The sequence below is a fragment of the Streptomyces sp. NPDC048191 genome (assembly GCF_040652655.1).
Taxonomy (GTDB): Bacteria; Actinomycetota; Actinomycetes; order Streptomycetales; family Streptomycetaceae; genus Streptomyces.
The window spans coordinates 222,875-407,499 of sequence record NZ_JBEZMO010000004.1 but is presented as its reverse complement, the minus strand read 5'-3'; the positions used below and the strand labels follow the sequence as shown (position 1 = coordinate 407,499).

Genomic DNA, 184,625 nt, shown 5'->3' with positions numbered 1-184,625 from the left:
CCAGCAGCGAGGCGCCCGAGTCCAAGGCCTGGGCGAAGTAGGTGTACTTGGCCTTGTCGTACGCGTTGTGCGTGCCGATCGCCGGCACGTGCGGAGCCGACGACAACCCTCACGACCGCACAGATCCACACCATCACAGGTCACGACCACCACGCACCTGGAGGAAGACACCGTGCAGCGCATCGGCATCATCGGAGTGGGCGAGATCGGCCGGGCCATCGTTGAGGGCCTGCGCCACGGGGGCGGTGCGTCGCCAGACGTCTTCCTCTCTCCCCGAGGGGCCCGCACGGCCGCGGAACTGTCCGAGCGCTTCGAGGGCATCCATGTGTGCACCGACAACCAGGAGGTACTGGACCGCTCCGAGGTGGTGATCATCGCCGTGCGCCGCCAGGACCACCACGAGGCACTCGCCGGGCTGAAGATCGATGACGACAAGACCGTTGTCAACCTGATGGCCGGCGTCGCCACCGACGACCTGCGCCGAACTCTCGTCACCGGCGCGCCGATCGTCCGCGCTATCCCGCTGCCTGCGGCGCGCGAGCGCCGCTCCGCCACCGTGACCTGCCCCTCGCATCCGGTGGTGGACTCTCTCTTCGAACAGTTGGGCGGAGCGCTCCCCGTCGCGGACGAGGACGCCTTCAATGTCTTCTCCGCGCTGACCGGGACGCTCACCGCCCACTACGCCTACCTCGCCACGCTCACCTCGTGGGCGACCGACCATGGCATGGCCCCCGACGCCGCCGACCGGTACGTACGCGGCCTCTTCCAGAACGTCGGCCGCTCCCTGAACGACGAGACCCGCCCTCTGCACCAACTCGCCGCCGACCACGAGACACCCCATGGGAACAACGAGCGCATCCGCACCACGTGGTTCGATCCGGCAAACGCCGCAGCCCTCAAGAAGGCCCTGGACGGCCTACTCGCCGATCTGAAGTAAGGGCGTTCCGGATTTTCACGACCGCGTAGCGGTGGAGGACTTTAGGCCGAAGTTCCTCGCGAGGACCACCATGGGCCGCAAGGGGGCTGATGCCTCCATCGCCGCGACGAAGCGCGCCCCGTGCGAGATGGGCCGCAAGCACGCACGGGACGTCCGTCTCGTGCACCGCGCGCACACCACGATGGACTGTGCTCAGTGCGGAGCGAGGACCAAGCACGCACCACCGCTGTCGATGAGAACGTATGCCTGCACCGCGTGCGCAGCCGAGTCCCCCCGGAACGAGAACTCCGCGCGCGTGATGCTGGTCCGGGCAGGTTGGAACCCTGGAGGGGAGCCTTCAACAGCTGATTCCGGCTGCCACCGGCAGGTGGTCGCTGCCGTTGGCGGGGAGCACCCACGAGCTGTCCGGCTCCACGCCACGGACCAGGATCTGGTCGATCCGCGCCACCGGGAACCTTGCCGACCAGGTGAATCCGAAGCCGTCCCCGGCCGCCTCCTGGGCCGATCGCATCTGTGTGGTGATGCCGGCGAACGCGCGGTCGTCCACGGTTCCGTTCAGGTCGCCGAGCAGGACCACCCGCTTGCTCGGATCGGCGGCGATGGCGTTGCCGAGCGTCTGCGCGCCTATGTTCCGCGAGGCCGTCCAGAAGCCCGCCCTGGGATTGACCCGTACGGACCCGAGGTGGGCCACATACACCGTCAGCGGTCCGTGGTCCGTGGCCACCGTGGTGCGCAGCGCCCGGTTCGAAGCCGTCTTTCTGTCGGCCGGTTTGGTGTCCGCCAGCGGCCCGTAGTCCATGATGTCGATCGGCTGCGTGTCCGACAGGGGCAGCTTGCTCCACAGCCCGACCGTGCCCTGCACCGTGTGGTACGGGTACGCCTTCGCCAGCTCCTTCTCGTACGTGCCCGTGGCCTGGGGGGTGAGCTCCACCAGGGCCAGCATGTCCGCGCCGGATGCGGCCAGGTCGCGTGCGGTGCGGGCCGGGTCGGTGTTGTCGGCGTCGACGTTCTGCTCGGCCACGGTGAGGTCGCTGCCCGGGTGGGACTTGTCGCCGAGCAGTCCGCCGAAGAGGTTCAGCCAGACCACTCCTGGCAGTAGGAGCGCGACCGTCGTGGAGGCGGAGCGGCGCCACAGTGCCGCGGCCAGCAGCAGCGGGATGAACAGGCCGAACCACGGGAGCATGGTCTCCACCAAGCTGCCGAGGTTGCCGGTCCCTCGGTTCGGAATCTTCGCGTGCAGGAGCATGAGCAGCCCGAGCAGTAGCGCCAGTGCCGCGAGCACCGGGCCGCGTTTCCAGGGCTCCGGCCGGGAGGCGGCGCGCATCGCCCGGTGGATGCGCGGGCGCCAGGCCCCGGTGCCGGTGCCGGTGCGGGTGCCGGTGCCGGTGTTTCGGCGGCGGGCGCTGCCCTGACCGGTCTCCGCCGTGTCCACCTGCGTCATCGTCCGTCCTCGCTCACTGCCGGTCACTGCTGCGTCCTCGGGTCCTGGGCGGGGTTGGCATGCGCACACCGGCAGCCGTCGTCAGGGGTGTGGTTCATGCCGTCAGTCAACGCAGCGTGGTGTTGTCGGCACGTATGGGATTTTCGATACGCGGACGATATGCGCCCACTCGTAGCATCAGGAGCATGCGCGTGTTGATCGTCGAGGACGAACCCTTTCTGGCGGAAGCGATCCGCGACGGCCTGCGACTGGGGGCGATCGCGGCCGACATCGCAGGTGACGGCGACACGGCTCTGGAACTGCTGAGCGTCAACGCCTACGACATCACCGTCCTCGACCGCGACGTCCCCGGACCGTCCGGTGACGAGATCGCCCAACGCATCGTCGGCTCCGGCAGCGGCATGCCGATCCTCATGCTCACCGCGGCCGACCGGCTCGACGACAAGGTCTCCGGGTTCGAACTCGGCGCCGACGACTACCTCACCAAGCCGTTCGAACTGCAAGAACTCGTGCTCCGGCTCAGAGCCCTCGACCGCAGGAGCGCCCACCACAGGCCTCCCGTGCGGGAGATCGCGGGTCTGCGGCTGGATCCGTTCCGCAGAGAGGTCTACCGGGACGGCCGCTACGTCGCGCTCACCCGGAAGCAGTTCGCCGTGCTCGAAGTCCTCGTCGCCGCCGAAGGCGGTGTGGTCGGCGCCGAAGAACTCCTGGAACGCGCGTGGGATGCGAACGCCAACCCGTTCACCAACGCCGTGCGCATCACCGTCTCGGCACTGCGCAAGCGGCTCGGTGAACCGTGGATCATCGCCACCGTGCCAGGCGTCGGCTACCGCATCGACACGCAGCCCGGGGCCGGGGCGGAGGGAGGCGAGTGTGGATAGGGCATCCGGGCTGAGCGTTCGCCTCAAGCTCACCCTCAGCTACGCCGGCTTCCTCATGCTGGCCGGCGTGCTGCTGCTCGCGGCGGTGTGGGTGTTCCTCCTGCGTTACGTCCCCGAGCGCGCGCTCATCGTCCCCTCCGGCACCCCCATCACCAACGGTGTCTTTCCCGTCCGGTCCAACCTGCTGCACGTCTTCGCTCCCAGGGCGGCCGCGGTGCTGGCTTTCCTGCTGGCGTTCGGCCTCGTGGGAGGGTGGGTCCTCGCCGGCCGGATGCTCGCCCCGCTGACCCGCATCACGGACGCCGCCCGGGTGGCCTCGACCGGATCGCTCTCCCACCGAATCCGGCTACCGGGCCACAAGGACGAGTTCCGCGAACTGGCCGACGCCTTCGACACGATGCTGGCACGGCTCGAAGCACACGTGTCAGAGCAGCAGAGATTCGCAGCCAACGCCTCGCACGAGTTGCGCACCCCGCTGGCGATCTCGAAGGCACTTCTTGACGTGGCCCGCACCGATCCGAACCACGACGCCGGCGAAGTCATCGACCGCCTCCACGCCGTCAACACCCGGGCGATCGGTCTTACCGAGGCACTGCTTCTGCTCAGCCGCGCCGAGCAGCGGTCCTTCACCCGAGAACCGGTCGACCTGTCCCTCCTGGCGGAAGAAGCCGCCGAAACACTCCTCCCCCTCGCGGAAAAGCATGGCGTCACCCTCGAGGCCTGCGGCGACATCGCTCCCACGACCGGATCTCAGGCGCTGCTGCTGCAGCTGACCATGAACCTCGTGCACAACGCGATCGTGCACAACCTGCCGGACAACGGCGCCGTGTGGGTCAGTACCGGCGTCTGCCCCAGCAGTGTGGTGCTCACCGTGGAGAACACCGGCGAACGGCTCACCCCGCAACTGGTCGCCACGCTCACCGAACCGTTCCAGCGTGGCACCGAACGTATCCGCGCCGACCACGCAGGGGTGGGCCTCGGCCTGGCGATCGCCAAGGCCGTCACCGAGGCACACGCGGGAACACTCACCCTCACCCCGCGCGCTGCCGGCGGGCTCCGCGTCACTGTGGAACTGCCCGCGGCAGACCCCCACGCGGAGGAGCCGAAGCGATCGTGACGCTCCGGCCAGAGTGGCCCATGCGCTCTCCAGGACGTTCCCCGGGCGACACCTGAGCGGGGAATGCGCAGATCATGCGCAGATTGGTCCGCTTTTGAGATCCTGGTCACGAGGGGTGGTAGCCCATGACCGGTTCGTGCGACGTTCTGAATCCTGACTTCACAGGTGCCGTACTGCGCGACATCGGCGCCGGTGTTTTCACCATGGACACAGCCGGAATGATCACGTACGTCAATCCGTGGGCAGAGCGTCTGCTGGCCCGGCCGATGGCGCAGCTGCTGGGGCATGACGCGCATGATCTGCTGCACCGCCGTCCCGACGGTGGTCTGGTCCCGCGTGAGCAGTGCCTGATGCGGACTCCGCTGGCGGGTGGCCGGGACGCTGCTGAAGGAAGTGAGGAGTACTTCTTGCGCGGCGACGGCGTGCCCCTGCCGATCATCTGGTCGGCGACACCGCTCCGGCTGGCAGGCAGGCCGGCCGGGTTGGTGATCGTCTTCAGCGACTTCAGCCTGCACCGGGACGCCGAGGAGCGAGCGACCGCCCACACGGCGGCCCTGGAGGCGCTCACAAACCGGTTGAATCTCCTCGCCGAGGTGTCCTCGGTGCTGATGTCCAACATGGACGCCACTGCCGCAGCCCGGAAGCTGCTTCCCCTGCTCGTACCGGAACTCGGTCACTGGGCCGCCGTCGACCTCATCGACGCACGCTCCGGCGTCCCGCAGCGTGTCGCGGTGCGCAGCCCGGCCCATCCAGGTCGCGCCAGAGAACTGACGGGGCCGCTTCCGCTGCCTGCGACGCAGCAGCGGCCGGAGATCATCCGCGGCGACCGTCCGGTCCTGGTACGGGCCGCGGACTTGGTGGACGCGGGCGCCCCGCTCGCGTCCAGCCACCGGATCTTGTTCGAGCGGCTCGGCGGCCGCTGGGCCACCGCAGTACCGATCCGCTCCCGTCGGCAGTACTACGGCGTCCTGACCGTGGCACGAGCCGGGAACTCTCATCCGCCGACCGACGCCGAGACGCGGCTGCTCGCGGACATCGGACGACGACTCGCGCTGGTGCTGGACAACAGCCACCTCTACGACGAGCAGCGCAACGTCGCGGAGACCATGCAACGCCAACTGCTGGCACCACTGCCGCAAGTCGACCACCTGCGCATGGCCGCCCGCTATCTGCCGGCCCAGCGCGCCATGGAGATCGGAGGCGACTGGTACGACGCCTTCCTGCTCGCCGACGGCGTCATGGCGCTGGTCATCGGGGACGTGGTGGGCCACGATCTGCAGGCCGCGGTCCACATGGCCGAGGTGCGGAACATGCTGCGTGCTCTCGCCTGGACCCATGTGGAGCCACCCAGCATGATCATGTGTCGACTGGACGAGGCGGTGACCCACACCAGCGACGCGCCGATGGCCACCCTGATCTTCGCCCGGGTCGAAGGTCCCGAAGGAGGGCCGTGGCGGCTGCACTGGGTCAATGCGGGTCACCCCCCGCCGCTGCTGATCACGCCGGACGGAGCGACACGCTTCCTCACCAGTGGCCACGGGCCGCTGATCGGCATGAGCGCTACCTTGCACCTGGGCCTGACCTGGCCGGACGCCCACGAGGACCTCCCGGCGGAGGCCACCGTGCTCTTCTACACCGACGGTCTCGTCGAGAGCCGGGAACGCCCCATCGACGCCGGCATGGCCAAACTCAGGCACCACGCCTCCGTCCTGGCCCGGCGACTACACACCCGCAGCATCGACGACTTCTGCGACCAGCTCCTGCAACGCCTGTCCCCCAGCGGCGACGACACCGCCCTGCTCGCCCTGCGCCTGCCCGCGTCCGGAGCCGGCGCCCCCGACGACCACAGCCTGCCACCACCACCGCAAAAGTCCCACAGTCCCGCCGCCCCGGAACGAGCCGCCCCCGGCTCGCTCCAGGAGCAAGCCGCCGTACAGGACCCCACACGAGACACCCGCGAGGCCCTGCACCCCTCAGACAGGCCTGAGGTATGAGCGCTCGCCCCTTGGCGAGCCGGAAGGAATCAGGTCAGGTGCCCCGCTGACCGGCGGTCAGAGTAACGTGAGGAGGTGGCAGCCCCTCGCTGCCGCCCCCCTGTCGGGTGAGGTGCTGCGGGAGGCGCGGGGCGCAAGGAGCGAGGCATGATCCATTCAGCCGATATCCGCGAGTGGCGCAACCGCGACGTGATCGATCCCAGGGGACGCAAGATCGGAGCCCTGGAAGCGGTCTACGTGGACACCACCACCGACACGCCGACCATGGCCACCGTCCGTACCGGACTTCCGACCCGGCACCGACTCGTCTTCGTGCCCCTCGACGAGGCGACCCTGGGCCCCGGATACGTACAGGTGGCGCACTCGAGAGGGCTGGTCAAGAAGGCCCCGTCCATAGGCTTGGACGACGTCCTGCCGGTCGAGCGGGAAGAAGAGGTCTTCAAACACTACGACAGCCCTTACGAGCCTGGCGCCGGGCACGGGCGTCGCCTCGCACGCCGGTGACCGGAGTGCATCTCCAGGGTGTCAAAGCCCGACCCAATCGCTGGTCGTCGTGCGGGTTCACCGCCCGCAGCGCAGGCCGGAGGATGTGCTGACCATGGCGCTTTTCCTGTTCCTGATCCTCGTGGCTGTCGTCCTGGGACTCATCGGCACGGTGGCGGAGGGGCTGACCTACCTCTTGTTCATCGGCATCGTGGTCTTCGTGGCGGACCTGGCCCTGTTCGGTGTGCGCTGGTCCCGGCGCTCTCATCGGCACGTCGTCCGGTAGGGCCACCGCACAGCATCCGGGCGGCGCGGCCCGGCACTGCGCTGCGCCGCGCCGCGCGCGAAAGGAGCCGAAGGCGCGTGCAGCCGGGACTAACCGGTGGTGTCTGGCGGACCAGAGCCCGGTCCGGTGGTGGGCAGCGGTCCGTTCCCCCGCGGGTGCAGGCGGTCGGTGAGGAAGGCGAGGATCTCGTCGCGGGCCCGGACCGTGGGGTGGCCCGCGTCGTCGACGAGATGGGCGGTGACGACGCTGTGCGGGGTGCCGACCAGGTCGGCGAAGAAGGGCGGTGGGGCCGGATTGGCGGCGGTGTCCGGGAGGACGCGCCCGTCGAAGGCGTCGCCGAGCAGTGCGCGGTAGGCGGCGAAGCGCCGCCCCGTGCACCAGCGGTCGCCCTCGAAGCGGTAGGCGAGGACGGTCAGTCCGTCGCGGTCGAGCCGGTCGCGGACCGCGCGCGCGTCCGCCGCGTCGAGTTCGAGTCCGCCGGGGTCGTCGAGCGGCAGCGACGGATGGTTGACCACCGGGGCGATCACCACCGGCTCCAGGGCCATGGTGAGCGCGAAGTTGCCGGTGAAGCACAAGCCGATCGCACCCACCCCCGGCCCCCCCCCGCACGCGGTGTGGGCCTGGCGCGCCAGGCCGCGCAGCCAGAGCGTCACCGGGCTGGTGCCGCCCCCGGCGAAGGCCCGGAACTCCGCGCTGACACAGGCGCGGCGCACGACCTCCCGGCCGCCCTCCACCGTGGGGAAGGCGCCGTCCGTCCCGAACAACGAGGGCACATGGACGGTGAAGCCCGCGTCCCGCACCCATCGCGCGAGCCTCAGGACGTCGGGGCTGATGCCCGGCATCTCGGGCAGCACCACGACCGCGGGCCCGGCCCCGGCCACGTACACCGTCTTCGCCACCCCCTCCACGGCCACGCTCCGGCGGGTGAAATCGGTCATCGGATCGTCGTCGCTCATGGGACCAGCCTGGTGTCGGCACCGGCCGCTGGATGAGGGGCGCGATCGCCAAGGCCAGGGGTAATCTCGCCACGCACATGCGAGGCGAGGGGTGGGCGGCCGGCGACCCGGGCCAGGGACACCAGGGGGTACGGGAGCGATGGCGGAGGCAGCGCGGCAGGCGGAGGACGGTGCTGTGCCGGGGGCCGGGCCGGGCGCGCTGCGGGTCGGGGTTCTGGCGTACCCGGGCTGCTTCGCGTCCGAAGTGTTCGGCGTCCCCGATCTGTTGACGATGGCCGGGCACGTCGCCGGTCCGGACGCGGCCGGCTACCGGGTGTCGGTCGTCTCGCCCCGCCGCCGGGTCACCGCCTCGGGCGGTGTGAGCCTGGAGGTGCGTCCCCTGCGCGCGGTCGACGTCCTCGTGGTCCCCGGCTGCGAACTGCGACCCGACTCGGACCTCGACGCGCGGCTCGCCCGCCTCGCCCCCGAGATCGCGGCGATTCGCGCGCAGGCCGCCGCCGGCACCGCCGTCGTCTCGCTTTGCGTCGGCGCGTTCCTGCTCGCCGAGGCGGGGCTCCTCGACCGGCGCCGGGCCACCACCTCCTGGCTGCACGCCGACGCACTGGCAAGGCGCTGCCCGGAGGCCGACGTGCGGCCCGAGCACCTGGTCGTCACCGACACAGGGGTGACGACCACAGCCGCCTTCAGCGCCATGTACGACTTCGCGCTGGACCTGATCCGCCGGCACGACGGCGCCCGGGTGGCACGTACCACCGCGCGGTTGGCACTCGTCGACGACGCGCGGACCTCCCAGACCCCTTACGTCGACCCGCGACTCCTCCCGCAACCCGGCCGGGAGTTCTCCCAGCGGGTCATGCGCCGGCTCGACCAGAACCTCGCCGAGCGGTATGACCTCGCCGCACTCGCAGACACCTTCCAGGTCAGCACCCGCACGCTGCTGCGCCGCTTCGCCGAAGAGACCGGACGCAGCCCGCTGGCCCATCTGCAGGCCTCGCGGGTCCGCCGCGCCCGCCATCTTCTGGAGACCACCGACCGCACCGTCGCCGCCGTCGCCGCGGCCGTCGGCTACCAGGACCCCGGCTCCTTCGCCGCCCTCTTCACCCGCCACACCGGCCACCTCCCGAGCACCTACCGGGCCGCCTTCCGCCGCGCGGAACGGGCCTCCGCCTTGGAGGGCGACGGCTAGGACATGCCCGGCAGAAGAGACGCCGATCCAGTGCTAGGGCTTGATGCCTACCCCCGTCCAGAGGCTGACTTGGGCATCCGTCGGCGCGTCAACCATGGTGGCGTCCTCGCTCGGAGAGTCGGGACGCCAGCGGTGACCCAATGTGATGCCGGGGTCGAGCAGGTCCAGACCGTCGAAGAAGCGGGCTACGGCGGCACGGGAGCGGAACTGCACGGGCGTTCCCGCGTTCACGTAGACGTCGGTGACCTTCTGCCAGGTGGGCGGATCGAAGTCGGGCGTGCAGTGACTCAGTGCCAGGGCGCTGCCGGAAGGCAGGGCGTCGAGCAGACGGTTGACAATCCCGTACGGGTCCTGCTGATCGGTGATGAAGTGCATCAGGGCGTTGAGGGACAGCGCCACCGGCTCGTTCAAGTTCAACACTTCTGCGAAGACGGGGGCGTTCAGCAGAGCCGCAGGGTCATTGACGTCGGCTTGGATGTATGCGGTGCGGCCCTGGGACGTGCTGCGCATCAGGCGCTCGGCGTACTTCAGCACGAGGGGGTCGTTGTCGGCGTAGACAACGCGGGCGTCGGGGACGACGGACTGGGCCACCTGGTGCAGGTTCGGCTCGGTGGGAATGCCGGTGCCGATGTCCAGCCACTGGCGGATGCCGTGCTCCCGCGCGAGAACTCGCGTCGCCCGGTGCATGAAAGACCGGTTCTCACGAGCACAGACGAAGATACCGGGGTAGACGCCGGCGACGGTCTCGGCTGCCTGCTTGTCCACCTCGAAGTGGTCTTTGCCGCCAAGGTAGTAGTCGTACATGCGCGCGGAGTGTGGCCTGCTGGTGTCGATGTCCCGCGAGGCCGGCGTGCTGCTCATGCTGTTCCCTTCCGTAGGTGCGTGGTGTGCAGGGCCGGGGGGCGACCTCGTGGTGGCGCCTTTCCCGATCGCGCCGAGGTTCAGCGGGCCGTCAGATGATCGGCGAGGCCCCTTTTGACTCCCTCGAGGAATGCGCTGATCTCCTCGCTGGTGTAGATCAGCGCGGGCCCCGCGGGGTCGGTCGACTGGCGCAGCGCGACACGGCCGTCGGCGAGTTGCTTCGTCTCCACGCACTGCCCCCCGTTGGGCCCGCTCCACGGGCATTCCCAACCGTGCTCACCAAGGTCGGAAGCCGGCATCCCGTTGTAGACACTGCCATGGCTTGTGGTCATGAGTACTCCTTGCGCATGTGTTGCAACAGCGCCCTGCTGTCCGCGGACGAGGTCAGCAGCGACATCCGGTTGTGCGCCTCCAGGTGGGCGGCGACATCCGAGCGCTGGTCCAGGTACATGGAGGCCGTCAGGACCTCGCTGTAGACGACGTCGGGCAGCTCCGGCTCCTCGAACCGGAAATAGGTGAAGGGGGCACACGCGCCGACGTGGGCGCCTGCGGAGAAGGGGACGATGTCGATGCTGACATGGTCCAGTTCCGAGGCTTCGAGGAGTCGGTCGATCTGCTCCCGCATCACCTCCGCGCCGCCGACCATGCGATGCAGGACGGCTTCCTCCATCACCACCCACAGGGTGGGAGCGTCCGGCCCCTCCAGCAGGCCTTGGCGGTGCAGCCGCAGTTCTACGCGCCGCTCGAGATCTTCGTCGCTGTCGTTCGGGAAGCCACCGCGCAGGACGGCGCGCGCGTAACCGTACGTCTGGAGCAACCCCGTGACGTAATGGGGCTCGTAGGTACGCAGGGTCTTCGCGCCGGTCTCCAGGCTGACGTAGGCGGAGAACCAACTGGGCACCACATCGCGGTAGTCGTGCCACCAGCCGGGCTCGTTGGCCCGCTCGGCAAGGGCGACGAACTCGTCGATCTCCTGCCGATCGGCGCCGTAGGCCTCCAGCAGCCTCTCCACGTACAGGGGCTTGAGAGCGACCTCCGCCTTCTCCAGACGGCGGATGGTCAGCGGCTTCACCCGCAGGGTCCTGGCAGCGTCCTCCAGCGACGCGTCGGCGCTGTGCCGCCTCTCCTGCAACCGCCGGCCCAGGATCATCCGAAGAACTGTCGGCGCGCTGTTCCCCGCCCCCGAACGACCCTCCATCACACAACCCCGCTCTCTGACGATCAGTCACCACATCATGCCCCATGGCGACTTGGTGATGACGCCAGTTTGATACCGCCCGGGTGAAATTATCAGGGAAGCAGTTGCAGCGTGAAGTCGACTGCGAGCATAGTTACATCCATGGGCGGTCCGGCCGAACACTCACTGCTCCGACGGCAACGACCGGTTGTGCCAACGGACTTGACGTCATCGCGTGATCGAAGAAACACGTCACAATCGAACACACCTGTCGGGAAGGCATTGCCGCCGATCCTCCACATCCTCGCGGCCCCACCCTCGGATGGAAGGCAACCACCATGTCCCCCCACAGCTCGCTCCTGACCTCCTCGTCGACGGGCACAGGCACAGGCACCGGCTCCTCGCGCGGAGCAGTCGTGACCTCGACGGGCTTGATGCACCGCTCCCATCCGTGGCTCGGCCACCTGGTGACGGACTCCGCGACCGGACGCCGAGGCATCCTCCGCGCCATCGCCCCGGAGGACACGGGGCCGGCACCGGTCGCCTGGCTGGCCCCGCGGCGAGGCGGCATCGAATGGACGACCGCGCCCGAGAACCTCACCGATCCCACTCCGATCGTGCCGACCGGCCACGAACAGCGCGCCTGAGGGGCCGGCTGGACAGTTCACTCCGATGATCGGCCGGCCCGGCGCCGCGCAGGCCGAAGGCGGAGACCGCCCCGCCCAGCAGCACCATGACCACCGGGACGACGAGCGCGGTGCGGTACGAGTCCAACACCGCGCCCGGTGAGCCATCGGCGCCGACCGCGACGATCCCCTACACCGCGGTCACCGCGGAGATCCCGACCGCCGAGCCGAACTGAGTGAACGTGTACAGCAGCCCGCCGGCCAAGCCCTGCTCCTCCTTGGCCACGCTGTCGGTCGCCGCGATGGCGAGCGGGCCGTAGGGGAGGGCGAACGCCGCGCCGGCGACGAACCGGGCCACGACCAGCATCCAGCCGTCGACCGCGAAACCGCCCAGCGTGGAGAACACGAGGAAGACGCCCAGCCAGGTCAGGAACATCCGCCGCCTCTCCAGCAGATCGGCGGCGCGACGAGCAACAGGGTCCGGGCTCGTCCACGCCCGCCCGTCGAACCATCCGTTCCGGAGCCCCCACCATCGCCATGGCCGCCGCGACCGTAACGAGCGACAAGCGACCAAGGCCACACCTTTGGGCTCGGTTGACCTCGAGGCGGCGAGGAATCGGGGGGCGTCTTTCTGCCGGTCGTCCCTACCGGTGGGGACGAGGGTGTCGTCAACCTCGGCACTGCCTCTTGCCGAGTGTCATGTACAGGTCCACACTCCGGCTTGCGAACACGCGTGCACCTTGCGCGAACGTCCTTCACCCCCACCGCCGGGCGACCCCCGGCCGACTGAAGGGATGTTCAGTGTCACGCTCCACACCGGGCCCAAGTCGCCCTGCCGCCTCAACCAGTGCAACCAGTCGTCGACGAGGAAGAACGACGCTCCTCATGGGCACCCTGGCCGCGGCGATGGCGTTCGCTGCCCCAGCCTTCGCGACCCCATCGCTTCCCACCAGTGCCTTGACGGCCTCCCACGCCACCGCACCGACCCTCTCCGAGGTCAGCAGCGACCCGTACTCCGACTCGCAGGCCCAGCACGCCACCGAGGTCGAGCCGGACACCTACAGCTTCGGCGGCACCGTCGTCGCCGCCTTCCAGGTCGGCCGGGTCTCCGGCGGCGGTGCCTCCAACATCGGGTGGGCCACCTCCACAGACAAGGGGCAGAGCTGGACCCACGGCTTCCTGCCCGACTCCACCGCGAACACCGGCGGCCCGTACTCCGCCGCCAGCGACGCGTCCGTGGCCTACGACGCCAAGGACGGCGTCTGGATGGTGTCCTGGCTGGGCATCCGTTCCGGAAACAGCGTCGACGTCGACGTCAGTCGCTCCATAGACGGCGGCCACACCTGGAGCGCCCCGACCACTCTCTCCACCGGCACCTTCGACGACAAGAACTGGACGGCCTGCGACAACCACCCCTCCAGTCCGTATTACGGCCGCTGCTACACCGAATACGACGACGCCAACGCCGGCGACGCCGAACACATGAAGACCTCGACCGACGGTGGTGCGACCTGGGGCACCCAGCAGAGTCCCGCCGACCGCCCCAGCGGGCTCGGCGGGCAGCCCGTCGTGCAGCCCAACGGCACCGTCGTCGTACCGTTCTCTTCCGCCAGTGAGGACAGCGAACGGGCATTCGTCTCCACCAACGGCGGCACCAGTTGGGGCTCCAGCGTCCAGATTGCCACGGTCTCGCACCACCCGGTCGCCGGTCTGGAGGACGACGCCGCCGACATGTCGCGGCTGGACACCCTGCGGGAAGGGCCTCTCCCGTCCGCGGAGATCGATGCCGCCGGGCGTGTCTACGTGGTGTGGTCCGACTGCCGCTTCCGCACCAACTGCACCAGCAACGACATCATCATGTCGACCTCCACGAACGGCACCTCGTGGAGTTCACCGGCCCGCGTGCCCATCGACGCGGCCAACAGCTCCGCCGACCATTTCGTGCCCGGCATCGGCGTGGACCCCAGCAGTTCCGGTAGCACCGCCCGCGTGGGGCTGACGTACTACTACTATCCGAACGCCTCCTGCACGGACGCCACCTGTCAGCTCGACGCGGGCTACGTCTCCTCCGCCGACGGCGGCGCCACGTGGACGACCCCGGCCCAGCTCGCCGGGCCCATGACCCTGTCCTGGCTGCCGAACACCACACAGGGCCGCATGTTCGGCGACTACATATCCACGTCCGTGTTGTCCGGCGGCAACGCCGTCGCCGTCATCCCGGTCGCCCACGCACCCGGCGGCAGCACGTTCGACGTGGCCATGTACGCGCCGACCGGTGGCCTGCCGATCGGCGGCGGCCAGCCCGGCGGCAACACCGTCACCGTGAGCAGCCCCGGCGACCAGACCGGCACCGTCGGCACCCCGGCAAGCCTGCAGATCAAGGCGACCGACTCCTCCTCGGCCGCCAAAATCACCTACAGCGCGACCGGACTGCCGCCCGGCCTGTCCATCGCCGCCGGCACCGGCCTGATCTCCGGAACGCCCAGCACCGCCGGCGCGTACCACGTGACCGCCACCGCCACCGACGACACGAGCGCCACCGGCTCCACCACGTTCACCTGGACGGTCGGCCCGGCGGGCGGCGGGACCTGCACCAGCACCGGCCAGAAGCTCGGCAACCCTGGCTTCGAGTCCGGCAACACCGTGTGGTCCGCCGGCTCGGGCATCATCGGGCAGTACAACTCCCAGGGCGAGCCCCCGCACAGCGGTACGTGGAACGCGTGGCTGGACGGCTACGGAACCACCCACACCGACACGCTCTCGCAGTCCGTGGCGATCCCAACCGGCTGCAAGGCCACTCTGAGCTTCTACCTGCACATCGACACCGGAGAGACGACGAGTTCCACCGCGTACGACACGCTCACCGTCAAGGCCGGCGGCAGCAGCCTGGCGACGTACTCCAATCTCGACGCGGCCACCGGCTACAGCCAGAAGACGCTCGACGTCTCCGCCCTCGCCGGACAGTCCGTCACCATCACCTTCACCGGCGTCGAGGACCGCTCCCTTCAGACCTCGTTCGTCGTCGACGACACCGCCCTCACTCTCAGCTGACTTCCGCCGAAGGTCTCGCGGGTCCGGCCGGCACGCCAAAGCCCGGCTGATCCCCGCCGCTCACGGCGGCGAGGGCATCAGCGCTTCCTGCGGCATCGGCCTCCGCACCACAGCACCTCCGCCAGGGAGGGCCGTACTCAGGCACACAGGATGGGGGACAATGGCCGCGGCTGGAGTCCCCGGCCCGATTCCGGCGGGCCGGGGCTCCATGTCGTGCGGCGCCTTCCGGGCTACTCCCAGCCACCCCAGTCATGGCCGTGGCCGACGACGCGGAAACTGCCGACCACGCCGTTCTTGACCTTGACGTCGCCGTCGTGGCTGCGACCGTCCAGGCCGTAGCTGGAGCTGTGCGGTCCGACGGTGGCGAGGGGAGCACCGTTGTCGCACACCACCCCCCGGAAGACCTCGACGGTCTTGTCGCTGTCGTTGCGGACGTTCAGGCTCCGGGCCCCGAACCCACTGATCACGGTGATGCAGTCGCCCGGGTCGCTGGAGTACGACCGCTCGTTGACCTGGATCCGGCCGTTGTAACCATCGGACCAGCCGAAATCGCCGTCACCCTCGTGGCCCTTGCCGTTGTTGTTCGAGTTGTTGTTGGCGTTGTTGTCGGTACCCGTTCCGCCACCGATGGGCGCGGCAGCGGCCGGCGCCGCCTCGGATGCGGGGGCGGCCATGGCGTAGGTGAGGCCGCTCGCGGCGAGTGCGGCAACGGCCGACACGCCGGCGGTGACCATGGTGGAGCGAGCAAGCTTCATGTCGCTTCTCCTGCTCTGTCTCAAGAGGTGTCGGCCCGTCAGCCGACTCCTGATCAAACGTATCGTCAGTCATCAAATCGGTCATATCGTCATATTCGCAGTGGACGCCAATCGGGGCATACTCGTCCCCGGCCGTCACTCCGCGCCGCCGTCAACCAACCATCGCGAAAGGCAGATTGACGTCCCATTAGTCTTTTTGGATGATCTGCTGACGGACCCTCACCCCCGTCGCCAGCGTGTCGTTACGTGCGTGATGCCGCGAGCGCTGATAGCGACCCCGGCGCGGGCGTCTGAACTCGGTCCCCGACACGAACGCCCCGTGAAAGGTGGGGGTCGCCTGTGCACGAGACATGGCGGTTCGATGGACGGCGCGTGAGACCTTCGGCCAGGTTGCCGTTGGGGGCGGGTGCGGTGCCGCACAGGTCTTGCCGGTGATCGCGACGAGGGAGATCCTCAAGCGGGTACGGGGGCCGGAAGCATCACAAGGAGCCGTGGTGAAAGCGGTCAGGGCGCGTCGCCGGGAGGACAGTTGACGGACATGGAGACCCCCTCTGCGCGACGGGAGCAACTACCCGCGGCGGCCGGGCTGGGGCGGCGGAGGTTCCTCGGCTATGTGCTGGCCGCCTCGATGCTGACCGTGGCCGCCGAACTCGGTGAGGCGGTGCTGGCGCCGGACGAGGCTGCGGCCGTCGTCCCGTCCGTGCCGGGGCCGGCGGAGATCTACGACCTCAACGACATGCTCACCCATGCGACGCTGCCGACGGCCAACCTGATCACGATCCGGATCGACGCCGACGGTACCGCCTCCTTCGCGCTGCCCCGGGCAGAGGTGGGGCAGGGCATCACGACGTCCAGCGCCATGCTGATCGCCGAGGAACTCGACCTGCCGCTGGAGCGGATCCGGGTCACGCTGGCGGACGCGCGGCCGGAGCTGCTGTTCAACCAGCTCACCGGCGGCTCCAACACCACGATATCGACCTTCACACCGATCCGTGTCGCCGCCGCCGTGGCCCGCGGCCGGCTGCTGAAGGCCGCCTCCCTGGAACTCGGCGAGGCCCTGGACACCCTGTCGGCGAAGGCCGGTGTCATCACCTCCTCCGCCACCGGCCGCAGTCTCTCCTACGGTGAACTGGCGGAGAAGGCAGCCGCGGTGACGACCGGCCAGGTCTCGGTGGAGCTCAAGGAGGCGGCGGAGTTCAAGGTCATCGGCACCGCTCAGGGACGTGTCGACGCGATCGAAGCGGTGACCGGACGCAAGAAGTTCGCCATGGACCTGCACGTCCCCGACGCCCTGCCGACGATGGTGTGCCGGCCGCCCACCATCAACGGCACCGTGCGCTCGGTGGACAACCTCGCCGAGGTGCGGGCCATGCCGGGCATCACCGACGTCGTGACCGTCTCCACCGGGGTCGCCGTGCGCGGCCGTACCTTCGGCCAGTGCATCGACGCCGTGCGCGCGCTGAAGGTCTCCTGGGGGCCGGGAAGTGCCGAGGGCTCCTCCGACAGCACGATCCGCGACGAGCTGAGGAAGGCCGAACCGCCGCTCCCCGCACTGGACTTGCTCACCAAGTCGGTCGACGCCCGGTTCACCTTCCACTTCGCGAGCAACAGCGCGCTGGAGACCAACTGCGCCATCGCCGACGTGCGGCAGGACTCGGCCGAGATCTGGGGAAGCATGAAGTCCCCGATCACCGCCCAGGAGCAGATCGCGCTGAAGCTGGGGCTGCCCGTCGCGGCGGTGACGGTCCATGTCACCGAGGGCGGCGGCTCCTTCGGACGGAAGCTCTTCCACGACGCCGCCGCCGAGGCCGCCGAGGTCTCGAAGGCCATGGGCAAGCCGGTCAAGCTGATGTGGCACCGCACCGACGACTTCCGACAGGGCCGTACCCACCCGATGGCCACCTCGCGGGTGCGCGCCACCTACGCCCTCGGACAGGTGCTCACCTACGACCAGCGGCACACCTCCGTCGCCACCGACTTCGGCCACGGCGTCGGCGAGATCATCACCTCCGAGGCCGCACGGCTGCCGGTCGGCGACCTGACCTTCTCCGAGACGATCTTCGCCCTCAGCCAGCAGACGCCGTACGACTTCGGCGTCGTCACCCAGTTGCTCAGCGAGACCGCCCAGGGCTTCAACACCGGCTCCATGCGCAACATCTACTCGCCCAACGTGCGCTGTGCGCAGGAGCTGGTCGTGGACGAGCTGGCCGGGCGGATGGGCAAGGACCCCTATCGGTTCCGGCGCGAGTTCGTGAAGGACGAGCGCATGCGGGCCGTCCTCGACAAGGTGGCCGACGTCGGGCAGTGGGGCCGGAGCATGCCCGCCGGCACGGCGCAGGGCATCGCGCTGCATCCCGAGTACCACGCCTGTGTCGCCGTCCTCGCCGAGATCGACTGCCGTCCGCAGACCACCGGCCGCAAGGTCCGTGACGCCTACACCGGTCCCCGTGTCACGAAGGTCGTGTGCGCCGTCGACGTGGGCCTGGCGGTCAACCCGCAGGGGCTCCAGGCACAGATGATGGGCGGCATCATGGACGGCATCGCGATCATCCTCAGCTCCGGCCTCCATCTCGACGACGGGCACTTCCTGGAAGGCAGTTGGGACAACTACTTCTACACCCGGCAATGGAACGCCCCGCCCGAGCTGGAGATCGTCGTCATGCCGCCGACCACCGGGCGGCCCGGCGGGGCCGGGGAACTGGCCGTGGCGGCTGCGGCGGCCGCCGTGGCCTGCGCCTACGGCCGCGCCACCGGCACCATGCCGACGAGCTTCCCGGTCAACCACGACGGACCGCTCGGCTTCGAGCCGCTGCCCACCACCCCGCCCGTCCCCGCGTCCCCGACCGACGGACTCAACCGCGCCTTCTAGGAGTTGCCGTGCCCGAACACACCTTCGTCCTCAACGGCAAGCGGGTGACCGTCGACATCGAGGACGACGTCCGGCTGCTGTGGGTGCTCAGAGACGTCCTCGGGGTCACCGGGCCGAAGTACGGCTGCGGCCTGGGCGTCTGCCAGGCCTGCACCAGCCACATCAACGGCAAGGCGTTCAATCCCTGTTCGGTGCCGGTCGGCGCGGTCGGGCCGGACGACGAGGTCACCACCATCGAGGGCCTGCCCGCCACCGTCGGCAAGGATCTGCACCCCATGCAGGAGGCCTGGCTGGAGCACGACGTGGCGCAGTGCGGTTACTGCCAGCCCGGCCAGATCATGACCGCCGTGGCCAAGGTCCGCCAGGCCCGCGAGGAGGGCCGGGAGATCACCGAGGCCGACCTCGACGAGATCCGCAACGTGTGCCGGTGCGGCACGTACCACCGCATCCGGGAGGCGATCGTGGCCGGCGCCAAGAAGTACTGAGGCGCCGTGCCGGACGCACCGGTGGCCGCGCGGCCCCTCACCCGGAGCGAGGGGTGGCGCGGGGCAGGCGTGGTGGAGGTGCCTGCGGCCCGCGTCGGTACGTTCGCCGTACCGACGTGACCGATCACGTGAGCGTGGATGGTCCTGGTCCTGCCGGGCTGATCGAGGATGCGCCGGGCCCTCGACGTGCTCGTCACCAACGCCGGGATCACCGGCAACGCTCGGTCAGCGCGCCGCGTGGCGCAGGCCGGTGACGAAGGCAGCGCCGTTCGGTGAGCCGACGCCCGTCATGGTGTCGTGGCCCTTGGCGGTGACCTGCTGGGTCTGGGCGTGCTCCTGGGAGTCGAAGACGTCGATACCGGTTCCGTCCTGAGCACCGCCGGCTGGGAGATGGGCGGCCCGGTCCTGCTGAGGCATCGATGAGCCGACCGGCAGGACATCGTGGAACGCCCGGGTACCGGCCAGCCGGTAGATGAGTGGGTTGATGAAGCCGAAGGCCGACTTCCGACCCTGTTGCGCGTCGGCGACCAGGCCGACGATCAGCGGACACGCCAGGCTGGTGCCGGCGTTCACCATGGTCCGGTACGGCCCCGGTCTGCCGTGACTCGTCGACGCGATGTATCCGGAGTTGGATTCGAGGGAGGCGCCGGGGTGGTGGCCGTCGCCCGTCAGCACGGCCAGTGCCGCGTCGAGCAGCGCCTGATCCTCGTCGCAACCTCTTCCGATCACCATCAGCTGGTCGGCGTCGGGGGCCATGGCGTAGACGGCCTCGGAGTCCATCTCCGCCTCGTCGTCCACAGCGGGCGACTGCGACCTGATCGCCCTCCGGTGGCGGTGGGTGCGTGAGCGTGAGTGCGTCACGCACGACAACGCGCGGTGGCGGCGGTCAAGTGCCGTCGCCACCGCGCGTCGCGGAAACCCCGGAGCGGTAATTCCCTGTCAGTAAGGGCCGTTCACGTTGTCGATGGACCCGTAGCGGTGGTAGGCGTAGTTGCAGGCGGCGGTGATGTTGGCGACGGGGTCGTAGATGTCGGACGAGGTGCCCGGCACGTGATACGCGGTGAAGGTGGGCTGGATCACCTGGAGCAGGCCGATGGAGGGGTGTCCGGCGGCGGCGTTGGAGTCCCAGAGGTTGATGGCCTTGGGGTTGCCGGAGGATTCCCGCATCACATTGCGGTGAATCCCGTCGTAGCTACCGGGGATGCCGTTCTTGGCCATGATCGCCAGGGAGTGCTTGATCCAGCCGTCCAGGTCGTTGGTGTAGGCCTGGCTGCCGGAGGTGGTCGCGGTGGACGCGGCCTTCGGGGCGGTTGCCTTCTTCTTCGCGGCGGCGGTCGATCCCTTGGGCAGGGTCAGGACCTGTCCTGGCTGGAGGGAGTAGGGGCTGGTCAGGTGGTTGACGGCCGCGATGGCGGGCCAGCCGCCGGGCACGTGCTGGGCGCGGGCGATGGACGCCAGGTGGTCGCCGCGCTGGACGGTGTAGGTGTTCGCGGCGGTGGCGGCCTGGGCCGTGCCCAGCGCGGCGGTGGAGACCAGGGTGGCGCCGACGGTGACGGCACCGGCGGCGATGAGTCGGCGTGCCCGGGAGGGGCGCTTGCGGGCGTGAAGGGGCATGGAGCGGTCCTCTTCCAGAATTTGCATGACCCGCAGTTGCCGGTTCCCTCGGCAAGCTGCACCACATTTCTTTGAGCGGTGCGCTGCGGCGCGCTCATTCTTAGGCCGCCGGGAATAAATCGACAATTCCCCCTATTACTAACCACCTTCGTTGCCTGATCGACTTCTGGCGTCGCGGAGTAAGGGAAATTGGGGAGGCAGGGGCGATTTAAAGCACTAAGGTGCATCGTAAGTGAATTAAGTCACCTGTCTCAACCGAAACGCCAGAATGTTTTAAATGACTGCGCATGGCGTGTTTGTGATTTACCTGAGCAAATCCGACATCCCGGATCAAACCAGCTCGGTATTCAGCTCTGGTCGCGCAGGCCCCACGGTGCGCCGTACTCGGTGAGCAGGTCGAGGAAGGGGCGCGGGGGCAGCGCTTCGGGGCCGAGGACGCCCTTGCCGGACCAGGCGCCGGTGGCCAGCAGTTCCAGAGCGACGACCGGGTTGAGTGCCGTCTGCCAGACAACGGCCTGCGAGCCGTACTCACGCATCGACCACTGGTTGTCGACCACGTGGTACAGGTACACCTCGCGCGGCACCCCGTCCTTGGTGCCCTTGACCCACGTGCCGGCGCAGGTCTTGCCCGTCATCCGCTCCCCCAGGCCGGCCGGGTCGGGCAGGCAGGCGGCGACGACGTCCCGCGGGGCCACCCGGGCCGGTCCGTCCTGCCCCGGCACGGTGACCCTGGTGGTCGAGTCCAGCCCCAGTGCGTGGAGGGTCTTCAGTTTGCCGATGAAGTCGTCGCCCAGTCCGTACTTGAACGTGACGCGGCGCGCATCCACCCAGCGGGGAATCAGCAGCACCTCTTCGTGTTCGACATTGACGCACTCCACCCGGCCGATGCCCTCGGGAAAGTCGAAGATCTCGGGCTCGCTGAACGGGGCGGTGGTGAACCAGCCGCGGCCCTTCTCATAGACGACCGGTGGGTTGAGACACTCCTCGATGGTGGTCCAGATACTGAAGGACGGTGCGAAGTCGTAGCCCTCGACCGTCAGGTTGGCGCCGTCCCTCACGCCGATCTCCTCGATGTCGTCGAAGAGTTCGTCGGCCGCGTACCGGGCGAAGACGTCGGACAGACCCGGCTCGACGCCCATGCCGACCAGCGCCAGCCGGCCGGCCTCCTCCCAGCGCCGGGCCAGTGCGAACTGTTCGTCCCCGAGCTTCACACCGCACTCCTCGTACGGGCGCGAGCCGTGCGGCGCGGACAGCGACATCGCCATGTCCAGGTACTGGGCACCGGCCTCCAGCGCCGCACGGAAGAGTGGCATCACGAACCTGGGGTCGGTGGCGTTCAGCAGTACGTCGCATCGCTCGTCGACGAGCTTTTGGCGGACCGCCTCCTGGTCCGCGGCGTCCAGCCTGTGGGCGCTGAACCGGGCGCCCTGCTCCCCGAGCGCCGCGACCGCGGCTTCGGCACGAGCGAGGTCGTAGTCGGCGACGACCATGTGGGTGAGGAACTCGCGACGGGCCGCGATCCGGGTCACGGCCGTCCCGACGCCGCCCGCGCCCACCAGAAGTACACGCATGACACACTCCGTTCCGCCCTGAGGCCGGCGCCTCGGGGCAGGCTCGATGCAACGGGACCGCGACGGCTAAGGTCAATCCCGTTGGCATAAGGTGGGGCGCGACAACGACTGGCGGCCATCGACGGAGGAGGCGAACGGCATGGCGAAGCAAGTGGTGCCCGAGGCGGCACGTCGGCGACGGCGGCCCACGCGAGGCGGCACCGTGCTGTCCGAGGAGATCATCGTGCAGACCGCGCTGCGCGTCCTTCGCGAGCACGGCAGCACCGGCCTGACGGCGCGGCGTCTCGGCATGGCGCTGGGCGCCGATCCGAGCACCTTGTACCGCTACTTCGCCGGGATGGACGAACTGGCCCGGGCCATCGGGGACGAGCTGATGGGGCGGGCTCTCGACGGCTGGGCGGCCACCGGCGACTGGCGTACGGACCTGCGCGCCCTGGGGCAGGCCATCTACGCCTCCTACCTCGCCCACCCGCAGGCCGCCGTCCTCACCGCCAGCCGGGTCACCGGCAGGCCCCGCGAGATCGCGGTGGACGAGGCCATCCTCGGCATCCTGCGCGACACCGGACTGCCCGACCCGGTGGCGGTCCGCATCTACCACACGTTCATCGACCAGAGCCTCGCCTTCGCCGCACTCGACGCCGGGGCCCTCGCACTGGCGGACGACGCCCGCGCGGGAGACGAGGAGCGGTGGTGCACCACCTATGCCCAGCTGCCCGCCCAGTCGCATCCCAACATCGCCGCCACCGCGCAGCTGCTCGCCCGGCGGATGCCGCACAGCGCCTATCCCGCCGCTTTGGAGATGCTGCTGGAGCACACCGCCGCGCAGCTGACCCGGATCCGGCCGTAACGCTTACGCCCCGGTGCGCCCGCCGAGGCACCGGGGCGACCGCGGGTCAGCCGGCGGGGACCAGGTGGAACATCACGCTCTCCGCGGGGACGCTGATGGGATGCTGGCCCACGAGGCGCCAGGCCCTGGCAGCTCCGCGCAGGTCGCACCGCCGACCGCCACGGCGTGCAGCTGACCGTCGCCCCCGCGCGCTGGTCGGCCGGCGCCCCACCGCCCGGCCCAACGCGTCGCCGTCGTTGCGACCCGGCAGCCGCCGCACCGGCAGTCCCGGAGCGCCTCTGCGTACGATCTGATCCGTTGCCGGGCGGCGGGGCGCCGATGATCCACTCCCCCACCGCCGGCAGCAAGGTCGCTCCGGCCGGCACCGCGCACGGGGCCGGAGCACGCACGCCGACCGGAGCGTGCCGTACGCCGCGCGGCCCGCGAGGGCCGGGGGCCTCGGCCGGACGCGCCGGCAGTCCCGGGATCTCCTGAAGCACGGCCCCGCGACGCTCGCGGAGTTGGTCAAAGGCAAGCGGGGTCGGGGATGACGCGTCGGCGGGCACGGTTCATTCGCCCGCGGTGACCTCGGCCTCCCAGCGCAGCAGGTCGCCCGGCTGGCACTCGAGCACCTCGCAGAGCGCGGCGAGCGTCGCGAAGCGCACCGCCTTGGCGCGGCCGTTCTTGAGCACCGCCAGGTTGGCGGGCGTGATGCCTACGCGGTCCGCGAGCTCGCCCACGGACATCTTCCGCCTGGCCAGCATCACGTCGATGTCGACGGCGATCGGCATCAGATCACCTCGTCCAACTCGGCCTGCATCTGCGCCGCTTCGACGTCGCGCGCGACGGCCTGGGCGAGCAGCATCCGCAGCACGAGCACGATGAGCGCGACGCCCAGGATGGCCACGCCGATCCCGCCCATGATGAGGGTGACGCCCGGGTCGTCCCGCTGGCCCGGCGCATTGAGGACCGTGACCGCGAACCACATGAGGGCAGCCGCCACGATCGCGCCGATCACGCCGTCCACGTACCGGAAGGCGGCGTGGGAGAACACGGTGCCGCGTCGCACCATCGTCACCAGCCGCCATACGCAGACCAGGGCGATCTGGGCCGACAGCATCCCCAGGATCGTGACCACGCGCAGCGGGGTCAGCGGGAGCGACCCGTCCTCCGGGTCGTTGCCGGTGGCCAACGCCCACACCATTCCTGCCTGTACGAACACGGTGCCGGCGAGCACCACCACGAGCACGGCGCGCAGCGCACTCACTGCCAGCTTTCCCATCGCCCGTCCTTCCATCGAGTAACGATGAGAATCTATCGACTTTCGATAGATGAAGCAAGGGTATGGGTCTCGCAGCCGTGGGCGAGGGGGTGGCGCGCAGCGGCCACAGAGGCCCACGTGTCGAACAACCTCGGGGGCGCGCAGGGACTTGTCGCGCGCCCCCGAGTCTGGTTGGGTACGAGCGCCGCAGGCACGTCGGGCGTGTCTGGCGCGTAGGGACTGGAGCGGGCAACGTGCACACGACGGCAGGGCAGGAAGGCGCGTGGCCCTTGCCCGACGGGCTGGAACAGGCGATCCGGGGCACCGCCGAGGAGATCGCCACGCTGGTGCGGAGCGCGAGCGACACGGCGCTCGCCGTGCCGGGATCGGAGTGGACCGTCGGTGAGGCCGCCGCCCACCTGGCTCTGGCCAACGAGCTGATGGCCGACCTGGCCGCCGGACGCGAGCGCCCCTACGGCGACGGAACGCCGCAGAGCCTGGCCGGGGCCAACGCCAAGTCCCTCGCCGTCTTCGCGGAGCGCCGGGCGGAACCTCTCGCGACGATGATCATCAAGCAGGCCGAGACGTTCCTGCACGCCCTCTCGCTCCCCGCGGCCGACGGTCCGGCACCGGCCACACCCTTGGGGCTGATGAACCGGTCCGTTCTCGCGTCGTACCTGCTCACGCACATGCTCGGCCATGGATATGACCTGGCTCGCGCCCTGAAGCGGCCGCACATGGTCGATCGGGCGCGGGTGGGCTTGTGCATGCCGTTCATGCGCTCGGTCATGCCGCGAGTCGCGAATCCCGCAGCCACGGCCGGCCTCACGGCCCGTTACCGGATCAGGCTGCGCGGGGGCGAGACGTTCAGCGTGTCTCTCGCCGACGGCGTCGTACAGGTGACACCGGGTGAACCACCCCAGCGCGCGGACTGCACCATCATGCTCGATCCCGTCACCTTCCTCCTCATCGCACTGGGCCGGCTCAATCCCTGGCGTGCCATGGCCCAGGGGCAGATCCTCGCGTGGGGCCCCAGGCCGTGGCTCGCCCCTCGTTTCCCCACCCTGTTCACCGCGCCCTGAACCGGCACCCCCACTGACGGCACCTCAACACTCGGACCGTTCGCCGCTGCCGCCGCACAGGGCTCCGGATCAGGGAGCGCACGCGCCCCCACGGTCGGCCGTGGGCTCCCCATCCAGGCCGGCAGTCAAGATCGATTGTCAGTGGTGCGTGAGACGGTAGGAGCATCGAGTCGGAACGAGGGGGAGCTTCCATGTCCGGAAACCAGAACTACATCAATCACGTCGCTCTCGTGCTGGATGCCAGTTCGTCCATGTCGCATCTGAGCCGCAAGGTGGTCGACGTGGCCGACCAGCAGATTGCCTATCTCGCCCGCCGGTCGCAGGAACTGGAGCAGGAAACCCGCGTCACGGTGTACGTCTTCGCGGACAAGGTGGAGTGCGTCATTTACGACAAGGACGTGCTGCGGATGCCGTCACTGAAGCACCTGTACCGTGTCGGTGGAATGACGGCGCTGCTGGCGGCCACGCTGAAGTCACAGCGGGAACTGGCGCAGACGGCTCAACTCTACGGCGACCACAGCTTCCTGACGTTCGTCCTCACCGACGGGCAGGAGAACGCGAGCCACCGCTGCCCGGGCGCACCTGCCGACGATCCGCGTGAACTGTCCCAGGCGGTGGCCGAGTTGATCGGGACTCAGGAGGACAACTGGACGCTGGCCGTACTCGTGCCGGACCAGATGGGCAAGCGCGAGGCCATGAGCTGCGGTTTCCCCAAGGACAACATCGCCATATGGGACGCCACGAGCACACAGGGGCTGGAGGAGGCCGGGCAGGTGATCCGGCAGGCCACCGAGAAGTTCATGGTGGGGCGCTCCAAAGGCATCCGGGGATCACGGGCGGTGTTCTCCACGGGTGCTGAGGCGGTCAACAAGGACACCATCAAGGCGGCCGGCCTCACGCCGGTGAATCCGTCGCAGTACGAGCTGATTCCGGTGGCCCGTGACGCGGCGATCCGGGACTGGGTCGTCGAATGCGGGCACACCTACCGTACCGGCGGTGCGTTCTACCAGCTGAGCAAGTCGGAGAAGATCCAGGCGCAGAAGCAGATCGCGGTGCTGGAGAAGAAGACGGACCGGGTGTACTCGGGACCCGAGGCCCGGGCCCTCCTCGGCCTGCCGGACGTGGAGGTCCGCATCAAGCCCGACCACAACGACGACTTCACGATCTTCGTGCAGAGCACGAGCGTCAACCGCAAGCTGGTCCCCAACACACGGCTGCTGCTCATGCTCTGACGCCCGAAGAACCACGGCAACGCCGTAGTCGTGGCCGAAGCACCCCCCTTACGACACCCTGCTCCCGCTGCGCAGACGGCATGCTGCTCTGCCGACGCAGGGGCGGAGGACCACGACACCCCATCACCTCGCTCCCCGGCCCGGCCCTCGGCCCCGGGCCCGGTGACCCTGCCGGACCCGACCTGAGCGGGCACAGGATGTCGGGTGCGGCAGGCTTGGTCCTTCCTACCGTGGGTGATCGAAAAGGGAAGGAGGCCGGGGTTGCTGGATCGGCTGAACCAGGCCATGGAGCACATCGAGGGACACCTCGACCAGCACATCGAGGTGTCCGCGCTGGCGCGGATCACAGTCACGTCGGAGTACCACTTCCGGCGGCTGTTATCCTCGCTGGCGGGGATGCCGCTGTCGGAGTACATCCGACGCCGGCGGCTCACCGTCGCGGGGTCCGCCGTGCTGGCCGGGGAGCCGGCCCTACTCGACATCGCGGTCCGCTACGGCTACAGCTCCGGGGAAGCGTTCGCCCGGGCGTTCCGTGCCATGCACGGCGTCGGCCCCGGTGAGGCCAGGCGTACCGGCGCGGCTCTGAACTCACAGCCTCGGCTGTCCTTCCGCCTCACCGTCGAAGGGAACAGCACCATGAGATACCGCATCGTGGAGAGGGAAGCATTCCGGGTCGTCGGCAAGAAGGCCCGCGTCCCGCTGATCCACCAGGGCGTCAACCCGCACATCGCCGAGCACGTCCGGAGCATCTCGCCGGAGACGATGCTGCGGATCGTCGGCCTCTCGGACCAGGACCCGGAAGGCGTGGTGTCGGCGACCGTGCGCCTGTCGGACGACTTCGACGAGGGCAGCGAACTCGACTATTACCACGCCGTGGTGACCACTGCCGTCGAACTGCCCGAGGACCTCGATGTGCTGGACTGCCCGGCGGGCACCTGGGCCGTGTTCGAGAACACCGGGCCGTTCCCGCAGGCGCTTCAGCAGATGTGGGGTGACGTGGCCGCCCAGTGGATCCCGTCCAACCCGTACGAGTACCGTCCCGGGCCCGAGATCCTGTGCACCCGCCCGTCGGAGGCCGACGCGACACAGTCTGACGCGCAGTTGTGGATCCCGGTGACCCGCACCACGGTCTGAGCCGGGCGCCAAGTGACGTTCCGGGGCCGAGGCGCCCGGCTCCGGAACGTGCGGATCGCCGGCTCGGCGAGCGGGCGGCACCGCCTCGGCGGACGCTCCGCGCTTGAGCAGCGCGGTCAGGGCGTGGCGACGTCACGGGTGAGAACAGACCGGGCCGCGGTAACCGGTATCTCACCAAGGGAGCGACCGCTCGCACGGCGAACCGGTTCGCCTGCCGGGGCCGCTTTCGCGGGCCCCGGCAGGCGTGCTGACAGTCCCGGACGGTGCTGCGGTGAACTGCGCCACCGCCCGCTCCCGGTAGGCGTACTCAGTCGCCGCGCCCTCCGGGCGCAGGCCCGCTCACAGAACGGCGACGGTCGCCTCACGGGCGTAGCTGAACCCGTCGCTGTCGAAGTAGAAGACGGTGACCTTGATCTTGTCCCCCTTGACGAAGTACGTCCCCGTCGCGGGGCGCATGTTCACCTGGGTCGTGTGACTGTCGGCGTCGCAGATGAGCTTGTCCCTCTTGATGGTGCCGGCGGCGTTGCCCTCGCGATGGCTGCCCGTGTCCAGCGTCCTGGCGTTGGCCACGAGCTCGTGGTCCAGGCCAGGGTCGCAGGAGTAGGTGACCTTCACCTGTACGTCCGGCTTGTGGAACGAGACCCCGTCGATGCTCAGCACATTGGCCTTCGCCTCGGCCAAGGGAGCGGCCGCGAGGACTCCCGCACCGGCCATCAGGGCAGCGACCACGGTGCCGGCAAGACGTCGTCGGGTACTGGTCGTCTTCATCGGTTCTCTTCCTTCCCCCCTGCGCAGCCACCCCTGGTCTGAGGCATGGAGAAATCTCCAAGGAGGCGGGTGACCACAACAGTTGATCAACTTTCACTGTGAGATGTCATAGTCGGGGGCGACGTTCCACCTCTGCGTGACCGGGGATTCGGGGATCATGGGTGGCCATGACCGAAAACATCAGCGACACCACTGCGGACAATGAGGTCAGGGCGCTTCTCAGGGCCTTGGACGGCCAGCGGCGCCACGTCCTCGGCATCCTGGACGGGCTCGACGCGGAGGCTCTACGTAGGCCCGTGCTGCCATCCGGATGGCACTGCCTCGGTCTGGTCCAGCACCTCGCTCTGGATGTGGAGCGGTTCTGGTTCCGCGCGGTCGTCGCCGGGGACGAGGAGGTCGTCGAAGGCCTGACGAACGGCGACGAAGCCTGGCAGGTGGCACCGGAAGTGCCCGCCATCGACGTGCTCAACCGATACCGCCAGGAAACAGAGCTCGCCGACGCCGTCATCACCAGCACTCCTGCCGACGCCGCCCTGGCCTGGTGGCCCCACGGTCTGTTCGGCGAGCCGCACCTGCACACCCTGCGCGACGTCCTGCTGCACGTCATCACGGAGACCGCATGCCACGCCGGCCACCTCGACGCGGCCCGCGAACTCATCGACGGCCGCCGCTGGCTGGTGCTCACCTCGATGTGGCGCACCTGAACCAGCCCGGCATCGGACAGGCTGATGTCCGTGTGGAAGAGTCAGGCGCCGTTGCCCACCGGCCATACGAGGTCGAACCGTGTGGTCGAGAGGATCAGGAGTCGTTCCATGTCCGATGAGATCACACTGCGCCCGGTGACCGCCGACGATCTCGACCTGTTCGAGCGCGAGTTCAGCGGACCGGAGGGGACCGGCCAGTACCAGTGGTTCGGCTTCGGTTCGCCGGCCGGGCTGCGCCGGGAGTTCGCGGAGACCGGCCTGCTCAGCCCCGACGGCGGCGTGCTCGCCGTCGCGGAGGCGGGCCGGACCGTGGGCCGGGTCGAGTGGTTCGCCAGCGCCTGGGGGCGGCCCTCCACCTCCACCTGCTGGACCCTGGCGATCGGCCTGGTGCCGTCCGCGCACGGCCGTGGCATAGGCACCCAGGCCCAGCGACTGCTGGCCGAGTACCTCTTCGAGCACACCAGGGCCGAACGGCTCCAGGCCTGGACGGACTGCGCCAACGTCGCCGAGCAGCGTGCGCTGGAGAAGGCGGGGTTCCTCAGGGAGGGGGTGCTGCGCTCGGCCCAGTGGCGCGGCGGCCAGTGGCACGATCAGGTGATCTATTCCATGCTCCGCGCAGACCGCTCCGGCGGCGAACTGGTGTGAGCCTGCGTGCACCGTTCTGGCGATCATCCGTCGATCCGATCACGGTGCTCGAAGATCACTGGCGGCGTTCAGCGCGGAATGACCCAGCCCGGCGTCCAGGTCCCGGCGGCGTCGTGGCCGGCCGCCGTGGCGGCGAGGTGGGCGCGCAGGGTGGCCAGCGCCGGGTGGGGGTTGTCGCGGTGCCAGAGGAGGGAGTGCGGGTAGACGGGCGTCGGGTCGGTCACCGGGATGCGGCGCAGACCGTGGCCGGCGGGCCAGACGAGGCGGGTCTGCTCGCCCATGAAGGTGGCCAGGGCCGGGGTGTCGGCGACGGTGTCGAGGAGCGCGTCGGAACCGAAGTTCGGGCCGGTCGCCTCGATGGTGAGGCCGAACTCCGCGACGAGGTCGTCGTAGTAGGCGGCCCACTCGGTACCGGGCACGATGCCGGGCATCCAGATGCGGTGCCCGGCGAGCTGCGTGACGGTCACCGACCGGGCGCCCGCCAGCGCATGGGCGGGGCCGGTGAGGAGCTGGAGCGGCTCGTCGAGCACCCGGACCGATTCGATGTCCTCGGGGAGGGGCCGGCCGGGCGCGGCGACGGCGCGGAAGGACGCGTCGATCGCACCGGACCGGATGGCGGCGACGGCCGTCTCGACGTCGAACAGCATCACCACGTCGAGGTCGATCTCGGGGTGCGCGCGGTGGAAGCCGCGCATCAGGCCCGACGGCGCGACGCGCGAGGCGATCACGTCGACGCGCAGTGGACGCCGGCCGGTACGCACGGACGCTGCCGCGCGTTCGGCGACGCGCAGCAGTTCGCGTGCGTGGGGCAGGAACGCCTGCCCGTCGATGGTGAGCTCGGCGCCGCGTGCGGTACGGGTGAACAGCCGCACGCCGAGGTTGCGCTCCAGCGCGGCGATGCGCTTCGAGACGGCCTGCTGGGTGATGGCCAGCTCGGCGGCGGCTTCCTGGAACTGCCCCGCGTCGGCGACGGCGACGAACGTCCGGACGGTGTCGAGGTCCATGCCGCCACCCTATGGGCCTTCGACCACGCTCGAACTGCACGGCGGGTTCAGGCCGGCCCCGACGGTGTCGACGCGTGCCGATGGGCCGGTCAGGCGAGGAGGTCTGTGACCGGGGCACGGCTGAGCCCGGCTTTCTGAACCCGGGCACGCTGCAGTGGACTCGGCGCCCACGGGCTGACCGCGGTGGGCTGCCGGGCGCGTTGAAGGCGCCGGCACGCGCGGGGCGCGTACTGCATGCCGCTTCCCCGGTTGGGAGCCACCTGCGCCTGGCTGCGTCCTGCCGTTGTGCAGGCTGCCGGTATCGCACCTCCAGGACGCCGGAGGGTGCTGGCGGATCTGCGCCGCCGTGTCGCTTCTGCACGGTGGTGATCACCGCGACGAGTCTGGCGTCTCGCCGTCCTTGGCCCGAGGACCAACGCCACACGCCCCCGCCCGGGACCCTCGGACGCCTCGACGGCGCAGGGGACCGCCGCTCACGCACCGGTCCGGGCGGGGACCAGCAGGCGGTGGAAGTCGGAGCGGCCCTCGGTCCGGTGCGCGGCCAGCAGTGCCAGCGCGCGTGGCGTCTCGCCGTTCTCGAAGGCCGTCACGATGGCGTCGTGCTCGCCGAGGATCGCCTCGGCCCGCACGGCCCTGATGGGCGACGCCGTCTTCCACCGAGGCGGCCTCGCCTTGGGCCCAGCAGCTCGTTGCCGACCCCGACCTGCGCACCGAGAGCCTCACCCGGCTCCCCGACAACATGCGCACCATCGGCTTCGCCCATGGCACCCCGCTCACCGGAGCCGGCCTGGACAGCTTCCACCGGTTCCTGGCCGGACTGACACCCGGCACCTGAGCAGCGGGCCGATCGGTACCGGTCGCCAGGCGGCGAGCGGCTTCGGGGAGTGACCGGCTCCGGATTCTCACGGATGCGATCGGCCGCGCCCGCGGCGGGCCGCCCCGATCTGTTCCATGCCATCCGCCTGGCGATCGTAGCGATCGGCCGCGTACAGGCGCGCCATGGTGGACACGTGCTGGAAGGCGTGATCCGGCAGCGCCGACGCGCGCGGATCGTCGTCCAGCCACTGCCGGCAAAGCGGCACCTCATGCCACCGCCCTGGTCAGGGACCGCGCCTGGACACGCCGCGGATCATCAAGGAACAGGGGCCAGCACCTGCAGGAAGATCTCCTTGGTCTCGCGCAGTGCGTAGAAGACCAGCACGTACCCGGCGGCGGGGTCCGCCCACCACAGGCCGGCCAGCGAATTCAGCAGGAGGCCGAGCAGTACGGCCGTGGCCAGCAGGCCGTCGATCAGGGTGACCCGGCCCTCGGTCTTCAGCACCGGGTTGTCCAGCGCGGTGCCGGTGCGGGCCTTGCCGGCAGCGAGCGCGAACATCACGGCGGCCGTGACCGCGGTCCAGCCGACGCCCAACGGTGAGTGGCGGGGCCGGAAGCCGACGGCCAGCACCCACGTGGACTGGACCAGCAGATACACCGCCAGCAGCCCGAAGCCGGCACCGATGAGCTCCAGTGCGCGGCGCCGGCGGTCCTCGCCGGTACCGGACAGCTCCCAGATCACCACGGTGGAGGCTCCGATCTCGATCACGGAGTCCAGGCCGAACCCGGCCAGCGCCACGGACCTCGCCGAGATCGCGGCGACCGCGAGGACCACGATGCCGACCACATTCCAGCCGAGAGTGGCGTACTCCAGTGCGAAGCCACGGCGGACGAGCTTTCGGCGGGCGGCGGCATCGGGGCTGGTCACCAGGAGATCCTCCCAGAGTGCCTGCCGGGCCCGGCAGGGACCGACGTATCTCGGGCGCAAGATCGGTGGTGCCGGCCAGGAGCTCCCGGGTACTCGGCCCCAGCAGTACACCAACGCTATGGAGGCACCCTGATGAGCACCATCAAGGAAACGGTGGAAGTCGACGTGCCGGTCCACACCGCCTACAACCAGTGGACGCAGTTCGAGACGTTTCCCGACTTCATGGAAGGAGTCGAAGAGGTCAGGCAACTGGACGATCGCCACAACCACTGGACCACCAAGATCGGTGGTGTCCAGCGGGAGTTCGACACGGAGATCATCGACCAGCTTCCCGACGAGCGCATCACGTGGCGCACCACCAGCGGGGACACGGCCCAGAAGGGCTCGGTCCGCTTCCAGCGGGTGGACAACACGCACACGCGGGTGGAACTCGTCATGGAGGTGGAACCCAGCGGGACCGTCGAGAAGGCCGCGGACATGGCCGGCACACTCGACCGGCGCGTCAAGGGGGACATGAAGCGCTTCAAGCAGTACATCGAGCAGCGCGGTGGCGAGTCCGGAGCCTGGCGCGGACGCATCAGGCCGGGGGGATAGCCATACCACCAGGGGGGATAGCGGTACCTCCTTGAGACCGGGGACCCGTCATCGACGACGTCGAACTGGCCGTCCTCGTCGTCGAGCCGGATCTGCGGACGGTGGAGCAGACCTGCGCGGGCGTCCAGCGGGCCACCGCGCAGGCATCCACTCACCGTCGTAGACGCGACGGCAGGCCGCCGACGGGTCTCCCCCGGCCGACGGTCATCGCGAAGTCCCGTCCCGGGTTGCGTCGACATCCTGAACGGCGGGTCCCGTCGTCCCACACTGTGGCGGCGACGGTTTCGTGCGGACGACGGCTTGGTCTCCTCGTGGGCCGAACAGGTGCAGGATCTCCACCGGGCGCGTGTCGGCCGGACCGAACCAGTGGGGCTGCCTGGTGTCGAACTCGGCGACCTCGCCCGGCCGGAGGGCGCATTCACGGTCTCCCAGAACGAGGCGCAGTTCGCCGGCGAGGACGTAGAGCCATTCGTAGCCTTCGTGGCTCACCAGCCTCGGCTCGCGAGGAGCCAGCACGTGCTTGAAGACCTGCACGCGGCCCGGGTACTGCGTCAGCGGCACGAGGACGCTGCCCGGGTTCTTGCGCAGGGGCGTGAGATGGACGCGGGGATCGCCGGTGGCCGGTGCGTCCACCAGCTGGTCCAGTGCCACCCGGTGCGCACGGGCGAGCGGGATGAGCAGGTCCAGTGTCGGTCGGCGCAGGCCTGATTCGAGACGGGACAGCGTGCTCACCGAGAGCCCGGTGGCGGTCGCCAGCGCCTCCAGCGTCAGTTCGCGGTCCCGGCGCAGCGTACGCAGCCTCGGCCCGATGGCGTCCAGTATCCCCTGCAGTTCCGTGTCCACACGGGTCAGTGTCGGTTCTTTTGCGGTCTTCGCAAAGTTGCTCGGCGGCGGTCGCTGTCCTGGCCGAGTCTGGCGGGGCAGTGCTCCCTAGATGAAGAGGCAGGCCGTGACCGCCACAACAACCACTCGTCATGTCACCCCCGTTCCGAGCGCGCGCAGACGCTGGACGGTGTTGGCCGTCTGCTGCCTGAGCATGTTTCTCGTCGGCCTGGACACCACCATCGTCAACGTGGGTCTGCCCACCATCGGACGTGGCCTGGGTGTCGGGACCCGCAGCCTTGAGTGGACCGTGGACGCCTACACCATCGTCCTGGCCTCTCTGCTGATCTCCTCCGGTGCGCTGGCGGACCGGTTCGGGCGTCGGCGGGTCTTCCAGTCCGGGTTGGCCGTCTTCGGTGTGGCCTCGCTGGTCTGCGCCACGGCTCCCTCGGTGGGCGCACTCGTCGCGGCTCGCGCGGTGCAGGGTGTCGGCGCCTCGATGCTCAGTCCCGTGGCTCTGGCGATCGTGGTGAACGCCATGCCCGACCCGCGGGAGCGAGCCCAGGCCATCGGCATCTGGGCGTCGGTCTTCGGGCTCAGCATGGCCGTGGGTCCGGTCACGGGTGGCGCTCTCGTCGCAGCGCTCGGCTGGCGGGCGCTGTTCTGGATCAACGCTCCGGTCATCGTGGCCGCCCTGGTGCTCAGCGCGGTGTTCGTGCCCGAGTCCCGGGGACCGCGGGCGCGGCGGCTCGACGTGCCGGGGCAGGTTCTCCTCACCGCGGTCATCGCCGTCTGCGTAGGCGTCCTCATCGAAGGGCCGCACATCGGCTGGACATCGCCGGCGGCCCTGGCGGCCTACGGCTTCACCGCTGTGACCACGGCGGGGTTCGTGTGGGTGGAGCACCGTCGGCACGAACCACTCATGGACCTGCGCCTCTTCGGCAGTCCTGTGTTCAGCGGTGCCGTTCTGGGCGCGGTGGCCGTCTTCCTCGCCCTGAACGTGACGCTGCTGCTCAACACCCTCTACCTCCAGCACACCCGGGGGTTCACACCGCTGGCCGCCGGTGTGGCGACCCTGCCCATGGCCGTCGGGGCGACACTGTGCGCACCATGGTCCGGCCGCCTGGTCGGTCGTGTCGGAACGAGGCTGCCCCTGACCGTGGCCGGCGGCTTCATCACGGCGGGCGCCCTGTGCCTGGTGGGGCTCGGCCGGCACACAGGACTGCCTCTTCTCCTCAGCGCGTACCTGTTGATCGGCGTCGGGTTCGGCTTCGCCAACGCGCCGATCACCAACACCGCGGTCAGCGGACTGCCTTCAGCCCGGGCGGGCGTGGCCGGGGCGATCACGTCCACCGCCCGCCAGCTCGGCTCCGCGCTCGGCATCGCCCTCGCCGGCGCCCTCGTGGCGAACAGCACCCCGGCCGATGTGCCCCACGCCTCCCGCCCGGGCTGGATCATGGTCGCGGCCTGCGGACTTCTGCTGCTCGTCCTGGCTCACGCCTCGCGAAGTGCCCGACCGTCGCGATGAGTTCATGACGCCGAACGCCGGCTCACGGGCAATCGACCGGGCCTGATCGTCGATCGTCGCCACCGGGCGCGAGCGGGCGCGCCAGTGCCTCGCGGTGCAACGAGGTTCGTCGGGGCGATCACGAAAACCGGGTGCGTCGGTTCGCTCCGGCTTGGGAGCATGCCGGAATGGTCCACCGTCTCCAGCCCCTGGTCATCCGGCACGCTCACCGTCTCCCTGCTCCCACGGGACCCGTCGGGGAAGGGGCCGTCGCGGCACGGCAGTTCGATGCCGCGTTGATGTCCGTGGGCTTCAAGCTCTCGGCCGAGTTGCTGGAGCACCTGTCGCGGCTGTCCGGGCCGACGGTGGTCGACACCGCCGTCGCGACGCTGAGCACCGTGCGTGAGATGGTCGGCGATCACGTCCGGCACAACGTGTACTTCGTCGACTTCCCGGCCAACGTGCCGGACACCTTCGACTTCTGGATGGCGTGCATCGCCGACGCCCTCACCGACGGCGCCTCACGCGCGAGCACGCTGGAGCAGCTCAGCACCGGCGTGGTGAACCTGCTCACCCTTCCCGCGTACGGCAACTACCGGCACACCTACGACGAGATGCTCGCCCGGCACGACGAGCTGGTCGCGGCCGCGGGCGACCGTATGACCGTCCTGCACCTGGGCGGTGCCACGGACGACGAACTCACCGCGCTGTACGTGGCGTTGGCGGGCAGCGGCACGCCGCTGGGTGAGGACGTGCTGCGGGACCTGCAGGACCTCGCAGGTCACTGCGCGAACGGTCCGCAGCCCGATCGGATCCCGGTGCGCGAGACGCGGGCCGTGGTCAATCAGGCGCGGCTCGGGACCGGTGCCGGTCTGCTGCTGGACACCGTCACCGACGTGCTCCGGCTGGCCTGCGCGCTGTCCGGCGGTGACGTCACCCTCCAGGAACCGACGCGGCTGCGGGCCCTGCCCCGCGCGGTGCGCCGGGCCCTGCTGGCGGGCCTCGACGCGGTGGTCGCCGAGGCGCCGGCCAAACTCGCCGACGTACACGCGCACCGCGAGATGTGGAAGCGGCTCGGCGAGCGGCTGCACCCCCACGAGTACCCGCAGTGGCCGCACGCGGCCGACGTGTTCGCCGTCGCGCGTGGCCAGAAGGAGGCGCGCCCTCTGGACGGCCGGGTGGAGGAGCTGCTCGGCGTGAGCGACACCACCGGCGCGGCGGAACTGCTCAAGGCCGCCCCGGGCAAGCTGTTCCGTTCCCTGGACCGGCTCCTGCGCACGGCCCTGACGCAGGGCGAGCGTGACGCCGTGGTGGCCGCCGCCGAGCAGGTCGCCCCGGCCGTCTCCGGCCGGGTCCTGCTGTCGGTGCGCGAGCATCTGCACAACCGGGGCGAGGAGACCGGTGAGCGGCGGGTGTTCGTCAATCGCCTGGGACGGGCCTGGGTCACCGACGACACCCGCCCGCCGGTGCCCGCGTCCGAGCGCACCCGGCTGGTCGCCGCGATCGACGCGGAGCTGCGTGGCCGACTCGCGACTGCGGAGCACCTGTTGATCGACCCGGACGTCCTGGACGTGGCACTGCCGCTGAGCGGCAAGGCGACCACCTCAGGGCTGGGTGTACTGCCCCGAGGCTCGGTGTCACCCGTCGACGGGGAGCTGCTGCGCTTCTTCGTCTACTGGAAGCAGACCGAGCGCACCACCGACTACGACCTGTCGGCGCTGCTGCTGAACGCCGAGTACGCGACCGTCTCCTGGCTGTCGTACACCAATCTCCGCGCCGCCGAGGGCGAGCACTCCGGCGACATCACCGACGCGCCCGAAGGGGCCTCGGAGTTCATCAACCTGCGGCTGGGTGCCGTGCGGGGCAGTTGCGTCGTCCCGCAGGTCAACATCTTCTCAGGGGAGGGCTTCGAGGAGGTCGAGGAGTCCTTCTTCGGGTTCATGCTGCGCGAGAGCGAGCAGAAGGGGCGGCCGTTCGAGCCGCGCACGGTGCGTATGAAGTCCGAGCTGCGCGGTCCGGGCCGGGTCGCGCTGCCCCTGGCGTTCCTGCGCGGCCCGGACGGCCGGTGGCGCGCCAAGTGGCTGCACCTGTACCTGAAGGGGACCCCGACGTCGAACCGGGTCGAGGGAAACCGGGTGACGGTCGCGGCTCTGCTGCGCGGCATCGTCGGTCGCGACCAGCTCACCGTCCGCTACCTCACCGGTCTGATGGCCGACGGCGGGACGACCATCACCGAGTGGGACGGCACAACGGTCCCGGCAGGCCCCGTCACCTACATCGGGCTGAACCGACCCGAGGGGCTGCATCCCGAGTCCCGGATCGTCACACCGGAAAATCTGCGCGACCTGATCCCCGCCTGACTGCTAACGTCGGTCACGGCGAGGCCATGAAGGGGCTTCCTTCTCACCACTCCTTGAATCTAGCCTCTTCGCTTTCCTCGCCACCGACTTGAGCCCTCCGGCCGTCCCGGCACCCGCGGACCGCCGGAGGGCACACCTTTCCCAGGACCCCTCGCCGCCTTCGTGGCAACGACTGCACTTGCGGTGTGCGCAGCAGGCGCAGTCCGGCGAAGCCCTGGAGTGCCATCGCGGCGGCGGCCGTCGCGGTGACCGCGAAACCACCGCGTGCCCCGAGTGAGTCGATCGCCCAGCCGGAGACCGCCGCCGCGGCGGCCGAGCCTGCCGCGCCGGCGGAGCCGAGCCATGAGAACGCCTGGGTCAGGACGGCCTGGTGGACGGTCGACTCGGTGAGCACGGGGAAGAGCACCAGCAGGGGTGGGATGGTGGCACCGGTCAGTGCCACCACCAGTGCGAGCTCGAAAGGTGAGCCGACCGTGAGCAACAGCAGCGTGCCGAGCATCAGCACGGTGCTCGCCACCAGCAGTTGGACGGGGGGTGTGGCGCGCCACCGGCGCAGCCCGTACAGCCATCCGGCCAGCAGTCCGCTGCACTGGGAGACGGCGAGGATCGGGGCCGCGGCGCCCGGTGCGCCGTGTTCCACCACGAAGGCGGTCACCGACACCTGCATGGCGCCGAAGAAGACCCCGATGGCGAGATTGAGGCCCATCAGCAGGAAGATCTCGCCGCGCAGCAATGACCGGTCGTCACCGGCGTGCGCCGGGCCGTCGACCGCCGAAGACGGCGCGCTGCCGCGCTGCGCCGCGAGGAGCAGACCGCCGATCACCGACAAGGAGGCGGCCAGCACCGTGCCGGCCTCGGGACGTCCGGTCGCGGCGAGTGCACTGACCAACGTCGGGCCCACGAGGTAGGCCACCGCGTTGCTGAGGGACTCCAGCGCGAAAGCGGTGGGCAGTTCCGCCGCTCGGCCGGTGCGCAGCAGTGCGGCCCAGCGTGCCGCGGACATCGCGCCGAGCTGGGGGACGCTGGCCCCGACCAGCGCACCGCCCAGGGTCAGGAGGGCTTCGGAGGCGTCGGCGTCGACCATGGACACGAGGACGGCCACCGCGAGGGCGTGGGCGAGCAGTGCGGGCGGCAAGACCCGGGTCTGCCCGAACCGGTCGACGAGCCGGGCCAGTTGTGGTGCCCCGAGCGCTTCGGCCACCGCGAATCCGCCGCTGACCAGTCCGGCCGCGGCGAAGGTGCCGGTGTGGCTGTGCACGAGCCAGACGATGCCGAGGCTGGTCATCGCGACGCCGACGCGTCCGAACGATGCCGGCAGGAAGAACGCTGCGGCGCCCGGGGTACGCAGCAGGGAGCGGTATTTCGCCGTTGGCACGGCGAATCCCTTTCGCTGCCCGGCGGGGCGGCCCAGCGGGCCGTCGGTGCCCGAATCACCGACCCGTGGTCGCCGCCTGGAACCGTCCAGTGCTGGCGCGGAGAGGGGGCACGCGCCCCGCACCGACTCCATCACCGGGCAGATGTCTCGACGTGTCGTTGGTGGCTTTCAGCCGCGGACATTCTCTCCGCCGGGGCCGACGATGTCCACCACGACCCCGCCCGCGGAACGGATCGGCATCCCCGACGAGGAGTTGCGAGGACCGGCTGGTCGTGGCGCGACGGCCGGGCCGCGCACGACGCTCGGCACCCGCATCGCATGTGACAGCGACGTACGGAACGTGTCACAGGGCTCGTACCGCCGGGTGCCGCCGCTTCCCTCGGGGCCCGGCGGGTGGGATGTTTACCGGCCGGAGCGGCTCGCAGCGGGCCGCCGGGAGGGATCGGGTGGACACCTTGACGCGCCAACTACACCGGACCGGTGGCGAAAGAACGGCCGGGAGGCCTCGGAGACACGGCAGGACCGGCGCGAGCGGCGCAACGCGCCGCCGCCTCGCGGCGGTGAGCGCCTCCGCGCTCGCCATGGCGGTGCCGCTGACCCTCGGCGTTGCAGCAGACGCCGGGGCGGCGAGTGACCATCCGATCGTCTTCGCCCGCTACACCGCTGCGGCGCCCGTCGAAGACCTCTACGGGGTCTCCCCCACTGGCGGCACGCCCGTCAACCTCACCCACACCTCCACCGTCAGCGACGTGATGCCCACCTGGTCCCCGGACGGCAAACGGATCGCCTTCGTCCGCTATGGATCCGGTGGCGCCGTCGACGGCATCTGGACGATGAAGTCCACGGGCGGCGGACTGAAGGCCGTCCCCGGCACCAAGGGCGCCTCCGATCCCGCGTGGTCCCCGGACGGCAAGCGGATCGCCTACGACAAGCCCGTCGGCGCCCAGCGCGAGATCTATGTGGCCGACATCGACGGCACCCCCGCCACCCGGCTCACCCACACCGCGGCGGACGACCTCCATCCGACGTGGTCCCCGAACGGCACCTACCTGGCGTTCAACCGCGCGGACGCGACCGGACACAGCAGGGTGATGCGGATCCGGCTCTCCACCCTGACCCAGACGCCCGTCACCGGGTCCGGTTCCCACGACTGGACGCCCGACTGGTCGCACGGCGACCGGATCGCCTTCAGCCGCGCGGACTCCTCCGGGTTCGCCCACCTCTATGTCGTACGCCCCGACGGCACCGGGCTGCACCGCATCACCACGGCCCGCCTCAACGACAAGTACCCCTCGTGGTCCCCGGACGGCAGCCGCCTGGTCTTCACCAGAGGCGGTACCGACGACGCCGACCCCGAACACCTCTACCTGGTACGGGCCGACGGCACCGGACTGACCGAGCTCACGAAGACCGGCTCCCATGATCTGGAGGCGGACTGGCGCCCGTGAGCCTCCAGTCGTTTCCTACACTCGCGGGATGAACAACTACACGTGCACCCATTGCGGCACCGTCGGTCTGATGGAGGGTTTCATCGAGGATGCCGGCGAGCACTCGCGCGGGTACGCGCGGTGGATCGAGGGCGCGTTGGAGCGGGGGATCTTCGGGGGTGCCAAGCGGATGGGCCGGCCCCGGCGGCAGATAGAGGCGTACCGCTGCCCCAAGTGCGGGCACCTCGAACTGTTCGCGACCGGCGACGCGTAGGCCGGCGCCGGCCTCGGCGCGGACGAACGCGCCCGACCGGCAGCACGAGCCGTTCTGGACAGCACGCACGTCACCGCTGGTCTCGCGCCGGCGGTGACTGCGCGGCCAGTGACGTCACGCGGCGTCAGGAGGGCAACTGCCAAGCCTGGTTGGCCGCTCCGGAACACGACCACATCTGCAGCCGGGTTCCGTTGGCCGCGCTGGGGCCGGTGGCGTCGAGGCACTTGCCCGACTGCGGATTGACGAGGGAGCCGTTCGCACCTGGCTGCCAGACCTGTGCGCCGGAACCGTTGCAGTCGTGGAGCTGTACCTTGGTCCCGTCAGCGGTTCCGGCACCAGTCACGTCCATGCATTTTCCAAGGGCTGTGGTCCTGTTCTTGGACAACGCCTGGGCAGGCGCCGTCTTCGGCGTTGCCCTGTTGACGGCGGACTGGCGGTACGGCGCCTACGGGCTGGGCGGCGCCGCCCTCGGCACCGCCGCCGCTCACCTGCTGGGCGTGACCCGCGACCGGCTGCGTGCAGGGCTCGAGGGCTTCAACTCCTGCCTGACCGCGCTCTGTTGTGCCGTACTCCTCAATGCGGACAGGCCGGGCACGGCGCTGTTCGCCGCCGCGGCCTGTCTCGTGGTCACGGTCGTCACGGCCGCCGCCGTCCGGCTGTTGCGGGTCTGGGATCTGCCGACGCTGACCATGCCCTACTGTCTGCTGGCAGGCGTCGTGACACTTGCCGCACCCACCTTGCGGCGCATCTGGCCGCATGGCGCGCGCCCTGCCACGCTGCCTCGCGCTGCCTCAGGGCTCACCGTTCTGCGACCGGACGACATCGGTGAAGCGTTCTTCCGCAACCTCTCCCAGATCTTCTTCCTGGACCAGTGGTATGCGGGGGTCCTGCTGCTCGCGGGCCTCTTCCTGGCGAGCCGGGTGGCGGGATGGGTGGCCTGTTGCGGCAGCGCCACCGGCCTCCTCACGGCCTGGGCGCTCGGAGCGCCCGCGCCGCGGATCGCCGACGGCACGATGGGGTACAACGCCGTCCTCGTCGCACTCGCGCTCTGCGGGGGGTTCATGGCCGCTACGCGGGTGCTGTACGCGATGCTCGGCGCCGCGACCGCGACGGCCCTCACACCGGCCCTCGCCGGTCTGCTCGCGCCGTCGGGCGGCCTCCCGTTCACGTGGCCGTTCGTGCTGACGACACTCGGCTTCCTGCTGGCCGCCCCTTCCTTTCCGCGCCTCACCGGCCAGGGCAACGGCCGCGGCGCGGGCCGGCCTGCCGACCCGCTCCCGCGCGACCCCGCTGCGGCTCGCTGACCGACCACATCCGCCGAAAAGGACCTCGCGTCGCAGACCTTCCCGGCGCCGCGTGCCCACGCCCTCAGGTGTCGAAGTCGACCGTCAGGCTGTCGGAGACGGGGTAGCTCTGGCAGGTCAGCACATAGCCCGCGTCGACCTCGGCGGGCTCCAGCGCGTAGTTGCGCCGCATGTCCGCCTCGCCCTCGGTGACTCGGGCGCGGCAGGTGCCGCAGACACCGCCCTTGCAGGCGAAGGGCAGGTCGGGGCGAACCCGGGCGGCGGAGTCGAGGATCGTGACCTGGCGAGGGAGCGCGGAGGTGGTGGAGCGGCCGTCAAGGATCACGGTGACCTGGCTGACCGGACCGTCCGTCCGCGGTTCCTCGTGGCGTACGGCTACGGGCTCCTCGCCGGCGAAGAAGAGTTCCTGGTGGACCCGCTCGCCGGGCACGCCCAGATCGGCAAGGACCTTCTGGGCGTCGAGGACCATTCCGTGGGGGCCGCACAGCCACCAGTGGTCGGCCTCGGAGACGTCGACCAGGCCGTCGATGAGCGCGGACAGACGGCCGGCGTCGAGGCGGCCGGTCAGCAGCTCGGCCTCGCGCGGCTCCCGGGACAGGACGTGCGCGAGCTGGAACCGGGCCGGGTAGAGGTCCTTGAGGTCGGCGAGTTCGTCGGCGAACATCACCGAGTCGGTGCGCCGGTTGCCGTAGAACAGCGTGACCCGGGACCGGTCGTCGGCGGCGAGGACGGACTCGGCGATGGACAGCATCGGTGTGATGCCCGAGCCGGCCGCGATGAGCACATGGTGTCCGGGCGTGGACAGGTCGGGGGTGAAGGCACCGGTGGGGGCCATCACCTCGACGGTGTCGCCCGGCTTCACCTCGTTCACCAGCCAGGAGGAGAACAGTCCGCCGGGTACGACGCGTACTCCGATGCGCGGGTCGGCGCCCGCCGGGGAGCAGATCGAGTACGAGCGGCGCTCGTCCCGGCCGTCGATTTCGCGGCGCAGGGTGAGCGACTGGCCGGGAGCGAAGGCGAACTCCTCCGCCAGTCCGGCGGGGATGTCGAAGCTCACCGCCGCGGCGTCGTCGCAGAGGTGCTGGACGGCTGCCACCTTCAGGGCGTGGAAGGCCGGGCGGCGGCGCGGTCGCCGCACCGGGGCGGAGGCGGCGGTGCCCGGGGCCAACAGGTCCTCCATCAGATCTCCTTGACGTACTCGAACGGTTCCTGGCAGGCCCGGCAGCGCCACAGCGCCTTGCAGGAGGTGGCTCCAAAGCGGGAGGTCTCCTCCGTGTCGGTCGCGCCGCAGCGCGGGCAGGGCACCGCTCGGCGGGTGGCGGACAGGTTGAGGGGGACGGGTCCTGACGCAGGGCGCGGTGCCGGTCCGGGGGGTGCGATGCCGTGCTCGGCGAGCTTGCGGCGGCCCTCGTCGGTGATCCACGCAGTGGTCCAGGGCGGGTCGAGGACCGTGCGCACCTCAACGCGCGCGTAGCCGGCGTCCTTCAGCCGCGCCACGACGCCGGCCCGCATCTCGGACATGGCGGGGCAGCCGGAGTAGGTCGGTGTGAGGTCGGCGACGACGGTGCCGTCGGCGGCCACCGTCACGTCCCGCAGGACACCGAGGTCGGCGAGGGTGAGCATGGGCAGTTCGGGGTCGGGCACCTGCTCGGCGATGTGCCGGGCGCGCCGGGTCTCGGGGAGAACGGTCACCATGTCGCCTCCGGGTGGGCTCGGGCGATGCCCTGCAGTTCGGTCAGCAGCGGGGCGAGGTGTTCGGTGTGGTCGCCCCGGCGGCCGGAGCCGGCCGTACCCGCCGGTACGTCCGGCAGGGGCAGACCGGCTGCGTCGCAGACCTGCCGCAGCACAGCGAGGACCTCGTCCCGGGCGTCGTGCGCGTCGAACAACTCGCTCAGGTGGGCGGCGACGTGGTCGAGGCCCGTGCGCATCCTGCGGCGGGACTCCTCGGTGCCGTCGCCGAGCCGGACGACCCACTCCGCCGCGTACTGCCGGTGGTAGGTCAGCTCCTTCACGCCCTTGGCCGCGATGGCCGCGACGACCGGGTCGGCGCACGCGGTGAGCCGCCCGAAGTGCGCCAGCCGCCAGCCGGCGAACACCAGCAGCCGCGCCATGGTGAACGCGAAGTCGCCGTTGGGCAGTTCGGTCAGGCGCACATTACGGAAGTCGTCGGGGTCCCGGAAGTAGGCGTAGGCGTCCTCGCCGCGTTCGGTGCCGTCCACCTGGCCGCAGCGGGCGTAGAGGAGGCGGGCCTGGCCGAGCAGGTCGAGCCCGATGTTGGCGAGCGCCACCTCCTCCTCCAGCTCGGGTGCGCGGGTGGTCCACTCGGCCAGGCGCTGGGCGCTGACCAGCGCGTCGTCGGCCAGCGCCAGGCAGAGCCCGGCGAGCTCGGCCCGGTCGACGCCGTCCGGTACCGCGGTGCTCACGCCGTACAGGGGGTCCTCGAAGCCGGTGCCGTAGGCCCACCGGCTGTCGTCCTCGTGTCCCTCGGCGAGGGTCATGTAGACGTGGTCGTCGCTCATGCCCTGCTCCTAGATGTGGGGGACGTCGTCGGGGATGTCGTAGAAGGTCGGGTGGCGGTACACCTTGTCGGCGCTGGGGGCGAAGAACGGGTCCTTCTCGTCGCGGGTGGAGGCGGCGATGTGCTCGGAGCGCACCACCCAGATGCTCACGCCCTCGTTGCGGCGGGTGTACAGATCCCGCGCGTGGGTGAGTGCCATCGCGTCGTCGGCGGCATGCAGCGATCCGACGTGGACGTGGTTCAGGCCGCGCTTGCCGCGCACGAACACCTCGTACAGGGGCCAGCCGTGCTTCTCGGAGGTCATGCCACCGCTCCCTTCGCCGCGCGGGCCGCCTGCTTGGCAGCGTGCGCACTGGCCGCTTCGCGCACCCAGGCGCCTTCTTCGTGAGCGGTGCGCCGCCGCTCGATCCGTTCGGTGTTGCAGGGGCCGTCGCCCTTGATGACCCGCATGAGCTCGTCCCAGTCCGGCGTGCCGAAGTCGTGGTGGCCGCGCTCCTCGTTCCAGCGCAGCTCCGGGTCGGGCAGGGTGACGCCGAGCTTCTCGGCCTGCGGGACGGTCATGTCGACGAATCGCTGACGGAGTTCGTCGTTGCTGTGCCGCTTGATCTTCCAGGCCATCGACTGCGCCGAGTTGGGCGAGGCGTCGTCGGGCGGGCCGAACATCATCAGGGACGGCCACCACCAGCGGTTCACGGCGTCCTGCACCATGTCCCGCTGGGCCCGGGTGCCGCGCATCATCGTCATCAGCAGTTCGTACCCCTGCCGCTGGTGGAAGGACTCCTCCTTGCAGATGCGCACCATCGCCCGCGCGTACGGCCCGTACGAGCTCCGGCACAGCGGTACCTGGTTGCAGATGGCGGCGCCGTCCACGAACCAGCCGATGACCCCGACGTCGGCGAAGCTCAGCGTCGGGTAGTTGAAGATCGACGAGTACTTCTGGCGTCCTTCGATCAGACGCTCGGTGAGGTCCGCGCGGTCGGCGCCCAGCGTCTCGGCCGCCGAGTACAGGTAGAGGCCGTGCCCTGCCTCGTCCTGGACCTTGGCGAACAGGATCGCCTTCCGGCGCAGTGAGGGGGCGCGGGTGATCCACTCGCCCTCCGGCTGCATGCCGATGATCTCGGAGTGGGCGTGCTGCGCCACCTGCCGGATCAGCGTCCTGCGGTAGCCGTCGGGCATCCAGTCGCGCGGCTCGATCCGCTGGTCGCGCGCGATCGTCGCTTCGAAGTGTTCCTCCAGTGCGGGCGGAGCACCCTGCGCGGCCGACTCGCCGGCCTGCTGTGCCGTCATTCGTACCACCAATCCCAACCGACCGTTCGTTCGGTCCATGATATGACGGGATCCCCGGGGTCCGGCAAGTCCCGGAGGGCGATCAGTGGCCCTGGAAAGCGGGCCATCGGCCGTCCAGGCAGGCTGGGACGGCCACCCGGGACCGGTCCACCCTCCTGTGCGACGGTGCCACTCTCCGGAAGAAGCCTGACGGTTCCAGGGCTGTCGTCGGCATGTGGTTCACCTCTTGACAGGCGCTGGCATGGCTTGATTACTTGGCCATGCCGCATGCTAACCGAATGTTCGGTCGGGACGAGGTGGTGCATACCATGACGGAAGCCACGCAATCGGCACTGGCACCCGCACAGCGGATGTTCGCCGCCGACCAGGCCTCGCAGGGCCTCGGCATCGAACTGCTGGAGCAGGGCGACGGGACCGCCGTACTGCGGATGACCGTGGCGGCGTCGATGGTCAACGGCCACGGGATCGCCCACGGTGGATACGTGTTCCTGCTGGCCGACACCGCCTTCGCCTGCGCCTGCAACAGTCATGGACCCGTGACCGTCGCTTCGGGAGCGGACATCACCTTCGTGGCGCCGGCGCACGAGGGCGACGTGCTGACGGCCACCGCCCGGGAGGTCACCCGCTTCGGTCGCAGCGGCATCTACGACGTGAGCGTCGTACGCGGGACCACGGTGATCGCCGAGTTCCGCGGCCGCAGCCGCAGCATTCGAGACCTGCAATCGGAGGAGCCGCAATGACCAGCGACCTGACGACCTCGGCGGACGCCCCGGCGCGCCGCGGCGAGCCCCTGCCGGCGGAGCTGCTGGTCGACGCCGAGCGGATGCCGCGCGAGGAGCTGCGAGATCTCCAGCTCAAGCGCCTGCGGCAGACGTTGCGGCACGCCTACGACAACGTCGAGCTGTACCGCAGGAAGTTCGACGCGGCGGGCGTGGCGCCCGAGGACTGCCGCACGCTTCGGGACCTGGCCCGGTTCCCCTTCACCACCAAGGCTGACCTGCGCGAGACGTACCCCTTCGGGATGTTCGCCGTCCCCATGTCCGACGTACGACGCATCCACGCCTCCAGCGGCACGACCGGACGCCCGACGGTCGTCGGCTACACGGAACAGGACCTGTCGACCTGGGCGGACCTCGTCGCCCGCTCGATCCGGGCCGCCGGCGGACGCCCCGGCCACAAGGTCCACGTCAGCTACGGCTACGGCCTGTTCACCGGCGGCCTCGGCGCCCACTACGGCGCCGAGCGGGCCGGCTGTACGGTGATCCCTGCCTCCGGTGGCATGACCGCACGCCAGGTGCAGATCATCCAGGACTTCGAGCCCGACATCATCATGGTCACCCCGTCCTACATGCTCACCCTGCTCGACGAGTTCGAGCGCCAGGGCGTCGACCCGCGCTCCACCACGTTGAAGGTCGGCATCTTCGGTGCCGAACCGTGGACCGAGGCGATGCGCCGTGAGATCGAGGAGCGCATGGACATCCACGCGGTCGACATCTACGGCCTGTCCGAGGTGATGGGACCCGGCGTCGCCCAGGAGTGCGTGGAGACCAAGGACGGCCTGCACGTGTGGGAGGACCACTTCCTTCCCGAGATCGTCGACCCCCTCACGGACGACGTCCTCGCCGACGGCGAGAGCGGTGAACTCGTCTTCACCTCGCTCACCAAGGAAGCCCTGCCCGTCATCCGCTACCGCACCCGCGACCTGACACGCCTGCTGCCCGGCACGGCCCGGCCCGGCTTCCGCCGCATCGAGAAGATCACCGGTCGCTGCGACGACATGATCATCCTGCGCGGGGTGAACGTCTTCCCGACCCAGATCGAGGAGATCGTCCTGCGCACCCCCGGCGTCGCTCCGCACTTCCAGATCCAGCTCACCACCCGGGGCAGGATGGACCACATGACCGTCCGTGTGGAGGCACGGGCCGACGCGGGACCCGAGCAGCGCGAGTCGGCTGCCCGGGCCATCGCCAAGGGCGTCAAGGACGGCGTCGGCGTCAGCGTGGACGTGGTGATCGTCGACCCGGAGACCCTCGAGCGCTCCCTCGGCAAACTGCGCAGGGTCAAGGACCAGCGCGAAGCGTGACCCGCTCGCGTCCGGTCCGACGTCGGTGATCGAGTCGGCGGAGCCGCTCTCCCCCGCGGTGCCGGGAGTCGCGGACGACGACTGGGCGGTGCCGGCAACGGCGCAGTTCCTGCCGGCCTGATCGCCAGATGCCGGCTCTGAGGGTCCGATCAGCCGGCGTGGCCGTCGGAGCGCTTGCGGTGGAGGGTGAAGGTCTCGAACACCGACAGCTCACCGTGCGGCTTGTTCACGTTGTAGTACGTCACGTGCATGCGAGTGGTGTCACCGGCGTGCCGGCCGGGGTCGACGGTGAACGCCGCGAAGCCATAGGGGTGTTCGACATCGCGGGCCGTTGCCCTTCTCGATCTCGTGGTTGCCGGCGGCCAGCATCCAGGGGCGGAAGCGCGCGGAACGGGTGTTGTTGGTGAAGAAGTTGTTCCAGGTACGCACCCGGTCGACGTCCAGGTTGGCGTAGCACAGGTCGCCGTTGAGGAGATGGAAGAGGGGGGCGATCTGCTCGACGCCGGTGACGATGTCCTTGGTCGCAGGCGTGGAGTTCGCGTCGAGGGCCACCGTGCCGTCGGCCGCCCAGGTCACCTGCGGGGCGGACTGGTCGCCGAAGCTGGTGAAGGTGAGCGGTATCCGGCCGTGCGGGGCCGTGCGGAACGTTCCGCTGTCGGGCGTCGCCCCCGCGTGGGTGGCGAGATAGACATACTCCGTGCCGGGAGTGAGCCGGTTCAGCGAGGCGTGGTGGACGTGGACCGTACGACTGGATGTGCCGTCCACGTAACTGACCGTGCGTGCCGCCGCGCTGGACCCGAATCCGTGCTCCAGCGTTCCGTAGTGCACCACCGGTCTGTTCACCGGTCTGTCGGTGATCCAGGAGACCGTCATCTGGGTGCGCGGGTCCGCTCCGAACGTCAGGTGCAGCCCCTGGACCGGAGGCGCGCCGGCCGAGTCCGCGGTGAGGTGGAAGGCCGGGGCGCCGAGCGGGGCGGCCTGTGCCGTGCCCGTCCCCAGCAGCGGGATGCCGGCCGCGCCTGCGCCCGCGCTGCCGAGAAGGCCCAACGCGTGGCGGCGGCTGACCCCCTCGGAAGATGTCGGCGCCCCGTCCGGCGTGCCTGCCTGTGCGGTCATGGTGCCCTCCCCGGCCATGAGTTGAGCTGACAACCACCGCACACTGGCGCCCCTCCACGGCGTCCGCGGGAACACAGCGTTGCCGTACGGCCATCGCGCGGCGGGCAGTGGCGGCATGACGCCGAACGGACGCGTACGACCCGGCCCGCACGGCACTCGCAGCGGTCGCGAAGTGACCGATTTCGCAGCGCCTTGCGTCAGAGAGGACTTGCGGGCCGGGTAGGGCTATGTGATCAAATCTACCGATGCGTACCCCCCACACAACGACGCATCATCACGTCCAGTCGGACGGGCCTCCGCCCGAACGGGTTCCACCCGGCGGCAGCCCTTACGACGAGTTGGCCGCGCTGGCGGACGATCCGCTGGACGATTTCCTGACCGAGGACAGCGCGGCGACCCGGCGGGAGGAGGACGACGAGGAGCCCTGGGCTCCGCCCAATCACCGGCGTGGCAGTCGTCGTCGTAACCGCGCGACCGGTCTGCCCACCGTGGCCCGCGTCCTCACCTGGGTTCTCACCCTCGTCTGCCTCGTCACGCTGGCCGACCGCTGGGCGCTGCTCTACGCGGAACACAAGGCCTCCGAACGGCTCAAGGACACGCTGCACCTGGCCGCCGCGCCCGAGGTGCGGATCGACGGGTTCCCCTTCCTCACGCAGTTGGCCTCGCAGCGACTGGACTCGGTCCGGGTCACCGTCCCGGACATCCCGGCCCACCGGGTCACCCTCACCCAGGTCGCCGCCACCGCGGACGACATACGCATCGACGGAGACGGACCCACCACGGTCCGCGGCGCACTCGTTCGGCAACTGCACGGTCAGGTCCTGCTGTCCTTCGCCGACATGAACCGCGAACTCGGCGCCTCCCAGGTGGATTTCACGGCTCTGGGGCCCGATCGCGTGCGGGCCCACGGCACCCTGCACATCGCGGGTCGCGACCTGAGCCTGCGGGCCGATGCCCGTATCCGGCGCGACGGGGAACGCGGCATCGCCACCTCCGTCGGCGGCCTGCGGCTCGACATCGACGACCTCGCGACGTACCGACCCGGAACCGGCCCCGGCGAGGGCCTGCACCTGACCCCCGCGGCGGCACGCCGTCTCACCCGGCAGGCGGAGAAGATCAAGGCCTTCCTGGCGCTGCCGGAGATCGTGCACCGCCTCGGAGTCCCCGACAGCGTGGTACAGGCCGCGCTCCACGACGAGGACAGACTCCACCAACTCACCGGCGCACCGCGCTTCCTGCACGAACTGACCGGCGTCAATCTCGTGGACGCGGCCCTCGCCCACCCGGAGTTCCTCAAGCGGCTGGGCCTGGACCTGTCCTTGCTCACGGCGTTGACGAAACTGACCCGGCCCCAGATCGCCGACCGCTTCTCCTTCGCCTTCCAGCTCCCGAAACCACCGGACGGCGCCCTGAGTCTGCAGCGCGTGAGAGTGGACAAGGACGGCATCCGCGCCGACGTGTCGGGGGCGGGGCTGCTCGTGGGCCACTGAATTCCGTCGCCAGGCGGGCAGTTGTCGCGTCGCGCCACCCGAGGAGGCCCGGGTGGCGTGGACGGGGTCACCAGGCTCCGGCCGATCCGAGCAGGCCGTCCAGGACGCCCGCCTCGGCGAGACAGAAGGCGATACCGGCCACGGGAGCGAGCGCGGCGCACAGCCAGTGGCGGGGCACCCCGGCGCGGGCCAGGTAACCGGTCAGGAGCGCGGTGGTCAGCGCGCCGACGGTCAGGAAGACGGCCCCTTCTCCCCAGTGGTGGAGCCCCAGGCCCAGCCAGAGCCCCTCCCCCAGCACCACCATGACGGTGACCGCTCCGGCCACCGCACGCACCTGACCCTGCCCGCGCCGTACCGTCCACCCGGCCCGTGCCAGCAGCGGCCCGCCGGCCAGTCCCGCCACCGACCACACGGCGGCGGTTCCGAGGCCCGCCGCCCCGAACGTGCCCCCGAGTGCGGACGCCGCGTAGTAGCCGACGCAGGTGGCGAGCATCATCAACGCCCCGCCCCAGACGGCGAGCGGCCGGGCACGGATCAGCGCACCGGCCGCGGCGGTCCAGACGATCCAGGTGGACACGGAGTTGGTCGCCCGCTCCAGCAGGGGTGTCGTCCCGTGCAGGCCGTACGTGGCCCCACCCAGCAGCAGTCCGAACCCCACGGTCGCGGTGAGGACGCTGAGGGTGCTGTCGCGACGGGAGGTGGTTGCGGTAGCCATGAACAGCACTATACACACCGTGTATACATGCAGTTTATAGGTTACGTGGCACAGGGAGGTCGTGCTTCGGCTTCGCCGCGGAAGTGGTCTGCGAGATGACGGCGGCCGGAACCCGGTCAGCACGAGGACCCGGCAGTGCGGGAGCAGCCGCAGGACGCGTCGGGTGGCTTCCAGGCCGTCGAGGTGGGGCATCCGGATGCCCGTCAGGAGGACGTCCGGCCGCAGTCGTTTGGTCTCGGCGACGGCCTGTACGCCGTCGGCTGCCCGCGTACGCCGAGTTCGGGGGTCGTCGCCCGGAATCCCCGTCGGCTTCACCCGATCGGGCGGTAAGCGTGACGACCGATGTCCCGCACTCGCCGACTAGGATCCGCCCGTGGCACAGGTCCCGGATGAGTTGATCAAGCTGGAACGGATCGCCGAGGAGGAGCGCGCGAAGCTCGCGGGCCTCGCCGGCGAGGAGTACGCCGCTCAACTGGGCCGCTGGCGCGCGGCGTCCGAGGCCGTACAGGCTGCGCTCAGCTCGCACGCGGCGACCACCGGGGCCGACCAGCACGAGCTTGAGCAGGCCGTGAAGAGTGCCGTGCAGCATTCCCAGGAGGACCCGGCGGTCGAGTAGCGGGAGTGGCGCCGGTCGACCGGGGAGGGTCCGGTCGTGTCCGGTACGTACTCCACCGGAGCGGCACAGGCCTGGCAGCCGCTGCCGAGGGTCTGGACGGGAAACGACCCGGGCCGCTCCGTCGACGCCACCGTGACCGTCGATCCCAGCACAACCCGGCAGAAGTACACCGGCATCGGCTTCTCCCTGGACGAGTCGAGCGCGTCCAAATCCTCGGCAACAGCGCCGCCACTGACAGGACGGTGCGCATCGAGGTCGCCGGGCAGTCGTTCGTCGTGACGGTTCCGGCGGGCTCCTTCGCCACGTACCGGTGGCAGGGACCCGCCCACTGACCCGACGCCGGCTGGCCGGCCCGGGTTCGACCCACCACTCGACCGGCCCGCAGGCCGCCACCACGGGGCGAGGGGCGAGGGGCGACTTGTCGCCATGAACCGGGGACCGCAAGCCGGTCCAGCCGGGAAGTCGGTCGACTCAACTCGCCCCGCGGGCGGGCGCGTTCAGGTCCGTGCTGCCGATCCACCACAGCACAGCGCCGCGAAGGCGCCGAGGCGATCCGAGTGCCGCCCCCACCGACAGCAGGCCTCGGCCCAGCGGCGCGCGACGGGTAGGGTGATCGCGTACTGGTCTGATCCTTTCATCGGTGCCATGGAGTTGCTATGACAACCGCCTCACAGCCGTCTCGCCCGATCGACACGGGCAAGGCCCATCCCGCGCGGGTCTACGACTGGCTGCTCGGCGGCAAGGACAACTATCCGGTCGATGAGGCGGTGGGAAGGCAGCTGCCGCAGGAAGCGAAGGACGCGGCCCGGCAGAACCGTCAGTTCATGCACCGCGCGGCCGCCTGGCTCGCCGGGCGGGGTATCGACCAGTTCCTGGACATCGGCACGGGCATTCCCACCGAGCCCAATCTCCACCAGATCGTTCAGGGCATACGGCCGACCGCGAAGGTCGTGTACACCGACAACGACCCGATCGTCCTCCGGCACGCGGAGGCGCTGCTGGTCAGCCATCCCGAGGGAGTGACCGACTACATCGAGGCCGATGTGCGGGAGCCGGAAGGCATCGTCCAACACGCCCGGCACGTCCTGGACTTCGAGCGGCCGATCGCCCTGTCGCTGATAGCGCTGATGCATTTCATCACCGATGAGCAGGGTGCCCACGGAATCGTCCGTGATCTGGTGGCCACGTTGCCGTCGGGCAGCTATCTGGTGCTGTCGCACGCCGCGTCCGACCTGTATCCGGAGCTCGCCGCTCAGGTCACCGCCGAGTACGCCAAGGCCGGCATCCAGCTCGGTTTCCGAACCCGGGCTGAGGTGACGCAGTTCTTCGACGGCCTGGAACTCGTACGGCCCGGCCTGGTGACGGCGACGGAGTGGGTCACCTCTCCCGGGGCCTCGACCCCGGAGGGAAGCGGAGTCTACGCGGGAGTCGCCCGCGTCTCCTGAACGGCGGACCGTGGGCGATCAGAGTTGCCGTGACCGCCGGCGCCGCCTCGGAGAGAGGGCGCTGAGGATCCCGCAGACGACCGCTCCGTACAGCAGCCATCCCCACGGCGCCCCGCCCGGCCGGTGCGAAACCACCGCGTACGCGAAGAAGCCCAGGCCACCGCCCACCAGGAAGACCGCAAAACCGCGAAGCCCGAACCACCACCTGGGGCGCTCTGGGCGCTCTGTCTCTGGAGTCACAGCGGGCATTATCCACGTCCGTCGGCAGGCCACGCGGACGCGGTCAGCAGCGGCCGAAAGCCGACGGTGCGCTGCTGACAGCGTCCACGACGGTACGTCAGCATGACGGCCGTGTCCGAGAAGCCGAACTCCCCGCGCCGGATCGCAGACGACCATGTCGCGCAGGTCGCCGCCCTCGACCCGATCACCTCGACCCGGCTCGGCCTGCACCCCGAGGACGACCGGCAGCCGGATCTGTCGCCCGAGGGCTTCGAGGCCCTCGCCGAACCGGCCCGGCGTACGCTCCACGTGCTCGACGCCGCCGAGCGGGACGCCGACAAGAGCGGCGTGGTGTGGGAAGGCGCCGAGCTCAACTGCGCCCGGCTGCTGCGGGAACGGCTCACCGCCCAGCTCGCCCTGCACGAGGCGGGTGACCACTTCCGCCAGTTGCGCAACGTCAACTCCCCCCTGCACGGGGTGCGGAGCATCTTCGCCATGATGCCCACCGACAGCGATGAGAACTGGGCCGCCGTGGCCGGGCGGCTGCGCAACCTGCCCGGCGCGCTGGACGGTTACCGGGCGACCCTGACCGAGGGCATCGCCCGCGGGCTGCTGTGCGCGCCCCGCCAGGCCCGGGCCGTCATCGGGCAGCTCGCCGCCTGGACCGGCCAGGACACCGGCGGCACGGGCTGGTTCTCGGCCCTCGTCGCCCGCGGTCCGGATCGGCTCAGGCCAGAGCTGGAAGCGGCCGCCGACCGGGCCACGACCGCGGTGGCCGGCTTCCGGGACTGGCTGGGCCACACCTACCTGCCCGCCGCGGACGGCACCCCCGACGCCGTCGGCCGCGAACGCTACCTGCGCTCCGCCCGCTGGGCCATCGGCACCGCTCCGGACCCCGCCGAGACCTGCGCCTGGGCCTGGGAGGAGTTCCACCGGACCCGCGCCGAGATGCGCGCCGAGGCCGACCGGGTCCTCCCGGGCGCCGGCGTCCGGGAGACCATGGACCACCTGAACCGGCACGGTCACACCGTCGTCGGCGAGGAGAACATCCGCGCCTGGCTGCAGCAGATCATGGACGAGGCGATCGACGCCCTGGACGGCACCCACTTCGACGTCTCCGGCCCGCTGCGCCGGGTCGAGACCTTGATCGCGCCACCGGGCAGTTCGGGCGCTCCCTACTACAACGGCCCCAGCCTCGACTTCAGCCGTCCCGGACGCACCTACCTGCCCACACTGGGCCAACAGACCTTTCCCACCTGGGAGTTGGTCAGCACCTGGTACCACGAGGGCGTACCGGGCCACCATCTGCAGACCGCGCGATGGACCGCCGCCGCCGGCCGTCTCAGCCAGTACCAGATCACCCTCGGCGCGGTCAGCGCCGACAAGGAAGGCTGGGCCCTGTACGCCGAGCGTCTGATGGACGAACTGGGCTTCCTCACCGACCCCGCACGCCGCCTCGGCTACCTCGACAAGCAGATGCTCCGGATCATCCGGGTGATCATCGACATCGGCATGCACCTGGAACTCGCCATCCCCGCCGGCTCCGGCTTCCACCCCGGCGAACGCTGGACCCCCGGCCTGGCCACCGAGTTCATGGCCGCGTACCACGGCAGTGGGACCGCCCGCCGTACCAGCGAGATCGACCGCTACCTCGGCTGGCCCGGCCAGGCCATCGGCTACAAGCTGGGAGAACGCGCCTGGCTGCAGGGCCGGGAGGCCTCCCGGCGCCGCCACGGCAGCGCTTTCGACCTGCGGACCTGGCACATGAACGCGCTCACCCAGGGCTCGCTCGGGCTCGCCGACCTGGCCGACAACCTCGCGTCCCTCTAGATGATCAATTCCAAGGGGTTCAGTGGTCGTAGGCGGTGAGCGCGCGCATGGTCGGCTGACCAGTGCGGTCGTTGTGCCAGATGGCGGTGGTGAGCGCGAGGATGCGCTGCAGGACTCGGACGGCTACACCATTGGGGGCGCGGGCTCGGTGCCGTTCGAGGTCGAGCTGGCCCTTGAAGGTCTCGTCGACCGATTCGATGACCTGCCGCAGCGGTTTGAACAGCTGTGATCCGGCCCGCTGCGGCTCACCCTTGCGGGCCGGCCGCAGGAGGCGGATGTCCAAGCCGGCGAGCCGCTGTTCGAACTCGCGGCCGAAGTAGTCCTTGTCTCCGATCAGTGTCTGTCCTGGGTGTTCGGCGGTCAGACAGGGTTCGACGGCGAGCAGGTCGAGCAGGGTCTCGCGCTCGTCCGCCTTGGCCCCGGTGAGCGCGAACGCGATCGGCAGGCCGTGAAGGGTGCAGACCGGTGCAGCCGCAATCCCCAGAAGTAGCGCGAGTGGCTGGCGCAGTACCCGTACTGGGCCCATCCGGCCAGGTCGGAGCGCTCAACGGTCTCTCGGGAGCGTCCGCACTCGACGGGTGTGGAGTCCGCCACCCACACGTCGTCGCTCCACAGTGTGGTGTCGCGGGCCAGTACCCGGGTGACCCGGCGGATCAGCTCGGCTGCCTTGCGCACGCGCTTGTTGTAGCCGGGCTGCTGGGGCAGGTACGGAAAGAGGTGGCGGAGGTGGGCGCCGGCATGACGCAGCCAGCGGGCCTCGGAGGTGAAGCCGAGCAACGCCTGCATCATCGCCAGCGTTACCAGCTCGGCGTCTCTGAGCCGCGGCACGATGCCCACGGCCGGAGGCTGCGGGGCGAATTGCGGCGAGTCATTCAGCAGGTCGTCGGTCTTCACATAGAGTGCGGTCGCGAGGGTGTCCAGGTCGTTCGTCACAGACCGACCTTGGGCGCCCTCGCATCGTCCGCGCAGTCACTGCAAGAACTTGGCTCAGCTGGGCGCGACGGGCTGTTCGAGGAGCTCGTCCGGTCCGTCGAATCCGCAGCGCCGGTACAGCGGCGCACTGCGCTCGGACGGCCACACGATCAACGTGTCCAGGCCGTGAGCGCGCGCATAGCTGGTCACCTCGTCGAGCAGGGCCCTGCCCAGACCGCGATTGCGCTGTTCAGGAACGACGTAGAAGTTCGTCACGTAGCCGAGGGCGTCGGAACCCGGGTAGGGACTCGGGACTTTCTCCACGAGACACACGAACACGTGGCCACAGGACCGGCCGCCTACTTCCGCGACCCAGATACGCCACGGCCCGGCCATCCGGGAACGCAGCCACTGCTCGCACTCAGTGGTGAACTCCTCCTCGCCCTGCGGGACTTCATCTCCGCCGTCCTCCACCTTGAACCGCCAGCGCATAGCTGCCAGCGCAGGCGCGTCGTCGAACTCGGCCCGACGGATAACAACGTCACTCATGACCACACTCTCCCAGGCCGATCCGCCGGAGCGAAACTGCCTACGCCCGTCCTGTTTTCGGCAGGGTGGGATGGAGCCGGCGGGGCGGTGGGAGCGGGAGCCACTGTTTCGGCAACGGGATTGGGAGCCACCTTGTGTGACTGTGTGTGACATGCCGCGTCTGGCGTAATGGGTGGGTTGGGCTGTTTGGCCGCGTCACTCTGTGCGCGTTGATCACGGTCGTGTCAGGAGACTGTGTTGCACAGATCGCGTGAGTGGCTGTACGAGCGGATCCGTCGTGACAAGCGGCAGGATCCGGAGGTGTCGGGGCAAGCTCTTGCCCGGAGGTACCGGGTTTCGCGGAATACGGTGGCGAAGGCTCTGCGGCATCCGGTGCCGCTGGAGCGGAGGAAGCCGCCGCCGCGGGATAGCGTGCTGGAGCCGGTGAAGGGCTTCATCGACGCGATGTTGCGCGAGGACCTTACGGCGCCGAGGAAGCAGCGGCACACCATCGACCGGATCGTGCAGCGGCTGGCCGCCGACCATGACTTCGAGCATGCCTCGTACTCCACGGTTCGTGACCATGTGCGCACGCGGCGTGGGGAGGTGGAGCTGGAGGCGAAGCAGGGGCGCGGGCACCTGGAAGGGACGGTGCCGCAGGAGAAGCGGCCGGGCGAGGAGACTGAGGTCGACTTCGCGGACGTGTGGGTGAATCTGGCCGGGCAGCGACGCAAGTACGTGCTGTTCACGCTGCGGATGTCATATTCGGGCAAGGCCGTGCACCGCGTGTTCGCCACGGCGTCGCAGGAAGCCTTTCTCGAAGGGCATGTGGAGGCGTTCGGGGTTCTGGGTGGGGTGCCGACGGTCCACATCCGCTACGACAACCTCAAGTCGGCGCTCAGGCAGGTGCTGTTCGGCCGCTCTCGCACCGAATCGGCCCGGTGGGCTGCTTTTAGGTCCTGGTATGGCTACTCGGCGTTCTACTGCACGCCGGGTGAGGCGGGTGCCCATGAGAAGGGCGGGGTGGAGCACGAGGGCGGGAGGTTCCGCCGCAAGCATCTGGTCCCGCCTCCGGTGGTGGAGACGCTGGCGGAGCTGAATGAGCGGCTGGCGGCGATCGACGTGGCCGAGGATGCCCGGCACGTGCACGGTCGGCCCACCTCGATCGGTTTCGACTTCGAGCAGGAACGCCGGCTGCTGCGGGAGCTGCCCGCGGACGAGTACGACGCCGGGATCGACCTGACGCCGGTGGTGCACCGCAACGGACGGGTCACCGTGCGCCAGTGCTACTACTCGGTGCCCGCCCGCTTCATCGGGTCGAAGGTGCGGGTGAGGCTGAAGGCCAACGAAGTGTGGATCTTCGAGGGGCGCCCGGGTGATCGCGCGCCACCCCCGGCTGACCCGCCGTCACACCTACCACGACATTCTCGACCACTATCTGGAGATCCTGCTGGTCAGGCCCGGTGCGTTCGCCGGGGCGGCGGCGCTTGCGCAGGCCCGCGCCGAGGGCGCCTTCACCAGGACGCACGAGGCGTTGTGGGCGGCGGCCAAGCAGAGGGCGGGGGACCGGGACGGCACCCGGATGCTGATCGAGGTGCTGCTGCACCGGCAGGTGCCGGCCGACGCGGTCGTCGCCGGCATGGCCACCGTCCTCAGGGTGGAGGCGACCAGCACGGACCTGGTCGCCATCGAAGCGCGCAAGGCCATGGAGAACCGGGAGGGCGAGGACGACGGCGAGGACATGGTCGTCGATGACGGGCCTCGCGACTGCCTGACGAGGCCGTTGGTGAGGACGCGAGCGCAGGCGCGAAGGTGATCTCGCTGCACACGCGGCGGCTGCCTGCGGATCTGCGGACCTCGCTGCCGGACATGAGCAAGTACGACCGGCTGCTGAAGCCAGTCACCACGACGAAGAAGGACACGAGCGCTTGAGCCCGACCAGGACTGCGGAGGCGGCGGCCGAGCAGGTGCCGTCGGCCAGGATCCCGCTGCCCGGCGATCCGGAGGACGCATTGATCGACGAAGCGTGCCGGGATCTGCGCCTGCCCGCCTTCCGCGAGCGGTTCGTCGAGATCGCGGCCACCGCCAGGCGTGAGCAGGTGTCCTACAAGCAGTTCCTGCTGGAGCTGCTGCAGACCGAGGTCGCCGACCGGGACCTGCGCCGCCAGCAGCGGCTGGTGCGGGCGGCGAGATTCCCCCGGCCCAAGCGGCTGGGGGACTTCGCCTTCGAGAAGAACCCCAACCTCCTGCCCGAGATCATCGGCGATCTGAAGATCCCTTCCTGGGTGCAGGAAGGCCGCCCGCTGGTGCTGATCGGCGACAGCGGCACGAGCAAGAGCCACCTGCTGATCGGGATCGGTACGGCGATCGCCCAGGCGGGCCTGACCGTCCGATACACCACCACCTCCGCCCTGGTGAACGAGCTCGCCGAGGCGGACGCGGCACGGCGCCTGTCCTCGGTGATCGCCCGCTACAGCAAGGTGGACCTTCTCTGCCTGGACGAGTTCGCCTATCTGAACCTGGACAAGAAGGGTGCCAAGCTGCTCTTCCAGATTTTCACCGAGCGGAAGGAGCGCAAGGCGACGGCGGTCGCGACCAACTCGCCCTTCGCCGAGTGGGACAAGATCTTCAACGAGCCCAGGCTCTGCGCGGCCATCGCCGACCGGATCACCTTCCCCTGCACGCTGATCCAGACAGGCACTGACTCCTACCGCTTCCAGGCCACCGAAGCCGAACATCAGGTCGCCACGCGGTGATCGCCGCAGCCCGGCTTGTCCACAGACCGCTGTCCGGGACGGGGACAGGACGCTGAACTCTCTCGAGGAGGGGTGGCACAGCCCGCGGCACGCACGTCTTGCGGTCCTGGTGATGCTGGCGGCAACGTTCATGCAGCTGGTGGACGTATCCATCGTCAACGTGGCCGTCCCCTCCATCCAGCGCGACCTGGGGGCCGGGCCGGGCGCGGCGGAGCTCGTCTCCGCCGGTTACACCCTCGCGTTCGCCTGCACCCTGATCCCCGCGGGCCGTCTGGGCGACCACTACGGCTACCGGCGTCTGTTCACCATCGGCATAACGGTCTTCACCGCGGCATCAGCCGCCTGCATGACTGCACCCACTCCGGCTGTTCTCGTCGTCTCCCGGGTGGTTCAGGGCGTGGGATGCGGGCTGATGGGGCCACAGGTGCTGTCGCTGTTCCAGACCCTCTTCCCGCCCGAGGACCGGGGTCGCATCTTCGCCCGGTACGGCACCACGATCGCGCTGGGATCGATCACGGGGCCGGTCCTGGGCGGTGTGCTGATCACCGCGGGCGGTGCCGACTGGTCCTGGCGTCTGATCTTCGCCGTCAACCTGCCCATCGGGACTGCCGCCCTGATGGGCATGCGCCTCATTCCCCGCACCGCCCATCGCGCCACTGACCGGCTGGACGTTTTCGGGGCCCTCCTGCTGAGCGCCGGCCTGGCGCTGCTGGTCTATCCGCTGTCCGTCGGGCACGAGGAGTCATGGCCGTGGTGGGCATGGGCCATGTCGGCCTGCGCCTGCCTGCTGCTGGCCCTGTTCACCGTCCAGCAGACGTACCGCTCACGCCGGGGAGCCAGTCCCTTGCTCCACCTGGACGTCTTCCGTGATCCCACCCTGCGCCATGGCGTGATCGTGGTGTTCACCTTCTTCGCGGGTGTCCTGCCGTTCTTCTTCTACCTGTCGGTCTACCTGCAAAACGGCTTCGGCTACACGGCATTGGAGGCCGGGCTGATCCCCCTGCCATTCGCTGTCACGGCCGCCATCACCTCACGCACGGCCAACGATCTGATGCGCCGTCACCAAGGCAGAACCCTGGTGGCGGCAGCCATGACGATGGCTGCCGCCATGGCCGCGGCGGCCGTGATCACCGCCGCCGCGGGGACACACCCAAGCCTTTGGTACCTGGCCGCGCCCATGGCGCTGGCCGGAGCCGGCTTCGGGACCTTCTCCGCCGGTGCCACCCCCTTCATCCTCGCCCACGCCAAACCGCAGGCAGCCGGCTCCATTTCCGGTGTCCTTCCCACCGCGACCCAGCTGGCCGGTTCCCTCGGCGTCGCAGTGGCCGGCCTGGCCTTCTACAGCCCGCTCAGCACCGCCCCCCAACAGGCCCACGCCTACGTCACGGCATTCACCTACGCGCTGTCCTACAGCACAGCCGCCTTCGGTATCGCCGCAGCGGCAGCTGTGCGCCTGCGGCGGACCTGACCGGCAACACCTACCCACACAAGGAACCGGGCCCTTCCGAACCACGCCTGTCAGGGACGCGGTCCAGCTGGACCCGGGACCACAAAACTAATCCCTCACCCCAGACGGACCACGCAGACACCCCGGCCCCGCTCACACACAGCCACACATCACCCGATAGGGGCGGCTCTCAATCTCATTGCCGATCATGAAATGCGACGCTGCCCGCCCCCACCACGGACGGAGCAACGTGGCTCTCAAACCCGTTGCCCGAGTGGCTCCCATACACCCTGTCGAAAACACCCGTCCAGTGACCCCTTGGAATTGATCATCTAGGGCCTGTCGTTTGGGTCAGGTCGCAGGACAGCACCGGGGCCGATTGGCGCCGGTGAGCGGGGTCTGGTGCGTGCGGATGCAAGGCGGAGGAGGGAGTCGACGCGATGGGGGTCCCCCCGCGCGAGCGAAGCCGAGCGTGGGGGGAGTCGGCGACCGACGACAACGCCGCAGACGTGCGTGCCAGACCCCGCGTCTGCGGCCTGATCCAAACGACGGGCCCTAAGCGGCGGCTCCTGTCACGGAGGTCGTCACGGCACAGGCGACGGCGGTCGCGACGAGGCTGCCGATCATGACCATCCCGACGCCGATGACGAAGAGTCCGCTGGAGTCGTCCGACCAGTCGTAGTAGGCGGCAAGGGTGAGACCGGCCGTGGTGCCCAGGACGGCGCCCGCCACATGGTGCCTGAATGCCGCCCAGCACACGGGGACCAGCAGGGTCAGCACCAGCCCGATCACCTGCCACGCCTCGTACGGGCCGGTCGTGGAGCCGTCGGGGTGCACGTCACGATGCTGGTCCCAGCCCAGCCAGGCAGCCCACAGCGCCATCGCCACCCCCGCGAGAAGGACGATCGACAGCAACTGGGCAACGGATCCCCGGAGTCGTCGGTTCATGGTCCGAGAGTGACAGCCCGTCACGTCGTCGAGCAGAGCGGACATACTCAGATCCGTCTGAGTACGGCATCGGGGTGCTCGGCGAGGTAGTCCTCCACGACCGACTGGAAGTTCGCGTCGGGTTCGAGTCCGAGCGCGACGGCGCGCCTGTTGTCGAAGGCGGCGGGGCACGAGGCGACGATGGCCTCGATGGCGGGGTCGGGCGTCATGGCCACCAGGTCGGCGGCGGTGTCGCCGGCCACGCGCCGCAGTGTGGCGAGCATCTCGGCGACCGAGACCGTGAGTGCGGGAAGGCTGACCGGTGCCCGGCCGTCGAGACGTCCCGGCCCGCCGCCGCGCTCTGCCTCCGCGATGCGCAGGAGTCCGCCGAAGTGGTAGTTCTGCCGCAGGTAGATGATCTTCCCGACCACCTCGACGTGGGTGGCGTTCGGAGAGTTCTTCGGTGCCTTGGACCGGGTGCGTAGTCCCTCGATGCCCTCGGCCTGGTAGCGGCGGTACCAGGTGTAGTACGCCTGCCGACTGATCCCGAAGTACCGGCAGGACATCGCGACGTTCCCGGTGACCTCTTCGACATGGCGTATGACGGCCAGGCGCCGCTTGGCCTCGCGGTCAAGCGGCGGTGTGGTGGGGGTGGGCTTCGGCATGTGGATCTCCGTAGTGATCGGAGACCCAGGTGTCAACGATGGTCGTCAGTTTTAGATCGCTGTTACACCACTCGACGGGACACCATCCACATCATCTGATGAGGGGACGTGGCGGCTCCATAGGAGCGGCGATATGGGGGAGAGGAGCTCGTCTGGTGATTTCCCGCGTTCGACGGCTGTACAGCGCAGGGCGCAGCGAGGAAAGTGGAATGAAATATTCCGCTCTTCGGAAGGATAGAAAAATGATCGAACTCGCTGGCGGCTCCGAGGGCTGGATTCCCTCCGACGAAGTCCTAGTGCTGAATGACTGGCAGGTTGCCCTGTCCGAAGGTAACGCCGAGTAAGGCCGGCGTGAGATGTCGGAGAATCGGCCTCACGAAAGCGGTCCGACCCCAAGGGGAAGGGCCGCCGCCTCATCGTGCGAATGCCTGCGGACCACGGCGGACTGGTCCACCGCAGCGTGCATGAATCCGCTCCCGCTGATCGGCAGAGTGACTCTCATGGGCGGAACCATGACCAGCCCAGCCCCGCGGATGCCCGCCGCTGCGCAGCGCCCGTGACGGTGGCGACGGGGCTGCCACGCACCCGCCCGTGACAGCAGTTGTTCCACCGCGAGCGAGGACAGAGCCCCCATCTGGCCGCCCCCTTTCTCGTACATGGGAGACCCGGAAGGACACGGCAGCTGTAGTTCTGGTCTTGGCTGGTTGCGAAGAGTGTGCCGGCAGGCTTGTGCGATGGTTTGGTGGCGGCGCCAGGCCATCCAGTGCAAAACGTGTTCCGCGTCCCGGACTGGTGCTGCGAGGATGAACACCCGAAGGAGTCTGACGAGTTCGGGGCAGGGAAACGGGGCGAGGCGGACTGGTCCGGACAGGGCCGGTCGTAGCAGCGGCTGTGAGGGCGAGGACAGCGGACGCGATCAGCGCGGTCAGCGGCCAGCGTATCCAATCGAGCAGGTCACCTGTCCTTCGTCCAGGCCTGCGAAGGCCTTGCCGGGATGGACGGTCTCCTCGGTCCGTCACCGGCGGCAGATCACCTTCACCAGGTGGGTGGGGGTGACGGGGGGCATCGGGAGCCCGGCAGCGGAAGAGGGAGACCTCGGTCTGCATGCGCATCCACTGGTGCGGCAGCACCCCGTTGATCACCTGGCGGGCCGTCCAGCGGCGGCCCGCTCCGCCCGTAACCGTGTGCATGCGGACACGCCGGCTGCGCAGCCGGGCCCGAACGCCCTTATCTCCCGCGGAGTACACGTCGTCGCCGACGAACCAGTGTGCCGGTGACGCACAACGGGAAGATCGCTCCGGCGGGAAACCTGTCAGACCCGCACGTTCCATGATCGGTTGGGATACGGCTTCTCAGCCACTGGCGATGCGTGAGCCACCCGCGCACCGCGTCGGTCCAGGCCAGCCCGATAAGGCCCTCACCCCACCTGCCCACCCAATAGTATGCGCTGCCCCTCATCGGCGGTCACCACAGCGAGACATCCATGCCTGCTTTCTTCATCCAGTCAAAGGACTACGACGTCACGCGCTTGCGTGGGCACCGTGGCGGCCCCTCGTGGGGCATCGACCCTGCACGAGTGGCAATGCTTGCCCACGACCTTCAGCCCCAGTACCTCGACGGGCTCTCAGCGCGGTCCCGCCGCGTCCTTGTCACACAGGTGGAACGTACCCTGGCCTGGGCAGACGACCACCAGGTCCCGCTACTTGCCAGCGGTCCCCGGCCCTCATCTCACCTCTCACAGCGCGGGCTCCTTGGTACATGCTGGGGAATGGGCCTTTCCCAGGCCCAGGCCAAGGAGGTCGCCGTACCCAGGCTCAGCGCTGCCGATGTCACCCGCATAACCAAGCGTAGCTACAGCGCCTTCTACGCTACCGATCTCGAGACGGAACTGCGCCGCGGGAACCGTGACCAGCTGATCATCATCGGGGTCTACGCCAGCCACGGAATCCTGGCCACGAGCCTGGAAGCCATCGCCCGTGACATCCAGACGTTCGTCCCCTACGACGCCACTGCCGACTACACGGCCTACCGCCACACCGCTGCCCTTGACCTGATCAGCACCATGAGCGGGCGAGTCCTCGCAGTCGACGACCTGCCTCAGAAACGGCCCAGACAATGAACGGTGGTCGCAGCCGGCCCTAGTCGGCATGGACCGGTCCGCCGTTCCGGACTTCCATCCTTTGGGGACCGCTGTCCGAGAACTCCGGGGCGCCTCAACGCATCCTGCTCCCATCCTGGACTTCTCCCGCGGGCGTCACTTCCGGGACCGGACTCCCTTGGCGGCAGTACGTTACGTATCTGGGTGGGCTGTTCATTCGTCCGAGCGGCTATGGAAGTGACCGGCTCGCCCGACCGGTACGGGGCGACGATGGCAATAGCCTCCCGCCGAGCTCCTCACTGCGCATCGCCCGGCCGACCAGCAGCCGCTTCACCACCTGCGGGATGTTCACCACGAACCGAGACTATGCGACAACGGGCAAGACACCCCGCTACGCATGACTGCGCATCACCAGCGCGCCACCCGGCCCTGCCACCCCGGCCGTCCTGGCCTGACATCCGGCGCGACCGCTCGGGCGTGGAAGCGAGGAGCCGCCGGTATTCTGCCAGGTGGCTTCGATCCTCAGCGGACCGTCTGCTGATTCGGGACAGGGTCGACGGCGGTAGCGGTGTGAGTGGATTTGTGGGGGGGGGGCAACACCGAGCAATATCACGGGAGTTCGATCCTCGCGGCCGGAAGACGGGACGTCCAGGGCCTGCAGCCGACTTCGAGAACCGCTGGCCGGTGACGCGCCTCTGCTGAGTCAAGACGTTGCCGGACACCGGGCCGGCGGCACACCCTGAGCGGCCGAGCGGCGGCAGGAACCTCACGAGCCATCCAACCCGGCGTCCTACGGCACGCTACGAGCGGCCAACCTGACCGCGCACCCCAGGCCGGCGATCCAGCCCGATGGTCCTGCCGTCGCTGCGGTCACCCCACCGGTACCTCGTCCGGCAGGCCGAGTGCGGCCGAGACCTGGCGCCAGATGGACGTGAGGGCCGTGTCCAGGGTGACCGTCGGGTCGCGGAGCATCAGCCGGATGCCGTAGCCGTCGCTCAGGGACAGGATCAGTGTGCTCAGGTCGTCCACGTCGGTCGGTGTGAACTCGCCGGACGCGATGCCGCGCCGTACCGCGTCGGCCACCCAGGCGTGCAGCTGGGCGTACAGGTCCACGGCGAAGGCCCGGGTCGTCTCGTCGCGCAGTGCCCGCGCCCACAGCTCCTGCCACAGCCGCCAGTCCTGGTGCAGTTCGGGGTCGGTCGGCAGCAGGCTGCGCAGGATGCGGGCCAGGACGACCGCGGCCGGTGCGGTCTCCGCGTCCCGCTCGACGTCGAGGGCGGTGTGGGCGAAGGAGTGGGTCATCGCCTCGGTGAACAACTTCTCGCGCGTGTCGAAGTGGTAGTGCAGCAGCGCCGTCGACACGCCGGCCCGCTCGGCGACCATGCGCATGCGGATCTTCTCGAAGCCGATGTCGGCGATCACTTCGCAGGCCGCGGTCAGGATGCGCTCGCGCGTGTCTGCTGTGCGCACCTTGGTGGTCAAGCTGCCGCTCCCCTCGTTCGGTGGCCGTACGCCATGGCCATCTTCCCTCACCTTTTCGCTCACTGCGGCCCGGGTGCTGGCGTGGCATGGCTCTGTGGCTGGGCGTCGTAGGCATGGAAGCCTCGTCCGGACTTCCGGCCGAGCAGACCGGCCTCCACCATCCGTGACAGCAGTGGGGGCGGTGAGTACTGGGGTTCGCGGAATTCGGCGTACAGCGATTCGGCGATGGCGTGGGTGGTGTCCAGTCCGATCAGGTCCGTCAGGGCGAGCGGGCCGAGCGGGTGGGCGCAGCCGAGGACCATGGCGCGGTCCACGTCCTCGGGGGTGGCGCTGCCCGACTCCACCATGCGGACCGCCGCCAGCAGGTACGGGACGAGAAGCGCGTTGACGACGAAGCCGGCCTTGTCGCGGGTCCGGACGACCTCCTTGCCGAGGGTGCCGGTCACGAAGCGCTCGGCGCGGGCCACGGTGCCGGGCGAGGTCAGCAGCGAGGGGACGAGTTCGACGAGGCGCAGGACCGGTACGGGGTTGAAGAAGTGCACCCCGAGGACGTTTTCGGGTCGGGTGGTCGCGGAGGCGAGCCGGATGACGGGGATGGAGGAGGTGTTGGTCGCCAGGAGTGTGCGGTCGTCGGTGAGGACGGAGTCGAGGCGGGTGAAGACGTCGGTCTTGAGGCGTTCGTTCTCCGCGACGGCCTCGATGACCAGGTCGCGGTCGTGCAGCGCCTCGATCTGGTCGACCACCGTGACGCGTGCCGCGGTGGCCTCGCGCCGTTCCTCGGTGAGCCGGCCGTGGGCGGCGGCGCGGTCGAGTGAGCGGGTGATGCGCAGGCGGCCCGCTCGGGCCGCCTGCGCGTCGCGTTCCACCACGGTCACCGGCAGGCCGGCCCGCGCACAGACCTCGGCGATGCCCGCACCCATCAGTCCGCAGCCGACGACTCCGACGCGTTCGATGTCGGTCATCCGGGCTTCCCTTCGATCTGTTGTTCCGTGGTGTCAGGCGGTGGGCAGGTCCAGCACGCCCGAGCCGCGCTTGATCAGCTCATTGGCGATGATCAGCCGCTGGATCTCGGAGGTGCCCTCCCAGATCCGGTCGACGCGCAGCTCGCGGTAGAGCCGTTCGACGGTGTACGTGCGGTCGTAGCCGCGGCCGCCGTGGATCTGCAGGCACCGGTCGATCACCCGGCCCGAGGCCTCGCTCGCCGCGAGCTTGGCGATGGACGCCTTGGCGTGCAGTGTCTTGCGGTCGTCGGCCGAGGCCTGGTCGACCTCCCAGGCGACCTGGTGGGTGTAGGCGCGGTTGACGGCGATGTCCACGGCGCAGTCGGCGAGCATGCCCTGGATCAGCTGGTACGAGGCGATGGGCGCCCCGAACTGCTCGCGCTCCACCGCCCAGTCCCGGGCCAGTTCCAGCGCTCGCTCGGCGGCTCCGGTGGTGCGCGCCGCGATCATCAGGCGCTCCTCCGTGAACCACGAGCGGGTGATGTCGTACCCCTCGCCGATGCCGCCGAGCACGGCGTCGTCCGCCACCTGGACGTCGGTGAAGGTGAACTCGGGGTGCTCGTACACGAAGGTGTGCATGAAGCGCGGCACGCGGGTCATCTCGATGCCGGGGGTTTCCTTGTCGACGAGGAAGAGCGTCGGGGCTCCCTCCGGTCCCGCCGCAGCGAGGACGATCATGAAGTCGGCGTGGTCGCCGACCGTCACGAACCATTTCTCGCCGTTGAGCACCCAGCCGCGGTCGTTCTTCGTGGCCGTGGTGGCGAGGTTCTGCGGGTCCGAGCCCGCGCCCGGCTCGGTGACGGCGTAGCAGTCGCGGCGTTCGCCCTTGATCACGGGGACGAGGAACCGCTCGCGCTGCTGCGGGGTGCAGAAGCGGAGGGCGTTGGCGGGCCGCCACACCATGTCCCACAGGGCGCCGGTGAGCCGTCCCAGCTCCTCCTGGACGGTGACCTGCTCGGCGATGGTGAGGCCGGCGCCGCCCCATTCGGCCGGCATGTTGACGGCCTGGAGCCCCGCGTCCAGGACCGCGTCGCGGATCTTTTCGTGTGCGTCGGCGGGCAGGCCGTTGTTCTCCTCGCACGGGATCTCGTACGCGGCGATGAAGTCGGTCAGGGCGCGGGCGTCGGCCTTGAGCTGTGCCTGGCGCGGGGTGAGACGGAAGTCCATGGAGGTCCTCGCTTCGCGGTGAAGGGGTGGGGTCAGTGCGTGGGCAGGGCCAGGGCGCGGGTGCCGCGCTTGATGAGCTCGTTGGCGATGATCAGTCGCTGGATCTCGGAGGTGCCCTCCCAGATCCGGTCGACGCGCAGCTCGCGGTACATGCGCTCGACGGGGTAGGTGCGGTCGTAGCCGCGGCCGCCGAAGATCTGCAGACAGCGGTCGGCGACCCGGCCTGCGGCCTCGCTGGCGGAGAGCTTGGCGGTGGAGGCCTTGGCGTGCAGTGTCTTGCGGTCGGTGCCCGGCTGGTCGGCCTCCCAGGCGACTTGATGGGTGTAGGCGCGGTTGACGGCGATGTCCACGGCGCAGTCGGCGAGCATGCCCTGGATCAGCTGGTACGAGGCGATGGGCGCCCCGAACTGCTCGCGCTCCACCGCCCAGTCACGGGCGAGTCGCAGGCAGCGTTCGGCCGCGCCGACCGTACGGGCGGCGATCATCAGGCGTTCGTCGGTGAACCATTCCTTGGTCAGCTCGTATCCGTTGCCGACGCCGCCGAGCACGTCCTCGTCGGCCACGAAGACGTCGGTGAAGGTGAACTCGGGGTGCCCGTTGACCGCGGAGTGCATGAAGCGGGGCAGGCGGGTCATCTCGACGCCGGGCGCGTCCTTGTCCACGAAGAAGAGGGTGGGCAGCCGCTCCGGGCCGGCGTCCGCCTGGACCAGCAGGAAGTCGGCGATGTCGCCGCAGGTGACGAACCACTTCTCCCCGTTCAGCAACCAGCCGCCGTCGGTGCGGGTGGCCGTGGAGGTGCCGGAGGAGGGGTCCGAGCCGGCGCCCGGCTCGGTGACGGCGAAGGCGTCGAACTTCTCGGCGCGGATCACGGGAAGCAGGTACTTCTCGCGCTGCCGCTCGTCGCCGTACGCGAGGACGTTGGCGGGTCGCCAGGGGATGTCCCACAGGCAGTTGGTGACCTTGCCGAACTCCTCCTCGACGACGACCTGGTCGAGGAGGCCGAGGCCGGCGCCGCCCCATTCGGCGGGCATGTTGATGGCGTAGACACCGGCGTCCATGGCGGCCCGGGTCAGCTCGGTGACGAGCGGCTGCGGCAGGGGGCCGCCGGCCTGCTCGGACTGGTCCTCGTAACTCATCAGCAGGCGTGCGTAGAGGGCGGCGCGCCGCTTGAGGTCGGCCTGCTCGGGGGTGTAGCGCATGTCCATGGGAGCCTCTTCGGTTCGGTGCGCGAGGGGATGGGTCAGGCGAGCACGGCGCGGGAGTCGAGGGCGAGGACGCCGTGCGGGCGGACGAGGAGCGGGTTGACCTCGATCTCGGCGATCTCGGGGTGGGCCGCGGCGAATGCCGTGATGGTCTCGACGGCGGCCGCGGCCGCGTCGACGTCGACGGGGGGCTTTCCCCGTACGCCGTCGAGCAGGGCGGAGGTGCGCAGTCCGCGCAGCAGGTGCAGGGCGCGGTCAGCGGGTACGGGGGCCAGGGAGAAGGCGACGTCGCGCAGGGCCTCGGCCAGCACTCCGCCCAGGCCCACCATGGCGACGGCGCCGAAGCGGGGGTCCCGGTTGACGCCGACGATGAGTTCGACGCCGTCGGTCAGGTCCGCCATGGCCTCCACGGAGTAGCAGGCGGCGCCGAGCCGGGCGTGCATCTCCCGGTAGGCGGTGAGGAGTTCACCCGGTCCGGTGAGGCCGAGCGCCACACCGCCGGCGTCGGACTTGTGCAGCAGGTGGAGGGCCTTGAGGACGTAGGGTCCGTCGAACTCCTCGGTGGCGGCGAGCAGTTCGTCCTCGTCGTGGACCTCCCTGGCCGCCGGGAAGGCGAGTCCTGCCGCTTCGAGGGCTCTGCGTGTCTCCAGGTAGCCGGTCTCGCTCAGCGGTGACGCGGGCGCCGGGAGCGGTGTGACGCCGGTGCAGGGGGCGCGAGGTGCGGTGGCGGCGAGGGCGCGGACGGCGTCCTCGGTGGCGGAGAAGACGGGGATGCCGGCCGCGGCGAGGGTACGGCAGCTGGGTGATCCGGGATACATCGACTGCACCACGAGCGGTGTGGCGGTGGCGCGGTGGCGGGCGGCGATGAGGCGTGCGGCGGCCTGCTCGCCGTCCGCGAGGACCGCGCCGCCTCCGCCCAGCCCGCCGTCGGCGGCCGCGTACCCGCCGAAGTAGCCCGTCATCAGGACGGCGTCGGTCTCTTCGGCCGCGAGCAGCGCGCCGACGGTCTCGGCGTACGAGCCCGGGTCCTGCTCGCCCATGCCGGCGAGGTCCACCGGGTTGGCGACGGCCGACTGGTCCCACAGGAGCGTCCGGAGCCGGTCCCGTGTCGGTGGGGTGAGTTCGGGGACGGTCAGGCCGGCCGCCTCGACGGCGTCGGCGGCTATGACGCCGTGGCCGCCGCCGTCCGTGAGGACGGCCACCCGGCGTCCGGCCGTACGCCGTGCGCCGTTCAACCCGGCCAGGACGACGGTGAGTTCGCGTGGGGTGGCGACCAGTTCCACTCCGGCGTCCCGGCAGGCCGCGTTCACCACGTCGGCGGAGGTGGTGAGGGCTCCGGTGTGGGACTGGGCGCTGCGCGCGGAGGCGTCGCCGCGTCCGGCGGTGAGCAGGACGACGGGTTTGCCCGCTTCGGCGGCCGCCTCGGCGAAGGCGCGCCCGTCGGCGAAGTCCTCCGCGTAGACCGCGATGGCCCGGGTGCCCTCGTGCCGGGCGCAGTCGGCGAGCAGGTCGACGAGGGTGACGTCGGCCTGGTTTCCCAGCGAGACGAACCGGGAGAAGCCGAGGCCGTGCGGGCGGAAGCGCAGCTGCAGCTCCAGGGCGAGGTTGCCGCTCTGGCTGAGCAGTGCGACGCCGCCGGGGGTGAAGGTGTCGGAGGCCAGGAAGAGGTCGGTGGTGTTGTCGGCCAGGCCCAGGCAGTTGGGGCCGACCATCACGGCACCGGCGGCGCGTACGCGTTCGGCGACGGCGTGCTGGCGTGCCCGCCCCGCCTCGCCGGTCTCCGCGAAGCCGGCGGTGATGGCGACGATGGCCCGGGCCCCGCACCGCAGGGCCTCATCGACGGCGTCCTCGAATCCGGCGGCGGGGACGGAGACCACCGCCAGGTCGACGGGTTCGCCGAGCGCGCTGAGGCTGGGGGCGGCGGTGCGCCCGAGGACCGTGCCGCCACGCCGGTTGACGAGGTGCAGGGGACGGCGGCCGTTCGCCCGCAGGGCCTGGGCGGCGATGGCGTGGCCGTACTTGGCGGGGTCGTCGCTGGCACCGACGACGGCGACGGAGACGGGGTCGAAGAGGGCCGACAGGTCGCGTCCCATGTCACTTCACCAGTCGCAGCGCGGAGTTGGGGCAGGCCGCCACGGCGGCTTCGGCGGCCTCGGCACCAGCGGCCGGGACTTCGCTCACCCGCACCTGGGCGTATCCCCACTCGTCGAGGTCGATCAGGTCGGGCGCGGGTTCCTGGCAGAGGCCGTAGCCCTGGCAGCGGGTGGAGTCCAGCAGGAGTTTCACGGTGGGGTCCTTTCGGGGGCGCCGGGCTTCGGGCGGGACGGGACAGGGGGTCAGGGCACGGTCACCGCGAACCGGCGGCCGTCGCCGGGTGCGGTCTCGCCGCAGGCCGGACAGGTGGAGCCGCGGTGGGCGGCGATCCGGTCCGGGAAGTGGCTGAGGAGGGTGGCGACGATGCGGGCGGCCGCGTCGAGCAGCCCGCAGGCCCCGCGGCCGGGCAGCTGCCGTGACCAGCGCCGCAGCTGGTCCACCTCGCCGTCGCCCGCGGCACCGCGTGCGACGGTCGCGAGGGTGCCCGACAGCGCCCCGGTTCCGGAGACGCACACCCCGCACTGCCGGGTGCTCTGTGCCGCGAGGTAGGCGGTGGCCTCGGCGGCGAGGCCGACCGGGCACTCCTCCGGGTGCAGGAAGTGCAGCGCTCCGCAGCCCAGCGCTCCGCCGGCGGCCTTCAGCCGGTCGTGGTCGAGCGGGAGGTCCGTCCAGCCGGGGCCGTACAGCCCGCCGAAGAGGCCGCCCAGCAGGACCGCTTCGGCCCTGCCGTGGCCGCACAGGTCGGCGGGGAGCTTCAGGTGCGTGCCGGCGGGCACCTCGACCAGCGCGGCGGCGCCACCGCCCGTTCCCGAGACGGTCACCAGATGCGCTCCGGCCACGGCGGCCGCGGCGTCGGGACACACGTGCATCACGGCGATCCGGGCCAGCGTCTCCACGTTGGCGACCAGGGTGGGCGCTCCGCCGACGCCCGCCTCGAAAGGACGCGGTGGCTTCGCGGTGGGCAGGGCGGGACCGCCGTCGATGTGCCGTACGACCGCGGTCTCCTCCCCGGCCACGTAGGCGTGGTCCGTCCGTACGACGTCCACGCGCGGGCCGGTGGGGCGTTCGGCGAGCGCGTGCCGGACGGTCTGTTCGGCGACGGCGTCGGAGAGGTAGACGTAGCCGTGTTCGGCGCCGGTCATGGCGGCGGCCAGTCGCAGGCCGTCCAGCACCAGGTGCGGCCGGTGGCACAGCAGCCACCGGTCCTTGACCGAGCCGGGCTCGCCCTCCTCACCGTTGGCGACGACGACGGGCCGGCCGGGGGCGTCGCGTACGGCGCCGAGCTTCACGGCGGCGGGGAAGCCAGCGCCGCCGCGGCCGCGCAGCCCGACGGCGGCGATCCGGTCGAGCAGCCGGTCCCGCGCGGTCAGGGGCGCGTACCCGCCCGCGGCGAGGTACCGGGCGAGGTCCTCGACGCCGGGGTACGGCTCGGTGCCGAACACCGGCGAGACGAGCAGGCCGGGCTGTCCTTCGGGGAGTAGGGAGTGGACGCCGGTCATGCGGTGCTCCTGGGCTGGACGGGGCCACGGACGGCGGGGCCGGTGCGGGCCCTCAGGCGGGCGAGCGCGCGCTCCAGGTCCCGGCGCTGGGGGGCGGTGCGGGCGTACGCGGTGCCGGGCAGGCCGATCAGCATGCGGTGGTGGTCGAGGACGACCTCGCCGGCCACCAGCGCCGGCCGGGGATCGGTGGCGGAACCGGCCGCGGCCCCAACGACCAGGTCGGTGACTTCGCGGAGGTAGCGCAGCCAGCCGCCCTGGGTGCCGCGCAGCACGAGTCGCTCGACGCGTCGGCGCTCGGCGGCGACGAGGGCCGACGGCGGGCGGCCGGCCCTGGCGGTCCGCAGGGCGGCCACCGCGGCGGGCAGTTCCTGTTCGGGCTCGGGCGTGAGGCCGAGCCATACCAGACTCCGGCGAGCGCGCATGCGTGCCTCCTGGGTCCCCCCGTGTCCGGACGGCCCGGAACGGGTGGCGCGGCGATGACATGGGTGGGATGCTCCGGCGCCGAGCGAGTTCGGGTCGGGAGCGGGGGTGCAGGCCCGGGGCCGTGCACGGCGGGGACGGCGGGCGTCCGGGCGGTGCGTGGTGTCCGGCCGGAGCCGTACACCACCCGGACCGGAGGTGTCCGGATGTGGACGCCAGGGTGGCGCGGATCGAGGTCCGCGGGCTTGCGGAGCGGTCGCGGGGGCCTTCTGCGGGCCCTGGCCGTCCGCCTGCCACGACACTAACTAACTAATTAGTCAGGACACAAGTCTTGACTTGCCCCCACCCTGGGCACACTCTGACTAACCAATTAGTCAGCCGAGTTCCGGCAGGTCGGAACACCACACGCCTGCCGACCACCCGGCGCAGCCTCACCGCCCATCGCCGCCGCCGCGGCGCGGAGGAGGAACCCATGCACCCCTCGACCACGCGGGCAGCCGCCGCCCCGCCGGAACCGCCCCCCGAGCAGCACCCCGGGGAGGCCCTGCCGGCCCGCTACTACACGGATCCGGCCATCGCCGACGCCGAGACCGCGCACATCTTCGCCAAGTCCTGGCAGCTCGTCTGCCACGAATCCGACCTCCCCGGCCCCGGCGCCCGCCTGACCGCCACCGCCGCCGGCCGTGAGGTGCTGGTGGTCCGCACGGAGGACGGCGGCCTCGCCGCCCACCTCAACGTGTGCCGGCACCGCGGAACCCGCCTGGTCACCACGCCGGAGCCGTCCGGCAAGGCGATCCGCTGCCCGTACCACGGCTGGACCTACAAACTGGACGGCCGGCTCGTCGGCGCCCCCGAGGCCCGCCGGATCCCCTGCCTGGACAAACCCCGCCTCGGACTGCACCCGGTCAACGTCGAGTCCTTCCTCGGCTTCGTCTTCGTCAACCTCGACATGGAGGCGACCCCGCTCGCCGAGAGCTGTGCCGGCCTCGCCGAGGCCGTCGGCCGCTACGCCGGACCCGGCCTCGAACCCATCGGCAGGCACCGCATCCACGACCTGGCGGGCGGCGAGGAGCAGAACGCCAACTGGAAGGTGATCGTCGACAACTACCTGGAGGGCTACCACGTCCCCGTCGCCCACCCCGCGCTCATGCGACTGCTGGACTACCAGGCGTACACCGTGGACGTGCGGGAGAACTACGTGCTCTTCGAGTCCCCGCTGCGCGACAAGCCCTCCTCGAACTGGACCGAGCGGCTCTACCAGCGCCTCGCGACCCCGATGCCGGGACTGACCGAGGCCGACCGGCGGGTGTGGCGGTACGCCGTGATCTATCCCAACACGCTCATCGACTTCTACCCTGACCACGTGCTCGCGTGGACCGCCCTGCCCACCGCCCAGGACCGGGCGGCGATCCCCGGCGCCTTCTACACCAAGCACGGCGAGAGCGTCCGCACCAGGCTGGCGCGGCGGCTGAACATCCACATCGGCTGGGTCACCAACGACGAGGACGCCGAGCTGGTGGAGCGTGTCCAGGCCGGGCTGACCACGCCAGGTTTCGAGCCGGGACCGCTCTCACAGCGCGAGGCGGCCGTGGGCTGGTTCGCCCGCCGGGTCCGCGGCGACCTCGAAGGGGCCACGCGGTGACGTCCTCCCGTACGCCGTACACCGTGCGCCTCCGGTCGGGCTTACCGCTCCCCCGCTGACACACTCGCACCCTCCCCAGACCGGTCTTCCCTCGGAGTCAGGGCCTCCGTGAGCCGACCAGCCGGTCCAGCCCTGGAGTTGTGCCGTTCCTCGACGGAGAGGACGTTCCGTGTCCCCCGAGGTACTCTCACCGACCCGCCGCACCGTGCTGCGGACAGGCGCCTGCGGTCTGCTCGGCGCCGCGGTCGGCGGCTGCGGGTTCATGCCCGCCAAAGCGCCCGACGCGCAAGCACTCGCTCCGGTCAAGCCGCGCGTCGACGGCGATCTCGTCTACTTCAACTGGGCCGACTACGTCGACCCGTCCGTCTTCAAGGGCTTCGAGAAGGAATACGGCGTCAAGGTCGTCCAGTCGAACTTCGACTCGATGGAAGGCATGGTCGCCAAGCTCAACGCGGGCAACCGCTACGACGTCGTCTTCCCCTCCGCGAAATGGGCGCAGCGCCTCGTCCGCGCGGGCCGGCTGCGCCGTATCGACCACTCGCGGCTCACCAACGCCCACGCGATATTCGGCGCCTACGACTACTTCGCCGATCCCTGGTACGACCCGGGCTCCGCACACACCGTCCCCTTCACCGCGTACAAGACGGGCATCGGCTGGCGCCGCGACAGGATCGGCGAGTTGACCGGCTCCTGGCGGGACCTGTGGAGCGACAAGGCCCGCGGCAAGGTCTTCCTCCTGGACGACCGCGACGAGGTCCTCGGCATGGGCGCCCTCGCACTGGGCCTGGGCGTCAGCACCGGCGACCGCCACGACCTCGACCGCATCACCGCCCTGCTGAGCACCCTGCGGCCCAGGCTGCGCGGCTTCTCCAGCGACAGCTACAACAACCTGCTCAACGGCAACGCGTTCATCACCCAGGCCTGGAGCGGCGACATGGCCGCCATGCTCAACCAGGCCAAGGACCCCTCCGTGTTCGGCTTCGAGGCCCCCAAGGAGGGCACGCCGATCAACTCCGACTGCTACGCCATCCCCTGGAACGCCCCCCATCCCGGCACCGCGATGCTGTTCATCGACTACATGCTGCGGCCGGAGAACGTGAAGAAGAACATCGAGTACATCGGCTACCCGATGCCGGTGGCCGGCACCGAGAAGACGTACGCCGAGCTGGTCAAGCCCTTCCCCGAGTGCCTCGTCACCGCGGACGACCTGAAGGCGGACCTGTTCTTCCGCAACGGCAGCCGCGCGGCGGAGGACGCCCGTGACACCGCCTGGACCCATGTGAAGGCGGGCTGACCCATGGCACTGCTCCCCCGCTCCCCACGCGCCCGCCGCCGCGGCCCGGACACCACGGGCAACCGCATGTGGACCTGGTTCATGCTCCCCGGCACCCTGTGGATGACCGGGTTCCTGATCGCCTCGCTGATCCTCGTCGCCGTCCTCGCCGTCGGCACCACCGACGAACTCGGCAATCCACGCTTCGGCTTCGACCTCTCCGGCGTGCGCGCCCTCGCCGACCCCGCCTACACCGAGGTCATGGCCCGCTCCCTCGGCTACGCCCTGCTCACGTGCCTGATCTGCCTGGTGATCGCCTACCCCGTGGCCTACACCATCGCCCTGCACGGCGGGCGGTACAAACACGCGCTGATCGCCGCCATCGTGGTCCCGTTCTTCGCCAACTACCTGGTACGCATGTACGGCTGGTCGGTGGTCCTCTCCGACGACGGACCCGTGCTGCGCGCCCTGCGGACCGTCGGACTGGCCGACGGCGGCACGAAGATCCTCAACACCGGCGCCGGTGTGGTCGCGGGTCTCGTCTACGGCTTCGTCGTCTTCATGATCATCCCGCTGTACGCGGCCCTGGAACGGCTCGACGTCTCCCTCATCGAAGCCGGCCGCGACCTGTACGGCGGCCCCGTCCGCACCTTCTTCTTCGTCACCCTGCCCGCCACCCGGCAGGGCGCGGCCGCCGGGCTCGTCCTGGTCTTCCTGCCCGCCATGGGCGACTTCGTCAGCGCGCAACTCATAGGAGGACCCGACCAGATCATGATCGGCAACCTCATCCAGGACAAGTTCTTCCAGGGCCAGAACTGGCCGCTGGGCTCCGCACTCACCATGCTGCTGATGCTGGTGCTGCTCATCGGGATGTTCGGCTATCTGCGGCGCACCCGCAAGGACGAGGCGGAGGCCCTCCGATGACCCTGCTGCGTCTGCCCTCCGCCACCGCGCCCGCCCGGCCCGCCGCCCCAGGCCGCACCCGCCGCGGGCGAGCCGACCGCAAACCGCGGATCCTCGTCGCCGTCACCGCGCTGTTCTTCGCCGTGCTCTACCTGCCCATCGCCGTGGTGGCCCTGTTCTCCTTCAACTCCAAGAAGTCCCTGACCGTGTTCGGCGGGTTCAGCCTGCGCTGGTACCGCGCCTTCGTCCACGACGACGTCCTCATCGCGTCCCTGGGCACCAGCCTGCGGATCTCCCTGGTGGCGATGGCGGGCTCGGTCGTGCTCGGTGTGGCGCTCGCGCTCGGGCTGGTGCGCTGCCGTACCCGGCTCGGCTCGCTGGCCGGCCTGATCATGCTGGTGCCGCTGGTCACGCCGGAGATCGTCACGGGCGTGGCCTCGATGCTGCTGTTCAAGGGCCTGGGCGTGGCCCTGTCGACCGGCACGGTGATGCTCTCGGAGATCACCTTCTCCATCTCCTACGTGACGGTCATCCTCCGCTCCCGGGTCGCGGCCCTGAACCCCGAGGTGGAGGAGGCGGCGATGGACCTGGGCGCCACCCGCTGGCAGGCCGTCCGTCTGGTCACCCTGCCGGCCCTGCTGCCCGCCGTGCTCGCCTCCGCCGTACTGATCTTCGCGCTCGTCTTCGACGACTTCGTCCTCGCCTACTTCACGACCGGCGTCGACCCCCAGCCACTGTCGGTGCGGATCTACTCGGCGATCCGCTTCGGCCTGCAGCCGACCATCAACGCGGTCGGCACGCTGATGCTCGCGGGATCCATCTGCCTGATCGCGCTGGCCCTGTTCATCCCGCGCCTCTTCGGCCGCCGCGGCGGCCTCGACATCCTCTCCGGGGAGTGACTTCCATGGACGCGACCCCCGCCGTCCGGCTCGACGCCGTCTCCAAGCAGTTCGGGGACTCCTACGCCGTCCACCGCCTCGACCTCGACATCGAGGCCGGCCACTTCTTCTCCCTGCTCGGCCCCTCCGGCTGCGGCAAGACCACCACGCTGCGCATGATCGGCGGATTCAGCGATCCCACCGAGGGTGCGGTGCTGCTCGCCGGCGAGGACGTGACCGCGCTGCCGCCGAACCGGCGCAACGTGAACACCGTCTTCCAGAGCTACGCGCTCTTCGATCATCTGAGCGTCGCCGACAACGTGGCCTTCGGCCTCAAGCGCAAGGGCGTCGGCAAGGGCGACATCCGGCAGCGTGTCGGCGAGATGCTGGAGCTGGTCCAGCTCGACGGCCTCGCCGACCGCAGGCCCCGAACCCTCTCCGGTGGCCAGCGGCAGCGCGTCGCCCTCGCCCGCGCCCTCGTCAACCGCCCGGCGGTCCTGCTCCTGGACGAGCCGCTGGCCGCGTTGGACCTGAAGCTGCGCCGGCAGATGCAGGTGGAGCTGAAGCAGATCCAGCGCGAGGTCGGCATCACCTTCGTCTTCGTCACCCACGACCAGGACGAGGCGCTGACGATGTCCGACCGGATCGCCGTGATGAACGAGGGCCGCATCGAGCAGTGCGGCACGCCCGAGGACGTCTACGAGCACCCCGCCAGCCGGTTCGTGGCCTCCTTCATGGGCACGTCCAACCTGATGAGCGGCACCTACCGGGCGGGCGAGGTCGCCCTGGACCAAGGGCCCTCCGTGGCGGTCGGTGCCCGCACCGGCATCGCCGACGGCTCCGCCGTCAGCGTGTCCGTGCGGCCCGAGAAGATCTGGCTGTCGGACTTCGAACCGGGCATGTCGATGCTGAGCGGAGTGATCCGCGACACCGTTTACAGCGGTCCGACCACCACCTATCTCATCGAACTCGCCCCGGGCGTCACGCTGTCCGTGCTGGAGCAGAACACGGCCCGCGCGCGCATGGAGGACCGCTGGAGCGGCGGCGAGACGGTGGAGTTCGGCTGGCGGCCCGAGCACTGCCTGGTGCTGGCCTGACCCCACCCGCCTTCCCCACCGACGAAAGCGAAGCTGATGCATCACGACGTGATCGTGCTCGGCGCCGGTCTGGCCGGCCTCACCGCCGCCCGGGACCTGGCCTCCGCCGGCACCGATGTGCTCGTGCTGGAGGCCCGGGACCGCGTCGGCGGGCGGGTCGAGCAGACCCGGACGCCCGACGGCCGCACCGTCCAGCTGGGCGGCGAGGTGGTCGGCCACGCCCACACCGCGTACCTGCGACTCGCCGAGGAACTGGGCCTGGAACTGGTCCCCAGCTACGTCGCCGAACCCGGCCGTATCACCCGTTCCACACCCGAGGGGCGCTCGGCCGGCGATCCACCGCACTGGTTCGGCCCCGACGACCTGGCCCAACACGAGTGGCTCAGCCAGGAGTTCGCCGATCTCGCCGCCACGGTCGACCCCGAGGACCCCTGGTCGCATCCGGAGGCGGCCGCCCTGGACCGGCTGTCGGTGGCCGACTGGCTGCGCTCCTGTCACGCGGCGCCCGCCGTGATCCGGCTGTGGGAGATCGGCCAACTCGCCCTGGCCGGAGGGTCGTACGAGCGGATCTCGCTCCTGGCCGCACTGCGCAAGAGCGCGGCGGTCCCCGGCACGGGCGACTACGACTACGACAACTGGGAGGGGCTGCGGCTGGCGGCAGGGTCCGCCACGCTGGCCGAGGTCCTGGGGCGCGAGCTGGGGCCGCGCATCCGCCTCGGCTCGCCGGTCGCCGCCGTGGACATCCGCCCCGGCCGCTGCACCGTACGCCTGGTGACCGGCGAGGTCCTCACCGCGTCGGCCGTGGTGAGTGCCCTGCCGGTGGGACCCCTGCGGTCGGTCGCCGTCACCGGTGTGAGCGATGCCCGGCTCGCCTCCCTGCATCGGCAACGGAACGCCGTGGCGGCGAAGTTCGCGGCGGTGTACGACCGGCCTTTCTGGCGCGCCGACGGCCTCAGCGGCCTGTCCGAGGCCGAGGGCGTCCTGGGCAGCACCTGGCCGCAGAACGTGGGTGTGCTGTCGGCTCTGATACCGCCCGAGCGGTACGGCGTCCTGCTGAGCACCCCGCCGCAGTTGCGCGCTCCCGAACTGCTCGCCGAGATGGCCGGCATGTTCGGCGAGGGGGCGCTGCGACCGGCCGCGTGTCACCTGCGGCTGTGGGGCACGGACCCGTGGACGCAGGGCTACGTCACCCAGTGGCCCCCGGGTGAGGTCATGGCGGTCGGCCCGCTGCACGGCACCCACGAGCCGCCCTTCTACGTGTGCGGCTCGGACCAGTGGGTCGCGGGATACATGGAAGGGGCCGTCCGCACCGGGCGCGCCGCCGCCGAGGAGGCATTGCGCCGTGGCTGACACCGCTCCCCTCACAACGGTTCTGAACCACATCGATGGCCAGGACGTTCCGGCCTCGTCCGGAGCCACCCTGCGACTGATCGACCCCGCGACCGAGCTGCTGCACGGGCTGGCGCCGCTGTCCGGGGGCGAGGACGTGGACGCGGCCTGCCGGGCCGCTCAGCGGGCCTTCGACGGCTGGTCGGCCACGACGCCGGCGCAGCGGCAGACCGCGCTGCTGCGCATCGCCGACTCCCTGGAGCGGGAGGCCGACGCGGTGGCGGACGCCGAGGTGACCGACACGGGCAAGCCGCGCGTTCTGTTCCGCACCGACGAACTCCCGGCGATCGTCGACGTGCTGCGCTACTTCGCCGGGGCCGCCCGGAATCTGCCGGGTGCCGCGGCGGCCGAGTACACCCCGGGCCGCACCTCCGTGCTGCGCCGTGAGCCGGTCGGTGTCTGCGCCCAGATCACCCCGTGGAACTACCCGCTGATGATGGCCGTGTGGAAGATCGCCCCGGCGCTCGCGGCCGGGAACACGGTCGTGCTCAAGCCGTCCGACACGACGCCGTCCTCGGCGGTGCTCCTGGCCCGGCTGGCCGCCGAGCACCTGCCGGCCGGCGTGCTCAACGTCGTGTGCGGCGACCGGGACACGGGGCGTTCGCTGGTCGCCCATCCGCACGTCCGGCTGGTGGCCGTCACGGGAAGTGTCCGCGCCGGGCGGGAGATCGCCACCGCGGCGGCGGCCGACCTCAAGCGGCTCCACCTGGAACTGGGCGGCAACGCACCGGTGCTCATCCACCACGACGCCGATCTCGAGGACGCGGTCGAGCAGTTGTCGTCGCTGGCCTTCTACAACGCGGGGCAGGACTGTACGGCGGCCACCAGGATCCTCGTCGACCACCGGGTCCACGACACCTTTCTGGCCGCGTTCGCCGCACGGGCCCGAGGGCGGCGGCCCGGAGCCCCCGACAACGCGCACGCCGATTTCGGGCCCCTCGCCAGCGCTGCCCACCTCGCCTCCGTCGGTGACGTGCTGGCACGTCTGCCGCAGCACGCCGAGGTGGTCGCAGGCGGCGCACCGCTGGACCGCCCCGGCTACTTCCATCCCGCCACGGTGGTCGCCGGGGTCCGTCAGGAGGACGAGATCGTCCACAGCGAGGTGTTCGGTCCGGTCGTCACCGTCCAGCCGTTCGCCGACGAGTCCGAGGCCTTCCGCATGGCGAACGGGGTCCCGCAAGGACTGGCCGCGAGCGTCTGGACCCGCGACCACGACCGGGCCATGCGCGCGAGCCGGGCGCTGCACACCGGCATCGTCTGGGTCAACACGCATGGCACGACGGTCTCGGAGATGCCGCACGGCGGAGTTCGCCACTCGGGCTACGGCAGCGACCTGTCCCTCACCGGCCTGCTGGACTACACGCAGGTCAAGCACGTCATGCTTTGAAGGCTCCCCTCCCTGCAGGGAGGGGGTTGGTCACCCTCTCACGACCGATGCGGCACCGGTCGATGTGAGGGTGTGGTGTCCCGCCAAGTGCACTTCACGTTCCAAGAAGCGGCATGGAGCGTCGCGTGGGGTGGTGAGGGCATGTCCGCACCTGCGGCGTGACCGGCACTTGCAGGAGCGGCACGGCATGGCCTGGATCGATTCCCACCCGCCCCCAGGTGTGGAAACGATGTGGCTTGTGAGGATTCGGGAAGGGTGGCCGCCAGGTCAAGGTGGCGGCCACCGTTCAGCCGCCGGGACCGGGGCCGGACGGCGGTGATCATGTGCCGGTCAGGGCACGAGCGCCTCTGCCCACAGTACGGTCGCCCTGGCGCCGAAGACGATCAGGTGAACCGTGAGGGTGCGCCACAGTCGCAACAGTCCGGCCAGCACGGCCCCGGAAGCGCGGATGCCGGTGAGGCCGGTGGCACGTTGAGCGCGGGGGTGCCGCGTCGGTCGCGGCGTCCGTCCATGACGGCTCTTGCGGCTTCCGCTTGTCAATGAGGCCTGGTCTCCACGCAGTTGGGCGGTTTCGGTAGTGTCCGCCGAGGAGGGCCGTTCATCGACGGCCTGTCCCTTGCTGGTTACACTGCGATGCGTTCGATTCAGCGCGCTTCCGGTTCGAGCTCGTCGAACACTTTGCTGGACGACATGACCGCGTACCCGGAGGACACCGTGCCCGCCGCTCACCCCGCCTTAGCCGGCCGGCGCCTCCACTCCGGCTTCCGTGCGCCCGAACCACGTTCGTGGTGCACGACGCCTCCCCCGACGGTTACGCGACTTTTGGCCTGTCATGCCCGCATCCAATTTCGCGTGTCGGACACGCTGGAGAGGACCTGATGACCGATCTGATACTGGCCGTGAGTGCCGCCGTCGCGCTGGCGGCCGGTGCCACCGCGTGGCGCTTCCGCGGTGCGTACCGGCGTGAGCGAGGCAGGGCCGACCAGCTCACCGAGCAGCTGCGTGCGGTCGAGCACGTCCTCGGACAACTCGCCGCGGAGGTGCTGCCCGCGGTGGGCGCCGGAGCCGACCGGCAGTACGGAGCCGGCCCCGCCCTGCCCCGCCCGCTGGCCCACACCGCCCTCGCCGGCCGGTTCCGCGACGTGGTGGGACAGGCGGTCGCCACCGTGGCACACGTACGGGAGGCCGCCGACCACCGCATCGCCGAGGTCCGGTCCGCCGCGGAACAGGAGGTCGCGAAGGCACGCCGGGAGTCGCAGCAGGCGACCCGCGCGGCCGTGCGCAGTTTCGCCTCCAGTGTGGTGGCACGCGCGGCCGGGCTCAGCCGGGAGATCAGCAAGGGCGTGCGCTCCCACCAGGACGACGAGGCCTACGCGACGTTGGTGCACATCGACCACATCGCCCAGCAGATGCTGCTGACCGCGCAGGGCTACGCGGTCCTGGCCGGCGACAAGCTCTCCAGGCGCTGGCCGCGTACCTCCCTGACCGACGTGATCCGCGCCGCCATGGGACGCATCGAGGGCTACCAGCGGGTCGAGCACCACGAGTCGGACACCATCGCGGTGGAGAGCCGGGCGGTCGAAGCCGTCGTGCACACCCTGGCGCTGCTGCTGGACAACGCCTTGCGGTACTCACCGCCGGCCGCCCGCGTGCACGTCTCGGTGGAGGAGGGCCATCACGCCTGCTTCCTGATCGTCGACGACGCCGGTCTGCGCATGGACGACGAGCGGCTGCTGTGGGCCAGTGACATCATGTCCGGCAAACAGCGCGACGACATCACGCAGCTCGGCGAACATCCGCAGACGGGCCTGCGCGTCGCGTCCCTGCTCGCCGAGAACTACGGCTTCCGGGTCGAGTTGACCGCGCCGAACATCTACCAGGGCACCCGGGCCGTACTGGTCCTGCCGAAGAACCTCCTGTTCTTCTCCTCCGGCAGTGCCCAGCCCGCCGGAGCCCGCGCCGCCGCGCCCCGGCCCGCCGAGGCCCTCGAGCCCGCCGCCGTACCCGCCGCGCGGGATTCCGGCTCCCCCGCGCCTGCCGCGACCACCGCCAGCGGGCTGACCGTCCGTCAACGTCCTGCCCGGCCACGCGGCACCGCCCCGTCGGCGCCGGAACCTCCGGTCGTGCCGGGACGGCCCAGTGTCGCCGCCGCCTGGGCGTCGGGCACCCGCCGGGGACGCCAGACCGAGGAAAACACCGGACCCACCGAAGGAAAGTGACCATGCGCGACACGCACAGCAACAGCCTGGGCTGGCTGCTCGACAAGGAGCTCGGCGCCGTCGAGGGCGTCGAGTACGCCGTGCTGATGAGCAGCGACGGTCTCCTGCAGGCCCGCACCGAGACGATCGGCCAGGAGGACGCGGAGAAACTCGCCGCGCTCACCGCCTCGCTGCGCGCCGCCGGCAAGGCGTGGGACGAGCACGTCGGCGGCAAGGGCATGTGCCAGTTGCTGATCGAGTCGCAGGGTCGCATCGGGCTGACCACCGCGGCCGCGCGGAACTCGATGCTCTCGGTCGTCACGGCCGGCCCGGACGCCGACGTCGGTCTGATCAGCCACCACATGGTGCGGCTGGCGACGCGGCTCGGCCACGAGCTGGAGGTCGGGGACCGGCACCCTGTCTCGGAAGGCGGCACCGCGACGTGAGTGGTCCGCGGCACGACCCGGACCTGATCAGGCCCTACGTCCGCACCGGAGGACGGAACCGGCCCAGCCGTGATGTGCGCCTGGAGACGGTGGTCATCGCGGCGTCCGGTCCCACCGAGAGGCTGGCTCCGGACGCCCGCAGGGTGATGCGCCTCTTCGCCGGCGGGCGGGGCGGCCTGGCCGTGGCGGACATCGCCGCCGCGCTGGAGCTGCCGCCCTCGACCGTACGGATCCTCGTCTCCGCCCTGATGGACGGCGGCCATCTCACCAGCCCTGCCCCTGTTCAGGAGGGCCGCCCCGGACTCGACTTGCTCCAGGAGGTGCTGCGTGGACTACGCGAACTTGTCTGACCCGCCGGCCGTCCACTATGTGGCCCCCGCCGTGAACCGCTCGGCGAAGATCGTCGTCGCCGGGGCGTTCGGGGTCGGCAAGACCACTTTCGTCGGCAGCGTCTCCGAAGTGGCACCGCTGCGCATGGAGGAGCCGATCACCGAGGCGAGCGTCGGGGTGGACGATCTGCGCGGCACCCCGCACAAGACGACCACGACGGTGGCCATGGACTTCGGGCGCATCCACCTGCTGAACGACCGCCTGGTGCTCTATCTGTTCGGAACCCCCGGCCAGACCCGGTTCCGCCCCTTGTGGGAAGGGCTGACCGAGGGAGCCCTGGGCGCGGTGGTCCTGGCCGACACCAGGGACCTCGACGGCTGCCACGAGGTGCTGAGCCTGCTGGAGGAGCAGCAGACGCCGTACGCCGTCGTCATCAACGTCTTTCCCGACGCGCCTCGTTACCCCCTGGAGGAGATCCGGCAGGCGCTGGCGCTGGAGCCCGACACACCGCTGACCGAATGCGACGCGCGGGACCGCCGCTCCTGTGTGTACGCGCTCATCACCCTCATCGAACACCTGACCACCCGACACGTCCCCGCCTCTCTTGTGGAGCCCCGCCCATGACCACCCCCGGCCCCGGCATCGCGAGCTCCCCGGCCAGAGTCCCGCTTCACGCCGCCGAGTTCGCCGACGACCCGCACGCCGCGTACGAGCGCATGCGCCGCGTCCACGGCCCCCTGGTCCCCGTGGATCTCGCTCCCGGTGTCCCCGCCACCCTGGTCATCGGCTTCCACCAGGCGCGGCGGATCCTCAACGACCCCCTGCACTTCCCCGCCGACCCGCGGATCTGGCAGCAGGACATACCCGAGACCTGCCCGGTACGGCCGATGATGGAGTGGCGTCCCAACGCGCTGCGCTCGTCCGGTGCCGAGCACACCCGCTACCGGGCAGCGAACACCGCGAGCATCCAGGCGGTCGACCAGCACGAGCTGCGGGCCCTGGTGGAGAAGGTCGCCTCCGGCGCCATCGGTGCCTTCCGCCACCTCGGCCGGGCCGACCTCCTCACCCAGTACTCGTTCCCCATCGCCTTCCACGTGCTGAGCGCGCTGCTGGGCTGCCCGGACGAGATCGGCATGCGCATCGCCGACGGCATGGCGAAGATCTTCGAGGCGGAGGCCGAGACCGCCGCCCACGGCAACGAGATCCTCGGCCAGGCCGTGCTCGACCTGGTGAGGCTCCGGCGGCAGCACCCCGGGGACGACATCACCTCCCGGCTGATTGCCCACAGCGCCCGCCTGGACGACGTGGAGATGTCCCACCAGCTCGTCACGCTGTACGGCGCGGGCATCGAGCCGCTGACCAACCTGATCAGCAACACCGTGCTCAGGATCCTCACCGACGAGCAGTTCTCGGCCGGCCTGCATGCCGGGCGGCCGGTGCGGGAAGCTCTCGACACGGTCCTGTACACCGACCCGCCGTTGGCCAACTACTGCATCAGCTACCCGCCGTACCCGATCGACGTGGAGGGCGTGCTGCTCCCCGCCCATCAGCCCGTGGTCATCTCCATGGCCGCGTGCAACAACGACCCGGCCGTCACCGGGGGCCTCGGTGCCGACGCCCTCACCGGCAACCGCGCCCACCTGTCCTGGAGCATCGGCCCGCACACCTGCCCGGCCCGCACCCACGCGTACCTCATCGCCGAGACAGCCGTCGCCTGCCTGCTCGACGCCCTCCCCGAGATCGATCTCGCCTGTCCCGTACGGGATCTGGTGTGGCGGCCCGGCCCGTTCCACCGCGCCCTGGAAGTGCTGCCCGTCCGTTTCCCCGCTGTCGTCTGAAGCCCCGCTGTCGTCCGACACCGCCACCGCTGTCCTTAAGGAGAACGGCCTTGTCCCAGCACACTCCGCTCGTCCTCGACCCCACCGGGGCCGCCCGGCACCTGGAGCACCGGACCCTGCGCGCCCAGGGGCCCGCCACGCGAGTGGACATCCTCGGCGTCCAGGCCTGGGCGGTCACCGACCCCGCCCTGCTCAAGCAACTGCTCACCACGTCCGACGTGTCCAAGGACGCACGCGCGCACTGGCCGGCCTTCGAGCAGACGGTCGCGACCTGGCCGCTCGCCCTGTGGGTCGCGGTGAAGAACATGTTCACCGCCTACGGCGCCGACCACCGCCGTCTGCGCCGCATGGTCGCCCCCGCCTTCACGGCCCGCCGCATCGCCGAGTTGCGCCCGGCCGTCGAGGCCCTGGTCACCGAACTGGTGGAAGACCTCGCCGCGCTGCCCGCCGGGGAGGTCGTGGACCTGCGCGAACGCCTGGCCTACCCGCTGCCCATCGCCGTGATCGGGCACCTCATGGGCGTACCGGAGGACCGGCGGGCGGACTTCCGCAAGCTCGTGGACGGCGTCTTCGACACCACGCTCACCCAGGAGGAGGCCGAGACCAACACCGTCCGCCTCTACACCCTCCTCGACGAGCTGATCGCCGCCAAGACCAGCGCTCCCGACGACGACATGACCTCGCTGCTCATCGCGGCCCGGGACGAGGAGTCGGACGGCACCGGCTTCACCGCGGAGGAACTCCGCGACACCCTGCTGCTGATGATCAGCGCCGGGTACGAGACCACTGTCAACGTCATCGACCAGGCCGTCGTCGCCATGCTGACCAACCCCGGTCAGTTCGACCTCGTGCGCACCGGCAAGGCCGGCTGGGACGACGTGGTGGAGGAGACGCTGCGGCACGAACCCGCCGTCAAGCATCTGCCGCTGCGTTACGCCGTCACCGACATCGAGTTGCCCGACGGGCGCACCATCGCCCGGGGCGAGGCCATCCTCGCCTCGTACGCCGCCGCCAACCGTCACCCCGGTTGGCACGGCGACGACGCCGACACCTTCGACGTCACCCGAACGGTCAAGGACCATCTGGCCTTCGGCCACGGGGTGCACTTCTGCCTCGGCGCCCCGCTGGCCCGTCTGGAGGTCGCGGAAGCCCTCCGCCAGCTGTTCGACCGCTTCCCCGACCTGTCCCTCGCGGTGCCGGCCGAGGAGCTGCGACCGGTGGCCTCCCTCATCAGCAACGGGCACCAGGAACTCCCCGTCCGGCTGGGTCCCGCACGCCCGGACACCGTGTCCTAGCACTCCGTCAGTCGCTGCGGATCTTGTTGTGTGGCGTCTGATCCGTTGGTGTGGGCAAGGCTGGTGGCCGGTGCTGCAGGTACCGGCCACCGGTGCCGAGAACCGGCGGACGGCACCGCTGCCGGTGAGCGGGCCGCAGGGTCGTACGGCGCGTCAGGCGTAGAAGCGGGACAGACTCTGCAGGACGGCGGCGGGTTTCGCGCCGCCCTCCACCTCGATCGTGCCGTCGACGGTGATCTGGACACCGCCGGGTACGTCTTCCACCGAGGCGAGCCGGGCGACCAGCCGGATGCGGGATCCGGCCTTCACCGGTGCGGGGAAACGCACCTTGTTCAGCCCGTAGTTGACCTTCGTGGTCACGCCCCGCACCTCCAGCAGCTCGGTGAAGAGCGGGATGAACAGGGACAGGGTGAGGTAGCCGTGCGCGATCGGTGCGCCGAAGGGGCCCTGTGCCGCCCGTTCGGGGTCGGTGTGGATCCACTGGTGATCGCCGGTCGCGTCGGCGAAGGTGCCGATCCGCTCCTGCGTCACCTCGATCCACCCACTGGTGCCGAGGTCGCCGCCGGCGAGCTTCCTCAGTTCGTCCAGGCCGTTGACGGTGATGCCCATGAGTCGCCTTCCTGTTCAGGGAGTCGGGGTGCCGTAGTGGTGGCGCACCCGGGTCTTGAGGAGCTTTCCGGAGGCGGTGCGCGGGAGTTCGTCCGTGACCACGACCGACTTGGGGATCTTGTACTTGGCGAGCCGGCCGGCCAGTGAGGCCAGCACCTCCTGCGGGTCCAGCACGGTGCCCGCGGCGGGGACGACGACCGCGCGGGGCACCTCGCCCCATGTGTCGTCCGGGACGCCGATCACCGCGCACTCCGCGATGCCGGGGTGGGTGAGGAGGAGGTCCTCGATCTCGGCGGGGTAGATGTTCTCGCCGCCGGAGATGATCATGTCCTTCATCCGGTCGACGATGTACACGTACCCGTCGTCGTCGATCCGGGCCGCGTCCCCGCTGCGGAACCAGCCGTCGGCGAAGGCCGCCTCCGTCTCCTCGGGCAGTCCCCAGTAGCCGGGCATGACGTGCGGTCCGCGCACCACGACCTCGCCCGTCTCGCCGACGTCGACCGGGGTGAGGTCGGGGCGAACGACCCGTACGTCGCTGAAGAAGTGCGGTACGCCCGCGGCGCCCGACTTGGCGACGGCGTGCTCCGTGTCCAGGAACAGCGCGCCGGGCGCGGCCTCGGTCATGCCGTAGCCCTGCAGGAAGGTGAGTCCGCGCTGCTGGTAGGCGGCTATGAGCGGGGTCGGTACGGGGGATCCGCCGCAGGTGAGGAGGCGGAGCGAGGACAGGTCGGCCGACGGCCAGCGTGGCTGGCGGGCGATCCGGTCGAACATCGTCGGCACCCCGAACATGAAGGTGATCCGGTGCCGTTCGATCAGTTCGAGGGTCGTCTCCGGGTCGAAGGCCTCCACCAGGACGCAGGTGCCGCCCTTGAGCAGTACCGGCAGGGTCAGCATGTTCAGGCCCGCGGTGTGGAACAACGGGGCGGAGACCAGGGCGCGTTCGTCGGCGATCAGATCGTGGTCGACGAGGACGTTGACGGCGTTCCAGGTCAGGTTGGCGTGGGTGAGCATCGCGCCCTTGGGGCGGCCGGTCGTCCCCGAGGTGTACATGATGATGCAGGTGTCGTCGGGGGTGACCGGTTCGTCGATCGGCTCGTCCGGGGCACCCGCCAGGGCCTGTTCGTAGGCGTCGCCGGTCTCGATGCGGATCCGTACGCCGGTCTCGCCCGGTAGGTGCGCGACCAGGCCGGCGTGCGCGGGGCCGTGGATCAGGGCCTTGGCGCCGGAGTCGGCGAGCTGGTAGGCGATTTCGGGTCCGGTGAGGCGGGTGTTGAGGGGGACGAAGACGGCGCCGAGGGTGCCGGCGGCGAAGAGCGTCTCGAGGTGGGCGGGGTGGTTGGGACCGAGGTGGGCGATGCGGTCGCCGCGTCTGACGCCCCGGGCGCGCAGCGCGTGGGCGAGGCGGGTGACGCGGGCGTACAGGGTGCGGTAGTCGGTGGACTGCTCGCCGTGGATCAGGGCCGTGCGGTGCGGGGTCTTGCGGGCCCGGCGTGCGGGCCACGACCCCAGTCCCTCGTTGCGCATCGACACCCCTTACGGTTTCGTCAGCCCGAGCAGGCGGGCGGCGTTCTCCTTGAGGATCTTCGGCCTGACCTCGTCCTTGACGGCGAGCTTCGCGAAGTCGGCCAGCCACCGGTCCGGGGTGAGCACGGGGAAGTCGGACCCGAAGAGGACCTTGTCCTTCAGCAGCGTGTTGGCGTACTGCACGAGTTGCGGCGGGAAGTACTTGGGCGACCAGCCGGAGAGGTCGATGTGCACCCCCGGTTTGTGGGTCGCCACGGCCAGGGCCTCGTCCTGCCAGGGGAACGACGGGTGCGCCAGGATGATTCTCAGGTGCGGGAAGTCGGCGGCCACGTCGTCCACATGGAGCGGGTTGGAGTACTTCAGGCGGATGCCGCCCCCGCCGGGAACCCCGGCGCCGATGCCGGTCTGGCCGGTGTGGAAGAGGGCGATGGCGCCGGTCTCCTCGATCACCTCGTACAGGCCGTACGCCACTGAACGGTCGTTGGGGAAGTAGCCCTGGATGCTGGGGTGGAACTTGAAGCCCCGCACGCCGTACTCCTCGACCAGCCGCCGGGCGTGCCGCACGCCCGCCTTCCCGCGGAAGGGGTCGATGGAGGCGAAGGGGATGAGGACGTCCGCGTTGGCGGCGGCGGCCTCGGCGACCTCTTCGTTGGGGACGGGCGCGGTGCCGGTGGCGGACTCGGCGTCCACCGTGAAGATCACGGCGGCCATCCGTCGTTCGCGGTAGTAGGCGGCCGTCTCCTCAAGCGTGGGCTTTCGCCTGCCCTCGACCTTGAAGTAGGCGGAGGAGGCGTCGTGCAGGTCGTCGTCCAGGGAGGAGTGGCCCTCGGCGGAGACCTCCGCGTGGGTGTGGACGTCGATCGCGACCAGTTCGTCGAGGTGCAGAGCCGGGTTCGTGCCGGGGGACATCATGCCCCCGGGATCTTCGGGGCGGGGATGCCGACCGTCTGGGGTTCGGCGCCGACCGAGGTGGGCCAGGCGTCGGCGAGGGCGTGCGGGGTCCAGCCGCCGTCGGAGTAGGCGGCCCGTATCTCCTGCGGATGCGACCAGAGTGCGACCTTGTCGCCGCCGATGCCGATGCACTGGCCGGTGACGTCGCGGGCGGCCTCGGAGGCCAGGAACGGAACGAGGGCGGCGCAGTCCTCGGGGGTGCCGAAGCCCTCCCCCCTGCGCAGGAACGCCGGCAGCGCTTCGCCGTTCTTCAGGGCCTCGACGTACGGGGCGAAGGCGGGGATGGTCTCGGTCATCGCGGTGGCGGCGACCGGCACCATCGCGTTGACGGTGATGTTCGCGCGCGCCAGTTCCATGGACCAGGTGCGGGCCATGGCCGCGATTCCGGCCTTCGCGGCGGCGTAGTTGGTCTGGCCGAAGTTGCCGCGCTGGCCGGCCGGGGAGCCGACGAGGACGAGTGTGCCGCCCTCGCCCTGTTCGCGCATGCGGACGGCGGCGGCGCGTGCGCAGGTGAAGGTGCCCCTGAGATGCGTGGTGAGCACCGCGTCGAAGTCGTCGTCGGTCATCTTCCACAGCACCTTGTCGCGCAGGATGCCCGCGTTGGTCACCAGCACGTCGAGCCGGCCGAACTCCTCCACGGCACGCCGGACGAGCCGGTCGGCGGCCTCGGCGGTGCCGACCGGGACCACCTCGGCGACGGCGGTGCCGCCGGCCTCGGTGATGGACTTGACGGCCTGTTCGGCGACGGCTTCGTCGATGTCGTTGACGACCACGGAGGCGCCGTGGGCGGCGAGGGCGTGTGCATGGGCGAGGCCGAGGCCACGGCCGCTGCCGGTGACGACGGCGGCCTTGCCGGTGAGATCGATGGGGGGCACGAGCGGTCCCTTCGCTCGGGGTGCGCCGCTTGGGCGCCGGGCGACTTGGAGATCGAAGCTAAGAGCAATAATTGTTGTCGTCAATAGTTGTTGGCGACCTTCGGGTGCGTCATGCTGGAATCCGCACGCGACACCGCACCCGTGGGAGCCGAGACCGGTGACCCGGGGACCGAGACCCAGGGAGCCCGCCATCGCCGGCCAGCACACCGACAACCCCACCCGCATCGACGCCGACGAGCCGTGGATGCGGGGACTGCACGCGGACACGGGCTATCTGCTGTACCGCCTGGGCCTGCGCTCCGGTCAGTTGTTCAACACGTTCCTTCAGGAGTCGGGACTGCGGCTGCGGCACTATGCCGTGCTGCGCTTCCTGGCCACGTGCGAGGGAGCGCTCCAACGCGAACTCAGCGCCCGGCTGGGTTACGACCCGAGTGCGATCGTGGGCCTGGTGGACGACCTGGAGAAGCTGGGCTTCGCCGAGCGCCGCCCCGCACCCGACGACCGCCGCAGCCGCGTCGTCGCCCTCACCGAGGACGGTCGCGCGTTCCTCCGCGACACGGACGAGGCGGGCCGGCGCGTGACCGACGAGTTGCTCACTCCGCTCGCCCCCGCCGACCGGGAGGCACTGCACACCTTGCTGCTGCGCGTCGCCGGGAACGGACTCGACTGACGCCCGGGCCGGTCGGCGTGGCGCGGGCGCGGACCGGCGTCAGGACGGCCCGAGCCGGGTCTCATCGGGTACGGCCCCCGGCCCCCGCCGCGCGTGTCAGGACAGACGCGGCCTCGTACTGTATGCGCGTGACCGGTCCAGTCCCCCGCCCCCAGTCCCTGCTCCTCAGCTTCCTCGGCGACGAGGTGCTGGGCCGCGGGGTGTACGTGTACACGGGGAGCGTCATCGAGGTGTTCCGGCGGGCCGGAGTCGGCGAACAGGCCACCCGGTCCACGCTCACCCGCATGGTCGGCCGCGGCCTGCTGAGCCGTCGGCGCGAGGGCCGGCGGACCTACATCGGCCTCACCGACCGCTCGGAGGCGATCCTGCGCGACGGCGAGCGCCGTATCTGGCAGACGGGCGCGGTCAACCGGGACTGGGACGGCGGCTGGACGCTGCTGGGGTTCTCGCTCCCGGAGTCGTGGCAGCGCCAGCGGCACGATCTGCGCTCCCAGCTGACCTGGGCGGGCTTCGGCGCGCTGTTCAGCGGGCTGTGGATCGCACCGGGCGAGGTCGACGTGTCCGGGATCGTCGCCGAGCTGGGCCTGGCCGCGCACGTGAAGGTCTTCCGTGCCCACGCGGACGCGGGCATGGACATCGCCGAGATGATCGACGACACCTGGGACCTGGGTGAACTGGCCGCCCGTTACCGGGACTTCGAGGCGTCCTGGGGGCCGTACGCGTGGGACGGCACGGACCTGGCCGCGCAGGACGCCCTCGCGCTGCGCCTCCGGCTGACCGCCGAGTGGCTCCAAGTGATCCGTGGCGACCCGAGGTTGCCCGTACGGCATCTGCCGGCCGACTGGCCCGCGGACGCGGCGGAGAAGACGTTCCGCGCGGTCCACGCCCTGCTGGAAGCGCCCGCCCGGGACGCGGCGCGCCGTCTGATCGAAACGATCCCGGCGGCCTAGGAACCTGCGCACCCTGAAACCGACGCGGTCGGCTCCGGACGGGCGTCGGCGGGAGACAGGACGGCCGGGCAGCCACCGCTGGGTGGTGCCCGGCCGTTCGTCTCGCCGAGGCCGACGGGGCTCAGTGACCGGCGGAGTCCTCGGGGCGTGCATGGCGGGGCAGGAGGAAGGAGAGCAGGAACGTCAGGACGAGCATGCCGTCGACGATCCACAGCACCGTCTTCATCACGGAGCCGAAACCGCTGCGGAAGGCCGACTTCGCGGTGGTCTCCAGCGCGCCGGGTATCCGGGCGCCGGCCTGCGGCGACGTCACGGCGGACCGGGTGTCCCTCGCCAGGCGGGCGCACGACGCCGGGGTGGCGGCGGGATCCTTGGCGACGGCACGGTCCGAGGCGCACCGCCTGAGGTCCGCGACGACGCGGTCCTGGGCGGCCGGCGCCACGTGCGCGGCGCTCAGCCGGCCCCGCAGGCCGGCCGAGTGGTGGTCGACGGCGGTGGCGATACCGCCGCCGAGCAGGCCGAAGAACACGGTGCCGAGGATCGCCACGCCGAAGGCGCCGCCGAGCTGTTGCATCGCGGTCATCGTGCCGGAAGCCGAGCCCGTCTCGTGCTGCTCGACGCTGGCGAGCACGATGTCGAAGAAGGGGGCCATCAGCAGGCCCATTCCGATGCCGGTGACGAGCAGGGCCGGCACGAGCTGCCAGGGGCCGACGCCGCTGCCCACCGTGTCGAGGGTCAGCCACACGCCGAACACGCCGAGCGCCATGACGACCGTGCCCGCCTGGAGCACGGCCCGGCCGAACCGGGCGACGGCCTGGGCGACGCCGAAACCGACGATCATGCCGCCCGACCAGGGCACCATCACCAGGCCGGCCTTCAGCGGCGAGTAGCCGAGCCCGATCTGGGTGTAGAGGTTGAAGACCAGCATGAAGCCCTGCATGGTCGAGAAGAAGACCAGCCCGAGCGTCATGCCCCCGCTGAAGCCGCGCTTACGGAAGAGGCTGGGGACGACCAGCGGGTCACGGCCGGCCTTGCTGCGGCGCGACTCGTACGTCGCGAAGGCGACGAAGACGGCCACCGACGCGGCCATCATCGCGAACGTCCACGCGGGCCAGTCGTACTCACGGCCCTGGACCAGCGGGAAGATGATGAGCAGCGCGGCCAGCGAGACCAGGAGCATGCCGGGTATGTCGAGCCGCGGCCTGTCGCCGGAGCGGCCCCTGGGCAGGTAGCGCAGTGCCCCGAGGAAGGCGGCGGCGCCCAGCGGCAGGTTGATCAGGAAGATCATCCGCCAGCCGGTGCCGAAGTAGTCGGCGTCCACGAGCCAGCCGGCCAGGATCGGCCCGCACACCGCGGACAGTCCCATGATCGGCCCGAACATGCCGAAGGCCTTCTGCGACTCCTTCGGCGGGAACATCTCCTTGATCATGCCGAGGCCCTGCGGCAGCATCACCGCGCCGAACAGGCCCTGGACGACACGTGCGGCGATCAGCATCTCGGGCGACACGGCGACCGCGCACAGCAGCGAGCCCAGGGTGAAGCCGGCGGCTCCCACCAGGAACATCCGGCGGCGCCCGTGGATGTCCCCGAGCCGTCCGCCGGTGACGAGTCCGACGGCCATCGAGAGGGTGTACGCGGCGGCGAGCCACTGGAGGGTGGAGGCGCCGCCGCCGAGGTCGGCCCGCATGGAGGGGCCGGCGATGTTCGTGACGACGGCGTCGAGGAGATCCATCACCTCGGCCGCGAGGATCACGAAGAGCGCAGCCCAGCGCCACCGGTAGGGCGCCGGCGAATCGGTGGGCGTCTCTGCGGACGCGACACCGGTGGTGGACATCGGAATCTCCTCGGAGAAGGGCGCGTCCCGGTCGGGAGGCGCGGGCGGGGCAGGACGGTCGGACGCGATCGCTCGGTGAACAGCGTTCACCGTAGCAGAACGGTGCTCAGTGAGAGAACGTCGTTCATTAAGATATAGCGCCATTGCTCGACACAGACAAGATATATCGCGTTCCAGGTGACGGCGGTGCCTCACCCTGGGCAGAACACTGTTCTCCGTTTCCTAGACTGACCCCATGAGTGACGCGGCCGCCGGCACCCCAGCACCCCCTCCGCCGTCCCCGTGGGAGCGCGAGCGCCCCGCCCGCGCCGGCGCGCCCGCACGCGCGCCGCTGACGCGCGAGCGGGTCGCCGAGGCCGCCCTCACCGTGCTGGACCGGCACGGGCTCGACGGTCTTTCGATGCGTCAGGTGGCGGCCGAGCTGGGGGTCGCGGTGTCCGCCCTCTACGCCCACGTCAGTTCCAAGGACGACCTCCTGGAGCTCATGTACACGCGGCTCTTCGACGGCTACGCGCTCCCCGCGCCCGATCCGGAGCGCTGGCAGGAGCAGCTGCGGGACTTCGCCCGCGCCTGGCGCCGGCGTCTGCTCTCCCACCGGGACATGGCCAGGATCTCCATGGGACACGTCCCCTTCACCGCCGAACTGCTGCCGCATGTCGAGGCGTTGCTCGCCCTCTTCCGCACCGCCGGGCTGCCCGACCGGATCGCGGCGGAGGCCGGCGACCTCATCTCCACCTACATCGACGGGTTCGTCCTGGAGGAGGGCATGTGGCGCGACCGGGCCGCCCGGCACGGCGGCACCGCCGCCTCGCCGGCCCGCCCCGACTGGAGCGAGATGGCCGACGAGATGCAGAACTACTTCGCGTCCCTGCCGGCGCAGGACTTCCCCCACCTGCGCGCCCTGTCCGGGCTAATGGTGACGGACTCCTCCGACGAGAGGTTCGACATCGGACTGGAGATCATCCTGCGCGGCCTGGCGAGTTACCTCCCCGCTCCGGCGACCGGCCCGCTCCCGCAATCCGAGCGCGCCCCGGAGGCCGGTACGGCCCCGGACGCCTGACGGCCCCGGACGTCTGACGGCCCGTGGGGAAACCTCCCCCGCGGGGCGATCTTGGTTGATATACGCTGCGCCTTACTTTGTTCACTTTGTTCGAACAGTACGGCGAATCCAGGCCACCGGATCCGCCCTGCCCGGGGGGGCATTCCCATGACTTCACAGTCCCGCGCGGTGCTCGGCATCGCGCTCACTCCTGTCCTTGCCCTGGCGGCCGCGACACCGGCCGCCGCCCACAGCACGGCGGCGGCAACCGACACCACCGCCACGGCCGCCGGCACAACCCAGGTCACCGTCGGGACGCGTGCGCCGGGCCCGTGGGGCACCCGCACCCTGCACGCCCCGAGCCCCGACCCCACCTCCGCCTCGGGCGGCCTGAACGCCCTGGTGTCGGCCGGGGACGGCGCCCTCGTCTCCCTCACCGGCGACGGGCTCTCCCGTTCCACCCGCATCCGGCCCGCCGGAAGCACCCACTGGCTCGCCCCGCAGACCTGGACGGACGCCGGCGGGTACAACACCCAACTGGTCTCGCTCGGCGACGGCTCGGTGCGCCTGGTCTGGCGGGCCAAGCGCGCCGACGACCACGACAACTACTGGCTGAAGGTGGCCACCCTCGCGCCCGGCGCGACCGCCTTCTCCGGGCCCGAGTACGTCGCCGCGGTCCCGGAGAAGGGCTACCAGCACCTGGCGGCGGCCCCCGACGGCCGGCTGGTCGCCGTGTGGACCGTCTCCGGCGTCGTGAAGGTCGCCGAGAAGTCCGGACCGCAGGCCGCGTGGACCGCTCCCGCCGACCTCAACGAGCAGCCGGCGTCCGGCAGCCGGGACATCTCCGACATGGACCTCGCGGTCGCCAAGGACGGCACCGCCCTGCTGGTGTGGCAGTGGCAGGCGAGCGACGCCGTTGTCGCTCTGCAGAAGGCTCCCGGCGCGACCGCCTGGACCGCGGTCGAGGGCTTCCCGGTCCCGGGCAAGGACCTGGCGCGACCGAAGGTGTTCGCCAGTCCGCAGGGCGGCTTCGACGTGTTCTACGACGACCTCGCGCAGCTCATGCACACGCACCGGTCCGCCGGCGCGACGCAGTGGAGCACCCCGCGGTCCGCCGCCGACCTCGGCAGCACGTTCGGGATGACCGCGCCCGTCCACCTGCCCAACGGCGACCTCTTCGTCGCCGGCGCGCCCGGCTACTCGACCGGCCCCTGGTACGCGGTGCGCTCGGCGGCCACCGGCGCCTGGCTGCCGTACACGCAGCCCTTCTCCACCCACAAGAAGGTGCGCGCGGTCGCGGCGGCCGCCACCTCGGGCGGCACGGTCACGGTGACGTGGCGGGAGGGCTACTCGGGCCAGGAGTACACCATGGCCGCCGTCTTCAAGGGTGGCACCTGGTCCGCCGCGCGGCGGCTGAGCGCGACGAGCACCCAGTCCACCGGCGCGCCCCAGGTGGCCGCCGACGCGCTCGGCCGCCCCGTCGTGGCGTGGGACGAGTACAAGCCGACCGAGACGAACGGCATCGCCCTGGACGGCGTGTACCAGGCCACCACGACCAGCCGCGCGCTGCCCGAGTGGCGTGACTACACGGACGACGGCAAGGCCGACCTGTTCGGCCGGGACAGCTCCGGTCTGAAGGTGTACGCGGGCGACGCGACGAAGCTGTCCGCCGGACAGCGTGCGAGCAGCTGGCCGACGGGCACGCAGGTGCTGCCGTTCGGTGACCTCGACGGCGACGGCTGCGACGACGTGTTCGTCCGTTTCCCGAAGGGCGAGGCCGACGTCTACCCGACGGTCTGCGGCGGGCTGCCCGACCAGCAGTCGTTCCACGTGAAGGTCTCCTCGGACTGGAGCGGGTACGACGCGGTCGTCTCGCCCGGCGACTTGACGGGCGACGGCCGGGCCGACCTGCTGACCCGGTCGGCCTCGACCGGGAAGCTGTACGTGTACGCGAACAACGGCGCGGGCGGCTTCAAGGCCCGCACGCTCGCCGGATCCGGCTTCGGCGGCTACAAGAAGCTGATCGCCGCCGGGGACCTCAACGGCGACGGCAGGAACGACCTGCTGGCCCTCGACGCGTCCAACGAGCTCTGGAGATTCAGCGGGACCGGCACCGGCACCTTCAAGCCCCGCTCGCTGGTCTTCAAGGACTGGGGCACCTCCTACAAGGACGTGGTCGGCGGGCTCGACCTGTCCGGGGACGGCCGGGCCGACCTGGTCTCGCTCGACAAGGACGGCCGCGCCTGGCTGAACCGGGGCAACGGCCAGGGCGGCTTCGGCAGCCGGTCGCAGGTCGGCAGGTCCACGAACTGGTCTGGCATCCGCATCTCCTGACGGCGCGGCGCACCCCCGGGGCCCCTCAGGACCGCAGGCACCACGGGGACCGGCGTCACCCGGTTCCAGCGGGCCCGCCCGGCCCACCTCGACCCGAAAGGGCGGGTGGACCGGGCGGGCTCCGTCTGTTTTCGGCGAACCGCTCGGCCGGCCCGGGACGGGCGGTCGCACGAATCAATGTTGTGCACCGCATTGACGGCCGTAAGAATTCGACCCTACATTCCTGGCACCTTCGTTCAGTGCACTGAGGATCTGCCCCACGAGCCCCCTCCGCAGCCCAGAAGGAGCCGACGCCATGCGCGCCAGCACGCCCCGAACCCGTCCGCGCATCGCCCTGGCCGCCCTGGCCACGCTGGCGTCCGCGGCCCTCGTCACCGTCCCCGCGCCGACCGCCCAGGCGGACCCGGCGGCCACGACCCACCTCACCGGTACCCTCTCCGACGGCGCCGCCTGGATCGCGGACGTCCCCGCCCGCTGGAACGGCACCCTTCTGCTGTTCAGCCACGGCTTCGGCCCCACCGTCGCCAAGGACGCCCCCTCCGACGCGGTGCGCACCGAGTTGCTCGGCGAGGGCTATGCGATGGCCGGGTCCTCGTACGACCCCCATGGCTCGATGTGGGCCCTGAACAGCGCCGAACGCGACCAGTTCGCCACGCTCGACGCCGTCACCGCGAAGATCGGCACACCGGGCCGCACCCTGGCCGTCGGCCAGTCCATGGGCGGCCTCGTCAACGCGCAGATCGCCCGCGACGGCACCGGCCGCGTCGACGGCGCCCTAGGCCTGTGCGGTCTGGTCGCGGGCGGAACCGACCTGGACAACTACCAACTGGACGCGGAGTACACCATCGCCCGGCTGCTCCTGCCGGGACAGGACGTCGGTCTCGTCCGCTTCGGCTCCGCGGACGACGCGGCGGCGACCGCCGAGAAGCTCACCCACGCCGTCACCGCGGCCCAGGCCACCCCGCAGGGCCGTGCCCGTATCGCCCTGGCCGCGGCCTTCCTCAACCTGCCCGCCTGGGCGCCCGGGAAGGACCGGCCCGCGCCGACCGACTGGGCGGGTCAGGAGGAGCAGCAGTACGCGTGGTTCGCGCAGGGCATCCTGTCGTTCGTCGAGGGAGGCCGGTACGCCGTCGAGCAGTCCGCCGGCGGCAACAACTCCTGGAACCGGGGCGTGGACTACGCCCGCCTGCTCGCCGGTTCCGTCCACGCCCCACAGGTCCGCGCCCTGTATCGGACGGCCGGACTCGATCTCGGCGCGGACCTCACGTCCCTGACCCGGGGGGCCTCGGTCCGCGCCGACCCCGCCGCGGTCCGTACCGCGCAGCGCACCTCCTCCGCCGGTCAGCGCCTCGGTGTCCCACTGCTGGACGTGCACACGATCGCCGACAACCTGGTCCCGGTGGAGCAGGAACGGCAGTTCGGCGACCGGGTGCGCGGGGCCGGGGACGGCGCACTGCTGCGGCAGTCGTACGTCGAGCGGCAGGGCCACTGCGCGTTCACCACGGCCGAGACCGTGGCCGCCCTGCACGCGCTCGAACACCGCGTCACCACCGGCCGCTGGGACGACGCCACGACCCCGGCCGCGCTCCAGCGGTCCGCCACCGCGCTGGGTCTGGACGGGGCGGCGTACGTCCCGTACCGACCGGCACGCCTGACGGTCGGCCGCGACCGCTCGACGCACCCCACCCACCCCTGACGTTGGGACCCGCTCATGTCCGACTCGTCCGCCGCCCCGCGCAGTTCCCTGCCACTCGGCACACTGGTGGCCGGCTGTCTCGCCGTCTGCCTCGCCCAGATCGGCCTCGCCATACCGGCCACCCTGAACGGGCTGTTCCAGGAGCACCTCCACCCGGTCGGCTCCCAACTCACCTGGATCTCCGACGCGTTCCTGCTGCCCGTCGCCGTCCTCGAACTCTCCTTCGGCGTGCTGGGCGACCTGTTCGGCCGCAAACGGCTCCTCGTCGGCGGCGCCGCGCTGATGTGCGCGGGTGAGGCGGTCGCGGCCGGCGCCTCCGGCATCCATCAGCTGTGGGCGGGGCAGGCGCTGGCCGGCCTCGGTGCCGCCGCGCTCTTCCCCACCTCCCTCGCCATGATCGCGGCCGGCACGCACACCGGCGCCGAGCGCGCCCGCGCCATCGCCGTATGGGCCTCCAGCCTGTCCGCGGGCGGCTTCCTCGCCCCGCTGCTCGGCGGTATCACCGGCACCTACGGTTCATGGCGCTCGGCGTTCGTGGTGGTCGCCGTGCTGGCTGCGGCGAGCGCCCTGGTGAGCCTGTGGCTCGCCACCAACTCCAGAGCGCCGGAGGGACGTTCACTGGACTTCGGCGGGCAGATCACCATCGGCGTCGGGCTCTTCGCCCTGCTGTACGCCGTGATCCAGGGGCCCACGGACGGCTGGGGCTCGGCCCCGGTGGTCGTGGCGTTCGTGATCGCGGTCGTGTTCGTGGGTCTGTTCGTGACCGCCGAGAGCCGGGCCCGCTCCCCTCTCCTGCGCCTGGACCTGTTCCGCAACCGGTCCTTCGCCATCGCGTCGGTCGTCGCGGTCATCGGCATGTTCAGCTTCCTGGGTACCGCCTACGCGGCGAGCATCCGGCTCGGCCCCATCCAGCACCAGAGCCCGATGCGCACGGCCTTCGCGTTCCTGCTGCTCAACGGCATCGCCCCGGTCCTCACCCCCCTGACCTCCCGGCTGCTGCACCGGCTGCCCGCACGGGCGCTGCTCAGCGCCGGGCTGACGCTGATCGCCGCGGGCGACTTCCTGGCCGCCGGCCTCGACGTCGGCGACTCGGACCTGACCTCGCTGGTCCTGCCGCTCGGCCTGGTCGGCGTCGGCTTCGCCTTCACGGTGTCGTCGATCACCGCAACCGCCGTCAACACGGTGCCGGTCCCGCTCGCCGGCATGGCCAGTGCGGCCACCAACCTCCTGCGCGACTTCGGCTTCACCCTGGGGCCGGCGGTCATCGGCGCGGTCGCGCTGAGCCAGGCGGCGACCCGGGTGACCTCGTCGCTGGCCGGGGCGTCCTCCCTGGACGCGGGATCGAAGGCGGCGGCGCACGCGGTCCTGAAGGAGGGCGGCCCGCTCGCACTGAACTCCGTCCCCGCGGCCTCCCCACCGGGCGCGGCCCGCGCATACGCCCTCGAGGCCCTCGGTCACGGCTATGCGATCGGATTCGTCGTGTGCGGTTCGGCCGCCCTGTTCTCGGCCGTGCTGGCGGTGACGGCACTGCGAGGGCGTACGGCGGAGCAGAGCGTCCCACGAGCGGAGGACGGCACGGAGCCGGCGATCCGCACCGGCACCCACCACGCCACCACTCAAAACGGTGACCTGCGGGAAGTCTAGAAGCTGTTTCGAATTTCGTGATCGGTGATGCTCTGTGGCAGGTTGGCAGATCCGTTCGCCACCCGGGCAGGACAGTGTGCGACCCGCTCTGCCTGGGGTGCTGCTGCCCGTTGGACTATGGTGCCCTGGTGGACCAGTTGATCGCCGGTGACCCGTCCTTCATAGGCCCGTACCGCCTGATCACCCGGCTGGGGGAAGGGGGGATGGGGCTGGTGTATCTGGGGCGTTCCGAGGAGGGGCGCACCGTGGCCGTGAAGGTCATCCGAGCTGAGTACGCCGGGAACCCGGAGTTCCGTGAGCGCTTCGCCCGCGAGGTGGCTGCCGCGCGGCAGGTGGGCGGGGATGGGACGGCAGCCGTGCTCGACGCCGCCCCCGAGGCCGACGTTCCCTGGGTGGCGACCCAGTACATCCCGGGACCCGACCTTGGTACCGTCGTCGGCCAGGACTTCGGGCCGCTGCCCGAGTACTCGGTCCGCGTCCTCGCCAACCGGCTCGCCCTTGCCCTGCAGGTCGTCCACGGGGCGGGCCTGATCCATCGTGACCTCAAGCCGTCCAACGTGCTCGTCACCCTCGACGGCCCGCGCGTCATCGACTTCGGCATCGCGCGGGCCATGGACAGCCTGGCCGGGGACGGCTCGCCTCTCACCCGCACCGGCATGCTGATCGGCTCTCCCGGCTTCATGTCGCCAGAGCAGGCCCGGGGCCGTGAACTCACCTTCGCCAGCGACGTGTTCTGCCTGGGCACCGTCCTCGTCTACGCCGCCACTGGACGCCTCCTCTTCGGCGCCACCGACCCCAACCTGAACGCCCACCTCTTTCGCATCGCGGAGGACGAAGCAGATCTGACCGGTGTGCCGGAGGCACTCGTCGACCTCGTCCGTCAGTGCGTGCACAAGACCCCGGCCGAGCGGCCCACCCTCCAGCAGGTGATCGAGCGTACGGCGACGAACCGGGTCGCGGGATGGCTGCCCAAGGCGCTTGTGGAGCAACTGGGCCGCCACGCCGCCGAGTTGTTGGACTATGCCCCCACACCGCGCACACAGACTCCCCCAGACCCACCGGGTCCCCTCCTCCCCACCTCCCCCCTACCCTCACATCCGAGCCACACCGCCACAGCCCCCGCTGGCTCAGATCCCAACGGATCCGTATCGCCCCCACGTCCAGATCTGCCGGCGAAGGAAACGCAATCGATCCCGGATGCGCAAACCACCGGACAACGCCCACCCGAGAAACAGCTCCCCGTCCCCGCCCTGCACGAGGCCGACACGCAGACCGCGACGCCGGATGCCCCCAGCCCGGAAGCCTCCCCCGCCGCGGGCAGCCCCGCCGCGGGTGCGCACGCTGCCGCTCCTGCGGGCGGGCGCGGAGTGAACCGCCGCAGCATCCTTCTCGGCGGCACCGCAGCCCTGGCTGCAGCCGCAGGCGCCGGCCTGCTGGCCTTACGACACGACGCCGGCCACACCCCAGCACCCCACACCGACACCAGTCCGCGAACGCACCCGAGACCCAGTCGTCCCGGACCACAGCTGTGGTTCACCCTCACCGGCGTCGGTGACGTGAACTCCGTGGCGTTCAGTCCCGACGGCAAAACCCTCGCGATCGGCAGCGGCGACATCTCGTTCGCAAGTCTCATCACCCGTAAGATCACGGGCACCACCAACTCTCCTGACAGCGTCGGCGACTCGGTGGCATTCAGCCCCGTCGGCACGATCCTTGCCAGCGGCGGCGGAGACGGTGCCGTTCGGTTCTGGGACCCCGCCACCCGCGCCACCACCGCGACTCTGGCCGACCCGTCCAAAGGCCCATCGGCACCACCTCCGGTGGCGTTCAGCCCGCACGGTCGGATCCTTGCTGCCGGCTACACCGACGGCACCGTCCATCTGTGGGACATCGCCACCCGCACCAGCACCACCACTCTGACCTGCAGCGACGACACTGGGCTGGCGTCGGTGGCGTTCAGCCCCGACGGCAAGACCCTCGCAGCCAACATCGCGGGCGGTACGATCCTGCTGTGGGACATCGCCACCCGCACCAGGACCACGCTGGTCAACTCCCCTACCAGCACGGCGAACTCGGTGGCCTTCAGCCCCGACGGCAAAACCCTCGCAGGTAGCGGCTTCGGGCCCGTCCTGCTGTGGGACATCGCCACCTGCACCCACACCACTCTGGCTCATTCCGCCTCGGTGGTGTCGGCGGCGTTCAGCCCCGACGGCAAAACCCTCGCCACCGCCGGCGGCACCGACGATGTCACCCAGATCTGGGACATCGCCACCCGTACCCACACCGCGACCCTGACCGGCCAGACCAATGCCGTGCAGTCCGTGGCGTTCAGCCGAGACGGCAAAACCCTCGCCGCGGGCAGCGCCGACGGCACCACCCAAGTATGGAGACTGCGGTGATCCGCTGCCGCAGACGATGGTGGCGGAGGCGGTGTTCTGGGGGCAGGTGGCTTGCCTCGGTGCCCGCTCAGCGGTCGTCGAAGTTCAGCGGCCCGAGGTCGCGCACGACTTCGGCGAGTGCTCGGATGGGCTCGTTCTCGGATTCGGTACGCCAGACCAGGGCGTAGCTCAGGGGTGGCATGTCCCGGATGGGCAGCCAGCGGATGTGCGACATGGACCAGTGCCGGGTGACGTGGGCCGGGAAACCGTGCACGATCTCGCCTGTCCCGACCAGGTGGATCAGGTCGTCGCTGTTCATGATGCTCTGGCTGCGTTCGATTGGGCGGCCCCGCGGGGTCTGGAAGGGCAGGTACCGGTCCTCCCAGTAGTCGGGCATCAGGGGCGCCGTGACGTGCTGGCGATCGGCGAGGGTCTCCAAGGTGACGGACGATCGCGCGGCCAGAGCGTCCTCGATGGAGACGGCGAGCAGCCGCGGGTCGGTGAAGAGGACGGGGCCCACGGTGAGGTCCGGGTGCTCCACGGGCAGAAACACGACCAGGACGTCCAGTTGGCCGTCGCGGAGTCTGGCGAACGGGTCGACGTAGGGAGCACGGCGGATCTGCAGTTCCCACTGCGGGTGGCGGGAACGGAACGCCCGCCAGCAGTGGTGCACTTCGGCGATGTTGAAAGGGAGCATGCCGACCCGCAGGACCGCCGTCACTCCGCGGGCGGCCAGCCGTGCGCGCTCCAAGCCGGCCTGTAGTCCCGCGTACACCGGTCGCAGATCGTCACGCAGCTGCCGCCCCAACGGAGTCAGCCGGATCTGCCGACGGTTCGAGCGGTCGAACAGCGTTCCACCGAGCCGCCGCTCCTGTGCCGCGATCGCCTGGCTCACGCGCGCCTGAGTGACGTGCAGTCGAGCCGCCGTCCGACCGAAGTGAAGTTCGTCCGCAAGCGTCAGGAAGATCTCGATGTCCCGCAGTTCCACCGGGCGGACCTCCCTTCATAACGCGTGGGTTATCGGCGCGCGCCCGAAGTTTACGTTGATCAGTTCCAGTGTCCGGGGCCAGGGTTGGTCCCGACAGTGGCCCGCCACTGGTAGTTGAGTCACTGGACCTCGAAACCCTCACCTGCGGGTGGCAGCCAGGATCCGCGGGTGATCGGGCTGCGTGCCCGCCGGGCCGATGACACCTCGACGTTCGCGTCCGCCGCGCCTGCCTGGCCGTGAGCGCCATACCGCGGACGGGTCACAGTTCGCACAGTGCAAGGAGATTGGAGATGAGGATGAGCAACCGCGGCTTCTCCGAAGGAGGGTTGCGCAGGATCCGCGAGGTACTGGCACGCCATGTCGAGTCCGGGAAGATCCCCGGGCTGGTCGCGCTGGTGAGCCGGGGCGATGAGACGCACGTCGAGGCGATCGGGACGATGCGGCACGATGGCGGCGCGCCGATGCGCAGGGACACGATCTTCCGGATGGCCTCGACGTCCAAGCCGGTCACCATGGCGGCGGCGATGGTGCTGCTGGACGAGTGCAGGCTTCGCCTCGACGACCTGGTGGAGCCGTGGCTGCCCGAGCTCGCCGACCGGCGGGTGCTGAAGCGGATCGACGGGCCGCTGGACGAGACTGTCCCGGCGCGGCGGCCGATCACCGTACGGGACGTGCTGACCTCCACGTTCGGGCTCGGCATGGATATGACAGTGCTGGGCACGCCGATCATGGGCGCGGTCTTCGAGCAGGGCCTCACGCCCAACTTGCCGGAGCCGATGCCCGAGCCGGATGAGTGGATGCGCCGCCTGGGCACGCTTCCGCTGATGCACCAGCCCGGCGAGCGTTGGCAGTACCAGATAGCCAGCGATCTGATCGGCGTGCTTGTCGCGAGGGTCACGGGCCAGTCGTTCGGGACGTTCCTGCGCGAGCGCGTCTTCGACCCGCTGGGAATGAAGGACACCGGCTTCCACGTGCCCGCCGACCAGTTCGACCGGCTGCCGACCCTCTACGCTCCCGACCCGCAGAGCGGGGAGTTCACCGTGTGGGACGAGGCGGAAGGGGGGCGCTGGAGCAAGCCTCCTGCGTTCGAGGGCGGCGGTGGTGGGCTGGTGTCCACCGCCGACGACTTCCACGCGTACTTCCGGATGCTTTTGAACGGCGGGATGCACGGTGACGAACGGATCCTGTCCCGGGCCGCCGTTGAGCTGATGACCACCAACCGCCTTACGCCCGAGCAGAACGCCGCCCGTACCGCCCTGGCCCGCGACAACGTCCACATCTCGTTCGGGCAGGGACAGCACGGCGGCTGGGGCCTCGGGATGGCGGTGCGCACCTACCGCGGCGACTGCGCACCCATAGGGCAGTTCGGCTGGGACGGCGGAAGCGGCGCCTCGACCTACGCCGACCCGGACAACCAGCTCACTGGAATCCTGCTCACCCAGGTCGGGGCGTCCGTCCCGGATCCGGTGCGGCTCATGCACGACTTCTGGACCACGGTCTACCAAGCCGTCGACAACTGACGCCGAGCCCACCGGGGGTCAGATCTCCTCGGTGGGCTCCCCGACCCGATCGGTCCTCGTCGCTCTCGAAGCGGCCCAGGCCCACCTGGACGGTTGAAGCCCTCTGCATGCAGCACATTGACCGCAACGTTGTCGAGAAGAACCTACTGGTCATCAGGCCCTCGGCAACAACGATGCCGTCACCGGATGACGACCAACAGTTACGGGACAGCCTTAGACACGGCGAAATCCAATCCGCTCCGCCATTGAGCCAATGATCACCAACCAAATCCCGCCGACGCTATTTCTTCGTCACCTGTTTGACTGGTGACGCCGCCTGTGCGACAGTCGGTCCACGCACCAGCCGGTGCACGGAGAGGCGCGGAGGGACCTCGTGATCACCAGGCGCAGCTTCAGCAAGGTGCAGCAGGGCGCCGACCTGCTGAACGTCGGCTGCGCCGAAACGGGTCCCGGCCACGGCGGGGATCGGCCGCGACGTCCCCCAGGAGGCGCCCCCTCCCTTCGCCCAGGCCGTCGTCGACGTGGGCCGCTTGTGACCACGTCCCCTGCCTCGGCGGGTGACTCCCGACAGACCGACCGGAGGTCGATCATGGAGAACCGGAACACCGTGGACAACGCCGCGGTCGCACGTCGCGCAAGGTTCGGCAAGCTGCCCGAACGCATCCGCTACGAGGAGATGGTCGAGGAGAAGGCGGCCACACCGAGCGACCCGACGCGGTACGCCTACGACCCCGAGGGATCGTGGCGGTCCTTCTCCTGTCTCGCCGTCGACCTGGGTCTGTGAGCCATGATCCTTGCCAGAGGTCACAGTCACCGGCCAGAATGGTGACGTGAATCTCGACCACGTCTTCGTATGCGGCAACCCGGCACTCGACTTCGCCGCGACGCTCAGAGCGCGCCGTTCGGTGCGCTTCGAGATGTTCGTGACCCCGGACAGGCTGAACGCGTGGTACGTGGAGTCGGGGATCGTCGACGCGGTCTCCCCCGGCCGGGAGGCCGACGTCGAGCAGGCGAAGACCGTGCGGGAAGCCGTGTACCGGCTGATCACCGCCCGCCGGCTCGGTGAGGAGTACGACGGGGAGGCGCTGGCCGTGGTGAACAACGCGGCACGCACATACCCCGCGGTTCCGCAGCTCACGCGGTCGGGGCGATGGACGCAGGCAACCCCGGAAGAGGCCCTCTCCATGGTGGCGCGCCACGCCGTCGAGCTCCTCGGCGGGCCGGACGTACCCCTGCTCAAGGAGTGCGGCAACCCCGAGTGCACCCGCACCTACATCGACCGCTCACGGGGCATGCGCCGGCAGTGGTGCGGAATGGAGTCGTGCGGCAACAGGATCAAGGCAGCCGCGTACCGCGCCCGAAAGAAGAGCGCGTCCACGGCCGACTGATCCGAGCCCTTTCCTGTGCGCCACCTGTTCATTTTCTGTGTACGGCGTAATTGTGCGGCAGGCAACGCGCAGCACTTCTCGGATTGAAGACAGGGCAAGCCCAGTAAAGGATTCCCCCGGTTCTGACAAGAATTTCCTTGAAACCCGCCGCTTATCCATGACGCACCGGCGCGGTACCGAAGAATGCTGGGCATGGCTACGACAGTTCTCGGTCCGACCGCCTCCCTCCGCGCCGTCGCGCGTGTTCCGTGGAGGTCGCCGGCGGATCAGCCCGGATACGTGCGTCCCACGCTCCTGGTCATCATGGTGCTCGCGACCGTGCTTTACGCGTGGGGTATCGGGCACAGTCATTACCACACGTTTTACGCTTCCGCCGTACGCAGCATGACGGAAAGCTGGAAGGCTTTCCTCTATGGCTCTTTCGACCCCGGAAACTCCATCACCCTGGACAAGTTGCCCGGATTCCTGTGGCCGCAGGCGCTTTCCGCCCGGGTCTTCGGATTTCATCCATGGGCGCTCGTCCTTCCGCAGGTGCTGGAGGGAGTGGCGAGCCTGCTGGTCCTGCACCGCCTGGTGAACCGCTGGGCCGGTCCCAACGCGGCGCTCGTCGCCGACGCGGCGTTTCTCGTGACCCCGGTGTCCGTCGGTCTCTTCCGCACCGCCGTAGAGGACCCCGCCTTCACGCTGTGCGTGCTGTTGGCGGCCGAGGCGACGCAACGCGCCGCCCTCAGTGGCCGACTGCGCCCGCTGGTGGTCGCCGGTGTCTGGGTCGGCGTCGGTTTCCAGGCCAAGATGCTGGAGGCGTGGGCGGTGCTGCCGGCGCTCGCTCTTGTCCACCTGATCTCGGCGCCGATCGCGCTGCGGAAGCGGCTCGCGCACCTCGCCGTGTCCGCCGTGGTGATGACCGCCGTGTCGGCTTCCTGGATGCTCGCCGTGACGCTCGTCCCGGCCAAGGACCGGCCCTATGTGGATGGCACCACCAACAATTCCGCGTTCAGCATGGTGGTCGGCTACAACTTCCTGAACCGCTTTTCCTCTCTCGGGATCAGCGCGGCCTCCACAGGCAGCGTGAGCGCCACGCAGGGCGGCGGATTCGGCCGGCACGCCCAGGTGTCACCAGCGGCGGGCGGCGCCGGCGGTGCCGTAGGACACCGGGCGGGGTTCCCTCGCCGCGGGACGGGCGGGGCCGAGGGTGTCCGGGACGCCGGGGACCGGGTGGCCGGACAGCCGGCAGGTGCGGCGGCCGGCGGCGCGGGCCGGTACCGCGCCGCCGGAGGGTGGGGCGGCGGCCAGAACGGCTGGTCGAAGATGTTCGGCCAGTCGCTGGCCGCGCAGACCGGCTGGCTCTACCCCATGGGTGCCATCGCGGGTGTCTGCGGTCTCCTCTGGCGCCGCGGCAAGCCACGCACCGACCGGCTGCGTGCGGGATTCGTCCTGTGGGGCACCTGGCTCGCCACGTACTTCCTGGTCTTCAGCGCGGGCAGCGTGGGTGGCCACACGTACTACATGGGCGTCATCGCCGTCCCCCTGGCGGCGCTCACCGGAGGCGGCGTCACATTGCTGTGGCGTGCCTACCGGGCCGGTGGCCCCCGCATGTGGGCGCTGCCCGGCGCGGTGGCGGCGACGGCGGTGTGGGGCGCGTACGTCGCCGGCGGGTTCCCGTCCTTCCTGCCGTGGCTGGCGCCCGTGGTGGGGCTGCTCGGGCTCACCGCCGTCGTCCTGCTGGTGCTGGGCAGGCCCGGTCGTACGACGTCCGGCGGCAGGCTCGCCCTGGCCGGCCTGGCCGCTTCTCTGGTGGCGGTGCTCATCGCGCCGAGTTCATGGGCGGCACAGGTGCTCAGCCCCTCGTACCGGGACTCCGGGATGGGCGCGGTCGGCCCGTCCGGCACGGGCCACGGCCACGGCTCGCCGGCGCCGGCGGGCGGTCGTACCCGGCAGGTGTTCCGGGCGGGCGGCGTGCAGCGCGGGGCAGCGGCGGGCGCGGTCGCGACGCGCGGCTTCGGCGGCTTCGGCGGCTTCACCCAGGACGGCCAACTCACCACGGAACAGCGCGATGTGCTCGCCTACACGTCCGCACACCGCGGATCGGCGGCGTACGTCTTCGCCACCACGAGCTGGAGCGGCGCGGCTCCGTACATCCTCGCCACCGGCGCCCGTGTACTGCCGCTCGGCGGCTTCAGCGGAAGGGTCCCTTTCCCGAGCGCGGCGCAGTTCCGGCAGCTGGTCGACTCGGGCAGGTTGACGTACGTGGTGCTGGGCGGAACGGGCCGCCGTGGGAGCGGTGCGTTCGGCTCGTCCGGCGCGGCGACGGCGACCGCGCAGATCACCGGGTGGGTCGAGTCGTCGTGCCGTCGCATCCCGGCCGCCGACTACGACACGATCTCCGGTTCCACCGGCCACGGCGGCGCCCCCGCGACCGGACAGGCTCTGTACCGGTGCCGTCCCGGCCAGTGATTCCGTGCCCCGCCGGGTTCGCGGTGACCCGTCAGGGGCCCGGCCGCCTCTCGGCGGACGTCCGGCGGGCGCGCACCCAGCCGAGGAGCACCACCGAGCACAGGGCCGCGAAGGCGCACCAGGTCGACACGAACTCCAGCCGCCACAGCGCCCAGCACACCGACGCACCCACCGCGGCCAGAACGCCCAGACCGAGCAGGCGCCGGTCACCGGACAGCAGCAGAGAGCCCACCGTGGCCAGCAGATAGCCCAGCACGAGAAGGGGTGCGGGCGAGACGTGGAGGAGATAGCCGACGGTACGACCGCGGATCTCCGCCGTCACCGGCTCGGTGGCAAGACCGTGGGCGAGCACGGCGGCGGTCACCGCTCCGGCGGCGAGCGGGACGACCAGCCGCGACCGGGCGTGGGGCGGGGCCACGCACAGCACTCCCACCGGGACCCACAAGGCCAGCAGGGGCAGCGCGATCACCGCCCACGCGACGGTCGCGGGCCCGCTGCCCCCGCCCGAGTCCCACACCACCGACTCGACGATCTGATGGGCCCCGAGCAGCAACGGCAGTGCGGCGAGCGGCAGTTCCCGGACCGTGCGCACCAGCGCCACGCAGGCCACCCCCACCGCCGCGACGCCGCTGCCCGCCGCGAGATCGGCCGTCGCGCTCCAGCACATCACGCCCCCAGGGTCTGCCGCGGACACGCCCCGTCCTTCTGCCGCAGGGCCTGATGATGATTAGCTTGCCCCAGCCTTCGCGCCATCACCCGGCCCGGCAGTCAGGAGGACTCAGCCACATGAGCAGCGGCTACACGTACGAGTACAAGGTCGTCACCTTCCGGGAGTCGCTGATCGGCGACGCGCTGGACAGCGACAAGCTGGAGAAGGTGCTGAACAAGCACGCGGAGGACGGCTGGGGCCTCAAGGCGATCACCTCCGCCGACGTCAAGGGCCGCATAGGTCCCGGAGCCGTGGAGGGCCTGCTGCTGACCTTCGAGCGACCGCGCCAGTAACGCTCCAGGAACCGTTTCCGTGTCCTGGCCAGGACCCGGCGGCCCGTGCTCGTGCCCGGGCCGTCGGTCCGAGGACACACCCGGGTCCATGTGAGACCGTGGTGGGAGGCATCCCGCCCGTGGATACGGCCGACACGATGGGTCTCAGACATCTCGCCGACAAGGACCGGGGCGACCCGTTCGGCATCACCTCTGCCGCCGTCGCGCTCGTGGACGTGCACGGCCTGATCCGCTACTGGAGCCGCAGGGCGGAAGAACTTCTCGGGTTTCCTCCGGACAGCGTGCTGGGGCGGCCCGCGGCCTCCGTTCTCACCATCGAGGACCTGCCGGCGTCCCCGCTGGCCGCGGCGCAGCGGATCGGGGAGGGCTGGGAGGGCCTGGTCACCGCGCGCCACCGTGCGGGCCATCCGGTCGAGCTGGCCGTGCGGGTGTGCCCCCTGCGCGCGGAGCAGGGCTCGGGCTGGCTCGCCGTGGCGTGCGACGTCTCCGACTCGCGCCGGTGGGAACTCGACCAGGCCGTGGTGCGTGGCCTCCTGGAGGAGTCACCGCTCGGCATCGCCGTCCTCGACGGTGAGCTGCGCTTCCGCTGGGTGAACCAGGTGCTGGCCGCCATGGAGGGCCTGCCGGCCGATCTCGCGGCCTCCCCCACCGCCGTGTCAGCCGTACCGGAACAGGTGCCGTCCGCCATGGACTGGCAGGCACGCCAGGCGTTGATCTCCGGTCGGATCACCCCGGCAGTGGAGCACGTACCTCCCCCGCACGGCCTGTCCCGCCGCAACGCCCAGGACCACCTGAGGCTCCGCTCGTCGTTCCCGCTGAAGGATGTCGACGGCAAGACGCTCGGGGTGTGTCACACGGCCGTCGACTTCACCGCCAAGGACCGGGCCCGCGAGCGGCTCGCCCTGGTCAACGAGGCGGCGCAGCGCATAGGCACCACCCTGGACCTCGACCGCACGGTGCGGGAGCTGGCCGAGGTCCTCGTTCCCCGGCTCGCCGACTTCGTGGCGATCGACCTGTTCCAGGGCGTCCTCGCGGCCGGCGAGCTCATTCCCCGGCCGGTCACCGGCGGCGTGCTCCAGCGGGCGGCGCACCTGTCGGTGCACGAGGAGGTGCCCGAGGCGACCGTTCTCATCGGTGAGCCCACCGGGTACGCGCCCAAGTCGCCGCAGCGGCGTTGCCTGACGACGGGCCGGCCGATCCTCGATCCGGTGCTGGACCATACGACATGGTGGCTGGCCGACGATCCACAGCGCCTGGCCAAGATCGTCAGTCTCGGCGTGCACACCCACCTGGTGGTGCCATTGCGGGCGCGGGGCTCGACCATGGGAGTGGTCACACTGCTGCGCTGGGAGAACCCCAGCCCGTTCGACGAGGACGACCTGCTGCTCGTGGAGGAGCTGGTCGCACGGGCCGCGATGTGCGTGGACAACGCGCGGCGGTTCGTCCGCGAGCACAACGCGGCCCTGGCCCTCCAGACCAGCCTCCTTCCCCCCGATCTGCCGGATCACTGCGCGGTCGACGTCGCCTACCGCTATCTGCCGACGGACGCCGAGGCCGGGGTGGGCGGCGACTGGTTCGACGTCATCCCGCTGTCCGGCGCGCGCGTCGCCCTGGTCGTGGGGGACGTCGTCGGGCACGGCATCCACGCCGCGGCCAGCATGGGCCGGCTGCGTGCCGCGGTGCAGACACTCGCCGACATGGACCTGCCCCCCGACGAGCTCCTCGCCCACGTCGACGACCTCGTGCTGCGCCTGGCGGACGAGGCGGAGGCGGCCACGGACGGGCCGGTGGTGATCGGCGCGACCTGCGTCTACGCGGTCTACGACCCGATCTCGCGGAAACTCAACGTGGCGCGCGCCGGGCACCCCACACCCGCCATCGCCCACCTCAGCGAGCCGGTCGAACTGCCCGACATCCCCGCCGGTCCCCCGCTGGGGCTGGGCGGTCTTCCCTTCGAGTCGGCGGAGATCGAGCTGGAGGAGGGCAGCGTCGTCGCCCTCTACACCGACGGCCTGATCGAGGCCTCGGACCGCGACGTCGACGTCGGGTTCGAGCGACTGTGCTTCGCTCTGGCCCACCCGGACCGGCCGCTGGAGGAGATCTGCGACACGATGGTCCGCATTCTCCTGCCGGAACATCCGCACGACGACGTCGCGTTCCTCATCGCCCGGACGCGTGCCCTGCCCGCCGACCATGTGGCCTCCTGGGAGGTACCCGCCGACCCCCGGGCGGTGCACGAGGCACGTGACAAGACCGCCCGGCAGTTGGCCGCGTGGGGCCTGGAGGACGCCGCCTTCACCACCGAGCTGATCGTGAGCGAACTGATCACCAACGCCATCACGCATGCCTGCGGGCCGATCGGACTGCGCCTGATCCACGAGCGGACCCTCATCTGCGAGGTGTCCGACGCCAGCAACACGTCGCCCCATCTGCGGCGCGCCCGCAGCACCGACGAGGGAGGCCGAGGCCTCTTCCTGGTCGCGCAGGTCGCCCAGCGTTGGGGCACGCGGTACACGCCCACGGGGAAGACCATCTGGACCGAGCAGCAGCTGCCCAGTCCGTGAACACGTCCTCGGCCTGCCGGCGTAAATTGCCTGGCGGGACGGCGGTGAGGGGCGGAGACTCGTCGCATGTCCGACATGGGGGCGTTCCGGGAGGCGGTCACCACCTGGGCGGCCGGCGGTCCCGGCGGCCCCGCGCACGAACTGGCCGCGCGGCTGCCCGTCCGGGTGGCCGTCCTGCTCGAAGGGCTGAGCGATGTCGCAGCCGTCAGCGCCCTGGCCGCACGCCGTGGCCGGGACCTGGAGGCGGAGGGAGTCTGCGTCCTGTCGATGGGCGGTGCGATGAGCGTCGGGCGCTTCGCCCACCTCCTCGGGCCACCCGGCCTGGGCCTCCGCCTCACCGGACTGTGCGACGAAGCGGAACGCGGCTACTACGCCAGGGGTTTGGCGCGGGCCGGTGCGGCACAGCAGGAGTTCTTCGTGTGCGCGGCGGATCTGGAGGACGAGCTGATCCGCGCGCTGGGCGTGACCAGGATGGCGGAACTCGTGCGCGCCGAGGGCGACTTGCGACCGCTGCAGACCTTCCTGCGCCAGCCCGCCCAGCAGGGCCGCCCCGCGCAGCAGCAGTTGCGGCGCTTCCTCGGCACGAAGAAGGGACGCAAGATCCATTACGGCCGTGTCCTCGTCGAGGCGCTCGACGCCGACCGCGTTCCCGCCCCGCTCGACGGTCTGCTGGCCGGCCTCTGAGGACGTCGGTCCCGGGCGTCGGCGGCAGTCCCGGAGGCCGTGCTGTGGGGCGGGCGTCCTCGGTTCGGTGACCGATGCTGGAACGCCCGCCCCGGAAGCACCGGTTGGGGCACGGCGCGGTGCAGCTCGCGGTACTTCTCCACCTGCGCCGGGCGGACCCGGATCACCTGTGCCACACGCCTCATCCTGCGTCCTCCTGCCTGGTCACCGCCGAGAGCGCGCGGTCGTGGATGATGCGGATGATCCGGCCGCTCATGCGCTCGTAGTCGCGGTCGTTGTCGAACCGCAAGGAAGAGGCGCCGACGGAAGCTGCAGCCCGGCAGTGCGATCCAGCCCGCAGGCTCGCGGCACCGCACCGAACAAGCCGGCGAGCAGCACACCCGACGACCCCTCCTTGAAACAAGGGGACAACTCATCGAGTTCACCTCTGTTTTACAGGTTCAGACTCGCCAACTCGCCGCCTACAGAAGGACTGTGCTTTATTCATTGACAGCGAAAAAGAACCTCTCTAAGTTTCCGGCCATGTGCCCGGCCCTCTCCCACGAGGCGGCCCCGGCGATGACGCCGGCCGCTTCCCAGGTCTTCACCACTCTGCTGTCCCACGGCCCGCTCACCCGGGCCGAGGTGGGCCGGCGGACCAGCCTCTCCCCGGCAGCCGTCACCAAGGCGGTCCGGCCACTGATGGAACTCGGCTATCTGGTCGAGGGCGTGGACGAAGAGGCACGGCCCGCGGTGGGTCGTCCGGCCAGCCTGGTGTGGGTGGACGGCGGAAGGGCACTGTTCATCGGGATCAAGGTGACGGCCGACGAGATCATCGCCGTACTGGCCGACCTGTGTTGCCGTGTCCGGATCTCCCGGCACGTACGGCTCACGGGCCGCGATCCGGAGGCGGTGCTCCCCGCCATCACCGCGCTGGTGCAGGAGTTGCTCACGGAAGCCGACGGGTTCGGTGTGCAGGTACGGGGGCTGGGCATCGCGATCTCGGGGGACGTGGACCGCGGAGAAGGTGTGGTGCGCTACTCGCCCTTCCTTGAGTGGCGGGACGTACCGCTCGCCGAGATCGCGGAGACCGCGACCGGGCTGCCGGTCACGGTCGAGAACGACGTGCGGGCGCTCACGGTCGCCGAGCACTGGTTCGGGGCCGGAGTGGGTCTCTCCGACTTCGCCCTGGTGACCGTGGGCGCGGGCATCGGCTGTGGTCTGGTTGTGCACGGGCGGGTGGTGTCGGGCGCTCACGGGGTCGCCGGTGAGATCGGGCATGTGTCACTCGATCCACTCGGCCCCCTCTGCCACTGCGGCAACCGGGGGTGCGTGGAGGCGATCGCAGCGGACCCCGCGATACTCCGCGCGGTGCGCGCGGCCACGGGCAGGCAGGTGACCGACGCCGCCGAGGCGCTGGACCTGGCGCGCGGCGGAGACCCCGGTGTCAGAGAGGTCTACGCACGAGCCGGCGAAGCCATCGGCACGGCCATCGGCTTCCTGGTGAACCTCCTCGGCCCCGAACGGGTGATCATCTCCGGGGAGGGGCTGGCCGCCTACGACCTTGTCGCCGAGGGCATCCGCGAGGCGTTCGCCGCGTCCGCCTTCGGTACCGCTGAGCAGTGTGACGTGATCACCCGTCCCCTGCCTTTCGAGGAGTGGGCGCGCGGGGCCGCGGCCACCGCCATCCAGTCCTTCATGGGATCGGGCATGTGAGGGAAGTAGTGATGACTCCGCAGATCCGCAGCACCCACAACGCCCTGGAATCCCGGCGCCGAACAGTGCTCCAGGGGCTGCCCGGTGCCGGGCCGCCACCCCGGCCCGACCTACTCCCGCCGCCTGCGGCGCCGGGTCCGGTCCCGGTCCGGTGACCGCCGTTCCGACGCCGTCGCCGCCGGTCCTCTCACGACCGTGATCGGCGCGCTCCCGGTGCACCGCACGCCACCGCGACGATTCATCAGCGGACTCACCATCGGCTCCAGCAAGGACTGAGCCGCCGGCCCGGAACCGCCACGGCCGGCGTCTTCACGCCCGGCGTCCCGTCCATCCCCCCACCACGCCAACGCCCGTCCCCCACCGGGTGTCACCGCATCATCCCGCTCACCTCACCCCTGGAGGCGACCCATGCGGTCATCCCCGTACAGAGCCCTGTGTGGAGCCCTCCCCGGCTTCCCCCGCCGCGTGCTCAGAGCGACCCTGGTCCTGGCCGTCACGGCGGGATTCGCCACAGCGGTCCCGGCCGCCGCCACCCAGGCCATGGCCGTCGACTCCAAGTCGACCACGACGGCTCATGCTTCGGCCGCGGCGACGGCCGACGCCGGCCCGGCCATGGCGGCCAAGCCGTACATGGGCTGGTCCAGTTGGAGCATGCAGTCCTCGTCGTACCCGGGCCTGAACCCGGACGGCAGCTACAGCTACCTCACCGAGGCGAACGTCCTGAAGCAGACGGACGCCCTCGCCACCACGCTGAAGAAGTACGGCTACGACTACGTCAACATCGACGCCGGCTGGTGGATGGACAAGAACTGGACCTCCCAGTTCGACCAGTACGGCCGGCAGACACCCGACCCGGTCCGGTTCCCCCACGGCATGAAGTCGGTCGCCGACCACATCCACTCCAAGGGCCTCAAGGCCGGTATCTACCTGCCCGTCGGCCTGGAGAAGGGGGCGTACGGCGACGGCAAGGTGCCGGTCCTGAACGCCCCCGGCTGCACCACCGCGGACATCGTCTACCCGGACCTGCGTACCACCAACGGCTGGGACAGCGCCTACAAGCTGGACTTCGACGACCCCTGCGCACAGAAGTACATCGACTCCCAGGCACAGATGCTCGCCGGCTGGGGCTACGACTTCCTGAAGCTGGACGGCGTGGGTCCCGGCTCGTTCAAGTCCGGTGACAACTACAACAACGTCGCGGACGTCGCCGCGTGGCACAAGGCCATCGCCGGCACCGGGCGGCCCATCCACCTGGAGCTGTCCTGGTCGCTCGACATCGGGCACGCCGACGACTGGAAGGAGTACTCCAACGGCTGGCGCATCGACACCGACGTGGAGTGCTACTGCAACACCCTGGTCACCTGGGAGAACTCGGTCAACGACCGGTGGAACGACGCTCCCGCGTGGAGTCACAGGGCGGGCCCGGGCGGCTGGAACGACCTCGACGCGATCGACGTCGGCAACGGCGACATCGACGGCCTCACCAAGGCCGAGCGGCAGAGCTACATGACGCTGTGGGCCATCAACAAGTCGCCGCTGTTCACCGGTGACGACCTCACCAGGCTGGACAGCTACGGCCTCTCCCTGCTGACCAACCAGGAGGTGATCGCCGTCGACCAGAACACCTCGCCCGTCGCACGTCCCGTCACCCCGATGGGCGACCAGCAGGTCTGGGGAACCAGGAACGCCGACGGCAGTTACACCGTCGCCCTGTTCAACCTCGGCAACTCGTCGGCCGCCGTGACCGCCGACTGGGCATCCTTCGGCTTCTCCGGCGCGGCCTCCGTACGCGACCTGTGGAACCACCAGAACCTCGGCACGTACAAGGACAAGATCACCGCGACGCTGCCGGCGCACGGCTCACGGCTGTTCACCGTCAGCCCCGGTGGCACCCGGCCGGCGACCACCAGTTACGAGGCCGAGTCCACGAACAACACCCTGACCGGCAACGCTTCCGTCGCCACCTGCGACTCCTGCTCCGGCGGCAAGAAGGTCGGCAACCTCTATCTCGACAGCAAGCTGCAGTTCAACGACATCACGGTGAAGAAGGACGGCATCTACACCGTCAACGTCCACTATGTCAGCGGTGATCCCCGCTCGGTGACCGTCTACTCCAACAGCGGCAACGGCACCAGCCTGAAGTTCCCGTCCACGGGCGACTGGGGCACGGCCGACACCGTCAGCGTCCAGTTGGCGCTGAAGGCGGGCGCGAACACCATCACGTTCGACAGCGGCTGGGACTACTCACCCGACATCGACAGGATCGACGTACCCAAGTCGTCCTGAACCCTCCTGCCGGGGCCCGGTAGCCGACGCCGGGCCCCCGCACCCGGCCCCTCCCCCGCCCGTACGGTCCCGCAGCGCCCGGGCGTGCCGACGCCCGGCCTGCTCCCCTCACCCAACGCCCGACGGCCCCCACCCGTCGTTCCCGCATGCGCCGTTCCCCCGGACATGGAGTGCACACCGTGGACACCCAGCACACCGCACCGCGCGACAACCACCCGAGCCGCAGGGGCTTCCTCGCTCTCGCCGCCACGGCGGGCGCCGCCGCCGCACTCGGCGGGCTGCCCGCCTTCACCGCCTCGGCCGCCCCCGAGCGGCCGGCCTCCTCGCCCCTGCTGTCCGCGGCCGCCGCCGCGAAGAACCAGCTGTGGTGGCAGGCCCCGGCCGACGCCGGCTCGATGATCCGGCAAGGACTGCCGGTCGGGAACGGGCGCCTCGGAGCGCTCGCGAGCAACGACCCCTCCAGCGAACTGCTGACGATCAGCGACGCCACGCTGTGGACCGGTGGCCTCAACGACACCCTGCAGAGCGACGGTCAATTCCCCTACGGCCGTGATGACTTCGGCTCACTGACCCTGCTGGCCGAGCTCACCGTCGACATCCCCGGGCACGACCTCGGCTCCGTCGACCACTACCGGCGCACCCTCGACCTGGCACAGGGCCTCCTGAGCACCTCGTACGACCTGTCCGGCGTCACCTACCAGCGGCAGATCTTCGCCAGCCGCCCCGACGACGTCATCGTGCTGTACTTCTCCCAGCAGGGCGGCGGCACCTACACCGGTTCGGTCTCCCTCGCCGGCACGCACGGCGAGTCCACGACCGCGAGCGGCACGGAGCGGTGCGCCTCCTTCGGCGCCTCCTTCGGCAACGGGCTGAAGTACGGCGCCGCCGTCACGGCCCACAGCGGCACGGGCAGCGTCGCCGTCGACGGTACGTCGATCTCGTTCCGCGGCTGCAAGGACCTCACCGTCGTGTTCAGCGGCGGCACCAACTACGCGCCCGACGCGGCCGCCGGGTTCCGTAACCCGTCCGTGGACCCGGAGAGCCTGGCGCGAACCAAGGTCCGCGACGCGGCCGGGCACTCGGCGAGCACCCTGCTGCACACGCATGTCGCCGACTTCCGCCCGCTGTTCGAGCAGCTGGACATCGACCTCGGTTCGTCGTCCACCGCGCAGCGCAGGCTGGACACCTGGCAACGGGTCCAGGCCCGCTACCGGGACAACGTCCCCGACCCCGAACTCGAGGCGGCCTACCTGCAGTTCGGACGCTATCTGATGATCTCCGGGTCGCGGGACAGCCTGCCGATGGGCTTGCAGGGACCGTGGCTGGACGGCAACGACCCGGACTGGATGGGCGACTACCACACCGACATCAATGTCCAGATGAACTACTGGATGGCCGACCGCGCCGGTCTGTCCGAGTGTTTCGACGCCTTCGCGGACTACTGTCTCGAGCAGCTGTCCTCGTGGACGGACGTCACCCGGCGGCTGTTCAACACGCCGAGCAACAGGTACCGCAACTCCAGCGGGAAGGTCGCCGGCTGGGCCGTGGCCTTCTCCACCAATCCCTACGGCGGCAGCGGCTGGTGGTGGCACCCGGGGGCCAACGCCTGGCTGTGCCAGAGCCTGTTCGAGCACTACGAGTTCACCCAGGACCGCGCCTACCTCGAAAAGATCTACCCGCTCCTCAAGGGCGCCGTGGAGTTCTGGGAGGCACGCCTCATCACCACGACCGTCACCGACGCCTCCGGCACCTCGCGCGAGGTGCTCATCGACGACAGTGACTGGTCCCCCGAGCAGGGTCCGCAGGACGCCAAGGGCATCACCTACGCCCAGGAACTGGTGTGGAACCTCTTCGGCAACTACCACACCGCGACCCGGGTACTGGACAGGGACACCTCCTACAGCGCGACCGTCGACGGCCTGCGTCAGCGGCTGTACCTGCCCGTGGTCAGCCCCAAGACCGGCTGGCTGGAGGAGTGGATGTCGCCCGACAACCTCGGCGAGACCACACACCGCCACCTGTCCCCGCTCTTCGGCCTGTTCCCCGGCGACCGTATCCGCCCCGACGACACCACGCCGAAGGACGTCCTCGCCGGCGCGACGGCGCTGCTGACCGCCCGCGGCATGGACAGTTACGGCTGGTCGAACGCCTGGCGCAGCCTGTGCTGGTCACGGCTGAAGAACGCGGAGAAGGCCTACCAACTGGTCGTCAACAACCTGAAGCCGTCGGTGAACGGAAGCAACGGCACCGCGCCGAACCTCTTCGACATCATGGACATGGGGCAGGGCCGCGGCATCTTCCAGATCGACGCCAACTTCGGCACCCCTTCCGCGATCATCGAGATGCTCGTCTACTCCCGCCCGGGCCACCTGGAACTGCTGCCCGCGCTGCCCGCGGCGTGGGCGGCGTCCGGCTCGGTGTCCGGCGTCGGAGTCCGCGGCGGCTTCGTCGCCGACCTCAGGTGGAAGAACGGCAAGGCCACACAGCTGACTCTGACGAGCGTCGGGGGCCGTGACACGACGGTCGTGGCGGGCGGCACCTCGCGGAAGGTCGCCCTCAAGCCGGGCCAGTCCGTGACGCTGGGCAGTTTCGGCTGAGACCGGCCGCGTTGACGGTCAAACCTCCCCCCGCAGAAGGCGATTCATGGGGTCCGCGGCACCTGCCGCGCAGCGCCGCGGACGACGAGAAGAGTGGAGAGTTCGAGGATGTCCCCGGAAAACGGAAGAACGGCGACCGGCCGCCGGCCGAGTCGTAGGTCCTTGTTGTCCGTGCTCGGTGCGGTGACCGGCATGGCGTTGACGGTCGTTCCGTTGAGCACCGCGAGCGTGGCGAGCGCCGCCACCTCGTCGGCGCAGGGCAAGGGCACCCGGGTCAGTGCCTGGTCGCCCAGCATGACGACCGGCGGCCCGTCGTTCACCGACCAGACCATACGGATGGTGGTGCACAGCAGCGTCGCGGGCTCGGGCGCACGCATCACCCTGTCCAACCGCTACAGCGGCACCCCGCTCGACGTCGGCGCTGTCGACGTGGCCGTCCAGGCGAGCGGCGGCGAGGCCACGCGCGGCACCACGCGGAACGTCACCTTCGGTGCCTCGCACCACCTCACGATCCCCGCCGGCGCGGAGGCGGTCAGCGACGTCGTACCGATCTCGGTCCGCGCCGGGGAGAACCTGCTCGTCAGCCTCTACGTGCCCGGCACGACGGGCATGTCGACCTGGCACTCCGACGCGTTCGACACCACCTACGTCGCCTCCGGCAACCACACGGGTGACGACAGCGCCACGGCGTTCGGCACCACGACGACATCCTGGTACTACCTGGCCGGACTCGACGTCGTGCCGTCCACCGCGAGAGGCACGGTGGTCGCCTTCGGGGACTCCATCACGGACGGCTACCACTCCTCGACCGGCACCTACACCCGCTGGCCCGACTTCCTCGGACGCCGGCTGGGCGGCGGGCCGGGCCCGCAGAAGCTGAGCGTCGTGGACGCCGGCATCGGCGGCAACCGGGTCCTCACCGACGTCCCCAACCTGTGGCAGGGTGTCAGCGCCCTCAAGCGCTTCGGGCACGACGCACTCGGCCAGCCGGGCGTCAAGGACGTGATCCTCTTCGAGGGCATCAACGACATCGGCAACAACGCCGGCCCCGACGGCCGGCCCCTGACCGCCCAGGACCTCATCGACGGCTACCGCACCCTGATAGGCGAGGCGCATGCTGCCCACGTCGGCGTCATCGGCGCGACCCTGATGCCCGACGAAGGCAACGGCTACTACACGCCTGCCGCCGAGGCGATCCGCCAGGACGTCAACCGGTGGATCCGCACCAGCGGCGCCTTCGACGGCGTCATCGACTTCGACCGGACCATGCGCGACCCCGCGAACCCTGCGGCCCTCAACCCGGCTTACGACTCGGGCGACCACATCCACCCCGACGATGAAGGCATGAAGGCCATGGCCGACGCCATCGACCTACGGCTCCTGCGCACGTGAACACGCTCCGGGATCCGGCCCTCTCGGGCTGCCTTCCGGACACCCGGTCACCGGCCCGGGGCGAGGCCGCCGTCCCCGATCGCTCAGCTGTGGTGGGGCGGCGGCTCCGCAACGCCGATGAAGTTCCCGGCCACGGGCCGGACGCGGACCGACCAGCCCAGCGCGGTGAGGTCGTCCGTGAGCGTCTGTACGTCGTGGAACACCTTCACGATGCGGTACTGACTGCCGTCGTCGAGCCGGCGCAGCGCCGCCGGGACCGGCTGGTTCGCGAGAACCTCCTCCCACTCGGCTGCGGCGGGGCCGTCGTCGACGAAGACCGCCTTGCCGCCCGGCGCGAGCGCGGCGGCGACGGTGTTCCAGAAGCCGGGCAGCCGCGCCGGCGGAACGTGGGAGAGCCAGAAGGCGAAGAAGACGGTGTCGTAGCGCCGTGGCGGCTGCCACTCGAACAGGTCGGCCTGGAGGAACCGGACGGTGGGCGATGCGGTACGCGCCCGCGCGAGGGCCAGGACCTCGGCTGCCGCGTCGACGGCGGTGACAGACCGCGCCCGCGCCGCGAGCCTCGACGTCCACTGGCCGGTTCCGCACGCCAGCTCCAGCACATCACCGGCGATCGGGAGTTCATCGACGGCATCCAGCAGTCGCTGCAGGCCCTCGTATTGCGCATAGGGCCGGTCGTACTGGGCGGCGCCCGCCCTGTAGTAGGCCTTCTGCTCCGCGAGGAGGGCTTCGTCGTCCATGCGGGGTCCTCTCGTCCGGGATGGCCGGAGCCGGGCTCGCCCGGCTCGCCGATGGTCGCCACAGCAGTGTCGGCCGACGCCTTCGGGCACGGTCAAGGGTCCATCGGGCCCGGAAACAAGTGCGGCAGCAGTCTCTTGTCCGCGCTGACCTCGTCGGCTCGGCGAGTTGTTCGCCCACACCACGTCACGTCCGACATCGCCGTGGAGGTGGACCGGCGGACACCGGCCCTCCCCCGGCGGACGGGGGCGGATCGGTCGGGCGGTCGAAGCCGGGCTGTCGCGGTCGATGCGATGTTCGGGAGGTGACCGATGACACGGGGACGGCGGGCAGGCAAGGGCGCGTTCGGCGGCGGGCATGGCCGCCTCCGGTGGGCCCGGCAGCTGTGGTCTGGGCGGTGGGGTACGCCGGTTTCGGCCTCGCTTGCGCACTGAGCGGGACGCCGCTGTTCGGCGGTGGCACGGTGGTGTCCGCCGCGCTCGACTGGGCTGTCGTGGCCGTGGGCGCAGGGGCGGCCCTGGTCGGTGCGGCGGTGCTTCGGTACGGGCCGGGACCGGGGCTGCGGGTGCTGCTGTGGGTGGCTTGCGGGCTGGCCGGGGTTGCCGCGTTCGGTCTGCTCATGGACGTGATCACGTTGATGTTCGGTGAGGGGGTGGACAGTTGGGCCGCCGCCGCGAACCACGCTCTGGCAGCCGTCGGTGTGCTGCTGCTCGCGGCGACCGGCCGCTCCCACCGTCATCCGCCCACCGGGGTCCTCGCCGTGCCCCCGGCCCGCGCCTCCGGGCGAGCACAACTCGCCGCATGCGCCGGGACGATGGCCTTTGTGCCGTACATCGCGATGAAGTCGTTCTGGGCGCTCGGCGGTACCTTCGCCGGGACGAGCAAGGAGGAGATGCTCGCGGTCTCGCGGCGCAACGGTGCCTCGGGGGTCTGGCTCGCCCTGGAGTCCTGGGGTCTGGACCCCACCGTGCTGCTGGCCGCTCTGGGTGTCTTCCTGCTCTGGGGCCTGGTCCGCCCCTGGGGCCGCGTCTTCCCGCGCTGGACACCGCTGCTGCACGGTCGGCGTGTCCCCCGCTGGCTGCCGCTGGCCCCGGCCCTGCTCGGGGCGGCCACCCTCGCTCCGTACGGGGTGGTCGGGATCGGTTACTGCGGCCTGGCCACGGCCGGGGTGGTGACGATGAGGCGGGGAGACTTCCCCTCCTCGGCCGACGCGTTGCTGGTCGGCTGGATCGGCGTGAGCGCCTTCGCGGTGTACGGAATGGCGCTGGCCGTCGCCACGCGCTCGTACTGGCGTCGGACCCGTCCGACCGGTCGGGGGGTGTGCCCGGCTGGTTCCTCCCGTGGTGAAGGTGTTCTCGCTACGGCACGTTCCAGGCGGAGATGAACGGTTGGCCGTCCTCGGTGGCCAGGAAACTCAGAGTTCCGGGATGCGGGTGGCCGAGCAGGCGACTGGCCGACGCGTCCAGGCCCAGCCAGCGCACGGTGAGCACGCGCGCCAGATGGCCGTGAGCGACGACGGCGACGTCGCCGTCGCTCAGCAGCGGCCGGATCCGGTCCAGCACCGAGTCCGTCCGCGCGGCCACCTGCTCGAGCCGCTCACCGGGACGACCGGCGTCGCCCGGAATGACGCCGTCCCGCCACAGGTCCCAGCCCGGCCTCGTCGCCTGGATCTGCGCGGCGGTCATCCCCTCATAGCCGCCGTAGTCCCACTCCATCAGGTCGGGATCGGGCCTGACGCCGGTCAGACCCGCCAGCGCCGCCGTCCGCATGGCACGGCTGAGCGGGCTGCTGAACACGGCGACCAGCGGGCGTAGGGCCAACCTGGGGGCGAGCGCCTTGGCTGCGGCCTCACCCGCGTCGGTCAGCGGGACGTCGGTGCGGCCCGCGTGCCGGCCCGACAGGCTCCACTCGGTCTGGCCGTGCCTGATCACTATCAGCTCCCCCAAGAGTGGGCAGCCTACCCGATAACTGCCTGATGGCCGGGGTTTGTTGAGAGCGTCTCAGGAGACGCGCACACTGGTGACCGCCAGCGCGGTGTAGTGCATGGTGAAGGCGCCGCCCAGCGCGTCGACGGCGTCGCCGAGGCCGGTGAGGAGCGCCTCCAGTCGGGCCGGCGGAAGCCGGCCGTGGCCGCCGAAGGTCGGGACCTGGTCCAGCCACTCGTCGCGGGTGTACCGGCGGTCCCAGTCGAAGTGCCACTGCTCGGGCTCGCCGAACGCACCTGTCCGTTCCAGCCCGTCGGCCGCCCTGGCCACCACGACCGCGTGGCTCTCCGGGCCGGCCATCGCGCGCTGGTGGATCGGCGATTCCGGCAGCACCCGCGCGTAGACCGCGACGAACGCCCCGGCCACCTCGGGGGCGGGCCGGAAGGCATTCCAGAACAGCGCCAGCCGGCCGCCCGGCCGTAGCACCCGGGCCGCCTTCGCGGCGCCCGCCACGGGGTCGACCCAGTGCCAGGCGGTCCCGGCGATCAGCATGTCGAAGGTGCGGCCCGCCGGGTCCCAGTCCTCGAACATGGCGGTCTCGACCTCCAGCCCCTTGCGACGGGCGAACCCGGCCATCCGTGGGTCGGGCTCCACTCCCAGCACCGTGCAACCGGCGGCCTGGAGAGCCAGTCCGGCGATGCCGGTCCCCGCGCCCACGTCGAGGACGTCGCGACCGGGACTGGTCGCGATGAGGCGCTCCACCAGGGCGGCGGGATAGCGGGGGCGCGTCCGGTCGTACCGTTCGACGTCCGCGCCGTACGACTGCGCCATGTGCCGTTGTGTGTGCGGCTCGGTCCCAGTGAGGCGGCCGTCGCCGGCCGGAGGTAAAGTGGGCATGCGCCCACTCTAAGTGGGCGCATGCCCACTCGACAATGGGTGAGCGGGATCCGGTGGAGGGTGAGGTGTGCAGTGCCGACAGGCATCGCGCTGCGCGACGCGCGTGAGCAACTGTTCGCGGCCGCGGAGCGTGTCCTGCTCCGGGACGGCGCGAACGCGCTGACCAGCCGGGCGGTCACCACCGAGGCGGGAGTCGCCAAGGGGCTGTTGCACCGGCACTTCGCGGACTTCGACGACTTCCTGACCCAGTTCGTCCTGGACGGGATCGGCCGGATCGAGGCCCAGGACGCCGAGCTGCGCGAGTCCGCCGGCAGCGGTGCCGTCGTCGACAACCTCACCCGCGCGCTGACCGACCTGTTCGGCTCGATCGCCCTGCGGATCGTCGGCCTGGTCATCTCCCGCGACGCCGTACGCACGCGCCTGCGTGAGCTCGCGGGAGACGGCGTACCGGTGCTGCGGGAGGCCACCCGGATGATCCGTCGCTACCTCGGCGCGGAACGCGAACGGGGGCGGGTCAGGGCCGATGCCGACCTCGACACACTCGCGCCCACCCTGATCGGGGCCGCCCATCTGCTGTTCGCCGGCCGGGAGGACACGCCCCCGGCACCCGAAGACGTCGAAAAGGTCGTCACCACGGTGATCGCCGACGCCGTGATCTAGTCCCCCGACCCGCACACGCCAGCGGCACCCGGTCACGCCCTCAGGCGGCGACGGGAGCCTCCCAGTGGATCCGGTGGTCGTACTGCCAGGCCATCTTCTCCGGGGTTGCCAAGCGGGCGAACAGCGGCAGGAGCGCGTCGCGGAAGACCCGGCCCACCGGCCCGGCGGCCTTTCCGCTGTTGGTGCGGGCGGCCTGGGCGATCACTCGCTCGACCCGGGCGCGGCGGGCCTGCTCGTAGGCGGTGAACGCCCGAGGGAGCGGCAGGTCCCGCAGCGCGCGGGCGAGTTCCACGGCGCTCTCCGCGGCGAGTGAGACGCCCTGCCCGGAACTCGGGGAGGTGGCGTGGGCGGAGTCGCCGACCAGCACCATCCGACCGCGATGCCAGTGCGGGACGTGCGGGAGATCCTCCATGGGGCCGGCGGCGACCAGGTCGTCGGCGCGGGTGCGCCGCAGCAGGTCCAGGGCGGGCACGGAGTCCCCGGCGAAGACCTCTCCCAGTCGGCGCAGCCACTCCTCGTTCGGGGTCTGCCGCACCTGCTGCCATGTCATGTAGGCATGGGGCAGGTTGGCGAACCAGACGCCGGTGCCGTCGTCGAAGGACTGGTGGCCGAAGAAGGCCCGGCGGCCGAAGGCCATGTACATCCGGTCGCCGGTGGGCGGCAGTCCGGCGCCCTCGACCCGGGCGCCGAAGCCGAGCAGTCCCGAGTAGCGCGGCTGGGGTGCCCGAGGGTCGATCAGCCGGCGCACGGTCGAGCGCAGGCCGTCCGCGCCGATCAGGACGTCGGCCTCGTCACTGGTGGTGCCGTCGGCGAAGACGGCCCGTATGCCGGTGGCGCTCTCGAGGATGTCGACCAGCTGGTGACCGTGGTGGATCCGGACCCCCTGGCCCAGGGCGAGGTCGTAGAGCCTGCGGTACAGGTCGGCGCGCCAGCTGAACTGCATGGGCTGGCGGATCTCGGTGATGGTCCGGCCGCGGTGGTTCTGCAGCACGATGGCGTTCATCGGGGCGCCGACCCGGTCGAGCCCGACCAGACCGAGGGCGGCCCGGCCGTTGGGGGCTATGCCGAGGGCTCCGCCGACGCCGTCGGCGGTCGTGGAGTGGGACTCGTGCACGGTGGCCTCGATCCCGGCCCGGCGCAGCGCGAGCGCTGCGACCGGACCGGCGATGCCGCCACCCACGACGATCGCGGTGCGGGTGCGGTTCATGTCAGCGGGTCCTCTCACGGGTCGGGTCGTCCACGGCGGGCAGTCCGCCCTCTCGGTGGGCGCGGCGCAGGTCGTCCAGGTAGGCGCGCGAGCACATGGCGGTGAGCTGGGCGATGCCGCCGCGGCGGATGCGGATCTCACCGTGAGTGAGCGCTCCGGCCAGTCGCAGCACTGCCGGGCCGGCGCCGGGCTGCGCGTCCTTCACCCGCCCACGGCCGGTGAAGGCCAGGTCCCAGCCGTCCAGGGTGACGTCTTCGGGGACCAGCAGGACCACCGCGGCGGAGTGGAGGTCCAGGTTGACGGTGACCGGCTCGTCCCAGCCGATCCGCGGGGAGCGGAGGTCCAGTACGACGGTGGCCCGACGGGCGCGCACGTCGAACTCGGTGGCCTCGGTCCAGTTGCCGAGGTGCTTCACGGTGGCGTGGTCCGCATGGATGCGCTCGGCGGACTCGAGCGGGGTCGTTGTCTGCATGCGGGAATAGTTTCAATGAAACTAGTCTCGCGTCAACTAGTTCTCTTGAGATTGCCTCCGGTAGGCTCTGCACATGCGCAGCTCCCCTCTCGGTCTCACCGTTCTCTCGCTGCTGCACATGCAGCCGCTGCATCCGTACGGCATCCAGCGGATGATCAAGCAGTGGGGCAAGGACCAGGTCGTCAACGTCAGCCAGCGGGCGAGCCTGTACCGGACCATCGACCGGCTGCTCGAGGCGGGGCTGATCGCGGTGCGCGAGACCAGCCGGGACCAGCAGTACCCGGAGCGCACGGTCTATGAGGTGACCGACGCCGGCCGTGCGGCAACACGTGAGTGGCTGCGGGAGATGCTGGTCGCGCCCCGGGCGGAGTACCCGGAGTTCCCCGCCGCGCTGTCCTTCACGATGATGCTGCTGCCGCAGGAGGTGGAGGCAGACCTCTCCGCGCGCGCGGCCCATGTACGGGCGCGGCTCGCCGAGTTGGAGGCCGCGGCCGAGGGAGCCCGGCACCTGGCGCTCCCGCGGGTCACGATGCTGGAGGACGAGTACCGACGCGCCGTGCTGACCGCGGAGCTCGACTGGCTCGACGCGGTCACGTCCGACCTGCGCTCGGGCGCGCTCACCTGGGACTTCGAGACCCTGGCGGCTCTCGCCAGGGCCACGTCCTGACATCGCCCGACGCCCGGGGTTTTGGACAGGTGGCCTCCTCCGTCCGGTCGGACCAACTGCTGATGGACGTCACCGGTCGCCTTGCTGCACGACGACGCGGGGACAGCTGATCGGCATCGCTCTGTCACTGACAGTCCTGCCGCCCCGGTTGGCCTCTGGAAGGGGCCGAACCGCGCGCGATGCGCACACCGGACGGCAGCGTCGTCAGCGGTGCCCTCCGGGTCCGCTTCGGGAAGTCCTCCATGCGCTCGTCCACCAACACCATCAACTACTCCGGCGGTCTCAACCTCGCCCAGGGCGTCAGTTTCCTCTGACCGGGGCATCCGTGCGGGCACAATGACGCCGTGGATACGAACAACCGGATCATCGTCGCCCTGGACTGCGACAACCGTGCCACCGCCGAGGACCTGGTCGATCGGCTGGGCGACGAGTGCGGCTTCTACAAGGTGGGCCTGGAGCTACTCACCGCGGCCGGCCCCGACTTCGTCCAGCACCTCGTCGGGCGGGGCAAGGAGGTCTTCCTGGACCTCAAGCTCTTCGAGATCCCCCACTCGGTCGCCGGTGCGGTCCGCGCGGCCGGGGCTCTGGGCGTCTCCATGGTGACGGTGCACAGCATGGGCGGCACGGGGATCGTGAGCGCCGCCGTCGAGGCCGCCCGCGCCTTCCCGGACCTGCGGATCCTCGCGTTGACCGTGGTCACCAGCATGACGGACGAGGACCTCGCGGACATCGGCGTCCGCGCCTCGGCCGAGGAGCAGGTGCTCAGGCTGGCCCGTCTGGCGGAGAAGGCCGGCTGTCACGGTGTGATCGCCTCGCCACAGGAGGCCGCCGCTCTGCGGGACGCGCTGGGTCCCGACGCGCTGATCGTCACCCCGGGAATCACCCTGCCCGGTGACTCCCCGGCCGACCATGCCCGCCCGGGAACACCGCGTGCGGCCCTCTCCGACGGCGCCTCGCACGTCGTCGTGGGGCGCACGGTCACCCGTGCCGAGGATCCCGCAGCCGCGCTCCGCCGCGTCCGCACCGGCCTCGTTCCGTAACCGCGCCGCACGGTGGCGGGGAGGACACGCGTGGGGCGATGTGCGAGGCGGATGCCCGACAGCGTCGCCACCACGTGAACACACTGCGCGGGAACCCGTCAACGCGCCCTTCGTCCGGCCGTGTTCGACTGCCACTCGCGGCCGACGGAGCGCAGCAGCGCGGGGTAGATCACCAGGTGACGGAAGGGCTTGATGGCCGCCATGTAGAGGGTCCCGAACAGCCCGTTCGGCTTCACCAGGACGGCCATCTGGCCACGGTGGCCACCGGATCCTTCCGGCACCCAGCCGATGTGCATCACCGCGTGCACGGTCTTGTTGCCCATCTCCGCCGCCCATTCGTCGTCCCTCTGGTAGAGGGAGGTGAACGAAGAAGAGCCGAGGTCGGGACCCCGAGGACCTTCCCGAAGGTCCGCCGGCAGGTGGTCGCACAGAGAGGGGAGCCGGCCGCCGACGCCGGTACCGGCCTCGTCCCAGCCGAACAGGGCCCCGAGCTTCCAGCGCACGGTGAAGAGCACGCGGGAGACGAGGCCCTGTCCCTGCACGCCGCCCCTCATTCGCTCGGCGAACTGCCGCACCAGCCGTACCAGGTCGTCGGGCCCGCCGGGGGTGGGCAGTGCCCACACGTCCTCGACCGTGAAGTCGCCGGTGATCTCGTGGATCCGCCAGGGGCGGTCGGTGTGTGCGGTTCGGGGAAGTCGCATGAGCAGACCCCTGTCTATACGGTGGCGTATAGATCGAGCATAGGACCATCTATACGGCGCCGTATATTGGGCCGGGGAGTGAGGAGGCACACACCATGGGCGCGACTCGCACGCCACGCGGCAAGTGGATCGAGGAAGGCTTGCGAGCACTCGTCGCGGGGGGTCCCGAGGCGGTCCGGATCGAGGTCCTGGCACAGGCGCTCGGCGTCAGCAAGGGTGGTTTCTACGGGTACTTCCGCAACCGTGACGCACTGCTCGCCGAAATGCTCGACACCTGGGAGTACGAGGTCACCGAGAGCGTGATCGAGCAGGTGGAGAGCGACGGGGGAGATGCCAGGGCCAGACTGGAGCGGCTGTTCGCGATCGCCGCCGCGGACGACGGGCCGGTGCGGGGCACCACTGCGGACATCGCCATGCGGGAGTGGGCCCGCCGCGACGCGGCCGTCGCCGAACGCCTGCGTCGCGTGGACAACCGCCGTATGGATTACCTGCGTTCCCTGTTCTCCTCTTTCTGCCCCGACGAGGACGAGGTCGAGGTCCGTTGCCTGATCGCCGTCTCACTGCGTATCGGCAACCACTTCCACGCCTCTGACAGCGGCAGGCACAGCCGCGCGGAAGTGATGGCGCTGATCAGGCAGCGGCTCTTGGACTAGGCTCCGCGTCTGCGGCGTGATCCCAACGACAGGCCCCAGCCGCGTCACACCCCGACCGCGCCGTCGATCCGTTCGCGGATCAGGTCGGCGTGGCCGTTGTGACGGGCGTACTCCTCGATCATGTGGAGGAGCACCCAGCGCAGGGAGACCGTGCCCCGCCAGGCGTCGTGCCCCTCGATGTCCAGATGGGGAGCCTCGGCGACGAACGCCTCCGCGAAGGCCACTTCGGTGCCCCAGGCCTCCCAGGACGCCGCGACGATCCCGGGGTCGGGTCCGGCGCCGTCGAAGTCGCCCTCGGGGACGTCCGGGGAGGAGAAGCGCAGCTCGACGTCGTGCCCGGCGAGCACGGCCCGGAACCAGCGGCGTTCGACGTCGGCGAGGTGCCGGACGAGGCCCAGCAGGGAGAGCGAGGACGGGGACACGGACCTCAGGGCCAACTCCGGCCCCAGACCGGCACACTTCAGCTTCAGGGTGGCGCGCTGGGCGTCCAGCATCGCCACGAGCATGCCGCGCTCGTCACCGGTCGCGGGGCCGCTGAACCGGTGCTCGCTGCCGCTGCCGGTGAACAACTCGATCCGTCGGTCGGGAATCTTCATGCCCCCATGATGGGCTCCGGGCGCCCGTGCCCGGGCTCAGTCTCCTTCGCGGCCGAGGATCACGTCCTGGCGGTGGGAGCCGTAGAACTCGCTCTGCCGGGCCATGATCTCGCGCATCGAGGTGCCCCGCGGGACCCTGTACACCGTTCCGGGGAAGTCCATCTCCCGCTGTACTGCCCAGAGTTCCTCGTGCTGCTCGGGGGCGAAGAGCTGGGCCGGGTCGCCCACGGCGATCCAGCCGATCGGTACGACGGCTCCGGGAGCGAGCCGGGACCCGACGTGCACCACCGCGTTGATCCGCACTTCGGCACCTGCGCCCACGACCGCACCGGGAAAGAGGGAGGCCCCGGTCGCGACGAACGCCTCGTCCCCCACGCGTGCCCCGTTGACGTGCGCGTGCGGTCCGATCAGCACGGCCTCCCCGATCTCCGCCGGGTGCCCCGAACGCCCGCGCACCAGCGCGTTCTCCATCACCACGGTGTTCTCCCCGATGCTGACCTCCCCGTCCTCGGAGGTCAGCACCGCCCCGTGCAGTACGCGCACACCCTCACCCAGGACGACGGCCCCACAGAGCGTCGCGGAGGCCGCGACCAGGGCCGAGTCCGGTACGACGGGTTTGCGGCCCCGGTGCTCGATCAGCATGTGCATCCCCTCTCGATCCGATACGACGCCCACTGCGCGAAGTCGCATGAACAGCGCTGGAGCTCACCGGCGGGAGGCTGCCGTGTCCGCCGCCAGGCGGAGGATCGCCTCGGCCGTGGCCTCGGGCGCCTCCCGGGGCGGGAAGTGACCGACACCGGGCAGCAGGACCCGCTCGTACGGGCCGGCGAACAACCCGTCCTTGTCCTCGGTGGTCTCGGCGAGGTTGTCACCGTCACGCTCGCCGTGGAGCACGACCGAGGGGACCCGCACCGGTGGCGGCTCGGCCAGGCGGTCTTCTATGTCCTGGTAGGCCGGGTCGCCGTCCGCCTCACCCCAGCGGTGCAGGTAGGCGTGGACACTGATGTCGGCCCAGTCGGGGTTGGCCCATGCAGCGGCCGCCTGATCGAACGCGGCGTCGGTGAAATCCCACCCCGGTGACCAGGACTGCCACAGATACCGGCAGAAGGCACGCCGGTCCCCCTCCAGTGCTGCCCGGCCACGGGATGTGGCCATGTACCACTCGTACCAGTACGCGTGCGCCAGCGGGTAGGGGACCGCGCTGTCGGGTCGGTTGGTCGAGTAGCCCGCGGAGACGGCGACGAGCGCACGGATCCGGTCGGGGAACAGGGCCCCGACGACGTATCCGGCACGAGCCCCCCAGTCGTGGCCCGCCACCACCACGTCGTCGAGGTCCAGGGCCTCGATGAAGTGGCCCAGGTCCCGGCCGAGCGCGCCGATCTGCCCGCTGCGCGGGCGGGAGGCGTCAAGGAACCGGGTCGCCCCGAAGCCGCGGAGATAGGGGCGGTACACCCGGTAGCCGGCCTGGTGCAGGTGCGGCAGCACCGTGTCCCAGCAGTGGATGTCGTCGGGCCAGCCGTGCACCGCCACCAGGGGCCGGCCGTCCGCCGGGCCGCTGTCGTCGTAGGCGATCCGCAGGACCGCCGTGTCCACGTGACCGTTCATGACCGATCGGGTAGCCCTCGCTCGGCCCGCCGAAACGGCTCACGGAGGACGTGAGAGCGACAAACGGAATAGTCTTCACCTTCCCTGACGGGCCACATGATTTCGGACCGGCCTGGCCGTCCACATGCTCGTGCCCCACCTCGCCGACCTAGCGGCGAGGTGGGGCAGTTGGTGGCAGCGTCCGGGCGGCTCGGCCGTGTTGGCCGGCCACCCTGGGATCACGCCGCGTACACCCGCTGGACGAACTCCGCGAGTTGGTCGTCGGTGAGGTGCCGGGCGATGTCGGTCTCGCTGATCATTCCGACCATGCGCTTGTTCTCCACCACAGGCAGACGCTTGATCTGGTGGCTCTCCATCTCCCGCAGGGCGTCGGAGATGTCGGAGGCGGCGTCGATCCAGCGTGGTGTGCCCTCACACAGGTCACCGCATGTCATCCGCGCGGGGTCGTGCCCCGAGGCGACGCACTTCACCACGATGTCGCGGTCGGTGATGATGCCGCACATCCGGTCACCGTTGTCGGGGTCGCTGACGGGAAGTGCGCCCAGCTCGTGGTCCCGCATCAGCTGGGCCGCGCGGTCCAGCGTCTCGTACCGGGGTATCCACTGGGCACCCGGGTTCATGATGTCCTTCGCGAGCGTCATCGCTCGTCCCTCCGTCCTGCTCGGTCTGTCCCCGCCTCACCGGTGCCACCGTGGGCCGAAAGCCACCGCCCGGGTCCGCGTGTTCTGCTCCCTCAGATAAGTGATCAGGTCGGTACGCAGATAGCGCCGGGCGGCCTCGGCCGCCTCCCGCACGTTCCGCTTGCCCATCAGCACGCACAGTGTGTAGCCCGAGTCCTCCAGGGCGGCACGCGAGGCGAGGTCGGTGGGCGCCGCGACCACGGCGAGCTGGCAGACCCGGTAGCGTCGAAGCTGACGGGTTACTTCGGATTTGGCCGGTAGCAGCATCATGCTGTTCACCACCCCAGGGCTCGGCAGACGACGTTCCCGAGGGTGACGACGGTGCCGTGCGCGGTGTACATGCCATGCCCCTGGCAAGGCCTTCAGCGCCATCGTGCACGAGGCACGTGGTGATGTCTTGTTGGGCTTTCAATCGTGAGCCCTGCGAGCCCCGGGGTACGTGGAGGGTACGCAGTCGGTACAACGGGAGGACCGAGGTCTTCGGTGTCCTCCGGGGAAGTTGATGGCCATGAAGTCGGAGTCGGTGGTGGTGCCGGCCGACGGCGCCGCGCTACCTGGTGATCTCGTGGTGCCGGAGTCCGCACGGGCCGTGGTGCTGTTCGCGCACGGCAGCGGCAGTTCCCGGCACAGTCCGCGCAACCGGGCTGTCGCCGAGGCTCTGCGCGAGGCCCGGTTGGGCACCTTGCTGATCGACCTGCTCACCGAGGAGGAGGAACGGCGTGACATCGTGACCGCCGAGCACCGTTTCGACATCGCGCTGCTGGGGCGTCGCCTGGTGGCGGCCATGGAGTGGCTCGGCGCCCGGCCCGGCACCCGGGACCTGCCGGTCATCCTCTTCGGCGCCAGCACGGGGGCCGCCGCCGCGCTGCAGGCCGCCGCCGAGCGGCCCGACGGTGTCCTGACCGTCGTCTCCCGGGGCGGGCGGCCGGATCTGGCGGGCGACGCGCTGCCCGCCGTACGCGCGCCCGTCCTGCTGGTCGTCGGAGGCCGGGACGACGTGGTGCTGCGGCTCAACGAGGAGGCCGCTCGGCGCCTCCAGGTCGCCAACTCCCTGCGGGTGATCCCGGGTGCGACCCACCTGTTCGAGGAACCGGGCGCCCTGGAACAGGTCGCCGACACCGTCCGGGAGTGGTGCGAGGAGTGTCTGGGGGCGGCGTCGGCGACGTGACGGGGGTGGACGAGCGGCTGCTCCGCTCCTCCAGGCTCAGCGGTTCTCCAGGCTCAGCGGTTCTCCAGACTGGGCGGTCAGGCTCGGCCGTTGTCCAGGCTCAGCGGTTCTCCAGACTGGGCGGTCAGGCTCGGCCGTTGTCCAGGCTCAGCCCGGATGCGGTCCCGCCTGCCCCGGCATCCCACCGAGCGTGGTCGTTTCCCGCGTCCTGCGTCCCCAGGGAGAGCGCGGGCGGCGGTGCCGGTGGCGGTGCGTGGCGGCCGAGGCCATCATCGCCAGGCCCAGGCAGAAGAGGAGCGCCAGCGCGAGGCCGGAGCTGAACAGCGCCAGACCGTTCATGGTCGCGATGTCGTGGCCGAGAACGGAAACGGTGTACTCGGGCCCGCCGGACATGTTGCCGAGGATCGCCAGGGCGGTGAAGGCGCCCGTGCCCGCGAGCAGGAGCAGTCCGAGAAACAGCATCTCAGTCATCTCCTCAGGAAACGTCTGCCGCTCGCACGGGTACCCGCGACCCTGCGGCCATACCACCACTGCACGGCGTGACGCCGGGCCGGCGGTTCACGGGGCCGTCTCCGCTGCCGGGGCTGCTGCTGCCTCGACGCTGAGCATGCCGTCGCTCCCGATGCCGATGCGTACGCCGCGGCTGATCCGGTCCAGGGTCGCGCGCAGCCAGGCGCGGTCCTGTTCCGCTGCGGGCTCCAGCCTCATGCGGCGCGCCCGCAGGGGGAACATCCGCAGGCCGGTCGGGCGCCCGGTGTCCGCCGCCACCGAGACCAGGTAGCCGAGCCGGAGGTCGTCGCGGTACTCCTCGTAGCCGGAGATGCCTTCGTAGTCGTCGATGAAGTCGCCGCAGCCGTGGAGGATCAGCCGGTCCCGGTAGACCTCGACGGGGCGGGGGTGGTGCGAGGAGTGTCCGTGGACGATGTCGACGCCGCCGTCGACCAGGGCGTGCGCGAAGTGCCTCTGGTCGCGGGGGACGAGGTAACCCCAGTTGGAACCCCAGTGCACCGACACGACCACGATGTCGCCGGGGCGCCTCGCCGCCCGCACCCGCTCGACGACGGCCTCGGCGGCCGTCGGTGACAGCTCAGGCACGTGGGCGACGCCGGACCGGACGGTGGTCGCGGCCCAGTCGGGCGGGATACCGCTGGACAGGGTGCCGAGGGCGAAGACCAGGATGCGCCGGGCGGGACCGATGGGCATCACGGCGGGCGCCTCGGCCTCGTCCGCGTCCCGGCCCGCGCCGACGGTCCGCAGCCCGGCACCGGCGAGCGAGTCCAGCGTCTCTTCCAGACCCGGCCGGCCGAAGTCCAGCACATGGTTGTTGGACAGGACGCACACGTCGGGCCGGGCCACCGTCAGGGCCGGCATGTTGGCCGGGTGCATGCGGTAGTGGACCGCCTTGCCCGGCGCGAACGCGTCACTCTGTGTGACAGCCGTCTCCAGGTTCAGGATCCTGGCGTCCGGGGCGGCCTCGTCCAGCACCCGCAGCGCCGCGCCCCACGGCCAGGCGGGTTCGACCGGCGCGGGGATCGGCCCGTTCACGGCCTCGGCGAATTCCACGTACGACCGGGCGTCCCTGACGTGGTCCTCGCGCAGCACCGGACGGCCGGGGTGCTGGAGGATCTGATCGACTCCGCGCCCGAGCATCACGTCACCGCAGAGAAACAGCGTGACCGCGCCGCGCATACCCCCACACTAGGCGGCCTTTCCCGGCATGGCCCGACCCAGGTTCCGTGTGAACAGCGGTGAGAGCAGCAGGGCGCGCTGGCAGGTGAGTTCACCCCCGATGGAGTGAACTTGTCCAGACACCTTTTCTCCATGGACTGATCGGACGAAGTTCCCCCGGCCGTACCCGGAGGCGCCCTAGAGTCGCCCTGTCATGTACGCGTCCCGACGGCCGGTCGCAGGCCGTCCAACCCCCCCCCATTCACCAGGAGAGCGCATGGTCTCGCGTCGTACAGCTACCGCCCTCACCTCCACAGCGGCAGCCATGCTCCTCGGCTTCAGCGGCTACGCGGCCCCTGCGGCGAGCGCGGGCACCGGAACCACACTGTCGGTGTTCGCCTGGAACGTCGATCTCGGCACCCCGATCCGTCGACACCACCCAGAACGAGAAGGCGGCCCAGCGCACCCCGACCATCGAGTCGATCATCCGTCGGCACAGCGCAGACGTGGTCGTGCTGGACGAGGACTTCAACAACACCTCGACCGCCGACATCACCGGCAAGCTCGCCGACCTCTACCCGTACCACACCCCGGTGGTCGGCCAGACCTGCTCCGGCGGCGGCTGGACGGGCATCAGCGGCGACTGCTCCAACTCGTGGTTCGTCATCAACGGCGGCACGATGATCCTGTCCAAGTACCCGATCGACGCCCAGTACGCCCACGTCTTCAGCAACTCCACCTACGGCACCTGGGACTACCACGCCAACAAGGGCGCGGCGCTGGTGCAGATCGACAAGGGCGGGGTGAAGAGCTGGGTGGTCGGCACGCACCTGCAGGCCGACGAGTCCGGCACCTCCACCGACACGACACAGTCCACCCGGCTCGCCCAGCTCGAGGAGATCCGCTCATGGGTGGACGGCATCGCCGGCTCGAGCGGGCCGGTACTGATCGGTGGGGACATGAACGTGGAGTACTACGGCGGCCGGGCGCGCGGCGACCACGCCAACGCCCAGGCCGCGGTGAACGGCGTGCTCGGCTCCCCGGCCACGAACCCGGACCAGACCCTGCGGACCATGGACTGCCCGGTCTCCACCTGGTGCCAGTACATGTCCGGCGTCGAGTCCTTCCCGAAGGACTACCGGGACGACCTCGATTACATCGGCTATCTGAACGCGGCAGGCCGCCCGACGCCGGCCGCCATGTCCGGCGTCAACGTGGACATCGACCCCCAGGCCGGCTGGACGACCGGCCAGGTCGACACCAATGCTCCGAGCGACCACTACCCCGTCGAGACGACGTTCCGGCTCAACTGACGCCGGCACGGGGCAGAACCAGGGAGCAGGCCGACGTCGTCGTGCACCGCGGTGACGGGTTCGGCCGGCGGTCCCTGCGGCTCATCGGGTGTGAGCGGCCGGCAGGGCGTGCACGGCCGTCGGCGGCCCTCCTCGGGCTGACGACGGCCACCGGAACGTCTCGTCCGCCCGCGCCCGGACATGATGGCCGAACCGGCGGGCGGTAGGCGGGTGTTCGGACGTAGGTTGGGGCATGAATGATCCGTGCCACGACGGAAGAGACGGGACACGACTCCATGACCGACCCCGCGACCACGCCCGAAGCGGCGCTGGGCCAGAAGATCGACACCTCGGTGCCGCACTCCGCGCGCATCTGGAACTACTGGCTCGGCGGCAAGGACAACTACCCCGTCGACGAGGAGGCCGGCGACGCGTACACCGCCGTCTTCCCCGGCATCGTCACCATCGCCCGCAGCAGCCGCGCCTTCCTGCGCCGCAACATCACGTATCTGGTGCGCGAGGCGGGCATCCGGCAGTTCCTCGACGTCGGCACCGGTCTGCCGACCGCCGAGAACACGCACGAGGTCGCCCAGCGGCTCGCCCCCGAATCGCGGATCGTCTACGTGGACAACGACCCGATGGTCCTGGCCCACGCCCGCGCCCTGCTCTACTCCTCCGCCGAGGGCGCGACCGCCTACATCGACGCCGACGTGACCGACCCGGACCGGATCCTCGCCGTCGCCGCCGAGACACTGGACTTCGGCCGCCCCACCGCGCTGATCCTCAGCAACATCCTGGGCCACGTCGCCGACCACGACCAGGCCCGCACCATCGCCTCCCGCCTGCTGGCGGCCCTCCCGTCCGGCAGTTACCTCTCCGTCAACGACGGTTCGCTCGGCATCGATCCCGTCTTCGAGCAGGCCCAGGACGCCTACAACGCCAGCGGCGCCGTCCCCTACAACCTGCGTACGGTCGACGAGATCACCGCCTTCTTCGACGGCTTGGAGCTGGTCGAGCCCGGCGTCGTCCCCGTGACGCAGTGGCGTCCCGAGCCCGGTTCGCCGGCCCCCGAGGTCGTCGCCGAGCACGGCGGACTCGCCCGCAAGCCGTGACCACCGATCCGGCGGCGCCTCCGAGGCGTCGCCAGCGCTTGACCAGCGGCTGGGCTTCGTCGAGGAGGGCCCTCTGCGCGACCGGGTGTTCCTCGCGGGCCGGCACCGAGACGTCGTCGTGCCGGGCGTGCTCGCCGACGAGTTCGCCAAGGCGCACCGGACGCCCGTACAGGGGCCGTAGGGCGCGCGGCGGACAGGACCCGCACACGCCCCGGGCGTTCAGGCCCTACGGGCGCACTCGGTGGCCAGGCGCAGGCTCTCGCAGACCGCGTGCGGTATGTCGACGACCGGGAACAGGGCGTGCCGCACGACGCGTTCGGCGTCGATGACGAGGATCAGGCGCTTGTGCCGCAGCCGGCCGGCCCCGCGGAAGGTCGGCAGTCGCAAGGCGGCGGCCAGCCGGTGCTGGGCGTCGGAGAGGAGGTCGTACGGGACCTTCTCGGCCTGGGCGAACTCGGCCTGTTCATGGGGGAGTTGTGTGCTGATCCCGCGCACGTCCACGCCCGCGTGCCGGAAGTCGGGCCAGGCATCCCGAAAGAGCCGGTTCTCCAGCGTGCAGCCGGCGGCGCCGGGGATCGGCTCGCCCCAGTCGACTCCCGCGCCGGGGTAGGTGAACAGTACGGTCGCGGCCGCGGCGGGCGCGACGAGCGGCACGTCGCCGCCCTGCGTGCCCGGCAGACCGAGGCCGTCGGGCAGGCGGGTGCCGGCCAGGGCGTGCACCCGGGCGTGCTCGGCGCTGTCCTCGGCGGCCGTCGCGGTGACAGTGCCGTCGCCCAGCACCCAGCGGTCGCCCCAGTCCTGCATGGCCACGAGGAGAGGCACCAGCGCGGCCCCGGCATCGGTGAGCAGGTATTCGTGGCGGGTCGGCCTGTGCTGATAGGGGCTGCGCCGCAGGACACCCTGGGCGACGAGTCCGCCGAGCCGCTCGGTGAGGACCTTTCGGGACAGGCCGATCTCCGCGGCCAGCGCGTCGAAGCGCACGTGTCCGCGGGCGACTTCCCGCAACACCAGTACGTTCCACCAGTCCCCCAGGACCAGCGCGGCCTGGGCGATGCCACAGGTCTCGTCAGCGTTGTGCATCCTCATGCGGCCATAGTAGGTTCCCTTTGGGTACTCACTTGACTCCGCTGGTCAGCCCTTGGCGGCCACGTAATACACGTTGATCGGGTCGTCCTCCACGGACTTGATGTCGACGCCGCCGAACCCGGCCTCCCGAAGCATCCGTACGGCCGTCTCGCGGCCCCACACCGTGCCCAGACTGGCTCCGCCCGTGCTGAGCGAGGTCGTCATGCAGTAGAAGACGGAGAAGCTGTAGAGCGCCGGCGCGAGGGGGTGGCCGATGTTCTGCTCCAGCCTGCTGGAGGCGGCGATGTCGCCCATGAGGAACGTTCCCCCGGTGCGCAGGGCGCCGGCGATCGCCGAGAGGGTCTCGGCCGGCCGGGCCAGGTCGTGGATGACATCGAACGCCGTGACGAGGTCGTACTCGCCCGTGATCTGCGTGGAGTCGGCGACGGTGAAGCGCAGGTTGCGCAGACCGGCACGGGCCGCCTCGGCCCTGGCGGCCGCGATACCGTCCTCCGACTGGTCCAGGCCGTGGAAGCGGCTCGCGGGGAACGCCCGCGCCAGCACGAGCGGGGCGTGACCTTGTCCCGTACCCACGTCGAGCACGTCGATGCCGGCCCGCAGGCGCTCGGGAAGCCCGGTTGCCAGCGGCACGATCACATCCACCAGCGCCGCGTCGTAGATCCGGGCGGTCTCCTCGGCCCGCAGTGCCTGGAAGCGGGGGTACGCCGAGTACGGCACTCCCCCACCGTCCCGGAAGCACTGTACGACCTGTTGTTCGACCTCGCCCATGAGCGCGACGTAGGGCATCATCGCCGCCAGGTTGTCCGGTCCCGCGGCCCTGGTCAGCGACGCGGCGTGCTCCGGTGGCAGCACATAGGTGTCCCCTGCCGGGTCGTACTCGACGAGTCCCCCGACGACCATCCCGCCCAGCCACTCCCGCACATACCGTTCGTCCAGGTCGGCCGCCTTGGCCAGCTCGGCGCTGGTCGACGGGGGCAGGCCGGCCAGGGTGTCGAACAGGCCGCACTGGTGCCCGACGCTCGTGAGCAGGGCCAGCGCCGCCTTGTTGAGCACGTCGAGCATGTCGGCCGCGAACGCTTCCTGTCTCCTGGGATCCGGTTGCGCCTGGTGCGCCCGGGAAACCGACATGTTTCCTCCCTCACCGGTGGGACACGTCTTTGTCAGGTTATGCCGGAACCCCAGCTCCGGATCTCACGGCACCTGCACGGTCACCCGGTCCGGCGTCGGAAGCGCACCGCCGAAAGGCCTACCCCGCTCGCGTCCTTCGCCGGTGCGGCACGCGCGGCCGCCACACTGGCGGGCCATGGCACCCATGCGCCTACGAAGGGAACACGCCCGCCCATGCACATCGACCTGACAGGACGCACCGCCCTTGTCACCGGCTCCACGCAGGGCATCGGTGCGGCCATCGCCGTCGCCCTCGCCCGGGCCGGGGCCCGCGTGGGGATCAACGGCCGCGACGAGCGGCGGGTGGCCGACAGCGTCGCGTCGCTTTCCGCGGAGGCGGCCGGGGCCGAGCTGGTGCCGGTGGCCGCCGACGTCTCCGGTGACGAAGGTGCGGCCCGGGTGGCGGAGCTGCTGCCCGAAGTGGACATCCTCGTCAACAACCTGGGCGTCTTCGGCACCGCCGACCCCTTGGAGATCTCCGACGCGGAGTGGCGGCGCTACTTCGAGGTGAACGTACTCGCCGCCGTACGGCTGACCCGGCTGTATCTGCCGGGCATGACCGAGCGCGGCTGGGGGCGGGTGCAGAACGTGGCCAGCGACTCGGCCGTGGCCATCCCCGCGGAGATGATCCATTACGGGATGTCGAAGACGGCGCTGCTGGCGGTGAGCCGCGGTTTCGCCAAGAAGGCGGCGGGCACGGGGGTGACGGTGAACTCGGTCATCGCGGGGCCCACGCACACCGGCGGCGTCGAGGACTTCGTGTACGAACTGGTCGACCGGGAGTTGCCCTGGGAAGAGGCCCAGCGCACGTTCATGCGCACAAACCGGCCCCAGTCCCTGCTGCAGCGGCTCATCGAGCCGGCGGAGATCGCCCACATGGTGGTCTACCTCAGCTCCGAACAGGCCTCCGCCACCACCGGCGGAGCCCTGCGGGTCGACGGCGGATACATCGACTCGATCCTCCCCTGACCGCCCTTCGCCGAGTCCCGTCCGACGGCGAGGACCCCTGGCAGGCCGTGCGGCCGGTCAGGGGTCCTCGACGGGTTCAGCCCGCGTCAGCCGTCGGACTCCGACGACGGGATGTAGGCACCCGGGACGTCGTTCGGTGCGTAGATCTTCTTCTCACCGGGGTACGGCGTCTTCCAGTTGTGCGTCTGGTACCACGTGAAGTGGTTCATCTGGGCGGGGTTGGCGAAGTCGGGTATGGCGTGGGAGCCGGTCAGGTGCTGCTTGGACTTCCACGCGTCCCACTCGCCGGCGAGCTTCCGCATGTCCGCCGGGACCTTCGCCGCCGGGACCGCCGCGGCCTTGGGGTCCTGCGGTGCCGGGGTGTCCACACCGCAGGAGGGCGGGGTCTTCAGACCGTCGGTCAGCGAGGTCCGGTTCGGCACCGCCGTGAACGGTGTGTCGTCCGGGCGCTGGGTGAACGCCCCGCGCATCGGGGTGGCCGCGCTGTCCTTCTGGTTCATCGGGTGGATCCCGAGGATCTGCTCGATGGTGCGGATCATCGTGATCTGCGAGTAGTAGTGGCTGTCGACGGTGCCGTGCTGGGCCCAGGGGCTGATGACCTGGATCGGGGCACGGTGGCCGTCGACGTGGTCGAGGCCGGCCTGGGAGTCGTCCTCGACGACGAAGATCGCCGAGTCCTTCCAGTACCTGCTGTGCGAGATCTCGTCGACCATCCTGCCGACCGCGAGGTCGTTGTCCGCCACCTGAGCCTGCGCGCTCGCCGGACCACCGGTGTGGTCGTTGGAGAGCCAGAACATGTTCAGGTTCGCGGGCCCGTTCTTCTCGAAGTCCTGCTTCCAGATCTCGTACTTGTAGACGTCCGGGACGTCGAGGTCGAACATCGGGAAGCCGGGCGCCGACACCGCGTTGAGCGACGGGATCGCCGAGCCGGTCTGGATGGGGTAGGCGGTGGGCTGACCGGTCGCGTCCATGTTCTTGGCGTCGCAGTACAGGTTCTGCCAGGTCGCGCCGGACGGCTTGCTCTCGATCGACTGGAACTCGCCGAAGTCCCGCACGCTCTTGCCGGCCGCCTGCGCGCCGGTCCAGAGGAAGCCCGACCTCTGGTGGCCGAGCGCGTCGTTCTCGGTGTCGTAGCTGCGCTGGTACTCACCGGCCGAGGACTCGGTGTACTCCGGGTCGTCGGCCTGCATCAGCCAGTTGTGGCCCTCGGCGGAGTTCGTGCCGATGTCGTACGTGTTGTCGTACAGCCCGAACTGCTTGGCCAGTGCGTGCTGGTTCGGCGTCACGTTCTCGCCGAACTGCGTCACCGACGAGTCGCCGTTGCCCTCCGGCACGTCGCCGAAGACCTGGTCGTACGTCCGGTTCTCCTTGACGATCATGAACACGTGCTTGATCGTCGACGGGTCCCCGAGCCGCGCCGGCACCGGAACCGGCCAGGCGTGGCTCTTGCCCTTGGCCTGTGTGACCGAGCCGGGGGTCCAGCCGTTCTGCTGGAAGACCTTGACCGTCTCGGACCTGATGGTGCGGTCGTCCGGCAGGGTGAACCGCGTCAGGCTCGACGTCGTGTCGTGGGTGCCGTGCCCGACGGGGTTGTTCGGGCGGCGGGCGTCGATGCCACGGGTGTTGGAGACCAGCACCTGGTCGCCGACGGTCGTGATCTCCGCGGGGAAGTAGTCCGTGGGCAGCAGGCCGACGTAACTCACCGGCTCCAGCGGGCTCTTGTACCGGTACACCGCGACCGCGTTGGCACGGCCGAGCGTCACCAGCAGGCGGCCGTCGTCGGTGAGCGTCACCGCGTTGGGCTCGTAACCCACCGACGCCTCGGGCCACGGCTGGGTGTCGATGGTCTGTACGACCTTGTCCTTGGCGGTGTCGACGACCGACACGCTGTTGCCGGCCGTGTTGGTCACGAACAGCGCCCTGCCCTTGGCGTACAGGGCGGTCGGGTGCAGACCGACGTCGATGCTCGCGGGGGCCGCCGTCGGGTTGGCCAGGTCGATGACGCTCACCGTGCCGGTGGTGGTCGCACCGGTCTTCGGGTCGGCCGGAACCTGGGTGCCGTACGAGTTGATGGTGGTGTCTCCGGGCCGGGCCGGACGGCCACCCTCGTTGCTGACGTAGAGCTTGTCGCCGACCACGACCATGTCGCGCGGCGCGTTGCCCACGGCCCAGCTCTGCTTGATGGCGCCGGTGGCCGCGTCGATGGCGACCACCCGGTTCTGGCCGTTGACCGCGGAGTACACGGTCGAGCCGTCGGACGAGAAGACCGCCTGGCCGACCAGCGCGTGCTTGGCTCCGTCCGCCGGGATGGTGACCGGGGTCGGGTTGGCGACGGTGCCGTCCGGGTTGACCGTGAACTTGGTGTAGCCGTCGGTCTGGCCCAGCCACAGCTGCGTGCCGTCGGGCGAGTACGTGGGGCCTTCCTGGCCCACGGAGTTGCTGCTCAGGCGCGGGGTCGACGACGCGGCGGTGCCGACGACCTGCTGCACCTTCCAGTTCTTGACGTCGACGATGGCCAGCGCGCTGCCGCCGTCGGTGACCGAGGCCGCGAGGTGGCTGCCGTCCGGGCTGGGCGCGGACGACATGATCTTGCCGTTGTTGATGACCAGGCGGTCGCCGTAGGGGGCGATGTACTGGTCGCTGGAGATGACCTGGCCGTGATCGGTGACCTGGCCGACCTGGTCGGTGCCGAACTGCCGTGTCTGGGCGTAACCGATGCCGGCGGTGACGGCGAGGACGACCGCGATGGCGCCGGCCGTGAGGGTGCTCCGGCGACCGATCCGTCTGCCGAGCAGTTCCCGCTCGGCAGGTCGGCGGTTGCGGGTTACGTGCATGGAGTCATCCCTTCGAGGAGCGAAGAAGTTCGACGTTGCCGTCGAACTGCCAAAGTGGGTTCGGTGCGTCTCCGGTCGAAGTCCGCACCAGGAAGTAGCCGTTCACTTCCTTCGGTCCGTCGCCGTCGGCCACGAACCGCCCGTCTGTGGTGATGTCGAGCTGGTAGACGGCCGTCCCCGTGGCCTGGATGCCGGGCAGATGCCAGGAGACGACACATCGCCAGTCGTTGCCGGGGCCCTCCGCGTCGTCCTTGACGCTGCCCTTGGTGCAGGCCGCCGTGGCCTTCAGCTGAGCCTCGGTGACGGCGGGCCGGTTGAGCTGTGCGGTCTGCATGCGGTAGAGGTGGGCGAACTCCGTGGCGACCGAGCGCTGGACCTTGGCCTGCTCGATCCCGGAGTCCGTCGGGGCGGTCGTCACTGCCGCGACGACGGCGACCGTCACGGCGACCAGCCCCACGAGCGGCAGCAGGCCGACGGTGAGCGCGCGACGCCCCGAGCCGTCGTCGGTCGGGTTGGTGAAGTCGCGCCGCAGGAAGAGGAGACAGGCCAGCGCGGTCGCGGTGACGGCCCACACCAGACTGACGACGACGCCGATCAGGAGCGGGCCGAGCTGTACCGGGCTGGTGAACAGGCCGTTCCAGGAGATGAACGCCCAACTGGGCAGGGCGACGCGTACGGTGACGGGCAGCGGCAGCATCTGGGCGAGCTGCATCGCGAGCGCGACGACCGCCGGGAGCAGCAGCCCCATCGGGGACCGCCCCAGTACGACCGACCCGAGCAGGCCGATCCCGGCGAGGGCCAGGGTGGGGGCGAGTACGCAGGCCCAGGCGAGCAGCACCTTGCCGGCCGCGTCCCCCGGGGTCAGCAGGTGGCCGTCGAGACCGACCAGCGGCTGGTCGCCGACCGCCACGAGCCCGCCGACCGTGCTCGATGCCGCCAGCCCGACCACGAGCAGCAGGATCACGGTGAGACTCGCCAGTGCCTTCGCCGCGAAGATCCGACGGGGCGAACGGACGGCGACGAGCAGGTGACGCCAGGTGCCGAGCCGGTCCTCGGCGGCGAACACGTCCCCGGCGACCACGGACGTCAGCAGCGGAAGCGCCCACGTGCCGGAGAACCCGAGGATCACCAGCGGTCCGGCCCAGCCCGTGGCGAGCATCCACCGGCCGAAGAGGGTGTCGGCGGGCAGGGTGCTCTGCCGGCTCACTCCGGCGACGAAGAGGGCCGGCGCGATCCAGCAGGCAAGCACCAGCAGGCGGATCCGCCACTGCGAGACGAGCTTGACCATTTCGAAGCGGTAGCCCCGGGCAACCGAGGTGCGCGCTGCGGCTCCGGTGGCGGCGGGCGGGGCGAGGGGTGCGGTCGCGGTCATCGGTCGGCCTCCTGCCGCTGAACGTCGGCCTGCTGCGGCGGATCTCCGACTTCCTGACGCCTCTCACCGGACTCCCGACGCCCCGTGCCGGGCTCCTGCGACCCCGCGCCGGGCTCCTCGCCCACGGCACCCAACATCCGCGACCCCGCGCCAGACCCCTCGCGCACAGCGCCCAACCTCTGCGACCCCGTGCCGGGCTCCTCGCGTACGGCACCCAACCTCTGCGACCCCGTGCCGGGCTCCTCGTGTACGGCACCGGACTTCCGTTGCTCAGCGGAGGATTCCTGCCGCCCGGTCCCCGGGTCCTCCCCGTCGGGGCCCGGCCCGAGGTGTTCGGTGAGGGCGAGGTACGCGGCCTCCAGCGGAGACACCACAGGGGCGAGTTCGCGCAGGGCGACGCCCGCGTGGACGAGCCGCGCGACCAGTGCGTCCACGGCGGGCACCAGCGCACGGACCACAAGCACCTCGGTACGCCCGCGGCCTGCCGCGTCGTCGACCACGCGTATCCCCGGCGTGCGGGCGGCGAGCCGACGGGCGGACTGCGGGTCGGAGGCCACCAGCCGGTAGTCGAGTTCGCGGTTCTCGGCGGCCAGTTTCCCGAGCGGGCCGGTGAAGACGACGCGCCCCGTGGCGAGGATGGTGACCTCGGAGCACAGGGCCTCGAGGTCGTCCATGCGGTGGCTCGACAGCACGACTCCGGTTCCCTCCCGCGCGAGCCGGGTCAGGACGCCGTGCACGTGCTTCTTGCCGGCCGGGTCGAGGCCGTTGGACGGCTCGTCGAGCACGAGCAACCGGGGTTTGGTGAGCAGGGCGGCGGCGAGACCGAGCCGTTGGCGCATACCCAGGGAGAAACCGCGGGTGCGGTCGTCGGCGACATCGCTCAGCCCGACCTCGTCGAGCACGTCGTCGATCCCCGCCGTCCGCGCGTCCTGGCCGCGCAGAGCGGCCAGGGCGGCCAGATTCTGCCGGGCCGTGAGCGAGGGGTAGAGCCCCGGCCCGTCCACGAACCCCGCGACGCCATCGGGTGCGGCGAACGTGCGGCCCACCGGCGTGCCGAGGATCTCGAGGCGGCCGCCGTCGGCCACGGCCAGCCCGAGCAGCAGCCCGAGGAGTGTCGTCTTGCCGGCGCCGTTCGGTCCGACCAGGCCGTGGATCTGCCCTTGCGTCACATCCAGATCGATGCCGTCGAGTGCGACGACATCGCCGAAACACTTGGTGATCCCGCGAGCCCGGATCGCGAGGAGTGAGTCCATGAGCCCCATGAGCCCCTTCTTTCGAAAGCCTCAAGGACCCTAGGGAGGGCACACCGCACGCACAGGAATCGGCAGTTGAACGCTCATGGAACGGCAGACAACAGGCGTCGGCCGGCCTGATGCCCTCAAGGACCTCCGGCACTTCCCACCGTGCCGAAAACTGACTATACGTCAGCATATTGTGACAGACCCTCAGAAAACCGCCCGCACCTCCCCCACCTCCTCTCCCCCGCCCAGCACCGGAGTACGCCCGATGCGTTCGACGACCGGTGCCGTGACGCCGCTCAGGCGCAACGCGCGGGCCAGAACCGGGCCGAGGGCCCGGACCCCGCCGTCGTCGATCTTGAGGGCCAGGGAACGGCCGTCGGGCAGGGCGACGGCCTGGACGGCCTCGGCGCCCACCTTGGACAGGACGCCCGGTATCCCCCTCATCAGCCAGGTGTCGTGACGCCGGGTGCCGGCGACGTACTCCGGGTGGGCGCGCATCGCGTCGGCGACACGCCGCTCGGGTGTGCCGGGTGCGGCGAGGACGAAGGAACGGAAGGCGCGGGCGAGCCCGGTCAGGCTGATCGCCATCAGCGGCGCCCCGCACCCGTCCACGCCCACCGCGGCCACCGGCTCACCGGCCGCGTCCTCCACGGCCGTGCGGATGACCCGCTGCAGCGGATGCTCCGGGTCACGGTAGGAGTCCAGCGGCCAGCCCCGCAGCGCGGAGGCGGCCAGCATCGCCGTGTGCTTGCCGGAGCAGTTCATGACGACGCGATCGGGCCGGCCGCCCGACGCCAGGTAGGCCTGCTGCTCCTCCATGTCCAGTGGGAGCGCCGGCGGGCACCGCAGATGGTCCGGCGTCAGCCCGTGCTCGTCGAGCATCGCCCCGACGAGCGCTCGATGGAAGGGCTCGCCGGAGTGGCTCGCGGCCGCCAGGGCCAGTCGCTCACCGGCGAGGTCGAGACCGGTCCGCAACACGCCCGCCGCCTGCATCGGTTTGTTGGCGGAACGCGGAAAGACGGGGGACGTCACATCGCCGGTCGACCACTGCACCGAGCCGTCGGCGGCGAGCAGCACCACGCTGCCCCGGTGCCGCCCTTCGACGAAGCCGGAACGGACGACCTCGGCGAGGACCGGGGCGCCCGGCATGCTCGTGGCGGGGACTACGGCGGGCTGGGACATCTCGGTGCACCTTTCGGACCGGAATCGAGGTCGACCTGCCCGACCATAAACCAATTCACGTACATGAACCTTGCACATGTGGGTGTACGCCCAGGCCCCTGCCGTGCCAAACTCGCTCAACGCCCCTGCCGCCTTGCCTACTTGGAGGCCCGTCCATGAGCATGTCCCGGCGTACTGTGCTCACCGTGGCCGCCGGCGCCGCGGCCACGGCCGCCTCGCCCGCACACGCTGCGGAGAGGTCCGGCGCCCCGGGCACGGCGTCCGTCGCACGCACGCTCGGTACGGCGGCCGACTATGCGGTGGAGAAGTTGCGCGCCGTCGCGCCGGGAGTGAGCGCCTTCCCCGTCGGCACGAAGTTCGAGAAGTGGGTCTTCTCCCAGAACGGTGACTGGGTCGGTGGGTTCTGGCCCGGCACGCTGTGGATGGCGTACCTCCACAGCGGAGACGAGACGTTCCGAACGCTGGCTCTCGATTCCGCCCGGAAACTCGCCCCGCGTCAGCACGACACCTCCACCCACGACCTCGGTTTCCTCTTCTATCCGTCCTGGGTCACCGCCTGGCGGCTGACGGGCGACGACACATGGCGCGCGGGCGCCGTTCAGGCAGCGGATTCGCTGATCCGGCGGTACAACCCACGCGGCCGTTTCATCCGGGCATGGGGAGCGCTGGACGACCCGGTCAACGCCGGCCGGGCCATCATGGACACGATCATGAACCTCGATCTGCTGGACTTCGCCAGCCGGCAGACGGGGGACGAGAAGTACCTCCGCGTCGCCGTGGAGCATGCCAGGACCGCACAACGGGTCTTTCCCCGCGCGGACGGTTCGACGCCGCACGTCTTCGACTTCGACCCCGCGACCGGGGCACCGATCGGACCGAACACCGTCCAGGGCTACAGCCCGGCCTCGTGCTGGTCCCGCGGACAGGCGTGGGGCATCTACGGGTTCACCACGATGTACCGCCGGACCGGCGACCAGCAGTTCCTGGCCACGGCACGCAAACTCGCCGACTTCGCGGTCGGCGCGCTGAGTCCGGATCACGTCCCCGTCTGGGACTACCGTGCGCCGCAGGCGCCCCACGACATCAAGGACGCTTCGGCGGGCGCGGTCATGGCGTGCGGGCTGCTCGACCTGGCCACCGCGACCGGCAGACCCGATTACCGACAGGTCGCCCTGAGGATCCTCACCGCGCTCTCGGAGACCTGCCTGACCGCGAAATCCGCCCGCGCGGAGGCGATAGTCGCCCGCTGCACCCGCAATCGACCCGCCGAGGACGGCATCGAGATCTCCCTTCCCTACGCGGACTACTACCTCTTGGAAGGCATTCTGCGGGTCCTCCGGCCGCACGACGTCGACCGGGCCATCGATCTGTCGTCGCGGTGAGGCGACGAGGCGGAGTTGTCGTCCACCCAACGCACCGGCATAGGTTGGGGCCATGAGTGACGACTGGCGGACGGACCGGGTGGGCGCCGCCCTGCGGGATGAGAACCCGACAGTGCTGCGACGGCTCGAGGCGGGCTTCGCGGTGATCGGCGACGTGCAGTTCTTGCCGGGCTACTCGGTGCTCCTGGTGGACGAGCCCGGTGTGCAGCGGCTGTCCGACCTGCCGAGGGCGAAGCGGCTGGCGTTCCTGTCCGACATGGACCGGCTCGGCGAGGCCGTGGAACGGGCCTGCCGACGTCTGGACCCCGCCTTCCGCCGGGTGAACCTGGAGATCCTCGGCAACACGGACCCGTTCCTGCACGCCCACGTCTGGCCTCGGTTCGAGTGGGAGGCGCCCGAGCTGGTGGGGAAGCCCGTGTGGCTGTATCCGCCGGACCGGTGGCGGGACGAGCGGTTCGGGCTCGGTCCGCAGCACGACGCGGTGCGGGATGCGATCGCGGGCGAGCTGGACCGGTTGGGCGCCGTGCTCTGACGCAGGCGCCCGCCGATGCCGGGCCTGGGCTGCCCGGCATCGGCGTACGACCGCCGCGGCTCAGTTCAGCGTGAGGGTCGCGGTGTCGTTGTGGCTGTTCGGGTCGAAAGCCGGCCGGCGGGAGTGGTCCGGGTCCGGGCCCCAGACCAGCTGGACCCCGCCCTTGGCATGGGTGACCACGTCGTCGGCCCGGAGAGTCAGGCTGAAGTCGGTCATCTGCCCCTTGGGAAGGACGAAGCCCGGCGGGTCGCAGACGTACGGACCGTGGGCCGCCGCCGTCGGGTTGTTGTCCTGCCACGGCCTGCAGTTGGCCGAGTGGCCGACGGCGGTCGTACCGGTCGGGAGTGTCACCCAGACCGTGGGCACCCCCTCACCGCCGCTGCGGTCGTACAGGGTGGCAGGGCCGTTCGCGGACAGGTGGAAGGCGAAGGTCGCGTTCTTGCCCTGCCCCGCCTTCGCGCTCGCGCCGGTGACTCCGAAGTCGGCCGTGTTGCGGGCCTGGAGGGAGGTGATCCGGTAGTCGGTGACGTTGCCCGTCTCCGGCAGGGAGACCGAGCCGGCCGGGACCGTGGACTTCCGGCCCGCCTTGACCACCTTCAGCTTGAGCGTGGACCCCTTGCCCCAGGTCCACTTGATGCCCTGACCGGCCGGCCAGCCCGGCTGCCCGAGCGGCCCGGTCATCGTGTCGAGGTATGTGTACAGCGCGGCGGAGTTCACGCGCAGACGCACCGGTGCGGCCAGGGCGGCCGTCTCTGCGAGGTTGATCGCGCCCTTGGGGTAGCACTCCGCGAAGTGGATCGTGCCGTTGGTCCCGTACTTGCAGTTGGAGTAGTGGTCGGCGAAGTCGAGACCCGGTGAGGTCGCGAGGACCGTCTGGACACCCTTGGCGGGGCGGTTGCCCACGTTGGTGAACCGGACCGGCTCGCTCACGGTGCTGCCGACCTTGAGGCCGGTGTGGTCGGTGAGCTTGTCGAGGCCGAAGTAAGGGCCTCCCACCTCGACCCTGCCGGTGCCGCCCACGATCTCGGCGGGCCCGGACCGGCCGGTGACCTTGTACGTTCCCGTGGCACCGAGCGCGGCGCCCTTGAGCGGGGTCAGGGTCAGCCGGGACATGGCGCCCATGTGGGTGGTGGGAGAGGAGTCGGAGTCGAACATCTCCGAGCACGTGGCCACCAGGCCCTTGGCCGTGCAGTTGTCCGAGAAGGTCACCTTGGCGATCTTCGACAGGCCCCGGGCGTCCACGGTCAGGGTGGCGTCGTCCGCATGGAGGTTCTTGGTCTTGGTCTGGAAGTCGAAGTGCACGTCCGTCGTGGCGGGCGCGGCCGGCAGCGCCACGGGTGCCGGAGTGTCGAGGGTGATCACCGGCCGGCCGGTGGCGGCGCCGGCCGGGGCGGTGCCCAGCAGCGCGGCGGCGAGCCCGGCGGTGGATATGAGGACTGCGGCGGGCCCCGGGAAAGATCTTCGTCTCATCTACGTCCTTCGGTCACAAGGAACTTCACGAGGATCGACTCAACGATCAAGTGGACCTTAACCCGTGTTACGCCCCTGTGACGCTGAACGGACGATTCGAAGATCAGGACCTGCCAAGCTCGGCTTCAGCGAACGACCTGACCAGTCCATGTTCCTGGGGGAATACCGGAATGACCACACGTACCCGCACCATCGCGGCCGCCATCGCCGTGGCCGCAGCCGTCACCGGCACGGCGCTGCTGGGCGCCTCCGGCGCCGCCTCGGCCGCCACCAGCGCCTCGCACGGCACCCTGACCGTCAGCAACGGCACCAAGTACGTGCTGATCGGCGGCCACAAGGTGGACTTCAAGGTGAACGTCCGGGACCTCGCCTGGTCCCCGGACGGCAAGAAGGCCGCCTTCGTGGACGGCTCCGGCAACCTGGACATCGCCAACCCCGACGGCAGCGGGCGCGTCGTCGTGGCCAAGAACCCCGGCAACCAGAACTGGTCCCACCCGACGTGGCAGGTGACCGCGAAGGACACCCGGTACAACATCCCCGCCAAGGACAACCTCATCTTCGCGGCACGCGCGGGCGGTGTGTCCCGGCTGAAGTACATCTCCGCCAAGGCCGTCCACGGCACGCCCAAGACGCTGTCCCTGTACGGCGACCCCGGTCCGGGCGGCGCGCTGCCGCAGACCGGCAACGTCTGGCCGAACGCGGCCGGCCACTACGGCACCTCGGTCTACGCCAACGTCGACACCGGCGCCGTCTACATCCGTGACGACTACCTGCGCCAGCAGGGCGGCAAGCTCACCAAGGGCTCGCAGCCGGCTCTGTCCCCGAACGAGGAGGAGGTCGTCTTCGTGCGCTCGGTCGCCGGTCACGACCACGTCCTCGTCGAGGACCTGATGCACGGCAACCACATCAAGGACCTCACGCCGCACGCCACCACCGACTACACCGAGCCGGCCTGGTCCCCCGACGGCAAGACCCTCGCGGTACGGACCCCGTCCGGCACGGTGACCCTGCCGGCCAACGGCACGGGGCACCCGGCCAAGGTCACCTCGACCGTCGGCCTGGCGGCGTACCGCCCCTGACGCCGGCCAATGGCACGGGCCGGGCGCGGCCGGGGCGCGGAGTGCGGGTCACTTCGCCATCCGGTCGAGCTCGGCCCGCAGTTCGTCCAGGTGCTCGTCGGCCGTGTCGTGCGGCAGGAACTCGACGACGTCGAGGAACCGGAAGAGCACGCGGCTGCTGGTGACGGCGTACTCGTACTCGCCGAACCCCACCACCGCGCCCATGGCGCCCCGGACGGCACCCCGCACGACATGGGAGGTCATGTCGTCGTCCGGTTCCGCCGCCGGCGTACCGCGGCGGGCGTTGGGCCGCGCCAGATACGGGCACACCATCGAGGCGTACAGCATGCACGCCCGGTGCCCCGGTCCTTCCAGCGTCGGCTCGAGGTTGCGGTAGGGCCGCCCGGCGGCCAGCGCCTCCGCGATCGCCGCGCTCTCCGCGGCGCCCACCACACGCCACACCGGTCCCTGCGGCATGGCCTGGTCGCAGACCGAGCACAAACGCTTCCGCGCGCACGCGGCGCTGCGTTCGTAGTCGGTCAGCGCGAACCGGGGCTCCTCCCCTTCCCAGGGAGTGATCGCCGGCACGGGATATCCACGGGGGTCACGGGGCCGTGCCTCGACCGCCGCCGGCATGGGAACACTCTCGAATCGCACGAGCCATGCCTACCAGGACGAGCGCCTCGGGGCCAAGGCCGGCCGGAGCGGGCGGTGCGTCGCACCGGCCACGGCAGCGCCAAATCCCGTGTGGGACGGGATGATTGACTGGGCCGCATGGACCTCGCCGATGACATGGCCTCCGAGCCCGGCCCCGTGGCCACGGGCCGGGACGTTCCCCCGTTCGACCCCGAACTGGCCGCGGTGCTGGCGGGTTTGGGAAGCGCCGTGAGGGAGCCCGTCACGCCGGAGAACCTCGCGGCCCGGCAGGAGCGGGACGCCGCCGTCCGGCCCCGGCCGACGCTGCGCGAACTCCGGGCCGGCGGCCGCTTCGAGGCGCGGGAGCTGCGGGTGCCCGGTCCGCCGGGCGGCCCGGACGTCACGCTCGTGAGCGCTCGGCCCGCCGGGGTCACCGGGCCCCTGCCCCTGCTGTACTACCTGCACGGCGGCGGAATGATCACGGGCAACGCATGGTCGGTCCTGCCGCGGCTGCTCCGCGAATGGGCCGCCGCCCTGGAACTGGCCGTGGTCTCCGTCGATTACCGGCTGGCGCCGACGGCGCGGTACCCCGCGGCGGTCGAGGACTGTTACGCCGGACTCGTCTGGGCGGCCGAGCACGCGGCCGAGCTGGGAATCGACGCGGGCCGCGTCGTCGTGGGGGGCAAGAGCGCGGGCGGCGGCCTCGCCGCCGCACTCGCCCTGCTCGCCCGGGACCGGGGCGGACCGGCGCCGATCGGGCAACTGCTGCTGTCCCCGATGCTCGACGACCGCACGGACACGTTCTCCAGCCACCAGATGGCCGGCGTCGACACCTGGGACCGGACCTCCAACACGACCGCGTGGCAGGCGCTGCTGGGCGAGTGCTACGGCGCCGCGGACCTGCCGCCCTACGCGGCACCGGCCCGCGCCACGGATCTGTCCCGGCTGCCTCCGGCGTACCTCGAGGTCGGGTCGGCCGAGACGCTGCGGGACGAGGCCGTCGCGTACGCCCAGGCCATCTGGCAGGCCGGCGGCCGGGCCGAACTGCACGTCTGGCCCGGCGCCTTCCACGGCTTCGACACCTTCGCGCCACGGGCGGCTCTCAGCCAGGAGGCCCGCGAAGCCCGTACCCGCTGGCTTCGGCGCATCCTCACGCGGACGCGATGACTCCGTAGGTGACCAGTCCGTAGGCGAGGTGCGGGACGGCGTCGGCGGTCCAGTCGGTGGCCGACCAGGTGCGCGGGTCGCTGATGTCCAGGCCCGCCATCGGCGCGTCGCTGAGTGTCATCGCCAGGGCCCCGGTGAGCACGGCGCCCAGCCAGGCGGGTGGCCGTACGCCCGCGCGGTGGAGCAGCGAGACGACCGCACCGGTCCCGACTCCGACGGCGATGCCCGACAGTGCTCCCAGTGCGGACAGCCGGTTGTCCCTCCCGTCCCCGTCCGGGACGGGGAGACCCGCTTTGGTGGTGATCTTCTCCACCACGGCTTCGGGCGCGCTGCTCGCAGGGCGGCCGCGCAGTGCCATGTCCATGTATGTCACGGCGTTCAGCACGGTGGTGCCCGCGGCTCCTGCCGCACAGCCCCGCGCGATGGTTCGGAACATGCCGCTCCGGTTCCCGGCCGTGAGCGCGTCAAACGGTGCCGTCGTCGGCAGCGAGGAGGCCCGGCGGCACGGATCGGCCCGGACCGGGCCCCGGGCCGCCGTGTGCGATCCGTGTCAGGTCCGTCAGCAGCGAGTCCAGCCACGATACGGTCGCGTAGTACAGGCGGGGCGCGCCGGGCGGCTCGGTGCCTGACCCCTCGATCACCGGATCGATCAGCGGGATCGGCCCGGTGGGGGTGTCCGCACCCGGATCCAGGGCCGCCGAGACCAGCAGCATCCGCCCGGCCACGCGCTCGCCCAGCGCACCGACCGACTCGGCCGCGGCGGGCCCAAGACCGGTGAGGGGCGGCGCCAGCAGTCGCTCTGATCCCCACAGGGTGTGGTGGCCGGCGATCAGTGTGGCCTGCCAGTCCACGGTCCGCCGGGCGGGCCCATGCGCCCGGCCGCCGAAGGGTGTCGGCTCGCTCTGGAACTGGGCGTACGCGGATTCGGCGAGGACGACGGCGCGCTGCAGGGACCGGTGGCCGGACTGCCCCGACGGTGCGGCGCACGCGCCGCCGCCCGCCACCGAGGCACCGGTCACCACCACGATCTCCGCCGCCCGGCGCAGGAGTTCCGCCACCGAGCGGCGCAGCTCGTCATGGGCGCCGCGCGGCCAGGCGAGCAGCCCGAAGACGGCGCCGATCGCGCTGCCGACCAGCACGTCCAGCATCCTGACCTCCGCCAGCCGCCATGTCGGCACGGACAGTTGCGCGAAGACCAGGGCGACGAGCACGGTGAACAGGCCCTGCGCCCAGCCGACGCCCTTGACCGGCCCCACCGTGAAGGCGAACAGCATCCACACCGGCAGTACGACGGCGTAGACGGCGGTGTGGGGCCCGGCCAGGCTCAGTGCCCCGGCCGTGACGAGGGCCCCGGCCAGCGTCCCGGCGAGTGCGAGACGGATGGTGTGCCAGGTCTCGTCCATGGTGGTCCGGGTGAGGGTGAGCGTCGCCAGCGTGGCCCAGAATCCGTGCGGGAGCGTGTCCACTCCCGCCACGAGCCGCGCCGCGGTCAGGGCCAGGGCGATCCTGGCCGCGTTCTGGAAGAACACCGACCGGCGCCCGGCGTGGCCGCGCAGCCGGTGCCACCACAGCAGCGGCGCCCAGGTCCTGGCGTACCAGAAGCGGGTGGGCGGGACCTGAACTCCCGCGTGTCTGCCGTGTACCGCCAGATCGGCCGCCGTGGCCATGGCGAGCGCGGCGTCGGCGATCTCCAGGACGGCGGCGTGCCGGCGCAGTACGGCGGGCGGCACGTCCGGTGCGCGGGCGGTCCCCGATGCGGGATTCCCGCCGGGGCCCACGGACACGGCCGACAGCCGCGCCCGTGCCGTGGCCAGCTCCTCGTACGGCGTCACCGGCGACGGTCCGGCCCCCAGACAGGCCGCGGTCGCCGTGGCCAGCCGTGCCACGGCCCGCAGGACGGCGGTCACCTCGGAGCCCGGCTGCCCGTCCGGCGGAGCGGGCAGTTGGGCCAGGCGGCTGAGGAGGGTGCGCGTGGCGAGTCCGGTGTGGGCGAGGGCGCGGTCGCGCACTCCGGGGCCGGCCGGCCGTTCCGCCTCCGGCACCATCAGGGACCGTAGCGACCGGCTGGTGTCCCAGGCCGCCCGGACGCCGTCGTCGCTCAGCGCGTACGGCGGTGCGGCGAGCCGGGTCGCGCAGTGGGCGGCGGTGTGCGCGGCGTGGGCGGCCCGCTGCCGGTAGGACGGCGGACCGGGCTCGGGAAAGACCAGTGACTCGGCGGCGATGAAGAGGGCCAGGCCGGTGGTCGTGCCGATCAGCCGGTCGCCGAGCGTGTCCGGAGCGTACGGGGGGAACGACGGGAGGATGTAGAGGAGTTGCAGACCCGGCGCCGCCCCGGCCGGGCGTGGTCCGCCCACGGCGGCGAAGGCCAGCGCGAAGCCGACCGCCAGCATGCCGGCGACGGCGCTCCAGGTCCGCACCGACAGATACGTGCCGACGACGACCAGCAGCCAGCACACCGGCAGCAGGCGCAGCACTGTCGCGGCCCGCTGCCGTCCGGTGCCGGGGATCCTGGCCAGTCCGCCGAGTGCCACGGCGGCGAACAGGGCGTAGGTGGCCGCCACGGGGCGGTCGAGGCCGTAGCGGAAAAGGTAGAACCCGGCCGCGGCGACCAGCGTCACGCGTACCGCCCGTCGGCCCGAGACGGCGTAGTCCGCCGCGATCCGGCGGACCGGGACACGACCCACCCCTACAGAATCGCCCACCGCGGAGGGCCCGGCACGCCGCCGGGCGGGGGCTTCACCCGGGGGTGAAGCGGATCGGCGTGCCCGCGGCGGCCTGGGCGGCCGCCGCCAGGGCGGTCTCGGCGACGACACCGATCACCGGGTAGCCGCCGGTGGTCGGGTGGTCGTGCAGGAACACCACCGGACGCCCGTCCGGGGGCACCTGCACGGCGCCGAGCATCATTCCTTCGCTCGGCAGTTCACCGGCCGACACGCGTTCCAGGGCCGGTCCTTCGGTGCGCAGGCCGATGCGGTTGCTGTGCTGGGAGACGCGGTACGTGGCCGAGGTGAGGGTGCGCAGCGCGCCGGGAGTGAACCAGTCCGCGCGGGGGCCGAGCCGCAGCGGCAGGGTCAGCTCGGTGGGCGGCGCCGGCCAGGGAGCGCCGGCGGGGAGCGCCGGCTGCTGGGCGGGGGCGCCCAGCGGGAGGAGGTCGCCGTCGCGCAGGGGCGCCGGGCCGAGTCCGGAGAGCAGGTCCGTCGAACGGCTGCCGAGGACCGGTTCGACGGCGATACCACCGGCGACGGCCACGTAGGAGCGCACGCCCGCGGTCACTCCGCCCACGTCCAGGACGGCGCCGCCGGGCACCCGTACGGGCAGTCCCCAGGGCGCCGGCCGGCCGTCGACCGTCACCGGGCAGGGCGCGCCACCGACCACGACGGTCACGCCGCGGTCGGGGCGCAGGGCGCAGCCGGTCAGGGTGGTCTCCAGCACCGCGGCCTGTGAGTCGTTGCCGAGGAGCCGGTTGGCCAGTTCCCTGGCGGGGGCGTCCAGGGCTCCGGAGCGGGGAACGCCCAGGTGGGCATGGCCGCGCCGGCCGTGGTCCTGGACTGTGGTGAGGGCTCCGGAGCGTACGACGGTGAGCTTGACGGTCATGGCGTACCGTCCTCGGCCACGAACCGCACCCGTGTTCCCGGCGTGAGCAGGGCCGGTTCCTCCCGGGTGAGGTCCCACAGCGGTGTCGGGTCCGGCATGGTCCCGATCAGCTGCCAGCCGCCCGGGGTGGCGCGCGGGTATACAGCGCTGTAGGGACCGGCGAGCGCGACCGCACCGGCCGGGACCCGGGTGCGGGGTGTGTCGCGGCGCGGCACGTGCAGCTCCTCGGGAAGGCCGGTGAGGTAGCCGAAGCCGGGGGCGAAGCCGCAGAAGGCGACGCGGTAGGTGTACGAGGAGTGCCGGACGGCGACCTCCTCGGCCGCCAGCCCCCACAGGGCGGCGACATGGGCCAGATCGGGACCGTCGTAGCGGACCGGGATCTCCACGACTCCCCCGGTGTCGGTGGCATGGGACGGCACGTACCAGTCGGCGATCCGGCGGGCCAGCTCCTCCGGGTGCGTGACCCCGTCCAGGAGCACGGTGCGCGCGCCCGGCACGATCTCCTCGACCGGCGGGAGGGTGCCCGCCGCGCGCCGCCGCAGGAGTTCGGCGTGGAAGGCCCCGGTGTGCTCGGCGTCCGGCAACTCGACGAGCAGCGCGTGCCGTCCGGCGATGCGTACCCGCGGAGAGCGGCTCCCCGTCATGCGAACGCCCCGATCTCGACTCCGGCGCCCTCCAGGGCCGCGCGCACCCGGGCCGCGATCCGGGCGGCACCCGGGGTGTCGCCGTGGACGCACAGGGAGCGGGCGGCCACCGGGACGGTCGTACCGTCCACGGCCTGGACCGCGCCTTCCACGGCGAACGCCAGCGCGCGCCGGACCACGGCGGCCTCGTCGGTCACCAGGGCGTTCCTCTCGCGCCTCGGCACGAGCGTGCCCGCGGGGGTGTAGCCGCGGTCCGCGAAGGCCTCGGGCACGGCCGTGAGGCCCGCCTCCTCGGCCGCGGCGAGCAGCCGTGACCCCGGCAGGCCGAGCACCGGCAGCATCCCGCCCGCCAGTCTCACGCCCGCCACCACGGCGGCCGCCTGCTCGGCGTCGTGCACGGTGCGGTTGTAGAGCGCGCCGTGCGGTTTGACGTAGGCCACCTCGGCGCCGGCGGCCTGTGCGAAGACCCGCAGCGCCCCGATCTGGTAGGCCGTCTCCGCCGCCAGTTCGCCGGCCGGTACGTCCATGGAGCGACGGCCGAAGCCGGCCAGGTCGCGGTAGGACACCTGCGCGCCGATCCGGACGCCACGGGCGGCCGCGAGGTCGCAGACTCGGCGCATCACCGAGGGGTCGCCTGCGTGGAAGCCACAGGCGACGTTGGCACTGGTCACCACGGAGAGCAGGGCGTCGTCGTCGGTGAGCGTCCAGCAGCCGAAGCCTTCACCGAGATCCGCGTTGAGATCGATCACACCCTCAACGTAAGCGATCGTTGAACGATCCGACAAGGGGATGGATTTTCCCACCGCCCCCTTGTTCGATCGTTGAACGATCCCCTAGGGTCCGTGCAGCCCTCACGGATTCGGGCCCCCGGATCCGCGCCGCTCGGGTGTCCTGCCCGCTCACCCCTAAGGCCGCCGCATGATCGTTCTCCTCGGCGTCGCCGTGGTGATCCTCGGATTCGCCACGCGTCGCAATCCCGTCCTCGTGGTCGGTGTCGCCGGTGTCGTCACCGGGCTGCTCGGCAAGATGAGCCCGCTGGAGGTCCTCGCGGCCTTCGGCCGGTCCTTCGCCGACAGCCGCTCGGTCACCGTCTTCGCCATCGCCCTGCCCGTGATCGGCCTGCTGGAGCGCTACGGCCTGCGGGAGCAGGCCCGCAGGCTCATAGGCCGGCTCGGCGGTCTCAGCACCGGCCGGTTCCTCACGGCCTACCTGCTGGTCCGTCAGGTCACCGCGGCACTGGGCCTCAACAGCGTCGCCGGCCCCGCGCAGACCGTGCGTCCCCTCGTCGCTCCCATGGCCGAGGCCGCCGCCGAGCGCTCGACGGGCGGGCCACTGCCCGAGCGCCTCCGCGAGAAGGTGCGTTCCTACGCCGCGTCCGCCGACACCGTCGGCCTCTTCTTCGGCGAGGACTGCTTCATCGCCATCGGCTCGATCCTGCTGATCACCGGCTTCGTCAACTCCACGTACCACCAGAACCTGGAGGCGACCCAACTGGCCCTGTGGGCGATCCCGCTCGCCGTCTGCGCCTTCCTCGTCCACGGCGCCCGCCTGCTGCTCCTGGACCGGCAGCTGCAGCGGGACATGGCACTCGCCGCCGCCGAACACGACCTGCCGCTTCCGAAGGAGACCAACAAGTGATCAAGGTCGAGTGGCTCTACTGGCTGGTGGGTCTCGTCCTCGTCGTCATGGCCGTGCAGATGGCCGCCGACCGCAGCAACCCCAAGCGGTGGACGTCCGCCGCGTTCTGGGGCCTGCTCGGGCTCACCTTCCCCTACGGCACCGGCGTCGCCAACGCGACCGCGAAGAACGGCGGCTGGACCCTGCCCGCCGAACCGCTCGGCATCGCCGTCCTCGCCCTGATCGTGCTCGCCGGATTCAACTTCCTCGGCAAGGGCATCCCGGTCACCAGCACCGGCGAGGAACGCGAGGCCTCCGCGGACCGGCTCGGCAGCAGGATCTTCGTCCCCGCACTGACGATCCCGCTCGTCGCGATCGTGTGCGCCTCGGTACTCGACACGTCCGGGCTGTTCGAGACCGGAAAGGCCGCCCTCCTCGGCCTCGGCATCGGCTGCCTCGTCGCCCTCGTCGTCGGCATGCTGGTCACCGGCGAGCGCAAGCTGTCCGTGCCGCTCCACTCCGGGCGCTCCATGCTGGAGGCCATGGGGTCCGCCCTGCTGCTGCCCCAGCTGCTCGCCGTACTGGGCTCGCTCTTCGCGCTGGCCGGGGTCGGCACCCAGGTCGGCAAGATCGTGCACGACGTCCTGCCGGACCACTCGAAGTACCTCGCCGTCATCGCGTACTGCGCCGGCATGTTCCTGTTCACGGTGATCATGGGCAACGCCTTCGCCGCGTTCCCCGTGATGACCGCGGCGATCGGCTGGCCCGTCCTCATCCAGCAGATGCACGGCAATCCGCCGGCGGTCCTGGCGGTCGGCATGCTGGCCGGCTTCTCCGGAACGCTGTGCACCCCGATGGCCGCCAACTTCAACATCGTCCCGGCCACCCTGCTCGAACTGAAGGACCAGTACGGCCCCATCAAGGCGCAGATCCCGACGGCGCTCCCGCTCCTGGTGTGCTCGACCGCGATCATGGCCCTCTTCGCGTTCTGAACCGCCCGGCCGTATGCCCCTCCCCCGTGAAGGAAGCGCCATGACCCGCGTGCTGATCACCGGCTTCGCCCCCTTCGACGGCCAGCAGGTCAACCCGTCGTGGCAGGCCGCCTCCCTCGTGGCCGCCGAGCCGCCCGCCGGACTCGCGGTCACCGCCGTCGAACTGCCCTGTGTCTTCGGCAAGTCCATCGAGGTGCTCCGTGAAGCCGTGCGTGCCTCGCGCCCTGCCCTGGTCGTGTGTCTCGGCCAGGCGGGCGGCCGTCCCGGCGTCACCGTCGAACGCGTCGGCATCAACGTCGACGACGCGCGTGTCCCCGACAACGCGGGCGACCGGCCCATCGACGAGCCCGTGATCCCGGGCGGGCCCGCCGCGTACTTCTCCACCCTCCCCGTGAAGGCCTGCGTCGCCGCCCTGCGCGCGGCAGGTGTCCCGGCCGCCGTCTCCAACACGGCCGGCACGTTCGTCTGCAACCACGTCGCGTACGGCCTTGGGTACCTCATCGCCACCGAATTCCCGCACGTCCGCGGCGGTTTCGTGCACGTGCCCTGGGCTCCGGAGCAGGTCACCGACGGCACCGCCCCCGCCCTGGAGCCCCGCACGGTCGCCCACGGTCTGCGGGCCCTGCTGCTCGCCGCCGCCCACACCCCCACGGAACGGGATCTGAAGGTCAGCGAGGGAGCCACCCACTGATGCCGCTCACCGCGTACGCGGCCGGCTTCACCCGGCTCGCCCTCGCCAACGTCACCCGCGAGTACCCCAACTCCCCCGCCCACCTGACGACTTCACCGGAGGAGGAGGTCCGGCCCAGCGCCCTGCATCCGGCCTTCCACGGCGCCTACGACTGGCACTCCTCGGTCCATATGCACTGGCTGCTGGTCCGTCTGCTGCGCCGGTACGGCGGCACGCCCGCCCTCCCGGGGACGGGACCCGTCATCAAGGTGATCGACACCCATCTCACCCCCGAGAACATCGCCACCGAGGCCGCCTACCTCCTCGGCCACCCCTCCTTCGAGCGGCCGTACGGATGGGCCTGGCTGGTGGCGCTCGCCGCCGAGTGCCGGACGTACGGAGGCGCGGTCGGCGCCCGCTGGGCCGAGGCCCTGGCGCCGGCCGTCGCCGCCGTCGACACCCTGCTGGCCGGCTGGCTGCCGAGGGCCACGTATCCGGTGCGCCACGGGAACCATCCCAACAGCGCCTTCGCACTGGGCCTCCTGCTCGACGCGGACGCCCTGCCCGCGCCGACCACCGCGGCGGTACGGCGACGCCTGCTGGACTGGTTCGCCGACGACCACGACGCGCCCGCGCACTGGGAACCGTCGGGCCAGGACTTCCTGTCCCCGGCGCTGGCCGAGGCCGACGCGATGCGCCGGGTACTCGCGAGGGAGGACTTCGCGCGCTGGCTCGACGACTTCCTGCCCGCGCTGCGCACCGGGGCCCCCTGCCGACCGCTGGAGGTCCCCGTCGTCTCCGACCACACCGACCCGCAGATCGGCCATCTGCTGGGCCTCACCCTCAGCCGGGCCGCCGCGCTGCGCTCGATCGCCGCCGCCCTGCCCGGCGGCCACGTCCGCACCCGCCTCGCGGAGGCCGCCGAAGCCCACCTCGCGGCGGGTCTGCCCGCCCTGGAACTCCAGGACTTCACGACCGGCCACTGGCTGGCGACCTTCGCGGCACTGGCCCTGGAAGCCGGATCCGCACCCACAACGACCGGCGTGTCCCGCTAGCGCCCAGCATGCCGTTCAGCAGCAACAGCACGCCGGCGAACGTGGTGCCGCCGGTGGCCCAGGGACCGTTCCGTTCTCGTGTGGCGGTCGGCGTCCGGAACGCCCGGCCGGCCTTTCCGACCCTGGGGCCGGAGGGGTGCGTCCGCCACCGGCGCCGGCCCGATCGGGTGATGGGCTCGCGCCCCCGGTCTCCCGGTTCGTCAGACCGGCGCCCTGGGCGGGCCCTGTTCACCGGTCGGCGGTGTGGCCGCCAGGAACTCCACCACCGCCAGCACGGACAGCAGGCACAGGGCGATGCCGACCACCACCCAACCCGTGGGATACGACCACAGCAGGTAGACCAGCAGCGCCACGGCCACCAGGATCCAGGTGATCCAGGTGCGGCGGTGCCGCACGAAGGGGCCGACCGGCCCGGTGCGCAGCCCGGCGTGGTCGGCGGTGTCGCGCAGCTCCCCGATCCCGGAGGTCCACAGCCGCCGCACGAGCCCGGCGTGCCGGCCCGGACCGCTGAGCCATGCGCCCAGGGCGATGACGATGCCGAGCGCCACGACCATGCGCACGGTGGTCTGCAGGAAGCGGGTCAGCGCGTCGTACACGGCGCCGGCCGCGTCCTGGGAGACGTCGGCGGGCAGCCGGTCGAGGTAGATCACGCGGAAGACGCGCAGTCCGATGCCGAGGAGGCCGACGGCGACGGCGACGCCGAGACAGCCCGCGACCAGCGCCCGGCGCCGCCGGACCGAGAGCAGTACACCGGCGGCGATCAGCAGCACGGCCAGCACCGGCAGCCAGTTTCCGGCGAGTTGGAGCAGCCGCACGTACGTCTTGACCTTGCCGACCTGCTGTGACCTGACGAGGGTGAAATCGGTGTGCACCGCCGGGATGTGCCCGGCGAAGGCCATGCCGGAGTCGACCAGACGCTTCTTGACGCGGTCGACGAGGGGGCCGAGGTCGAGGGTGACCGTGTCGTTCTTCAGCTGAATCGCGCCGCCGCCGCTGCCGGTGAGGGCCTTGTCGAGGGTGCTGTGGATCTGGCGGTTGGCGTCGGTCCAGACCGTCTTGAAGACATCCGACGCGGCGACCTCGCGGGCCTTGTCGTGGACGAAGCTGCGGACGGCGCCTTCCAGGGAATCTCCCAGCCTGCCCCCCAGCGCCTGCCGCAGGCGGGGCCGGTCCTCGGGCACCAGGTCCGCGAGGCGTGCGGGCAGATCGATGTGGGTCATGAGCGCGTCGGTGGCCCGGTTGGCGACGGCGTCCTGCACAGCGGGGTTCGAGGCCAGCGGGGCGACCGTGTCGACGTAGCGGTCGGTGTCCGCCACCTGGTCGGCCGCCCAGGCGGCGACGACGGAGAGCGGGGCGAGGATGCACCCGATGACGATGAGCACCGCTGCCACGAAGGACTTGACGTGGTGCCCGGGCGATCGGGCCCGCGCGTTCTCCAGTGCTGCGACGCGTGCCCGCAGCCCCTCTATCTCCGACCGTTCCCCGTGTTCGTCCGCGGGTCCGCTGCCTTCCGTCATCGTGCCTCCCGAACGATTCCGGTACCTCTGCCTGCCAGCCGACCCGTTCGGTGGTGGTGGCGCGAGCAGAGGTACGCCGTCCGGGTCACGGGCCTGGCGCTCTGTTATGGCTCAGGCCCGAGACCGCGCGGCACGGGAGACACACTCGGGCGGCCGCCGGCGACGGCACCCCGGCGCGGGGCCGGTCAGCCCAGTTCCGTGTCCAGCCACCGCAGGACGTCGGGAGTCACGGGATCGGTGATGTCGGCGAACTCCTCGTGCTTGTTCAGGAACTTGGCGACGTACGGGCAGACGGGCACGATCCGCTTCCCGGACTCGCGCACGTCGGTGAGCGCCTCCTGGACCAGCCGGGAGGCCAGGCCCTGTCCGGCGAAGGCGTCGTCGACCTCGGTGTGGTAGAAGACCCGCTGCGCGCCGTGGTCCCGGTAGGCGGTCAGTCCGGCGCGCTTGCCGTCGACCAGGATCTCGTACCGGTGCTTGGCGTCGTTGCGCTCGACGGTCGGAGCGGCGGAGGGCTGGCTCATCGGGTGCCTTTCAGAAGGGCTGGGCGAGGGTCCCGCTCCATACCGAGCCTCATCATCGTTACCGCAGGTCAGCGGCAGGCCGTCAGCATGAGTCGCGGGAGTTGATCGTCGTGGGCCAGGATACGTCGCCCTGTGGGACCGGCGGGTGCGCTCCGAGTGCGGCCACGGTGACACGTCGACGGCCGGGACAAGCCGGCCGTACGGGGAGCGCGGCAGCGGCAGCCCGGTCAGCGGCACACGCAGCCCGATGTCGATGCGGCCCGGCTGAGATCGCCGTACGGCCCGCCGTGCCGCCGCCGGTGCTCGGGCAGCAGCGCCAGGCCGACCGAGGACGCCACCGGTCCGTCCGTTCCCTCTGGAGAGTCCGTTGCTCAGCCTGCTGTAGGACTCTGCGGATCCTGCGCTCGCGTGAACCCGTGACTCCGCTCCACCTTCGCCACATGCAGCGTGTAAGTCTGGTACCACTCGTCTTGCCCGCGCTTTTGCGCCGCGCGGTGCTCGGCGTTGCACCGCCACTCCGTGAGGGCGTCGGCGTCGCGGAAGTACCCGACGGTGATGCCCAGCCCGCCAGGCGTCTGCGCGTGGTCCATCCCCAGGAAGCCGGGGACGTCCTTCACCAGGTCTTCCATGCGTGCGTTCGTCTCGCTGTAGCCGCTCTGGTCCTGGGTTCGCACCGTGGTGAAGACGGCCATGTAATAGGGAGGTTCATAGGCCCCGACGGGTGCGACAGGCGCTTCCGAGTGATCGCTCATGGCGCCACCGTAAGGCGGGACGCGCCCCACGATCCAGGGGTCTTTCCCGAACGGCATACACAAGGGATCGGGCCAGTTGAGGTCGGGCTGATCATCGATGAACGACGGAGAGCCTCTTCGTGATCCACAATGAGTGGATGGTCAGGCTTGAGACTCCCCGTTTGATCCTGCGTCGCTGGCGCGCGGAAGATGTTGCGCCCATGGCTGCCGTCAATGGCGACCCCGAGGTCATGCGGTGGATCCGTGACGGCAGCGTCCGTGACGAGCAGCAGACCCGCGACGGGATCCAGGCGTGGGAGCGCGAGTGGGAGTCGCAGGGCTTCGGCCTGTTCGCCGTGGAGATCCGGTCCACTGGCGAACTGGCCGGATTCACCGGCCTTTCGGTGCCCAACTTCTTGCCGGAGGTACTGCCGGCTGTTGAGGTCGGCTGGCGGCTGGGACGTTCCCACTGGGGGCAGGGCTTGGCCACCGAGGCCGCAGCGGCCGCTGTACGGTTCGGGTTCGAAGAGCGAGGGCTGGAGCGGATCGTCAGCATCGCCCAAGTGGGCAACGACGCCTCCGAACGGATCATGACCAAACTGGGGATGCGTCCCTTCCGTGAGACAGTCAATCCCACCTGCGGTCGGCGAGTACGGGTGTACGAGTTGTCGTCGGCGTCGGGTCGTGGCCGAACTGGCCGAACAGCCGGATGAAGAGCGGCTGTGCGCCTCCTTCGACCTGCCGGTGAGCACGTCCCGTCGCACTCGGCACTGGCGAGTACGGCGTGAGCGCACGCCGAACTGCGTCGACACGCCAGGAGTCAGCGACGGCGGAACAGGGCCGCGGCGTACCGACGAAGGCAAGGAAGGGTTCGGCCGGACGACCGTCCACGCACCGTCACCGGCCGCGTCCCGCGCCCGCCCCCCTGTTCAAGCTCGGTCGGCCGCCGTGACCGCGTCCCTGATCAGCCGGCGAGCGGCCGCGTCCGTACGGGCGACGTCATGGGTCACCAGGCGGTCCTGGCACAGACCGCGCAGGCCGGAGACGAGGATCGTGGCCCCTGTCCGCGCCTGCCGCGGCGGGTGACCCAGCCGTCCGTAGGCCGCGGCGATGGGGCCGAGCATGACCTCGACGGTCTCGGCCGCGATGTCGCCGTACTGCTCGGGATCGGTGGCGGCCAGGCTCAGCAGCTGCAGCAGCATGCGGACCGGCCCGGACTGCTCCCCGACGGTCATCGCTTCCCACAGGGTATGGGCCGCCTTGCCCAGTCCCGCGGCGTCGCGGACGTCGTCGAACATCGCGTGGGCGTCGGGACGGCAGGCGGCCAGCGCCTGGGCCAACAGGTTCTCGCGGCTGCCGAAGTAGTACAGAAGCATGCGCTTGGTGGTCCCGATCGACTCGGCGAGCGGACTCAGCGACATCTGCGCGACGCCGTGGTGCTGGAGGTGGTGCACCACCTGCTTCAGCAGCTCGGCGCGCTTTTCGGCATTGACAGGGCGCGGCACGCTTTGACTGTACCGACCGGTACGCGTATGGTCCAGCAGACGTAGACGTGCCGATCGGTACGTTAATCGAGTGGCGGACGACCAGCACCGGAGAGGCGACCGTGAGGTCACCGGGCAGCCGGTCGGCCGTGCGGCCCAGGGGCTGTGCGGCACGGCCCGCCGTGGCGGCCAAGGAGTGGTCCTTTTGAAACACCGGATAGAGCGTCCCCAGGGCATATCCGTGGCCAGAGTCCTCGTCGAGACCCTCACGATCCCGGCAGTGCTCTTCCTCGGCCTGCTCTTCTGCTTCCCCATGGCCTTTCACCAGCCCCAGCCCCACCACGCCAAGCTCGTGATCGCCGATCCCGCGGTGGAACGCACCGTCGACACCGCCCTGCAGCGGCAGCATCCCGGCGGGTTCGACGTCACCGCCGTGGCAGATGCCCGGGAAGCCCGCCGGGCGGTGCTGGACCGGGACGCCGTGGCCGGCTACGCCACCAAGGGCAGACATGCCGTGCTGTACGTGGCCGGGGCCAACGGCGCGTCCCTCGATCAGGCGCTGACCAAGGGCTTCACCCAGCTCGCGGCGCACAACCACCAGAAGCTCACCGCCACGGACGTAGCCCCCACCGTCAGCGAGGACGGGTCCGGCGCGACCCTGGTCTACTTCGGGATCGCCTGGAACGTCCCCGGCTACATACTCGCCACGACCCTGCTGCGGGCGGTGACCCTCAACCGGCGCAAGAAACTGATCACGATCGCGGGCGTCGCCGGTCTCTTCAGCGCCGTGGGCTTCCTCGTCGGCGTGGGACTGGGCTTCTTCCCCAACGACCCCGCGGCCCTGGCGATCGCCTTCCTGCTCACCACGGCCGTGGCCACGTTCTCCCTCGGTATGGCGCCCTTCGTCAAGCACTTCTTCCCGCTGGCGGGTCTGGGCCTGTACGTCGTGCTGAGCGTCCCCTCCAGCGGCCTGGTCCCCGTCCAGCTGCTGCCGAGGTTCTTCCAGGACCTGCACGCCGTCATGCCGCTGGGCGACGCGGTCGACGGCCTGCGGGGAGTCCTGTACTTCGACCATGTGGGGGTGCTGAAGCCGGTCCTCGTGCTGTGCGCGTGGATCACCGCGGGACTGGCGCTGCTGGGCCTGGACGCGTGGCGGCACCACCGCATGGCCGTACGACGGGGAGCGGAGGACGAGCAGCAGGACATTCCCGAACCGCCGGTGGAGGACCCCTCCGTGGAGGCGCCCGCGCCCACGGCACTACCGGTCCACCCGCACCACTTCGGCGAGCCGTTGCCGATGCTGGAGGGCACCGTCCGCGACGGCGAACAGCAGCCCGTCCGCCATGCCGCGGTGACCGTCATGGACACCGGCGGCCGGCAGTTGGTGCGGACCACGACGAACGCACGGGGCGAGTACGCCGTGACCGGTCTGCCCGAGGGATACATCAGCGTCGTCGTCTCGCACCCAGGCCGAGACCCCCTCGTCCACCAGAAACTGCTGCAGTCCGGTGTGGCCGTCCGGGCCGACTTCACCCTGCACGACCGGCGTGACGGGACGTCCGTCCGCGCGGGCGCTCAACGTCTCGATCTCGGACACGCGAGGCACGGGTCTTGAGACCCCACGGATGGCGCCGGCCGGGGCCGACGTGGTTGATGCGCCCTGCTCGATGCACTCCGAGACGATCTTGGTTTCCCGGGAAGCCGCCGCCCCCGCGTGGCGGTGGCCCCCGGCGCCATCGCACGGCGTGTCCCTCGTCGGCGCGGCGCCCACCGCCACCTACCTCAACGCCCGCGACCAGTGACTGACCGTTCCTGGCAGGGGCCGGGATCCGCCACACAGTGCTCCGGGCGGGCTTCTACGCGTCGACGCCTGCGGCCCTCGCCAACGAGCAATTCGTCGTGAGCGGCCCTGCGACGACTGGCCGGGCCACCTTCGTCACCCATGAGGACATCGCTGACGTGATCACGGCCGTCGCCCTCGAGGACGGTCCGCACTCCGAGCACGACGGCGCGACCCTTGAGATCACCGGGCCCGAGGCCCTGACTTTCGACCAAGCGGTCACCCGGATCGCCACAACCACCTGTCGGCACTACCGCTACGAACCCGAGACCCTCGAGGAAGCCTTCGCGTGGCGATGGCAACTGGGCATGAGCGGAGAGCAGATCGAGACCTGGATCTCGTGGTATCAGGCGATCGAGAGGGGCGAGGTTTCCGTGGTCACCGACGTGGTTCCCCGGCTCACCGCCTCACCGGCGACCCCGATCTCGAACGCAGCCTGGTGGCCCGCGCCGAACACCGCCCGGGGTACCGCTGAGTTGAGACGGAAGCGAGGCCAAGACGGTGCCCTGTGTGGTGAGGCGGTCGTCGTCCGCCACGGCCCAGCATGGCCGCGCCAAATCGGGGATGGTGCAGTAGCGGTGAGCCAGTCAGAGCTGGGGAGCGCAGCGAGAGTTTGACATGGGTGGGACGGTCTTGGACGGGCTGTCCCACCAACGTGTGTCCGCGCCGCATCCAGTGACAGCGGCGAGCGCGTACTTGGTGACGACGCCGCCGTCCGGACCAGTTCACCGCGTGGTCGCGGCATGCTGGAGGCTGGCGGGGTTCAGCTGCCAGCAGACAACGCTTGCTCATGCTGCGGCAGGCCGGCATCCGCCGCTGCCGGGTCGGCGCGTCGCCGTCGAACTCCCACGCTGCGGGCAAGCGGGCGACTGCCCAGTCGTAGAACCGTTCGCCCTTGGGTTCCGCACCCGCCGACAGATGCTGCCATGCCTATGGCGGGGCCTGGGTGAGGACGTGGTCGATGCGCGGGCCGCGCACGGGCTGCGACTTGGACACGGCGAAGAGCGGCGGAGTGCCAGCGTCGATGGCGCACCCCGCCCACTCACCGCGGCAAGACCAGTCAAGCGGCGAAGCGATCAGGATCTGCGGCCTTCCAGTCCACCGCCCAGGACTCCGGCGGCTCGATCACCAACTGCCCCGGGTCCAGCCATTCATAGAGCTCCGCGTAGGAGCGGACCGTGACCGGATCCACGCGCCGACGCAGCATGTACGGGCGCAACTCGGCCGGTCCGTTCACGCCCAGGGAGGCGATGATCTTCAGGGAGCTGTTCACCGTGGCGGACTGGAAGCGCTGGACCCGGACCGACTTGTCGTCGACGTGCAACGCGCGGGCGCGGCGCGGGTCTTGTGTGGCGACTCCGGCGGGGCAGGTGTTGGTGTGGCAGCTCTGCGCCTGGATGCAGCCGATCGCGAACATCATGGCGCGAGCCGCATTGGTGAAGTCGGCGCCCTGCACCATGCGCTTGACGATGTCGGCTCCGGTGGCCACCTTGCCGCTGGCGCCGATCCTGATCCGGTCCCGCAGGCCGGCGCCGACCAGAGCGTTGTGGACCGTGATGAGGCCCTCGGTGAGGGGGCTGCCCAGATGGTCGGCGAACTCCAGCGGGGCGGCTCCGGTGCCGCCCTCCGCTCCGTCGACGATGATGAAATCGGGCGCGGTGCCCTCCTCGATCATGGCCTTGCAGACCGCCAGGAACTCGCGCCGGGAGCCCACACAGAGCTTGAAGCCGACCGGCTTGCCCCCGGACAGCTCGCGCATCTCGGCGATGAACCGGATCAGTTCCCGTGGGGTACTGAAAACCTCGTGGTACGGGGGCGAGATGACGGTCCGGCCTTCGGGGACTTCGCGTACCCGGGCTATCTCGGCGGTGACCTTCTCCCCGGGCAGCACTCCTCCGATGCCGGGCTTGGCTCCCTGGGACAGCTTCAGGGACACGCACTTCACGCTGTCGTGAGCGGCCTTGTCCGCGAACCGCGCCCGGTCGAAACGGCCGTCCGCGGTGCGGCAGCCGAAGTATCCGGTGCCGGTCTCCCACACCAGGTCGCCACCGTGACGCAGATGGTAGTCCGACAGGCCCCCCTCACCGGTGTCGTGAGCGAATCCCCCGAGGGCGGCGCCCCGGTTCAGGGCGAGGATGGCATTGGCGGACAGCGAGCCGAAACTCATCGCCGAGACATTGAACAACGACATGTCGTAGGGCTTGGTGCAGTCCGGACCGCCGATACGGACCCTCGGCTGCTCCGACGGCACCGGGCGTGGCCTCATCGACGACTCGAAGTACTCGTAGCCTTCGGCATAGACGTTCCGTTCGGTCCCGAACGGTTGCTCCGCCTCCAGGCCCTTGGCGCGCTGATAGACGAGACTGCGCACATCCCGGTCGTAGGGACGGCCGTCGTAATTGCGCTCGATGAAATACTGCTGCAACTCCGGCCGGATCGACTCCAGCATGAAGCGCACATGTCCCAGCACGGGGTAGTTGCGCAGTACCGAGTGGCGCTTTTGGAGGAGATCATAGGCACCCACACCCGCCAACGCCGTGCACAGCAAGGCGGCCGGCCACCACCAGGCAGACACGGTCGACGCGAAGACTCCGAATGCGACTGCCAGGGCTCCGATAAATGCGATCGCTGAAATTCTCATCACCTGCGAAACCTACTCCTGCTCCGGCCGATCAGCTCGGGGTGTGCGATTTTCCTCACGCCGGCCCGGCCTGGACCGAATCGCGGGCGTAACGACCGGCCCATGCGGCCAGCATCGTCGCGACATAGCGGGCGTCGGCACGATCGGTGAGCAGATGGTCGGCACCGTCGATCGCTACGAAGGACTTGGGGTGCCGTGCCGCCTCGAGGATCTGCTGGGCGTTCTCCACACCCACCGTCTCGTCGATCGGCGAGTGCAGCACCAGGAGCGCGTGACGCAGCCGGCGGATGCGCTCGGCCTGAGGCTGCGCGGTGATGTCGTCGAGGAACTCCCGACGGATGTGGAACACGCGGCCTCCGAGACTCACCTCGGCCTCCCCGTGCCGCTCGATCTCGTCCCGCCTGCCACCGAAAGTGCGCACGACGTGCTCCGGGTCCGCAGGCGCAGCGATCGTGGCCACCGCCGCCGTCTCGGGTATCCGGTGTGCGGCGGCCAGCACGGCTGCACCGCCCAGCGAATGCCCGATGAGGATCGACGGAGCCGTGAAGTGCTCACGCAGGTGGTCGGCGGCACGCACGAGATCGTCCACATCTGAACTGAACGTACCTGCGGCGAAGTCACCCCCGGACTCGCCGATGCCGGCGAAGTCCACACTGAGGACCGCGATTCCGCGTTCGGCCAGCTCCCGGCAGATCCGAGCGGCTGCCAACCAGTCCTTGCCGCATGTGAAGCAGGGGGCGAATACGGCGTACGCCCAAGGGGTCCCCTCCGGCAGGTCCAGGCGTGCCACGAGCGGAACGCCCTGCGAGCCTACGAACTCGATTCTGCTACTGCGCCTGGACATCCCGGCCCTCCACGCCCCCGACCCCGATCTGGTTTCGTGTGTCACTCTGCGGACGACCGCCGAGTCGAGAGAACTCGGGCGATGTCAGCTCTCTGGGCAGAGTGGACCGGAAAGGAACTGAGAACATCGCACAATCTAGCGATTCATGCGACTACCAGGTCTCGGCTCAAGCCCCCAATACATACCTGCGGCATGGCTCCAGCTGGGCAGCAGTCAATCACCAGATCATGCGATGCACTACGCACCTTCCTGATCGAAACTGGCCGCGTTGGCAGTTTCTACTCTCCGGAAACCAGGGAGTGAGTTGTTTTGCACACCAAGAACAAGCTCGTACGGCGTATGGCGACCACCGCCGCCGCACTGGCATTCGCCGGAGGCACCCTCCTCGTCGCCGGGGGTTCCGCGAACGCGGCTGCTCTTCCGGCCGACGCACGCGTCCCTGCCCGAGTCGGTGCGGTGGCCGAGACGGGAACCGTCGGTGGGCACCACGACGGACATCGCGGACACGTCTGGGACCGTTCCACGTACGACCGCTTCTACCCGTGGATCTGGGAGCAGCTGAAGACGTTCGGGTTGGCACGCCCGTAGTCGGTGACACCGGCACCGCCCGCGACCCGAGAGGTTCGGTGGGACACCGCGGGAATATCCGGAACGACGTATACGGCTGTGCCCATGTGGAATCCGGGAAACCTGCCGGTGTCGGAGGAAGCGCGCGAGGACGGATCGAAAGTGACCAAGGAACATACCGGCCGCCGCGGCCTCACGCCGGACCGCCGCAGGAGGCACACCGTAGAGCTGCTCGCCACGTGCGCCGCCTGTCTCATACCGTGGACGGTGATGCTGGCTCTGACGCTGCCGCCGTCCCACCACGTGCACGAGTGGCGCCTGACCTGGGTCGGATTCGACGTGCTACTCATCATGGCGTTGGCGTCCACGGCGTTCCTGGCCTGGCGCCGCAGCCGTTCGGTCATTCTGTACGCGCACGCCACAGCGGTCCTGCTGATCTGCGACACGTGGTTCGACATCTCGCTCGACGCCGGAACCGAGGACGTCTGGATGGCGGGGGGCCTTGCCGTGGTCACCGAACTGCCGCTCGCCGCCTTCCTCATCCATCGGGCACACTCCCTGATCGCCCTGCTGCCATGGCCGCCCGCGCACACCGCCATCGGCGACACCGACGGGAGCTCGACGGAACCGGTCCCGGAGGGGGAGACCCTCCCCGCGGGCCTGCGGACGCGTGGATGACCGGAGGGGTTCCGGAGCTCAGATGCCTGGCAGTGGATCAGACGGTCGTGACCACTTGGGCGTATGTCAGGCGTGGGGAGCGCTGGAACCAGGCATTCTCGCCCGGCCTGCCGATGTTGACGACGGCGGGAACAGAATGCTCCCGGAACAGAAAGTCCTGGGCTACGGGGTCGAGTGCGAGTGAGAACAGCACCGCGCGAGCAACAGGCCGGTCGGCGCGGCCAGAGCCGCCATGGGCAGAAGGCGGCTCATATCCACGTGCCGGTGCCGAATGACGCGGGCCGCGGTTGACCATCCGTCCGCGACACGGGGGAAAGTCCCGCCACGCCGGTACTCCTTCTCGAGCGCCTGGTACGCGGCCCCGTCGCTCTCCGGGCTCAGCCGTCCGCTTGTGATCGGATCGCCGACGGCGCCGTGCCTGTGGCGCCGTCGCGACCAGCATCACCCGTGCGCCAGGCGCCGGCATCGCCCCTTCACGGGATCCTCGCCGCCGCGCCCCGCCGCCGCAGGCGTCGCTCAGTGCGCCCCGTCGGAGATGCCGCCCCGTTCGATCGCCAGCCGGGTCAGCTCGACGCGTGTGTTGATGCCGAGCTTGGTGAAGATGTGCTTCATGTGCGTGTTGACGGTGTGCACGGACACGTAGAGCCGGTCGGCGATGGCCCGGTTGGTCAGGCCCTCCACGACGAGCGGAATGAGCTTCCGCTCTGACTCGGTCAGGCTCTCCCATCCCGGTGCGCCGGTCGTGTGGTGCCGTGGGGCAGCTGTGCGCACGCCCAACTGTCTGAGGCGCCGCATGATCCGTTCGTGATCGCGCAGGGCTCCGGAAGCCGACGCCAGCTCACCCGCCTCTTCGAAGTACGGGATCGCCGACGTGGTGTCGCCCGACGCGGCCACGAGATCCCCGAGGTCCTCGCAGACCGCGGCCAGGGCCAGCCGCCTGCCGGTGCTCCGGTAACCGGTGACGGCGGACTCAAGTGCACCCCGGTCGTCGTGGAGCAGGCCGTCCACATGGGCACGGACGGTCCCGATGATCTGCTGGCTGTCGTCCTGTTCGGCGAGGGTGCGCAACGCGCCGGACACGGCCTGCGCGAGCGACAGGTCCTCGCCGCGGAGCGCCATGCGCGCGATCCCGGGCCAGTGGGACGGCGGCACCGCAAGCAGCTGTGTCGGCTCGGCATCCGTGAAGCTGCCGCCCAGCGCCGCTGCCGCTGCGGCGTCCCGGCCCTCCGAGTGGGCCAGACAGGCGCGCGCGAGCGACACCCACAGGCCGAACCTCTGGGTACTCGTGCCGGAACCGGCTTCGGCGGCACGGAGCTGGTCCCTGGCTTTGGCGAGGTCACCGCGTCTGATCTCCACCAACGCCAGCACAGAGAGGGCCTGGGGATTCAGCTGGGTGATCTCGAGTTCGTCGGCCACCATCAGACTGGACTCGGCCTCCACCGCCGCGTCGTCCAGCGCCCCCTGTTCGAACAGTGCGCAGGCACGGCTCGCATGCCAGTGGGGAAGTGACCAGCCCAGGCCCAGCGCCTCCGCTTCGCGCTGCCCCTCCCGCAGCACCCGCTCGGTGTCCGCGAGCCGGTCGGTGGCGGTCAGCACCGTGGCCAGCCACAGCGCGGGAATCCGCGGCGGCCGCAGGTGGAGTACGCCGGACTCCGTGCCGTCGCGTGCCGTGGCCTCCTCGGCGAGCTCGAGGGCGCGGGCGAGACGCCCACGGTAGAAGAACGTCTGCGACTGGAACACCATGGCGCTGACGACGACGGCCGGGTCCTCGCTGCGGTAGGAGGCCTCGACCAGTCCGACGTCGGTCTGCTCGGCAGCGGTGATGTCCCCGAGGTACACGTGGCCCGTCGCCTTGGTCTTGAGCAGCCGGACCCGCAGGTCGGCCGGCAACCCGGGAAGGGCCAGAGCCTGCTGGAGATGCGTCATCGCGGCGGCGTCGTCCCCCGCGGCCTGGTGGATCTCGGCGGCCACCAGGCGCAGACGCGCCTCCTGGAGCGGCTCCAGCCGGTCCGACAGGGTGGCGTCGACCAGGTTGAGCGCCTGGTGCACCCGGCGGGTCCGGCCGAGGTACTCGGCGGCGTCGGTCAGCAGGGCGATGCGCCGCCGGTCGTGCAGGGGCAGCAGTCCGGCGATCTGCTGGGCCAGGTCCGCGGCCGCGTCAGGGGCCGACGAGGACAGTTCCCGTACCGCGGTGGTCAATGTGGTCACGGCGTCGTCGTCGACCGGTCCGCCCGACAGGACGACGTGCCAGGCCACCTCGGCGGATCGTGCCCCGATGCCACGCAGAATGTCGGCGGCCTCCCGGTGCAGAGCGGTCCGTACGGCCGGCGCCAGATTCTCGTGGACGGCCTGCCGCATGAGGTCGTGGCGGAACGCCAGTCGCGGCCCGTCACCGGAGAGCAGACCGGCGTTCAGCGCCGCCTCGACGCCCGACAGCAGGCTGCCGGCCTGCCTGCCGAGCATGCGGGCGGCCGTACCGAGGTCGAACTCCCGGCCGAGGACGGACCCGATCTGGAGCAGGCGCACGGCATCTTCCGGGAGCCGCTCCAGACGCGCGGCGACGCTCCGCCGGAAGCCGACGGGAATGCCGTTGTGCAGCAGGCTCGCCACGCCCGCCTCCACTTTGACGGCGTCCGCGTCGGCGAAGGCGCGCACCAGTTCGATCGCCAGGAACGGATTGCCCGCGACGCCCCCCAGAAGCCGGGCCAGCCCGGGTGACGGTTTGGCCCCGAGGACGTCGGCCGCGATGTGCTGCAGCTCCTGCTGCGGCAGGGGGCCGAGGGTCAGCCACCGGGCCCCGAGGCGTTCGAGGTCCTCCCGCACCCTGGCAACGGTCGGCCGCTCGGTCTCCGACCGTACCGCCAGCACCCACAGGATCCGCGAGGCCGCCAGTCTCCGGGGCAGGGTGCGCAGCACCAGGAGCGTGGCCGGATCCGCCCACTGCGCATCGTCCACCAGCACGGCCACCGGGGCGCGCTGGGCACGGTCCTCCAGAGCGTCCGTGATGCTGTCCAGCAGCCACAGCCGCTGGTCGTCGGTGGCCGCGGCCGCTCGTTCGGAACCGTCGGAGAACTGCAGGGCGGATTGCAGGGCGGCTCCGGCGGCGTACTGGTCGAGTTCGTCGGCCCGTACGGACACCACGTCGAACCCGGACCGCCGTGCCAGATCGTCCAGCTCCGCGAGCAGCCGGCTCTTGCCGACACCGGGTGCGCCTTCCACGACGACGCAGGCGCCCCGTCCGCCACGCACCGCGTCCAGGGCCTCACGGAGTGCGGCCATCTCGCGGCCCCGTCCCCTGAGGCGCAGCCCGTTCATGGCCTGGTTCCCACGCCCACCGGGCCGGTCGCCCGCGGGGTCTGTGCCGCGCATGGGGCCCAGCATGCCGCACGGCCACATCCTCCTCAACGCCGGTTCCCGTGTGCCCGGCGCTTTCACCCGGGTGATTGTCGGTTCCGCGCCGTCCGCTCACCCCGTCGCGACGCATGGTTCCGGGCGTCCAGAACTGTTGCCCCCGAGAGGAACATGACGTGCGTACAGGCAAGGAATACCTGGCGGCGCTGAACGACGGCCGCACGGTGTGGGTGGGTGACGAGCTCGTCGACAACGTGGCCACGCACCCCAGGACGAGGGCGTACGCCCGGAGCATCGCGGACTTCTACGATCTGCACCACCGCCCGGACCTCGAGGACGTCATGACGTTCGTGGACGAGGACGGTGTCCGGCGGTCCATGACATGGTTCCAGCACCGCTCCAAGGAGGATCTGCTGCGCAAGCGGCGCTACATGGAGACGGTGCAGCGGGAACTGGGCGGCGGTGCGATCCCGCGCACACCGGACGTCAACAACTACGTCCTGCTGACCTACGTCGACGACCCCGAGCCCTGGAGCAGCCAGTCCGTCGGGACCGACGGGCGGGACCTCACCGGGGGGATCCTCGGCTTCTGGAACGTGATGCGGGACGGCGACCTCAACGCGACGCCGGCCTTCGTCGACCCGCAGGCGGACCGCTCGCGCGATTCCGCACAGGCCCAGTCCCCCGCGCTGCGGGTGGTCGCCACCTCGGACGAGGGCATCACCGTGCGGGGTGTGAAGGCGATCAGCACCGGCGCGGCCTTCGGGGACTGGATCCACATCGGCGTCTTCTACCGCCCCGGCATCGTGTCGGAGCAGATCATCTACGGGGCGGTGAAGCCCAACACCCCTGGGGTCACCATCATCTGCCGCGAGAGCAACGTCCGCGACGGCGAGGAGGTGGAGCACCCGCTCGCCTCGCAGGGTGACGAGTTGGACAGCATCATCGTGTTCGAGGACGTGCTCATCCCCTGGAACCGCGTCTTCCACATCGGCAACCCCGAGCACGCCTCGCTGTACCCGCAGCGCGTCTTCGACTGGCTGCACTACCACTCGCTGGTGCGTGCCATGGTGAAGGCCGAGCTGATGCTCGGTCTGGCCCTGCTGATCACCGAGCACATCGGCACCTACCAACTGCCCCCCGTCCAGGCCCGGATCGCCCGGTTCGCCGGCTTCCTCCAGACGCTCAAGGCGCATGTGATCGCCTCGGAGGACGAAGGGTTCTTCACTCCCGGCGGCATCTACAAGCCGAACGTCCTGATGTTCGACTTCGGGCGGGCGTACTACATCGAGCACATCACCGACCTGACCCACGAGCTCATCGACCTGTCCGGTCGTGCCGCGCTCATCTATCCCACCGAAGGGCAGTGGGAGCGGCCCGAACTGCGGCCGTGGCTGGCGGCGCTGCAGACCGGACCGGTCGGCAGGCCGCACGACCGGCTGAAGATCAGCCGCGTGATCCGCGACATGTTCCTGTCCGACTGGGGCGACCGCATCAGCACCTTCGAGAACTTCAACGGCACACCCCTGCTGGCCATTCGAAGCCTCACGATGAAACGTGCCGAGATGTCCCCCACCGGCAGCATGGCGGACCTCGCGCGCAAGGTCTGCGGCATCGAGGGCGTGAGCAGCGACGGGGAGAAGGAGACCGCGTACCTGGCCCAGGCGGACTACGCCCGACGCCAGGACGCCTCTCGTCAGAACGCCTCGTAGCAGGATGCCGGGGCCCGGGTCAGAGCATGCCGCACTCCCGGGCCCTGGCGACCGCTGCGCTGCGGTCGTGTGCGCCGAGTTTGCGGAAGATCGCCCGTACCTGTGTCTTGACGGTGTTGTGGGACACATAGAACTCGGCGGCGATCTCACGCAGTGTCAGCGGACCGCACAGGGCGCGGAGCACCCGGCGCTCCCCGAGCGACAGCTCCTTTGGGCCGGACACGACCAGCGGCACGACGGTGTCCTCGCCGACTCGCCCGAGCAGGTTCGTCAGTGCTCCTGGTGACTCGCACCGGGCCGCTGCCCGCTCGGCCGCCGCACGGGCCTCCCCTGCGGCGGCCGTGTTGTGCCGAGCAGTGGCAAGTCTTGCCCGTGTGACGTGGTACCAGGCGTGCATCTGGGGTTCGCTGCCGGTCCCGGACGAGTCCGCCAGCGCCGCTTCCGCGTCGGCCAGGGTCCGTTCGGCCTCGTCGGCCCGTCCCTCATCGAGGAGCAGGCCGGCCCTGCCGATGTAGGCGGGCGCCGCGACGAAGTGCCGCTGCAGGCCGGCCGCCCCGGCCGCGTCCAGGGCTTCGTCGCTCAGCATGCGCGCCGGCCCATGGCGTCCGGCCAGCAGGGCGCACAGCGCCCGCAGGCCCAGCGCGCGGACGAGCGTCAGGCCGTGCCCGGCGGCATGCGCGTCACGGGTCGCCTCGCCGAGCAGCGCCTCGGCCTCCTCGTACCGCGAGATCCACAGCAGAGCGGTACCGCGGGCCGTACAGGCCAGGGCACGCCAGGAAGTCAACGGGACGGTGCCGGCGAAGACGGTTTCGGCGAGTCGGTCGCCGGTCAGGATCTCCCCCTGGAGCCAGCAGGCCACGGCCTGGGCGACGGCTGCCGCATCGGACACCGTGCTGCCCTCGCCGACCGTCTCCGCTCCCGGCTCCCTGAGCCGGACCACATCCAGCCAGCGCCGGGCCGTTTCCGGCGCGCCCCTCGAGAGGGCCGCCATCGCCGCCACCACGCACAGTCGTGCGTCGGCGGCGACCGTGCGGGGCGGCAAGAGGTCAAGCCACCCCGCGACCTCCCGGCTGCGGCCTGCCGAGATCGCCTGTTCCCAGTCCTGGAGTATCGACGCGACGGCGGCGGCCTCGTCACCGCCCCGCACCCAGTGCCGTACGGCCGCGGTCGTCTCGCCATGCCGTGAGTACCACCGAGCCGCCGATCGGTGCAACGTTACGGCGGTCTCCGGCCCTTCGGATCCGAGGAGATCGCAGAGCAGCGCGGACAGTGCGCGGTGACGCCGGTATGCCGAGGGATCTGCGGCGACGGGTACGAGCAGTTGGACGGTCCGTGCGAGCTCACGCAGCAGTACGCCCGCCCGGTCCCCGGCGAGGGCCCGGCACGGCCCGGCGCTCAGCTCGTCGAGCACACTGGTGCGGAGCAGGAACCGGCGCTGTTCGGTGGTGAGCCGGTGGAGCACTTCGGCGGCCAGGTATTCGGTGACCGCTCGCCTGCCACGGGCCAGGCCGGCCTTCGTATCGGCGTCGTCCGACGAGCGGGCGAGGGTACGGCCCATGATGCACACTCCCGCCGCCCACCCCTCGGTGGCCTCGTACAGCGCGCTCGACGTGTCCGGGGCCGGAGCGGACCCGAGCAGATCGGTGAGCACGGCGTGCGCCTCCTCGGGGGTGAAGGCCAGGTCGTGCTGGTCGAGTTCCGCGACCGCGCCCCGAACGCGCAGCGTCGGTACGGGTCCACCCGGTACGTGACGGGTCGACAGAACGACCCGAAAGCCCTGCGGAAGCCTTGTCAGGAAGTCCGAAAGGCTGCGGACCGCGTCGACGTCCGTGATCGATTCCACTCCGTCGAGGATCAGCGCGAGCGGTCCCTGTCCGTCCAGTCCGGTCACGAGGCTCGGCAGGATCTCCTCGAGCCACGCGTCGAGTGTCCACTCGCCGCTTTGGGGGTGGTCGGGCAGTTCCGGTCGTACCTGCTGCAATGCCCGCAGGATGCCCGCCCAGAGCCGGCCCGGGGCGTTGTCGTACGCGTCCAGGCTGAGCCAGGCGCACGTGCCACGCGTTGCGAGACTTCGCGCCCACTCGGTCAGGAGCACCGTCTTTCCGGCACCGGCGGGCGCGGAGACCACCACCACGGGCTCGGTCGACGCGTCCAGCCGGCGCAGCAGCCGGGGGCGGGTCAGCAGGTGCGGGGGCTGGTCCGCAGGACGCAGCTTGAAGGTCGGCACGGAACTGGTCATGGCACCTTCGGTGGAGTCGTCGGGACGAGCTGAGCCCCGGCGTCCGTGGCTCGCCTGCAGGAGCCGGACGCCGGGGGCGTAGTGGTCCGGGTCAGGGGTATGGCAGCCTCCGTCGGGCCGCTTTCACCGGCGCTAGCAGGGGGGCCTGAGCGTGCCGAAGTCTCCGCCGAAGTGGAGCAGCGGCCGGCCTTCCACCCGGTGTTCGAAGTGGCGGACGTCGCCCACGAAGATGGTGTGATCGCCGCCGGGCAGTGCCGCGGCGACGTCGCACACGACAGCCGCGATGGCGTCCTTCAGCACCGGCACGCCGTGGTCGTCGATGATCTCCACACCCGCGAACTTGTCCGGCTTGGAAACGGCGAAGTTCCGCGCGAGGTGCTCGCTGTCCTCGCCGAGGACGTTGACGGCGAAGCGACCGTGCTCGGCGATCGCGGTTCGCGTGTACAGCTGGTTGCCGATGCACACGATCAGTTGGAGCGGCTCGAGGGACAGCGCGGAGACGGCGCTCGCCGTCATGCCGATGGCCGTGCTGCCCGAGCGTGTGGTGATCACGCTGACGCCTGTGGCGAGTCGGCTCATCGTGGCGCGGAAGCCGAAGACCTTGTCGAGGGTTTCACTCATCTGAGGACCTCCGTGAATGCGGGGCCGAACCCCGCGGTGTGATGGAGTGTTCGGCGTCGGCCGTCCTGGTGGATGACCGGCTCTCGTCGTGGTGGCGCCGTGGGGATCAGTCCGTGACGAGGGGTTCGAGGACGAAGGTGTGGCGCAGCAGGGTGTACGGGACCTCGGTCGTTCCCCGGTAGGGCCCGGAGTCGGCCGCGTACGTGTCGTAGCACTCGATCAACGACTGCCTGACACCGAACACCGGATCGGTGTCCAGGTACGGGTCGTCCGAGGGGAAGAGCATGGTGGTCACGCGCTGGAATCCAGAAGCCTCGATCAGCAGGTGCACATGGGCGGGACGCATGAGCGACCTGCTGGTCGCGCTCATGAGTTCGCCGACCGGGCCGTCACCGGGGATCGGGTAGCTGGACGGGCGAATGGAACGGAAACCGAAGTGCCCCGTCCCGTCAGTACGGAACAGCGCGCGCATGGCCGGCTCGTCCAGGCCGGGCACCTCCATGTCGTAGT

At 70.6% G+C, this 184,625-nt stretch carries 166 protein-coding genes and 10 pseudogenes (1 of these 176 cut by a window edge); 90 read left to right on the top strand and 86 right to left on the bottom strand.

The genetic code is table 11. From position 1 onward, the window contains the following. Nucleotides 1-172 precede the first annotated feature (172 nt). Nucleotides 173-937 (top strand): NAD(P)-binding domain-containing protein, encoded by a 765-nt coding sequence (locus tag AB0D93_RS10515; RefSeq protein ID WP_362116215.1) that lies wholly within the window; start codon nt 173-175, stop codon nt 935-937. A gap of 16 nt (nt 938-953) precedes the next feature. After that, nucleotides 954-1,268: pseudogene (locus tag AB0D93_RS10510) on the top strand (zinc ribbon domain-containing protein); the annotation flags it as partial. A 6-nt stretch (nt 1,269-1,274) separates the two neighbouring features. On the opposite strand, the gene AB0D93_RS10505 reads toward AB0D93_RS10510, so the two are convergent. Continuing rightward, nucleotides 1,275-2,261, bottom strand: a complete 987-nt coding sequence (locus tag AB0D93_RS10505; RefSeq protein WP_362116287.1) for an endonuclease/exonuclease/phosphatase family protein — start codon at nt 2,259-2,261, stop codon at nt 1,275-1,277. 302 nt (nt 2,262-2,563) lie between these two features. Between AB0D93_RS10505 and AB0D93_RS10500 the strand changes: the two genes are divergently transcribed. The 5 genes from AB0D93_RS10500 (at nt 2,564) to AB0D93_RS10480 (ending at nt 7,139) form a co-directional block, all read left to right on the top strand. Beyond that, complete coding sequence (locus AB0D93_RS10500; RefSeq protein WP_362116212.1) at nt 2,564-3,259, top strand: response regulator transcription factor; 696 nt, start codon at nt 2,564-2,566, stop codon at nt 3,257-3,259. Then, nucleotides 3,252-4,376 carry a HAMP domain-containing sensor histidine kinase gene (locus AB0D93_RS10495; protein ID WP_362116209.1) on the top strand — a complete coding sequence of 375 codons (1,125 nt, stop codon included), beginning with the start codon at nt 3,252-3,254 and terminating at the stop codon, nt 4,374-4,376. Before AB0D93_RS10500 ends, AB0D93_RS10495 begins: the two co-directional genes overlap by 8 nt. 125 nt (nt 4,377-4,501) lie before the next feature. Next, entirely contained in the window at nt 4,502-6,370 is a 1,869-nt protein-coding gene (locus AB0D93_RS10490; RefSeq protein ID WP_362116206.1) for a SpoIIE family protein phosphatase, read from the top strand. Between the two features lie 147 nt (nt 6,371-6,517). Further along, nucleotides 6,518-6,874, top strand: a complete 357-nt coding sequence (locus AB0D93_RS10485; RefSeq protein WP_362116203.1) for a PRC-barrel domain-containing protein — start codon at nt 6,518-6,520, stop codon at nt 6,872-6,874. Nucleotides 6,875-6,968: 94 nt separating this feature from the next. Further along, nucleotides 6,969-7,139 (top strand): hypothetical protein, encoded by a 171-nt coding sequence (locus AB0D93_RS10480; protein ID WP_362116200.1) that lies wholly within the window; start codon nt 6,969-6,971, stop codon nt 7,137-7,139. Between the two features lie 89 nt (nt 7,140-7,228). Here the strand turns inward: AB0D93_RS10480 and AB0D93_RS10475 are convergent, their stop codons facing one another. After that, nucleotides 7,229-8,095: a dienelactone hydrolase family protein gene (locus AB0D93_RS10475; RefSeq protein WP_362116197.1), complete on the bottom strand. Its 867-nt coding sequence runs from the start codon at nt 8,093-8,095 to the stop codon at nt 7,229-7,231. A 139-nt stretch (nt 8,096-8,234) separates the two neighbouring features. Between AB0D93_RS10475 and AB0D93_RS10470 the strand changes: the two genes are divergently transcribed. After that, nucleotides 8,235-9,281, top strand: coding sequence for a helix-turn-helix domain-containing protein (locus AB0D93_RS10470; protein WP_362116194.1), 1,047 nt, complete (start codon nt 8,235-8,237; stop codon nt 9,279-9,281). Between the two features lie 33 nt (nt 9,282-9,314). Here AB0D93_RS10470 and AB0D93_RS10465 read toward each other — a convergent pair whose 3' ends face one another. The 3 genes from AB0D93_RS10465 to AB0D93_RS10455 all read right to left on the bottom strand — a co-directional run bounded on the left by AB0D93_RS10465 (nt 9,315) and on the right by AB0D93_RS10455 (nt 11,343). Beyond that, a complete protein-coding gene (locus AB0D93_RS10465; RefSeq protein WP_362116191.1) occupies nt 9,315-10,142 on the bottom strand; it encodes an SAM-dependent methyltransferase in 828 nt (275 codons plus the stop codon). Nucleotides 10,143-10,222: 80 nt separating this feature from the next. Then, complete coding sequence (locus AB0D93_RS10460; RefSeq protein WP_362116188.1) at nt 10,223-10,474, bottom strand: DUF397 domain-containing protein; 252 nt, start codon at nt 10,472-10,474, stop codon at nt 10,223-10,225. Further along, nucleotides 10,471-11,343: a helix-turn-helix transcriptional regulator gene (locus tag AB0D93_RS10455; RefSeq protein ID WP_362116185.1), complete on the bottom strand. Its 873-nt coding sequence runs from the start codon at nt 11,341-11,343 to the stop codon at nt 10,471-10,473. The genes AB0D93_RS10460 and AB0D93_RS10455 overlap by 4 nt, the downstream gene beginning before the upstream one ends. A 392-nt stretch (nt 11,344-11,735) precedes the next feature. Here AB0D93_RS10455 and AB0D93_RS10450 point away from each other — a divergent pair, with 392 nt between their 5' ends. Next, nucleotides 11,736-11,966 (top strand): hypothetical protein, encoded by a 231-nt coding sequence (locus AB0D93_RS10450; RefSeq protein ID WP_362116182.1) that lies wholly within the window; start codon nt 11,736-11,738, stop codon nt 11,964-11,966. Here AB0D93_RS10450 and AB0D93_RS10445 read toward each other — a convergent pair. Beyond that, nucleotides 11,917-12,525: pseudogene (locus AB0D93_RS10445) on the bottom strand (MFS transporter). The gene AB0D93_RS10450 and the pseudogene AB0D93_RS10445 overlap by 50 nt on opposite strands. A 305-nt stretch (nt 12,526-12,830) precedes the next feature. On the opposite strand from AB0D93_RS10445, the gene AB0D93_RS10440 reads away from it, so the two are divergent. Continuing rightward, a complete protein-coding gene (locus AB0D93_RS10440) occupies nt 12,831-14,996 on the top strand; it encodes a putative Ig domain-containing protein (protein WP_362116179.1) in 2,166 nt (721 codons plus the stop codon). Nucleotides 14,997-15,226: 230 nt separating this feature from the next. On the opposite strand, the gene AB0D93_RS10435 is transcribed toward AB0D93_RS10440, so the two are convergent. Next, nucleotides 15,227-15,751, bottom strand: a complete 525-nt coding sequence (locus AB0D93_RS10435) for a hypothetical protein (protein ID WP_362116176.1) — start codon at nt 15,749-15,751, stop codon at nt 15,227-15,229. A gap of 538 nt (nt 15,752-16,289) precedes the next feature. On the opposite strand from AB0D93_RS10435, the gene AB0D93_RS10430 reads away from it, so the two are divergent. Continuing rightward, nucleotides 16,290-18,620 carry a molybdopterin cofactor-binding domain-containing protein gene (locus AB0D93_RS10430; RefSeq protein ID WP_362116173.1) on the top strand — a complete coding sequence of 777 codons (2,331 nt, stop codon included), beginning with the start codon at nt 16,290-16,292 and terminating at the stop codon, nt 18,618-18,620. Between the two features lie 8 nt (nt 18,621-18,628). Continuing rightward, complete coding sequence (locus AB0D93_RS10425; RefSeq protein ID WP_362116170.1) at nt 18,629-19,105, top strand: (2Fe-2S)-binding protein; 477 nt, start codon at nt 18,629-18,631, stop codon at nt 19,103-19,105. A gap of 225 nt (nt 19,106-19,330) precedes the next feature. Here the strand turns inward: AB0D93_RS10425 and AB0D93_RS10420 are convergent, their stop codons facing one another. From AB0D93_RS10420 to AB0D93_RS10410, 3 genes are all read right to left on the bottom strand, one after another. Then, nucleotides 19,331-19,903 (bottom strand): hypothetical protein, encoded by a 573-nt coding sequence (locus tag AB0D93_RS10420; protein ID WP_362116167.1) that lies wholly within the window; start codon nt 19,901-19,903, stop codon nt 19,331-19,333. Between the two features lie 141 nt (nt 19,904-20,044). Further along, complete coding sequence (locus tag AB0D93_RS10415; protein WP_362116164.1) at nt 20,045-20,719, bottom strand: LysM peptidoglycan-binding domain-containing protein; 675 nt, start codon at nt 20,717-20,719, stop codon at nt 20,045-20,047. A gap of 347 nt (nt 20,720-21,066) precedes the next feature. Next, nucleotides 21,067-22,290: a saccharopine dehydrogenase C-terminal domain-containing protein gene (locus AB0D93_RS10410; RefSeq protein ID WP_362116161.1), complete on the bottom strand. Its 1,224-nt coding sequence runs from the start codon at nt 22,288-22,290 to the stop codon at nt 21,067-21,069. A gap of 139 nt (nt 22,291-22,429) precedes the next feature. On the opposite strand from AB0D93_RS10410, the gene AB0D93_RS10405 reads away from it, so the two are divergent. After that, nucleotides 22,430-23,137 (top strand): TetR/AcrR family transcriptional regulator, encoded by a 708-nt coding sequence (locus AB0D93_RS10405; protein WP_362116158.1) that lies wholly within the window; start codon nt 22,430-22,432, stop codon nt 23,135-23,137. Between the two features lie 548 nt (nt 23,138-23,685). Here the strand turns inward: AB0D93_RS10405 and AB0D93_RS10400 are convergent. Both AB0D93_RS10400 and AB0D93_RS10395 read right to left on the bottom strand, forming a co-directional pair. Beyond that, complete coding sequence (locus AB0D93_RS10400) at nt 23,686-23,907, bottom strand: helix-turn-helix transcriptional regulator (protein ID WP_362116156.1); 222 nt, start codon at nt 23,905-23,907, stop codon at nt 23,686-23,688. Beyond that, on the bottom strand, nt 23,907-24,398 hold the full coding sequence (locus tag AB0D93_RS10395; RefSeq protein ID WP_362116153.1) for a DUF2975 domain-containing protein: 492 nt from the start codon (nt 24,396-24,398) through the stop codon (nt 23,907-23,909). Before AB0D93_RS10395 ends, AB0D93_RS10400 begins: the two co-directional genes overlap by 1 nt. A gap of 269 nt (nt 24,399-24,667) precedes the next feature. Here AB0D93_RS10395 and AB0D93_RS10390 point away from each other — a divergent pair, with 269 nt between their 5' ends. The 3 genes from AB0D93_RS10390 to AB0D93_RS10380 all read left to right on the top strand — a co-directional run bounded on the left by AB0D93_RS10390 (nt 24,668) and on the right by AB0D93_RS10380 (nt 27,825). Next, nucleotides 24,668-25,459 (top strand): maleylpyruvate isomerase family mycothiol-dependent enzyme, encoded by a 792-nt coding sequence (locus AB0D93_RS10390; RefSeq protein WP_362116150.1) that lies wholly within the window; start codon nt 24,668-24,670, stop codon nt 25,457-25,459. Nucleotides 25,460-25,650: 191 nt separating this feature from the next. Then, the gene (locus AB0D93_RS10385; RefSeq protein WP_362116147.1) at nt 25,651-26,691 is read left to right on the top strand and encodes a vWA domain-containing protein; all 1,041 of its coding nucleotides are present in this window, start codon (nt 25,651-25,653) and stop codon (nt 26,689-26,691) included. Nucleotides 26,692-26,952: 261 nt separating this feature from the next. Continuing rightward, entirely contained in the window at nt 26,953-27,825 is an 873-nt protein-coding gene (locus tag AB0D93_RS10380; RefSeq protein ID WP_362116144.1) for an AraC family transcriptional regulator, read from the top strand. A gap of 339 nt (nt 27,826-28,164) precedes the next feature. Here AB0D93_RS10380 and AB0D93_RS10375 read toward each other — a convergent pair whose 3' ends face one another. Beyond that, nucleotides 28,165-28,593 carry a hypothetical protein gene (locus tag AB0D93_RS10375; protein ID WP_362116141.1) on the bottom strand — a complete coding sequence of 143 codons (429 nt, stop codon included), beginning with the start codon at nt 28,591-28,593 and terminating at the stop codon, nt 28,165-28,167. A 167-nt stretch (nt 28,594-28,760) separates the two neighbouring features. Here AB0D93_RS10375 and AB0D93_RS10370 point away from each other — a divergent pair, with 167 nt between their 5' ends. Together AB0D93_RS10370 and AB0D93_RS10365 are read left to right on the top strand one after the other, a co-directional pair. Beyond that, on the top strand, nt 28,761-29,297 hold the full coding sequence (locus tag AB0D93_RS10370; RefSeq protein WP_362116138.1) for a DinB family protein: 537 nt from the start codon (nt 28,761-28,763) through the stop codon (nt 29,295-29,297). A 108-nt stretch (nt 29,298-29,405) separates the two neighbouring features. Further along, entirely contained in the window at nt 29,406-29,942 is a 537-nt protein-coding gene (locus tag AB0D93_RS10365; protein ID WP_362116135.1) for a GNAT family protein, read from the top strand. A gap of 68 nt (nt 29,943-30,010) precedes the next feature. Here AB0D93_RS10365 and AB0D93_RS10360 read toward each other — a convergent pair whose 3' ends face one another. The 4 genes from AB0D93_RS10360 to AB0D93_RS10345 form a co-directional block, all read right to left on the bottom strand. Next, the gene (locus AB0D93_RS10360) at nt 30,011-30,946 is read right to left on the bottom strand and encodes a LysR family transcriptional regulator (RefSeq protein ID WP_362116132.1); all 936 of its coding nucleotides are present in this window, start codon (nt 30,944-30,946) and stop codon (nt 30,011-30,013) included. A gap of 473 nt (nt 30,947-31,419) precedes the next feature. Continuing rightward, complete coding sequence (locus AB0D93_RS10355; RefSeq protein ID WP_362116129.1) at nt 31,420-31,575, bottom strand: hypothetical protein; 156 nt, start codon at nt 31,573-31,575, stop codon at nt 31,420-31,422. Between the two features lie 273 nt (nt 31,576-31,848). Continuing rightward, nucleotides 31,849-32,028 (bottom strand): hypothetical protein, encoded by a 180-nt coding sequence (locus AB0D93_RS10350; protein ID WP_362116126.1) that lies wholly within the window; start codon nt 32,026-32,028, stop codon nt 31,849-31,851. A gap of 50 nt (nt 32,029-32,078) precedes the next feature. Further along, nucleotides 32,079-32,690, bottom strand: coding sequence for a cation transporter (locus AB0D93_RS10345; RefSeq protein ID WP_362116123.1), 612 nt, complete (start codon nt 32,688-32,690; stop codon nt 32,079-32,081). 132 nt (nt 32,691-32,822) lie between these two features. On the opposite strand from AB0D93_RS10345, the gene AB0D93_RS10340 reads away from it, so the two are divergent. Next, nucleotides 32,823-33,284 (top strand): SRPBCC family protein, encoded by a 462-nt coding sequence (locus tag AB0D93_RS10340; protein WP_362116120.1) that lies wholly within the window; start codon nt 32,823-32,825, stop codon nt 33,282-33,284. Between the two features lie 204 nt (nt 33,285-33,488). Here AB0D93_RS10340 and AB0D93_RS10335 read toward each other — a convergent pair whose 3' ends face one another. Beyond that, nucleotides 33,489-34,127, bottom strand: coding sequence for an XRE family transcriptional regulator (locus tag AB0D93_RS10335; RefSeq protein WP_362116118.1), 639 nt, complete (start codon nt 34,125-34,127; stop codon nt 33,489-33,491). Between the two features lie 91 nt (nt 34,128-34,218). Here AB0D93_RS10335 and AB0D93_RS10330 point away from each other — a divergent pair, with 91 nt between their 5' ends. Next, complete coding sequence (locus AB0D93_RS10330) at nt 34,219-35,634, top strand: MFS transporter (RefSeq protein WP_362116115.1); 1,416 nt, start codon at nt 34,219-34,221, stop codon at nt 35,632-35,634. A gap of 167 nt (nt 35,635-35,801) precedes the next feature. Further along, nucleotides 35,802-37,973 carry a hypothetical protein gene (locus AB0D93_RS10325; protein ID WP_362116112.1) on the top strand — a complete coding sequence of 724 codons (2,172 nt, stop codon included), beginning with the start codon at nt 35,802-35,804 and terminating at the stop codon, nt 37,971-37,973. A 43-nt stretch (nt 37,974-38,016) separates the two neighbouring features. Here AB0D93_RS10325 and AB0D93_RS10320 read toward each other — a convergent pair whose 3' ends face one another. Then, nucleotides 38,017-39,348, bottom strand: a complete 1,332-nt coding sequence (locus tag AB0D93_RS10320) for an MFS transporter (protein ID WP_362116108.1) — start codon at nt 39,346-39,348, stop codon at nt 38,017-38,019. A 560-nt stretch (nt 39,349-39,908) separates the two neighbouring features. Between AB0D93_RS10320 and AB0D93_RS10315 the strand changes: the two genes are divergently transcribed. Both AB0D93_RS10315 and AB0D93_RS10310 read left to right on the top strand, forming a co-directional pair. After that, nucleotides 39,909-40,796 (top strand): hypothetical protein, encoded by an 888-nt coding sequence (locus AB0D93_RS10315; RefSeq protein WP_362116106.1) that lies wholly within the window; start codon nt 39,909-39,911, stop codon nt 40,794-40,796. Nucleotides 40,797-40,824: 28 nt separating this feature from the next. Beyond that, on the top strand, nt 40,825-41,049 hold the full coding sequence (locus AB0D93_RS10310) for a hypothetical protein (protein ID WP_362116103.1): 225 nt from the start codon (nt 40,825-40,827) through the stop codon (nt 41,047-41,049). 124 nt (nt 41,050-41,173) lie between these two features. Here the strand turns inward: AB0D93_RS10310 and AB0D93_RS10305 are convergent. After that, nucleotides 41,174-41,413, bottom strand: a pseudogene (locus AB0D93_RS10305) (ricin-type beta-trefoil lectin domain protein); the annotation flags it as partial. A gap of 13 nt (nt 41,414-41,426) precedes the next feature. On the opposite strand from AB0D93_RS10305, the gene AB0D93_RS10300 reads away from it, so the two are divergent. Further along, complete coding sequence (locus AB0D93_RS10300; protein ID WP_362116100.1) at nt 41,427-42,353, top strand: urea transporter; 927 nt, start codon at nt 41,427-41,429, stop codon at nt 42,351-42,353. Nucleotides 42,354-42,417: 64 nt separating this feature from the next. Here AB0D93_RS10300 and paaE read toward each other — a convergent pair whose 3' ends face one another. From paaE to paaA, 5 genes are read right to left on the bottom strand one after another with little or no spacing between them, the layout of a single operon-like run. Further along, on the bottom strand, nt 42,418-43,533 hold the full coding sequence (gene paaE, locus AB0D93_RS10295) for a 1,2-phenylacetyl-CoA epoxidase subunit PaaE (protein WP_362116097.1): 1,116 nt from the start codon (nt 43,531-43,533) through the stop codon (nt 42,418-42,420). Further along, entirely contained in the window at nt 43,533-44,048 is a 516-nt protein-coding gene (gene paaD, locus AB0D93_RS10290; protein WP_362116094.1) for a 1,2-phenylacetyl-CoA epoxidase subunit PaaD, read from the bottom strand. Before paaD ends, paaE begins: the two co-directional genes overlap by 1 nt. Further along, nucleotides 44,042-44,872, bottom strand: a complete 831-nt coding sequence (gene paaC, locus AB0D93_RS10285; RefSeq protein ID WP_362116091.1) for a 1,2-phenylacetyl-CoA epoxidase subunit PaaC — start codon at nt 44,870-44,872, stop codon at nt 44,042-44,044. The genes paaD and paaC overlap by 7 nt, the downstream gene beginning before the upstream one ends. Nucleotides 44,873-44,881: 9 nt before the next feature. After that, nucleotides 44,882-45,175 carry a 1,2-phenylacetyl-CoA epoxidase subunit PaaB gene (paaB, locus tag AB0D93_RS10280; protein WP_362116088.1) on the bottom strand — a complete coding sequence of 98 codons (294 nt, stop codon included), beginning with the start codon at nt 45,173-45,175 and terminating at the stop codon, nt 44,882-44,884. Continuing rightward, a complete protein-coding gene (gene paaA / locus AB0D93_RS10275; RefSeq protein ID WP_362116085.1) occupies nt 45,172-46,158 on the bottom strand; it encodes a 1,2-phenylacetyl-CoA epoxidase subunit PaaA in 987 nt (328 codons plus the stop codon). The genes paaB and paaA overlap by 4 nt, the downstream gene beginning before the upstream one ends. 308 nt (nt 46,159-46,466) lie before the next feature. On the opposite strand from paaA, the gene paaI reads away from it, so the two are divergent. Both paaI and paaK read left to right on the top strand, forming a co-directional pair. Then, nucleotides 46,467-46,898 carry a hydroxyphenylacetyl-CoA thioesterase PaaI gene (paaI, locus tag AB0D93_RS10270; protein WP_362116081.1) on the top strand — a complete coding sequence of 144 codons (432 nt, stop codon included), beginning with the start codon at nt 46,467-46,469 and terminating at the stop codon, nt 46,896-46,898. Continuing rightward, on the top strand, nt 46,895-48,241 hold the full coding sequence (paaK, locus tag AB0D93_RS10265; RefSeq protein ID WP_362116078.1) for a phenylacetate--CoA ligase PaaK: 1,347 nt from the start codon (nt 46,895-46,897) through the stop codon (nt 48,239-48,241). Before paaI ends, paaK begins: the two co-directional genes overlap by 4 nt. Before the next feature lie 261 nt (nt 48,242-48,502). Here the strand turns inward: paaK and AB0D93_RS10260 are convergent, their stop codons facing one another. Next, nucleotides 48,503-49,357, bottom strand: a complete 855-nt coding sequence (locus tag AB0D93_RS10260) for a fibronectin type III domain-containing protein (protein ID WP_362116074.1) — start codon at nt 49,355-49,357, stop codon at nt 48,503-48,505. A 245-nt stretch (nt 49,358-49,602) separates the two neighbouring features. Between AB0D93_RS10260 and AB0D93_RS10255 the strand changes: the two genes are divergently transcribed. Next, on the top strand, nt 49,603-50,847 hold the full coding sequence (locus AB0D93_RS10255) for a DUF2993 domain-containing protein (RefSeq protein WP_362116071.1): 1,245 nt from the start codon (nt 49,603-49,605) through the stop codon (nt 50,845-50,847). A gap of 67 nt (nt 50,848-50,914) precedes the next feature. Here AB0D93_RS10255 and AB0D93_RS10250 read toward each other — a convergent pair whose 3' ends face one another. Beyond that, a complete protein-coding gene (locus AB0D93_RS10250) occupies nt 50,915-51,562 on the bottom strand; it encodes a DUF6518 family protein (RefSeq protein ID WP_362116284.1) in 648 nt (215 codons plus the stop codon). A gap of 117 nt (nt 51,563-51,679) precedes the next feature. Continuing rightward, nucleotides 51,680-51,877: pseudogene (locus tag AB0D93_RS10245) on the bottom strand (response regulator); the annotation flags it as partial. Nucleotides 51,878-51,935: 58 nt separating this feature from the next. On the opposite strand from AB0D93_RS10245, the gene AB0D93_RS10240 reads away from it, so the two are divergent. The 3 genes from AB0D93_RS10240 (at nt 51,936) to AB0D93_RS10230 (ending at nt 55,672) form a co-directional block, all read left to right on the top strand. Then, complete coding sequence (locus tag AB0D93_RS10240) at nt 51,936-52,178, top strand: hypothetical protein (protein ID WP_362116068.1); 243 nt, start codon at nt 51,936-51,938, stop codon at nt 52,176-52,178. Between the two features lie 656 nt (nt 52,179-52,834). Further along, a complete protein-coding gene (locus AB0D93_RS10235) occupies nt 52,835-53,623 on the top strand; it encodes an SAM-dependent methyltransferase (protein ID WP_362116065.1) in 789 nt (262 codons plus the stop codon). A gap of 342 nt (nt 53,624-53,965) precedes the next feature. Further along, nucleotides 53,966-55,672 (top strand): DUF885 domain-containing protein, encoded by a 1,707-nt coding sequence (locus AB0D93_RS10230; RefSeq protein WP_362116062.1) that lies wholly within the window; start codon nt 53,966-53,968, stop codon nt 55,670-55,672. Between the two features lie 19 nt (nt 55,673-55,691). Here AB0D93_RS10230 and AB0D93_RS10225 read toward each other — a convergent pair. Beyond that, nucleotides 55,692-56,605, bottom strand: a pseudogene (locus tag AB0D93_RS10225) (IS982 family transposase). Nucleotides 56,606-56,659: 54 nt separating this feature from the next. After that, entirely contained in the window at nt 56,660-57,133 is a 474-nt protein-coding gene (locus tag AB0D93_RS10220; RefSeq protein WP_362116059.1) for an N-acetyltransferase, read from the bottom strand. Nucleotides 57,134-57,367: 234 nt separating this feature from the next. Between AB0D93_RS10220 and istA the strand changes: the two are divergent. From istA to AB0D93_RS10200, 4 genes and pseudogenes are all read left to right on the top strand, one after another. After that, nucleotides 57,368-58,315, top strand: a pseudogene (gene istA, locus AB0D93_RS10215) (IS21 family transposase); the annotation flags it as partial. 172 nt (nt 58,316-58,487) lie between these two features. Continuing rightward, the gene (locus AB0D93_RS10210) at nt 58,488-58,928 is read left to right on the top strand and encodes a hypothetical protein (protein WP_362116290.1); all 441 of its coding nucleotides are present in this window, start codon (nt 58,488-58,490) and stop codon (nt 58,926-58,928) included. Between the two features lie 112 nt (nt 58,929-59,040). After that, complete coding sequence (istB, locus tag AB0D93_RS10205; protein ID WP_362116056.1) at nt 59,041-59,868, top strand: IS21-like element helper ATPase IstB; 828 nt, start codon at nt 59,041-59,043, stop codon at nt 59,866-59,868. Beyond that, nucleotides 59,813-61,336: an MFS transporter gene (locus AB0D93_RS10200; RefSeq protein WP_362116281.1), complete on the top strand. Its 1,524-nt coding sequence runs from the start codon at nt 59,813-59,815 to the stop codon at nt 61,334-61,336. Before istB ends, AB0D93_RS10200 begins: the two co-directional genes overlap by 56 nt. Nucleotides 61,337-61,870: 534 nt before the next feature. On the opposite strand, the gene AB0D93_RS10195 is transcribed toward AB0D93_RS10200, so the two are convergent. The 3 genes and pseudogenes from AB0D93_RS10195 to AB0D93_RS10185 form a co-directional block, all read right to left on the bottom strand. After that, nucleotides 61,871-62,263, bottom strand: coding sequence for a hypothetical protein (locus AB0D93_RS10195; protein ID WP_362116053.1), 393 nt, complete (start codon nt 62,261-62,263; stop codon nt 61,871-61,873). 47 nt (nt 62,264-62,310) lie between these two features. Next, nucleotides 62,311-62,628 (bottom strand): annotated as a pseudogene (locus AB0D93_RS10190) (NAD-dependent epimerase); the annotation flags it as partial. A 36-nt stretch (nt 62,629-62,664) separates the two neighbouring features. Further along, nucleotides 62,665-62,907 (bottom strand): annotated as a pseudogene (locus tag AB0D93_RS10185) (leucine zipper domain-containing protein); the annotation flags it as partial. A 1,483-nt stretch (nt 62,908-64,390) separates the two neighbouring features. Here AB0D93_RS10185 and AB0D93_RS10180 point away from each other — a divergent pair. Then, nucleotides 64,391-65,026, top strand: a complete 636-nt coding sequence (locus AB0D93_RS10180; protein WP_362116050.1) for an isochorismatase family protein — start codon at nt 64,391-64,393, stop codon at nt 65,024-65,026. Nucleotides 65,027-65,875: 849 nt separating this feature from the next. Here the strand turns inward: AB0D93_RS10180 and AB0D93_RS10175 are convergent. Genes AB0D93_RS10175 through AB0D93_RS10140 form a run of 8 tightly spaced genes read right to left on the bottom strand, consistent with a single transcriptional unit; the run spans nt 65,876 to nt 73,872 of the window. Then, entirely contained in the window at nt 65,876-66,487 is a 612-nt protein-coding gene (locus tag AB0D93_RS10175) for a TetR family transcriptional regulator C-terminal domain-containing protein (protein ID WP_362116047.1), read from the bottom strand. A gap of 59 nt (nt 66,488-66,546) precedes the next feature. Further along, a complete protein-coding gene (locus AB0D93_RS10170; RefSeq protein ID WP_362116044.1) occupies nt 66,547-67,449 on the bottom strand; it encodes a 3-hydroxybutyryl-CoA dehydrogenase in 903 nt (300 codons plus the stop codon). Between the two features lie 33 nt (nt 67,450-67,482). After that, nucleotides 67,483-68,655: an acyl-CoA dehydrogenase family protein gene (locus AB0D93_RS10165; RefSeq protein WP_362116041.1), complete on the bottom strand. Its 1,173-nt coding sequence runs from the start codon at nt 68,653-68,655 to the stop codon at nt 67,483-67,485. Between the two features lie 32 nt (nt 68,656-68,687). Next, nucleotides 68,688-69,860, bottom strand: coding sequence for an acyl-CoA dehydrogenase family protein (locus AB0D93_RS10160; protein WP_362116038.1), 1,173 nt, complete (start codon nt 69,858-69,860; stop codon nt 68,688-68,690). Nucleotides 69,861-69,895: 35 nt separating this feature from the next. Then, on the bottom strand, nt 69,896-71,950 hold the full coding sequence (locus tag AB0D93_RS10155) for an acetate--CoA ligase family protein (RefSeq protein WP_362116035.1): 2,055 nt from the start codon (nt 71,948-71,950) through the stop codon (nt 69,896-69,898). 1 nt (nt 71,951) lies between these two features. After that, nucleotides 71,952-72,143, bottom strand: a complete 192-nt coding sequence (locus AB0D93_RS10150) for a ferredoxin (protein ID WP_362116032.1) — start codon at nt 72,141-72,143, stop codon at nt 71,952-71,954. A gap of 50 nt (nt 72,144-72,193) precedes the next feature. Beyond that, entirely contained in the window at nt 72,194-73,450 is a 1,257-nt protein-coding gene (locus AB0D93_RS10145) for an NADH-ubiquinone oxidoreductase-F iron-sulfur binding region domain-containing protein (RefSeq protein WP_362116029.1), read from the bottom strand. Beyond that, a complete protein-coding gene (locus tag AB0D93_RS10140) occupies nt 73,447-73,872 on the bottom strand; it encodes a hypothetical protein (RefSeq protein WP_362116026.1) in 426 nt (141 codons plus the stop codon). The genes AB0D93_RS10145 and AB0D93_RS10140 overlap by 4 nt, the downstream gene beginning before the upstream one ends. Before the next feature lie 470 nt (nt 73,873-74,342). Between AB0D93_RS10140 and AB0D93_RS10135 the strand changes: the two genes are divergently transcribed. From AB0D93_RS10135 to AB0D93_RS10075, 13 genes are all read left to right on the top strand, one after another. Further along, nucleotides 74,343-75,512 carry an aromatic ring-hydroxylating dioxygenase subunit alpha gene (locus AB0D93_RS10135; protein ID WP_362116023.1) on the top strand — a complete coding sequence of 390 codons (1,170 nt, stop codon included), beginning with the start codon at nt 74,343-74,345 and terminating at the stop codon, nt 75,510-75,512. 169 nt (nt 75,513-75,681) lie between these two features. Beyond that, the gene (locus AB0D93_RS10130) at nt 75,682-76,806 is read left to right on the top strand and encodes a spermidine/putrescine ABC transporter substrate-binding protein (RefSeq protein WP_362116020.1); all 1,125 of its coding nucleotides are present in this window, start codon (nt 75,682-75,684) and stop codon (nt 76,804-76,806) included. Nucleotides 76,807-76,809: 3 nt separating this feature from the next. Beyond that, complete coding sequence (locus AB0D93_RS10125) at nt 76,810-77,709, top strand: ABC transporter permease (protein ID WP_362116017.1); 900 nt, start codon at nt 76,810-76,812, stop codon at nt 77,707-77,709. Continuing rightward, nucleotides 77,706-78,587: an ABC transporter permease gene (locus AB0D93_RS10120; protein ID WP_362116014.1), complete on the top strand. Its 882-nt coding sequence runs from the start codon at nt 77,706-77,708 to the stop codon at nt 78,585-78,587. Before AB0D93_RS10125 ends, AB0D93_RS10120 begins: the two co-directional genes overlap by 4 nt. 5 nt (nt 78,588-78,592) lie before the next feature. Beyond that, nucleotides 78,593-79,663 (top strand): ABC transporter ATP-binding protein, encoded by a 1,071-nt coding sequence (locus tag AB0D93_RS10115; RefSeq protein WP_362116011.1) that lies wholly within the window; start codon nt 78,593-78,595, stop codon nt 79,661-79,663. A 36-nt stretch (nt 79,664-79,699) separates the two neighbouring features. Then, on the top strand, nt 79,700-81,013 hold the full coding sequence (locus AB0D93_RS10110) for an NAD(P)/FAD-dependent oxidoreductase (RefSeq protein WP_362116008.1): 1,314 nt from the start codon (nt 79,700-79,702) through the stop codon (nt 81,011-81,013). Continuing rightward, nucleotides 81,006-82,439, top strand: a complete 1,434-nt coding sequence (locus AB0D93_RS10105) for an aminobutyraldehyde dehydrogenase (protein ID WP_362116005.1) — start codon at nt 81,006-81,008, stop codon at nt 82,437-82,439. Before AB0D93_RS10110 ends, AB0D93_RS10105 begins: the two co-directional genes overlap by 8 nt. 878 nt (nt 82,440-83,317) lie before the next feature. Further along, nucleotides 83,318-84,658, top strand: a complete 1,341-nt coding sequence (locus tag AB0D93_RS10100) for an ATP-binding protein (RefSeq protein ID WP_362116002.1) — start codon at nt 83,318-83,320, stop codon at nt 84,656-84,658. 2 nt (nt 84,659-84,660) lie between these two features. Beyond that, nucleotides 84,661-85,083 carry a roadblock/LC7 domain-containing protein gene (locus tag AB0D93_RS10095; protein WP_362115999.1) on the top strand — a complete coding sequence of 141 codons (423 nt, stop codon included), beginning with the start codon at nt 84,661-84,663 and terminating at the stop codon, nt 85,081-85,083. Further along, nucleotides 85,080-85,433, top strand: coding sequence for a DUF742 domain-containing protein (locus AB0D93_RS10090; RefSeq protein ID WP_362115996.1), 354 nt, complete (start codon nt 85,080-85,082; stop codon nt 85,431-85,433). Before AB0D93_RS10095 ends, AB0D93_RS10090 begins: the two co-directional genes overlap by 4 nt. Then, nucleotides 85,411-86,037, top strand: coding sequence for an ATP/GTP-binding protein (locus AB0D93_RS10085; RefSeq protein WP_362115993.1), 627 nt, complete (start codon nt 85,411-85,413; stop codon nt 86,035-86,037). The genes AB0D93_RS10090 and AB0D93_RS10085 overlap by 23 nt, the downstream gene beginning before the upstream one ends. Further along, nucleotides 86,034-87,251: a cytochrome P450 gene (locus tag AB0D93_RS10080; RefSeq protein ID WP_362115990.1), complete on the top strand. Its 1,218-nt coding sequence runs from the start codon at nt 86,034-86,036 to the stop codon at nt 87,249-87,251. The genes AB0D93_RS10085 and AB0D93_RS10080 overlap by 4 nt, the downstream gene beginning before the upstream one ends. Before the next feature lie 50 nt (nt 87,252-87,301). Beyond that, nucleotides 87,302-88,546 carry a cytochrome P450 gene (locus tag AB0D93_RS10075; protein ID WP_362115987.1) on the top strand — a complete coding sequence of 415 codons (1,245 nt, stop codon included), beginning with the start codon at nt 87,302-87,304 and terminating at the stop codon, nt 88,544-88,546. A 153-nt stretch (nt 88,547-88,699) separates the two neighbouring features. On the opposite strand, the gene AB0D93_RS10070 is transcribed toward AB0D93_RS10075, so the two are convergent. The 4 genes from AB0D93_RS10070 to AB0D93_RS10055 are packed head-to-tail and all read right to left on the bottom strand — an operon-like array spanning nt 88,700 to nt 92,505. Continuing rightward, on the bottom strand, nt 88,700-89,155 hold the full coding sequence (locus AB0D93_RS10070; RefSeq protein ID WP_362115984.1) for a MaoC family dehydratase: 456 nt from the start codon (nt 89,153-89,155) through the stop codon (nt 88,700-88,702). Between the two features lie 15 nt (nt 89,156-89,170). Then, complete coding sequence (gene menE / locus AB0D93_RS10065; protein ID WP_362115981.1) at nt 89,171-90,679, bottom strand: o-succinylbenzoate--CoA ligase; 1,509 nt, start codon at nt 90,677-90,679, stop codon at nt 89,171-89,173. A gap of 9 nt (nt 90,680-90,688) precedes the next feature. Continuing rightward, nucleotides 90,689-91,564 (bottom strand): amidohydrolase family protein, encoded by an 876-nt coding sequence (locus tag AB0D93_RS10060; protein WP_362116278.1) that lies wholly within the window; start codon nt 91,562-91,564, stop codon nt 90,689-90,691. A 23-nt stretch (nt 91,565-91,587) separates the two neighbouring features. Then, a complete protein-coding gene (locus AB0D93_RS10055) occupies nt 91,588-92,505 on the bottom strand; it encodes an SDR family oxidoreductase (RefSeq protein WP_362115978.1) in 918 nt (305 codons plus the stop codon). Between the two features lie 244 nt (nt 92,506-92,749). Here AB0D93_RS10055 and AB0D93_RS10050 point away from each other — a divergent pair, with 244 nt between their 5' ends. Both AB0D93_RS10050 and AB0D93_RS10045 read left to right on the top strand, forming a co-directional pair. Next, nucleotides 92,750-93,175: a MarR family transcriptional regulator gene (locus tag AB0D93_RS10050; protein ID WP_362116275.1), complete on the top strand. Its 426-nt coding sequence runs from the start codon at nt 92,750-92,752 to the stop codon at nt 93,173-93,175. Between the two features lie 122 nt (nt 93,176-93,297). Continuing rightward, complete coding sequence (locus tag AB0D93_RS10045; RefSeq protein ID WP_362115975.1) at nt 93,298-94,125, top strand: PaaX family transcriptional regulator C-terminal domain-containing protein; 828 nt, start codon at nt 93,298-93,300, stop codon at nt 94,123-94,125. Nucleotides 94,126-94,246: 121 nt separating this feature from the next. Here AB0D93_RS10045 and AB0D93_RS10040 read toward each other — a convergent pair whose 3' ends face one another. Further along, nucleotides 94,247-95,959: an MFS transporter gene (locus AB0D93_RS10040; protein ID WP_362115972.1), complete on the bottom strand. Its 1,713-nt coding sequence runs from the start codon at nt 95,957-95,959 to the stop codon at nt 94,247-94,249. Nucleotides 95,960-96,194: 235 nt separating this feature from the next. Between AB0D93_RS10040 and AB0D93_RS10035 the strand changes: the two genes are divergently transcribed. The 5 genes from AB0D93_RS10035 to AB0D93_RS10015 all read left to right on the top strand — a co-directional run bounded on the left by AB0D93_RS10035 (nt 96,195) and on the right by AB0D93_RS10015 (nt 105,071). Continuing rightward, nucleotides 96,195-97,019 carry a TetR/AcrR family transcriptional regulator gene (locus tag AB0D93_RS10035; protein WP_362115969.1) on the top strand — a complete coding sequence of 275 codons (825 nt, stop codon included), beginning with the start codon at nt 96,195-96,197 and terminating at the stop codon, nt 97,017-97,019. Between the two features lie 147 nt (nt 97,020-97,166). Next, nucleotides 97,167-99,332, top strand: coding sequence for a VCBS repeat-containing protein (locus AB0D93_RS10030; RefSeq protein ID WP_362115966.1), 2,166 nt, complete (start codon nt 97,167-97,169; stop codon nt 99,330-99,332). Between the two features lie 295 nt (nt 99,333-99,627). After that, nucleotides 99,628-101,028 (top strand): alpha/beta hydrolase, encoded by a 1,401-nt coding sequence (locus AB0D93_RS10025; protein ID WP_362115963.1) that lies wholly within the window; start codon nt 99,628-99,630, stop codon nt 101,026-101,028. A 15-nt stretch (nt 101,029-101,043) separates the two neighbouring features. Continuing rightward, nucleotides 101,044-102,672 (top strand): MFS transporter, encoded by a 1,629-nt coding sequence (locus AB0D93_RS10020; protein WP_362115960.1) that lies wholly within the window; start codon nt 101,044-101,046, stop codon nt 102,670-102,672. Between the two features lie 128 nt (nt 102,673-102,800). Continuing rightward, entirely contained in the window at nt 102,801-105,071 is a 2,271-nt protein-coding gene (locus AB0D93_RS10015) for a protein kinase (RefSeq protein ID WP_362115957.1), read from the top strand. Nucleotides 105,072-105,138: 67 nt separating this feature from the next. On the opposite strand, the gene AB0D93_RS10010 is transcribed toward AB0D93_RS10015, so the two are convergent. Next, entirely contained in the window at nt 105,139-106,038 is a 900-nt protein-coding gene (locus AB0D93_RS10010; RefSeq protein WP_362115954.1) for a LysR family transcriptional regulator, read from the bottom strand. Between the two features lie 290 nt (nt 106,039-106,328). Here AB0D93_RS10010 and AB0D93_RS10005 point away from each other — a divergent pair, with 290 nt between their 5' ends. The 4 genes from AB0D93_RS10005 to AB0D93_RS09990 all read left to right on the top strand — a co-directional run bounded on the left by AB0D93_RS10005 (nt 106,329) and on the right by AB0D93_RS09990 (nt 111,400). Beyond that, nucleotides 106,329-107,558: a serine hydrolase domain-containing protein gene (locus tag AB0D93_RS10005; protein ID WP_362115951.1), complete on the top strand. Its 1,230-nt coding sequence runs from the start codon at nt 106,329-106,331 to the stop codon at nt 107,556-107,558. A gap of 589 nt (nt 107,559-108,147) precedes the next feature. After that, the gene (locus AB0D93_RS10000; RefSeq protein ID WP_362115948.1) at nt 108,148-108,342 is read left to right on the top strand and encodes a hypothetical protein; all 195 of its coding nucleotides are present in this window, start codon (nt 108,148-108,150) and stop codon (nt 108,340-108,342) included. A gap of 46 nt (nt 108,343-108,388) precedes the next feature. Then, complete coding sequence (locus AB0D93_RS09995; protein WP_362115945.1) at nt 108,389-108,946, top strand: CGNR zinc finger domain-containing protein; 558 nt, start codon at nt 108,389-108,391, stop codon at nt 108,944-108,946. Between the two features lie 384 nt (nt 108,947-109,330). Further along, on the top strand, nt 109,331-111,400 hold the full coding sequence (locus tag AB0D93_RS09990) for a glycosyltransferase family 39 protein (RefSeq protein ID WP_362115942.1): 2,070 nt from the start codon (nt 109,331-109,333) through the stop codon (nt 111,398-111,400). A 31-nt stretch (nt 111,401-111,431) separates the two neighbouring features. Here the strand turns inward: AB0D93_RS09990 and AB0D93_RS09985 are convergent, their stop codons facing one another. Then, complete coding sequence (locus AB0D93_RS09985; RefSeq protein ID WP_362116272.1) at nt 111,432-112,067, bottom strand: DUF6629 family protein; 636 nt, start codon at nt 112,065-112,067, stop codon at nt 111,432-111,434. Nucleotides 112,068-112,186: 119 nt separating this feature from the next. Between AB0D93_RS09985 and AB0D93_RS09980 the strand changes: the two genes are divergently transcribed. From AB0D93_RS09980 to AB0D93_RS09955, 6 genes are all read left to right on the top strand, one after another. After that, entirely contained in the window at nt 112,187-112,402 is a 216-nt protein-coding gene (locus AB0D93_RS09980) for a DUF4177 domain-containing protein (RefSeq protein ID WP_362115939.1), read from the top strand. Between the two features lie 137 nt (nt 112,403-112,539). After that, on the top strand, nt 112,540-114,966 hold the full coding sequence (locus AB0D93_RS09975) for a SpoIIE family protein phosphatase (protein ID WP_362115936.1): 2,427 nt from the start codon (nt 112,540-112,542) through the stop codon (nt 114,964-114,966). A 66-nt stretch (nt 114,967-115,032) separates the two neighbouring features. Beyond that, nucleotides 115,033-115,650, top strand: a complete 618-nt coding sequence (locus AB0D93_RS09970; RefSeq protein ID WP_362115932.1) for a TOPRIM nucleotidyl transferase/hydrolase domain-containing protein — start codon at nt 115,033-115,035, stop codon at nt 115,648-115,650. 522 nt (nt 115,651-116,172) lie between these two features. Then, nucleotides 116,173-117,345 carry an ROK family transcriptional regulator gene (locus tag AB0D93_RS09965; RefSeq protein ID WP_362115929.1) on the top strand — a complete coding sequence of 391 codons (1,173 nt, stop codon included), beginning with the start codon at nt 116,173-116,175 and terminating at the stop codon, nt 117,343-117,345. Nucleotides 117,346-117,753: 408 nt separating this feature from the next. Then, a complete protein-coding gene (locus AB0D93_RS09960) occupies nt 117,754-119,631 on the top strand; it encodes a CBM35 domain-containing protein (protein ID WP_362115926.1) in 1,878 nt (625 codons plus the stop codon). 179 nt (nt 119,632-119,810) lie between these two features. Then, on the top strand, nt 119,811-122,228 hold the full coding sequence (locus tag AB0D93_RS09955) for a glycoside hydrolase N-terminal domain-containing protein (RefSeq protein ID WP_362115923.1): 2,418 nt from the start codon (nt 119,811-119,813) through the stop codon (nt 122,226-122,228). A 44-nt stretch (nt 122,229-122,272) separates the two neighbouring features. On the opposite strand, the gene AB0D93_RS09950 is transcribed toward AB0D93_RS09955, so the two are convergent. Beyond that, on the bottom strand, nt 122,273-122,548 hold the full coding sequence (locus AB0D93_RS09950; protein WP_362115920.1) for a hypothetical protein: 276 nt from the start codon (nt 122,546-122,548) through the stop codon (nt 122,273-122,275). Between AB0D93_RS09950 and AB0D93_RS09945 the strand changes: the two genes are divergently transcribed. Then, on the top strand, nt 122,523-123,620 hold the full coding sequence (locus AB0D93_RS09945) for an SGNH/GDSL hydrolase family protein (RefSeq protein WP_362115917.1): 1,098 nt from the start codon (nt 122,523-122,525) through the stop codon (nt 123,618-123,620). The genes AB0D93_RS09950 and AB0D93_RS09945 overlap by 26 nt on opposite strands. A gap of 83 nt (nt 123,621-123,703) precedes the next feature. On the opposite strand, the gene AB0D93_RS09940 is transcribed toward AB0D93_RS09945, so the two are convergent. After that, the gene (locus tag AB0D93_RS09940; RefSeq protein WP_362115914.1) at nt 123,704-124,357 is read right to left on the bottom strand and encodes a class I SAM-dependent methyltransferase; all 654 of its coding nucleotides are present in this window, start codon (nt 124,355-124,357) and stop codon (nt 123,704-123,706) included. Nucleotides 124,358-124,752: 395 nt separating this feature from the next. Between AB0D93_RS09940 and AB0D93_RS09935 the strand changes: the two genes are divergently transcribed. Continuing rightward, entirely contained in the window at nt 124,753-125,739 is a 987-nt protein-coding gene (locus tag AB0D93_RS09935) for a hypothetical protein (protein WP_362115911.1), read from the top strand. Here the strand turns inward: AB0D93_RS09935 and AB0D93_RS09930 are convergent. Then, complete coding sequence (locus tag AB0D93_RS09930) at nt 125,714-126,301, bottom strand: histidine phosphatase family protein (RefSeq protein WP_362115908.1); 588 nt, start codon at nt 126,299-126,301, stop codon at nt 125,714-125,716. The two genes, AB0D93_RS09935 and AB0D93_RS09930, sit on opposite strands and share 26 nt — an antisense overlap. A gap of 54 nt (nt 126,302-126,355) precedes the next feature. Next, entirely contained in the window at nt 126,356-127,177 is an 822-nt protein-coding gene (locus AB0D93_RS09925; RefSeq protein WP_362115905.1) for a class I SAM-dependent methyltransferase, read from the bottom strand. 72 nt (nt 127,178-127,249) lie between these two features. On the opposite strand from AB0D93_RS09925, the gene AB0D93_RS09920 reads away from it, so the two are divergent. Then, nucleotides 127,250-127,837: a TetR family transcriptional regulator gene (locus AB0D93_RS09920; protein WP_362115902.1), complete on the top strand. Its 588-nt coding sequence runs from the start codon at nt 127,250-127,252 to the stop codon at nt 127,835-127,837. Nucleotides 127,838-127,877: 40 nt separating this feature from the next. Here the strand turns inward: AB0D93_RS09920 and AB0D93_RS09915 are convergent, their stop codons facing one another. Beyond that, on the bottom strand, nt 127,878-129,044 hold the full coding sequence (locus tag AB0D93_RS09915) for an NAD(P)/FAD-dependent oxidoreductase (RefSeq protein ID WP_362115899.1): 1,167 nt from the start codon (nt 129,042-129,044) through the stop codon (nt 127,878-127,880). Between the two features lies 1 nt (nt 129,045). Beyond that, nucleotides 129,046-129,516, bottom strand: coding sequence for a hypothetical protein (locus AB0D93_RS09910; protein WP_362115896.1), 471 nt, complete (start codon nt 129,514-129,516; stop codon nt 129,046-129,048). 73 nt (nt 129,517-129,589) lie between these two features. On the opposite strand from AB0D93_RS09910, the gene AB0D93_RS09905 reads away from it, so the two are divergent. The 3 genes from AB0D93_RS09905 to pyrF all read left to right on the top strand — a co-directional run bounded on the left by AB0D93_RS09905 (nt 129,590) and on the right by pyrF (nt 131,223). After that, nucleotides 129,590-130,183 carry a PadR family transcriptional regulator gene (locus AB0D93_RS09905; RefSeq protein ID WP_362115893.1) on the top strand — a complete coding sequence of 198 codons (594 nt, stop codon included), beginning with the start codon at nt 129,590-129,592 and terminating at the stop codon, nt 130,181-130,183. Between the two features lie 179 nt (nt 130,184-130,362). Continuing rightward, the gene (locus AB0D93_RS09900; RefSeq protein ID WP_362115890.1) at nt 130,363-130,497 is read left to right on the top strand and encodes a hypothetical protein; all 135 of its coding nucleotides are present in this window, start codon (nt 130,363-130,365) and stop codon (nt 130,495-130,497) included. 30 nt (nt 130,498-130,527) lie between these two features. Next, nucleotides 130,528-131,223: an orotidine-5'-phosphate decarboxylase gene (pyrF, locus tag AB0D93_RS09895; protein WP_362115887.1), complete on the top strand. Its 696-nt coding sequence runs from the start codon at nt 130,528-130,530 to the stop codon at nt 131,221-131,223. A 98-nt stretch (nt 131,224-131,321) separates the two neighbouring features. Here pyrF and AB0D93_RS09890 read toward each other — a convergent pair whose 3' ends face one another. After that, nucleotides 131,322-131,924, bottom strand: coding sequence for a DUF2867 domain-containing protein (locus tag AB0D93_RS09890; protein ID WP_362115884.1), 603 nt, complete (start codon nt 131,922-131,924; stop codon nt 131,322-131,324). A 95-nt stretch (nt 131,925-132,019) separates the two neighbouring features. On the opposite strand from AB0D93_RS09890, the gene AB0D93_RS09885 reads away from it, so the two are divergent. Continuing rightward, a complete protein-coding gene (locus AB0D93_RS09885; RefSeq protein WP_362115881.1) occupies nt 132,020-132,577 on the top strand; it encodes a TetR/AcrR family transcriptional regulator in 558 nt (185 codons plus the stop codon). Nucleotides 132,578-132,621: 44 nt separating this feature from the next. On the opposite strand, the gene AB0D93_RS09880 is transcribed toward AB0D93_RS09885, so the two are convergent. The 5 genes from AB0D93_RS09880 to AB0D93_RS09860 all read right to left on the bottom strand — a co-directional run bounded on the left by AB0D93_RS09880 (nt 132,622) and on the right by AB0D93_RS09860 (nt 135,725). Then, complete coding sequence (locus AB0D93_RS09880; RefSeq protein WP_362115878.1) at nt 132,622-133,173, bottom strand: DUF664 domain-containing protein; 552 nt, start codon at nt 133,171-133,173, stop codon at nt 132,622-132,624. 36 nt (nt 133,174-133,209) lie between these two features. Next, a complete protein-coding gene (locus tag AB0D93_RS09875) occupies nt 133,210-133,815 on the bottom strand; it encodes a gamma carbonic anhydrase family protein (protein ID WP_362115875.1) in 606 nt (201 codons plus the stop codon). 63 nt (nt 133,816-133,878) lie between these two features. After that, nucleotides 133,879-134,778, bottom strand: a complete 900-nt coding sequence (locus AB0D93_RS09870) for an alpha/beta hydrolase (protein ID WP_362115872.1) — start codon at nt 134,776-134,778, stop codon at nt 133,879-133,881. 218 nt (nt 134,779-134,996) lie between these two features. Further along, nucleotides 134,997-135,419: a CBS domain-containing protein gene (locus AB0D93_RS09865; protein WP_362115869.1), complete on the bottom strand. Its 423-nt coding sequence runs from the start codon at nt 135,417-135,419 to the stop codon at nt 134,997-134,999. Between the two features lie 36 nt (nt 135,420-135,455). Next, on the bottom strand, nt 135,456-135,725 hold the full coding sequence (locus AB0D93_RS09860) for a DUF5133 domain-containing protein (RefSeq protein WP_362116269.1): 270 nt from the start codon (nt 135,723-135,725) through the stop codon (nt 135,456-135,458). A 241-nt stretch (nt 135,726-135,966) separates the two neighbouring features. Here AB0D93_RS09860 and AB0D93_RS09855 point away from each other — a divergent pair, with 241 nt between their 5' ends. After that, nucleotides 135,967-136,626 carry an alpha/beta family hydrolase gene (locus AB0D93_RS09855; RefSeq protein WP_362116266.1) on the top strand — a complete coding sequence of 220 codons (660 nt, stop codon included), beginning with the start codon at nt 135,967-135,969 and terminating at the stop codon, nt 136,624-136,626. Between the two features lie 147 nt (nt 136,627-136,773). Here AB0D93_RS09855 and AB0D93_RS09850 read toward each other — a convergent pair whose 3' ends face one another. Together AB0D93_RS09850 and AB0D93_RS09845 are read right to left on the bottom strand one after the other, a co-directional pair. Continuing rightward, on the bottom strand, nt 136,774-137,097 hold the full coding sequence (locus AB0D93_RS09850) for a hypothetical protein (protein ID WP_362115866.1): 324 nt from the start codon (nt 137,095-137,097) through the stop codon (nt 136,774-136,776). A gap of 87 nt (nt 137,098-137,184) precedes the next feature. Next, nucleotides 137,185-138,315 carry a CapA family protein gene (locus AB0D93_RS09845; protein WP_362115863.1) on the bottom strand — a complete coding sequence of 377 codons (1,131 nt, stop codon included), beginning with the start codon at nt 138,313-138,315 and terminating at the stop codon, nt 137,185-137,187. 485 nt (nt 138,316-138,800) lie between these two features. Between AB0D93_RS09845 and AB0D93_RS09840 the strand changes: the two genes are divergently transcribed. Together AB0D93_RS09840 and AB0D93_RS09835 are read left to right on the top strand one after the other, a co-directional pair. Beyond that, nucleotides 138,801-139,607 carry an endonuclease/exonuclease/phosphatase family protein gene (locus AB0D93_RS09840; RefSeq protein ID WP_362115860.1) on the top strand — a complete coding sequence of 269 codons (807 nt, stop codon included), beginning with the start codon at nt 138,801-138,803 and terminating at the stop codon, nt 139,605-139,607. A 275-nt stretch (nt 139,608-139,882) separates the two neighbouring features. Then, nucleotides 139,883-140,698 (top strand): SAM-dependent methyltransferase, encoded by an 816-nt coding sequence (locus tag AB0D93_RS09835; RefSeq protein WP_362115857.1) that lies wholly within the window; start codon nt 139,883-139,885, stop codon nt 140,696-140,698. Between the two features lie 219 nt (nt 140,699-140,917). Here AB0D93_RS09835 and AB0D93_RS09830 read toward each other — a convergent pair whose 3' ends face one another. Continuing rightward, nucleotides 140,918-141,784, bottom strand: a complete 867-nt coding sequence (locus AB0D93_RS09830; protein ID WP_362115854.1) for a winged helix-turn-helix transcriptional regulator — start codon at nt 141,782-141,784, stop codon at nt 140,918-140,920. 45 nt (nt 141,785-141,829) lie between these two features. Continuing rightward, nucleotides 141,830-142,912, bottom strand: a complete 1,083-nt coding sequence (locus tag AB0D93_RS09825) for a methyltransferase domain-containing protein (protein WP_362115851.1) — start codon at nt 142,910-142,912, stop codon at nt 141,830-141,832. A gap of 213 nt (nt 142,913-143,125) precedes the next feature. Here AB0D93_RS09825 and AB0D93_RS09820 point away from each other — a divergent pair, with 213 nt between their 5' ends. Further along, entirely contained in the window at nt 143,126-143,920 is a 795-nt protein-coding gene (locus AB0D93_RS09820; protein WP_362115848.1) for an SDR family oxidoreductase, read from the top strand. An 86-nt stretch (nt 143,921-144,006) separates the two neighbouring features. Here the strand turns inward: AB0D93_RS09820 and AB0D93_RS09815 are convergent, their stop codons facing one another. From AB0D93_RS09815 to AB0D93_RS09800, 4 genes and pseudogenes are all read right to left on the bottom strand, one after another. Continuing rightward, nucleotides 144,007-146,754 (bottom strand): alkaline phosphatase family protein, encoded by a 2,748-nt coding sequence (locus tag AB0D93_RS09815; RefSeq protein WP_362115845.1) that lies wholly within the window; start codon nt 146,752-146,754, stop codon nt 144,007-144,009. 4 nt (nt 146,755-146,758) lie between these two features. Continuing rightward, the gene (locus AB0D93_RS09810) at nt 146,759-148,126 is read right to left on the bottom strand and encodes an ABC transporter permease (protein ID WP_362115842.1); all 1,368 of its coding nucleotides are present in this window, start codon (nt 148,124-148,126) and stop codon (nt 146,759-146,761) included. A gap of 332 nt (nt 148,127-148,458) precedes the next feature. Next, nucleotides 148,459-149,379 (bottom strand): annotated as a pseudogene (locus AB0D93_RS09805) (ABC transporter ATP-binding protein); the annotation flags it as partial. Between the two features lie 192 nt (nt 149,380-149,571). Further along, nucleotides 149,572-150,549, bottom strand: coding sequence for an asparaginase (locus AB0D93_RS09800; protein ID WP_362115839.1), 978 nt, complete (start codon nt 150,547-150,549; stop codon nt 149,572-149,574). A gap of 155 nt (nt 150,550-150,704) precedes the next feature. On the opposite strand from AB0D93_RS09800, the gene AB0D93_RS09795 reads away from it, so the two are divergent. Both AB0D93_RS09795 and AB0D93_RS09790 read left to right on the top strand, forming a co-directional pair. Continuing rightward, the gene (locus AB0D93_RS09795; protein WP_362115837.1) at nt 150,705-151,931 is read left to right on the top strand and encodes a glucuronyl hydrolase; all 1,227 of its coding nucleotides are present in this window, start codon (nt 150,705-150,707) and stop codon (nt 151,929-151,931) included. Nucleotides 151,932-151,983: 52 nt separating this feature from the next. Continuing rightward, the gene (locus AB0D93_RS09790) at nt 151,984-152,463 is read left to right on the top strand and encodes a diadenosine tetraphosphate hydrolase (RefSeq protein ID WP_362115834.1); all 480 of its coding nucleotides are present in this window, start codon (nt 151,984-151,986) and stop codon (nt 152,461-152,463) included. A 60-nt stretch (nt 152,464-152,523) separates the two neighbouring features. On the opposite strand, the gene AB0D93_RS09785 is transcribed toward AB0D93_RS09790, so the two are convergent. After that, nucleotides 152,524-153,933, bottom strand: coding sequence for a hypothetical protein (locus tag AB0D93_RS09785; protein WP_362115831.1), 1,410 nt, complete (start codon nt 153,931-153,933; stop codon nt 152,524-152,526). A gap of 170 nt (nt 153,934-154,103) precedes the next feature. Here AB0D93_RS09785 and AB0D93_RS09780 point away from each other — a divergent pair, with 170 nt between their 5' ends. Then, nucleotides 154,104-155,012 (top strand): hypothetical protein, encoded by a 909-nt coding sequence (locus tag AB0D93_RS09780; protein WP_362115828.1) that lies wholly within the window; start codon nt 154,104-154,106, stop codon nt 155,010-155,012. A 48-nt stretch (nt 155,013-155,060) separates the two neighbouring features. On the opposite strand, the gene AB0D93_RS09775 is transcribed toward AB0D93_RS09780, so the two are convergent. Continuing rightward, on the bottom strand, nt 155,061-155,579 hold the full coding sequence (locus tag AB0D93_RS09775; protein ID WP_362115825.1) for a hypothetical protein: 519 nt from the start codon (nt 155,577-155,579) through the stop codon (nt 155,061-155,063). Between the two features lie 186 nt (nt 155,580-155,765). Between AB0D93_RS09775 and AB0D93_RS09770 the strand changes: the two genes are divergently transcribed. Beyond that, the gene (locus AB0D93_RS09770; RefSeq protein ID WP_362115822.1) at nt 155,766-156,794 is read left to right on the top strand and encodes an alpha/beta hydrolase; all 1,029 of its coding nucleotides are present in this window, start codon (nt 155,766-155,768) and stop codon (nt 156,792-156,794) included. Here AB0D93_RS09770 and AB0D93_RS09765 read toward each other — a convergent pair. From AB0D93_RS09765 to AB0D93_RS09745, 5 genes are read right to left on the bottom strand one after another with little or no spacing between them, the layout of a single operon-like run. Further along, nucleotides 156,778-157,230, bottom strand: coding sequence for a hypothetical protein (locus AB0D93_RS09765; RefSeq protein WP_362115819.1), 453 nt, complete (start codon nt 157,228-157,230; stop codon nt 156,778-156,780). The two genes, AB0D93_RS09770 and AB0D93_RS09765, sit on opposite strands and share 17 nt — an antisense overlap. A gap of 28 nt (nt 157,231-157,258) precedes the next feature. Continuing rightward, complete coding sequence (locus AB0D93_RS09760) at nt 157,259-159,478, bottom strand: FUSC family protein (protein ID WP_362115816.1); 2,220 nt, start codon at nt 159,476-159,478, stop codon at nt 157,259-157,261. Between the two features lie 52 nt (nt 159,479-159,530). Then, on the bottom strand, nt 159,531-160,388 hold the full coding sequence (locus AB0D93_RS09755) for a biotin-dependent carboxyltransferase family protein (RefSeq protein ID WP_362115813.1): 858 nt from the start codon (nt 160,386-160,388) through the stop codon (nt 159,531-159,533). Further along, nucleotides 160,385-161,032: an allophanate hydrolase subunit 1 gene (locus AB0D93_RS09750; RefSeq protein WP_362115810.1), complete on the bottom strand. Its 648-nt coding sequence runs from the start codon at nt 161,030-161,032 to the stop codon at nt 160,385-160,387. Before AB0D93_RS09750 ends, AB0D93_RS09755 begins: the two co-directional genes overlap by 4 nt. Beyond that, on the bottom strand, nt 161,029-161,781 hold the full coding sequence (locus AB0D93_RS09745; RefSeq protein WP_362115807.1) for a 5-oxoprolinase subunit PxpA: 753 nt from the start codon (nt 161,779-161,781) through the stop codon (nt 161,029-161,031). Before AB0D93_RS09745 ends, AB0D93_RS09750 begins: the two co-directional genes overlap by 4 nt. A gap of 169 nt (nt 161,782-161,950) precedes the next feature. On the opposite strand from AB0D93_RS09745, the gene AB0D93_RS09740 reads away from it, so the two are divergent. From AB0D93_RS09740 to AB0D93_RS09725, 4 genes are read left to right on the top strand one after another with little or no spacing between them, the layout of a single operon-like run. Continuing rightward, entirely contained in the window at nt 161,951-162,670 is a 720-nt protein-coding gene (locus AB0D93_RS09740; protein WP_362115804.1) for a DUF969 domain-containing protein, read from the top strand. Continuing rightward, complete coding sequence (locus AB0D93_RS09735; protein ID WP_362115801.1) at nt 162,667-163,641, top strand: DUF979 domain-containing protein; 975 nt, start codon at nt 162,667-162,669, stop codon at nt 163,639-163,641. Before AB0D93_RS09740 ends, AB0D93_RS09735 begins: the two co-directional genes overlap by 4 nt. Nucleotides 163,642-163,681: 40 nt before the next feature. Further along, nucleotides 163,682-164,332, top strand: coding sequence for a pyroglutamyl-peptidase I (pcp, locus tag AB0D93_RS09730; RefSeq protein ID WP_362115798.1), 651 nt, complete (start codon nt 163,682-163,684; stop codon nt 164,330-164,332). After that, on the top strand, nt 164,332-165,366 hold the full coding sequence (locus tag AB0D93_RS09725; protein ID WP_362115795.1) for a DUF2891 domain-containing protein: 1,035 nt from the start codon (nt 164,332-164,334) through the stop codon (nt 165,364-165,366). The genes pcp and AB0D93_RS09725 overlap by 1 nt, the downstream gene beginning before the upstream one ends. A 200-nt stretch (nt 165,367-165,566) precedes the next feature. Here the strand turns inward: AB0D93_RS09725 and AB0D93_RS09720 are convergent, their stop codons facing one another. The 4 genes and pseudogenes from AB0D93_RS09720 to AB0D93_RS09705 all read right to left on the bottom strand — a co-directional run bounded on the left by AB0D93_RS09720 (nt 165,567) and on the right by AB0D93_RS09705 (nt 168,159). Further along, nucleotides 165,567-166,883 (bottom strand): hypothetical protein, encoded by a 1,317-nt coding sequence (locus tag AB0D93_RS09720; RefSeq protein WP_362115791.1) that lies wholly within the window; start codon nt 166,881-166,883, stop codon nt 165,567-165,569. A 185-nt stretch (nt 166,884-167,068) separates the two neighbouring features. Beyond that, nucleotides 167,069-167,407 (bottom strand): GNAT family N-acetyltransferase, encoded by a 339-nt coding sequence (locus tag AB0D93_RS09715; protein WP_362115788.1) that lies wholly within the window; start codon nt 167,405-167,407, stop codon nt 167,069-167,071. 162 nt (nt 167,408-167,569) lie between these two features. Further along, a pseudogene (locus AB0D93_RS09710) lies at nt 167,570-167,757 on the bottom strand (transposase); the annotation flags it as partial. Nucleotides 167,758-167,778: 21 nt separating this feature from the next. Continuing rightward, complete coding sequence (locus AB0D93_RS09705) at nt 167,779-168,159, bottom strand: antibiotic biosynthesis monooxygenase (protein ID WP_362115784.1); 381 nt, start codon at nt 168,157-168,159, stop codon at nt 167,779-167,781. A gap of 137 nt (nt 168,160-168,296) precedes the next feature. On the opposite strand from AB0D93_RS09705, the gene AB0D93_RS09700 reads away from it, so the two are divergent. After that, nucleotides 168,297-168,851, top strand: coding sequence for a GNAT family N-acetyltransferase (locus AB0D93_RS09700; protein ID WP_362116263.1), 555 nt, complete (start codon nt 168,297-168,299; stop codon nt 168,849-168,851). A 216-nt stretch (nt 168,852-169,067) separates the two neighbouring features. On the opposite strand, the gene AB0D93_RS09695 is transcribed toward AB0D93_RS09700, so the two are convergent. Then, nucleotides 169,068-169,643, bottom strand: a complete 576-nt coding sequence (locus AB0D93_RS09695) for a TetR family transcriptional regulator (RefSeq protein WP_362115781.1) — start codon at nt 169,641-169,643, stop codon at nt 169,068-169,070. 184 nt (nt 169,644-169,827) lie between these two features. Between AB0D93_RS09695 and AB0D93_RS09690 the strand changes: the two genes are divergently transcribed. Together AB0D93_RS09690 and AB0D93_RS09685 are read left to right on the top strand one after the other, a co-directional pair. Further along, nucleotides 169,828-171,237 (top strand): carboxypeptidase regulatory-like domain-containing protein, encoded by a 1,410-nt coding sequence (locus AB0D93_RS09690; RefSeq protein WP_362115778.1) that lies wholly within the window; start codon nt 169,828-169,830, stop codon nt 171,235-171,237. 284 nt (nt 171,238-171,521) lie between these two features. Continuing rightward, nucleotides 171,522-172,079, top strand: coding sequence for a hypothetical protein (locus tag AB0D93_RS09685; protein ID WP_362115775.1), 558 nt, complete (start codon nt 171,522-171,524; stop codon nt 172,077-172,079). A 443-nt stretch (nt 172,080-172,522) separates the two neighbouring features. Here AB0D93_RS09685 and AB0D93_RS09680 read toward each other — a convergent pair whose 3' ends face one another. Further along, on the bottom strand, nt 172,523-174,103 hold the full coding sequence (locus AB0D93_RS09680) for an FMN-binding glutamate synthase family protein (protein ID WP_362115772.1): 1,581 nt from the start codon (nt 174,101-174,103) through the stop codon (nt 172,523-172,525). 55 nt (nt 174,104-174,158) lie between these two features. Then, entirely contained in the window at nt 174,159-174,947 is a 789-nt protein-coding gene (locus AB0D93_RS09675) for an alpha/beta fold hydrolase (protein WP_362115769.1), read from the bottom strand. Between the two features lie 309 nt (nt 174,948-175,256). Here AB0D93_RS09675 and AB0D93_RS09670 point away from each other — a divergent pair, with 309 nt between their 5' ends. Both AB0D93_RS09670 and AB0D93_RS09665 read left to right on the top strand, forming a co-directional pair. Next, nucleotides 175,257-175,535 (top strand): hypothetical protein, encoded by a 279-nt coding sequence (locus AB0D93_RS09670; protein WP_362115766.1) that lies wholly within the window; start codon nt 175,257-175,259, stop codon nt 175,533-175,535. A 141-nt stretch (nt 175,536-175,676) separates the two neighbouring features. Then, nucleotides 175,677-176,192, top strand: coding sequence for a hypothetical protein (locus AB0D93_RS09665; RefSeq protein WP_362115763.1), 516 nt, complete (start codon nt 175,677-175,679; stop codon nt 176,190-176,192). 516 nt (nt 176,193-176,708) lie between these two features. Here the strand turns inward: AB0D93_RS09665 and AB0D93_RS09660 are convergent. After that, the gene (locus AB0D93_RS09660; RefSeq protein WP_362115760.1) at nt 176,709-179,561 is read right to left on the bottom strand and encodes an AAA family ATPase; all 2,853 of its coding nucleotides are present in this window, start codon (nt 179,559-179,561) and stop codon (nt 176,709-176,711) included. Nucleotides 179,562-179,719: 158 nt separating this feature from the next. Between AB0D93_RS09660 and AB0D93_RS09655 the strand changes: the two genes are divergently transcribed. After that, nucleotides 179,720-181,255, top strand: coding sequence for a 4-hydroxyphenylacetate 3-hydroxylase N-terminal domain-containing protein (locus AB0D93_RS09655; protein ID WP_362115757.1), 1,536 nt, complete (start codon nt 179,720-179,722; stop codon nt 181,253-181,255). 19 nt (nt 181,256-181,274) lie between these two features. Here AB0D93_RS09655 and AB0D93_RS09650 read toward each other — a convergent pair whose 3' ends face one another. The 3 genes from AB0D93_RS09650 to AB0D93_RS09640 form a co-directional block, all read right to left on the bottom strand. Further along, nucleotides 181,275-183,494 carry a LuxR C-terminal-related transcriptional regulator gene (locus AB0D93_RS09650; protein ID WP_362115754.1) on the bottom strand — a complete coding sequence of 740 codons (2,220 nt, stop codon included), beginning with the start codon at nt 183,492-183,494 and terminating at the stop codon, nt 181,275-181,277. A 132-nt stretch (nt 183,495-183,626) separates the two neighbouring features. After that, complete coding sequence (locus AB0D93_RS09645) at nt 183,627-184,115, bottom strand: flavin reductase family protein (protein ID WP_234518359.1); 489 nt, start codon at nt 184,113-184,115, stop codon at nt 183,627-183,629. A gap of 106 nt (nt 184,116-184,221) precedes the next feature. Then, nucleotides 184,222-184,625: the 3' end of a dioxygenase gene (locus AB0D93_RS09640; protein ID WP_362115749.1), read on the bottom strand. The gene runs 466 nt beyond the window's last position; the window shows 404 of its 870 coding nt (coding positions 467-870); the start codon falls outside the window, past its right edge — the gene reads right to left on this strand; the stop codon is at nt 184,222-184,224.

Bases quoted from the DNA above. Each gene is read 5' to 3' on its own strand.
- AB0D93_RS10165 (WP_362116041.1), bottom strand. From the start codon at position 68,655: ATGGACTTCCGTCTCACCCCGCGCCAGGCACAGCTCAAGGCCGACGCC.
- AB0D93_RS10250 (WP_362116284.1), bottom strand. From the start codon at position 51,562: ATGGCTACCGCAACCACCTCCCGTCGCGACAGCACCCTCAGCGTCCTC.
- AB0D93_RS10035 (WP_362115969.1), top strand. From the start codon at position 96,195: ATGAGTGACGCGGCCGCCGGCACCCCAGCACCCCCTCCGCCGTCCCCG.
- AB0D93_RS10260 (WP_362116074.1), bottom strand. From the start codon at position 49,357: ATGACCGCACAGGCAGGCACGCCGGACGGGGCGCCGACATCTTCCGAG.
- AB0D93_RS09755 (WP_362115813.1), bottom strand. From the start codon at position 160,388: ATGACCGTCAAGCTCACCGTCGTACGCTCCGGAGCCCTCACCACAGTC.
- AB0D93_RS09915 (WP_362115899.1), bottom strand. From the start codon at position 129,044: ATGAACCGCACCCGCACCGCGATCGTCGTGGGTGGCGGCATCGCCGGT.
- AB0D93_RS09795 (WP_362115837.1), top strand. From the start codon at position 150,705: ATGAGCATGTCCCGGCGTACTGTGCTCACCGTGGCCGCCGGCGCCGCG.
- AB0D93_RS10110 (WP_362116008.1), top strand. From the start codon at position 79,700: ATGCATCACGACGTGATCGTGCTCGGCGCCGGTCTGGCCGGCCTCACC.
- AB0D93_RS10385 (WP_362116147.1), top strand. From the start codon at position 25,651: ATGTCCGGAAACCAGAACTACATCAATCACGTCGCTCTCGTGCTGGAT.
- paaE (WP_362116097.1), bottom strand. From the start codon at position 43,533: ATGGAGGACCTGTTGGCCCCGGGCACCGCCGCCTCCGCCCCGGTGCGG.
- AB0D93_RS09865 (WP_362115869.1), bottom strand. From the start codon at position 135,419: ATGACGCTCGCGAAGGACATCATGAACCCGGGTGCCCAGTGGATACCC.
- AB0D93_RS09860 (WP_362116269.1), bottom strand. From the start codon at position 135,725: ATGCTGCTACCGGCCAAATCCGAAGTAACCCGTCAGCTTCGACGCTAC.
- AB0D93_RS10020 (WP_362115960.1), top strand. From the start codon at position 101,044: ATGTCCGACTCGTCCGCCGCCCCGCGCAGTTCCCTGCCACTCGGCACA.
- AB0D93_RS09715 (WP_362115788.1), bottom strand. From the start codon at position 167,407: ATGAGCCAGCCCTCCGCCGCTCCGACCGTCGAGCGCAACGACGCCAAG.
- AB0D93_RS10505 (WP_362116287.1), bottom strand. From the start codon at position 2,261: ATGCGCGCCGCCTCCCGGCCGGAGCCCTGGAAACGCGGCCCGGTGCTC.
- AB0D93_RS10180 (WP_362116050.1), top strand. From the start codon at position 64,391: ATGCCTGCTTTCTTCATCCAGTCAAAGGACTACGACGTCACGCGCTTG.
- AB0D93_RS09830 (WP_362115854.1), bottom strand. From the start codon at position 141,784: ATGAGGATGCACAACGCTGACGAGACCTGTGGCATCGCCCAGGCCGCG.
- AB0D93_RS09680 (WP_362115772.1), bottom strand. From the start codon at position 174,103: ATGAGAATTTCAGCGATCGCATTTATCGGAGCCCTGGCAGTCGCATTC.
- menE (WP_362115981.1), bottom strand. From the start codon at position 90,679: ATGCGCAACGAGGGACTGGGGTCGTGGCCCGCACGCCGGGCCCGCAAG.
- AB0D93_RS09985 (WP_362116272.1), bottom strand. From the start codon at position 112,067: ATGTGCTGGAGCGCGACGGCCGATCTCGCGGCGGGCAGCGGCGTCGCG.
- AB0D93_RS10070 (WP_362115984.1), bottom strand. From the start codon at position 89,155: ATGGGCATCACCGTCAACGGCCTGGACGAACTGAGGAAGCTCGCCGGC.
- AB0D93_RS09975 (WP_362115936.1), top strand. From the start codon at position 112,540: ATGGGTCTCAGACATCTCGCCGACAAGGACCGGGGCGACCCGTTCGGC.
- AB0D93_RS09740 (WP_362115804.1), top strand. From the start codon at position 161,951: ATGATCGTTCTCCTCGGCGTCGCCGTGGTGATCCTCGGATTCGCCACG.
- AB0D93_RS09925 (WP_362115905.1), bottom strand. From the start codon at position 127,177: ATGCCCACTTTACCTCCGGCCGGCGACGGCCGCCTCACTGGGACCGAG.
- AB0D93_RS09845 (WP_362115863.1), bottom strand. From the start codon at position 138,315: ATGCGCGGCGCGGTCACGCTGTTTCTCTGCGGTGACGTGATGCTCGGG.
- AB0D93_RS09960 (WP_362115926.1), top strand. From the start codon at position 117,754: ATGCGGTCATCCCCGTACAGAGCCCTGTGTGGAGCCCTCCCCGGCTTC.
- AB0D93_RS09675 (WP_362115769.1), bottom strand. From the start codon at position 174,947: ATGTCCAGGCGCAGTAGCAGAATCGAGTTCGTAGGCTCGCAGGGCGTT.
- AB0D93_RS09875 (WP_362115875.1), bottom strand. From the start codon at position 133,815: ATGCTGATCGAGCACCGGGGCCGCAAACCCGTCGTACCGGACTCGGCC.
- AB0D93_RS10330 (WP_362116115.1), top strand. From the start codon at position 34,219: ATGAAGAGGCAGGCCGTGACCGCCACAACAACCACTCGTCATGTCACC.
- paaA (WP_362116085.1), bottom strand. From the start codon at position 46,158: ATGACGGCACAGCAGGCCGGCGAGTCGGCCGCGCAGGGTGCTCCGCCC.
- AB0D93_RS09700 (WP_362116263.1), top strand. From the start codon at position 168,297: ATGGTCAGGCTTGAGACTCCCCGTTTGATCCTGCGTCGCTGGCGCGCG.
- AB0D93_RS09900 (WP_362115890.1), top strand. From the start codon at position 130,363: ATGCGCACACCGGACGGCAGCGTCGTCAGCGGTGCCCTCCGGGTCCGC.
- AB0D93_RS09725 (WP_362115795.1), top strand. From the start codon at position 164,332: ATGCCGCTCACCGCGTACGCGGCCGGCTTCACCCGGCTCGCCCTCGCC.
- AB0D93_RS09965 (WP_362115929.1), top strand. From the start codon at position 116,173: ATGTGCCCGGCCCTCTCCCACGAGGCGGCCCCGGCGATGACGCCGGCC.
- AB0D93_RS10460 (WP_362116188.1), bottom strand. From the start codon at position 10,474: ATGACCACAAGCCATGGCAGTGTCTACAACGGGATGCCGGCTTCCGAC.
- AB0D93_RS09790 (WP_362115834.1), top strand. From the start codon at position 151,984: ATGAGTGACGACTGGCGGACGGACCGGGTGGGCGCCGCCCTGCGGGAT.
- AB0D93_RS10470 (WP_362116194.1), top strand. From the start codon at position 8,235: ATGGCGGAGGCAGCGCGGCAGGCGGAGGACGGTGCTGTGCCGGGGGCC.
- AB0D93_RS10400 (WP_362116156.1), bottom strand. From the start codon at position 23,907: ATGCCGATCGCCGTCGACATCGACGTGATGCTGGCCAGGCGGAAGATG.
- AB0D93_RS10405 (WP_362116158.1), top strand. From the start codon at position 22,430: ATGGCGAAGCAAGTGGTGCCCGAGGCGGCACGTCGGCGACGGCGGCCC.
- AB0D93_RS09765 (WP_362115819.1), bottom strand. From the start codon at position 157,230: ATGTTCCGAACCATCGCGCGGGGCTGTGCGGCAGGAGCCGCGGGCACC.
- AB0D93_RS09780 (WP_362115828.1), top strand. From the start codon at position 154,104: ATGACCACACGTACCCGCACCATCGCGGCCGCCATCGCCGTGGCCGCA.
- AB0D93_RS10115 (WP_362116011.1), top strand. From the start codon at position 78,593: ATGGACGCGACCCCCGCCGTCCGGCTCGACGCCGTCTCCAAGCAGTTC.
- AB0D93_RS10340 (WP_362116120.1), top strand. From the start codon at position 32,823: ATGAGCACCATCAAGGAAACGGTGGAAGTCGACGTGCCGGTCCACACC.
- AB0D93_RS10430 (WP_362116173.1), top strand. From the start codon at position 16,290: ATGGAGACCCCCTCTGCGCGACGGGAGCAACTACCCGCGGCGGCCGGG.
- AB0D93_RS09645 (WP_234518359.1), bottom strand. From the start codon at position 184,115: ATGAGTGAAACCCTCGACAAGGTCTTCGGCTTCCGCGCCACGATGAGC.
- AB0D93_RS10365 (WP_362116135.1), top strand. From the start codon at position 29,406: ATGTCCGATGAGATCACACTGCGCCCGGTGACCGCCGACGATCTCGAC.
- AB0D93_RS10145 (WP_362116029.1), bottom strand. From the start codon at position 73,450: ATGACCGGCGTCCACTCCCTACTCCCCGAAGGACAGCCCGGCCTGCTC.
- AB0D93_RS09910 (WP_362115896.1), bottom strand. From the start codon at position 129,516: ATGCAGACAACGACCCCGCTCGAGTCCGCCGAGCGCATCCATGCGGAC.
- AB0D93_RS10095 (WP_362115999.1), top strand. From the start codon at position 84,661: ATGCGCGACACGCACAGCAACAGCCTGGGCTGGCTGCTCGACAAGGAG.
- AB0D93_RS09945 (WP_362115917.1), top strand. From the start codon at position 122,523: ATGACGACCGGCGGCCCGTCGTTCACCGACCAGACCATACGGATGGTG.
- AB0D93_RS10005 (WP_362115951.1), top strand. From the start codon at position 106,329: ATGAGGATGAGCAACCGCGGCTTCTCCGAAGGAGGGTTGCGCAGGATC.
- AB0D93_RS09940 (WP_362115914.1), bottom strand. From the start codon at position 124,357: ATGGACGACGAAGCCCTCCTCGCGGAGCAGAAGGCCTACTACAGGGCG.
- AB0D93_RS09825 (WP_362115851.1), bottom strand. From the start codon at position 142,912: ATGTCGGTTTCCCGGGCGCACCAGGCGCAACCGGATCCCAGGAGACAG.
- AB0D93_RS10475 (WP_362116197.1), bottom strand. From the start codon at position 8,095: ATGAGCGACGACGATCCGATGACCGATTTCACCCGCCGGAGCGTGGCC.
- AB0D93_RS09870 (WP_362115872.1), bottom strand. From the start codon at position 134,778: ATGAACGGTCACGTGGACACGGCGGTCCTGCGGATCGCCTACGACGAC.
- paaC (WP_362116091.1), bottom strand. From the start codon at position 44,872: ATGAGCGACGACCACGTCTACATGACCCTCGCCGAGGGACACGAGGAC.
- AB0D93_RS10000 (WP_362115948.1), top strand. From the start codon at position 108,148: ATGGAGAACCGGAACACCGTGGACAACGCCGCGGTCGCACGTCGCGCA.
- AB0D93_RS10325 (WP_362116112.1), top strand. From the start codon at position 35,802: ATGGTCCACCGTCTCCAGCCCCTGGTCATCCGGCACGCTCACCGTCTC.
- AB0D93_RS10490 (WP_362116206.1), top strand. From the start codon at position 4,502: ATGACCGGTTCGTGCGACGTTCTGAATCCTGACTTCACAGGTGCCGTA.
- AB0D93_RS09820 (WP_362115848.1), top strand. From the start codon at position 143,126: ATGCACATCGACCTGACAGGACGCACCGCCCTTGTCACCGGCTCCACG.
- AB0D93_RS10050 (WP_362116275.1), top strand. From the start codon at position 92,750: ATGCGGGGACTGCACGCGGACACGGGCTATCTGCTGTACCGCCTGGGC.
- paaB (WP_362116088.1), bottom strand. From the start codon at position 45,175: ATGACCTCCGAGAAGCACGGCTGGCCCCTGTACGAGGTGTTCGTGCGC.
- paaD (WP_362116094.1), bottom strand. From the start codon at position 44,048: ATGGTGACCGTTCTCCCCGAGACCCGGCGCGCCCGGCACATCGCCGAG.
- AB0D93_RS09905 (WP_362115893.1), top strand. From the start codon at position 129,590: ATGCGCAGCTCCCCTCTCGGTCTCACCGTTCTCTCGCTGCTGCACATG.
- AB0D93_RS10120 (WP_362116014.1), top strand. From the start codon at position 77,706: ATGACCCTGCTGCGTCTGCCCTCCGCCACCGCGCCCGCCCGGCCCGCC.
- AB0D93_RS09855 (WP_362116266.1), top strand. From the start codon at position 135,967: ATGAAGTCGGAGTCGGTGGTGGTGCCGGCCGACGGCGCCGCGCTACCT.
- AB0D93_RS10480 (WP_362116200.1), top strand. From the start codon at position 6,969: ATGGCGCTTTTCCTGTTCCTGATCCTCGTGGCTGTCGTCCTGGGACTC.
- AB0D93_RS10160 (WP_362116038.1), bottom strand. From the start codon at position 69,860: ATGGACATGCGCTACACCCCCGAGCAGGCCGACCTCAAGCGGCGCGCC.
- paaI (WP_362116081.1), top strand. From the start codon at position 46,467: ATGACGGAAGCCACGCAATCGGCACTGGCACCCGCACAGCGGATGTTC.
- AB0D93_RS10415 (WP_362116164.1), bottom strand. From the start codon at position 20,719: ATGCCCCTTCACGCCCGCAAGCGCCCCTCCCGGGCACGCCGACTCATC.
- AB0D93_RS09650 (WP_362115754.1), bottom strand. From the start codon at position 183,494: ATGACCAGTTCCGTGCCGACCTTCAAGCTGCGTCCTGCGGACCAGCCC.
- AB0D93_RS09720 (WP_362115791.1), bottom strand. From the start codon at position 166,883: ATGACGGAAGGCAGCGGACCCGCGGACGAACACGGGGAACGGTCGGAG.
- AB0D93_RS10235 (WP_362116065.1), top strand. From the start codon at position 52,835: ATGACAACCGCCTCACAGCCGTCTCGCCCGATCGACACGGGCAAGGCC.
- AB0D93_RS10310 (WP_362116103.1), top strand. From the start codon at position 40,825: ATGAACAACTACACGTGCACCCATTGCGGCACCGTCGGTCTGATGGAG.
- AB0D93_RS09785 (WP_362115831.1), bottom strand. From the start codon at position 153,933: ATGAGACGAAGATCTTTCCCGGGGCCCGCCGCAGTCCTCATATCCACC.
- AB0D93_RS10230 (WP_362116062.1), top strand. From the start codon at position 53,966: ATGACGGCCGTGTCCGAGAAGCCGAACTCCCCGCGCCGGATCGCAGAC.
- AB0D93_RS09890 (WP_362115884.1), bottom strand. From the start codon at position 131,924: ATGCGACTTCCCCGAACCGCACACACCGACCGCCCCTGGCGGATCCAC.
- AB0D93_RS10440 (WP_362116179.1), top strand. From the start codon at position 12,831: ATGGGCACCCTGGCCGCGGCGATGGCGTTCGCTGCCCCAGCCTTCGCG.
- AB0D93_RS09705 (WP_362115784.1), bottom strand. From the start codon at position 168,159: ATGAGCGATCACTCGGAAGCGCCTGTCGCACCCGTCGGGGCCTATGAA.
- AB0D93_RS09810 (WP_362115842.1), bottom strand. From the start codon at position 148,126: ATGACCGCGACCGCACCCCTCGCCCCGCCCGCCGCCACCGGAGCCGCA.
- AB0D93_RS09660 (WP_362115760.1), bottom strand. From the start codon at position 179,561: ATGCGCGGCACAGACCCCGCGGGCGACCGGCCCGGTGGGCGTGGGAAC.
- AB0D93_RS10140 (WP_362116026.1), bottom strand. From the start codon at position 73,872: ATGCGCGCTCGCCGGAGTCTGGTATGGCTCGGCCTCACGCCCGAGCCC.
- AB0D93_RS10195 (WP_362116053.1), bottom strand. From the start codon at position 62,263: ATGAACCGACGACTCCGGGGATCCGTTGCCCAGTTGCTGTCGATCGTC.
- AB0D93_RS10370 (WP_362116138.1), top strand. From the start codon at position 28,761: ATGACCGAAAACATCAGCGACACCACTGCGGACAATGAGGTCAGGGCG.
- AB0D93_RS09980 (WP_362115939.1), top strand. From the start codon at position 112,187: ATGAGCAGCGGCTACACGTACGAGTACAAGGTCGTCACCTTCCGGGAG.
- AB0D93_RS10220 (WP_362116059.1), bottom strand. From the start codon at position 57,133: ATGAGTGACGTTGTTATCCGTCGGGCCGAGTTCGACGACGCGCCTGCG.
- AB0D93_RS10025 (WP_362115963.1), top strand. From the start codon at position 99,628: ATGCGCGCCAGCACGCCCCGAACCCGTCCGCGCATCGCCCTGGCCGCC.
- AB0D93_RS09880 (WP_362115878.1), bottom strand. From the start codon at position 133,173: ATGAAGATTCCCGACCGACGGATCGAGTTGTTCACCGGCAGCGGCAGC.
- AB0D93_RS10465 (WP_362116191.1), bottom strand. From the start codon at position 10,142: ATGAGCAGCACGCCGGCCTCGCGGGACATCGACACCAGCAGGCCACAC.
- AB0D93_RS09750 (WP_362115810.1), bottom strand. From the start codon at position 161,032: ATGACGGGGAGCCGCTCTCCGCGGGTACGCATCGCCGGACGGCACGCG.
- AB0D93_RS10100 (WP_362116002.1), top strand. From the start codon at position 83,318: ATGACCGATCTGATACTGGCCGTGAGTGCCGCCGTCGCGCTGGCGGCC.
- AB0D93_RS10360 (WP_362116132.1), bottom strand. From the start codon at position 30,946: ATGGACCTCGACACCGTCCGGACGTTCGTCGCCGTCGCCGACGCGGGG.
- AB0D93_RS10410 (WP_362116161.1), bottom strand. From the start codon at position 22,290: ATGCGTGTACTTCTGGTGGGCGCGGGCGGCGTCGGGACGGCCGTGACC.
- AB0D93_RS10125 (WP_362116017.1), top strand. From the start codon at position 76,810: ATGGCACTGCTCCCCCGCTCCCCACGCGCCCGCCGCCGCGGCCCGGAC.
- AB0D93_RS10375 (WP_362116141.1), bottom strand. From the start codon at position 28,593: ATGAAGACGACCAGTACCCGACGACGTCTTGCCGGCACCGTGGTCGCT.
- AB0D93_RS10080 (WP_362115990.1), top strand. From the start codon at position 86,034: ATGACCACCCCCGGCCCCGGCATCGCGAGCTCCCCGGCCAGAGTCCCG.
- AB0D93_RS09850 (WP_362115866.1), bottom strand. From the start codon at position 137,097: ATGACTGAGATGCTGTTTCTCGGACTGCTCCTGCTCGCGGGCACGGGC.
- AB0D93_RS09885 (WP_362115881.1), top strand. From the start codon at position 132,020: ATGGGCGCGACTCGCACGCCACGCGGCAAGTGGATCGAGGAAGGCTTG.
- AB0D93_RS10135 (WP_362116023.1), top strand. From the start codon at position 74,343: ATGCACCCCTCGACCACGCGGGCAGCCGCCGCCCCGCCGGAACCGCCC.
- AB0D93_RS09835 (WP_362115857.1), top strand. From the start codon at position 139,883: ATGACCGACCCCGCGACCACGCCCGAAGCGGCGCTGGGCCAGAAGATC.
- AB0D93_RS10255 (WP_362116071.1), top strand. From the start codon at position 49,603: ATGCGTACCCCCCACACAACGACGCATCATCACGTCCAGTCGGACGGG.
- AB0D93_RS09770 (WP_362115822.1), top strand. From the start codon at position 155,766: ATGGACCTCGCCGATGACATGGCCTCCGAGCCCGGCCCCGTGGCCACG.
- AB0D93_RS10040 (WP_362115972.1), bottom strand. From the start codon at position 95,959: ATGTCCACCACCGGTGTCGCGTCCGCAGAGACGCCCACCGATTCGCCG.
- AB0D93_RS10155 (WP_362116035.1), bottom strand. From the start codon at position 71,950: ATGGGACGCGACCTGTCGGCCCTCTTCGACCCCGTCTCCGTCGCCGTC.
- AB0D93_RS09800 (WP_362115839.1), bottom strand. From the start codon at position 150,549: ATGTCCCAGCCCGCCGTAGTCCCCGCCACGAGCATGCCGGGCGCCCCG.
- AB0D93_RS10435 (WP_362116176.1), bottom strand. From the start codon at position 15,751: ATGAAGCTTGCTCGCTCCACCATGGTCACCGCCGGCGTGTCGGCCGTT.
- AB0D93_RS09990 (WP_362115942.1), top strand. From the start codon at position 109,331: ATGACGGAAAGCTGGAAGGCTTTCCTCTATGGCTCTTTCGACCCCGGA.
- AB0D93_RS09815 (WP_362115845.1), bottom strand. From the start codon at position 146,754: ATGCACGTAACCCGCAACCGCCGACCTGCCGAGCGGGAACTGCTCGGC.
- AB0D93_RS10030 (WP_362115966.1), top strand. From the start codon at position 97,167: ATGACTTCACAGTCCCGCGCGGTGCTCGGCATCGCGCTCACTCCTGTC.
- paaK (WP_362116078.1), top strand. From the start codon at position 46,895: ATGACCAGCGACCTGACGACCTCGGCGGACGCCCCGGCGCGCCGCGGC.
- AB0D93_RS10485 (WP_362116203.1), top strand. From the start codon at position 6,518: ATGATCCATTCAGCCGATATCCGCGAGTGGCGCAACCGCGACGTGATC.
- AB0D93_RS09970 (WP_362115932.1), top strand. From the start codon at position 115,033: ATGTCCGACATGGGGGCGTTCCGGGAGGCGGTCACCACCTGGGCGGCC.
- AB0D93_RS10500 (WP_362116212.1), top strand. From the start codon at position 2,564: ATGCGCGTGTTGATCGTCGAGGACGAACCCTTTCTGGCGGAAGCGATC.
- AB0D93_RS10045 (WP_362115975.1), top strand. From the start codon at position 93,298: ATGCGCGTGACCGGTCCAGTCCCCCGCCCCCAGTCCCTGCTCCTCAGC.
- AB0D93_RS10395 (WP_362116153.1), bottom strand. From the start codon at position 24,398: ATGGGAAAGCTGGCAGTGAGTGCGCTGCGCGCCGTGCTCGTGGTGGTG.
- pcp (WP_362115798.1), top strand. From the start codon at position 163,682: ATGACCCGCGTGCTGATCACCGGCTTCGCCCCCTTCGACGGCCAGCAG.
- AB0D93_RS10170 (WP_362116044.1), bottom strand. From the start codon at position 67,449: ATGACCGACATCGAACGCGTCGGAGTCGTCGGCTGCGGACTGATGGGT.